This is a genomic window from Nostoc sp. DSM 114167 (assembly GCF_052692655.1).
Genome location: NZ_CP195116.1, coordinates 4,455,001 through 4,685,686, shown reverse-complemented (window position 1 = coordinate 4,685,686; position 230,686 = coordinate 4,455,001). Strand labels below are relative to the sequence as shown.

General features: G+C 41.5%; 162 protein-coding genes, 1 rRNA gene, 1 other RNA gene and 10 pseudogenes (1 of these 174 cut by a window edge). 82 read left to right on the top strand and 92 right to left on the bottom strand.

What is annotated here, in order from left to right; genetic code table 11:
* The 12 genes from NSTC731_RS19945 to NSTC731_RS19890 all read right to left on the bottom strand — a co-directional run.
* Nucleotides 1-524: the start of a collagen-like triple helix repeat-containing protein gene (locus NSTC731_RS19945; protein WP_445626459.1), read on the bottom strand. It extends 1,921 nt beyond the left edge of the window; only the first 524 of its 2,445 coding nucleotides appear in the window; its start codon is at nucleotides 522-524; the stop codon falls past the left edge of the window.
* Nucleotides 525-553: 29 nt separating this feature from the next.
* A complete protein-coding gene (locus NSTC731_RS19940; RefSeq protein WP_445626458.1) occupies nucleotides 554-1,042 on the bottom strand; it encodes a hypothetical protein in 489 nt (162 codons plus the stop codon).
* Nucleotides 1,042-1,395 carry a hypothetical protein gene (locus NSTC731_RS19935; RefSeq protein ID WP_445626457.1) on the bottom strand — a complete coding sequence of 118 codons (354 nt, stop codon included), beginning with the start codon at nucleotides 1,393-1,395 and terminating at the stop codon, nucleotides 1,042-1,044. Before NSTC731_RS19935 ends, NSTC731_RS19940 begins: the two co-directional genes overlap by 1 nt.
* A 345-nt stretch (nucleotides 1,396-1,740) precedes the next feature.
* On the bottom strand, nucleotides 1,741-1,872 hold the full coding sequence (locus NSTC731_RS19930; RefSeq protein WP_445626456.1) for a hypothetical protein: 132 nt from the start codon (nucleotides 1,870-1,872) through the stop codon (nucleotides 1,741-1,743).
* Nucleotides 1,872-4,277, bottom strand: a complete 2,406-nt coding sequence (locus tag NSTC731_RS19925; RefSeq protein ID WP_445626455.1) for a DnaB-like helicase N-terminal domain-containing protein — start codon at nucleotides 4,275-4,277, stop codon at nucleotides 1,872-1,874. The genes NSTC731_RS19930 and NSTC731_RS19925 overlap by 1 nt, the downstream gene beginning before the upstream one ends.
* A 192-nt stretch (nucleotides 4,278-4,469) precedes the next feature.
* Complete coding sequence (locus NSTC731_RS19920; RefSeq protein ID WP_445626454.1) at nucleotides 4,470-4,727, bottom strand: hypothetical protein; 258 nt, start codon at nucleotides 4,725-4,727, stop codon at nucleotides 4,470-4,472.
* Complete coding sequence (locus NSTC731_RS19915; protein ID WP_445626453.1) at nucleotides 4,720-4,917, bottom strand: hypothetical protein; 198 nt, start codon at nucleotides 4,915-4,917, stop codon at nucleotides 4,720-4,722. The genes NSTC731_RS19920 and NSTC731_RS19915 overlap by 8 nt, the downstream gene beginning before the upstream one ends.
* On the bottom strand, nucleotides 4,918-5,298 hold the full coding sequence (locus tag NSTC731_RS19910; protein WP_445626452.1) for a hypothetical protein: 381 nt from the start codon (nucleotides 5,296-5,298) through the stop codon (nucleotides 4,918-4,920).
* Between the two features lie 42 nt (nucleotides 5,299-5,340).
* On the bottom strand, nucleotides 5,341-5,547 hold the full coding sequence (locus NSTC731_RS19905) for a hypothetical protein (RefSeq protein ID WP_445626451.1): 207 nt from the start codon (nucleotides 5,545-5,547) through the stop codon (nucleotides 5,341-5,343).
* Nucleotides 5,528-5,803 carry a hypothetical protein gene (locus tag NSTC731_RS19900; protein ID WP_445626450.1) on the bottom strand — a complete coding sequence of 92 codons (276 nt, stop codon included), beginning with the start codon at nucleotides 5,801-5,803 and terminating at the stop codon, nucleotides 5,528-5,530. The genes NSTC731_RS19905 and NSTC731_RS19900 overlap by 20 nt, the downstream gene beginning before the upstream one ends.
* Complete coding sequence (locus tag NSTC731_RS19895; protein WP_445626449.1) at nucleotides 5,800-5,979, bottom strand: hypothetical protein; 180 nt, start codon at nucleotides 5,977-5,979, stop codon at nucleotides 5,800-5,802. The genes NSTC731_RS19900 and NSTC731_RS19895 overlap by 4 nt, the downstream gene beginning before the upstream one ends.
* An 82-nt stretch (nucleotides 5,980-6,061) precedes the next feature.
* Nucleotides 6,062-6,373 carry a hypothetical protein gene (locus NSTC731_RS19890; RefSeq protein ID WP_445626448.1) on the bottom strand — a complete coding sequence of 104 codons (312 nt, stop codon included), beginning with the start codon at nucleotides 6,371-6,373 and terminating at the stop codon, nucleotides 6,062-6,064.
* Between the two features lie 232 nt (nucleotides 6,374-6,605).
* On the opposite strand from NSTC731_RS19890, the gene NSTC731_RS19885 reads away from it, so the two are divergent.
* Nucleotides 6,606-6,950, top strand: coding sequence for a helix-turn-helix domain-containing protein (locus NSTC731_RS19885; RefSeq protein WP_445626447.1), 345 nt, complete (start codon nucleotides 6,606-6,608; stop codon nucleotides 6,948-6,950).
* Between the two features lie 41 nt (nucleotides 6,951-6,991).
* On the opposite strand, the gene NSTC731_RS19880 is transcribed toward NSTC731_RS19885, so the two are convergent.
* Nucleotides 6,992-7,177, bottom strand: a complete 186-nt coding sequence (locus NSTC731_RS19880) for a hypothetical protein (protein ID WP_445626446.1) — start codon at nucleotides 7,175-7,177, stop codon at nucleotides 6,992-6,994.
* A 74-nt stretch (nucleotides 7,178-7,251) separates the two neighbouring features.
* Here NSTC731_RS19880 and NSTC731_RS19875 point away from each other — a divergent pair, with 74 nt between their 5' ends.
* From NSTC731_RS19875 to queF, 15 genes are all read left to right on the top strand, one after another.
* A complete protein-coding gene (locus tag NSTC731_RS19875) occupies nucleotides 7,252-7,593 on the top strand; it encodes a hypothetical protein (RefSeq protein ID WP_445626445.1) in 342 nt (113 codons plus the stop codon).
* Nucleotides 7,594-7,665: 72 nt separating this feature from the next.
* Nucleotides 7,666-8,034, top strand: a complete 369-nt coding sequence (locus NSTC731_RS19870) for a hypothetical protein (protein WP_445626444.1) — start codon at nucleotides 7,666-7,668, stop codon at nucleotides 8,032-8,034.
* Between the two features lie 82 nt (nucleotides 8,035-8,116).
* The gene (locus tag NSTC731_RS19865; RefSeq protein ID WP_445626443.1) at nucleotides 8,117-8,326 is read left to right on the top strand and encodes a hypothetical protein; all 210 of its coding nucleotides are present in this window, start codon (nucleotides 8,117-8,119) and stop codon (nucleotides 8,324-8,326) included.
* The gene (locus NSTC731_RS19860) at nucleotides 8,319-8,501 is read left to right on the top strand and encodes a hypothetical protein (RefSeq protein WP_445626442.1); all 183 of its coding nucleotides are present in this window, start codon (nucleotides 8,319-8,321) and stop codon (nucleotides 8,499-8,501) included. The genes NSTC731_RS19865 and NSTC731_RS19860 overlap by 8 nt, the downstream gene beginning before the upstream one ends.
* Nucleotides 8,498-8,620, top strand: coding sequence for a hypothetical protein (locus NSTC731_RS19855; RefSeq protein ID WP_445626441.1), 123 nt, complete (start codon nucleotides 8,498-8,500; stop codon nucleotides 8,618-8,620). Before NSTC731_RS19860 ends, NSTC731_RS19855 begins: the two co-directional genes overlap by 4 nt.
* Nucleotides 8,610-8,972 carry a hypothetical protein gene (locus tag NSTC731_RS19850; protein ID WP_445626440.1) on the top strand — a complete coding sequence of 121 codons (363 nt, stop codon included), beginning with the start codon at nucleotides 8,610-8,612 and terminating at the stop codon, nucleotides 8,970-8,972. The genes NSTC731_RS19855 and NSTC731_RS19850 overlap by 11 nt, the downstream gene beginning before the upstream one ends.
* Nucleotides 8,969-10,216 (top strand): hypothetical protein, encoded by a 1,248-nt coding sequence (locus tag NSTC731_RS19845; protein WP_445626439.1) that lies wholly within the window; start codon nucleotides 8,969-8,971, stop codon nucleotides 10,214-10,216. The genes NSTC731_RS19850 and NSTC731_RS19845 overlap by 4 nt, the downstream gene beginning before the upstream one ends.
* Nucleotides 10,217-10,488: 272 nt before the next feature.
* Nucleotides 10,489-10,731, top strand: coding sequence for a hypothetical protein (locus NSTC731_RS19840; protein ID WP_445626438.1), 243 nt, complete (start codon nucleotides 10,489-10,491; stop codon nucleotides 10,729-10,731).
* The gene (locus NSTC731_RS19835) at nucleotides 10,728-11,120 is read left to right on the top strand and encodes a hypothetical protein (protein ID WP_445626437.1); all 393 of its coding nucleotides are present in this window, start codon (nucleotides 10,728-10,730) and stop codon (nucleotides 11,118-11,120) included. Before NSTC731_RS19840 ends, NSTC731_RS19835 begins: the two co-directional genes overlap by 4 nt.
* Nucleotide 11,121: 1 nt before the next feature.
* A complete protein-coding gene (locus tag NSTC731_RS19830) occupies nucleotides 11,122-12,315 on the top strand; it encodes a tyrosine-type recombinase/integrase (protein WP_445626436.1) in 1,194 nt (397 codons plus the stop codon).
* Nucleotides 12,316-12,393: 78 nt separating this feature from the next.
* Nucleotides 12,394-12,660: a YciI family protein gene (locus tag NSTC731_RS19825; protein WP_289795594.1), complete on the top strand. Its 267-nt coding sequence runs from the start codon at nucleotides 12,394-12,396 to the stop codon at nucleotides 12,658-12,660.
* Between the two features lie 37 nt (nucleotides 12,661-12,697).
* Nucleotides 12,698-12,794: signal recognition particle sRNA small type (ffs, locus tag NSTC731_RS19820), an RNA gene on the top strand.
* Nucleotides 12,795-12,819: 25 nt separating this feature from the next.
* Nucleotides 12,820-13,203 carry a phasin family protein gene (locus tag NSTC731_RS19815; RefSeq protein ID WP_445626435.1) on the top strand — a complete coding sequence of 128 codons (384 nt, stop codon included), beginning with the start codon at nucleotides 12,820-12,822 and terminating at the stop codon, nucleotides 13,201-13,203.
* Between the two features lie 160 nt (nucleotides 13,204-13,363).
* Nucleotides 13,364-13,765, top strand: coding sequence for a hypothetical protein (locus NSTC731_RS19810; RefSeq protein ID WP_445626434.1), 402 nt, complete (start codon nucleotides 13,364-13,366; stop codon nucleotides 13,763-13,765).
* Between the two features lie 114 nt (nucleotides 13,766-13,879).
* Nucleotides 13,880-14,269 (top strand): preQ(1) synthase, encoded by a 390-nt coding sequence (gene queF, locus NSTC731_RS19805; protein ID WP_445626433.1) that lies wholly within the window; start codon nucleotides 13,880-13,882, stop codon nucleotides 14,267-14,269.
* A gap of 413 nt (nucleotides 14,270-14,682) precedes the next feature.
* Here the strand turns inward: queF and NSTC731_RS19800 are convergent, their stop codons facing one another.
* The 6 genes from NSTC731_RS19800 to NSTC731_RS19775 form a co-directional block, all read right to left on the bottom strand.
* Nucleotides 14,683-17,979: a two-partner secretion domain-containing protein gene (locus NSTC731_RS19800; protein ID WP_445626432.1), complete on the bottom strand. Its 3,297-nt coding sequence runs from the start codon at nucleotides 17,977-17,979 to the stop codon at nucleotides 14,683-14,685.
* 49 nt (nucleotides 17,980-18,028) lie between these two features.
* The gene (locus tag NSTC731_RS19795) at nucleotides 18,029-18,625 is read right to left on the bottom strand and encodes a hypothetical protein (protein WP_445626431.1); all 597 of its coding nucleotides are present in this window, start codon (nucleotides 18,623-18,625) and stop codon (nucleotides 18,029-18,031) included.
* Between the two features lie 387 nt (nucleotides 18,626-19,012).
* Nucleotides 19,013-20,110, bottom strand: a complete 1,098-nt coding sequence (pstS, locus tag NSTC731_RS19790) for a phosphate ABC transporter substrate-binding protein PstS (RefSeq protein ID WP_445626430.1) — start codon at nucleotides 20,108-20,110, stop codon at nucleotides 19,013-19,015.
* A gap of 159 nt (nucleotides 20,111-20,269) precedes the next feature.
* A complete protein-coding gene (locus tag NSTC731_RS19785) occupies nucleotides 20,270-21,667 on the bottom strand; it encodes a cytochrome c biogenesis protein (protein ID WP_445626429.1) in 1,398 nt (465 codons plus the stop codon).
* A 31-nt stretch (nucleotides 21,668-21,698) separates the two neighbouring features.
* Entirely contained in the window at nucleotides 21,699-22,439 is a 741-nt protein-coding gene (locus tag NSTC731_RS19780) for a cytochrome c biogenesis protein CcdA (protein ID WP_445626428.1), read from the bottom strand.
* Between the two features lie 569 nt (nucleotides 22,440-23,008).
* Nucleotides 23,009-29,626, bottom strand: coding sequence for a HAMP domain-containing protein (locus tag NSTC731_RS19775; RefSeq protein WP_445626427.1), 6,618 nt, complete (start codon nucleotides 29,624-29,626; stop codon nucleotides 23,009-23,011).
* Nucleotides 29,627-30,049: 423 nt separating this feature from the next.
* Between NSTC731_RS19775 and NSTC731_RS19770 the strand changes: the two genes are divergently transcribed.
* A complete protein-coding gene (locus tag NSTC731_RS19770) occupies nucleotides 30,050-30,748 on the top strand; it encodes a Uma2 family endonuclease (RefSeq protein WP_445626426.1) in 699 nt (232 codons plus the stop codon).
* Nucleotides 30,749-31,542: 794 nt separating this feature from the next.
* On the opposite strand, the gene NSTC731_RS19765 is transcribed toward NSTC731_RS19770, so the two are convergent.
* The 7 genes from NSTC731_RS19765 to NSTC731_RS19735 all read right to left on the bottom strand — a co-directional run bounded on the left by NSTC731_RS19765 (nucleotide 31,543) and on the right by NSTC731_RS19735 (nucleotide 39,572).
* Nucleotides 31,543-31,965, bottom strand: a complete 423-nt coding sequence (locus NSTC731_RS19765) for a hypothetical protein (RefSeq protein ID WP_445626425.1) — start codon at nucleotides 31,963-31,965, stop codon at nucleotides 31,543-31,545.
* Nucleotides 31,966-32,695: 730 nt separating this feature from the next.
* Complete coding sequence (locus tag NSTC731_RS19760) at nucleotides 32,696-32,881, bottom strand: type II toxin-antitoxin system HicA family toxin (RefSeq protein ID WP_445626424.1); 186 nt, start codon at nucleotides 32,879-32,881, stop codon at nucleotides 32,696-32,698.
* Entirely contained in the window at nucleotides 32,881-33,102 is a 222-nt protein-coding gene (locus NSTC731_RS19755; RefSeq protein ID WP_445626423.1) for a type II toxin-antitoxin system HicB family antitoxin, read from the bottom strand. The genes NSTC731_RS19760 and NSTC731_RS19755 overlap by 1 nt, the downstream gene beginning before the upstream one ends.
* A gap of 34 nt (nucleotides 33,103-33,136) precedes the next feature.
* Nucleotides 33,137-33,901 carry a hypothetical protein gene (locus NSTC731_RS19750; RefSeq protein WP_445626422.1) on the bottom strand — a complete coding sequence of 255 codons (765 nt, stop codon included), beginning with the start codon at nucleotides 33,899-33,901 and terminating at the stop codon, nucleotides 33,137-33,139.
* Nucleotides 33,902-34,032: 131 nt separating this feature from the next.
* Entirely contained in the window at nucleotides 34,033-37,713 is a 3,681-nt protein-coding gene (gene bchH, locus NSTC731_RS19745; RefSeq protein WP_445626421.1) for a magnesium chelatase subunit H, read from the bottom strand.
* 84 nt (nucleotides 37,714-37,797) lie between these two features.
* Nucleotides 37,798-38,403: a hypothetical protein gene (locus tag NSTC731_RS19740; RefSeq protein ID WP_445626420.1), complete on the bottom strand. Its 606-nt coding sequence runs from the start codon at nucleotides 38,401-38,403 to the stop codon at nucleotides 37,798-37,800.
* A 14-nt stretch (nucleotides 38,404-38,417) separates the two neighbouring features.
* On the bottom strand, nucleotides 38,418-39,572 hold the full coding sequence (locus tag NSTC731_RS19735) for an L-histidine N(alpha)-methyltransferase (protein ID WP_445626419.1): 1,155 nt from the start codon (nucleotides 39,570-39,572) through the stop codon (nucleotides 38,418-38,420).
* 713 nt (nucleotides 39,573-40,285) lie between these two features.
* On the opposite strand from NSTC731_RS19735, the gene NSTC731_RS19730 reads away from it, so the two are divergent.
* On the top strand, nucleotides 40,286-41,227 hold the full coding sequence (locus NSTC731_RS19730) for an N-acetylmuramoyl-L-alanine amidase (protein ID WP_445626418.1): 942 nt from the start codon (nucleotides 40,286-40,288) through the stop codon (nucleotides 41,225-41,227).
* 572 nt (nucleotides 41,228-41,799) lie between these two features.
* Here NSTC731_RS19730 and NSTC731_RS19725 read toward each other — a convergent pair.
* From NSTC731_RS19725 to NSTC731_RS19705, 5 genes are all read right to left on the bottom strand, one after another.
* Nucleotides 41,800-43,383, bottom strand: coding sequence for a mechanosensitive ion channel family protein (locus NSTC731_RS19725; RefSeq protein ID WP_445626417.1), 1,584 nt, complete (start codon nucleotides 43,381-43,383; stop codon nucleotides 41,800-41,802).
* Between the two features lie 439 nt (nucleotides 43,384-43,822).
* Nucleotides 43,823-46,045, bottom strand: coding sequence for an EAL domain-containing protein (locus NSTC731_RS19720; RefSeq protein ID WP_445626416.1), 2,223 nt, complete (start codon nucleotides 46,043-46,045; stop codon nucleotides 43,823-43,825).
* 1,114 nt (nucleotides 46,046-47,159) lie between these two features.
* The gene (locus tag NSTC731_RS19715) at nucleotides 47,160-51,452 is read right to left on the bottom strand and encodes an ATP-binding protein (RefSeq protein WP_445626415.1); all 4,293 of its coding nucleotides are present in this window, start codon (nucleotides 51,450-51,452) and stop codon (nucleotides 47,160-47,162) included.
* Nucleotides 51,453-51,778: 326 nt separating this feature from the next.
* Nucleotides 51,779-52,114 carry a hypothetical protein gene (locus NSTC731_RS19710; protein ID WP_445626414.1) on the bottom strand — a complete coding sequence of 112 codons (336 nt, stop codon included), beginning with the start codon at nucleotides 52,112-52,114 and terminating at the stop codon, nucleotides 51,779-51,781.
* A gap of 5 nt (nucleotides 52,115-52,119) precedes the next feature.
* Entirely contained in the window at nucleotides 52,120-52,368 is a 249-nt protein-coding gene (locus tag NSTC731_RS19705; protein WP_445626413.1) for a hypothetical protein, read from the bottom strand.
* A 97-nt stretch (nucleotides 52,369-52,465) separates the two neighbouring features.
* Here NSTC731_RS19705 and NSTC731_RS19700 point away from each other — a divergent pair, with 97 nt between their 5' ends.
* Nucleotides 52,466-52,819 carry a hypothetical protein gene (locus tag NSTC731_RS19700; protein ID WP_445626412.1) on the top strand — a complete coding sequence of 118 codons (354 nt, stop codon included), beginning with the start codon at nucleotides 52,466-52,468 and terminating at the stop codon, nucleotides 52,817-52,819.
* Between the two features lie 393 nt (nucleotides 52,820-53,212).
* Here NSTC731_RS19700 and NSTC731_RS19695 read toward each other — a convergent pair whose 3' ends face one another.
* From NSTC731_RS19695 to NSTC731_RS19670, 6 genes are all read right to left on the bottom strand, one after another.
* The gene (locus NSTC731_RS19695; RefSeq protein WP_445626411.1) at nucleotides 53,213-54,124 is read right to left on the bottom strand and encodes a dual OB domain-containing protein; all 912 of its coding nucleotides are present in this window, start codon (nucleotides 54,122-54,124) and stop codon (nucleotides 53,213-53,215) included.
* On the bottom strand, nucleotides 54,112-54,558 hold the full coding sequence (locus tag NSTC731_RS19690) for a DUF488 domain-containing protein (protein ID WP_445626410.1): 447 nt from the start codon (nucleotides 54,556-54,558) through the stop codon (nucleotides 54,112-54,114). The genes NSTC731_RS19695 and NSTC731_RS19690 overlap by 13 nt, the downstream gene beginning before the upstream one ends.
* On the bottom strand, nucleotides 54,542-55,210 hold the full coding sequence (locus tag NSTC731_RS19685) for a DUF488 domain-containing protein (protein ID WP_445626409.1): 669 nt from the start codon (nucleotides 55,208-55,210) through the stop codon (nucleotides 54,542-54,544). Before NSTC731_RS19685 ends, NSTC731_RS19690 begins: the two co-directional genes overlap by 17 nt.
* A 65-nt stretch (nucleotides 55,211-55,275) precedes the next feature.
* Entirely contained in the window at nucleotides 55,276-56,322 is a 1,047-nt protein-coding gene (gene rtcA, locus NSTC731_RS19680; protein WP_445626408.1) for an RNA 3'-terminal phosphate cyclase, read from the bottom strand.
* A 144-nt stretch (nucleotides 56,323-56,466) separates the two neighbouring features.
* Nucleotides 56,467-57,813, bottom strand: coding sequence for an FAD-binding oxidoreductase (locus tag NSTC731_RS19675; protein WP_445626407.1), 1,347 nt, complete (start codon nucleotides 57,811-57,813; stop codon nucleotides 56,467-56,469).
* Between the two features lie 177 nt (nucleotides 57,814-57,990).
* Nucleotides 57,991-58,653: a GIY-YIG nuclease family protein gene (locus NSTC731_RS19670; RefSeq protein ID WP_445626406.1), complete on the bottom strand. Its 663-nt coding sequence runs from the start codon at nucleotides 58,651-58,653 to the stop codon at nucleotides 57,991-57,993.
* Between the two features lie 167 nt (nucleotides 58,654-58,820).
* On the opposite strand from NSTC731_RS19670, the gene NSTC731_RS19665 reads away from it, so the two are divergent.
* Together NSTC731_RS19665 and NSTC731_RS19660 are read left to right on the top strand one after the other, a co-directional pair.
* Nucleotides 58,821-59,747 (top strand): carbohydrate ABC transporter permease, encoded by a 927-nt coding sequence (locus NSTC731_RS19665; RefSeq protein WP_445626405.1) that lies wholly within the window; start codon nucleotides 58,821-58,823, stop codon nucleotides 59,745-59,747.
* A gap of 65 nt (nucleotides 59,748-59,812) precedes the next feature.
* Nucleotides 59,813-60,640 (top strand): Rpn family recombination-promoting nuclease/putative transposase, encoded by an 828-nt coding sequence (locus NSTC731_RS19660; RefSeq protein ID WP_445626404.1) that lies wholly within the window; start codon nucleotides 59,813-59,815, stop codon nucleotides 60,638-60,640.
* Between the two features lie 14 nt (nucleotides 60,641-60,654).
* Here the strand turns inward: NSTC731_RS19660 and NSTC731_RS19655 are convergent, their stop codons facing one another.
* Nucleotides 60,655-66,681 (bottom strand): translocation/assembly module TamB domain-containing protein, encoded by a 6,027-nt coding sequence (locus NSTC731_RS19655; protein ID WP_445626403.1) that lies wholly within the window; start codon nucleotides 66,679-66,681, stop codon nucleotides 60,655-60,657.
* 260 nt (nucleotides 66,682-66,941) lie between these two features.
* On the opposite strand from NSTC731_RS19655, the gene NSTC731_RS19650 reads away from it, so the two are divergent.
* The 8 genes from NSTC731_RS19650 (at nucleotide 66,942) to NSTC731_RS19615 (ending at nucleotide 79,189) form a co-directional block, all read left to right on the top strand.
* Nucleotides 66,942-67,388: a DUF3110 domain-containing protein gene (locus NSTC731_RS19650; RefSeq protein ID WP_289795635.1), complete on the top strand. Its 447-nt coding sequence runs from the start codon at nucleotides 66,942-66,944 to the stop codon at nucleotides 67,386-67,388.
* Between the two features lie 173 nt (nucleotides 67,389-67,561).
* Nucleotides 67,562-68,488: an N-acetylmuramic acid 6-phosphate etherase gene (murQ, locus tag NSTC731_RS19645; RefSeq protein WP_445626402.1), complete on the top strand. Its 927-nt coding sequence runs from the start codon at nucleotides 67,562-67,564 to the stop codon at nucleotides 68,486-68,488.
* A 596-nt stretch (nucleotides 68,489-69,084) separates the two neighbouring features.
* Nucleotides 69,085-70,284: a response regulator gene (locus tag NSTC731_RS19640; RefSeq protein ID WP_445626401.1), complete on the top strand. Its 1,200-nt coding sequence runs from the start codon at nucleotides 69,085-69,087 to the stop codon at nucleotides 70,282-70,284.
* Between the two features lie 492 nt (nucleotides 70,285-70,776).
* Entirely contained in the window at nucleotides 70,777-71,139 is a 363-nt protein-coding gene (locus NSTC731_RS19635; RefSeq protein ID WP_322664528.1) for a response regulator transcription factor, read from the top strand.
* Between the two features lie 124 nt (nucleotides 71,140-71,263).
* Nucleotides 71,264-71,737, top strand: coding sequence for a chemotaxis protein CheW (locus tag NSTC731_RS19630; RefSeq protein ID WP_445626400.1), 474 nt, complete (start codon nucleotides 71,264-71,266; stop codon nucleotides 71,735-71,737).
* Between the two features lie 115 nt (nucleotides 71,738-71,852).
* Entirely contained in the window at nucleotides 71,853-75,161 is a 3,309-nt protein-coding gene (locus tag NSTC731_RS19625) for a GAF domain-containing protein (protein WP_445626399.1), read from the top strand.
* Between the two features lie 77 nt (nucleotides 75,162-75,238).
* The gene (locus NSTC731_RS19620) at nucleotides 75,239-75,568 is read left to right on the top strand and encodes a four helix bundle protein (RefSeq protein ID WP_445632131.1); all 330 of its coding nucleotides are present in this window, start codon (nucleotides 75,239-75,241) and stop codon (nucleotides 75,566-75,568) included.
* 3 nt (nucleotides 75,569-75,571) lie between these two features.
* Nucleotides 75,572-79,189 (top strand): response regulator, encoded by a 3,618-nt coding sequence (locus tag NSTC731_RS19615; RefSeq protein ID WP_445626398.1) that lies wholly within the window; start codon nucleotides 75,572-75,574, stop codon nucleotides 79,187-79,189.
* Between the two features lie 310 nt (nucleotides 79,190-79,499).
* On the opposite strand, the gene NSTC731_RS19610 is transcribed toward NSTC731_RS19615, so the two are convergent.
* Both NSTC731_RS19610 and NSTC731_RS19605 read right to left on the bottom strand, forming a co-directional pair.
* A complete protein-coding gene (locus NSTC731_RS19610) occupies nucleotides 79,500-80,393 on the bottom strand; it encodes an ABC transporter permease (RefSeq protein WP_445632130.1) in 894 nt (297 codons plus the stop codon).
* A 42-nt stretch (nucleotides 80,394-80,435) separates the two neighbouring features.
* Nucleotides 80,436-81,521, bottom strand: coding sequence for an ABC transporter substrate-binding protein (locus tag NSTC731_RS19605; protein ID WP_445626397.1), 1,086 nt, complete (start codon nucleotides 81,519-81,521; stop codon nucleotides 80,436-80,438).
* 577 nt (nucleotides 81,522-82,098) lie between these two features.
* On the opposite strand from NSTC731_RS19605, the pseudogene NSTC731_RS19600 reads away from it, so the two are divergent.
* The 10 genes and pseudogenes from NSTC731_RS19600 to NSTC731_RS19555 all read left to right on the top strand — a co-directional run.
* Nucleotides 82,099-82,292, top strand: a pseudogene (locus NSTC731_RS19600) (ATP-binding protein); the annotation flags it as partial.
* Between the two features lie 78 nt (nucleotides 82,293-82,370).
* Entirely contained in the window at nucleotides 82,371-86,954 is a 4,584-nt protein-coding gene (locus NSTC731_RS19595; RefSeq protein WP_445626396.1) for an ATP-binding protein, read from the top strand.
* 65 nt (nucleotides 86,955-87,019) lie between these two features.
* Nucleotides 87,020-88,243, top strand: a pseudogene (locus NSTC731_RS19590) (ATP-binding protein).
* A 75-nt stretch (nucleotides 88,244-88,318) separates the two neighbouring features.
* Nucleotides 88,319-94,108 carry an AAA family ATPase gene (locus tag NSTC731_RS19585; RefSeq protein WP_445626395.1) on the top strand — a complete coding sequence of 1,930 codons (5,790 nt, stop codon included), beginning with the start codon at nucleotides 88,319-88,321 and terminating at the stop codon, nucleotides 94,106-94,108.
* Nucleotides 94,109-94,183: 75 nt separating this feature from the next.
* Complete coding sequence (locus NSTC731_RS19580; RefSeq protein ID WP_445626394.1) at nucleotides 94,184-99,991, top strand: AAA family ATPase; 5,808 nt, start codon at nucleotides 94,184-94,186, stop codon at nucleotides 99,989-99,991.
* Nucleotides 99,992-100,066: 75 nt separating this feature from the next.
* The gene (locus tag NSTC731_RS19575) at nucleotides 100,067-105,895 is read left to right on the top strand and encodes an AAA family ATPase (protein ID WP_445626393.1); all 5,829 of its coding nucleotides are present in this window, start codon (nucleotides 100,067-100,069) and stop codon (nucleotides 105,893-105,895) included.
* A gap of 73 nt (nucleotides 105,896-105,968) precedes the next feature.
* Nucleotides 105,969-111,839: a trifunctional serine/threonine-protein kinase/ATP-binding protein/sensor histidine kinase gene (locus NSTC731_RS19570; protein WP_445626392.1), complete on the top strand. Its 5,871-nt coding sequence runs from the start codon at nucleotides 105,969-105,971 to the stop codon at nucleotides 111,837-111,839.
* Between the two features lie 113 nt (nucleotides 111,840-111,952).
* Nucleotides 111,953-117,973, top strand: a complete 6,021-nt coding sequence (locus NSTC731_RS19565; protein WP_445626391.1) for an AAA family ATPase — start codon at nucleotides 111,953-111,955, stop codon at nucleotides 117,971-117,973.
* A 158-nt stretch (nucleotides 117,974-118,131) separates the two neighbouring features.
* Complete coding sequence (locus tag NSTC731_RS19560; RefSeq protein ID WP_445626390.1) at nucleotides 118,132-124,047, top strand: AAA family ATPase; 5,916 nt, start codon at nucleotides 118,132-118,134, stop codon at nucleotides 124,045-124,047.
* A gap of 231 nt (nucleotides 124,048-124,278) precedes the next feature.
* Nucleotides 124,279-126,177, top strand: a complete 1,899-nt coding sequence (locus NSTC731_RS19555; protein ID WP_445626389.1) for a PAS domain-containing sensor histidine kinase — start codon at nucleotides 124,279-124,281, stop codon at nucleotides 126,175-126,177.
* A 299-nt stretch (nucleotides 126,178-126,476) separates the two neighbouring features.
* On the opposite strand, the gene NSTC731_RS19550 is transcribed toward NSTC731_RS19555, so the two are convergent.
* Nucleotides 126,477-127,604 (bottom strand): ABC transporter ATP-binding protein, encoded by a 1,128-nt coding sequence (locus NSTC731_RS19550; protein WP_445626388.1) that lies wholly within the window; start codon nucleotides 127,602-127,604, stop codon nucleotides 126,477-126,479.
* A 378-nt stretch (nucleotides 127,605-127,982) separates the two neighbouring features.
* On the opposite strand from NSTC731_RS19550, the gene mrdA (NSTC731_RS19545) reads away from it, so the two are divergent.
* The 3 genes from mrdA (NSTC731_RS19545) to NSTC731_RS19535 all read left to right on the top strand — a co-directional run bounded on the left by mrdA (NSTC731_RS19545) (nucleotide 127,983) and on the right by NSTC731_RS19535 (nucleotide 133,347).
* A complete protein-coding gene (gene mrdA, locus NSTC731_RS19545; RefSeq protein ID WP_445626387.1) occupies nucleotides 127,983-129,830 on the top strand; it encodes a penicillin-binding protein 2 in 1,848 nt (615 codons plus the stop codon).
* Between the two features lie 341 nt (nucleotides 129,831-130,171).
* Entirely contained in the window at nucleotides 130,172-132,010 is a 1,839-nt protein-coding gene (gene mrdA, locus NSTC731_RS19540; RefSeq protein ID WP_445626386.1) for a penicillin-binding protein 2, read from the top strand.
* Between the two features lie 305 nt (nucleotides 132,011-132,315).
* Nucleotides 132,316-133,347 (top strand): serine hydrolase domain-containing protein, encoded by a 1,032-nt coding sequence (locus NSTC731_RS19535; protein WP_445626385.1) that lies wholly within the window; start codon nucleotides 132,316-132,318, stop codon nucleotides 133,345-133,347.
* Here NSTC731_RS19535 and NSTC731_RS19530 read toward each other — a convergent pair.
* From NSTC731_RS19530 to NSTC731_RS19510, 5 genes and pseudogenes are all read right to left on the bottom strand, one after another.
* Nucleotides 133,344-133,505 (bottom strand): annotated as a pseudogene (locus NSTC731_RS19530) (IS982 family transposase); the annotation flags it as partial. The gene NSTC731_RS19535 and the pseudogene NSTC731_RS19530 sit on opposite strands and share 4 nt — an antisense overlap.
* A 5-nt stretch (nucleotides 133,506-133,510) precedes the next feature.
* A pseudogene (locus NSTC731_RS19525) lies at nucleotides 133,511-135,079 on the bottom strand (Na+/H+ antiporter).
* A 299-nt stretch (nucleotides 135,080-135,378) separates the two neighbouring features.
* The gene (locus tag NSTC731_RS19520) at nucleotides 135,379-136,368 is read right to left on the bottom strand and encodes a mechanosensitive ion channel family protein (RefSeq protein ID WP_445626384.1); all 990 of its coding nucleotides are present in this window, start codon (nucleotides 136,366-136,368) and stop codon (nucleotides 135,379-135,381) included.
* 436 nt (nucleotides 136,369-136,804) lie between these two features.
* Nucleotides 136,805-137,791, bottom strand: coding sequence for a DUF389 domain-containing protein (locus NSTC731_RS19515; RefSeq protein WP_445626383.1), 987 nt, complete (start codon nucleotides 137,789-137,791; stop codon nucleotides 136,805-136,807).
* Between the two features lie 385 nt (nucleotides 137,792-138,176).
* Entirely contained in the window at nucleotides 138,177-138,980 is an 804-nt protein-coding gene (locus NSTC731_RS19510) for a M15 family metallopeptidase (RefSeq protein WP_445626382.1), read from the bottom strand.
* Nucleotides 138,981-139,082: 102 nt separating this feature from the next.
* On the opposite strand from NSTC731_RS19510, the gene NSTC731_RS19505 reads away from it, so the two are divergent.
* Nucleotides 139,083-140,000, top strand: a complete 918-nt coding sequence (locus tag NSTC731_RS19505) for an AEC family transporter (protein ID WP_445632129.1) — start codon at nucleotides 139,083-139,085, stop codon at nucleotides 139,998-140,000.
* A 30-nt stretch (nucleotides 140,001-140,030) separates the two neighbouring features.
* Here the strand turns inward: NSTC731_RS19505 and tsaB are convergent, their stop codons facing one another.
* The 4 genes from tsaB to NSTC731_RS19485 all read right to left on the bottom strand — a co-directional run bounded on the left by tsaB (nucleotide 140,031) and on the right by NSTC731_RS19485 (nucleotide 141,888).
* Complete coding sequence (gene tsaB / locus NSTC731_RS19500; protein ID WP_445626381.1) at nucleotides 140,031-140,687, bottom strand: tRNA (adenosine(37)-N6)-threonylcarbamoyltransferase complex dimerization subunit type 1 TsaB; 657 nt, start codon at nucleotides 140,685-140,687, stop codon at nucleotides 140,031-140,033.
* Between the two features lie 160 nt (nucleotides 140,688-140,847).
* Complete coding sequence (locus NSTC731_RS19495; RefSeq protein WP_445626380.1) at nucleotides 140,848-141,423, bottom strand: 6-aminohexanoate hydrolase; 576 nt, start codon at nucleotides 141,421-141,423, stop codon at nucleotides 140,848-140,850.
* Nucleotides 141,420-141,551, bottom strand: coding sequence for a hypothetical protein (locus NSTC731_RS19490; RefSeq protein WP_445626379.1), 132 nt, complete (start codon nucleotides 141,549-141,551; stop codon nucleotides 141,420-141,422). Before NSTC731_RS19490 ends, NSTC731_RS19495 begins: the two co-directional genes overlap by 4 nt.
* Nucleotides 141,552-141,639: 88 nt before the next feature.
* On the bottom strand, nucleotides 141,640-141,888 hold the full coding sequence (locus tag NSTC731_RS19485; RefSeq protein ID WP_118167283.1) for a Ycf34 family protein: 249 nt from the start codon (nucleotides 141,886-141,888) through the stop codon (nucleotides 141,640-141,642).
* Nucleotides 141,889-141,974: 86 nt separating this feature from the next.
* Here NSTC731_RS19485 and NSTC731_RS19480 point away from each other — a divergent pair, with 86 nt between their 5' ends.
* Entirely contained in the window at nucleotides 141,975-143,279 is a 1,305-nt protein-coding gene (locus NSTC731_RS19480) for a CCA tRNA nucleotidyltransferase (RefSeq protein WP_445626378.1), read from the top strand.
* 698 nt (nucleotides 143,280-143,977) lie between these two features.
* Complete coding sequence (locus NSTC731_RS19475; protein ID WP_445626377.1) at nucleotides 143,978-144,361, top strand: response regulator; 384 nt, start codon at nucleotides 143,978-143,980, stop codon at nucleotides 144,359-144,361.
* On the opposite strand, the gene NSTC731_RS19470 is transcribed toward NSTC731_RS19475, so the two are convergent.
* The gene (locus NSTC731_RS19470; RefSeq protein WP_445626376.1) at nucleotides 144,330-144,746 is read right to left on the bottom strand and encodes a DUF2294 domain-containing protein; all 417 of its coding nucleotides are present in this window, start codon (nucleotides 144,744-144,746) and stop codon (nucleotides 144,330-144,332) included. The two genes, NSTC731_RS19475 and NSTC731_RS19470, sit on opposite strands and share 32 nt — an antisense overlap.
* 545 nt (nucleotides 144,747-145,291) lie before the next feature.
* Nucleotides 145,292-145,423 (bottom strand): annotated as a pseudogene (locus NSTC731_RS19465) (GTP cyclohydrolase II); the annotation flags it as partial.
* Nucleotides 145,424-145,676: 253 nt separating this feature from the next.
* Here NSTC731_RS19465 and NSTC731_RS19460 point away from each other — a divergent pair.
* A complete protein-coding gene (locus NSTC731_RS19460) occupies nucleotides 145,677-146,159 on the top strand; it encodes a tetratricopeptide repeat protein (RefSeq protein WP_445626375.1) in 483 nt (160 codons plus the stop codon).
* Between the two features lie 1,027 nt (nucleotides 146,160-147,186).
* Here the strand turns inward: NSTC731_RS19460 and NSTC731_RS19455 are convergent.
* The 10 genes and pseudogenes from NSTC731_RS19455 to sufB form a co-directional block, all read right to left on the bottom strand.
* Nucleotides 147,187-147,486 carry a type II toxin-antitoxin system RelE/ParE family toxin gene (locus NSTC731_RS19455; protein WP_445626374.1) on the bottom strand — a complete coding sequence of 100 codons (300 nt, stop codon included), beginning with the start codon at nucleotides 147,484-147,486 and terminating at the stop codon, nucleotides 147,187-147,189.
* Nucleotides 147,483-147,704: an addiction module protein gene (locus tag NSTC731_RS19450; RefSeq protein ID WP_445626373.1), complete on the bottom strand. Its 222-nt coding sequence runs from the start codon at nucleotides 147,702-147,704 to the stop codon at nucleotides 147,483-147,485. The genes NSTC731_RS19455 and NSTC731_RS19450 overlap by 4 nt, the downstream gene beginning before the upstream one ends.
* A gap of 68 nt (nucleotides 147,705-147,772) precedes the next feature.
* The gene (locus NSTC731_RS19445) at nucleotides 147,773-148,066 is read right to left on the bottom strand and encodes a hypothetical protein (RefSeq protein WP_445626372.1); all 294 of its coding nucleotides are present in this window, start codon (nucleotides 148,064-148,066) and stop codon (nucleotides 147,773-147,775) included.
* A gap of 165 nt (nucleotides 148,067-148,231) precedes the next feature.
* On the bottom strand, nucleotides 148,232-148,864 hold the full coding sequence (locus NSTC731_RS19440) for a Uma2 family endonuclease (RefSeq protein ID WP_445626371.1): 633 nt from the start codon (nucleotides 148,862-148,864) through the stop codon (nucleotides 148,232-148,234).
* A gap of 47 nt (nucleotides 148,865-148,911) precedes the next feature.
* A pseudogene (locus tag NSTC731_RS19435) lies at nucleotides 148,912-149,544 on the bottom strand (Uma2 family endonuclease).
* 1 nt (nucleotide 149,545) lies between these two features.
* Nucleotides 149,546-150,153: pseudogene (locus NSTC731_RS19430) on the bottom strand (hypothetical protein).
* Between the two features lie 103 nt (nucleotides 150,154-150,256).
* Complete coding sequence (locus NSTC731_RS19425) at nucleotides 150,257-151,519, bottom strand: cysteine desulfurase (protein WP_445632128.1); 1,263 nt, start codon at nucleotides 151,517-151,519, stop codon at nucleotides 150,257-150,259.
* An 86-nt stretch (nucleotides 151,520-151,605) separates the two neighbouring features.
* Nucleotides 151,606-153,024 (bottom strand): Fe-S cluster assembly protein SufD, encoded by a 1,419-nt coding sequence (sufD, locus tag NSTC731_RS19420; protein WP_445626370.1) that lies wholly within the window; start codon nucleotides 153,022-153,024, stop codon nucleotides 151,606-151,608.
* A complete protein-coding gene (gene sufC / locus NSTC731_RS19415; protein WP_322685216.1) occupies nucleotides 153,024-153,812 on the bottom strand; it encodes a Fe-S cluster assembly ATPase SufC in 789 nt (262 codons plus the stop codon). The genes sufD and sufC overlap by 1 nt, the downstream gene beginning before the upstream one ends.
* Nucleotides 153,813-153,917: 105 nt before the next feature.
* On the bottom strand, nucleotides 153,918-155,357 hold the full coding sequence (sufB, locus tag NSTC731_RS19410; RefSeq protein ID WP_445626369.1) for a Fe-S cluster assembly protein SufB: 1,440 nt from the start codon (nucleotides 155,355-155,357) through the stop codon (nucleotides 153,918-153,920).
* A 443-nt stretch (nucleotides 155,358-155,800) separates the two neighbouring features.
* Here sufB and sufR point away from each other — a divergent pair, with 443 nt between their 5' ends.
* Both sufR and NSTC731_RS19400 read left to right on the top strand, forming a co-directional pair.
* Nucleotides 155,801-156,484 carry an iron-sulfur cluster biosynthesis transcriptional regulator SufR gene (gene sufR / locus NSTC731_RS19405; RefSeq protein WP_445626368.1) on the top strand — a complete coding sequence of 228 codons (684 nt, stop codon included), beginning with the start codon at nucleotides 155,801-155,803 and terminating at the stop codon, nucleotides 156,482-156,484.
* A gap of 111 nt (nucleotides 156,485-156,595) precedes the next feature.
* The gene (locus tag NSTC731_RS19400; protein WP_322672636.1) at nucleotides 156,596-156,856 is read left to right on the top strand and encodes a hypothetical protein; all 261 of its coding nucleotides are present in this window, start codon (nucleotides 156,596-156,598) and stop codon (nucleotides 156,854-156,856) included.
* A gap of 228 nt (nucleotides 156,857-157,084) precedes the next feature.
* Here the strand turns inward: NSTC731_RS19400 and NSTC731_RS19395 are convergent, their stop codons facing one another.
* Nucleotides 157,085-157,717 carry a hypothetical protein gene (locus tag NSTC731_RS19395; protein ID WP_445626367.1) on the bottom strand — a complete coding sequence of 211 codons (633 nt, stop codon included), beginning with the start codon at nucleotides 157,715-157,717 and terminating at the stop codon, nucleotides 157,085-157,087.
* A 336-nt stretch (nucleotides 157,718-158,053) separates the two neighbouring features.
* Nucleotides 158,054-158,380: a YbjQ family protein gene (locus tag NSTC731_RS19390; RefSeq protein ID WP_190938994.1), complete on the bottom strand. Its 327-nt coding sequence runs from the start codon at nucleotides 158,378-158,380 to the stop codon at nucleotides 158,054-158,056.
* A 648-nt stretch (nucleotides 158,381-159,028) separates the two neighbouring features.
* Between NSTC731_RS19390 and NSTC731_RS19385 the strand changes: the two genes are divergently transcribed.
* Nucleotides 159,029-159,709, top strand: a complete 681-nt coding sequence (locus tag NSTC731_RS19385; protein ID WP_445626366.1) for a tetratricopeptide repeat protein — start codon at nucleotides 159,029-159,031, stop codon at nucleotides 159,707-159,709.
* A gap of 2 nt (nucleotides 159,710-159,711) precedes the next feature.
* Here the strand turns inward: NSTC731_RS19385 and NSTC731_RS19380 are convergent, their stop codons facing one another.
* Nucleotides 159,712-160,614, bottom strand: coding sequence for an ABC transporter ATP-binding protein (locus NSTC731_RS19380; protein ID WP_445626365.1), 903 nt, complete (start codon nucleotides 160,612-160,614; stop codon nucleotides 159,712-159,714).
* 257 nt (nucleotides 160,615-160,871) lie between these two features.
* On the opposite strand from NSTC731_RS19380, the gene NSTC731_RS19375 reads away from it, so the two are divergent.
* The 3 genes from NSTC731_RS19375 (at nucleotide 160,872) to NSTC731_RS19365 (ending at nucleotide 164,432) form a co-directional block, all read left to right on the top strand.
* Nucleotides 160,872-162,473 carry an alkaline phosphatase D family protein gene (locus NSTC731_RS19375; RefSeq protein WP_445626364.1) on the top strand — a complete coding sequence of 534 codons (1,602 nt, stop codon included), beginning with the start codon at nucleotides 160,872-160,874 and terminating at the stop codon, nucleotides 162,471-162,473.
* Nucleotides 162,474-162,663: 190 nt separating this feature from the next.
* Nucleotides 162,664-163,899 carry an AAA family ATPase gene (locus tag NSTC731_RS19370; RefSeq protein ID WP_445626363.1) on the top strand — a complete coding sequence of 412 codons (1,236 nt, stop codon included), beginning with the start codon at nucleotides 162,664-162,666 and terminating at the stop codon, nucleotides 163,897-163,899.
* Nucleotides 163,900-163,907: 8 nt separating this feature from the next.
* Complete coding sequence (locus tag NSTC731_RS19365; protein ID WP_445626362.1) at nucleotides 163,908-164,432, top strand: hypothetical protein; 525 nt, start codon at nucleotides 163,908-163,910, stop codon at nucleotides 164,430-164,432.
* A gap of 42 nt (nucleotides 164,433-164,474) precedes the next feature.
* On the opposite strand, the gene NSTC731_RS19360 is transcribed toward NSTC731_RS19365, so the two are convergent.
* Both NSTC731_RS19360 and NSTC731_RS19355 read right to left on the bottom strand, forming a co-directional pair.
* Nucleotides 164,475-165,854, bottom strand: coding sequence for a sensor histidine kinase (locus NSTC731_RS19360; RefSeq protein WP_445626361.1), 1,380 nt, complete (start codon nucleotides 165,852-165,854; stop codon nucleotides 164,475-164,477).
* Nucleotides 165,855-166,336: 482 nt separating this feature from the next.
* On the bottom strand, nucleotides 166,337-166,936 hold the full coding sequence (locus tag NSTC731_RS19355; protein WP_445632127.1) for a hypothetical protein: 600 nt from the start codon (nucleotides 166,934-166,936) through the stop codon (nucleotides 166,337-166,339).
* Between the two features lie 234 nt (nucleotides 166,937-167,170).
* Between NSTC731_RS19355 and dacB the strand changes: the two genes are divergently transcribed.
* Nucleotides 167,171-168,640, top strand: coding sequence for a D-alanyl-D-alanine carboxypeptidase/D-alanyl-D-alanine endopeptidase (gene dacB, locus NSTC731_RS19350; RefSeq protein WP_445626360.1), 1,470 nt, complete (start codon nucleotides 167,171-167,173; stop codon nucleotides 168,638-168,640).
* Nucleotides 168,641-168,796: 156 nt separating this feature from the next.
* Complete coding sequence (locus NSTC731_RS19345; protein ID WP_445626359.1) at nucleotides 168,797-169,726, top strand: S66 peptidase family protein; 930 nt, start codon at nucleotides 168,797-168,799, stop codon at nucleotides 169,724-169,726.
* A gap of 4 nt (nucleotides 169,727-169,730) precedes the next feature.
* Here NSTC731_RS19345 and NSTC731_RS19340 read toward each other — a convergent pair whose 3' ends face one another.
* Nucleotides 169,731-170,510, bottom strand: a complete 780-nt coding sequence (locus tag NSTC731_RS19340; RefSeq protein ID WP_445626358.1) for a class I SAM-dependent methyltransferase — start codon at nucleotides 170,508-170,510, stop codon at nucleotides 169,731-169,733.
* 497 nt (nucleotides 170,511-171,007) lie between these two features.
* On the opposite strand from NSTC731_RS19340, the gene NSTC731_RS19335 reads away from it, so the two are divergent.
* The 3 genes from NSTC731_RS19335 to NSTC731_RS19325 all read left to right on the top strand — a co-directional run bounded on the left by NSTC731_RS19335 (nucleotide 171,008) and on the right by NSTC731_RS19325 (nucleotide 174,098).
* Nucleotides 171,008-171,976: a glycosyltransferase gene (locus tag NSTC731_RS19335; RefSeq protein ID WP_445626357.1), complete on the top strand. Its 969-nt coding sequence runs from the start codon at nucleotides 171,008-171,010 to the stop codon at nucleotides 171,974-171,976.
* A 130-nt stretch (nucleotides 171,977-172,106) separates the two neighbouring features.
* The gene (locus NSTC731_RS19330) at nucleotides 172,107-172,760 is read left to right on the top strand and encodes a glycosyltransferase family 2 protein (protein WP_445626356.1); all 654 of its coding nucleotides are present in this window, start codon (nucleotides 172,107-172,109) and stop codon (nucleotides 172,758-172,760) included.
* Nucleotides 172,761-172,778: 18 nt separating this feature from the next.
* Nucleotides 172,779-174,098, top strand: coding sequence for an ABC transporter substrate-binding protein (locus NSTC731_RS19325; protein WP_445626355.1), 1,320 nt, complete (start codon nucleotides 172,779-172,781; stop codon nucleotides 174,096-174,098).
* A gap of 54 nt (nucleotides 174,099-174,152) precedes the next feature.
* Here the strand turns inward: NSTC731_RS19325 and NSTC731_RS19320 are convergent, their stop codons facing one another.
* Together NSTC731_RS19320 and NSTC731_RS19315 are read right to left on the bottom strand one after the other, a co-directional pair.
* Nucleotides 174,153-174,776: a hypothetical protein gene (locus NSTC731_RS19320; protein ID WP_445626354.1), complete on the bottom strand. Its 624-nt coding sequence runs from the start codon at nucleotides 174,774-174,776 to the stop codon at nucleotides 174,153-174,155.
* A 34-nt stretch (nucleotides 174,777-174,810) separates the two neighbouring features.
* On the bottom strand, nucleotides 174,811-175,548 hold the full coding sequence (locus tag NSTC731_RS19315; protein ID WP_445626353.1) for a hypothetical protein: 738 nt from the start codon (nucleotides 175,546-175,548) through the stop codon (nucleotides 174,811-174,813).
* Between the two features lie 221 nt (nucleotides 175,549-175,769).
* Here NSTC731_RS19315 and hemE point away from each other — a divergent pair, with 221 nt between their 5' ends.
* From hemE to NSTC731_RS19300, 3 genes are all read left to right on the top strand, one after another.
* Nucleotides 175,770-176,831: a uroporphyrinogen decarboxylase gene (hemE, locus tag NSTC731_RS19310; RefSeq protein ID WP_445626352.1), complete on the top strand. Its 1,062-nt coding sequence runs from the start codon at nucleotides 175,770-175,772 to the stop codon at nucleotides 176,829-176,831.
* Nucleotides 176,832-176,997: 166 nt separating this feature from the next.
* Nucleotides 176,998-177,957 (top strand): NAD-dependent epimerase/dehydratase family protein, encoded by a 960-nt coding sequence (locus tag NSTC731_RS19305; protein WP_445626351.1) that lies wholly within the window; start codon nucleotides 176,998-177,000, stop codon nucleotides 177,955-177,957.
* A gap of 248 nt (nucleotides 177,958-178,205) precedes the next feature.
* The gene (locus NSTC731_RS19300) at nucleotides 178,206-179,804 is read left to right on the top strand and encodes a B12-binding domain-containing radical SAM protein (RefSeq protein ID WP_445626350.1); all 1,599 of its coding nucleotides are present in this window, start codon (nucleotides 178,206-178,208) and stop codon (nucleotides 179,802-179,804) included.
* Between the two features lie 216 nt (nucleotides 179,805-180,020).
* Here the strand turns inward: NSTC731_RS19300 and NSTC731_RS19295 are convergent, their stop codons facing one another.
* The 7 genes from NSTC731_RS19295 to NSTC731_RS19265 form a co-directional block, all read right to left on the bottom strand.
* Nucleotides 180,021-180,863: a 2-isopropylmalate synthase gene (locus NSTC731_RS19295; RefSeq protein ID WP_445626349.1), complete on the bottom strand. Its 843-nt coding sequence runs from the start codon at nucleotides 180,861-180,863 to the stop codon at nucleotides 180,021-180,023.
* Between the two features lie 39 nt (nucleotides 180,864-180,902).
* Nucleotides 180,903-181,208, bottom strand: a complete 306-nt coding sequence (locus NSTC731_RS19290) for a type II toxin-antitoxin system RelE/ParE family toxin (protein ID WP_445626348.1) — start codon at nucleotides 181,206-181,208, stop codon at nucleotides 180,903-180,905.
* Nucleotides 181,208-181,492, bottom strand: a complete 285-nt coding sequence (locus tag NSTC731_RS19285; protein WP_334864636.1) for a type II toxin-antitoxin system ParD family antitoxin — start codon at nucleotides 181,490-181,492, stop codon at nucleotides 181,208-181,210. Before NSTC731_RS19285 ends, NSTC731_RS19290 begins: the two co-directional genes overlap by 1 nt.
* Nucleotides 181,493-182,006: 514 nt before the next feature.
* Nucleotides 182,007-184,067 carry a ribonuclease catalytic domain-containing protein gene (locus NSTC731_RS19280; protein ID WP_445626347.1) on the bottom strand — a complete coding sequence of 687 codons (2,061 nt, stop codon included), beginning with the start codon at nucleotides 184,065-184,067 and terminating at the stop codon, nucleotides 182,007-182,009.
* Nucleotides 184,068-184,281: 214 nt separating this feature from the next.
* Complete coding sequence (rpsR, locus tag NSTC731_RS19275; protein WP_012411240.1) at nucleotides 184,282-184,497, bottom strand: 30S ribosomal protein S18; 216 nt, start codon at nucleotides 184,495-184,497, stop codon at nucleotides 184,282-184,284.
* Between the two features lie 2 nt (nucleotides 184,498-184,499).
* A complete protein-coding gene (gene rpmG, locus NSTC731_RS19270; protein ID WP_094351774.1) occupies nucleotides 184,500-184,694 on the bottom strand; it encodes a 50S ribosomal protein L33 in 195 nt (64 codons plus the stop codon).
* Between the two features lie 43 nt (nucleotides 184,695-184,737).
* Nucleotides 184,738-185,295, bottom strand: a complete 558-nt coding sequence (locus tag NSTC731_RS19265) for an RDD family protein (RefSeq protein ID WP_445626346.1) — start codon at nucleotides 185,293-185,295, stop codon at nucleotides 184,738-184,740.
* Between the two features lie 203 nt (nucleotides 185,296-185,498).
* Here NSTC731_RS19265 and NSTC731_RS19260 point away from each other — a divergent pair, with 203 nt between their 5' ends.
* From NSTC731_RS19260 to NSTC731_RS19250, 3 genes are all read left to right on the top strand, one after another.
* Nucleotides 185,499-187,958, top strand: coding sequence for a diguanylate cyclase domain-containing protein (locus tag NSTC731_RS19260; RefSeq protein ID WP_445626345.1), 2,460 nt, complete (start codon nucleotides 185,499-185,501; stop codon nucleotides 187,956-187,958).
* Between the two features lie 158 nt (nucleotides 187,959-188,116).
* Complete coding sequence (locus NSTC731_RS19255; RefSeq protein ID WP_445626344.1) at nucleotides 188,117-188,743, top strand: hypothetical protein; 627 nt, start codon at nucleotides 188,117-188,119, stop codon at nucleotides 188,741-188,743.
* 25 nt (nucleotides 188,744-188,768) lie between these two features.
* Nucleotides 188,769-190,052 (top strand): molybdopterin molybdotransferase MoeA, encoded by a 1,284-nt coding sequence (locus NSTC731_RS19250; RefSeq protein WP_445626343.1) that lies wholly within the window; start codon nucleotides 188,769-188,771, stop codon nucleotides 190,050-190,052.
* Between the two features lie 155 nt (nucleotides 190,053-190,207).
* Here the strand turns inward: NSTC731_RS19250 and NSTC731_RS19245 are convergent, their stop codons facing one another.
* Entirely contained in the window at nucleotides 190,208-191,440 is a 1,233-nt protein-coding gene (locus NSTC731_RS19245; RefSeq protein WP_445626342.1) for a cysteine desulfurase-like protein, read from the bottom strand.
* Nucleotides 191,441-191,955: 515 nt separating this feature from the next.
* Between NSTC731_RS19245 and NSTC731_RS19240 the strand changes: the two genes are divergently transcribed.
* The 10 genes from NSTC731_RS19240 to NSTC731_RS19195 all read left to right on the top strand — a co-directional run bounded on the left by NSTC731_RS19240 (nucleotide 191,956) and on the right by NSTC731_RS19195 (nucleotide 210,337).
* Complete coding sequence (locus NSTC731_RS19240; protein ID WP_445626341.1) at nucleotides 191,956-192,177, top strand: DUF4327 family protein; 222 nt, start codon at nucleotides 191,956-191,958, stop codon at nucleotides 192,175-192,177.
* 2,987 nt (nucleotides 192,178-195,164) lie between these two features.
* Nucleotides 195,165-199,064, top strand: coding sequence for a PAS domain S-box protein (locus NSTC731_RS19235; protein ID WP_445626340.1), 3,900 nt, complete (start codon nucleotides 195,165-195,167; stop codon nucleotides 199,062-199,064).
* 351 nt (nucleotides 199,065-199,415) lie between these two features.
* Nucleotides 199,416-199,799, top strand: a complete 384-nt coding sequence (locus NSTC731_RS19230) for a beta-lactamase hydrolase domain-containing protein (protein WP_445626339.1) — start codon at nucleotides 199,416-199,418, stop codon at nucleotides 199,797-199,799.
* 325 nt (nucleotides 199,800-200,124) lie between these two features.
* Nucleotides 200,125-202,533, top strand: coding sequence for a sucrose synthase (locus NSTC731_RS19225; protein ID WP_445626338.1), 2,409 nt, complete (start codon nucleotides 200,125-200,127; stop codon nucleotides 202,531-202,533).
* Nucleotides 202,534-202,692: 159 nt separating this feature from the next.
* A complete protein-coding gene (pgmB, locus tag NSTC731_RS19220) occupies nucleotides 202,693-205,743 on the top strand; it encodes a beta-phosphoglucomutase (RefSeq protein ID WP_445626337.1) in 3,051 nt (1,016 codons plus the stop codon).
* A gap of 604 nt (nucleotides 205,744-206,347) precedes the next feature.
* Nucleotides 206,348-207,697 (top strand): PAS domain-containing sensor histidine kinase, encoded by a 1,350-nt coding sequence (locus NSTC731_RS19215; protein WP_445626336.1) that lies wholly within the window; start codon nucleotides 206,348-206,350, stop codon nucleotides 207,695-207,697.
* Between the two features lie 294 nt (nucleotides 207,698-207,991).
* Entirely contained in the window at nucleotides 207,992-208,429 is a 438-nt protein-coding gene (locus NSTC731_RS19210) for an RrF2 family transcriptional regulator (protein WP_445626335.1), read from the top strand.
* A gap of 119 nt (nucleotides 208,430-208,548) precedes the next feature.
* Nucleotides 208,549-208,941 (top strand): pentapeptide repeat-containing protein, encoded by a 393-nt coding sequence (locus NSTC731_RS19205; RefSeq protein ID WP_289795697.1) that lies wholly within the window; start codon nucleotides 208,549-208,551, stop codon nucleotides 208,939-208,941.
* A 97-nt stretch (nucleotides 208,942-209,038) separates the two neighbouring features.
* Nucleotides 209,039-209,527 carry a DUF2243 domain-containing protein gene (locus NSTC731_RS19200; RefSeq protein WP_445626334.1) on the top strand — a complete coding sequence of 163 codons (489 nt, stop codon included), beginning with the start codon at nucleotides 209,039-209,041 and terminating at the stop codon, nucleotides 209,525-209,527.
* A 204-nt stretch (nucleotides 209,528-209,731) separates the two neighbouring features.
* Nucleotides 209,732-210,337 carry a DUF4129 domain-containing protein gene (locus tag NSTC731_RS19195; RefSeq protein WP_445626333.1) on the top strand — a complete coding sequence of 202 codons (606 nt, stop codon included), beginning with the start codon at nucleotides 209,732-209,734 and terminating at the stop codon, nucleotides 210,335-210,337.
* A gap of 47 nt (nucleotides 210,338-210,384) precedes the next feature.
* Here the strand turns inward: NSTC731_RS19195 and NSTC731_RS19190 are convergent, their stop codons facing one another.
* Both NSTC731_RS19190 and NSTC731_RS19185 read right to left on the bottom strand, forming a co-directional pair.
* Nucleotides 210,385-211,665 (bottom strand): aspartate aminotransferase family protein, encoded by a 1,281-nt coding sequence (locus tag NSTC731_RS19190; protein ID WP_445626332.1) that lies wholly within the window; start codon nucleotides 211,663-211,665, stop codon nucleotides 210,385-210,387.
* 195 nt (nucleotides 211,666-211,860) lie between these two features.
* On the bottom strand, nucleotides 211,861-212,259 hold the full coding sequence (locus tag NSTC731_RS19185) for a hypothetical protein (RefSeq protein WP_445626331.1): 399 nt from the start codon (nucleotides 212,257-212,259) through the stop codon (nucleotides 211,861-211,863).
* A 125-nt stretch (nucleotides 212,260-212,384) separates the two neighbouring features.
* Between NSTC731_RS19185 and NSTC731_RS19180 the strand changes: the two genes are divergently transcribed.
* Together NSTC731_RS19180 and NSTC731_RS19175 are read left to right on the top strand one after the other, a co-directional pair.
* Nucleotides 212,385-212,567, top strand: coding sequence for a hypothetical protein (locus tag NSTC731_RS19180; RefSeq protein ID WP_229458098.1), 183 nt, complete (start codon nucleotides 212,385-212,387; stop codon nucleotides 212,565-212,567).
* A 132-nt stretch (nucleotides 212,568-212,699) separates the two neighbouring features.
* Complete coding sequence (locus NSTC731_RS19175; protein WP_445626330.1) at nucleotides 212,700-213,716, top strand: potassium channel family protein; 1,017 nt, start codon at nucleotides 212,700-212,702, stop codon at nucleotides 213,714-213,716.
* Between the two features lie 337 nt (nucleotides 213,717-214,053).
* Here NSTC731_RS19175 and NSTC731_RS19170 read toward each other — a convergent pair whose 3' ends face one another.
* From NSTC731_RS19170 to lysA, 3 genes are all read right to left on the bottom strand, one after another.
* Nucleotides 214,054-214,803 (bottom strand): isoprenyl transferase, encoded by a 750-nt coding sequence (locus NSTC731_RS19170; RefSeq protein WP_445626329.1) that lies wholly within the window; start codon nucleotides 214,801-214,803, stop codon nucleotides 214,054-214,056.
* Complete coding sequence (gene cdaA, locus NSTC731_RS19165; RefSeq protein WP_322695362.1) at nucleotides 214,800-215,723, bottom strand: diadenylate cyclase CdaA; 924 nt, start codon at nucleotides 215,721-215,723, stop codon at nucleotides 214,800-214,802. The genes NSTC731_RS19170 and cdaA overlap by 4 nt, the downstream gene beginning before the upstream one ends.
* 171 nt (nucleotides 215,724-215,894) lie before the next feature.
* Nucleotides 215,895-217,292, bottom strand: a complete 1,398-nt coding sequence (lysA, locus tag NSTC731_RS19160; RefSeq protein ID WP_445626328.1) for a diaminopimelate decarboxylase — start codon at nucleotides 217,290-217,292, stop codon at nucleotides 215,895-215,897.
* 92 nt (nucleotides 217,293-217,384) lie between these two features.
* Between lysA and rimI the strand changes: the two genes are divergently transcribed.
* The 5 genes from rimI to NSTC731_RS19135 all read left to right on the top strand — a co-directional run bounded on the left by rimI (nucleotide 217,385) and on the right by NSTC731_RS19135 (nucleotide 222,248).
* Nucleotides 217,385-217,936 (top strand): ribosomal protein S18-alanine N-acetyltransferase, encoded by a 552-nt coding sequence (rimI, locus tag NSTC731_RS19155; protein WP_445626327.1) that lies wholly within the window; start codon nucleotides 217,385-217,387, stop codon nucleotides 217,934-217,936.
* Nucleotides 217,937-218,526: 590 nt separating this feature from the next.
* Nucleotides 218,527-220,995, top strand: a complete 2,469-nt coding sequence (locus tag NSTC731_RS19150) for an ATP-dependent Clp protease ATP-binding subunit (RefSeq protein ID WP_322695365.1) — start codon at nucleotides 218,527-218,529, stop codon at nucleotides 220,993-220,995.
* 196 nt (nucleotides 220,996-221,191) lie between these two features.
* Nucleotides 221,192-221,758, top strand: coding sequence for an SMI1/KNR4 family protein (locus NSTC731_RS19145; RefSeq protein ID WP_445632126.1), 567 nt, complete (start codon nucleotides 221,192-221,194; stop codon nucleotides 221,756-221,758).
* 46 nt (nucleotides 221,759-221,804) lie between these two features.
* Entirely contained in the window at nucleotides 221,805-222,047 is a 243-nt protein-coding gene (locus NSTC731_RS19140) for a DUF1902 domain-containing protein (protein ID WP_445626326.1), read from the top strand.
* A 3-nt stretch (nucleotides 222,048-222,050) separates the two neighbouring features.
* A complete protein-coding gene (locus tag NSTC731_RS19135) occupies nucleotides 222,051-222,248 on the top strand; it encodes a type II toxin-antitoxin system HicA family toxin (protein ID WP_445626325.1) in 198 nt (65 codons plus the stop codon).
* 810 nt (nucleotides 222,249-223,058) lie between these two features.
* Here NSTC731_RS19135 and NSTC731_RS19130 read toward each other — a convergent pair.
* Entirely contained in the window at nucleotides 223,059-223,625 is a 567-nt protein-coding gene (locus NSTC731_RS19130; protein WP_445626324.1) for a hypothetical protein, read from the bottom strand.
* A 175-nt stretch (nucleotides 223,626-223,800) separates the two neighbouring features.
* Here NSTC731_RS19130 and NSTC731_RS19125 point away from each other — a divergent pair, with 175 nt between their 5' ends.
* Nucleotides 223,801-224,352 (top strand): Uma2 family endonuclease, encoded by a 552-nt coding sequence (locus tag NSTC731_RS19125; protein ID WP_445626323.1) that lies wholly within the window; start codon nucleotides 223,801-223,803, stop codon nucleotides 224,350-224,352.
* Nucleotides 224,353-224,564: 212 nt separating this feature from the next.
* On the opposite strand, the gene NSTC731_RS19120 is transcribed toward NSTC731_RS19125, so the two are convergent.
* The 7 genes and pseudogenes from NSTC731_RS19120 to NSTC731_RS19090 form a co-directional block, all read right to left on the bottom strand.
* On the bottom strand, nucleotides 224,565-225,311 hold the full coding sequence (locus NSTC731_RS19120) for a creatininase family protein (RefSeq protein ID WP_445626322.1): 747 nt from the start codon (nucleotides 225,309-225,311) through the stop codon (nucleotides 224,565-224,567).
* Between the two features lie 434 nt (nucleotides 225,312-225,745).
* Nucleotides 225,746-225,977 (bottom strand): annotated as a pseudogene (locus NSTC731_RS19115) (cupin domain-containing protein).
* 21 nt (nucleotides 225,978-225,998) lie between these two features.
* Nucleotides 225,999-226,358, bottom strand: a complete 360-nt coding sequence (locus tag NSTC731_RS19110; RefSeq protein ID WP_445626321.1) for a Mo-dependent nitrogenase C-terminal domain-containing protein — start codon at nucleotides 226,356-226,358, stop codon at nucleotides 225,999-226,001.
* Nucleotides 226,359-227,041: 683 nt separating this feature from the next.
* Nucleotides 227,042-228,499, bottom strand: coding sequence for a protein kinase domain-containing protein (locus tag NSTC731_RS19105; RefSeq protein ID WP_445626320.1), 1,458 nt, complete (start codon nucleotides 228,497-228,499; stop codon nucleotides 227,042-227,044).
* A 48-nt stretch (nucleotides 228,500-228,547) separates the two neighbouring features.
* Complete coding sequence (locus NSTC731_RS19100) at nucleotides 228,548-229,096, bottom strand: GIY-YIG nuclease family protein (RefSeq protein ID WP_445626319.1); 549 nt, start codon at nucleotides 229,094-229,096, stop codon at nucleotides 228,548-228,550.
* Between the two features lie 72 nt (nucleotides 229,097-229,168).
* Nucleotides 229,169-229,498, bottom strand: a complete 330-nt coding sequence (locus NSTC731_RS19095) for a hypothetical protein (RefSeq protein ID WP_445626318.1) — start codon at nucleotides 229,496-229,498, stop codon at nucleotides 229,169-229,171.
* Nucleotides 229,499-229,827: 329 nt separating this feature from the next.
* Nucleotides 229,828-230,095 (bottom strand): annotated as a pseudogene (locus NSTC731_RS19090) (IS4 family transposase); the annotation flags it as partial.
* A 65-nt stretch (nucleotides 230,096-230,160) separates the two neighbouring features.
* Here NSTC731_RS19090 and NSTC731_RS19085 point away from each other — a divergent pair.
* A pseudogene (locus tag NSTC731_RS19085) lies at nucleotides 230,161-230,385 on the top strand (IS701 family transposase); the annotation flags it as partial.
* A gap of 131 nt (nucleotides 230,386-230,516) precedes the next feature.
* Here the strand turns inward: NSTC731_RS19085 and rrf are convergent.
* Nucleotides 230,517-230,634: ribosomal RNA gene (gene rrf / locus NSTC731_RS19080) — 5S ribosomal RNA — on the bottom strand.
* Between the last annotated feature and the right edge of the window lie 52 nt (nucleotides 230,635-230,686).

Sequence of the window (230,686 nt, the reverse complement as noted above, 5' to 3'; positions counted from 1 at the left end):
GCATTAATTACAGCATTAGTAGCTTTGGCCGACTCTGTTATTGCTTGTCCCGATCGCGTGACAGCTTGATTAGATAATCCTTTAGCCAGTTCTACTTCTCTAGCATTTCTTATTGCTTCTTCTAGTGATTTGGTAGCCGTAGATTTAGCGCCGTTAGCTACACCTCTTACGTCAGCTATGGCGTTATTCATATTGGCCAATGTTTTCTCAAACTTCGCATTTTTTTCTAAAACTTCACTAGTTTGAGTTACGGCTTTTTTAACACTATTTTCGTTATCGCCAATAGCAGCTTTCATCTGCGCCAGTGTAGACGCAAACCCCGAATTTCGTGATTCCACAGCAGCATTCACTGCTGGCTTCAATTGCGTTGTTAACGCCGCCCCAACTGCGACAGCAACGAGCGATTGTATGTTCCCGTCACTACCTCCCTTTAACCTTGTTAGTTCAAATTTTAAAGAGTTGATTTGTGATTGCAATTTGTCGCAACAATCGCACTTACCAGCGCAATCAAGCGCTGATTGCATACTCCCAATTACGCTCTCAGCACTCATATTTAGCCGCAATTCCTATTTCTTAATTGATTGGATAAACCTTTAATTTGCGCCCATTCACTATTGCTGATACAGTTCCCACTACACCCAGTACCGCAAGCGATTTCGCATTCGCTCAATGATTTGTATATCCCTGGTGTGTTGTAGGTAGATTTTTTTATGCAAGCGCCATTAATGCAATCGTGAGGTAGTTGAGAATTATCCGGTTGCGTTGCTGGACAGGAATTGGTGTAGTAAAGAAAAGCCACATCAGCGCAAGTATTTGTATTCGCTGCGCCTAGTATTTCACCAGTAGAGGGATCTCGTGCTTGAACCCAGAATTGAGCTACACCAGGGCAGGGCCCAAAACCATTCCCTGCACTCACCATCTCACCAATCCAGTTGCCATCTGGAACATTAATTGAGTAACTCTGTGTAGAGTATGTTTGTCCCGCAGAGGGAGTTCCTGGGATAGCCGTTGCCGAATAATACACCGTTACAGTACAAGACATTAGTAATCGCCGGGGTTGATAGTAGAGCCAGTATCAGGTTTGGCAAGAGAAATTGTTTTTTGATCTTGTCTGTAGGGTGTATTATCGGTACCTCTAGTAGTGAAACTAGAAAATCCATCCGTCACAATTAATGATTGGTCGATATTTGAATCGAAATTTGATTGTGTCAAATAGCTCTCAGCATTTTTTACAATTGCTACTAAATGCCCTTCAGCGGTTGCCGTGGTAGGAGTTGCCAAGCCTACTGCGACAAAAGCACTATCAGGAATAAATAAGCCTGATGTAGTGGTGGTAGCCCCAGATGCTAAACGTGTTGTACCAGTTCCAAAAACTTGACCTAAATTTGGTTCCATTTCAAATAAAAGCGGATTTAGATGTTGTGAATAAATCCGTTGTATTCGTTAGCCAAAAATAAGTAAATGTTCCACTTTTATGTAAAAGCAGAAGTGCTTTACTGAATCAACATACTGCAAAGACTGGATTCTAGAAAGACTACTGTTTTCATGAATTTAAAATATACCTGTTTAACCATTTGGCATGGTTAAACCGGAATGTATACCCCCAAAAAGATTTCCAACAGCCTGAGTAGCTGTACTGATTTTGATAGAAAAATAATTTATACAAATCTTTAAACTATGGCGAATTTGATGAAAAGTTTGCCAAGTTCTAAGTGTTTCCGCGATCGCAATCCTCCAAACTCACTCACAAGGCGATCGCACTTGCCTTATCCCTTTAAGGCGAATACCTTGGGTTTGGAAATATGAATTGCTACTGCGCGATCGCTCTCTAAGGTAGAAGGGCGATCGCGTTTTCTGGGTTGCGGCAAGCATCAGGCTTTTGCCAATTGATGCGGGAAGTAGGCTTTTGCAAGTCGTTTTTTGCGATCATCCGATTTGAGCCAGATGCCATCGGCTCTAATAGTGGTGATGGTTGCGAAGGTCTCCTTGTTTTTACCAACCAAAATAACTACTTTGTCTCCGATCCTAAAGTCACTCCTGGGGGATTGTTCACAGCATTGCAAGTCAGTGAAGGTTAAGCTGAACCTGCCTTTTTCGGCAACGTGGCAGCTAGCTTCTGAGAATTCATCAAAAATTTGGAATACTTTTACTTCTCGCTTGAACGATGCACTCCAGTAGGTAGCCTTCTCCTCGATGAGAGGTAAGGGGAGAGGATCAGACCCAGTACCACCCTTCGGATCAGACTGGGGAGAACTGCCAGAATCGTTGTCTGGTAAGGGTTTAATGGTCGTTTGACTAGGGTGTGTATTTTGGCACAGGATCGGGGGAGGATCAGTACGAGGATCAGACCCATTATTGTTGTCTGGCAAGGCATTCGGACTCATGCGATCCTCTACCTCACTTTTCGGCTCTAAAAATTCTGTGCTAGGCATTTTTTCGAGATTTTCTGCACCTTGAGGATCACTAGAGGCTGTATTGCTTACTGTGTCTAAACATTGGGTCTGATCCTGGGTCTGATCCTCGTACTGATCCTGTTTTTTTATACCAGATTTTAATATTGACTGTAAGCCATTACTGTCAATCGTTACAGGAGATGAGGGGGTCTGATCCGAGGGGTGATCATCCCCCGATCCTTCGTAGGCTAAAAAGTAAACGTTCGGCTTGGCCTTCTCGCCTTTAGCTGCTGGGTGACGTTTGACGCTAATTAGCCCATCAGCTGATAATTCTCCGAGATAGCGACGAGCATAAGCTTTGGAAATGCCTAACCGATGGGCTATCTCTTCACTGGTGAATTTGATATTTCTGTTGTCAGATAAAAGTTGTAAGGTTGCTTCTTTGGCAGATTGACCAGGGCCACCAAGTTCGTCTCCCTCTTCACCCAGGAAAGTGAAGCTGAGGTCTTCGCTGTTGAAGTACATGCGATACTTCTTGCCGCTCGATCGCGATCGCGATTTGTCGATTTCTAATATCCGGTCGTAGGGGGTAGCTGTTTCTTTGTTGTCCTTGGTCAGTGTCCAGACTTCGCTAACCGCATTTCTAATTGCGGTTGTGCCACGCACGCCACCTTCTTTATTTGTGTGGTGAATGATTACAAAGGTGGTTTTGTATTGGGCAGCCAGCCCGGTCATCTCCAAAATGGGGCGAGCATACTCCATTTCTGATTCGCGGTAAATTGAGAAGCGATTGGCAGTCGATAGCGAGTCGATGAAAACAAGCTCTGGCTGGAATTCCCTTAAGTCTTGGATGAGCGTTGGTATGTTCTCGGCACTCCAGCCAAAACGGACGCGAACTGAGTTGCCAATATCTTGCTCTGAGTAACCGAGAGAATCCAAGGCTTGCAGCATATCACCTGGGCTTTCGTCTCCTTGGTAGTAAAGAATCTTCCTTTTACCTGTGGTTACAAATGGGCCGAATTGAGTGCCTTGAATCAAAATTTTACCAATGGCATAACTAAATTTGGTTTTACCAATTCCACCATCTGAGGCTAGCAAGATTGTTGTACTTTGGGGAATTAGACCATTTAATAGCCACTCTCTAACTGTAGAACCTGCTAATTCTTTTAACTCTTCGTATGTGAGTAATTTAGTACATTGGGCAATAAGAGTTTTGAGGTAGAAGTGTTCTAAAAACCCCATTGAGAGGCGATGGTCTTCTGCTAGTCTTTTAAGCTTCAAAAGTCTCAGGGATGGCAAAGCACAAGTTGTATAAATAGTTGTCAGTTCTGAGAGTAATCTATCGTGCAACCATTGCTCATGCTCATCCTTAGTTGCCGCAACGGGAAGTTCGATAACTGACCGAGTTTTCTGTGCAACCATTGAAAAAATTTCCGGGATATCTAACTCTGTTTCATATCCTAGATGGTTGATTTCATTAGCGACACGGATTAAGTCACGTCGAACAGATGCATTAATAACTAATTCAGCTAGACTATCGATATTAACGGCGCTTACAGTTCTATCTAGTACAGTTGCTAGCTTGTTTCTACCCCCAATTGCAGACAAAATATTATGGTCTGACAACCAGCTAGTAACACTCAACAAATCAGTAGGTTTCTCTTTGTTGCAAAGCCTTAAACAAGCTTGGTAAATGTCTCTATGGGCACTGATATAAAAATGTTCTGGTTTTAATCTATTCTTAATTCGATAAATGGCTTCTGGGTCTAATAATATACCACCTAATATTGCTTCTTCTGCTTCTATATTGGATGGTGGTAATCTATCTACGTTGGGCTGAAAATTTCTCTGTTCTTGGGGAAATTGATAAATGCCTTGTGTCATTTCTCTACCCCCACACTCGCTAGCTTTAAATTATTTGATGTGGTAGAATATAGGAAAGCAACGGCTATTTTACCGCCTAACCTTTGTAAGTATTTTTTCATTTTTATTAATCCTTTATTGTTTGAATTCACCAGTTCCTTAATTGGTGAGTTTTTTTTTACGTGCGAAAGCTCGCCTAGTTGCTGTTTAAAACTACCTCCTCTGATTAAGGTCACTCTGGATTTTCTTTAAGGTATTAAGGGTGTTGAATTCGGCTAAAAGTTTGGTGCAGGTTGGATCTGAAGACTGTTGTCGTCCTTTGGCTTCGGCTAGCTCCGCGGCCAGTGCATAAGTTAGCTCTAGGGTGGAGAGCAGATGCCAACGTAGAATATCCACTGTGCGCTCTAGTTTGACTAGTCGTTCTTGGGTTGAGTCTTTGTTGGTGGGTGGCTTTTGCGGGGTGTTATTCACGATCGGAAAGCTGTAAAAACAACAGAAAATCATCTAATTCCTCTTCGGTCAACTGGAGGCGCGATCGCACTCCATAAAACTTTTGCAAATGCTCTCGACCTTGAAGTTCTGTCCAGCCCAATCGCTGCATTTCGGCATCTGTCTTGTTTATGAGGTTGTCGAAGTTTGCGTATGTTGGTTTTTTGGTCATTTAGAAACCGTCTACTATTTCTGCCTGTGCTACTGACTCTTCATCAACCTTTACGGCTGCAAGTAGGTTGCTAAATTGCGGCATCGGAGGTGCGTCTGGCTTAATACCTTGAGTTCGTAAAAATTCGGCTGTAGCATCCCACTCACTACGAACTTCATTTATTTTTTTCTCAAGGGCATAGCATTGCTTTTGTAGGATTGACCGTGCCTCATAAAGCTCATCAGCTTTGGGCCCAACAGCTTTTCTGGCTTCGCTTCTTAATGCTGTAACCACTGATTCAATGGTTTCTCCTTCTTCTAGTTCAACAGTGAAGCCAATGCGTTCGTTGCTGTAATCTCCAATAGAAATTAAGAAGTGGGCGTGGACTAATTTGATTTTCATGTGTTTGTTAGGAGTTAGGAGTTAGGAGTATTGAGCGATCGCTTAAAGGAATTTGGTGCGAAGGTGTTCTGGCACTCGTTGCCACCAAGTTTTGATTTCCCCGTTTTCGTCCAAAATACCGATGTAAAAGTACTTGGGAAAATCAGGATGCTGGAAGTTGATCCACTTCGGCGGGGGTGGCAGATGTTTTTTTGCTAGCTCAAATAATTCACCAGCATCAATTAGTTGTTCAGGTTGTTGTTCGCTCATTAGTTATTGGTTGTTGGGGATTGGATCTTTTGCGCTTGATCTCTGCTGCTGCCTCTTGCAATTTGCTTTTTAGTGAGGGAATTTCTTTTAATAAGTCCTGCAAGCTATGCAATGTGATTGCTGTTAGTAAGGTGGCTTCACTAATATCTAAATCTGGGTCAAGAGTGCGGATGCAGTCGATTAATTCGTCTAAGGCGTAAACAGATGCAAGTCTTGTGTCAACTGCCTTTGCTGAGATTCGGTGTTTTTTAGTCATTGGTCATTGGGCATTAGAAAACATTCCTCCCACTGGTAAGTTGCCTCTGAGAGGTTGCGCTCTACTAGCTGGTAAAGATGTCCTTTGCTGAAAATGAAGTTAGGGAATTCAAGTAAGCCCACCAATTCCCTTGTTTCGGCTATTTGTCCAGTGGTAATTTTTAGAATTACTTTCATGGTTGCTCCATCACACAATAAAAAATGGCGGTTGACCTTGGTGTTGATCAGCCGCCATTAACCTTCAACAAGTTGCAGTTAGCTAACGCCGATCGCGTTCCAAGTCGTAAATTACTTTTTCTAGATACCAGTTATCTGATTGACCTGGCTTTTTTCGCCTCTGCTGTAGTAGAAGACGCTTCGCTGCTGGTACATCACCTTTGAGCAGGATGAGTAAGTCGGCTTGCAATGCTCTGTTTTTGGGGTCGGTGCGGTATGAATGAGAGACTTTGCCGGACGGTTTACGAGGGACTGGTTCCTTGCTCTTATTGCTCTGGTCTTTCGCTGCTTTGCAGAGCGCTACTAACAGGGAGAAACACAGCAAGGCTATTTTGAGAAGTAATAAAATTTCCATAGTGAATTGAGTTGGTAGAGCAACTCATTCCACCATCTACGGGTTTTCTTGATGCAAGCATCAGAGGATACCCGTATTTTTGTTTAGATTCACCTATTTGTCCGGTCATAACATTTTTTACCTGTTTTACTAATTAGCACGGTTAAATGCATCAACCATCACTGCAATAAGCGGCCGTTGGATAGTAGGCATCGCCGTCTCTAATTTGTTGTGAGATTCTAGAAAATGAGCGGTGATATTGACCGCTCATGTTGTTTATGGAATTGGCGCTTTTATCAACAGGTTTTTAGAACCGCTTGATTTGAGCGCCTGTTATGATATTATGACTGTAGAACAAAAAAGGCAACAACTGGCACCTAAATCAGTGTTAAAAGCTCTTAGAGAAAATGCAGGTTTGTCACAGGAACAGCTTGCTGTTTATCTTGGTATCGCTGTTTCCACTCTCCGAAGATGGGAGAACGAGGGGATGGAACCCTCAATGACTAGACACCAATGGCAACTTTTTTGCCAGAACGTTGGTGTAGCGTTTGACGCACTGCCTCCGAGTTTAGCTGCTCCTGCTGAAGCCACTGCCTAAGTAAAAGGAAGAAAGCTAACAGTAGACCAATACAAAGCTAGTCAGGGCCTATGCCCTGAAATATTGTCTTGCAGATATTCTGCACCTAGTTCCAACCCCACCTCAAACCAGGCAGAGATAGCAGCCTGCCAGCACTGAGCAAATACCAAAGACCTGCTAGAGGAAAGTGACAAGGGACAACTGTATTCACCCATAAGTCGTAGCGTCGCTGGGTTAGCGGTTCCCATTAAAAATCCAGAGCAAAGCGCCCTGGATATCCTCGACTCGATTGGCAAACAAAAACATTGAAAGAGTGGACAAAATGACTGTAACAAACACAAAGCCAGATGACATCATCGCCCGCATTGGCGACTTTAACCGCACCCAGGCTACGGGGTTAAATGTTCTCATCTTCCTGGCAGTGCGAGAACAGACCACTGTTACCTACCAGTACGAAGAAATCGGCTATGACGACATCCCCCAGCAGATCGTTAACCTTTGCGATCGACTGGATGATGACGACCTACTGGATTTAGCAGGACGAATCACTCTCGCCTTAATTGCGGAGGAAAATTCCGCAGCACTGGACGAAGAAAACGCCCAATCCCTTGCTGCACAAGCGATTGGTGCCCAATCTCAGCTTAACTCATTGAGTGACTATTAACGTACTTGTGAGGCACACATCACCAACTAATGACGCACTATCGATTAACTAATGAAGCACACGTGACCCACTATGACCGACCAACAGATAACAGATCGAGCCATTACTAACGGTAAATCGACCACCAACAGGAGCGATCGCAAAGGCAGACCACGAGAGTGGAAAGAAATGGCAGACGATCCGCTTTCTGAGGGATTTGATTCTCACCAAGCTGAATACGTAGTAGGTAGAACTCAGGTAGGCTTTGGGACTTTAGAACCCGGTCAACTGTTTTCTCGCTCAAAAACCGGGAAAAGCCTTTACGTCAAGCTAAATGATGGTCGGGCAGTTTGCCTTGATACTCGTCAACCAATCGAAGTTAGCCCAACAAGGCGAAAAACTTGGCAGATATGGCTTGTAACCCTTTTTAACAGTACTACTGCCACCAAAGCCGATTTTTAAAGGCGATCGCAGTCCGCATCAGATTAGCGATCGCCCATCGAAAAACGGTGTTTTGCAAAGAAAACAACACGTTAACAAAATTATGACAGAAGACATCAACAAATCCTACGTCCAGCGCTATGTAGATAAAGCTAGATCCACAGATGACGAGAACTTGCAGAATAATGCCCTATACCGTGTCGGCACACAAATGGAAATTATCTCATGTGACGGCAACGACAGACTGACCGCAGACCAGAGACAGACAGTACTGGATGCCGCTGATAAATTGCTAGGAGTCAAAAATGACTAACAAAAAACTTAGCGAATTGGTTGTCGAAGTTTCGCAGCAAATTTCCGAGATATACAATCATCCTGAGTACCAAGAGATAGATTCCAAAGGGTATGAGCCAGAGGCAACACTCGGCGACGCGTACCAGGCAATGGTTGACCTGAACATGGAGATCGTAAAGAAGGAGCAGGAGTGAATCAAGCAATCATTCTTATTTGCACCATAGCCGCTCTGGTAATTGCGATCGCCGCCCTCTGCAAGCAGGAAAGCAACCGCCCGTTTTATCTCAAAATCGAGGTGCAGTATGGCAGATGAGCAAAAAATTATAGTCGAGGTTCCGAGCGATCGGGGTTATTCCCCGGTTGCCAGCCCAGCCGAATTATCACGCCTAGAGGAATTTAAAAAAGGGTGGGTGAACGCGATCGCTCTCCCAGACAATCTGCCAGACTTAGCTTACAGTCTTGTCTCCAGCGTGGCGATTCCCGCTTTGTTAAGTAGCTGCTGGGTAAGTGTACCCATGCCTGGGTTTATCCGCCTGGGGGTATTGGGGTTGCTGGCGATCGCTGGAATTGTGATTCTCTACTTGCGGCAAGCTGTGCCAGAGGTCAAGGATATTCTGCTGTTGCGGGTTGGATTGGTTGCTGTGGGGGTACTGCTGGGAATATGAGCAGCGATCTACACCCATCCCAGTTACACCAACACTTGCAGATGTATGCCTGTGCCAAATGGTCATTCTGGGGTAGTCTAGTTGTCAGCTGTGGCTTGCTGTTTTTGGGAGCGAGTCAAAAAGAATCGAAGCCGTGGGTTCTAGCGGCATCCGTGGGGACTTTAGAGGTAGGACGCAGACATCGCCAAACAGCCAAACTCCTACAGGAATCACTTGGCGACATCGACCGAGCATCGCGGCTCAACTTCCAAGCATGGGCTAGAAACAACACGCAACCAACAGCACAGTTAGCGCTGACGGTTGGTGCTATTGATGCCAACTGGCAACCAGAGAACTTAATCACCGATCCGGTTGAATACATCCAGAAGAAACAAAAACACGTTGCTTTGGTTGGTGGCACGGGTGACGGTAAATCAACCTTTACCCAGTACCTATCCTCAAAAATCGGCGGTCGAGTTGTCGTTTACGACAGCGACGCGAAACCCGATGATTGGTCGTGGATTAATCAAAGCGATGTCATTGGGCGCAAAGGCAACTTCAAAGCCATCGACACCGCAATGGGTAATGACCTCAAAACCTTAGAGGAGCTTGTGGAGCTTCGCGGAGAGGGGGGAGATAACGCGATCGCGGGTCGTGAAAGATTCTTAATCGCTGAGGAGTTCCCGATCCTAGTCGATGAATGCGATAACGCTACACCTTGGATCAAGCGTCACGCCAAACGCGGGAGAAGGTACAAACAGTTTATTTGTGCTTTGGCCCAAAATGACACGGCTGAGAATTACGGCTTGCAAGGTGACAAAGACACGCTCTACAGCTGCTTTGTCTTGGTGAGGTTAGGTCAGTTTGGCCGCGACCACGCCAGGAGCAAACTGAAAGATCCTCAACTAGAACAGTGGTTAAAGGCAGGTGGCAAAAGGCGATTCATGGTCGATGACTGTCCTTGCGAGCTTGACCTGAGCAACTGGGGAGCAGGGGGCATGGGTCAGCCGGAAAACTCCGGCGGGGGAAAAGAGGAGGTGCGATCACAACCGTCAGCCATGAATGAGTTTGAGCAATTTATTCTCAACTGGGGTCAACAGCACCCAGGAGAGGTTTTAAAGGCTGGAATGCTCAGTCGAGGTGCGCGGCTATTCGATGGTATGCAGCCAGACGAGATAAGAATTTTCTTCGTTTCTATGGCTGACAGGGGATTGGGGGAAGTGGAGGGAAATGGCGATCGCTTGGGCTGGAGGTGGTCAAAGTAATGTCTATAGTTTGCCTACAGTCCGTCTACAGGCTGTAGGCAACGCTTTATAGGTAAATTACTGATTGATTAGCTAGTAGTTGGGTGGAAGTGCGATCGCTCACCACCTCGCCGCCAATCACTCAATAGTGCGTCTACACCGTCTACAATTTTTTCGCCCCAAAATTTTGCCTGTAGACGCTAAAAATAGCCGCCAGAGCGGATTTTAGCGATTGTAGACAAAAATCCTGGGGTTAAAAAAGTTAAAAAATCGAAACAATTTTTAAATCTGCAATGACTCAAGCAAATTGTCCTCGATGCGATTCTACGCGGCTACAGTATCAAGAAAATTATGGTTACTGGGAGTGCTTTGACTGCGGTCATACCTGGGCGTTCGACGCTGACGATCCAGATTATGAAGACGATATCGTGTATTACGACAGAACCGTGTGTAACACGTGTAGCGGTGGTGGCTTAATTCAAGAAGACGGTGAATTGCTCTGCTGTCCTAAGTGCGACGGGAGCGGATCGCGATGACAGTCCCAACCGATGAGCAACTAAAAGAATTAGCCGAAATGTACATTCTCAATACATACTCGCCGCCTGGGCTGACTGCTTACTTGTATGAGGAGCAAGACGATCCAAATGACGATACCACGTGCCACACCTGGGCTAGCGAATGGCCCAAGCCAGACGAGGAAGCGCTTTCTAGTTGGGAGATTTTAGACACAACTATTGAGTTAGTCACGGTAGAAGAACGTGATGATGAAGCTCGTGAATGGACAGTTTTAGTCGAGGCTTTGGTAACTGTTCGCGACAGCGAAGAAGAGGAGGATGAAGACCCAGAAACGCAAAGTCGCAGCATTTCTGTGTACGTTACCTCTGACAGCAAAGGTCAATTATATGTTGTCGATGCCGAGGAATAGCATGAACGCTGAGGACAGATGGATCAACGTCGATCCGCGAACGAAAAAGCTATCACTTCGCTTTCGGATTTGCGGTTTTTCTCGTCAATTCTATCTCTCGACCGGACTTAAGGATACAAAACGAAACCGGGAGATTGTGAGGAGCAAGAGAGACGCGATCGCAAACGATATCGCCCTGGAGCGCTTCGACCCAACGCTTGCCAGCTATGAATTCAGCCCAGCAGGCAAAGATAGTAAGTTGAAAGTTGTTTCAGAAAACAAGCCACAGTATCAATATAATATTTTGGAACTTTGGCATAAATTTGTTGACTTTCAAGAGACACAACTTGAACAAACAACAATTTTAGGGCGATACGTATACATAAAAAATTACTGCGATCGCCTGCCTACATTGGCGTTAGATGAAGCCTCGACCATTCGTGATTGGCTGGTCAAAAATAGCGGAAATTTTACTGCACGGCTAATTCTCGATTATTTCAGTAATTGCTGTGGATGGGCCGTAGACTCGCGGCTGATTCCTGATAATCCGTTTGAAAAACTGACACTAAACAAACGCCGAACAAAGGTTGAAGAGAGCGATTGCAGGGCGTTCACCCTAGAACAAAGGGATACCATCATAGAAGCTTTTGAGAATCACACATTGTATTCCCACTACACTGCGATCGTGAAATTCCTCTTTTGGACTGGATGCCGTCCAGGGGAAGCTTTTGCCCTCTGCTGGGACGATGTTTCTCCAGATTGCTGCAAGATAAGCATTACGAAATCATGTAACAAGTACAAAATTTTAAAAACTACCAAAAACAATCGAAAGCGAATATTCCCGACCGTAGAAGGTTCAAAGCTTCAACAGCTTTTACTAAGCCTTCGAGCAGAGAAAAGGTCATCTCTGATTTTTCTTTCCAAGTCAGGGCTGCCCATCACCTCCGATCTGTTTAAGCCAGCCTGGACTGGATATAGTACCAAGCAACAGAGCGGAAAGACCTACCGCTACGTGGGTGTAGTCCAGGAATTAGCCACACAGGGGCTAGTCCCTTATTTGAAGCCCTACGCTACCCGCCACACTTTTGCAACCTGGGCGATTAGCAACGGAATATCACCGGACAAGGTAGCACTATGGATTGGGGATACCGTCGAGACAGTTTTACGTTTCTACTGCCACCCAAGCGTAGTCGAGTCCGAGTGCCCAGATTTTTGATCAAAATACTGCTCAAATGCTACTCAAAACAGTCATAACTAAGACAGGATGTTTGTTGTAACTGGAGTTAAGAAACCAATGCCGTGGTTTGTAAAAATTGAAGAAGGGAAAGTCGATAAACCTACCTTTGACCAATATGTACCTGCTCACAAAGCCTACATTCGGGAATTAATTACTAAAGGACACAAAGCGCGAACAGGCTATTGGGTAGAGCAAAGAGGCGGAATGTTGCTGTTTGAGGCTGCCTCAAAGGAAGAAGCAGAAGCGATTGTAGCTGATGACCCCTTGGTAAAACACGGCTGCGTCAACTATCAGCTTTATGAATGGCGAATTGTTATGGAATGACACACACTTACTGAATTTTCATGTTATGTTTATATAAGACCTGGATCTATGCGATCGCAACACCCAAATCTTGTCAGAACCGGAAGGTAGCAGCAACACGGGAGGCTTGTGGTAGGCGTAGTCTCCGGGTCGCCCTATTTTTAGGAGCGGTCAGTAACAATGCCTGGTTTTGGAGATATTGTTCAAAAAGCTTTTTACCTCGGTGTTGGATTAGCTTCTTACGCGGGTGAGAAAGCAGGGGGAAAATTAGCCGAAGTGCGATCGCAAGTCCAAAAACTGGCAGATGAAATGGTGGCAAAGGGCGAAATGAACACAGAAGAAGCCCGCCGCTTCGTTGAGGATATGATGAAGCAAGCCCAACAAGCCCAACCATCTGTTGAAACCTCACCAGAAACGCCCCCTTCTCAACCTCGCCGCATTGAAATTTTAGAGGAAGATGAACCAACGGTGAAAGAGGCGTCAAATGATGAGAATGTAGATAAATTGCGCGATGAAGTGCTAAAACTGCAAGATGAGTTAAAACGATTGCAACGCGATCGCTAAAAAAAAGCATTCTTTGAGCGCAATATTAAGTAATAAGTGGCATTTTGACATGACACTTCGGATAAAAACTTGATAAGATACATTGCTTAGTGTGTATTTTAGTGCTTCAAGCCAGATAACACAAAGCGTCCTGTTTAGAGCCTGCAAAGGTGTCAAGTTTATGGAACAGTGGCAAAAAGATTTAGTAGAAATCGTCGAAACAGTGGCTGATGAAGTAGAGCGCTTCTTCCTGGGAATGAGTGAAGTGGTAGACGCACTTTTTGAGCTAACAGAAGAAGTCACCGAGCAAGTACATAATAATATTGTTACTGAAGTCGATCAGTATCTACAGGATTTGGCTGAACCGATGTTAGAAGCTTACTGGGAACTGGAAGACATGGTAGCAGATGTAGATCCGGGTTTTCCTTATTCAGTTGAACCTACATCTGAAAAAAATCCTGCCTGTATTGGTTGTAGTCATTACCACGGTCAAGTTTATGGTGGTAATTTATTAGTTTGTGCTATGCATCCCCACGGGTGCGAAGATGAGAATTGTCCAGACTGGGAGAAGGAAGAGTATTGAGGGGGAGTTAGGAGTTTGGAGTTTGGAGTTTGGAGTTAACAAGCTACAAAATTACTAAAAGGACGTAAAGATAAGTAGAATAACTAATGACAAATGACAAGTGACAAATGACAAATGACAAACCAAGAAATGAAGTATGGCGAACGCGACATTGCCGAAGGTAAACTAATTACCTTTCCGAATCCGCGTGTGGGGAGGCGATATGACATTAACATTACTTTGCCGGAATTTACTTGTAAATGTCCGTTTTCCGGTTATCCTGACTTTGCGACAATTTATGTTAGCTATGTGCCTGATGAACGGGTAGTGGAATTAAAGGCACTCAAACTTTATATTAATAGTTACCGCGATCGCTACATTTCCCACGAAGAATCTGCCAATCAAATTTTGGATGATTTTGTAGCTGCTTGCGATCCGTTGGAAGTCATTGTAAAAGCAGATTTTACGCCTCGCGGTAATGTACATACTGTGATTGAAGTGCGTCATCATAAGTACCCAGAATGAAACCTTTGGCTTTTAGAGAGGACTTTAGTCCTTTTTACAAGACGCTAGTGATACAAAATCAGGACTGAAATCCTGACTAGAAATATTTTTGAAGGAAGTTTGATTAACCGGACAGGATATATATAAGTAAGTGGGCGGCAAAATTTACAAGTATGTAACGTAAAGTTAACTAAAGCGATTAGAGTTAAATTTTACACGTTTTGTACTGTAATCTCCTTTTTCTCCCTTAGCTTCAATTTAAATATTCGTTCTTATTAGTTTTCTTGTACTATTTTATTTACATTTTGTTGATGTGTGACAGTTGGGGTGCGGAATGTGGGTTCAAAGCATCCGTTACACATTCTTGGCCACTTGTTACTTTTATGACTCTTGGGTTTCATAGGAATTGTTCCCCCTACTCTTGGGATAATGAATCATCGACTACAGGACATAGCAGAGGGAATAGAAGAACTTTGGGGATATTGAGCCACAAGAATAACATCACCTTTACCATCAACAATCCATCCTTGAGCCTCCACAATCTGATTAGTAGATTTAGTAACAGATGTAGATAATTTATCCGTGACTCTCTGTGTTGCTTGTGGGGGCAAATCTACCCAACCAGTAATTACTGCTCGTCCCCGCAGAGGCTCGTTGGGGCTAAGGGGTAATCCACCGCGTCCTGTGGCAATAAAACGACTGGCGGTTTGTCGTCCTCTGGGAGTGCAGCCTTGAGCGATTTGTTGGGATGCATCGACCAGGTTAGAAGGTAGTTGAATTAAGCCGCGACTAGGGTCAGTATCAGGTGTGTTGAGATTTATCTCACCATTTAAGGAAGGCTTGCTTTGGGAGATGGCAGTGATGTCACTTGTTAGCAACTGACTAGGAATTAGCTTGTTCGGGTCGGTTGTTTGCAACTGCTGTTCGAGCTCTTGCCGACTGCGCGGCTGTAGCCCAAAGATGCCAGCAGAGTTGATAATAACTTTCCCGCCGCTACCCTCAAAGGCGTTGGCAGTGATATCGCTATTTTCGTTGGGAACTGCAACGATAAAGCCTCGGTAATTTGGGAGGTTATTGATAATGATGTTACCGCCATTGCCACCTAATTTGTCTGTACCTGCATTGGTGGAGATTTGACTGTTGCGACGGAGTAAAAGTAAGTCGCTATTGATGTTGATGTTACCACCGTTACCGGATGCAGATTCGGCGTTGAGTTTACCTTGGTTGTCTAAAATAATTTTAGGTGAATTGATTTCGATGTCGCCTGCGGTTCCTGAACCAGTAGAACTGACAAATAAGCCACTGCTAACGCCGATATTTTCTACCCGATCGCTAAAGTTATTAACTAGGTCATCATAATTAAAATCACTACCACTAATTATTACCTTATCAGTAGCGTTGACAGTTATTTTACCTGCATCTCCTTGCCCTGAAGTACTAGCTGTCAGTGCAGCACCATCGATGATTTCTAAGGAGTTGGTGTATAAATTAATATCGCCGCCTTTACCTGTTGAGTCTTTGCTGGTAGCAGTCGTTAACAGGCTCCGACCCACAACATCGTTGAGGTTGGAGCCTTCAAGTGAAGTTCCACTCAGTTTTATAGAAGTGGCATTAACAGTCAAGGAACCCGCATTCCCTTTCTCTACACTGGTTGTTGAAACTGATGCTTGTGCCCCATCTTGGATAAACAACTGTCCAGTCTTAATTACCAAGTTTCCGGCATTTCCTTGACCTGTAGTCCCTGTAATTATACCACTAGGAAACGGACGATCCTTTACGACGTTAGAGACTAAGCCTCCACTAATTCCAATTAGTTGCTCTAAGACATCGGCGGACACTCCTTGCTTTGAAGTGCCGAGAAGTTCTACAGATTCGGAGGCGTTGATAGTTAAATCTCCGCCTTTTCCCAAGCTAGAAGTACCCGATGAGATGATTCCCCCATCACTGACTATTAACTTTTTAGTAGTAATAGCCATACCGCCCGATTTTCCAGATCCCTGTGTTCCACTAGCTAAGACGCTAGGAACATTATTGTCTGTGCCGATGCCTTTTATTTCTACTAACTTTGAAGCATTCACAGTTAATTTTCCTCCTGGCTGCTCTCCACCAGTACCTGCTGTCACCCAGGCCCCATCACGGACAATTAATCTGTCAGTATCAATAGTTAAGTCGCCTCCTTGTCCCAAACCTCTAGTTTCATTACGCAATCCACTGGGAACTCTATCGCCTATGGTGAACAGTCCTAGTCCTTGGGGAGCATCATTAGCTGAGGTGCCACTAAGTTCTATAGAGTCTTTTGCGTTCACGAATAAATTTCCGGCTCGCCCTGGGGTAGTACTCCCTGCCGATATTACTGCCCCATTAGAGACAATTAACCGCCCAGTTTCAATGGTCAGGTTTCCGGCATTTCCACTTGCAGTAGGTAGAGAAGAAATTATAAAATTTTTTAAATAAGGAGGAGCATTACGAAGATTCTGGGCAAGAAGATTCTTGACATCCAAGGAAGCGGAAAACAAGCCAATTGGAACAGGAAAATTGGAAGAATTATCGGCGGAATTAATCGGAACATTGATGTCAATTGTACCGTTTGATGAGGAACTGCCAGTTAGTTCTATTGAGTCAGAGGCTTTCACAGCCAGATTCCCAGCACTACCACTAGAAGTAGTAGCAGTCGCTACTATTCCATCTTGAATAATCAATTTTCCTGTGTCAACAAGTAAATCACCGCCATTCCCCCTATCAAAAACAGCATTGTAAACAAAGCTATTTTTTACCGTTAATGCTCCTTTGGCACTGAGCATAATATCTCCTGCTTGAGCGTCATCGATACCTGCAAGTAGGCTGATGCCAGCACGCAGGCTACTTCTGTCTAAAATATCTATATTCTGAGCGTGGATAGCAATACTACCGCTACCGCCAGAGGCGACATTAACTTCAGCGCCATTGGTAAGCGACACATCTGCTGGCGCTATGTTAGCCGGAAAATTTAAGCTGAAATTATCACCACTGATATTGAGATCGACTGTCCCCTCTTGTGCTAATCCTCCTAACTCCACTCGCCCACCCAAGGCATTCAAGGAGCCACCATCTATTCTCACGTTGCCACCTATAAGCAGCAAACTACGATTATCGTCAACCCCTAAACCAGCTGAGTTATTTTGAATTGGGGCAGCAATTTGATTGAACAAAAATGCAGAAGGATTTACATTCAACAGTCCGGTTGGCAGGTTTTTAACCGGATTTGCACTGAAAATGTCACCATTAGCCAACCCGATGGCATTTGCTGTTGTTCCTACAAACGAACCGTTGAGACTCAGGCTGGCATTTGGTCCAAAGATGATCCCATTGGGATTAATCAAAAACAGGTTAGCATTGCCCAATACTCCCAGAGTTCCTAGAATTTCAGAGCCTTTATCTCCTGTAACTCGACTCAAAATGTTCTTAATGCCGATAGGATTAATAAAATAGACTCCTTCTTTTTCTCCAATATTAAATTCCTTAAAACTATGCAAAAGATTAGCTCCTCTAGTGACTCCACCATCGATCAGGATACTAGATACATCTTTGTTTAACGGAATAATACTAGGTTTAACAATAGAATTTTTAGCTAAGGTATCATCAGCTATGGGTTGGGCAAGAGCACAATTGATAGAGGCTGAGATTGCACCATCAATAATTAACAAACTCCCTAACGCCAATGACCAGTTCCAATCTTTCCAGTTAATAAACATTCAGTAAACTTAACTCCATAAAGCAACAACGCCTAGTTCGTACATTGCATTACAAAAAAACAGAAAACTGTCCAATAGCATTAAATGGAATGTTGAATTGTGTAATGTCAATTAAACTACCCGGAATCTGCACTAAAGAAGTAACGCCCTCCACAATACCAACTAAGTCTCCCGATGATGTAGAGATGTTTAAACTTCCGTTTATTACTTGAGAGGTGTAGTTCTGTGCTGCTCCTTCTAGCACAATCTTGTCACTGCCTCGCTTAAAGTTCTGGATTAGAGCATAATCTGTATTACCGCCACCAACGTAAAATTGTTGAGGCGTGGAGGTTAATGAAGACAAAGTAGGATGGCCAAGGAGGAATACATCTTGTCCTTGGGTGCCAATTAGGGTATCAATCTGACCGACTCCAGCAACTGTCGATCCATTTGATAAAACGTCAAAACCAAGTCCAGCAATGAGTTTGTTACCTTCACCAAAGCCAGTTACGGTGTCATTTCCGTTGGTTCCAAAAAAAAAGCCAAAGCGATCGTTCTCAAATTGTCCAACCTGTTCATAGTGTTGTAGTCCTGAGGTAAAAGAGCCAGCATTAACAGCCGCCGCTACATCAGGGTATGCTAGCAAGTAAGCTTGTTCATTGAACATAGCAATAGCCTCCAGATAGTAATGGGAATATCAATCAAAAAAGTACTATTTGGTCAGGGTCTGGAGTTACTTCCATTAAGTTAGAAGCTCTGAAGTTAATTGAGCAAGTGTACAATTCCTAGCCAAAGCACTCTAAGGAGCAAAATCCAAATCACCGGACATTGCACCCTCCACCAAATAACAGCACTAAACTTCAGTCAACTAGGAATAAAGTTATTAGCTGTTTCTTATTTCATAATAAAACTGTAATGATTATTGGGTTGCTAAAAAATTTCTTATTCTTTACAAAGTTTATAACTAAACGCAATATCTGAACTATCTCCCCTGCTCCCTTGCCTCTTTTTCAACCATTTAGTCTATGTTGCATCCAAAGGAGAACTGCTATATTTATTCAGCAATTTTCTTGACGGCAGATTGCACTTGCAGCACAACTTTTTTTGATAAAGGAATATACCCAAGTTCCAAACTGGATTTTTGCCCGTCAATCACAGCCCAATTTACAAAGTTTTTCAGTGCTTGAGCTTTGACTCGGTTTGGATATTGGTGATAAGTTAAAAGCCAGCTGTAAGTGACGATGGGATAAGACTGGGTACCTGTAGGATCGGTGATAAAAGCAATCAAATTATCACTTGGTAATTTTACTGCTTCTAAAGTTTGTGCTACAGATGCTGGTGTCGGCGTAATATAATTACCGGATTTATTTTCTAAAGCAGCCACAGAAAGTTTATTTTGTTTGGCGTAAATGTATTCTACATAGCCAATAGCTCCTGGTATTTGTTGAATCAGGGCGGTAACACCTTCGTTACCCTTTCCACCAATTCCTACTCGCCATGCTACAGATTTACCAGCCCCAACTTTGCTTTTCCATTCTGCACTTATGGCGCTTAGGTGTTGCGTGAACACGCTTGTAGTTCCACTACCATCAGTTCGGTTTACAACTTGAATTGGTAAATCGGGCAAACTTACACCTGGATTAGCTGCACCTATTCTAGGATGATTCCAATTCTTAATTTTTCCGAGAAAGATATCTACGTAAACTTGGCGTGGTAGCCTGAGAGTGGGTGGCACATTCACTTGAGGTGACTGCCCTATAGATGGTGTCAGGTTATAAGCTAACACAATAGAACCAGCAGTTATTGGCAAAGCAATTACTCCCCGTTTTACCTTGGCTGCTTGTTCTCTTGTAATTCCCACATCACTAGCTGCAAAATCTACAGTCCCGTCGATGAGCTGTTGCACTCCAGCACTGCTTCCTATAGCTTGATAGTTAATTTCTATATTGGGATTTTGCTGGTTGTAATCTGAAAGCCAACGCTCATACAAAGGTGCGGGAAAACTTGCCCCAGTACCAACAAGGGAAACACGCTTGATGTTTTTTTGCTCGGCAGTGCAAGAAGCAATACTCAACAAGATAGCGATTAAAGGTAGAAGGCAAACCCGTCCTTGAGATTGAAGTTTAGCAGATATAGAAATTTTTTGTTCCAATGTTTAATAAATACCTGTAGTAATTTCAATGTTTGTAGGTGTGTGGGTGTAATTAGTTGTAAATAATTTTGAAACGCAAAGGGACGCGGAGGTTAACCCAAAGGTACGCAAAGTCATTCTCTGCGTTCCTGGAGCGATTTACTTTGCGCCCTTCTGTGTTTAAACTTCAATTGCTGCCTCTTTCTCTTCACCTTTTGGCTGGGAACTCAGCCGATCTAAAATTTCTAAAACTTCTTGTTCAAAAGCAACTTGGGCGCGATTAGTTTTGCCACCAATATACAAGCGATCGCCTTTTTGCAATGCCCAAATTTGCGAGTGTGAAAAGTAACTCATCACCACACCCAGCATGAGTAAGCCAAACCCTGTGTAAACAATTGGGATGCCTGGATCGGCTTTAATTTGTAAGCCGGTGCTACCAATTACATCTAGAATTTTCAGCTTCACGCCATTAACTTCCGCGAACATCCCCGCGCGGACTGTATCAACAAGTTTGCCAGTGGCATCATAAATTAATACCATCCCTTGTAAGTCTTTCGCTAACAAAGAGACACCCTCACTCAAATCTGGTTTAGTCGGAACCCAGGTTCCCCAAATCCGCCCGTTACCGTTGGTGTTCAATTGCGCCATTGGCAGCTGAAAAATCGGGCTGTTGTTAAATTGGACGCGAACACCTGCAATTCCCCAATCAGTTTGATAGAAAGTTATGCCATGATAGCGCAGAGGCTCGTTGACAAAAATCTTCTTATGGTCAACTTCCTCTCCTTGATTATTCAAGACAGACATATCGGAATAAAATTGATCGATGCCGCCAGATGGTGTGTAGTCAATCCAAAAACGATTGACGCGCACAGACCAATCTTTCGGGACTTGCGCTGCTGCTAAAGGTCCAGCATCGACAATATTTTTCACTTGAAATGTATCGCCACTAGCAACCATTTCCTGAGCCAAAAACCCAGTCATCGCGCCCCAAATTCCCCCTAGCAAAATAGCAACGATACCAATATGAACAATAATTGGGCCGATGCGTCCGACTATTCCTTTGCGGGCGTAAAGAAGATTTGCTTTTTCTTGATTTGGAAAAATTTTATAGCGGTGTTTTTGTAAGATTTCGCTGAGGGAATTTAGAGAAGCAGTATCTAGTTCTGCACTTAAAGCTAATTTTTGAAATTGTCGTGGTTCTTCGTAATATTTCCAGCGCTGGGCAGCTTTTAAGGCTGGTAACTGACGGGTAAATGAACAAGCAGTTAAGCTAGTGCCAAATAAGATCAGTAATGCCAGAAACCACCAAGTACGATACACGTGGTCTAACCCAACTACTTGAATTACTTTCCAAGTTAAGAAACCAAATAAAGCTGGATGTTCTGGGTAATTGGCTTGGTAAAATGCGGGTGATTGACCTTGCTCAATAACAGTACCGGTAGAGCTAAAGATGGCAATCAATAGCAGTAGTGCGATCGCTAATTTTAAGTTAGTCAGTACGGGCAAAAGCTCTTGGCGTAAGAACTGCCCAGGTATCGCCCACCATTTTATTTCTTTGGACGCTGAATCTTCTATCATTAGGTGTAAAATCTAATACAACGTATTGATATTAAAAACTGCCAAGGGGAATCCGAGAAATTAAGGAAAATACACCGAATCCTACCAATAGTGCCCCACTAACTGGGTTAATCCAGCCAGACCAGCGACGCAATTCTAGTAATTTTTTAATTGAAGCTGTAAAAGTACCCGCCAAAATCAACGGTGCTACATAACCGGCTGTATAAGAAAGTAGCAAAACAGCACCTAAAATTAAGTCTTGTGTACTAGCAATCCAACTTAACAAACTCGCTAAAACAGGTGTGCTACAAGGGGATGCGACTAAACCGAAAGTCAGCCCCAGCAAATAAGAACGCAATCCTGCTGGCAAATCTGGCGAAATCCAATTGGTTTCATTCAAGGATGGAAATTGTAGAGGCAGCGCTTCTAATAAGTTCAGCCCCATGAGAATGGCGATAATGCTGACGATAATCGGCAAACCAATTCCCACTTGACCGTAGACTTTTCCAACAAAACCTGCTATTATTCCCATCCCTGCTAGTGTAGTTGCTAAACCTAAAGCAAACCAAGTTGATTGGGCAGCTGCTTGCAAGCGGCTTTTGGCTTCATAACCACCAATGTAACCAATAGTAATTGGCAGCATCGAAAGCATACAGGGTGTAAGACTGGTGAGCAAGCCAGCAACAAAGATGATGCCAACGCTTAACCCAGTAAGGTGTGTCAGTTGGTTAGAAACAAGGCTGTTGGCAAATTGTTCTAGTTGGTAAATTTGGGTTTGCAGGTTATCAAACATGGGGAGTCTCTGAGCGGAAATGCTTACTCTGCTTGAATTGTAGCTTAGTTTTGGTTTTTGAGTCAGGATAACCAAAATTATCGCAACCTGATATCATCTAAATTTCATCTCCCCAAAGAAATAGACCTCTTGGCAAAAGTGCTTTTTGCACTCTTGGGGAAAAGGGAAAAGGTTAAAGGGGAAAGGGACTTTTGCAGAACCTTTTCCCGACTTATGCCAAGAAATCTATTGCATTACCCGCACCCTGACGATAGGTGTGGTTCCAATACGGTTCGGATAAGTATTTTGAACTCAGAATAGGGTTTGGGGAAAAGGGGAATGGGTTTGCGGTTAAAGGTTTATTATTCCAATACAGTTCAGTTAAGAAAAATTGTAGGTTGGGTTAAGCAAAGCGCAACCCAACAAAGTCCTGCAAATGTTGGGTTTCGTTCCTCAACCCAACCTACGTAGTTTAAGGTTTTTGGGGCTAACCCAAGCGTATTGGTTTATTATTCCCCTTTCCCCTTTACCCTTTCCCCTTTAACCGAACCGTATTGGGTGTGGTTCAAATACGTAAGAATATTATTTCGTTAACGATATAGCCAAACACGCAATAGCGACAGCAATTGTTCTGTATCTACGGGTTTGGTGATGTAATCTGATGCGCCCGCTTCAATACACTTCTCGCGATCGCCTTGCATGGCTTTAGCGGTCAGTGCAATAATCGGCAAAGATTTAAATTGCTCGTTTTGGCGGATTAAGCGTGTTGTTTCGTAACCGTCCATTTCTGGCATCATTACGTCCATCAAAACAACATCAATATCTGGTGTAGTTTCCAACAAGTTAATCCCCTCTCTGCCGTTTTCAGCGTATAAAACCTGTATTTGATAGCGCTCCAGCATACTTGTCAGCGCAAAGATATTACGCATATCGTCGTCTACGATTAGCGCTTTTTTGCCAGCGAGTAAGTAGTCTATGGAATGCAGTTGTTCAAGTATTTCTCGTTTGGGTGCTGGTAAATTTGCTTGGACTCGGTGTAAAAATAATGCTGTTTCATCGAGGAGACGTTCGGGCGATCGCACATCTTTAATGATGATTGTTTCGGCAATTCGTCTGAGTTCCGTTTCTTGAGCTTTGCTAATATCTCTACCTGTGTAGACAATAATTGGTAAAGTTTTACCGTGAGGTAGAAGCTTTATTTGCTCGATCAGTTCAAACCCAGTCATATCGGGTAGCCCTAAATCGAGAACGAGGCAATCAAAATGCTGTGAGCGAATAGCTTCTAAAGCTGCTGCACCAGTGCCTACTGCTGTGGTCGAAACATCGCTGTTACCAATCAACTCCACAATACTCAGCCGTTGAGCGTCGTCGTCTTCGACTACCAACAAATTTTTCACTTGGCGCTCAACAAAACCTTTAATTTTGGTCAACGCCTCGGATACGATCTCGCTGGTTAAAGGTTTTTGCAGATATGCGATCGCACCTAATTGCAAACCGCGTTGTCTTCCTTCCTCAACGGTCATGATATGTACAGGAATGTGGCGGGTATTTGGGTCATGCTTCAAACGATCTAATACAGTCCAACCATCCATTTCTGGCAACCTGATATCTAGCAAAATCGCTGAAGGTAGGAATTGCTGCGCTAGCATCAAACCTGTAGTGCCTGTTTGGGCAGCGATCGCTTTGAATCCTTGCTGTTGTGCCATATCTAGCAGGATACGCGCAAAATTAACGTCATCCTCAACAATTAGTAACACGCGATCGCCTACGCCGATAGTAGCGCGATCGTCATTAATCAGTGCTGAGTTAGGAGTTAAGAGTGAGGAGTGGGTAGAGACGCGATTAATCGCGTCTGTGCTGGATTGTGTTGATGTTGACTCAGCGTTCGGAACTCGGAACTCTGGACTCAATTGGGGGAAGTAGAATGTAAAGGTGCTGCCTTGACCTGGTTGACTGATTAGTTTAATTTCGCCGCCAAAGAGACGGGCGATTTCACGGCTAATTGATAAGCCCAATCCAGTACCGCCGTATCTCCGACTGGTAGAGCCATCGGCTTGCTGAAATGCCTCGAAAATAACTTTCTGCTTGTCGGGAGCAATACCAATGCCTGTATCGCTGACTGAGAAGGCGATGACATTTTGGGCGCGATTCAAAGTTTCTTGATCTTTGCTCCATCCCTGCTTCGCCACCGCAATCTGTAAGCGTACCTCTCCTTTTTCTGTAAATTTAAAAGCATTGGAGAGGAGATTTTTTAAGACCTGTTGTAAACGTTTGACATCTGTATAGATGGTTGTGGGCAATTCGGGAGCCAATTCAATTGTGAAACCAAGTCCTTTGCTCTGAGCGATTTGTCGGAAGGTGCGCTCAATCTGATCGCCCAATTCTGTCAATGGCATTTGAGTTATGTCAATTGACATAGTTCCAGATTCAATTTTGGCGAGATCGAGAATGTCATTGATTAACGCCAACAAATCAGTCCCGGCTGAGTAGATTGTTTGGCTGTATTCGACTTGTTTGGCGGTAAGGTTGCGATCGATGTTATCTGACAACAATTTCGCCAAAATCAACAAGCTGTTCAACGGTGTCCGCAGTTCATGGGACATATTGGCGAGAAATTCTGATTTATATTTTGAAGAAAGGGCGAGTTGTTCAGCTTTGTCTTCCAAAGAAAGTCTTGCTTGTTCAATTTCCCGATTTTTGCGCTCGACTTCTTTCTTTTGCATCGCCAACAACTCTGCCTTTTCTTCTAACTCAGCGTTGGTTTGTTGCAGTTCTTCTTGCTGTCCTTTGAGTAAATCTTCAGAGGCTTTGAGTGATTGGGCTTGTTGTTCTAAGCGCTTGTTAGTTTCCCTGAGTTCGCTTTGCTGGGTTTGGAGTTCTTCAGCCAATGATTGCGACTGCTTGAGTAATTCTTCAGTGCGCATCGATGCGGCGATCGTGTTGAGGACGATCGCGATACTTTCGGTAAGCTGGTCGAAGAATGTCAGATGAATTTCGCTAAAGCGGCGGAAGGATGCTAATTCAATGACTGCTGTCACTTGTCCTTCAAAAAGTACAGGTAACACTACGGCATTCAAGGGCGTGGCTTCTCCTAAACCAGAGGCAATTCTGACATAATCGCTTGGTACATCCGTTAGCAGTATTCGCTCTTTTTCTAAAGCGCATTGCCCCACTAAACCTTCACCCAAGTGGAAGCGGTTAGCTAGATGTCTGCGTTCCCGGTAAGCGTAGCTACTAATTAATTTCAAATACGGTGTATGTTCAGCAGATTCCATCAAAAAGAATACGCCATGTTGCGCTCCTACCAAAGGCGCTAGTTCTGAGAGAATTAGTTTAGATACGGTTTCCAAATCTCGCTGCCCTTGCAGCATTCGGGTAAACTTGGCGAGGTTAGTTTTCAACCAGTCTTGTTCGGTATTTTTCTGCGTTGTCTCGCGCAGATTAGCAATCATCTGGTTGATGTTGTCTTTGAGTATTGCAACTTCCCCTAGTGCTTCGACGGCAATTGAACGAGTTAAATCGCCCTTAGTTACAGCTGTAGCAACTTCGGCGATCGCTCGCAACTGAGTTGTCAGTGTAGCAGCGAGTTCATTTACATTATCCGTCAAATCTTTCCAAGTTCCAGCTGCCCCAGGTACTCTCGCTTGTCCGCCTAACTTTCCTTCGATTCCCACTTCCCGCGCTACTGTAGTTACTTGATTGGCAAATGTTGCTAGGGTATCAATCATCTCGTTGATTGTCTCTGCCAAGGTTTCGATTTCTCCTTTGGCATCTAACATCAGTTTTCGTTTCAAGTCACCGTTCGCAACTGCTGTTACGACTCTGGCGATACCGCGCACTTGTGCCGTTAAGTTACCCGCCATCGAGTTAACGTTATCTGTTAAATCCTTCCAAGTCCCTGCAACACCTTGGACTTGCGCTTGTCCGCCTAACTTCCCTTCAGTCCCCACTTCCCGCGCCACCCGCGTTACTTCACTGGCAAAGGAACTGAGTTGATCCACCATTGTATTGGTGGTGTTCTTCAAGTCTAAAATTTCGCCTCTGGCATCGACGGTAATTTTCTTAGATAAGTCGCCATTAGCTACCGCCTTGGTAACTTCGGCGATGTTGCGAACTTGTCCGGTGAGGTTCCCCGCCATCGAGTTCACATTGTCTGTTAAATCTTTCCAAGTTCCAGCTACGCCTCTGACGTAAGCTTGCACGCCCAATTTACCTTCGGTTCCCACCTCACGGGCAACTCTGGTAACTTCACTTGCAAAGGAATTGAGTTGATCCACCATTGTGTTGATGGTGTTTTTAAGCTCTTGAATTTCACCTTTGACATCAACGGTGATTTTCTTGGATAAATCGCCGTTTGCTACCGCCGTGGTAACTTCGGCAATGTTCCGCACCTGTGCCGTCAAGCTTCCCGCCATGAAGTTTACACTTTCGGTCAAGTCTTTCCAAGTACCTGCCACTCCCTTAACTTCTGCTTGTACGCCCAATTTACCCTCGGTTCCTACTTCCCGCGCCACCCGCGTTACTTCACTTGCAAAGGAATTGAGTTGATCCACCATTGTGTTAATGGTGTTTTTGAGTTCCAAAATTTCACCTTTGACATCAACAGAGATTTTTTTGGATAAGTCGCCATTTGCCACCGCCGTGGTAACTGTAGCAATATTTCGTACCTGTGCCGTTAAACTTCCCGCCATGAAGTTCACGCTGTCGGTTAAATCTTTCCAAGTTCCAGCTACGCCGCGCACATCTGCTTGTACGCCGAGTTTACCTTCGCTTCCCACTTCCCGCGCCACCCGCGTTACTTCACTGGCAAAGGAGTTGAGTTGATCCACCATTATATTGATGGTATTCTTGAGTTCCAGAATTTCGCCTTTGACGGCAACAGTAATTTTCTTCGATAAATCACCATTGGCGATCGCAGTTGTCACTTCGGCAATGTTCCGCACTTGTGCCGTCAAGCTTCCCGCCATGAAGTTTACGCTGTCAGTTAAATCTTTCCAAGTTCCGGCAACGTCTTTTACTTCCGCTTGTACGCCCAATTTACCTTCAGTTCCCACCTCACGCGCCACTCTGGTAACTTCTGATGCAAAGGAACTGAGTTGATCCACCATTGTGTTAATGGTATTTTTCAACTCCAGAATTTCACCTTTGACATCAACAGTAATTTTCTTAGATAAATCGCCTGTTGCAACCGCCGTAGTCACTTCGGCGATGTTCCGCACCTGCGCCGTCAAGCTTCCCGCCATGAAATTCACGCTGTCGGTTAAATCTTTCCAAGTGCCAGCCACGCCGCGCACTTCTGCTTGCACGCCGAGTTTACCCTCGCTTCCCACCTCACGCGCAACCCTTGTTACTTCTGATGCAAAAGAATTCAGTTGATCCACCATTGTGTTGATGGTATTTTTCAACTCCAGAATTTCACCTTTGACATCAACGGTAATTTTCTTGGATAAATCGCCTGTTGCCACAGCCGTAGTCACTTCGGCAATATTTCGCACCTGTGCCGTTAAACTTCCCGCCATGAAGTTTACGCTGTCGGTTAAATCTTTCCAAGTTCCCGCCACACCGCGCACATCGGCTTGCACGCCTAATTTACCTTCACTTCCCACCTCACGCGCAACTCTAGTAACTTCCGATGCAAAAGAACTGAGTTGATCTACCATGATATTGATGGTGTTCTTCAGTTCCAGAATTTCACCTTTAACATCGACGGTGATTTTTTTCGATAAATCGCCATTGGCGATCGCAGTCGCAACTTCGGCAATATTTCGCACCTGTCCGGTGAGATTACCCGCCATTAAGTTAACGTTATCGGTTAAATCTTTCCAAGTCCCCGCAACTCCCCGGACTTCTGCTTGTACGCCCAATTTTCCTTCAGTTCCCACTTCACGGGCAACTCTTGTTACTTCTGATGCAAAGGAATTGAGTTGATCCACCATTGTGTTGATGGTATTTTTCAACTCCAAAATTTCGCCTTTGACATCCACAGTGATTTTCTTAGATAAGTCGCCATTTGCTACCGCCGTAGTCACTTCGGCAATATTCCGCACCTGTGCCGTCAAGCTTCCCGCCATGAAATTCACACTATCGGTAAGGTCTTTCCACGTACCCGCTACGCCGCGCACTTCTGCTTGACCGCCTAATTTTCCTTCTGCACCCACCTCACGCGCAACCCTTGTTACTTCCGATGCAAAGGAATTCAGCTGATCCACCATGATGTTGACGGTGTTTTTCAACTCTAAAATTTCGCCTTTGACATCAACAGTAATTTTCTTGGATAAGTCGCCATTCGCTACCGCCGTAGTAACTTCGGCAATATTACGGACTTGCGCAGTTAAATTTCCTGCCATCAAATTCACGTTATCGGTTAAATCCTTCCAAGTCCCTGCTACTCCTTTAACCTCGGCTTGTACGCCCAATTTCCCTTCAGTTCCCACCTCACGCGCCACCCGCGTTACTTCCGATGCAAAAGAATTAAGCTGATCCACCATCGTGTTGACGGTGTTTTTGAGTTCCAGAATTTCGCCCTTCACATTGACAGTGATTTTCTTGGATAAATCGCCATTGGCGATCGCAGTGGCAACTTCGGCAATGTTGCGAACTTGTCCGGTGAGATTACCCGCCATCAAGTTAACGTTATCAGTCAAATCTTTCCAAGTGCCAGCCACACCTTGCACTTCGGCTTGAACGCCCAATTTACCTTCGGTTCCTACTTCCCGCGCCACCCGCGTTACTTCCGATGCAAAAGAACCGAGCCGTTCTACCATCGTGTTAACGATATTTGCAGTTTGGAGAAACTCACCTTGCAGAGGTCTGCCTTCAATTTCTGTGGCGATCGTTTGCGATAAGTCACCATTAGCAACTGAGCGAATTACACGAGTAGTTTCAGCTGTTGGTTGAACTAAATCTGTAATTAGACTATTGACAGAAGTCACGCAATCTGACCAAGAACCACGAACATCTCCGAGAGAGGCACGTTCAGCAATTTTTCCTTCTTTGCCAACAACGTTACCAATTCGCTGTAACTCTGCCGCCATCCGCTCGTTCTGGTCAATAATATCATTGAGCGTATCAGCTATTTTCCCCGCCACACCAGTACGATCTATGGGCATCCGAGCAGAGAAGTCACCCTGTTTAACAGCATTCAGCGTTCTTAGTAGCTGATTTAAATCTAGATTGTCGCTGTCTCTAGTTAACTGTTCGGTTGCCATAGCCTTATCCTTAATCTTGAATCTTGAGAAATTTTTTATATTTTTTGCACCCCGTACTTATTTAGAGTACTTTTAGCCAATGCGTATCACAATAGAGAGCAGGGAATAGAAAGTGGATCGAACTAATATTTTTATGGGTGCGAGTGTAAACAGTCAAGAAAGACTGCTAACTAAATGGTATTGCCGTCAATATATCTGGCATACCACTTAGCTAATGATAGCTAGTTGGAATCTGTTATGCAGCATTAATTATCGGCGATGTCTAACTTGGGCAGTAAGCGATCGCACGTAGAACATACGATGATAATTAACAGTACGTTTTATGATTTTTGGAATTTGAGGAAAACAGCAAATCAATAAATTCTAACTGATAACTGAGGTTTGCTAAAGTCAAAAATATCCGGCAACTCCAAGGATTGGCAAATGGTTAGAGAGTACTCACCCCAGAGACATCTGCCTCCGCTTGAAAGTGGCGATCGTCTAACGCGTCCTGAATTTGAACGGCGTTATGCGGCTGCACCCCATATCAAGAAAGCAGAACTGATTGAAGGAATCGTTTACATCGCATCTCCTGTAAGACACGAACAGCATGGCAAACCTCACAGTCGCGTCATAACTTGGTTAGGAGTCTACCAATCACTGACTCCTGGCGTTGATTTGAGCGTTGAACCAACGGTAAGACTAGATTTAGACAATGAACCCCAGCCAGATGCAGCATTGTTTATTGAACCAGACGCAGGCGGACAAACCCGTTTGAGCAGCGACGGTTACATTGAAGGATCTCCGGAATTGATTGTTGAAATTGCCGCAAGTAGTGTAGCCATTGATACAGGTAGCAAAAAGCAGGTTTATCGCCGTAATGGGGTGTTAGAGTACGTAATCTGGCAATCTTACGAGAATAAAATTGAATGGTTTTGCCTCATTGATGGCGATTATCGATTGCTATCTCCCGGTGCAGATGGAATTATTCGCTCTGGGGTGTTTCCGGGTTTGTGGTTAGCGGTGGAGGCGCTGTTAAACAATCAGATGGTGCGAGTGTTGGAGGTGGTGCAAGCGGGGTTGAAATCACCGGAACATGATGCGTTTGTGCAGCAGTTGCAGAAATACACAAGTCTGAAATAGTTTACTCACTGAGTTTTCGCCTTAGTTTTACCCCACCCTAACCCTCCTTTCAAGGGCAGGCTTTTAGGCTTTCGATAAATAGTTGAGAATGTTCTCAATTATTGAACGTAGTTTTAAGTTCTCAGACAATGGTTTTGGTTTTAAAATCCCAAAAATTTGTCTAATCAAAAAAACCTGCCCCAGAAAGCCCTAACCCTCCCCTTGCAAAGGGGAGGGAACTAGATTTGTTTTTCCCCCCTTGGAAAGCTACAGTGTATACACAAGTCTGAAATAGTTTACTCATTTGGTTTTCGCGTTAGTTTTACCCCACCCTAACCCTCCCCTTGCAAAGGCTACGGTGTACACACAAGTCTGAAGTCGTTGATAAATATCGGTTTTACCCCACCCTAACCCTCCTTTCAAGGGCAGGCTTTTAGGCTTTCGATAAATAGTTGAGAATGTTCTCAATTATTGAACGTAGTTTTAAGTTCTCAGACAATGGTTTTGGTTTTAAAATCCCAAAAATTTGTCTAATCAAAAAAACCTGCCCCAGAAAGGGGGATTAAGGGGGGTAATTAGACTTGTGTGTACACCGCAGCTTGCAAAGGGGAGGGAACTAGATTCTTGTTTCCCCCCTTTGCAAGGGGGGATTAAGGGGGGTAATTTGACTTGTGTATACACGGTAGCCTTAAAAAAGGGGGAACTAGTGCCCCCTTTTTAATGGAGTTGAAGGATCTCAAACTACAGTAAATTAAGTATTTGAGCTTAAGTTGACACTAAACCCTATTGGATTTTACTCAACTCACGATCGCACCCTACACCCGATTCATAGATCCATTTGCAGAAGAAACCTTAACAGAATCGGCTGCTAAAGAATTGGTGGGTTTAGAATTGCCTAATACGCTTCGCTTCTTCTTGGTATTACCTCGTCTAGCACCACCCGCCATCTCGTATTCTGGGCTGTTTTTACCGTAACGGCTGCCAACTCCTAGTAACATTTTTTCTGACATGGTTATTACAACCTGTTCGGCGTTATTCACGTCATCTGTGAGTTTGTCAATGGTAGATAATGCAGTGTTGTAGGCAGCAAGCTTAGACCGGAGATCGTTAATTGTCATGGTGTAAGCTTGTATAGTCAATCCTTCCCCAAAGTCAAGTTCTACACTGATAGATTGTAAACTTTCAATCCGGCGATCGGCTCGTTCTAAAACGCTGGAATTTCTTTTACGACGTGCCATAATGCATCTCTGCTACTAGGTTTATAGTACTGTTTTATACCAAGCTATTCCTGATTGTCATGGGAAAATATCGCAAATCAGTTGCGCTCGCATCTCGAAAAGCTTACTTAATTTCACTTAGACTATACTTGATTTCAGGTATTAAATTGATTCATAAGTTGGTTACAACAATTGCTGCAATGATTTAAGCCTTTCTTATACATGAAAGAACATTTGTTGCAAAGTATTAAGTCTTTCCAGCAAGGGCTTATACTTTGCCAGAAAAACTTAAGCCTTTCTTATACATGGAAGAACATCTGTTGCAAAGTATTAAGCCTTTCCAGCAAGGGATTATACATTTGCTAGAAAAACTTAAGCCTTTCTTATACATGAAGTAATCTTAGCTGCAAAGGTTTAAATTTTTACAGTTTTAAGCGTAAAAGCGAATCAAAAATAAGAACACCAAAGAGCCTATTATTTATCTGGTCGTACTCAAGCAACATCACTAAATGCATGGTCACTACCAAAGAGTTGCCTCTCGAACTGCGTAGGTTGGATTGAGGAACGAAACCCTACATTTTTGGTGGTTTGTTGGGTTTCACTTCCTACCCCTACGGGGAAGCAAGCTACAACCCAACCTATGATTATCCTTAACCCAAGGGTATTAGTCTATATTTTTCGTAATTGATTAGATATCTTGCACGAATACAAAACTAACCCACCCTGCGGAAGCCATAACATACTTACAACACTAGGGTGGGAAAATCTCTAAATCTTTGCAAATTTTGATAACTAGAATATCAATAATCTCAGTATGTCTTGGAACTGCCGAAGTTCTGTTGTTTGATGGATTGTAATAAATCGTATGCCTTCCACCTTCTCGAAGAAACAAACAGCCGTTCTTTTCCAAATGGCGAATCAATTCACGTCTTTTCACTATAATTTGACAGTAATCTGTTCGCGGAGGACATCTTTACCGGAGAGTTGTTGCTCTGCGAGTTCCCGATTTGAGATTAGAATCAACTCTATCGCTTCCCGTAGGCTTTCTCTAGCTTCTTCCAGAGTTCTCTCTTGGACATTTGCACCAGGTAGCTCTTGAACGTAGCCAATATACCAGTCATCTAACTTTTCATATACAGCAGTAAAAGAGTTTTCCATACTCAACCCCAAATACCTCACTTCGAGTCTATAACTATACTAGCTTTTGCATTGCAGCCACAACAATTTCTGCGAGGTTCTCTGATAAAGTTAGAAGTGGCTTTTGAAGTCCCCATTCCTTAACTTTAGTTGCAGAAAGAGCGCCATGAGCCGTTGCATTCCGCAGTGCTTTTGCGAGTCTTACAGCTTCAACCCAGTTAGAAATAGGTTGAGATTTCACTATCCAATTTTCGATGATTTCTTGATCTCCATTTCCAAGACTGAGAAAATCTGCAAGTGCGCTCTTTCCTGGAATTGATGTATTTATATTAAGCCATTTCTCAAGATTGACTCTTCTTGAATCGGGTGGATTTAATGGATTATAATTGTTTAGTAAATCACATTTAACCGTGAAAGATTTAATATTTTCTGTCTTTAGACCTCCATTACTTTTTTTCAATAGCAATGTTTTTGTAATTGTTTCAAATCCACCCCAGGTCATCACAAGTCGCCACTGAATACCACGTGCTTTATGTGTATCATTGGGTTTGTCAACTGAGCTATGTCCAACAGCAGGCTCCTGCCATTCTAAACCAGATTTAATCAAATAAAATCCTTTTGATAAGCCTTGAATAACATCATAAATATGGTCTGAGTTGTCTGAATGAGTCTGGTTGAAGTGTGAGAGCTTCTGGTGTATATGTTTGCACTTGGCTGGATCATTTATGCAAGATTCATAGGAACCAATAAATTGCCATAGTTCGCGCGAGACATCTTCAAGACGTGTAGATGTATTTAGAGAATTTTGGATAACCATCATTATGAATAATATTTGTTGTCATCCAAAAATATATACAGAAACAGCCTATTTTTAAGAAGGTATTCTGCATATAAATTGGTTTAATTATTCTATTTAGATAATTTAGATATTAATCCAGTATAAATACTGAATTAAACCACAACCCCTTCCAATTCCTCATCTGTCAACTCATACAATTGCCGCAACTTATCTAACTTATCATCATCAGCTTCCCAGAAACCCCGCCCATGCGCCTCCAACATTCTGCCTAAAATATTGCGAAAAGCTTCAGGATTTGCCTTGCGTAATTTCTCCGCCATCTCTGCGTCTAAGGCATAAGTATCTGCCGCTTGGTCGTAAACCCAATCATCGCTAAAATCGGCAGTACCACCCCAACCAATCAACGCCGTCATCCGTTGGGAAATTTCAAACGCACCACCAGAACCTTGATTCGCCATCGCTTGCGCCCATTTGGGATTTACCAACTTAGTGCGATACTCCATTCTGAGCAAATCATCTAACTTGCGGGGTGTAGTATCCTTCGAGAAACTTTCTACAAAACTGGTTGTAACCTTCTTACCGCCTTGTTTTTCTGCTGCCTTTTTCAAACCGCCGGTATTGGCGTAATATTCTTGAATATCAGTTAAACCATATTCTACCGAATCGATTTCTTGAACAATGCGATCGCTAGTTTTTAACAACGTATTCAACACTTCCGGTCTAGCTTGACCTTTATCTTCTCTCCCGTAGCTAAATACATTGCGACTTTGCCAAGTATTGCCTAACTCCTCGCCAGATTCCCAGTTACCATCAACCACGCGATCGTTCACTAAAGAACCAAAATCACCCGTTGGATTAGAAAACAATCTCGCCGATGCATTTTCCACACCTTGGGCTTTTAAAGCTAAAGCGTGTTTCCTGATAAAATTTTGATCGTCCGGTTCATCAACATCAGCCGCCCGTTGAAATAAATCATCCAACAATTCGATAATATTTACAAAACTATCCCGAAAAATCCCAGACAAATTACCCAACACATCAATGCGGGGATGTCCAACTTCCGCCAACGGCTTCAATTCATAACGAACAATTCTGCCAGTTCCTTCCTTAACAGGTTCAGCCCCTACCAATTCCAACAGAATTCCCAAAGATTCACCTTTAGTTTTAATTGCATCCAATCCCCATAACATCACCGCCACCGTTTCAGGATATTTCCCATGTTCATCCAAATGCTGGGCGATAATTTTTTGAGCAATTTCCCGTCCCCGTTCATAAGCAGCAGGTGAAGGCATCCGATAAGGATCTAAAGCATGAATATTTCTCCCAGTCGGTAACACACCAGCGCCATCTCGCAACAAATCACCACCAGGCGCAGGCGGAATATACTCTCCATTCAACCCCCTTAACAAATTTGTTAACTCATCCGTAGATTGCATCAACAAGTCTTTGATTAGTTTTTCTTCTTCTTTTTCTCCTTCATCCTCTCCAAAATAAGCTTCCAAATACGATTTTAATTCTTCCTCATTTGGTGCTTCCCCCAACGTATGCAACCCAGAAGAAAACAACCGATTTTCTAAAACCTGCAAATATTCATACAACTCCACCAAATAATCATCAAAAGCATGATTGCTAAACATCCGCACATTTTCAGGAGTAAACGCAATACCCAACCGTTTAGCATCCTCAAAGGGACAATCTGCATCTAAACCAGAGTCCACAATTTTTTTACAAATCCCTTCCTTCAAAACATAATTCTTTTGTGGATCTTCGCGATACTCCGAAATCAAATCTCGCAACGCCACCAATTCCTTATACAAACCTGCACGCCCATAAGGCGGTACATTATGAGAAATTAACACACCATAACCGCGACGTTTTGCCAACATCGATTCAGACGGATTGTTTGCCGCATATATATATAGATTAGGCAAATTTCCTAACAAAATATCCGACCAAGAATAACCCGTATTACCCAAAGGAGAACCAGGCAACCATTCCACCGTCCCATGCATCCCAAAGTGAACTATAGCATCAGCTTGAAACTCATTTTGCAGCCATTTATAATAAGCTGCATATTGGGGATGGGGCGTTAAATCTCGTTCAAACATTAAGCGCATGGGATCGCCTTGTATCCCTAATGGTGGCTGTACACCTATCCATACATTTCCTAATTGCACACCGCCAATTTGAAATTCATCGCCATAAGTTTTAATTCCAGTTCCCGTGAGAGATTTCCATTGTTTTTCGATACGGGAGGTTTGCAGATATCCCAACCATTTTTCTAGAGTGCGGGTGCTAACGGACGCAGGAATATTTTTTGTATCATCTAAAGATTCATCCGCCTCTTTCACCCGGCGAATCAATTCTTCGCCATCATCAGGTAAATCTCCCACGGTGTAACCTTGTTCTTTGAGTGCGTGGAGAAACTTCAGCAAACTACGCGGCACATTTAATAATGCAGCTGTGCCTACAGCACCATAACCAGGAGGAAAGCCATATAATATAATGGCAATCTTGCGTTCAGATGCAGGTTTTTGCCGCAAAGCTACCCAACTTTTAACCCTATCGATTAATCGCTGCATCCGTTCGGGAACCAGATAAATATTTTCACCTACTAAACCACCAAGGGGAACGGTATCAATAGCGCCATCTAATTCTGGTAAAGCATACAACACGACACTTTGCAATCCGCCGATACCTTGGCGCGTCCACGAGTAAATATCTTGAATTAATAGTGGTGCAGCAACAATATAAGGTACATTCTTGGCAGTGAGGATGCGTTTTGCTACTTCCACCTGACGGCCAGCTTCCATTGAACCAGCCGGGCCACCTACCAGAGGAAAGCCAATTGTGGAAACGATCGCATCTACTTTTACTGCTTCATTAGAAAGTGAGGGAGTCTCTATGTTACCTAGTTGTCGTTGCTGAATTTCATAGTCGGTTGTCATCAAATCTCGTACCGCCACGTGTCCTTCTACGCCGTTGATGAAGATGGGTAAAGGAGTTAACCCAGCTGTTTCAAAACTGCGAATTAGTTGGGGAATGTAAGGTTGTTTGGTGATGACGTGTTTGCGGTAGAGGAGAATTCCGATAACTGGTTTTGTAGAGATGCGATTCATCGCGTCTGTAGAATAGACACGATGAATCGCGTCTCTACAATGGGTTTCATACCATTCCAAATATTCGCGGGGGGATTCAAAAAACCCTGGATAGTCGGGGTGGAGTAATCCGATGTTGGGGGTTTCGACTAGCGGGGGAATGTCGCCGACTTTTAAATTTAAATATTTTTCTGCCAGTGTCCAGAATAATGAAGCGACGTTTTCTGGGCCGCCAGCATTCCAGTAACCGTAGATAATTAACCAGTTGCGTAAGTCTTGGACTTTTTGCACTGGGACGTATTTCAGTAGTTTGGGGCCAATTTTTAAGAAGCTGATGTAACCAGCAAGTTTGTCTTCTTCTCGTCCATTGCTGAATTTGTCGAGGATAAATTTAACTGGTTTGGGCATTCCTTTGGGTTTGTCGCCAATGGCAAAGTCACCCAACTTGGTTAAACTTATCAATTCCAAGGCTGACTCGAAAACTAGGCGGATGGGAATTTGGGCAATGCGATCGCGCAACCACACAACTTGGTCATAATCAAATAGTAGGCTACCGAAAAACACATCAGCGCCATCAAGTGCTGTTTCTACCTCGGCGCGTTTGGTTGTAAGATCGCGATCGCTAAATACCCGAATATCCAACTCAGGACAGCGAGAGTTAGCCAAAAAGGCTGCTTTTCTGTACAAGTCAGCGTTGAATGATTCAAACCCAGCAATCAAGACGATGCGTTTCATGCCTGTAAGCTACGAAATATTTCTTTACTTAAATTTTAAACGTGCTTTCAGGCTGATTGTTAAATATCTACCCACAGATTCCGGTCAGTAGTTCCTTGAAGGGATGAGGACTTCACTATCGCTACTACCTTTAGGATATTTTGATTGCAAAAAAGTTGTAATATGTTGAGTTAAATTCAGTGCATCATTGAACTCTTTTGACTGTTGTAGCGCTTCGTATAGCAAACGAATTTCTTGTGCTGACAAGTTTGTGAATGTACGCAACTCGGTAATATCTAATCTCCGGTTAAACTCATTGGCAGTATGTCGCCATTGATGTATAAGCGAAAATAACTCTCTATCTTGACGTTCTGCAAAGACATTAGATGCGATCGCTGTTTCGGTAACTGATATAATTAATCGCGGAAAAACTATCGGTCGTCCTGGCTTGTGTGAGTTTGGATTAAATCGTTCATCAGATAAAATTACGTCATTCGATCTGCACTCATTCAGTAAGGCACGCAGAAATTCTATCCTCTTTTCGTTAGCTGATGCCCATCGTTCGCCAAAAATCCCGGTAATTGTGGCTAATAATCCCAGACCTGTTAGTATTGGTTCCAAATTTTTTTCATCTCTAGTCCACCAGACGGCGGCTAAAATAAATCCCAGAAGTAGAGGGAAAAACGTGATAAAACTCACTAGGTTTTTCATACTCATATCACATCTTACCTTTTAGACCATATATCATTTGCTACAGAAGGATTATTGTTAATTCCTGAAGAGTCAGGGGCAATTAAGATTAAATCCATGCCAAATCCATTTTTTAAACGCGGTTCCAATACTGTGTGTAGCCGAGCGACAAGCACCAGGTTGCAATCTGATATAGTTTTCTGGATGCCATTAGAAGCATATTTCCGACTCAGATATAAACGAATCGTATCCTGGTCTTCAAAATTCATTACTGACCGATCGGGTAACATTACTTCAATTTTGTTTTTAGTTAGATTGCGATACAATATTTTTATTAAAATTCCTCGATCGGCTTCTACAGTACCTTCAAAAAACACACTATTTAAGTCGATATGTAAATCAGTATTTTGCAGCAACGCACTGGTGACAAACTCTTTAAACGATTTAGTTTTTGCGTATTCTTTGGCTGCATTTTGTGCCGCTTCTTCGCTTAATTCTTCGGTGGTAGCTACTTCTAGGAGTAGTCTATCTTCAGGTCGCATTAGTTTAGAAATAGTTTGCAAAAGTTCTGTGTCTTGCTGAAAGTTAGCTAATGTGTTCCCCAAAAGCGAAAATAGCACCGGACTGTTATTGATAACTCTATCTAGTAGTTTTCGTAACTCGTCAACATTTCTCTCAATTGAGAAGTCAACTTGAATTGGCAATACATGGCTACCTTGCAATTGCGATCCTCTCGTTGCTTGTTGCACACCTAGCCTTAACATTTCCGAACTCATATCAACTGGAAAGTAGAGTAAATCGGGATTTGCGTTAATCAATAAACTTAAAATGTGTTGGTCTTTTTCACCGGTGCCTACGCCTAAACTTACATAATGATATTTTTGATCTTTGATATTATTTGTATTAATTTCATTCCATCGATATCTAAAAGATTCTATACTCTCTTTCATTACGAGATAGAAGCGATCGTTGCAAGCACGATCCCAGGCGATGGTTGGGCCGATTCCCCAATAGGAAAAACCAGATAAAATCTCTTTTCCATCGCCTGTTGCAGAAAATTCCCCTCTCAATTCTTGCGTGAGTTCTGCAAGTTTGCTAGATTGATCTTCCCCTATAAAACAAAGAGTCCACCCTAAGCCGGGTTCATTGATGGAATTCTCCAGTAGCTTCACAAAATTTAAAGATCCCATGTTGAGCCTCGTTTCTTGAGCAGTTTAGTTTGTTAATCTCGCACAGGTGTGTCTAGTAGTCTGCCAACCCAAAATTGCTATGTTTGGACTGGGAAAAGGGGAAAGGGGAAAGGGGAAGGAATTAAAACCTTTTCCCTTTACCCCTTACCCTTTACCCCGCCAAGTTTCCTTGGTGAACTACTAGAAGCGATGGCTACGCCAACGCCAAGGGCGAACGCGTATTCATTAATACTGTAAAGCATTGTGTGTTAAGCTGCTCAGGGTTAACAAGAAGCCAAGGGTAGAGTCTGTCAAGGGTTTACGGCCTTATAAACCCAGATGCACATCAAGGGGTGCGTTCGGTTTTGGGATTTGGGCATCTAACTAAGTACATTTGTCATGGCTTTCCAGTTTTACAAAGCGTTATTATCTAAAAAATGGAGGCAATTACTAGATTTCAATTTATTGCAAAATTTTACTGGTTATTCTCGATATTGATAACTTATAATAGTTGTGTTTTTGGTTACAATATAGCTTGTAATTAATGGATTTTACCAAATCAAAGTTACTGCTCAGGTTCGCACAAAAACTTATTTGGTTTAATAGCGTAGGAATGCTGAAAATAATGCAGCCATTGCTAACAAGTATTTTCACAAAGTTATTAACAAAACTTTGTCTATATAATTAGAAAAGTTTTGAATTAGTGTAAAAACAATTAAATTGAGGATGAAATAATGAAATTCGGAATCGATAGCGGGCACAATTGTCCACCAGATACAGGAGCTAGAGGAATTAAATTCGAGGATAATTTAACTTTAGATGTCGGTAATAGAGTTATAGCCAAATTAAGAGCTTTAGGAAATGAAGTCGTAGTATGTAAACCAAGTAGTGCTAGTACAGTACGTGAATCACTCTCAAAAAGATGTTCTACAGCTAATGCGAGTAAAGTAGATATTTACGTCTCGATTCATTTTAACTCTTTTAACGGGCAAGCTAATGGCACAGAAGTATTTGCAACTAGCGATACAGGTAGAAAAATCGCTAAACCTGTATTAGATGAAATCATCAAGTTAGGATTTTTTAATCGTGGCGTTAAGAGTGGTTCCCACTTGTTTGTTCTGAAAAATACAGATATGCCTGCTATCTTGGTAGAATGTTGCTTCCTCGATTCGCAAAAAGATATGAATCTTTTTAATCCTGAAGCAATGGCTAATGCAATTGTCAAAGGCTTAACTGGTAAAGTGGCAAGTGTTCCTGTTAACCCCGTACCAGATGAAGAAGATAATGTAGATACCACGATTCTCAGACTGCAAAAAGCCTTAAATCGACTAAAAATAACTGATAAAAATGGTAAAACATTAGTGGAAGATGGCTTCACAGGGGCTAACACCAAATCTGCTGTAGAAAAATTTCAGACTATTGTTGGGGTTCAGTCGACTGGAATTGCTGACACAACTACATGGAGTGCCATAAATCAAATTTTGGCAAAACGAATACTTAGACCTAACCATGCTGGTAATGCAGTTGTCAAATACTTGCAATACCGTTTAGGTGTGGATAATGATGGTGTCTACGGGCCGCAAACAGAGATTGTAGTTAAAAACTTTCAAAAGCAAAATGGTTTAGATGCCGATGGAATTATCGGCCCTGCTAGTTGGCAGAAATTAATTGGTTAGACTGATGGGGACTAGAGACTAGAGACTAGAGACTGAGGTAGTAGTGCTGAGTAAAGAAGTTGGGAATCTAACATCTTTACTCAGAACTGAGAACGGGTTAAACGCCGCGTCACTGCTAACAGAACTTTTTTGCCTAATCAATAAATGAAGCGGCTAATTTTAGCAAATTACAACCATATTTTGTTCATAACATCTTTGGCAAGTACACAAACTGCCAAAGCATTTAAGATAGCATTGATATCGCTTAAAGGCATTGAGCTAAAATAATTAAAAGAAATAACCAGAGCGTAGAAAATCACCTATTTTGCTGACAAGAATCTGTTCAACTTAACCGGATTTGCATTTGATAACTATCAATCGCATTTGGTAACAGGTAATTTCCTATCGTTCTGGTGCTTTTTTGGCGGTGAAGTTTCGCCAAAGTATAAAAGTAAAGGGCTTTTCAAGCCTATAACAATCACTACTGATTTTTTGTATAAATCAACACGTTTTAACTAAGCTTAAAATTTATTTTCCATATCATATTAATGACTAGAAATCCGCCTAATCTAATGTAGAAAAAAAGAGCCAAATTAACCTTCAGCACTTTCAGCGCGCACGGGAATTGTAATTCCTTCCCGCAGCAGTGCGTTCGTAAAAATCTTCCGAAGAACGCGCTGAATCTGAAGATGTTTTCCTGGCTTTACTTTCGTTAAAGTCCGCAGCAACAAGTTAGACTTTCCCAGACTTTCGACTCCATCTATCTGTGTGCCTTCGAGTACATCTGGATAGTCTGCTTTTAACTGCTGTCCCACCTCCTCAATGACTTTGTACACGTGCGCTAAGTTAGAATCATAAGGCACGCCAACTTCTACTACTGCAAAGATATACTGTTTGGAGTAATTAGTAATTGAGCCAATATCGCCATTGCGAATAATCTGCAATTGACCATTAGGATGTCTGATACGAGTGGTTCTGAGTTCAATCGCCTCGACAATACCTTCGACAACTTTCTCTTCGACTTTTCCAGCTTCAATATAGTCACCTACTAAGTAGTAGTTTTCAAATAGAATAAAGAAGCCGCAGACAATATCGTTAATTAGTGTTTGTGCCCCTAAACCTACAGCGATGCCGACAATACCAGCACCCGCAAGTATGGGAGTTGGATCGATACTTAGAGCATAGAGAATGAAAACTGTAGCACCAAAGTAAATTAAGTATTGTAAGAAACTACGAAACAGAGGAACGAGCGTTAGGCGTCTACTTCTTTGAATATCAGTTAGATTCTGCTCTTTGAACAGCACCTCTTCAATAAGTAAGTAAACTACCTCAAACAACACGCGACTAATGAAGATGATACCGATTATCTTGATAATTCGCGGGCCAAAAGTTGCGACATTGGCAATTAACTGCACCTGTTGAATCACCAATGTTGCCATGCAGACATAAATCACAAATTCCAAGCAGCGCTTTAAAAAGGGTATTAGGTGTCGGAGGCGATCGTAGAATCTTAGCAGGTTATCAGGATTGGAGTATCTGATGCTGAGAGCATCTAGGCTATCAACGATCGCAGCGACTGCTTTGAATATAAGCAAGCCAACGGCAATGATTAGATAGATTCGCAGGGCGATATACAAATATTCCGAAACCGTAGTTGGTAATTTGAGAAACTGGGCACACAAGATGGTAGCCCAAAGCCAGATTCCACCGCTGATTCTGTCATAGAAGGCCTTAAAGAAAGCATCAATACTTTCATCGTCAGCAGTATTTTTTTCTAAGTTCTTGGCGCGAGTGCTGGCTACCTTCAACCAATATTTGAGAAATTTCAGGGCGATCGCCGCTAAAATCAAAGTGCCAATACTCTGAGCTATGCCAATTCCTAGTGTCACCCAAAATCCTGATGGAATAAGCTCAATCAACAAGAGTGTGTATTGCTGAAGGTTTTCGCCCCGATAAACTAGATAACTGTTAGCACCCACAATCAAAATGCACGACACCACGCAAGCAAGTAACAATAACCCTGTGATATTTCGGCGGAGGGTTTTGATACTTCTATTGTCGTTATTAGGTATAAAGGTTTTAGTAAATAGCTTGAATAATTGGCTGAAAACCCAGTTCAGTAATAAGAAAACAAAGATTATCAGGCTGACTTCAGCCAAAATAATTAATACATTCATATATGAATATAAAACTGAATGAATTTAACATTTGTATATCCAAATCTATTGAGAGCATCAATCTTTTATATACATAGATGATTATTATTTCATATAATCACAACTTGTCAAGCCATTAATATTTTATTCACACGTTCACTTTTCGTTTTATCTTCACCTATTTTAGGTAAGTGAGAATAAAACGAAGTAAATTAAATAATGTAAAAAATCTTGAGATTAGTTTGTAGTAAAAACTTTAGCAATCAAGTGAGGGCTAAAGTTTTCACTGTAAACTTGTAATTATTTATGCCGCTCTACTTAACATTCTGCCATCACTTTGGTCAAAGAAAAATCTCAGGCAACTTTTAAACAATAGACCAAAAGTAAGTTTGGAGCTTTATTTTCTAACAGTATGGCTAAAATGATTATTTTTGTCTGAACAACTCACAAGGGTATCAGCTTATTTAATATCAGCGTTCTCACAATCCATCTGCACCACACAATTTCTCCCTTGTGCTTTTGCCTGGTAAAGTCCTTGGTCAGCAGCAGCAATTAAGGTTGCAGGAGATAATTGGCTATGAGGAGTGATGGTTGCCACACCAAGACTTAGAGTAATGAATTCACTCACCTGAGAATGGGGATGAGGCATTTGTAATGCACTAAGATTGATCTGAATATCTTTTGCAACTGCAATGGCCCCTTCAATATCAATATTCGGCAAAATAACTGCAAACTCTTCTCCGCCATAACGAGCCACTAAATCAGCGGGGTGTTTAACTGTCTGCGAGATTGCCTTAGCAACCTGTCTCAGTGCATCATCTCCTGCCAGATGTCCATGCGTATCGTTGTAAAGCTTAAAGTAATCGACATCACACAAAATCAAAGATAGCGAACCTTGCTCTCGTGCCAACCATTGCCACTGCGTGTTTAATGTGTCATCAAAGCAGCGGCGATTTGCCACTTGGGTTAAACCATCAGAACAGGCAAGGCGCTGTAATTCCTGGTTTGCTTGTTGTAATTGGTGGTAAAGTTCTGATTGCTGAATAGCGATCGCAGCTTGACCTGCTAACTGGTTAAACAAGTTAATCTCCGATTGCTCCCATTGTCTGGCACTACGGCATTGGTGAGCAATCAATAATCCCCACAAACGTCCTTGCTGCAAAATTGGTACGACAAGATTTGCCCGGATTTGCAGACTTCTAAGGAGGTCAACATGACAAGGTGATAGACCCTCAGTTTCAATGTCTGCGATCGCTCTGGTGTTACCTTGCTGATAGTAAGCTGCACGCGTCGATTGAAAGCAGGTATCCATGACGTGAAATCCCAAAATCGACATACACCCTTCTGCTAAGGATTCTACAGCGACTAATCCACTCCAGTCTGGCTTAAACTGATACATCACCACTCGATCTACCTCAAACAGTTGTCGCACTTCGGCTGCTGTGGTTTGCAAAATCTCGTCTAACTCCAACGATTGACGAATGCGCTGCGTTACAGCCGCAACAATTCGCTCAGACTCGCTTTGGTGTTGGACACGCTGCTCAACCTGCTGAGAGTGTGCTGATGCTACAGTTAATGATGCGATTTGCTCAAAGTAAGGGGTTGTAGTGACGGGCACTGCACTGGGTTTAGCAATCAAATAGCCTTGAGCAAAATTTGCACCTCGTTCTCGCAGCCAGTTCAGTTCCTCAATGCACTCAATTCCTTCAGCAACGGTTTGAATGTTTAACTTTTGAGTAATCTCTAAAAGCTTCTCGGTAATCGAAGCTTTGTAAAGGTCTTGATGCACATCTCGAATTAACTCCATGTCCAGCTTGATAAAATCTGGACGTAACTGATGCAGCAAGTTTAGGCTGGAATAGCCAGAACCAAGGTCATCAAGAGCGACTAAAAACCCAGCATTGCGGTAGTATTGAAGCACTGCCTTGAGGTGCGCTAAATCTTGAGGATTGTCTGATTCTACGACTTCAAAAACAACGCGATCGTGAGAAATTCCAGCAGCATCAATGGCCTCTACCGTACTACGTAGGCAAAAAGCTGGGTCATAAAGTGACGTTGGTGCAAAATTGATGAAAATGTGCCCATTTACTTGATGGTGGCTGAATTGAGTGATTGTGCTCAGACGAGCAACTTGGTCGACTTGTGGTAGGAGTCCGGCTTCGGTTGCTAACTCTATAATTGGTGTTGGTAGCACTAAATTGCCTTCTTCATCCAGTCCCCGCAAGAGCGATTCATATCCAAAAATTTGCGATGTATTGTTAATTGAAACAATTGGTTGAAAGTAACTGGTGAATCGTTCTGTTGCCAGCATATCAATCAACCAATCGGATTGGTTTAACTTAATGAAACGTTGTAATGAGGCTATGTCACTAAAATCATGGAGTTGAGGTTGGAAAGTGCCTTGCATGAAAAGGACTTGCGTCTCTTTTAATTCTCTTGGTGCAAGTAGTTTGGCCAGGTTACGGGCAATTTCTAGAGACTGTCCAGGTCTACACTCCAAACTCAAACCTGGTCGCTCGTGCATCAGTTCATACTTAAGGGAAAACTGCTGTAGGTAGGAGGTGACTTTTATCAGAGTATGTGAAACGGGGAACCAGAGAAAGAGCTTACCTGCTTCCTTAGTCCGGCAGCGTGCAATATTGCGACAAGCACAGGTTTTGGAGATAGGACATATTTGGCTCATAGCTAAATAATTTGCTCAATCCGATTTGTTCTATTATTCCCACTATTTTTACTGTAAAAGATAAACTACACTTCAAAAATATGAAGATTTGATGAGTTAATTAAACTACATAATTGAGCTGAGTAAGTGACTTTGCAACACATACCCAAATTTATACTAAAAGCCCAAGTAATTGCCGATGCAATACTTGTCGGATTTTCGGGAAAAGGGGAAAGAAAAAACCTTTGCCCTTTACCCTTTAACCTTTTACCAAAACCCAATTCCGAGTTAAAAATGCACAAAGCGTGCAGTATTGATTGCCGATACGTTTTGTACAATCAACCAAGATAACGAGAAGTTATATTAACAATTTAAGTTACAAAGTAAAGGTAAAATTAGCGAGATTAATAGCAGCGTTTAGCTAGATTAATTTAGGGTAAATATATCTTGTTGAAGAATGAATAGACCTCAATAAACAACAAAATATTTGAAACAAGTTAATAAATTAACGTGAGTTCGACAAGCCTTTTTTGACCTCTCCCCCAACCCTTCTCCGACACGGAGAGGAAAGCCAAAATCTTACAGCAGTTTTCATGTATTTGAACCACATCTGTCGTCAGGGCACAGATTGCTCGTTAGTGTCAACTTAACGCCAAACCACTTGTCCGTCGGGAATTGAAATTCCCGCCTCATAGCTCAAGTCATCTGAAGATGACTAAATATAGCAGTTCTTGCTGGAGGCAGGTGGTAACAGAGCGTTGGTCATTGAGTTTGGACTGCGCGGTAATCGAGCGACTTGTACTGAGCGTAGTCGAAGTAAGTCGAGATTCAACTACCGCGAAGTCGAAAGGAGTCGAAGTGAGGCAGAAGGGAAGAGGATTTGACTTAAGTAAGTCGGTGAAATAAAATCAAACTGTGTCAAGAAAAGTAAATAAGGCTCAAACTCTTTCTCCCCCTGCTCCCTGCCTTAGCCCAACAATAATTATTTACGCCGACCTACTTATTTCTTTCGCCCTTCCCGTTGGTGCGCCTTCGTTGGAGACTCACGTGAAATTAAGCCATGAATCCCTTGCCCTCACCCTAAATCCCTCTCCTAATGTTGGGAAAGGGACTTTGAAATTGGCTCCACTATAACTTAGACATGCCCACTTCTACCAATTAAAGTTGCAATTTCCTTGATTAATTCCTCTGGTTCGACGGGTTTAGACAGATGTTTTTGAAACCCTGATTCAAGTGCTTGTTGCTGATTGATTTCTCCAGCATAAGCAGTTAAAGCGATCGCTGGAATTTGTTTGGCTTGGTTTGCCTGTAACGCTTTAACTTGGCGCATTAGCATATAGCCATCCATCTCTGGCATCCCAATATCACTGAGCAAGATATCTGGTTCTGACTCTGCCAAAATTTGTAATGCTTCTTTTGCTGATGTCACTGCTGTCACCATTGCTCCAGCCTGTTCTAGTACAAATGTGTGGAAGTCACGGGTATCATCGTCATCATCTACAACTAAGATTTGGGTGCCTGTCAGGATTTCAATCGGAGGAGAAGGATTTAATGCAGCAACATCTATATCTATATTTTGTTTTGCAGTTAAATATTTTTTAATTAATGGTAGCCGGACTCGGAAAATAGCTCCTTGCCCCTCACCTAAACTTTCTGCCTGAATCGTACCGCCATGTAATTCGGTCAAATGACGCACAATTGCTAACCCTAACCCCAATCCACCAAATTTTCGGGTTGTCGTGCCATCAGCCTGACGAAAATATTCAAACACATAAGGCAGAAACTCAGGGCTGATTCCCTTACCTGTGTCGCTGACGGTAATCTGAGCTTGAGCGTCAACGTACTCTAGTTGAATATCAATTTTTCCTCCTTCCGGAGTGAATTTAACGGCATTCGATAAGAGATTCCAAATAACTTGTTGTAAACGACCAGAATCACCTAAAACTTGCTCGAAAGAAGCATCCAGCATCGTCTGAATTTGAATATTTTTAGCTTCTGCTGCCAAACGGACTGTTTCCAATCCCGCTTCAATCACCAGTACTAGGTTGACAGGTAACATCTTCAGGTTGAGCTTGCCTTGTAAGATTCGAGAGACATCGAGCAAATCTTCAATTAATTGAGCTTGTAATTGAGCATTCCGCTCGATAGTTGCGATCGCTTTCTTTATGGCTGCGGCGTCAAACTCACGAGTCTGCAAGAGTCTCGCCCAACCAAGAATCGGATTCAGAGGCGATCGCAATTCATGGGAAAGTACCGCCAGAAACTCATCTTTAATCCGGTTGGCTCTTTCGGCTTCAGTTCTAGCAGCTTGCTCAAGTTCTAAGAGGCGATCGCGTTCGGCTTCTGCAACTTTGCGTTCGGTAATGTCAATGACTGAGCCGATGTAACCTTTAAACTCACCGTCCACTCCAAACCACGGATTCGCGGCATCGATGCAAGAGCGATATTTGCCATCTTTGCGCCGCAAGCGGTACTCCAAACGAAAAGCCGAGTAACTGCTACTAGCTTCTAGAAAAATATTCCTGACATCATTATAGTCCTCTGGATGCACAGCATTTAACCAGCCAAATCCCAAACCCATTTCCTCGCTCTGACCTGTAAAATCGTACCAGCTTTGACTGAGATAGGTGCAGTAGCTATTGGTATCTGTCACCCAAACCATGAAGGGGGCATTATCAGCCATGTTGCGGAACTTTTCTTCGCTTTCTTGAAGGGCTTTCTCTGCTTGTTTGCGATCGCTAATGTCTGTAACAAAAATGCTTACCCCTTCTGCAAATGGGTAGACGCGGTTCTCAAACCAGCGCTGCCAAGCTGGATAAAAGTATTCAAACTGAACAACAGTGTTTTGGGCGATCGCCCGATGAACCTCAGTATCAAACTTGCTTTTAACCACATCGGGAAATACTTCCCAAACGATCTTACCTAGCAATTCTTCCTTGGGGATGCCAACAACTTCTGCTACCTGTTGATTGACAAAGCTATAACGCCACTCTCGATCCAATACAAAGAACTGGTCTTGAATACCAGCGATAACAGTCTCTAGGTGTGCTTTGGCGACCTCAGCTTCAATTCGCAACCCTTGCTCGCGTTCCATTGCCTCTTGGCGGAGACGAGCCATTTTTAAAGCTGCCTCTACTCGCGCCAACAATTCACGGGCAGAGAAAGGTTTAATCAGATAATCATCGGCTCCCGCTTCTAAGCCTTCCACCCGTGCTTCTTCTCCCGCCCGTGCTGACAACAGAATGATGGGAACTTTTTGCGTCAGCGGATCGGCTCGTAATGCTTGCAGCAGTCCAAAGCCATCTAATCCAGGCATCATCACATCTGTCAGTACCAAATCTGGGACACGTCCACGAGCCGAATCCAAAGCAGCTAAACCATCCGGCACTGATTCCACTTCATACTGCTGACTTAATAGCCGCTTGACATAATCACGCATATCTGAATTATCGTCAGCCAGGAGAATTCGAGCAGAGGGTGCAGAGGGGCAAAGAGGCAAAAGGGAAAGACTTACTGCTACTTCTCCCCTGCTCCCCTGCTCCCCTGCCCCCCTGCCCCCTTGCTCCCCTGCTCCCCTGCTCCCCTGCTCCCCTGCTTCTTCCGGTAGCCATCGCAGGGCTTCTTCTAAATAAGGTGTTGCACCTAATGCAGTTGAAGCTAAAGTTCGCGGGGCACTAATCCGGTCTGGTGGCAAATGAGCATATCCGGTTGGAATTGACACAGTAAAGCAACTGCCTGCTCCGAGAAGACTGGTAACATCAACTGTTCCACCATGCATTTGCACCAATTCTTGCACCAGTGATAATCCAATTCCTGACCCTTCAAAAGTTCGTCCTTGCGCTCCTTTGACGCGGTGGAATCGTTCAAAAAGGTGGGGGATTTCTGCGGCTGGAATACCGATTCCTGTGTCTTTGACTGCAAACTCAACATGGTCGTTTAACCACTGCAAACTGACCGCAATTTCTCCAGCCATCGTGAACTTGAAGGCATTCGAGAGCAGGTTAAGAACAATTTTTTCCCACATCTCTCGATCTACATACACTGGTGCTGGCAGGGCAGGACAATTAACTGATAACTGCATCCCTGCTCGTTCTACTGCGGAACGAAATACACTAGCTAGTTCTGCGGTGAAGGTGGCAAGGTTGGTGGGTTCATAAGAGGCTTGAACTCTTCCGGCTTCAATGCGTGAAAAATCTAGCAAGCTGTTGACCAGTTTCAGCAGCCGAAGTCCGTTGCGTTGCACCATTTCTAACTGCTCTCGTTCTTTGGCTGGAAGCAGAGTAGCACAAGTGGTTAAGGTGTCCTCTAATGGCCCCAACATCAGAGTCAGTGGGGTACGGAACTCGTGGCTGACGTTGCTGAAAAAGACGGTTTTGGCGCGATCGATTTCTGCCAAAGCTTCAGCACGTTTGCGTTCTTCCTCGTAAGCTTGGGCGTTAGCGATGCTGGCTGCAATTTGAGCCGCAACTAAATCAATGAATCGTTGATAATTGTCGTCGAATAGCCTGAAGGGGTTCAAACCAGCAATTAATATACCAGCTTTTCCGGTTTGACCGGATGCGGCAATGGGTACTGCGATCGCTTGATGGGGCGATCGCTGCCAAACACCACAGGGTAGATTACTAAAAGACACTTCCAAATCAGAAATTAATTTTGGCCGATGCGTTTTGATCGCTTCCGCAAAAGGCCAAACCCCATCAGCATCAAGAGCAACTGTTTCTGGAACTGCTACGTGGTTTGGCTCGATGCGACACGTTCCAGCCAGAAAAACTTCCTGCTTATCGGGATCGACTAGATAAATCATTGCGAAGGGGAGATCGTAAGGGTTGCTCTCCAGACAACTCGCACTTAGCCTACAGGCTTCATCGAATGTCCGCGCGTCTGCTGTCCTCGCCGCTAGTTCGCGCAAAAGTGCCAACTGACGCTCGCTGATAATCCGCTGCGTGTCCTCTGTGTTGGCGCAGATGATCCCACCTGTGTCGCCCTGGTCATTAGGAACCGGGCTATATGAAAAAGTATAATAGGTTTCTTCTGGGTAGCCATTGCGCTCCATAATTAGCAGTAGCGCTTCATCGTAAGTACCCTCATTCTTCAGCATTGCTGATTCGGCGCGAGGCCCAACCTGATCCCATATTTCCCGCCACACGTATGAAGCCGGCTGTGCTAATGCTTCTGGATGTTTGCCGCCGATAATAGTCTTATAAGCGTCATTGTAAAGGTTAATCAGTTCCTCACCCCACCAAACAAACATCGGTTGACGGCAAGTTAGCATAATTCGCACCGCAGTTTTCAAACTTTGTGGCCACTGCTGTGTTGGGCCAAGGGACGTTTTTGACCAATCCTGTTCTCGCATCCTAGCACCCATTTCACCTCCACCGATAAGGAAATTGACGTTGGCATTGCTTGCTAACGTTGATTCGTTCTTCATCAATTCCTCTCGATTGGTCATGTGCAGTTACAGGCTACATCAGTGGTTGTCTTTTAGAAAAAATCCTCTAGAAATTAGACCTTTACGCTTCTAAACACTTATTTTAGAGGATATTCAAAGTCATATACAGGGTGAGATACCAATGCTGTGACTTTTCAAAGCATTAAAATTGCCTTTTCGGGGCAAGCTTTTACTTTGGTTATTTTTATTGTCTTCTTTATATCATTGATATTTCAAGCTACCAAGGGCGATTCTCATTAGACAATCCATAATGTTGCAACGGCGCTAGCCACAAGTGTTTGACACGCTGTACGAGCAAACGGGTTTTAATCGGTTGCGCTAAAATTCCCCATATCACCCAAGCTGAGACTTTTCTTTTTGATCGTAATTGCAAACTCGACTCCGGCAGCAAACTTTTCTTTGACATTGGCAAATTTACTCCGCGCTTCTAAAATCGCTTGCTGTTCTGCCAACATTTCTGGTGTCTTTGCCACTGTTTGCCAGTTTTTAATCCGCTCCTGCAATTGGGCGTATTCATCGGCAATCGATTTCACCACTGCATCTAGAACGGGGTAGCAATCTTCGGATACTATACCTAATGCTTTGTAAAGTGCGATCGCTTGTTTGACAAACTCCACAAAATCAGTGATTCTGTATGGCAAGTTTTTCACCCGCAAGTGAGTTTCGTGGTTGGCGGAGAAACTCTCACGAAAACTGCGGTAGGCTGCTCTTGAATCAAACGAAACAAACCAATCTGCATTTGCAAAGGGGACGTACCACTTTTTTTTTGATTCGGTGAGTTTGGTTGTTGCGCTAACTGTTCTCTTAGCTGTGCCAACTCTGGAGTTGTTGTTTCTGGTGTCGGTTGGGTGCTGGCTGCTGCGGCTTCATTGGAAGTAGTAACTGTCTTGAGCAAACTGTTCAGGAAATCGGTGAATCTTGAAGCTACTTCAATGGTGTTTAATTATATTAAGTAAGTAGGTTCAGCGCTTGGCAGATGGTTAGTCGTGAAGATGATGCCACATATCGTCCAAAAAGTTCAAACATTCGTCCAAAAAGTTCAAACATTTGTCCAAAAAGTTCAAACATTCGTCCAAAAAGTTCAAACATTCGTCCAAAAAGTTCAAACATTTGTCCAAAAAGTTCAAACATTTGTCCAGAAAGTTCAAACATTCGTCCAAAAAGTTCAAACATTTGTCCAAAAAGCTCAAAGGTTCATGCAAGAGCATAATTTACTAGATGCAAGAGTCCTATACCTGATTGGGGATAACCACAGCCAACAAAAAATATCTCTGTATTTAGTGCCTCATACCCCATGCCCAATTCCCAGTACTTTGTATTTGCGATCGCAAACTGACTTAACTTAAATATATACCTTTAGTAGAGGTAAATTCAAAGGCTATGTTCGATATTGAATTAAATAGTAAATATCAAGAACAACTAAACTCAGTTCTAACCTTACTTGCGATCGCCTTGTAAATTTGTCATTTGCTTCTTCTTACAACAAATCTAACTTTACAGGATTGATTGCAAATGCCCCTAGATCAAGTATCACAAGTTGTCGTTTTTACTTATATAAGCTCCTTTGCCTCATTTCAACTCTTAGAAATGAGGCATTTCCTATGTTGCTATACACCCACGCATAATTTTGTCAACGGGAATATAGGCAAAGTGTTAGTACTGCAAGGTATTTTGCTTAACCTAGTATATTGACTTATGCTTCATCTTTGTATTGCTAGCGATCGCTTTTAGGAAAAGCTTTAACAGTCATCATTGTCAGGTTGACTCAATGAAGAGGCATTGGAGAGAGACTGAAGATAACTCAAGAATTGGGCTAATTCAGTTAAAGTCAAAAGTTGACGCGATCGCTTGTTAAAGTTTTGCTGTAAATATTTACGTCCTTGATCTACATTCCAACCTATTCGTTGCATTTCCCTATCTGTTTGTGCAATTAAATCACTCCTATCAACTAAATCCATAGTATTTTGTTGATTGGTAGATTTAGGAATTTCTATCACGCCTGCTATGAGTTTCCAGCAAGGAGCCTCACCTTCCCAATTATCAGGTATCCAAGGCATACCCAAGCTAACCGTTACTAGATACTCACCTGTGGCTTGGTATCCCACTTCCAATTTTGCAACAAATACTGGGTCGGTTATATTAGCATCTGTTAACTTTTGACCAGAAGAGGTTTCTAGCGTACCTTTCCACTGTATTACTCCGCTAGAACTTTTTTGAGCCTGTACAGAAAATTTGATAACATGAACCAGCTGTAGTGTACGTCTTTGTTGAAAAGGTAGAGATTGTAGATACGAAACGTTGACATACTTGATGGAATTATAAAGAATATGAGGATAGTTCCCACAATATGGAAATAAATTTGCTGGTATAGCTTTGCCTAATAGTTGCCATTTTCCCGATACTATGGTGAAATTCTCACTTTCAAACCCGAAGTCTTCACCTGTATCTGCTAAAGGAATAGCGAGAATATCTAATAATTCTGGTTCTCTCCCATCCACAAGTCTAATGTCTCTCGGAACCCGACCATCATTAGGAAATCGGTCACATATAGGACGAATCCATTGATCGGTATCTAAATCAATCCCTGCAATGCAACGTTCTTTGAGTTTCCAGGAGTTAGCAAGACAGATAATACGCTTCAAAGATGGCATATTTTGACATCACCCCATTTGCCATTTAAATATTCTGCTACTAAGCGGCGATGACAGTAATGGGGTTTGGCTTCACTACATAAAAGGCATCCGCCATCTAATATGTCTGGTTTAACTTTCTTCTCAATTTCTCGTTCAGCCATCAGTTGCAGAAATTTCTGTTCATAAATTACCCAATCACCTTTATTTTTCTTATATTCATCTAAGATATCTTTTGTAGGTGCTAACTCTATGACGTGAGTGTACTCAATATTACCAATCTTGTGGAGAAAGTATTCTAAATCTGACTTCTTGGTAAATCCTGCTAATTGAGAGATATTATTCAGTCTCGTATCTATAACACGCTTAACGCCAGCCTTAACCAGAGTCTCAAAAAATTTTTGGGCGCTTTTTTGGGTAAAGCCAATTGTGAATAAGTTAATGGAATGACTCATTTCCAACTCCTCTTTTTTCTACATAGGCAATTTCATCAGCTTGCAATCTGTAAACTTCTTGGAGCGATTCTTCTTTTGAGGGTAATTTATTGGGCGGAATATTAGATGGACTGTCAGAAAAAAGAGATAACTGAACTGGTGCTGGTATAAAAGCCAATTCCTTGAAGCCATGTTTAGCTAATAGCCTGTCTTCAAGCTCATGATGTGATTCTAAATTGCCATGACTTTTAATGTGATTAATTTCTAAATCATGCTGCTTTCGTAGATGTTGACAAACTAAAATCGCACGATGGCAAACGATAGGGTCTTTTTCTGCACACATGAGAGCAACTTTATGAGTTTTTACGCCCTTGAGTACACGCTTAATTCCTTTTCTAAATAGCTCGGTGGCGGCAATTTTTTCATATAAAGCTTTACCATGAACATAACACTCTGGATTATCTGGTCTTGCTCCCAATTCTCGCCCAAGAAATACATAATTAATATTTTCGCTTAAAAGTGCATTTTTGAGTGTTAATTGGTTAAAGTGAGGTAAATAACGACTATAAGGATACGACCTTACATCAGCTAGTGCAGTTACATCATACTTTTGCAAAAGCTCTATAAAAGCTTGAATGCTGTGATTAGAGTGACCAATAGTAAGTAGTTCCATGAGATCAGATTGATTGCTGATTCAATTACCAAAAGTATAGCTTTTCCTATAAATTATAATCTATTTCAACTAGTCAAACTCTTTACTGACACTATTTTCTCAGCTTCATTTATTCTAATCTGCGCCAGCCCAAACTGTTCAATAACTGCTGCATTTGTTGTTAAATGCCTACTTACTTCAGCCACTCGATACTGACTTTCTTGTGAAGCTAAAGCAGCTGGCAATAATAACTGATCTGCTAAATGTTCATCCACTGGTGCGCCGGTGTAATGAAACTCAAGTAGTTGCTGACAAGCAATCTCTGCAACTGTTTCCGCCGACAACCGCAAACGCCCAAATCCACCAAATCCAGTTAAGCTATTCTGATACTCAGCAGTGAGGAAAATACCCGCCCCAGGTGCCACACCTCTTTCTCGTAAAGTCTGTACAGTAACCTTTAAATGGGCTTCCCGTAATAAATTCTCCGCACGATTCGCCATCCGTTGCGGAATATGGGAAGGCAATTCCGTCACCACTGCTAGTCCTCGCACCTGTTGTAAATCGCCCCGTTCCAGCAAGTCGATTCCACCAAGTTTACCACCGCCATCCACCTGTAACTCTACCTCGCCCCCACCTTGGGGATACCATCCCCAAGCGCCTAACTTGACTTGGGCTTCTACACCCATGCGTTGCAGTATGGGCAGATAAACTTGCTCAATATACGTCGCTGTCGGGCTAAAGTTCACATGAGTTCCACCCTTTAGTGTCACCAGGGAATTGCCAGATGCTAGCGCCAAAGGTAAGAGAATTGTTTGAAGAACTAAAGCGATCGCACCCGCAGAACCACCTTGTTGTGCTTTACTAACATCAAAGGTATAAATTCCCGCTTGCACAGCACTACCTGGGATGAATTCTAGCAGCATTGAACCCAAAGCATCACCTCGTAGTTGGGCATTACAAATTCTCGCCGCCGCCCGAACTGCTGTTAAGTGTTGTGCTGCTAATCCTGGCTTTTTGCGTCCAGCGCGAATGCCTGTAATTCGTATGGGTTCGCCGGTAATGGCGGCTAGACTTAAGGAAGTGCGAAGAACTTGTCCGCCTCCCTCTCCGTAGGAACCGTCAATTTCAATCATGGGCGATTTTGGGATGTTGGATTTTGGGTTATCCCCACGGCTGTTAAAATCAAACCACAAATTATAAACGCCCAACAGCTAGCTTTTTAAAGGGAGGTTACACAAATATACAGAGAAATTTCTGATATGTGTTTCTGTAGTTTGCTAATTTTGAGTTTGGAATTGAATAACCTTGCTTTTACCGGGGTTCATCAAGCCATAAGGATCGACTATTTCTTTAAATTTTAACTGTTCGGGATCGATAAATCTTCTGCCGCCGTCTTCAATAATATATGTATGAGGATTGGCAATACTCACACCCTGTTCTTCGTGATAGCGGATAATTTCATTGAGGCGTTCTTCTGTGGTGTAACGCACAAGTTGTAATGCACTAGGAACTACGACACCATTCACCCGAAAAAATTCTAAATGCATCATTACCTCATCGCCGAAGTAATTATACATCTGCTCTACTAGTTGCAAACTGCAATCCTTAGGAAACAGACTTTGTAAGTATGTAATACCAGTATCTACACTCCGGGCAAGTAAAGTAGTGTGGTTCCAGGAAAACTCTGCTAAATGTGTACCTTTAGCTGCTTCCTCGGCTGGTTTTTGATATGTAATTTGTCCGCCGTATTGCTGTACCAAAGCTGGTAAGAATTCCAAACTCGGTTCAGAAATTATCAAAAATACTGAGTGACTTCCTTGAGGAATATACTCTTGTAGTGCGTGAAAATATTGGGGAATTGGGGATGCAAAGACAGAAATCAACTTCTTAATCATGCCATCAGCATTGCCAATTGCCTGACCAAACTTTGCTGCTGTCATAAAGTCATCAAAGGTGACAATCACTTCTGCCCAAGGATAAGCTGGCCCTAAAGGAATTTCGACTTCAGTGATGATGCCATTAATTCCCCAAGTATGATTTACCTTTTGGACATCATCGCCGCGTAATGCGATCGCCCGAGGTTCATCTTCTACAGTTATTACTCGCAGTGCTAAGATATTACCGCGATCGGCTAATAACCCATATTGGATCGAGCCAATACCGCCACTTCCCCCAGCAATAAATCCGCCAATTGTGGCTGTGCGGTACGTAGAGGGGGCCATACGAATTTCCCAGCCGATTTCTCGTGTTTTTTTATCTAAAGCTGCCAACTTCACCCCAGCTTCTACCCGCGCCACCCCCGGTTTTACCCAAAGAATCTCTTGTAACCGCGTCATATCTAAAATTACGCCACCGTGCAACGGTACACATTGCCCATAGTTCCCAGTTCCCGCACCTCGCACAGTTACAGGTATACGATGTTTTGCACACGCAGCTGCAACTTTTAAAACCTCTGCTTCATTCGCGGGACGCACTACAATATCTCCAACTTTCCCCTCTAATTTCGACACTAACACAGGGCTAAAAGTGTGATAATCCTGGGATAATTTTGCGACTTGGCTAGAATCGGTAATAGTTTCTATACCTTCTAGAGAATTAATCAGAGCATCTAATTTTCTCGTCATATATATCCTTTTTTTTACTCAGAAGAACGCAAAGGTTACGCAAAGGAACGCAAAGAATTAACTTCTCTGCGAACCTTTGCGCTTCCCTCAGCGCCCCTCTGCGTTTTAAAATCTTAACTCTCATCTTTCACAAAACTTTCATGCCACTTACTCAAAAAGTCAGATAGCAGACAAAAATCAATACTTAGTTTCCTGTGTCTGTGCGTCAATAATCACACTCCAGTCATCGTTTTTCACAGCAGCTTCAAGTTGACGTTGACGTTCGGCTTCACTCGCATCTATTGTTTCTGACTCTTTTGAAAGGGTTGTATCAGCCATTGCTTTCCGCAGTTTTAGCTTTTTCTCCTCGTAGGCTTGAAGTTGGGCTTCTGACATTACCGCCTTAGTCGCTTCACCTACCGTACTAGCCCACATTCCGCAATCAGTTGCATTACCAGGTGGCGTACTTTCGAGTTCTGCTATCCACGCATCTCGCAAATCTTCCATTTCTTGACGTTTGGGAAATTTGAATGCTTGCACGCGTACAAAAGCACACTTTTGCTCGCCATTTTGGCGAAGATGGCTATTTAGGGAAAGCAACACATTCCGAGAATAGCCAATATACTGCGTGCGACGTTCTGCATCTAATACTGCATAAACTCCGGCAATTTTAGCGTTCTGAGCAGCTACACTCCAAGCCTTAAACTCAATGATTTCAGTACCATTGTTTGCCAGTTCAGGAGTTATACTCACCTCAATAGCAGCGTGTTCATCATCGGAACTATACAAAAATTCATGCAGTCCACGGTGGTTTATGGGGACATTTTGATGTTCAATTGGCGGATTGTGCTGAGTTTCCATTGCAGTTAATCTCCGAGTTATTAATTAGCGATGTCTACGACGAACTTCTCTACGAGAGGCTACGCCAATGCTTACACAAGCAAATAATGCCCTTAAAATATTGAAGCTTAAATCTACTCACATCTCCAAATTCTTGTTCTGAAAAAGCAAAAACAACTATTATTCTTATGAATCAATTGATACCTAAAAATTGGATTTTCATCAAACAGCGGCTTACCCCTTATTTATTTTTACTACCCGCCTTAGTTCTTTTAGGCTTAACTGTCTTTTGGCCTGCACTACAAGCGTTTTACCTCAGCTTTACTAACTATGAAGACATTGCCCAGCCGCCACTATGGATAGGTTTCGCCAACTTCCTCAAGCTTTGGAAGGATGCAGTTTTTTGGAAAACTTTGGAAAACACTTTTTTATATCTTGTAGGTGTAGTACCAATTTTAGTAATCGCTCCCTTAGTACTGGCAATTTTGGTAAATCAGAAACTGCGGGGAATGAATTGGTTTAGAGCAGCGTACTACACTCCAGTAGTAATTTCAATGGTGGTTGCGGGAATAGCTTGGAAATGGCTGTATGCAGAAAACGGATTACTGAATCAGTTATTTAAAGCTTTAGGTCTTTTTCCAGAAGGTATTCCTTGGCTAACTAGCCCAGCAAAAATTTTTGGCATTGTACCAATTTCTCTTGCCAGCGTCATGGCTGTCACCGTATGGAAAGGATTAGGCTACTACATGGTGATTTATTTAGCGGGGTTGCAATCAATTCCCGCTGATGTGTACGAAGCTGCTGCCATTGATGGCTCTGATGGTATTAGCAAACATTGGGATATTACCATACCTTTAATGAAGCCATATTTAGCCTTAGTGGCAGTAATTTCGGCTATTTCTGCGACCAAAGTATTTGAAGAAGTCTACATTATGACTCAAGGAGGCCCACTCAGTAGCTCGAAAACGATTGTTTATTATTTATATGAGCAAGCTTTCAATAACTTGGAAATTAGCTATGCTTGCACGATTGGTCTAGTGCTATTTTTGATAATTTTAGGATTGTCAGTTTTGCGATTAGCTATTAATCAGCAAGGTGATGATATCACAATTTAATAAATTTAGAAAAATCATATTTTCTCAGCCCCGATAATCTAAAAATATTCAAATATCGAGAGTGCATGAAAACAGACACGATTTTTTACACCTTATTCCAAACTCTTCCAGGTGTGTTATTTGAACTTTTGGAACAATCGCAAGCCTTAGCATTACACTACGAATTTACCTCAGTAGAAATCAAAGAACTAGCACGTCGCATTGATGGCTTATTCTTACCCAAACCTGAATTCCCAGAAGACACAATCTATTTTGTTGAGGTACAATTTCAGCGAGATGATGAGATATACTGGCGAATAATTACAGAAGCTTTCCTATATATCAATCAATATAAACCTCAACGTCGCTGGCAAGCAGTATTACTTTTTGCTCAACGTAGTCTCGACCCAGGTATACCATTCATTTACCAAACATCATTAGCTCCACAGCAAATTCGTATAATTTATTTAGACGAATTAGATAATGTACCATCATCTTCGATTGGGTTAAGCGTAATTAAGTTAGTAGTTGCAGCAGAAGATCGAGCCGTACAGCAAGCGAAAAACTTGATAAAACAAGTACAACAAACGGATGAAGCTAATCGGAGCAATCTCTTAGAATTAGTAGAGAGAATGCTTATTTACAAATTTGTAAACAAAAGTCAGCAGGAGTTAGAAGCAATGTTTGGATTAACCGATTGGAGACAAACTAAATTTTACCAAGAAGTCAAGGAAGAAACAAAGCAAGAAGTAAAAGAGGAGGTTCGTGAAGAAACAAAGCTGGAGACTATACCCCGTCTGCTTAGGTTGGGTTTAAGTATAGAGCAAATTGCGGAAGCATTAGAATTGGATGTTAAACAGGTACGAAAAGCTATTGAGAAGCAAGGAGAAGAGGGAACAGAAAGTAATTCGTAATTGAAGAGATTTATTTAAAACCGCTTTTGATATTCCACTACAGCACGACTGTCATCGGTTAAGTTAGTGGAGGCACGCACGCGAAATTCATTGTTTATTCGGTAATTAATACCCCATTGGAAGGGGTCGTTTGTTGTCAAAATTTTGATACTGGAAACAGATATTTTGGAAGAAATGTCAACCCCAGCCTCCGCTGCTAATTCTAAAGTTGAATTGCTTCTTCCAGCTTCAGGATTCTCAGATATCACGGTAGGAAATATCCGCAGTTCGCTTAAGCCAAAAGTACTCCCAATCTGGTTAAAAGCTGACTGAAAATTGTTAAACACAGCCGAACCTGCGATGTTAATCAGACCTAAAGTACTGTCTGCACGTCCTTGGGTGTCTACAAATCCACCTCCTAAAAGAGCAACAATTTCAGTTTGACTACGTGACGGACTACTTGTTAATTCTAGATTTTCATTTAGTTTGCTAGCTAAACCGTTGATAGTAGCTTCGACTCGAACACTCTCTAACGCTGATAAACCTGTAGAATTTACTCGGCTGAAGTCATTGCTTTGAGTTACATCCAGTACTTTAGCAAATAGCCGAATATCTAAGTTGGGGTCGCGGGGTTGAGAAGGACTAAAAGTTGCAGTGTGTTTATAGCCACGAGCAAGGTTAAATTGGGTAGTAAATAAATTTACCCCTCCTTTTTCTAACTGGATGGTGCCATCAGGTATAGGCTGATTGATTAAGCCGTTAACGATGAGATTACCGCTGGCGCGGAAGTTGAGAATAGGGTCACGGGTAATTTGGACGTTTTTACCTAGTTCCAAATCTAAATTATTAAATCTGGCGTTAGTATTTCCCGCCCCATTCCCAATGTTAGATTTGCTCTGCTTATTGTCTTTTGTGGGTGATACGCCAATACTACCATTTGCAGATGTCGTGGCGTCGGTAGATTCTGCCAGCAATACTTTACCATCAAATAAATTTACTCTACCGCCAATTATGGGATTAAGGGCAGAACCAGTAATCTGCAAATTGCCACTAGCGCCTCCTTGGTAAAGTCCCTTGAGATTCAACGCTAGCTGTTCGAGATTAACAGTCAGGGGATTTTTGATAGTTACGTTCTCATTGTTGAAGATGGGAATTTCTCCAGCTGCTTCTACCTTTCCACGGCTAAATCTACCTTGAAGATTTTCTACTAAGATGCTGTCAAAATTAAACAGCACTCTACCTGTGACGCGTCTGAGCTTACCTGGCAAAGCCTGGGCTGAAAAAGTGGCATTATTGACAGTAGCAATTCCGTCTAGTTGAGGTTTTTGCAGTGTTCCCCGCACTTTGAGGTCTACTTCACCTTCACCTTTTTCAAATAACACTTGATTAGTCAATGCGTTTAACAGCCCCAATCCCTCATTTTCTAACTTCATATCCAAACTGATTTTATCGCTGTCTGGTGCGACGGAAGCAAAAGGTAATTTATAAGGGATGCTGCCAGTAATATCAACAGGTTTTGGCCCAGCAACTGCTACAGTGCTACCAAAGTTTAAACGTCCATTGGCATAGCTGAAACTTGCTCTTGCTGACTCTATTTTGCTCTGATTTAGTATTCCTTCTGTGATTTGCAATTCCCCTCTAGCTTGGGGATTAGCAATGCTGCCTGCTAAAGCTGCTGTACCGTTAAGATTACCTGTGATGCCAACTGGTAGTTTGACAACATTATTCAATAGTTGTACTGGAAAATTATTCACCCGCAACTGACCAGATTGTTCATCACCGCCAACGTTACCCGTAAATGCAATCAGCCTGTTTTGAGATTCGATTCGTAATGGTCGCAAACTTAAAACACCGTTCTCAAAGTTACCTTCGGCAATCACTTTTTCGGCAGTATAAAAACGATTTCGTTCTTCTTTTTTGCCCCAGGCAAAGTCTTGTCCATTCAAATTAAAATCCACTGATAATCCATTGGCTGTAGCTGTATTTACAGCCACTTCCCCATTGAAAGTCCCCTTTAAGTCTGCCAAATCTGGTATTGGAGTGGAATTAAGTCGCTGTTCTTCCTGTTCTGCCAGCAAAGCTTCAATTTCAGAAAACCGTTGGATTTGGGTTAATAAGGGTTCATTTGGCGTTCCTTGGGGGTTGGTAGTCAGATCCGCTGCGGTGCCGTAAATTTCTGCCGAACCACCTGGCAAATTTTGTAAATCAAATACCTTGGCTACAGCTAGAACATCTTGGATCTCACCCTGCTTGACGTTCAGTTTACCTTGTAGTTGAGGCCCTTTAGGGCTTTGAGCCACAGTACCAACAAGGGCGTAGCTACTTTTTCCTTTGACAAATTCGCTACTAGTAAGTGTAGCTTTACCGTCACCGTAGCGGAATTGAGCAGCTATTCGATCGCCTTGAATTCGGCCAATTTGCGGATTAGCGATCGCTAAATTTCCCGTTGTTGCCAATGTCTGCTGATTAAACAGCACATCCCCAGTTAACAACCCAGCTATCTTACCAGCACCCAAGCGAGTAATTGGTGGTGGAGTCAAATTTAATATTTGTAAAGGGAAATTGGCAACTTTCAGCGCCCAATCATTTCCTTGAACATTACCTGTGGCTGATGCTTGCTGCCATTTGACTAAGAAAGATTTCGGGCGATTATTGGCATCTAAATTGAAGTTCAGGCGATCGCTATTACCTGCCAAGTTCAAACTCAAACCGCGTCCCTGTGCTGAATCAATATTTCCGGTTAACAACGGCTCAAAAGCAATATCTTGAACAACCAAGTCTCGTAAATTGATTTGCCCTACCACATTTGGCAAGGGCAGTTTACCAGTAATTTGACCATTAAAATCTACACTTCCCGCCACCGCAACCTGATTAGGAAGATTAATCGGTAACTGTTTTAAGTTGTAATTCTGCGCCTGGACGTTGAGATTTAGGGCAGTAATTTCCGGTATACCTGCTTGTTTTGCATTGGCTAATATATTACCAGTAACACTTAAACCGGGAGCAGTCGCTCGCTCAATGGTCAGCCTTTCACCACTCCAAGCGATCGCAGCCGTCAGAGGTCGCTCTAAACCAGGGATACCTTGAGATAATTGCACCTGTCCAGCAGCACGCACATCAGCTAATTTGGCCGATCCGATATTGCCAGCTAATTGCAACTGACCGCCAAACTGACCCCGCAATTGCTGATTTAACCGATTTAATTCCACACCAGCAGCATCAACTACAGCTTGATAGCGACCATTAGCCACTTGGATATTAGAGGCTGTAATAGTTCCACCTGCAACATCTAGCCGTCCCTGACCGTTAGCTTGGATAGTTTGTGGTTGGAAAGAATCAACAGAACCCGCCACGTTTGCTTGACCAGTTAACGTCCCTCGAAACTGTGGCGGTACTGCTGCTAACTGTTGTAACGGTACATTAGTTGCCTGAACTTCCGCCTGGTATACACCATTACCTACTTGGATATTAGAGGCTGTAATCGTTCCACCCACAACATTTATCCGCGCCTGACCGTTGGCTTGGATAGTTTGCGGTTGGAAGGACTCTACAGAACCTGCCACATTTACTTGACCGGTTAACTTCCCTGCAAACTGCGGTGGTACTGCTGCCAACTGCCGCACAGGTACATTAGTTGCCTGAACTTGCGCCTGGTATACACCATTACCCACTTGGATATTAGAGGCTGTAATCGTTCCACCTGCAACATTTATCCGCGCCTGACCGTTGGCTTGAATCGTTTGCGGTTGGAAGGATTCAACAGAACCCGCTACGTTGAACTGACCATTTAATGCTCCTTGGAACTGCTTGGGTACTTTTGCCAATTGCTGCACAGGTACATTAGTTGCCTGAACTTGCGCCTGATAGACACCATTCCCCACTTGGATATTAGAGGCTGTAACCGTACCGCCACCAATAGCAAGGCGACCCTCACCACTGCCACGGAAGGTTTTCAGGCTGAAATCATCTCTGCTACCTGCGATTTGGAACGTTCCCGCCAAAGGATTATCTAAAGCTGGGGGAGACTGTTTTAATATTTGTCCCAACCGCACGCCATTAGCTACCAGTTGAGCCGAGAAGCTTTGGTCTTGCAGTTGGATTTTAGAAACTGCAACTGTGCCGCCACCAATTTGAACTCCTGCACCATCACTGCGAATCGTGGCAATTGCAAATGGTGCTGTGCTGCCTGAGAGGATGAGACGACCATTGAATTGTGCCCCAGCCAAAGAGACATTTTGCAGTTGACTCGTGTCTACAAAGGGTTCCAATTTTACCCCAGAGGCAACAGCCACAGCTTGCCAACGCTCATTAAAATAACTACCAGTTGCCCGGACTGTACCACCACTGACATTCAGAGCCACATTACGGAAAGAGACGGTACGATTTGGAGCGATCGCAACTTCGCCTGTTCCGGGGTAAGTTCCATTGGGAGCTTGAAACTGTACCACGGTTTGGACATTGGTAGAAGCGCCAGTTAGTTGAGCTGTACCAGAGACATTGCCGATTTGAAAGGTCGGTGTTGTTTCGTAGACTTTGGCGATCGCATCTCCTGGAACATTCTTGGCAGCGAAATTTAAATCCAGTTGCGGACTTTTACCAAGTTGAATTGTACCAGCGCCCGTGATTTCACCACCAACTTTAGCTTTACCTTGAATATCTTTTAAGGTAAGTAAAGAGGAACTAGTAGCAAGCTCAAACTTACTACTGATGCGATTAAAATCAACTTTGTCAATTCTGGCAGTTTGGATTGTGGCAACTGAGCCGGAGAGTATTGGCTCTTTTGTCGATCCGGTAATCTGCAAAGAAGCTTGTACTTGTCCTGCGATCGCTACAGGTAATTTTACCTTGAGAGTCTCCTGGGCATTCGCCAAACTCACCGCATTTACACGCGCTGCCAACTTCAAGCCTGCTTGAGTGTCGATGATTCCCGTAGCCACTAAAGGAATTTTGCCGTAGTTGCTAGTCACATTATTTAACTGCAACTCCGTTCCTTGGAAGTGCAGGTTTCCTTGACTATTGCTCAACAGTTGCGGGACTTTGGGTATTTGCAGCGTTACCCCTTGCACAGTAGCGTTGCCAAACAATAAAGTTTGCTGTCCTGGTGTCAACCGAACTAACAAATCGCCATTGGCTCGACCCGCTTGTAAGTTCACTGGTAACTTAATCAACCGAGTAATATTCTCAGCCAGAAAATCTTGTGCTTGCACCTGGAAAGTCCCTGCTAGCACCTTAGAACGTGTCTCTCCCTGAATGGAAATATTGCCACCACTATCTGCTTGACCCCCAACTTCAAACCGTATCAACTGGTTATTTGCTAAAAGTTGAGCAGATCCATTAAGTTGAGAAAATAGCACCGGTAATTGCTGAGTGTTGTTAGCGGTAGCAGGGCGTTTATCCAGTACTGAATTAGAATTTGGGTCTTCTCCCTTGCCCTTCTGCTCCCCTGCCCCTCGGTCACTGAGCGTAGCCGTTGGCGCAGCCTCTCGTAGAGAAGTGCTGCCCCCCTGCTCCTGTGCCCCCTCATCTCCCTCTACTCTCTCATCCGGCATCAAGGCCAGCTTGGCATTCCGAAACCGCAGGTAGTCCAAATCGGTTTTAATTGCAGTGCTTTCACCTGACGACGCGATGGTAGTGGAAACCCAACGCCCTTGGTCATCCTGGTCAATGTAAATATCTGGGTTGACTAAGGTTACATCTAGCTTTAGATGGCGATTAAAAATTAGTTGTAACAGATCGAAACCCACCTCTACAGATTCGACTGTGGCCCGGTCTGCATCTGTGGGTGTGGCTGGGATAGCTGAAGCCCCAAACTGTACACCTGTCAACGAAAATTGTGTGACTCTTCCCAGTTTTACCGGACGGTTGAGTGTAGTAGTTAGACTTTGTTGTGCTAACGGCGTTAACTCTGTTTGGACAAAAGTCCACAACCGCCAAATCCCAACGAGAACTCCTAACAGCAAAAGTCCACTCAAGGCAATGCTACCCCGGCTCAACACCTGCAACCACAAACGTTTGCGGATAGGGGAGGGGGAATGAATATCTTGATTGGTAGATTTAGTCATTTGCTTTCACTGTATTAATTGCCGGATGTCGTTGGCACACACAAGCATTAACTGGCACATTGGTTCAGTATGCCATTTCCAGGATACGCCAACTAAACTCAAGACCCCATTGGTTGAGTTACGGTATTTTCTCGATCCAATACTTATGCTGAATAATATTGGCGTTTTCAGGAAAATCTGAATAGAGTGAAAATTATTCCTGTGACTTTCCTTGAGGCACAATCTCGAACTTTAATATGAATAAACCTTAAAAAGGACAGATGATTACACCAATGCGTGTTTTTGTGTTAATTTTTAATGCTCGAACGGAAAATGAGGGGATTCACACGATTCGGGAAGGCGATGCCAAAAGCGGCAAGCTACGCAATAAAATTCTGATGTTCGAGTCAGAAGACGATGCGACACGGTTTGCCCTGATGTTAGAAGCTCAGGATTTCCCCGCACCCACACCAGAGCCGATGGATGCTGAAGAAATCAAGGAATTTTGCGAAAGTGCTGGGTATGAATGGGAAATCATCCCAGAAAACAGCAATTTAGTTGTAACTCCCCCAGAACTTAACGTCGAAAAAACCGACTGGCAAGAAGATGCCCAGAAGGAGGATACTGTTGAAGACACTTTCCCTCTCAATCAACAGCCGCTAGAAGAACCAGAATTGTCTGATTCTGAATTAGAGAAGATGCGTCGCAAATTGGAAGGATTGTTGTAAGTAGTCATTAGTCATTAGTCATTAGTCATTAGTCATTGGTCACTTGTACTGAGCGTAGCCGAAGTATTAGCCATTGGTCGCTAACTGACTAATGACAACGGACATAGATAGATGCCCAAAGAAAGGGCGGCGTAGGCTAGAACAAAAGACAAATGACAAAGGACAAATGACAAATGACAAATTTGCAAGAACGCGGGCATCTTTTAACTGAGCTGGTAAATCCTAATAGTCTGAACTTAGACCAGCTCAGTTCTCTGGAATTGGTGGAGTTGTTTAATGACGAAGACCAAAAGGCCGTCGCAGCAGTTGCAGCGGCGAAAATTCAGTTAGCAGAAGCAATTGAGCGCACCGCAGAGCGTTTGCGCCACGGAGGACGCCTATTTTATATTGGTGCGGGTACAAGTGGCAGATTAGGGGTGTTAGATGCTGCTGAGTGTCCACCTACTTTTTGTACACCCCCAGAGTTGGTACAGGGGATTATTGCTGGTGGTGCTGGCGCACTAGTACGTAGTTCTGAAGATTTGGAAGACAGCATTGAAGATGGCGAGGCTGCGATCGCAGTGCGACATATTACCCAATTAGATGTCGTAGTTGGCATTACTGCTGGTGGGACAACGCCTTATGTGCACGGTGCGCTTCATGCTGCTCGTGGGCGAGGAGCTACAACTATTTTTATCGCCTGTGTTCCTGCTGAACAAGTTAGCTTTGATGCCGATATTGACATTCGCTTATTAACAGGCCCAGAAATAATCGCCGGCTCAACTCGCCTGAAAGCTGGTACAGCCACTAAATTAGCTTTAAATATTCTTTCTAGCGGCGTGATGGTTAAGCTCGGCAAAGTTTATGGCAATCGTATGGTGGATGTAGCAGTAACAAATCAAAAATTACGCGATCGCGCTTTGCGTATTTTGCAAGACCTCACAGGTTTAAGTCGCGAAACTGCTGGTTTTTTACTAGAACGTAGTGGTAAATGGGTTAAGCTGGCGCTATTGATGCACTGGACTGGTTTGGAAAAAGACGAAGGCGATCGGCTACTTTCAGAACACCAAAGTAATCTCAGGGCAGCTGTTGTCAGTTATCAAAACCATAAGCAATCTTGAAGAAATTTTCTAAATAAATACTTTCTAATCTGGCTGCTACTTGTTTTAGTAGCACGCCTTTTTTTTTAAATTCCTAGAAAAGTTGACATTAATTAGAATAATTAAGAATAGTAAACTTAAATAAATATTTTAACCTCTATTGTCAATTTCAATAAATAAAGCACAGCTTTCTACTTCTTTAAACAAAAATTCAGAACTTATACGGATATGATTCTATATGAAAATTATTAAAATGATCTGTTATTACACTATGATATCGACTATGGCAACCTCCTTTAGTCATAAATATTAACAGAAAAGTAAATGCCAATACAACTTTATGCTAGATAAATTCTTTGCTAGCAATAGTTTTGCTATCTTAACATCTGCCTTGCTTTTAATAATCTTGATTTAGACTGCTATATCCCAAATCCATTTGCACTGATTCACATATCTGCCAATCGCTATATAGCTAGAACGCTGTAGCAGAAGTGTTGCCTACCTTGAACAAGTGACTTAAGAAACTTGTCTGATTAATTGAGATGGTAGGTAGATTTACGCTGTGTTCTACTAGTATCGGTTTTTAATAGCTAACTTTTTAATAAAAGGAACAAACTATGCCCCATCAAGAACTTATTTCAAATAACCTAGTAAATGAATTTAAAACTTGTACTCAGTTGCAATACAATGGCAAGTTAAATATTAAAAGTTCCAAGGGCAGTCAATGGACTTTTTACTATCGATTGGGACGGATAGTTTGGGCAACAGGCGGAACTCATCCCTTCCGACGTTGGCGCAGACATATAGCCCAGAATTGTCCCCAGATTGATGTTGATAAGTTGCAGTTACGTGGACAAGACCTATCAATTGATTACTGGGACTATAAACTGATAGAAGTATTTTATAAAAAACAGAAAATTCAGAGGGAACAGATTCAATCTATTGCGGAAAATACGATAGCAGAGCTATTATTTGACCTAGCTTTGCAAGGAAACTTTGCTTCTCTAAGTTGCAATCGCAACCAAGAAGTTATTTTAGAAACTCCAATGAGCTTCACAAGTTCAGAAATGTCTGTAAAGCACATGCAAGACTCATGGAAAATTTGGTCAGAAGCAGGTTTAGCAAATTTTTCTCCTGACTTAGCACCAATTCTACGGCGACCAGAACAACTTGAGCAAATGGTAAGTCCATCTGTCTACAAAAACTTTGTGAATTTAATCAATGGCAAATTCACTCTACGAGATTTAGCCATGAAAATGAAGCAAAGTGTATTGCCACTGACCCGTTCATTGCTTCCTTATATCCTTAAAGGAATCATCGAATTGATAGAAGTACCCGACTTGCCTTTAGGAATTACTGAAGTTAATAATAACTCTACCACTACCCAACCAAAAAAACGGATTGCTCCACTAGTAGCTTGCGTCGATGATAGCCCTCAAGTATGCAAAATGGTAGAGGATATTGTCACTTCTAATGGATTGAGGTTTGTCAAAATTCAAGATGCTGTACAAGCTCTACCAACCCTAATTCAGAATAAACCAGACCTAATTTTTTTGGATTTGATTATGCCAGTTGCTAGTGGTTACGAAATTTGTACTCAGTTACGAAGAACATCTACATTTTCCAACACACCAATAATTATATTAACAGGCAGTGATGGTCTTTTAGATAGAGTTCGTGCCAAAGTAGTTGGTTCTACAGATTTTCTCACTAAACCTGTAGTGACTGATAAGCTAATGAGTATAATACGTAAATATTTACCTACACAGAGCGTATCCACTGATAAGAGTAAATCTAATTTAGAGGTTTGTAAGTAGGGAGAGTTAGAGGCAATTTTTGATTCTCAATTATTTCTCAAAATTTAAAGATTTTTGTACCTCAGTAAGAATTAAATTATTGAGGTTCCACAATTTAGATTTCCTCTATTAAGAGAATCATTTATTTGTCATTGATTTAGGCTTTTAGATATATTATTACCTTTAAATTATTTAATTATTAGTCATGTTTCAAGTTTGAAAATTCAATCCAAACTTGAAAATTTAAATTAGGTTATTAAACTATTTTTATTAAAAATATTATCTAAAATGATGTTTATTACGTACTTTTTCTGAGGTTGATAAATAAAGATTGAATCAAAATTAGACAAATACAATTTTTTGTATTTATAGCAGTCCTATTTGATTTGTGAAATATTGGTTAGGGCAAAGGGGTTAGGGCTAGTCTCTAGTCCCTTCCATGTCTTTTTGAGAAATCATTGAGGATTTGTATATTTTGTTTACATTTTGAGAAAAAGTTAATGAGTAATTGCCATGAATACTGTTTTAGTTGTTGAAGATGGCTTAACAGATATGGAAATAATCAGCCGTTACTTGCAACAGGCAGGTTATTCTGTGATTAGCGCCACTAGTAGTGAAGAGGCTCAAGACAAAATAGATAAAAATAAGCCAGACTTAATATTTCTTGATGTAATTTTACCAGGTAAAAGTGGCTTTGAAATTTGCCGAGAACTGAAAAACAATCCCGACACTAGCAAGATACCTGTGGTTTTTTGCTCTACAAAGAATAGTGATGTAGATAAAATTTGGGGTAATATGTTAGGCGCTGATGGTTATCTATCAAAACCGATCGATCGAGACGAACTAGTGGTAATTTTAAAGCGATTACTTAATTAGGAAAAATCTCACAATTAAACAAATCCTAAAAGTCACTATTTTTTAAATATAATTTTTCCAAAAATCAACAATAACTGCAAATAGTGGCTAGAGATAAATCATCAACTAGAAAGGATCGATAGCTTTGGAAACCCAGCAAAAGTTTTTAAGTTTTAATTTGGGAGTAAGTGATACAGCCGTCATTTCTCTACAACACATCACAGAAGTTTTGCAAGTATCATTACCAGAAGTATGTGGCGTTCCTCAGATGCCAAGCAGCATTTTAGGTATTTATAACTGGCGTGGTGAGATGCTTTGGTTAGTTGATTTAGAGGCAATGTTAGGTTATCCTCCTATTTCGCAAGGCTCAAATTTACTTTCAAGAATGATGGCAATTGTTTTGGAAAATAAGGGTAAGTATTTAGGACTTTTAGTGCGACAACTAATAGATATTGAATGGCTAGATACTAAAGAAATGAAACCTGCAACTGCTGAATTATTTTATCCTAAATTATCACCTTTTTTACAGGGATACTTTATTAATGATTCAGAGAATATAATTTTTAATTTGGATGCGACAAGTATTATTCAAGCTCCAGCATGGGGGATTCATAATTGAATATTTAGTAAAATGTGAGTTTTGAAAAGTCATAATTATTAGTCGGTAAATACCAGATAAATATCGCTTCCCATATATCCATTTATCACCCATCACAATTTTGAGGTATAATCAAATGACATTTTTGTATAACAACAGCCATGATAACGAGCATTTAATTTCTGAATTAGAAAATCAGAATGGTAACGCTAATATAGCAAATATTGCTAGTAGTGAAATGTCTTTGTTAAGTGCGATCGGTCAAGAATTTAAAACTTGGCGCCGACAAATAAAAGATATCGCAACTCACATGCGCCAAGCCCCAAACATTGATACATTACTGAAAATTACTGTAGCACAAATTAGAGAAAAAATTAGCTGCGATCGCGCCTTAATTTATCAGTTTACTTCGCGAGAATCAGGTAATGTTTTAGCCGAATCGAGAACATTAGGTTGGACTCCAACTTTAGGCGAAAATATTCCCGGAATTATTTTTGGTCTATATACCAATCAAGACTATGTAGAAGCTGTAGTTATTGACGATATCAATCAGATTCAACTTACCCCTTATCAAAAGCAACTGCTAGATAAATTTCAAATTAAAGCTAGTTTGAGTTTACCGATTGTAGTAGAAGGTAAAGTGTGGGGCTTACTAGCAGTCAATAATTGCTACTCAACGCGGCAGTGGCAAGAAGTAGAAATTAGCCTACTATCTCAACTGACAACAGAACTAATTTACAAGTTGCAAAGCTTTGAATTCCAAAAAGAACAGCAACAGCGGCTAGTAGCAAAAAAATCGGTAGCTAAAGTCATCGACAAAATTCTGCGGGTATCAAATGTCGATAAGCTTTTTCAAACCACCACTCAAGAAGTACGCCAATTACTAAAATGCGATCGCGTCGGTGTCTATCGCTTCAAACCTGACTGGAGTGGTGAGTTTGTTGCTGAGTCAGTGGGTAACGGCTGGATAAAAATGGTCGGCCCTGATTTTTACATGGTTTGGGAAGATAGTCACTTACAAGATACTCAAGGAGGACGTTATGCCAAGGGTGAAAGCTTTGTAGTCAATGACATTTATCAAATGGGTCATGCTCAATGTCACATTGACATTTTAGAGCAGTATGAAATGAAGGCTTACATCATTGCACCTATATTTGCTGGAGAAAAATTATGGGGTTTGTTAGCAGCTTATCAAAATTCTGGGCCTCGTGATTGGCAACCTTGGGAAGAAACCTTTGTAACTCAAATTGGCTTGCAATTTGGTGTAGCTATCTCACAAGGGGAATATCTCGAACAAGTGCAGACAAAATCTAACCAACTAGCTCAAATAGTTGAACAAGAGAAAGTTTTCACTAAGATAGTCAACCGCATTAGACAATCTTTAGATGTAGAAAGTGTTTTCAAAACAACCACTCAAGAAGTGCGTCAATCACTACAATGCGATCGCGTTGCTGTCTATCGTTTTAACCCTGACTGGGGTGGTGAATTTGTGGCTGAGTCTGTGAGTACTGGTTGGACAAAACTGGTAGGCCCTGATATTAAAACCGTTTTGGATGATACCTACTTACAAGAAACCAAGGGAGGTCGGTATGTCAGAGGTGAAAACTTTATCGTTAATAATATCTACGAAGTAGGGTTAGCTCCTTGCCATATTGAGATTTTAGAGCAGTTTGAAGCCAAAGCTTACATAATTGTTCCGATATTCTTCGGGGATAAATTGTGGGGATTGCTGGCAGCTTATCAAAACTCTAGCTCCCGTGAATGGCAAAGCTGGGAAGTTAACTTTTTGGTTCAGACTAGCTTGCAATTTAGTTTAGCTAAATCACAGATAGACTATTTGGAATTAGTGCGAGTTAAATCTGAGAAACTAGCTCAAATAGCAGAACAAGAGAAAGCTGTCACCAAGATCAGTAACCGCATCCGCCAATCTTTGGATGTAGAAGAAATCTTCAAAACAACTACTCAAGAAGTTAGGCAATTACTGCGATGCGATCGCGTTGCCGTGTATCGCTTCAATCCTAACTGGAGTGGTGAATTTGTTGCAGAGTCAGCAGGTCATTTGTGGGTAAAACTGGTAGGCCCCGATATCAAAACTGTCTGGGAAGATACCCACTTACAAGAAACCCAGGGAGGTCGATATGCCCAAGGAGAAAACTTTGTTGTAAATGACATCTATCAGGTAGGTCATTCTCCTTGCCACATTGAAATTTTAGAGCAATTTGAAGTTAAAGCTTATGTAATTGTTCCTGTATTTGCTGGCGAACAATTGTGGGGATTGCTGGCAGCTTATCAGAATTCGGGAACTCGTGATTGGGAAGAATCAGAAGTTACTTTGTTAGCACGTATTGGCAGCCAGTTAGGATTGGCATTACAACATACCGAATATTTGCAACAAGTACAAGCGCAGTCAGCAAAATTAGCAGAAGCAGCAACACGAGAAAAGGCAGCCAAGGAGTTACTCCAACAACGATCCATTCAACTCTTAAAAGCCCTGAGACCTGCTCTCAACGGCGACTTAACAGTACGCGCACCGATTACAGAAGACGAACTAGGCACGATCGCAGATGCTTACAATAATACTTTGCAAGCACTGCGGCAAATTGTTGTTCAAGTACAAGGGGCTGCTCAACAAGTTGCCCAAACTTCTAGCAATAGCGAGTCTTCACTAGCGGGACTAACCAATCTGGCACAACAACAGTCTGAGGACATTACCGCAGCCTTAGATGACATTCAACAGATGGTGGACTCTACTCAAGCTGTAGTAGCGAATGCTGAGTTAGTACAACTAGCAGTGCAAAAAGCCAATCAAACTGTAGAGTCTGGCGATACTGCCATGAACCTGACTGTAAAAGCAATCCAAGGGATTCGTGAAACCGTTGCTCAAACCAGCAAAAAGATTAAACGCCTCAGCGAATCTTCGCAAAAAATCTCCAAAGTGGTGAATTTGATTGGTAATTTTGCCACACAGACAAACGTACTCGCTTTGAATGCAGCCATTGAAGCTACTCGTGCTGGTGAATATGGCAAAGGTTTTGCAGTTGTGGCTGATGAAGTCCGTTCTTTATCTCGCCAATCAGCAGCAGCAACCATCGAAATTGAAAAATTAGTTCAGGAGATTCAAGCAGAAACTGGAGAAGTTGCAGTAGCAATGGAAACTGGTATTCAGCAGGTAGTAGAAGGCACAAATCTTGTTAGTGACACTCGCCAAAACTTAAATGCGATCGTTTCTGCGACTGCCGAAATTAGTCAGCTAATCGAGCGAATTACCGCAGCGACTCAAAAACAAATGGCGCAATCTGTAACAGTCACCAAATCAATGCAAGATGTCGCAGAAATTGCCGATAAAACTTTTGCGGAATCTCAAGAGATTGCGACTGTGTTCCAAGAGCTATCAGGAATGGCGCAAGAGTTATTAACAACTGCTAGTAAGTTTAAAGTCAAATGAATTTTAGATTTTAGATTTTGGATTTTAGATTATGAATGAGGAGGATTTTAAGCGGAGAACAAAGCAGCTAGCGAGCAATCCGCTTAGTAGAAGCTCTCCCACAGAGCAGAACGGCAGATGTAATTGGCAAGCAGCTAATCCGTTCAGCAACATCTGTGGGAGCTAACTATCGGTCAGCTTGTCGTGGTAAGTCAACCGCCGATGTCATTGCTAAACTCAGTTTGGTAGAGGAAGAAGCCGATGAAAGTCTTTATTGGATGGAACTTGTTGTTGAGGTTGGTTTATTACCACTGGAAAAAGTGAAAAGCTTGATGTTAGAAAATACCGAAATTCTGGCAATGACAGTTGCATCAATTAAAACTTTACGCAACAAATCTAAAATCCAAAATTTAAAATCAAAAATCTAAAATATGATTACAGATAACGAAATTCGGCAACAAGGTTACATCTACTTTCTAGCTGAAGCCCCAGAATTAGTCAAAATTATTGAACAAGAACTATTTAGCTTGTCGGAAGATTATAGCATTGCTAAAATTCACAATCTAATGCGAGCCACTCATACACTTAAAGGTGGTGCAGCTAACGTTGGGCTGGAATTAATTAAGACGATCGCCCATTTTTTAGAAGATGTATTTAAGGCTTTATACAATCCAAAAGTGGTAGTTGATGCAGAGTTACAAACACTTTTATTACAAGCTTATGAGTGTTTGAGTATAGCATTAAATACTGAATTAATAGGTAGTACTGTTAATGACGAAGAACTGCTTCACCGAGCGACTTCAGTGTTCGCGCAGTTGCAAGAAAAGCTGGGTGATGCATTTGGATCTGAATCTCATATTCCTACTTCTGAAGAATTGGGTTTTGATATTGTACAATCTGTTTTTGAAGTAGGAGTAGAACAACGTCTAAACAGTATTGCTGACGTTATTAACAATCACCCAAATAATGACGAATTTATCGATTTTTTACACTCTCAAGCTGAAGTATTTCTGGGCTTGGCAGAATCTTTAAATTTACCTGGATTAGGAGAGATTTCCCAAACTATTCTCTCAGCGCTGCAAGCAAATCCCAGTCAGGTACAGCAAATTGCAGAAATTGCCTTAGTAGATTTACAACAAGCAAAAAAATTAGTATTAGCAGGCGATCGCACATCTGGTGGAGAACCTTCATCAGGTTTGCAAAAACTCGCAGTAGTGGAAAATAATGAGTTATCTGAAGAATTCCCAAATAATTCATTTACTGACAGATTTATCATTGATGAAGAACAATTTTATCAGTTTCTCACTACATCTGATAACAATAAGAGCGAATCGGTAAAACCAAAAACTGCCAAGTTTTATTTAAAAGTAATTCGCTACATTTATGGCTGGTTTAATCACCAGATGCAAATACCAGAAGCTGAACTCAGTTTGACTTTACTAGTTCCCAGCTTAGAAAGAGAAAATCTGCTTAATTATATTGAAAACTGGCTGAAAAACTTTCTTGATTTTGTTCAGAATGAAGAAGATAGTCAAAGCCTTTGTATTTATCGACGTGGCATAATCTTAATTATTCTATTTGCCGTTGCCAAGTTTCAATATTCTCTGAAAGCATCTGATAGTTACCTTTCAGGAATTAAATTATTACAAAACCAAATTCACAAATTAGCAAAAGAATATAAAAATTATCCTCCTGTTACTAGGGAAGAGAAAAACTGGCTTGATAGTCCAAAGTTACAAAACCTGTTAGCGATCAAAGAGATTGTATCTTCTCAATCAACTGATAATTTGCTAGAAGCAATATGGGGGGAAGAAACTAGGCAAATTGCTGTTGAAGTCGTAACAACCCAGACAGATAATTATTCAGAAAAGCTTGATTCATTAACTGTCAGCGAACAGGTAGTTGTAGATATTCCGGAAACAGCTATTGAAGTCATGCCTGAGATAGCTACACAAATCAACAAAGAAATAGAAGATAAATCACAGTATGTTCAAACTAAAAACTTTCGCCAACCTTCATTTATTCGGGTAGATACAGAGAGACTACAACATCTCAATTATCTAGCAGGAGAATTGCTGATTTACCAAAAACGGCGTAGTTTACAAGATGAACAAGTCAAAGAAATAATTGAGCAGCTAGTACAGCAACTCACTAGACACCAAACAACTTTAAATGAGTTACGCGATTTACCTTTACAAATACAAAACATTACATCAGAACAAACGCAAAGTTTTGCAGTGGATTTTGACTCTCTAGAAATGGATGTATATACAGAATTTCACATGACATTGCATGAAGCAATAGAAGAGACACTGCAACTACAAGAAACCACAGAGTCTCTTGACTTGCTTCTGACACAAGCTACTCAAATTAGCGATCAAAAAGAGAATTTAACTCTTAATATTATAGATAGCTTAGTCGAAGCAAGAATGTCGCCTTTGGGTAATATTCTGAACCGTTTCCCCCAGATGGTAAACAAGTTGGGGAATGTTCATGCCAAACTTGTTGAATTGAAACTTACTGGTAGTGAAGTACTGGTAGATAAAGCGATCGCCGAAAAGCTCTACGATCCTTTGTTACACTTAGTGCGTAATGCTTTTGACCACGGTATTGAAGCTCCGCAAGTTCGCCGAGAGCTTGGTAAACCAGAAGAAGGTTTAATCGAAATCTGCGCTTATCATCAGGGTAGCCAGACTGTTATCGAAGTTCGAGATGATGGTCAGGGATTGAATTTAGACAGAATTCGCAGAAAAGCTGCCGAACTTTATCCCATACAAACTGAAGAAAAAACTAGAAGCTATGCTTCTAGTCTGGCTGAACCTGAACTTTTAGATTTGATATTTTCGCCTGGATTTACTACTGCAAATAAAGTAAGTGAAATTTCTGGGCGCGGTATGGGTTTAGATATTGTGCGTACTCAAATGCACGCTCTCAACGGCTCGATTTCAGTTCAATCTTTACCCAACCAAGGAACAATATTCATCCTCAAAATTCCTTTTTCTATGACTACAGAGAAGTTAATGCTAGTTCAAGCCAAAGGTGTTGTTTATGGTCTGATGTTGGACAATATCGAAAAAATATTGATTCCTTATGAACAGCAGATTAAAGAAATTGAAGGTAAAAAAGTCTTATATTTGAATATAGACAATGATGAAACTATGGTCAGCCTTCGTCAACTTTCAAAGTTGATTAATTATAATGGATCATTCATTAATAACGAGACTTCATACAATACTTCAAATACTCAAAACCCAAGCATAGCAAATAATCCGGTGCTTTTGCTACAGCGAAATCAGGGAAAGGTTGCTTTAGAAGTTGACCAGATAATCGGCGAACAAGAACTGGTAATCAGACCTTTAGGAAATGCGATCGCACCGCCAAAATACATTTATGGTTGTAGTAGTTTAGCTAATGGTAATCTCATCTTAGTAATTGATGCTTTGTTGTTGATAAAATCTAGCGAAATCCAACAAACAACACTTGATATCAGGGCGCTACCAGTAGCTTCTGCGTCAAATATAAAAGCCTTGCCAATATCAGGGCATACTTTTTCATCTACACCATTACTTGCAGCATCGACTTCCACAACAACTATAGAAACCCAACCCAGTTATTCTCAAGAGCCAGATTATAAATCACCAAAAGTTGTTTTAGTAGTAGATGATGCAATTAGTCTCCGGCAAACTCTCTCTCTAACTCTCCAAAAATCTGGCTATCAAGTAATACAAGCTCAAAATGGTGTAGAAGCTCTAGAAAAATTGCAGTTACATCCTGAAATTCAAGTTGTCGTCTCCGATTTAGAGATGCCAAGAATGAATGGTTTTGAGTTGTTGAGCAATTTCCGCCAATACACAAATTTAGCAAAAATTCCTGTTGTGATTCTTACTTCTCGCAGCGCTGAAAAACATCGCCAGCTTGCTAAAGAATTAGGCGCAAAAGCTTACTTAACTAAGCCTTTTTTAGAGCATGAGTTTATCTCTAAAATTAAGGAGTTAATTAACAATAATACAGATGATTTAGATCGTTTACTTATAGTGAAAAATAATTGATAATTTTGACAATGCGATCGCCTTAATTAAGTAAGGCTATTTCACAACAATCAAATAGCCCTACTTAATTACCAGGTAGATTATTTGGATCTACACCTAGAGAACGTAAATACTCGGCTAATTGTTCAGCCCGCGATCGCTCTTGTTGTGCCTGTTCTGCATCTGTGTTTTAATCTTCGTTATCCACTGGCGTATCGTCTGAACAGGGAAGTTCGTCAGTAGTTGGTAACGCATTTTTGAGATTGGGTGAGAGCATAACCGTTGTCTCGCTGGCGTTTGATGCCTTTATTATAAGTGAGCGACCAAAAGTTTAGCGTTTGGGTGTAGCTTCCCCAAACTTGATTAAAAGTGCGATCGCAATACTAACAAGCAAAATTAACGTCATACTCAAGGCTGAACCAAATCCCCAATTTTGCGTTGCTCCAAGAAACTGATTATAAACTAACCGCGCCGCCGTCATACTAGAAGCACCACCGAGTAATTCTGGATCGACAAAATCCCCTAAGCCTGTGATGAATACAAGCATGGAAGCAGCCGCAATTCCCGTAAAAATTTGCGGTACGGTTACTTGGAAAAAAGTTTCCACCGGATTTGCACCTAAATCAGCCGCAGCTTCTAACAACCGCTTGTCTAGCTTTTCAAGAGAAGCATATAAAATCAAAACCATATAAGGTAATAAGCTGTAACTCATGCCAATCAATACAGCTTGACTATTGTTAAGTAATTCCCAAGTAGGCAAGCCTAAATTGCTGAGTAAACTGTTTAATAAACCAGTAGGACGAAGAATTGTAATCCATGCATAAGAACGGAGTAAGGAAGAAGTCCACAAAGGTAGAACAAAGCCTAATAGCAGTAAATTTCGCCAACGCTGTGGCGCTATCTGAGCAATCCAATAGGCGACGGGGAACCCCAAAATTAAACAAATAATGGTAGTACCAAACGCAAAAAATAGCGATCGCCAAATTACTTGCACGTAAAGGGAGTCAAATATTCGGATGTAGTTTTTGAATCCGTTGGGGTTGACCAAATCTCCCGGTCGGATATCTGCAACTAAACTTAACTCGAAAATGAGCAAAGATGGCAGCACCAACAAAAGTAATAGCCAAATCCCAGATGGTGCAAGCAATACCAAGGGTTGCAGCCAATTTCTAACGGGGTGCTGCAATTTGTCTATTTTAGAAATTTCATTTTTTTCCAAATTAATCACTCTTAACTCCCAACTCCTAACTCCTAACTCCTAACTCTTTTAACTGCTAGTTAATTGAGTCCAATAACGATCGTAAACCTCTTCAAATTCTCCTACAGGTGTAACACGTTCGCAATTTTTTAACAGTGACTCTGGCGGAAACAAATTAGTGTTGTTTTGAATTGTTTTTGGTAATTGCTCAAATCCGGCGCTATTCGGCGTAGAAATATTCAGGCGTTGAGTGATTTGGGCTGCGATTTCTGGTTGCAAAATCATGTTAATCCAAGCATAGGCTCCAGCTTGGTTGGGGGCTGTGTTGGGAATTACAATAGTGTCTGTCCATAATGAAGAACCACTACGAGGAATCACATATTTGAATTTAGGATTTTCTTGAGAGATTTTCACTGCATCTGCCGAATAACACATTGCCAATAATAAATCTCCTGCCAGAATTTGATTTTGCCAAGCGTCGGTGTCAAAACGGGCGATCGCAGGTTTTAAAACTTTCAATTTTTCATAAGCTTGTTTGATTTCTTGTTCATTTTTTGAGTTATAAGAATAACCGAGCATTCGTAAGGTTGCACCCATCACTTCTCGAACATCATTGAGCAAAGTCATTCGTTGATTAAGTTGCTCTTGATTTTGCCAAAGGTAATCCCAGTCTTGGGGTGCATCTTTAATTTTTTCGGAATTATAAAGTAAACCTGTTGTTCCCCAATTAAAAGGGATACTATAGCGGTTATTGGGGTCATAACTAGGATTTTCAAACCGAGGAAATAAATTCTCTAGACCGATTAAGCGATCGTGATTTATTTCTGTTAGCAAACCTTTGTCTACCATCTTCTGCACCATATAATCAGATGGATTGATGATGCTGTAAGTGCCACCGCCTCCAGCTTGCAATTTAGCCAGCATGACATCATTGGAATCATAGACATCTGCCAGCACTTTTATGCCAGTTTGAGCGCTAAAAGTTTTCAATAATTGATTGTCAGTATATTGCGTCCAGGTAAAGATATAAAGTTGGTCGCGCTGACTATTGGTATTAGAATTAGCACGTACTTCAGCTAGCCTCCAGCCACAACCACCTAAAGATAAGCTAGAAAGTGCTGTCACCCCTTTTAAAAATTGGCGTCTGTTAATCATTAAGTTAATAGTTAATCATCTTTTGTATTGTTGTCGATTGATTCTAAATATGCCTTTAATTGGAGTGCCCATAGGTAGCAATACTGCTCGGTTAACCATTTTTAACTCGGCATTGGGTTTGGGGTAAAGGTTAAAGGGTAAAGGTTTTTTCTTTCCCCTTTCTTCTTCCCCTTTTCCCCAAAACCCGACAAGTATTGCCATAGGTAGTTTAAAGATTAACTTAAGTGTATTTAACTGTGCAACTGTTAATAAATTACCCCTGTTAGCTAGTGTTAGGCACGGTTTTTAATCAAGCTTGAGTTATAAAAATTAACAAAGCTAGCGATACCTTCTCTACGAGAGGCTTCTCTTTCAGAGACGCTAACGCGAACGCCAACGGTGAGCTTCTCTTCGAGACGCTCCGCGAACGCTAACGCCAAATTATCAAGGAAACTCAGTGTGGCAAGCTGAACTGCACTTCTGTATTAGCAAAAATTACAGGGTTTGTCGTCCTTACCTTACCAGTTAAAACTGTGACGTGTTTTGGATTCACAACAGTAAGGAAGAATTATCCAAATTCCTAATTGGCAAAATTTTTGCTTTCAATGACAAGGGAATGAATCAACAAATAAAATCGAAAATATTTGACCATTGATTTACTACAAAAGCGGTTGTAAAGGTACAGGATTGGGACTTGCGATCGCTCGACAAATCGTCGAAGAGACTCACAACAGAAAATTGCATTTTAACTCAGTTCTGGGTAAGGGGACAGAATTTATCGTTGAAATTTAAGTATAATTTTTGGCTCGTTTAGTAAACAATTTCAGACATCTGGGAATACTAAATTTGGAGTCTTAAAGATTTAGCAGCATGGTTAGCACTTTTGTAAATATTCCTGGATACAAGGTTAACGAAGAACTCTACAATGGTTCGAGAACCCTAGTTTATCGAGGGTATCGAGAGAGTGACTCATTACCAGTAACGATCAAACTGCTGAAAAATCCATATCCGAGTTTTGGCGAACTTTTGTCGTTTCGCAATCAGTACGCCATTGCGAAAAATCTCAACTCACCGCTAATCGTCCAAAGCTACAGCCTCCAACCCTATCAGAATGGCTATGCGTTGGTAATGGAATTTGGGGGGATTTCTCTCAAAGAATGGCTCCTCAGCCAAAGCCGACAATCTCTACAAGAATTTTTAGAAATTGCGATCGCCCTCTGCGACACCTTAAATTTACTCTACCGCGAGCGCATCATCCACAAAGATATTAAACCCAGCAATATATTAATTAATCCCCAAACCAAACAAGTTAAATTAATCGACTTTAGTATTGCATCTCTATTACCAAGAGAAACCCAAACCTTCGTCAATCTCAATGTGTTAGAAGGGACACTTGCTTATATTTCCCCCGAACAAACAGGCAGAATGAATCGAGGAATTGACTATCGCACAGACTTCTACTCACTCGGCGTAACTTTCTACGAATTACTAAAAGGAGAGTTACCCTTTCAATCAAACGATCCAATGGAGTTGGTACATTCTCATATTGCAAAACTTCCAGAAAAATTGACGAGCAAATCAGAAAGAGAAATTCCTCAAGTACTAGATGATATCGTCATGAAGTTGATGGCGAAAAACGTCGAAGATAGATATCAGAGTGCATTAGGACTGAAGTTTGATTTAGAAAATTGTCTGCATCAGTTACAAGTTTCGGGTAAGATTGAAAGTTTTGAAATAGCGAGTCGGGATGTGTGCGATCGCTTCATTATCCCCGACAAACTCTACGGACGAGAAAGCGAAGCAGCAACTTTACTGCAAGCCTTTGATAGAGTCGCTAACCCCCCTGAATCGGGACATAGGGGGGTAGAAATGATGCTCGTTGCAGGGTTTTCTGGAATTGGCAAAACCGCCGTCGTCAACGAAGTGCATAAACCGATTGTCAGGCAGCGCGGCTACTTCATCAAAGGCAAATACGATCAATTCAAGCGCAACATTCCTTTGAGTGCTTTTGTACAAGCTTTCCGCGACTTGATGTCACAACTATTGAGTGAAACTGATATTCAGCTAATGCAGTGGAAAGAGAAAGTCTTATCTGCTTTAGGTGAAAATGGGCAAGTTTTAATAGATGTCATTCCCGAACTCGAACAGATTATCGGCAAACAACCACCTGTTGCTGAACTCGGTGGTAGTGCAGCCCAGAACCGCTTCAACTTGTTATTTGTGAAATTCATCGCCGTGTTCGCTACAGCCGAACATCCGTTAGTAATGTTCGTAGATGACTTGCAGTGGGCAGATTCAGCCTCACTCAACTTAATACAGGTGTTGATGAGTCAAAGCGAGGTCGGCTATCTGTTCATCATCGGAGCTTATCGAGATAACGAAGTTTCAAAAGCACATCCCCTGATGCTGATGCTAGAGGAGATTGAAAAAGCCGAGGCGATCGTCAATACCCTGACTCTCAATCCTTTGAGTCAAACCCATCTTAATGATTTGATAACCGATACACTGAGTTGTTCGCCAATAACAGCACTGCCACTGACAGAGTTAGTTTATCAAAAAACCAAAGGCAACCCCTTCTTTGCCACCCAATTTCTCAAAGCTTTGCACGAGGAAGGATACATTACTTTTGACTTCAATGGCGGACATTGGCAGTGCGATATTGCAGTAGTGAAGACACTCGCGCTCACCGATGATGTAGTAGAGTTCATGGCAATGCAATTGCAAAAGTTGCCCGATGAAACTCAAAATGTACTCAAACTTGCTGCCTGTATTGGCGCTCAATTTGATTTAGCAACTTTGGCGATTGTTTCGCAACAATCGGAAATTGACACGGCTGCGGCTTTATGGAAAGCTTTGCAAGAAGGGTTAATTTTACCAATTGGTGATGTTTATAAATTTTACGTCGGGCAAGAAACCCTTGCTGGTACATCAGAAAATCAACTGATTGTTACATACAAATTTTTACATGACCGAGTACAGCAAGCAGCTTATTCCCTGATTCATGATGACCAAAAACAGACGACTCATTATAAAATCGGACAACTGCTGCTGCAACAGATTTCCGCACAAGCAAGAGAAGACCAGATTTTTGAAATCGTCAATCAATTAAATTACGGCACGGCTTTAATTAGCGAACAAACTCAACGAAATGAATTAGCACAACTCAATCTGATTGCATCTCGCAAAGCCAAAAATTCCACCGCCTATCAAGCAGCGAATGAATATGCCACAGTGGGATTGTCTTTATTAGGAGAAAATACTTGGCAGCAGCAGTATGAAATGACCCTCGCCTTGCATGAATTAGCGGCAGAAGTAGCACTGCTAAATGGCAACTTTGAGGTGATGGAACAGTTCATTGATACTGTCATTGAACAGGCACATTCTTTATTAGAAAAGGTTAATGTTTACTGCATTAGAATTCAATCGCAGATTTTCCAAGGTAAATTGACTTGTGCGATCGCGATCGCCCAACCAGTCTTACAACAGCTTGGTGTTACCTTTCCCCAAACACCCACACCATCAGATTGGCAACAAGAAATCCAAGAGATTGAGGAACTGATTGGAGATAGGCAAATTGCCGATTTGGTTAACTTGCCACAGATGCAAGATGCCGAAAAACTCGCTATTCTGAAGATTGCCAATATCATCAGCCCAGCAGCTTACCTCACTGGCTCACCGTTGTACCCATTGCTGAATACTTTGTCCGTTAAACTCTCGATTCAGTACGGTAACACATCGACTTCTACTTTCGGCTATGCAAACTATGGCAATATTCTCTGCAATTTCTTCCAAATCGTAGATACAGGAACGCAGTTTGGTTCTCTGGCACTCCAGGTTATCTCAAAACTCGATGCCAAAGCCACTAAAACAGAAGTTTTGATGATTTTGGGGATATTTATTATACACCGCAAATCTCACATTCAAGAAACACTACCTCTCTTGCAAGAAGGTTACACCAGTGCCTTAGAATTTGGAAACCTGGTACTTGCTGGATATAATGGACACACTTTTTGTCTCAATTCTTTTTGGTGTAATCAACCCCTGGCTACTTTAGAGCAGGATATTAGCGCCTACTGCCATAGTTTGATGCAAATAAATCAATCGACAACTGCTAATTATTGTCGGATTTATTGGCAACCGGTTTTAAATCTGCTGGGTTTTGCAGAACATACCACCCTTTTGTCTGGAAAAGCCCTTGAAGAAACAGAATTTCTCCAGCAGCTACAATCCGCCAATGATGGATATGGATTGTATATTTTCCATTTATATAAATTAATGCTTTGTTTATTATTTGGAGAAATAGAGCCAGCGAAAAATCATGCTATTGAAGTCAAGCGCTATTTTATGGCTGGTGCGGGATTAGTCAGCGAACCAGTATTTTATCTTTATGATTCGCTGCTGACTTTGGCACAATTGAATCCAGAATTAGATGCAACATCAGCAGCATTGCAGAGTGTAATAGAAAACCAAACTCTTTTACAGCAATGGGCGCATTATGCACCCATGAATCACCAGCATAAAGTGGATTTGGTAGAGGCAGAAAAATATCGGGTATTAGGCAAGAATTATGAAGCAGGGGATTATTACGATCGCGCTATTTCTCTAGCTAAAGCCAACAGCTACATCCAAGAAGAAGCCTTAGCTAACGAACTGGCAGCTAAATTCTACCTGGGCTGGGGTAAAGCAAAAGTTGCCGCAGGCTATATGCAAGAAGCTTACTATTGTTACGCCAAATGGGGTGCAAAAGCCAAAGTCGCTGATTTAGAAAAACGCTATCCCCAACTACTTGCCCCCATATTACAGCAAACTCGTTCGACCTTCTCAATTAACGAAACCATCTTCGCCTTGGGGACTGTCACCTCCATAAGTTCTACGACTTCTAGCAGTAGTGTCTCAGATATCCTAGATTTAAAAGCGATTCTCAAAGTCTCTCACACTATCTCCAGTGAAATCGAACTGGAGAAACTGCTTGCATCGTTACTGAGAATCGTCATCGAAAATGCCGGAGCTGATAAATGCGTGTTAATGCTGTTGCGAGACAGTCGCCTGTTGATTAAAGGGTCAATGATTCTGGGAACAGAACCAGTAGTGTTGCAGAAAATTCCTGTGGAGGAGAGTCAGGATATTCCCCAAAAGCTCATTTACAAAGTCTTGCATAATAGTCAGACTATTGTCCTGCTGGATGCAACAGCAGATTCCACCTTAGCCAACGACCCCTATATCATACGTCAGCAGCCCAAGAGTATTTTGTGTAGCCCGATTTTGCATCAAGGCAAGTTGAGAGGCATTTTATATCTAGAAAATAACTTAGCAACGGGGGCATTCACCAGCGATCGCATCGAACTCCTGAATTTAATCTGCGCTCAAGCTGCAATTTCCTTGGAAAATGCGCGACTTTACGAACGTTCCTTAGAATATGCCCAACAATTAGAGCGATATCGCTTGCCGAATTGAGTGCTGCACAGTCTCGCTTTCATAACTTAGTAAACAATGTACCTGGAGTAGTTTATCAATACAGCATGAGTGCCAATGGGGTTATATCGTTGAGTTACATTAGTGCCGACTGTTACAGCTTGCTGGAAATTACCCCAGAGCAAGCCATATCTAATTGGCAGTTTTTCGACAATCTGGTGTATGCAGATGATGTCGTGAGTTATCAGCAGTCCCAGATTGATTCGATTCAAACCTCATCTCCTTGGCAATGGTCTGGACGAATTGTTACACCTTCTGGAATTATCAAGTGGATTCATGGCGAATCAAGAGTCCAAAGATTTGCTGATGGGTCTATGGTTTGGGATGGCTTATTTTTAGATATTAGCGAACAGCAAGCAGCACTTCACAAACGCAAAATTGCTGAACTTGCTTTAGAGCAAAAATCACTCGACTTAGAACAAGCACTAATTGATTTACAAAACGCCCAATTACAAACGATCCAAAGTGAAAAGATGTCTGCTTTGGGTAACTTAGTTGCTGGGGTAGCCCACGAAATGAATAATCCTTTGGGTTTTATTTCTGCCAGTATTAAACAAGCTAAACCCACGATCGCCGATATTGTCGAACACTTGAAACTTTATCAAGAAACTTTACCTGATAAGAGTGAAGAAATCCTCGACCACGAGTCATAAATTGACTTGGAATATAGCTTAGAAGACTTGCCAAAAATGCTTAATTCGATGACGATGGCGTGCGACAGGCTGAAAAACATCAGCACCAGTTTGAGAACTTTTTCTCGTGCCGATCGCGATTACAAAGTACCTTTTAATATCCACGAAGGTATTGATAGCACGATTTTAATTTTGAAACATCGTCTCAAAGCTAACTCTGAACGTCCGGCGATTGAAGTTGTCACTAACTACGGCGATTTACCGCCAGTTGAATGTTTCCCCGGACAATTAAATCAGGTATTTATGAATATTCTTGCTAATGCTATTGATGCTTTAGAAGAGTCGAATATTGGGCGAAGTTTTGAAGATATTCAAGCCAATACCAACCGAATTACTATTACCACTGCCGTGCAAAATGATTTCGTAAAAATTGCTATTGCAGATAATGGTCAGGGAATGAGTGAATCGGTAAAACAAAAGATTTTTGACCATTTGTTTACTACGAAATGTGTAGGTAAAGGAACGGGGTTAGGGTTGGCGATCGCTCGGCAAATTGTTGAATCAACCCACGGCGGCAAATTGAGTTGTAACTCTGTTGTTGGTCAAGGCACTGAATTTATTATTGAAATTCCGGTGTAAATTTTTATTCTTGTTTCTAAATAACTTTAGATATCTGGGAACACTATATCAGTAAATCATCACTTCTTCAGCAGTATGATAGCCACTTTTGTGAGAATTCCTGGATATAACGTTACCGCAGAAATCTACAACGGTTCGAGAACCGTGGTTTATCAAGCAGTTCGAGAAACTGACTCTTTAAGAGTAGCAATCAAACTGCTGAAAAATCCTTATCCCAATTTCAGCGAACTCTTGTCGTTTCGCAATCAGTATGTGATTGCGAAAAATCTCCACTCACCTCTAATCGTCCAAACTTATAGCCTAGAACCGTACCAAAATGGCTATGTTTTAGTCATGGAAGACTTTGGGGGAATTTCTCTGACAGATTATTTCACCTCTGACCAGACGCTACATATCGCTTCTCTACAAGAGTTTTTAGAAATAGCGATCGCACTCTGCGACACCTTAAATTTACTCTACCAAGAGCGGATTATTCATAAAGATATTAAACCTAGCAATATATTAATTAATCCCGAAACCAAACAAGTTAAATTAATTGACTTTAGTATTGCATCACTATTACCAAGAGAAACCCAAACCCTCGTTAACCCCAATGTTTTAGAAGGAACATTAGCTTATATCTCTCCCGAACAAACAGGCAGAATGAATCGGGGGATTGACTATCGCACAGATTTTTATTCACTCGGCATAACTTTCTACGAATTACTCACTGGAGAGTTACCTTTTGCGTCCAACAATCCAATGGAGTTGGTACATTCTCATATTGCCAAAATCGCACCATTAGTACACGAAATTAATCCAGAAATTTCATCTGTACTATCAAAAATTGTCAGTAAATTGATGGCGAAGAATGCTGAAGATAGATATCAGAATGTATTAGGACTGAAATTAGATTTAGAAAATTGTCTGCATCAGTTACAAGTTTCGGGTAAGATTGAGAGCTTTGAAATAGCACAGCATGATGTGTGCGATCGCTTCATTATCCCCGATAAACTCTACGGACGGGAAAATGAAGTTCAGTCTTTACTGAAAGCCTTCGAGCGTGTTGCTAGCGGCGGTTCTGAACTGATGCTAGTGGCTGGTTTTTCTGGTATTGGCAAAACTGCGGTGGTGAATGAAGTCCACAAACCCATCACCCGACAGTGCGGCTATTTCATCAAAGGGAAGTACGACCAGTTTAATCGCAACATTCCGTTTTCAGCCTTTGTCCAAGCTTTTCGCAGCTTGATGGGACAAATCCTCAGCGCATCCGATACAGAATTAGCTCGCTGGAAGGAGCAAATCCTGGCGACTGTTGGTGAAAACGGACAAGTTCTGATTGAAGTCATTCCCGAACTAGAATACATCATTGGTTCCCAACCCCCGGTAATTGAATTAGTTGGGAGTGCATCTCAGAATCGGTTTAATCTGCTCTTTGGCAAATTTATTCGGGTATTTACGAAAAAAGAACATCCCTTAGCGATCTTCCTCGATGATTTGCAGTGGGCCGATTCTGCTTCTTTGAACCTTTTGAAATTGTTGATGAGCGAGTCAGAAGCAGGCTATCTACTCGTACTGGGAGCTTATCGGCATAATGAAGTTTTTCCAGCCCACCCGCTGATGCTAACCCTCAATGAGATTAGAAAACAAGGTGTCAATCTCAATACTCTCATGTTGGCTGCTTTGAATGAATTAGATATTACTTGTTTAGTTGCCGATACATTGCAGTGTTCAAATAATATCGCTGCGCCACTTTCGCACTTGGTCTACCAAAAAACTCAGGGAAATCCATTTTTCACCATTCAGTTTTTGTACGGACTGCACGAGGAAGAATGTATTTTTTTCAATCGTTCCTCCGGCTATTGGCAGTGTGACTTAACCCAGGTGACACAGTTGGCGCTGACGGATGATGTTGTGGAATTTACGATCCGACGATTGCAGAGGCTACCAGAAGCAACACAGCAAGTATTAAAGCTAGCGGCGTGCATTGGTAATCGATTTGATTTAGAAACCTTAGCAGTAGTCTGTGAAGCTACTCAAGATAGTGTAGCAGCAGACTTGTGGCGATCGCTTCAAGACGGGTTAGTTATTCCAGAAAACTCAACCTACAAGTTTTTCCAGGGCAAAGGACACGATGTAGAAGCAATTGATAACATTACTGTTAGTTATCTGTTTCTCCACGACCGAGTACAGCAAGCCGCTTACTCTCTCATTCCTGAGACTTTGAGACAAGCAACCCACTTCCAAATTGGCAAACTTCTGCTTGCTAATGTTTCAAAAGAAGAACAAGGCAGTAAAATTTTTGCGATCGTCAATCACTTAAATGAGGGCTTGGTACTTCATCAAAGCCAAGAAGAACGTTCAGAACTTTTACAACTAAACTCTATTGCCGGGAAAAAGGCTAAAGAGTCTACTGCCTATGGAGTTGCTGTTAACTACTTTACGGTAGCTGAGAGCTTGTTACCTCCAGATAGTTGGCAGCAATGTTATGAGAAGTCCTTAGATGTTTATTTCAATCTCGCAGAAGTTAAATATTTGTCTGGAGATTTTCAATCTTCTCTAGCCATTGTTGAAGCGATCTCTCGCTTTGCAAGACAACAAATTGAAAGAGCTGAAGCCTTTAACCTAGCGATTTTGATGTTCACATTGCAAGGTCAGTACCTCCAAGCACTTCAGTATGGACAAAAGGCATTGTCTTGCTTGAATTTTGATTTATCAGAAATAGACTTACTAGAGAAACTTGAATCTTACCAACGTGAGATTCAATTGAAATTAGGCGATCGCACAATAGAGCAGCTCGTTGATGAACCAGAAGCCACCGATCCAGAAAAACGCCTGATTATCAAAATATTGAATAATTTAATCGTACCCGTTTATGTTCTCCAAAAGGCAGAACTATACTTTGTCGTCGCGTTATCGATGGTTTCAGTATCTCTCAATTTTGGCGTAATAGCTGAATCAGGAAACGGATTTTCCGCCTATGGAATGTATCTCGGATATTATCAAAGCAACTATCAATCTGGCTATGAATTTGGAGTACTTGCAGAAAGTTTAGCCAAACGATTTAAGCAAGCAGATAATCTATGCAAAGCTTGTTATATGCTGGGGAATAATCTGCTTTCATGGGTGCGTCCCTTGCGTTGCTCAGGGCCTATTTTCGATCGAGGATTAGTGGCTGGGCTACAGTCTGGGGAGATGGTTTTCTCAGGTAATCTTTTGATGTACAAGCTGCTCAATCCATTTTATGCAGGAGAAAACCTATTAGAAATTCAGCAAAATCTTCCTGAATATTTAGAATTTTGTGCCAAGAAACTTAACTATCAGCTTACTGTGGATGTGCTCTCTGGATTAAACATTGCGCTTGCTGAACTGACAGCTAGTTCTGCTCTTGATATCCCGACTGAGCAGCAGCATCTTGAAGTATGTAGAATAAACAACAGCGATTATGCAATTTGCCACTATTTGCTCCTAAAAACTAAAATTCTCTGTTTTTACGGACGCTATGAGGAGGCATTGAAATCGGCTCAGGGGGCTGAAGACCTCGTTGGTACAATTACTGGAAAATATCAGGTTGCAGCGATCAATTTCTATCAATCTATTGCTATAGCTGAATACTGCCGGAGTCATTCTCTAGGTTTAGACAATAGTTACATCCAAAAAGTTAAATCAAACCAAGCGCAACTGAGTCTATGGGCAGCTAGTTGTCCGGAAAACTTTGCTCATAAGTACGATCTCGTGAATGCAGTTTTAAGCGTTTTATCAGGACAGAAAACACAAGCAATTGAACTATTTGATAGTGCTATTTCTCTTGCTGAAGTCAATGGCTATCTGCAAGAACAAGCCTTAGGAAACGAACTTGCAGGTAAATTCTGCCTCGAATGGGGCAAAGAAAAATTCGCCGCAGGCTATATACAAGAAGCTTACTATTGTTACGCAAAATGGGGTGCAAAGGCCAAAATTGCCGATCTGGAAAGACACTATCCGCAACTGCTAACCCCTATCCTCCAGCAAATCCATACTCCCTTCTCCACTAGAGACACAATCTTCACATTGGCAAATGTTACATCCGTCAGTTCCAGCATTTCCGACAGTACTAATGTATCTGTTGCTTTAGATTTAGCTGCCATTCTCAAAGCTTCTCATACTATCTCAGGTGAAATCGAATTTGAAAAACTGCTTTCATCGTTACTTGAGATCGTCATTGAAAATGCGGGGGCTGATAAATGCGTGTTTATGCTCTTGCGAGACGAGCGCCTGTTAATCAAAGGAGCGATTACCACAGGTTCAAAGCCAATTGTCTTGCAGCGTATTCCCATTGAAGATAGTCACGACATTCCCCACAGACTGATTTACAAAGTCAAACATGACAAGCAGACTGTTGTGCTACTAGATGCAACTGCCGATTTGACTCTCGCCAACGACCCATACATCATGCGCCAGCAGCCGAAAAGTATCTTGTGCAGCCCGATTTTGCATCAAGGGAAGTTGATGGGCATTTTATATCTCGAAAACAGTTTAGTCACGGGGGCCTTTACAAAAGAGCGCGTCGAACTTCTCAACTTACTTTGCGCTCAAGCTGCCATTTCCTTGGAAAATGCCCGACTTTACGAACATTCCTTAGAAAATGCCCAACAATTAGAACAGTCGCTGTCGGAGTTGAATACGGCCCAGTCTCGCTTCCACAACTTAGTAGATAACGTGCCTGGAGTAGTTTATCAATACCAGATGACTCCTGATGGGGTTTCCACACTGACTTATATCAGCGCCGACTGTTACAACCTGTATGAAATCACCCCAGAGCAGGCTACTGCCAATGTAGATTTTCTCACACAAATGGTGCATCCAGAGGACTTCGCTTCTTACCAGCAGTCCACAAGCGATCTCGTTCAAACGCTATCTTCTTGGCATTGGGAGGGGCGAATCATCACCTCTTCAGGAATCGTCAAGTGGATTCACGGAGAAACGCGAACCCATCGCCAGGATGATGGTTCGATCGTTTGGGATGGATTGTTTTTAGATATTAGCGATCGCAAGCAAGCAGAACTGGCATTGCAACAAGCTCAATTACAAATTGTTCAAAGTGAGAAAATGTCTGTGTTGGGTAACTTAGTTGCTGGTGTTGCTCACGAAATGAATAATCCTTTAGGTTTTATTTCTGCCAGTCTTCAACAAACTAAACCCACCATTGCCGATGTTACCGAACACCTGAAATTATATCAAGAAACTTTCCCAAATAAAAGTGAAGAAATCGAAGACCATGCAGAATCAATTGACTTGGAATATAGCTTATCAGACTTGCCCAAAATGCTTGATTCCATGACGATGGCGTGCGAAAGATTGAAAAATATCAGCACCAGTTTGAGAACTTTCTCTCGTGCCGATCGCGATTACAAAGTGATGTTTAATATCCACGAAGGTATCGATAGCACTATTCTCATTCTCAAACATCGTTTGAAAGCTAACCCTGAACGTCCGGCGATTGAAGTTGTTACAAACTACGGAAATTTACCGCAAGTTGAATGCTTCCCTGGACAATTAAATCAGGTATTTATGAATCTTTTGGCTAATGCTATTGATGCATTAGATGAATCGAATACCGGGCGCAACCTTCAGGACATCAAAGATAATCCCAACCAAATTACCATTACAACTTCAATCGAAAATAATCTCGTTAAAATTGCCATTGCTGATAACGGTAAAGGGATGAGTGAATCAGTCAAATCAAAAATATTTGACCATCTATTTACTACGAAATGTGTGGGTAAAGGTACGGGGTTGGGATTGGCGATCGCAAAACAAATCGTCGAATCAACCCACGGCGGCAAATTGAGTTGCAATTCTGTTATCGGTGAAGGTACAGAATTTATCATTGAAATTCCGGTGTAAATTTTTATTCTTGTTTCTAAATAACTAGAGATATCTGGGAACACTATATCTGTAAATCGTCACTTTTTCAGCAGTATGGTCAGCACTTTTATTAGGATTCCCGGATATCGCTTAACAGAAGAACTCTACAATGGTTCGAGAACCCTCGTTTATCGAGGATATCGAGAAACTGACTCATTACCTATAGTCATTAAACTGCTGAAAAATCCCTATCCGAGTTTTAGCGAACTCTTGTCGTTTCGCAATCAGTACACCATTGTCAAAAATCTGAATTCACCTCTAATAGTTCAAACTTATAGCCTGGAACCTTACCAAAATGGTTATGCATTGGTGATGGAAGACTTTGGCGGTATTTCTCTCAAGGAATGGAGAGTTAGGGGAAATCTCCAATCTCTACAGGAGTTTTTAGAAATTGCGATCGCACTGTGCAACACCTTAGATATTCTCTATCGAGAGCGCATCATTCACAAAGACATCAAACCCAGCAATATATTAATTAACCCTCAAACTAAACAAGTTAAATTAATCGACTTTAGCATTGCATCTTTACTACCAAGAGAAACGCAAACACTAATTAATCCCAATGTATTAGAAGGAACGCTGGCTTACATTTCACCCGAACAAACAGGTAGAATGAATCGAGGAATAGACTACCGAACAGATTTTTATTCCTTGGGTGTCACCTTCTACGAATTATTGACAGGAGAGTTGCCGTTTCAATCAAATGACCCGATGGAATTAGTGCATTGCCATATCGCCAAAGCAGCACCATTAATACATGAAATCAACCCACAAATTCCCTTAGTAATTTCAGAAATTGTCATGAAACTCATGGCAAAAAATGTAGAAGATCGCTATCAGAGTGCCTTAGGACTAAAATACGATTTAGAAAAATGTTTATGTCAGCTAAAAGAAACAGGAGAAATTCACAAGTTTGAAATTGCGAGTCGGGATCTGTGCGATCGCTTCCTCATTCCCGACAAACTCTACGGACGAGAAACCGAAGTAGAAACTCTATTACAAGCATTCGATCGAGTAAGTCAAAGCACAACAGAAATGATGCTGGTAGCAGGTTTTTCCGGCATTGGGAAAACAGCCGTCGTCAACGAAGTTCACAAACCAATTGTCAAGCAACGCGGTTATTTCATCAAAGGAAAATTCGACCAATTTCAACGGAACATTCCCTTCTCTGCTTTTGTCCAAGCATTTCGGGATTTAATGGGGCAATTATTAACCGAAAGCGATGTTCAGCTAGAGCAATGGAAGAATCAAATATTAGCAGCACTTGGAGAAAATGGACAAGTAATTATCGAAGTGATTCCCGAACTAGAGCGCATTATTGGCAAACAACCTTCTGTCCTCGAACTCTCTGGCAGTGCTGCTCAAAATCGCTTCAACTTACTGTTGGAAAAATTTATCCAGGTGTTCGCTACAAAAGAACATCCTCTAGTCATTTTCATTGATGATTTGCAGTGGGCAGATTCGGCATCGCTGAAGTTGATGCAGCTGTTGATGAGTAAAGCTGATAGTCAGTATCTCTTACTGATTGGCGCATACCGGGATAACGAAGTTTCACAAGCCCATCCATTAATGTTGATGCTGCAAGACCTGGAAAAAGCAAAGGCAACCATTAATACTATTACCTTAGCTCCCCTGAATCGGGCATCAATAAATCAGTTAGTTGCAGATACGCTGAGTTGTTCTCTAAACTTGGCCTTACCGTTGACCGAACTGGTGATGAGCAAGACAAAAGGTAATCCCTTCTTCACTACGCAATTTCTCAAAGCATTGCATGAAGATGGATTAATTACTTTTAACTTTGACGGTAACTATTGGCAATGTGACATTGCTCAGGTGCGATCGCTCTCGCTCACTAATGATGTCGTAGAGTTCATGGCAGTGCAACTAAAGAAATTGCCACTAGACACCCAAACAATTCTCAAATTGGCAGCTTGCATCGGGGCGCAGTTCGATCTCAATACTCTAGCAATTGTTTCAGAACAATCCCAAACAGACGTAGCGGCAGCGTTATGGAAAGGCTTGCAAGAAGGGTTGATTTTACCAATTAGTGAAGTTTATAAGTTTTACCAACAAGAGTCTTTAGTCAATAGTCATTTGTCATTCGCAGACGAAGTACAACAAACGAGCGATGACCCAGAACAATTGACAGTTACTTACAAATTTTTACACGATCGCGTCCAGCAAGCCGCCTATTCCCTAATTCCCGATGACCAAAAAGCTTCGATCCATCTGAAAATAGGTCAACTGCTGCTCGACTATACATCTGACATAGAACAGAACAACAAACTATTCGATATCGTCAATCACCTGAACAGGGGATTGAAATTGGTCGTTGAACCCGCAGAACGAGCGAAAATTGCCCGGTTAAACGGACTCGCCGCTAAAAAAGCTCGGTCTGCAACCGCCTATGAATCTGCCATAACCTACGCAAATACGGGGATCGCTCTGTTAACCCCCAATTGCTGGCAAAGTCAGTATGAATTGGCGCTAATGTTGCACGAATTGGCAGCTGAAAATGCTTTTCTTGCCGCAGACTTCGAGCAAATGGAACATTGGGCGCAGATAGTATTGCAGCAAGGAAAAACTCTCCTCGATCGGGTGAAAATCTACGAAATTCAGATTCAAAACCATACATTGCAGCATAAACTGTTGGATGCGAGCGACCTGGCGAAACAAGTGCTAAGTCAATTAGGTATTCAATTGCCCGATAGCCCCACGCAAGAAGATATCCAGCAGGGATTTCAGCATACGGTGAACCTGTTGGCGGGTAGAGCGATCGAGGAGTTATTATACCTGCCTCCCATGACGGCAGGTGAACCTCTAGCAGCGATAAAAATTGCCGCCAGCGCTGCATCAGCTATTTATATTACAAATCCATCCTTATATCCATTACTAATTCTGTCGCAGGTGAATGCCTCGATTCAATACGGCAATGCGCCATTCTCTGCCTTCTTTTATGCCCACTATGGTCTGCTGTTGAATGGCATTTTAGAAGACATGGAAGGGGCAGAGCGGGCTGGCAAGCTAGGGTTAGCGGTCATCGAAAAACTCAATGCTAAGGAAGTTGAATGTAGAACCCGCGTTATAGCAGGGGCGCTGGTTCTGCATGGAACTACTCATCTGCAAACGTCAGTGCAAGTTCTACGGGAAGGCTACCAAATTGGATTAGACACCGGAGATTTGGAATTTGCGGGTTATGCCGCACTTCATAGCTGCAAAAATGCCTACTTCAGCAGTCAGGAACTAGGAACGCTGGAGCAAGACATCAACGCCTACAGCCAGATGCCAAAGAATCTCAAGCAGGTTCAGACGTTTAACTACTTTCAAATGCTCGGACAGGCGGTTTTTAACCTGTTGGGCAACGGTAAGAATCCCCAGCTTTCTGTGGGCGATCTGTGCGACGAGGCGCAGTTGCTACCCCAGTTGTTGGCAGCGAACGATCTGATGGGGCTTCATTTCTTCTATCTGCACAAACTGATTCTTGGCTACTTGTTTGGTGAAACGGCACAATCCCTGTTAGAGATTGCGACTGAGGGCAGACAGTATTTAACAGCAGGGGCAGGTTTGGTTACGGTGCCAATCTTTTACTTCTATGATTCTCTTGCTGCTTTAACTGGAGATTGTAGTGGGGATTCCGATCTGGGAGATCGCTTGCAACGGGTAGCAGAGAATCAGGCAAAGTTGCAGAAGCGATCGCATCATGCACCGATGAACTACTTGCATAAGTGGCATTTGGTGGAGGCAGAAAAGCATCGAGTGTTAGGTGAAAAAGCTGAAGCGATCGACTTGTACGATCGCGCCATTGCTCTGGCTAAAGAACACGGTTATATCCAAGAAGAAGCCCTCGCCAACGAACTAGCTGCCAAATTTTACCTTGACTGGGGCAAACAGCGCATTGCCCAAGAATACATCACGAATGCTTACTACGCCTATGCCCGCTGGGGTGCGAATGCCAAAGTCGCCGACTTAGAAAAACGCTACCCCCAATTACTCGCCCCCATATTACAGCAAACCCGTTTGGCCCTCTCAACTAACGAAACTATCTTCGCTTCGGGAAGTATCACCTCCACTACATCTGCTACTTCCAGCAGCAGTGCTTCTGTAGCTTTAGATTTAGCTGCCATTCTCAAAGCTTCCCAAACTATTTCTGGCGAAATCGAACTGTCCAAACTGCTTTCATCATTGCTTTCGATCATCATCGAAAATGCGGGGGCTGATAAATGCGTGTTAATGCTGTTGCAAGACTCGCGCCTGCTAATTGAAGGTTCGATTACTGAGGGAACACAGCCCGTCGTGTTGCAGCATCTTCCGATTGAAGACTCTCAGGATATTCCAAGAAAGCTGATTTACAAAGTCTTGCACAACAGGCAACCTGCTGTAATAGTTGATGCCAGTGCCGATCTGACTTTAGCAAACGACCCGTATATCATCTGTAAGCAAACCAAAAGTATTTTGTGCAGCCCAATTTTGCATCAAGGGAAATTGATCGGCATTCTATATCTAGAAAATAATTTAGCACCGGGGGCATTTACGAGCGATCGCGTCGAACTTCTCAACTTACTTTGCGCTCAAGCTGCCATTTCCTTGGAAAATGCCCAACTTTACGAACGTTCCTTAGAATCGCTATCGGAGTTGAATGCGTCCCAGTCTCGCTTCCACAATCTGGTAGACAACGTGCCTGGAGTCGTTTGTCAATACCAGATGAGTGCTGATGGCATCCTCTCGTTAAACTACATCAGTGCCGACTGTTACAATTTTTACGAAATCACCCCAGAACAAGCTGCTGTCGATCCCGATTTTCTCGACAAAATGATACATCCAGATGATCTGGCTTCTTACCTGCAAACTTACACTGACACCGTTCAAGCTCGATCTTCCTGGTGCTGGGAAGGACGAATCGTTACCCCGTCAGGAATCGTCAAATGGCTTCACGGTGAATCCAGAGTTGAACAGCGATCGGATGGCTCATTGGTTTGGGATGGATTGTTTTTGAATATTAGCGATCGCAAGCAAGCAGAACTTGGCTTGCAACAAGCTCAATTACAAATTGTTCAAAGTGAAAAGATGTCTGCGTTGGGTAACTTAGTTGCTGGCGTAGCTCACGAAATGAATAATCCTCTGGGTTTTATTTCTGCCAGTATTAAACAAGCTAAACCCACCTTTTCTGATATTGTTGAACACCTGAAAATATATCAAGAAACTTTTCCACATAAGAGTGAAGAAATCCAAGACCACGAATCAGAAATCGATTTGGAATATAGCTTAGAAGATTTACCGAAAATGCTTGATTCCATGACGATGGCGTGCGACAGGCTGAAAAATATTAGCACCAGTTTACGCACTTTCTCTCGTGCCGATCGCGATTACAAAGTACCGTTTAATATTCACGAAGGTATTGATAGTACTATTCTCATTCTCAAGCATCGTCTCAAAGCTAACGAACAACGTCCCGCGATTGAAGTTGTCACCAACTACGGCAATCTCCCTCAAATAGAATGTTTTCCTGGGCAACTAAATCAAGTATTTATGAATATTCTGGCAAATGCCATTGACGCATTAGAAGAGTCGAATATTGGGCGGAGTTTTGAATATATTAAAGTTAATCCCAACCGAATTACTATTACCACTTCAATGGCAGATCGACTCGTGAAAATTGCCATTGCAGATAATGGTAAAGGGATGAGCGAATCAGTTAAACAGAAAATATTCGAGCATTTATTTACTACGAAATCTGTGGGAAAAGGTACGGGTTTGGGGTTGGCGATCGCTTTTCAAATCGTCGAATCAACCCACGGTGGCAAATTGAGTTGCAACTCTGTTCTGGGTCATGGTACAGAATTTATCGTTGAAATTGCAATGTAAATCTTTGCTCTTGTTTATCAAACACTCAATATATCTGGGAACACTATATCTATAAATCGTCATTCCTTCAGCAGTATGGTCAACACTCTTGTTAGGATTCCCGGATATCACATAACTGAAGAACTCTACAATGGTTCGAGAACCCTAGTTTATCGAGGGTATCGGGAAGCTGACTCCTTACCAGTAACGATCAAACTGCTGAAAAATCCCTATCCCAGTTTTGGCGAACTTTTGTCGTTTCGCAATCAGTACGCCATTGCGAAAAATCTCAACTCACCGCTAATCGTCCAAAGCTACAGCCTCCAACCCTATCAGAATGGCTATGCGCTGGTAATGGAATTTGGGGGGATTTCTCTCAAAGAATGGCTCCTCAGCCAAAGCCGACAATCTCTACAAGAATTTTTAGAAATTGCGATCGCCCTGTGTGACACCTTAGATTTACTCTACCGCGAGCGCATTATTCATAAAGATATCAAACCTAGCAATATATTAATTAATCCCGAAACCAAACAAATTAAATTAATCGACTTTAGTATTGCATCTTTGCTACCACAAGAAACGCAGACAGTAATCAATCCTAATGTATTAGAAGGGACACTTACTTATATTTCCCCCGAACAAACAGGCAGAATGAATCGGGGGATTGACTACCGCACAGACTTATATTCACTCGGCGTAACTTTCTACGAATTACTGACGGGAGAATTACCTTTTGCATCAAACGATCCGATGGAGTTGGTGCATTGTCATATTGCAAAACTTCCACCGCTAGTATATGACATTAACCCACAAATCCCATTTGTACTCTCGGAGATTGTCAAGAAATTAATGGCGAAAAACGCCGAAAATCGATATCAGAGTGCGTTGGGATTAAAGTTTGATTTAGAAAATTGTTTAGAACAACTGCAAGAAACTGGGGAAATTCACAAGTTTGAAATAGCAACTAGGGATGTGTGCGATCGCTTCATCATTCCCGATAAACTTTATGGCAGAGACATGGAGGTTCAAACTCTCCTGCAAGCATTTGAGCGAGTCAGCCTTGGCGCAACAGAAATGATGCTGGTTGCTGGGTTTTCGGGGATTGGCAAAACTGCTATTGTCAACGAAGTGCATAAGCCGATTGTGAAACAACGCGGCTACTTTATCAAAGGCAAATTTGACCAGTTTAACCGCAATATCCCGTTGAGTGCCTTTGTACAGGCATTCCGAGATTTAATGGAACAATTGTTAAGCGAAACTGATGAGCAACTGGCGCAGTGGAAAGAGAAAATCCTCTGTGCTTTAGGTGAAAATGGGCAAGTCCTAATTGAAGTTATTCCCGAACTAGAGCAGATTATCGGCAAACAATCAGTAGCCCCAGAACTCAATGGTAGTGCCGCCCAGAACCGCTTCAACTTGGTATTTGTGAAATTCATTGCCGCGTTAGCTACACTAGAACATCCGTTAGTGATGTTCTTCGATGACTTGCAGTGGGCAGATTCAGCCTCATTGAAGCTCATGCAAGTGTTAATGAGTCAAAGCGAGGTGGATTCCCTGCTAACAATCGGGGCATACCGAGATAACGAAGTCTTTCCCAGCCATCCCCTAATGCTGACACTGGAGGAGATGAAGAAAGCTGAGGCAACTATCAGTACCCTTACCCTCACCCCGTTAAGTCAATCTCAGATCGATTGTTTGGTTGCCGACACCCTCAGTTGTTCCACAGTTCTAGCACAACCCCTAGCAGAGTTAGTCTATCAAAAAACCAAAGGCAATCCCTTCTTTGCTACCCAATTTCTCAGAGCTTTGCATCAGGAAAACTACATTACATATAACCTGGAAGTTGGACACTGGCAGTGCGATATGGTGTCGGTGAAATTGCTCTCGCTTACTGATGATGTGGTTGAATTCATGGCGCAGCAATTACAAAAGTTGCCACAAACCACTCAAGAAATACTGAAGCTGGCTGCTTGTGTGGGGGCACAGTTCGATCTGGAAACATTGGCGATCGTTTCCGAACGATCGCCAACCAATGCAGCCACAGCATTGTGGAAAGCTTTGCAGTTAGGCTTAATTTTACCCACGAGTCAGATTTACAAGTTTTTTCAGGATGCCCAAAAGTCCCAAGGGGAGACAGTTAATCCGACCTATCGGTTCCTGCACGATCGCGTCCAGCAAGCTGCTTATTCTCTGATTCCTGACGATCGAAAGCAAGCGACTCATCTCAAAATTGGGCAATTGCTGTTGCAAAATACCGCACCTGAAGCCATAGAACTGAATGTTTTTGATATTGTTAATCAGTTGAACAATGGAATTGCTCTGATCGATCGGATCGGCGATCGCTATGAGTTAGCGCAGTTGAATCTGATCGCTGGCAAAAAAGCAAAAGTTTCCACAGCTTATAAGGCAGCCATTAAATACTGTGCGATCGGCATGGAAATCCTTCCGGAAGATAGTTGGCAGACTGCCTACGATCTCACATTTCAGCTTTATCGGGAATGTGCAGAGTGCGAATACATTACAGGACGCTTTGACGAAGCAGAACGACTCTTCCATCAGGCATTACAGTACGTCGAGAATAAATTCGAGCTAGCAGAGATTTATGGACTGCAATTAGCCCTGAGATCCAATCAGGGAGAGAATTTACTCGCCGCTTATGAGGCTGCACTGAGTGGCTTGAGTGTTATGGGGATGAGCATTCCGGCAACTGATGCAGGTCAGCAAGCGCTGATTGAAAGCATACTCAAGGAGATCCGCGTCAAACTGGAAACTGTACAACCCGCAGATTTATTCGATCTGCCTGCGATGACCGATCCGGCGAAGAAGGTATGTATGTCAATCCTCCCCGATCTCTGGGGGGCTGCTTATGTCGGTGGCAATCAAGCGCTAACAATTCTCAGTATCCTGTTAATGGTTCAGACTTCCTTCACCTATGGCAATGCCGAAAGTTCGGGCTGCGCTTACTGTTTGTATGGGATGATGCTGACAATTCAAGGAGACTATCGCAGTGCTTATGAATTCGCTACCTTGGGGCGAAAGCTCGATCGCCAATTCAATAGCGCCAAGTTCATTCCCAAAACCAATAACGTTTTTGGTCATACAATCAATCCCTACAACAGGCCACTGGTTGAAAACCTCGCAGTTTACCAACAATCTCTTCAGATTAGTTATGAAACAGGTGATATTGGATTTGGCATCTGGGCAGTAGTATGTCTGATTTGGACGATGCTGTTGAAGGGTGATTGCTTATCAGAGGTGTATGCCGAAACCGAGAAATACTTGAGCTATGTGCAACAAGTAAATAACGCGAACATGACGCTGACATTTAACCTCCAGCAGCAATTTCTGTTGCACCTGCAAGGTTTGTTGGCCGAACCCGATCTGCTAGTCGATCGCGGCGATCGCCAGATTGTCTGTCTTGATGCTTGGCAGAAGAATAATTTTGAAGCTGGGATCAATTGGTATTGCTTCTTGAAACTCCAGCTATTGTACTTGTACGGTCGCTATGCTGATGCCCTGGAAGTTGCTGCGATTGCTGAAAAAACCCTGGCTTCTAATCTTGGTCTGTTTCCGATTATTTTATTCCACTTCTATTACCCGCTGAATTTAGCCGCGCTTTATCCCCAAGCAACCCCAGAGAATCAACAGCACTACTGGGATGTGATGCAGCAGCACCGCCAGCTTCTAGAAACCTGGACTAAGACCTGTCCAGAGAACTTTTTGCATCAATCGCTGTTGCTTGGGGCTGAAATGGCAAGAGTTTCTGGTAATTACGCAGATGCGATCGCCTGTTACGATCGCGCCATTATCGCCGCCAAAGAAAATCACTTTACCCAAATTGAAGCTCTTGCCAACGAACTAGCAGCAAAGTTTTACCTGGAATGGGATAAGGAGCGGATTGCTCAGGAGTATATGATTCAAGCTTACTATGGCTATGTTCGTTGGGGAGCCAAAGCCAAAGTCGCTGATTTAGAAAAATGCTATCCTCAACTACTTGCTGCGATATTACAGCAAACCCGTTCTCCCGTTTCAATTAACGAAACCATTTTCGCTTTGGGGAGCGTTACATACACCAGTTCGGCCACTTCTAGCAGCAGTTCTGATTCCCTAGATTTAGCCGCTATTCTCAAAGCTTCCCAAACTCTCTCAGAGCAAATCGAACTTGAAAAACTGCTTTCATCGTTGCTGAGAATCGTCATCGAAGATGCAGGGGCCGATAAATGCGTGTTAATGCTGTTGCGAGACGATCGCTTGTTGGTCAAAGGGTTGATTGTTGAGGGGTCACAACCAATTGTATTGCAGCGCATTCCCATTGAAGAAAGCCAGGATATTCCCCTGAAGCTGATTTACAAAGTCAAGCACAACAGGCAGACTGTTGTCCTAGTGGATGCGACAGCAGATCCCACCTTGGCCAACGATCCGTATATTGTTCGTCAACAGCCGAAAAGTATCTTGTGCAGTCCAATTTTGCATCAAAGCAAGTTGATGGGCATTTTATATCTAGAAAATAATTTAGCAATGGGAGCATTTACCAGCGATCGCGTCGAACTGCTGAATTTAATCTGCGCTCAAGCCGCCATTTCTCTGGAAAATGCTCGACTCTACGAACGTTCCTTAGAATATGCTCAACAGTTAGAGCGATCGCTTGTCGAATTGAGTACGAGTAACTCTCGCTTTGAGAAACTTGTAGACAACGTGCCTGGGGTTGTTTATCAGTACCAGATATCTGCTAATGGTGCAATGTCTCTCACCTATATGAGTAGAGAATGTTATGAACTATACGAAATTACAGCCGAACAAGCGATCGCTAATGTGCAGCTGCTCTTGGAGAGAATGCATCCAGATGATGTCGCAAGCTACCAGCAGTCTGTTATTGACTCAATGCAAACCTTAACTGATTTTGACTGGTCAGGGCGAATTATTACACCATCTGGGATGATTAAATGGATTCACTGCCAAGCCCGAATAGAACAAAAAGCCGATGGAACTATAGTTTGGGATGGATTCTTGTTGGATATTAGCGAACGCCGAAAAGCAGAACTTGCTTTAGAGGAAAAATCGCTCTTATTACAACAGGCGCTAACCGATTTGCAAAACGCCCAATTACAAACGATCCAAAGTGAGAAAATGTCTGCTTTGGGTAACTTAGTTGCTGGTGTTGCTCACGAAATGAATAATCCTTTGGGCTTTATTGCTGCTAGCCTGCAACAAACTAAACCCGTTATTGCCGATCTTACCGAACACCTGAAACTCTATCAAAAAACTTTCCCAAATAGCAGTGAGGAAATTATTGACCATGCCGAGCAAATTGATTTGGAATATAGCTTAGAAGACGTATCTAAGGTAATTGAATCGATGGCGATGGCGTGCAACAGGCTGAAAAAAATCAGCACTTCACTCTGCACTTTTTCTCGTGCCGATCGAGATTATAAAGTGCAATTTAATCTTCACGAAGGTATTGATAGTACCCTTCTTATTCTCAAACATCGCCTCAAAGCTAATCAACAACGTCCAGCTATTGAAGTGATAACTAACTACGGTAATTTACCGCAAATTGAATGTTTTCCTGGCCAATTAAATCAGGTATTTATGAATATTATTGCCAATGCTATTGATGCTTTAGAAGAGTCGAATATTGGACGCAGTTTTCAAGAAATTCAAACCAACCCTAATTGCATTACAATTAATACTTCACTTGCAGATAGTGTTGTAAAAATTACCATTGCTGATAATGGCAAAGGAATAAGTGAATCAGTTAAACAAAAGATTTTTGACCATTTATTTACTACAAAAGCTGTGGGGAAAGGAACGGGGTTGGGGTTGGCGATCGCTCGACAAATCGTTGAATCAACCCACGGCGGTAAATTGAGTTGCAACTCTGTTCTTGGTGAAGGTACAGAATTTGTGATTGAATTTCCAGTGTAATTTTTGGCTCGTTTAGTAAACAACTTCAGACATCTGGGAATACTAAATCCGGAAGTCTTAAAGATTTAGCAGTATGGTTAGCACTCTTGTCAATATTCCTGGATACAAGGTTAGCGAAGAACTCTACAATGGTTCTAGAACCATTGTTTATCGAGGGTATCGAGAGACTGACTCATTACCTATAGTTATTAAACTCCTGAAAAATCCTCATCCGAGTTTTGGCGAACTCTTGTCGTTTCGGAATCAGTACACCATAGCTAAAAATCTCAACTCACCGCTAATAGTCCAAACTTATAGCCTAGAACCCTATCAAAATGGCTATGCGCTAGTGATGGAAGACTTTGGCGGGATTTCTCTCAAGGAATGGGGAATCAAGGGAAGGCGACAATCTCTACAAGAGTTTTTAGAAATTGCGATCGCCCTGTGTGACACCTTAGATATACTCTACCACGAGCGGATTATTCATAAAGACATAAAACCTAGCAATATTCTCATTAATCCCGAAACCAAACAAGTTAAATTAATCGATTTTAGTATTGCATCTTTACTACCACGAGAAACCCAAACGCTAGTCAATCCCAATATCTTAGAAGGAACACTCGCTTATATTTCCCCAGAACAAACAGGCAGAATGAATCGGGGGATTGATTACCGAACTGATTTTTATTCTTTGGGTGTGACATTTTACGAGTTACTTACAGGAAATTTACCTTTTGCATCAAACGAGCCAATGGAATTGGTGCATTGTCATATTGCTAAACTTCCACAAATTTTAAAAAATAGAGAAGATATTCCCCAAGTTATTTGCGATATTGTGATGAAATTGATGGCAAAAAATGCCGAAGATCGATATCAAAGTGCCTTGGGAGTCAAGTTTGATTTAGAAAATTGCTTACATCAGCTACAAGTTGATGGCGAAATTCAGTGTTTTGAAATTGCTCGTAGGGATGTGTGCGATCGCTTCATCATTCCTGATAAACTTTATGGACGAGAAACCGAAATATCAACTTTACTCCAAGCCTTTGAGAGAGTCAGCCTTGGTGCAACAGAAATGATGCTGGTAGCAGGTTTTTCGGGAATTGGCAAAACTGCGGTTGTTAACGAAGTTCATAAACCAATTGTTCGCCAACGCGGTTATTTTATCAAAGGCAAATACGACCAATTTCAACGAAATATTCCCTTCAGTGCATTTGTACAAGCATTCCGAGATTTAATGAGGCAATTATTAACCGAAAGTGATGCACAAATTCAGGAATGGAAAAGCAAGATTTTAGATGCTGTTGGGGAAAATGGACAGGTAATTATTGAAGTCATCCCCGAATTATCAAAAATTATTGGCGAACAACCACCCGCTATAGAATTATCAGGAACGGCGGCGCAAAACAGATTTAATTTATTATTTCAACAATTTACCCAAGTTTTTACCAGTGTTAAACATCCATTAGTGATGTTTTTAGATGACTTGCAATGGGCAGATTCGGCATCATTGAAGTTAATGCAGCTATTAATGGCTGATACAGGTCATCTTTTGTTAATTGGTGCGTACCGCGATAATGAAGTAAATGCAGCACATTCATTAATGTTGGCTTTGAGTGAAATCAAAAAAAACAAAGCGACGATTAATACAATTACGTTAGCACCACTGAGTCAACTAAAAGTGAATCAGTTAGTTGGTGACACACTTAAATGTACAGAAACTTCGGCATGGACTCTTTCTCAATTAATTTATCAGAAAACTCAAGGAAATCCGTTTTTTGCAATCCAGTTTCTCAAAGCATTACATCAAGAAAATCTTATTCAATTTAATATTGAGTTAGGCTGTTGGCAATGTGACATTACCCAAGTGATGACTCAAGCCGTTACAGATGATGTTGTTGCCTTTATGGGTTTTCAATTGCGAAAACTACCGCTATCAACTCAACAGGTGTTACAGTTAGCTGCTTGTATTGGGAATCAGTTTGATTTAGCAAGTTTGGCAATTGTTTCTAAACAATCTCAAATCGAAACGGCTGCGACTTTGTGGAAAGGATTACAAGAAGGGTTGATTTTACCGAACGGTGATGTTTATAAATTTTATATTGGGCAAGAAAGTCTTGCACGTACACCGGAAAATATTCAGACTGTTACATATAAATTTTTACACGATCGCGTCCAACAAGCCGCTTATTCTCTGATTCCCGATGACCAAAAACAATTGACGCACTTAAAAATTGGGCAATTGCTTTTAAGTGTAATGAGCGAGACGGAAAAAGAGGAAAAAATCTTTGAGATTGTCAATCAATTAAATAAAGGAGCCGATTTAATTGTTGCAGAAATTGAACGTGAGGAATTAGCAAAGCTAAATCTAGTTGCTGCCCAAAGAGCTAAATCTGCAACCGCTTACGTCGCAGCAATTGAATACGCCACTAAAGGGATACAACTTCTCACAACAAATTGTTGGCAGCAATGCTATGAACTAACGTTAGCTCTGCATGATTTAGCCGCAGAAGTAGCCTGTCTGAGCGGTGATTTTAGGCAAATGGAGCAGATAGTTGACGAAGTAGTGCAAAATGCCCGTCAATTACTAGATAAAGTGAAGGTCTATGAAGTAAGAATTTTGGCCGAGGTGGCCCAGAGTCAACAGCCCAAAGCTATTAAAACCGCTCTTTCGACTTTGGAATTATTTGGAGTATTGTTTCCAGAACAGCCGACTGACGCAGATATTACTGAAAGTTTGCAGCAGACTCAAGATGTCTTAAAAGGAAAACATTTAGAAGATTTCTTGGAACTGCCGGAAATGACAGACTTCCAAGCCCTGGCAACAATCCGAATTTTAGCAGCGGTGACAGCAGCAGTCTATCAAGCGGTTCCAGAATTACTGCCGTTAATCGTGTGTAAACAGATTAGGTTATCAGTAGAATACGGTAATGCTGCGGTATCAGCACAGGCTTATGCTTGGTATGGAGTCATTTTGTGTGGTATTGGAGAAATAGATTTAGGCGATCGCATTGGCGAACTGGCAATGGGACTACTATCACGCTTCCAAAGCAAAGAATTTAAAGCCAGCACGATTAACATGGTTTATCCCTTCGTGAAGCCTTGGAAACATCATATTCAAAATTCACTCGCTCCTTTACTCGACGGATACCACAGCGGTCTGGAAATGGGTACTTTAGAATATGCTGCCTACTGTGCCTACAATTACTGTTCGCTTTCCTATTTTCTCGGAAAAGATTTGTCAATCTTAGAACCAGAGATGAAGGTTTACAATCAGGCATTGGCTCAACTCAAACAGGAAGTTGCTCATAATTATTTGAGAGTCTTTTACCAATCCGTTTTAAATTTACTCGCCGAGAGCAAGTGCCCTTGGGAAATTCAAGGTGTAATCTATGACGAACAAATCATGTTGCCCTTGCATCAAAAGGCAAACGATCTTTACGCAATGGGAACACTGTATATCAATAAATTAATTCTTTGTTACTTGTTTAATGAGTGGGAACAAGCTATCAAAGTGGCGGCTGATGCCAAACAATATTTAAGTGGAGTATCCGGCTGTTTTATGGTGCCGGTGTTTCACTTTTACGATTCATTGACTCATCTAGCGATGTTACCCAACGCTCAAGGTAAAGAATGCCTCCCCCAGCAAGTTGTTGACAACCAGAAAAAGCTCGAACAATGGGCAAACCATGTACCCAAAAACCATTTACACAAATTTTATTTGGTTGAAGCAGAGCAGTATCGGGTATTGGGGCGGATGTATGAAGCAATGGATTACTACGATCGCGCGATCGCTTCTGCCAAAGAAAACGCATATATCCAAGAAGAAGCACTAGCGAATGAACTTGCTGGCAAATTTTACCTCAACTGGGGGAAAGAAAAACTCGCCCAAGCATATATGCAACAAGCATATTACTGTTACGCACGTTGGGGGGCAAAAGCCAAAATTGCCGATCTGGAAAGACGCTATCCGCAACTGCTAGCCCCTATCCTCCAGCCAACCCATTCTCCTTTCTCCACTAACGAAACAATCTTCTCGTTAGCAAGTGTTACACCCACGAATTCCGGCACTTCCCACAGTAGTAGTGTTTCTGTTGCTTTAGATTTAGCTGCTATTCTCAAAGCCTCTCACACTCTTTCCGGCGAAATTGAATTTGAAAAACTGCTTTCATCGTTGCTTGAAATCGTCATTGAAAATGCTGGGGCTGATAAATGCGTGTTTATGCTGTTACGAAACAATTCGCTAGGCGATACCAAAGGCGAACATCTGCTAATTAAAGGGTCAATTACCATGGGGATGCAGCCAGTAGTGTTGCAACGCCTTCCCGTTGAGGACAGTCAAGACATTCCCCTGAAGCTGATTTACAAAGTGAAGCACGATAGACAGACTGCTGTGATACTTGATGCAAGTGCCGATCCAACCTTAGCCAACGACCCCTATATCATCCGTCAGCAGCCGAAAAGTATTTTATGTAGCCCGATTTTGCATCAAGGTAAATTGATGGGCATTTTATATCTAGAAAATAATTTAGCAACGGGGGCGTTTACTAGCGATCGCATTGAACTGCTGAATTTACTCTGCGCCCAAGCGGCAATTTCTTTAGAAAATGCCCGACTTTATGAGCGATCGCAGCAATATGCCCAACAGCTAGAGCGATCGCTTGATAAGTTGAGCGCCGCCCAGTCTGGCTTGCAAGCATCCCAGCAACGACTCCAGCTATTGGTTCAGCAAACTCCATTGGCAGTTATCGAGTGGGATACCAATTTTCACGTTACTGACTGGAACCCAGCCGCAGAAAGAATCTTTGGCTACAGCAAACAAGAGGCTTTGGGTCGTGACTTCAAATTCATCATTCCTGAAATAATTCAAGCAGAAATGGAGCGAGTCAGCGTCGAAATTATATCCCAGCAGGGCGGCAATTACAGTATCAATGAAAATGTAACAAAAGATGGTAAAATTATCATTTGTACTTGGTATAACAATCCGCTTGTAAATGCAGATAACGAGTCAATCGGAGTTGCTTCCCTAGTAGATGATATTACAGAACAGCAAACTGCGCTACGCGAACGCAAAGTTGCCGAAGCCCAACTTCAACAAAAAGCACAAGAGCTAGAAACTGCTTTACAAAACCTGCAACAAGCACAATTACAAATGGTGCAAACTGAGAAAATGTCTGCACTAGGCAACTTAGTTGCTGGTGTAGCTCACGAAATGAATAATCCCCTTGGTTTTATTGCTGCTAGTCTTCAACAAGCTAAACCTACTATCGCTGATATTGTTGAACATCTCAGACTATATCAAGAAAGTTTACCCAACAAAAGCGATGAAATCGAAGACCACGCCGAAGAAATCGACTTAGATTATAGCTTAGAAGACTTGCCCAAGATGATTGATTCTATGTCTATGGCGTGTGACAGGCTAAAGAACATCAGCACCAGTTTGAGAACTTTCTCTCGTGCCGATCAAGACTACAAAGTACCTTTTAATATCCACGAAGGCATTGATAGCACTATTCTCATTCTCAAACATCGTCTCAAGGCCAATGACCAACGTCCGGCGATTCAAGTTGTTACCAACTACGGTAATTTACCTCAAGTAGAATGTTTTCCCGGTCAATTAAATCAGGTATTTATGAATATTTTTGCTAATGCTATTGATGCATTGGATGAATCTAATCATGGACTCAGCTTTGAAGAAATTAAAGCCAATCCTAACTGCATTACAATTACAACCTCAGTCGAAAATAATCTAATTAAAGTTTCCATTACTGATAATGGCAAGGGAATGAGCGAATCAGTTAAACAAAAAATATTTGACCATTTATTTACGACGAAAGCTGTTGGTAAAGGGACGGGTTTAGGGTTGGCGATCGCTCGTCAAATCGTTGAAGAAACCCACGGTGGAAAATTAAGTTTTAACTCGATTCTGGGTCAGGGTACAGAATTTATGATTGAAATTCCGGTATGAATTTCGGACACTTTTTGTTTGCGCCGCTAAATCTTTAAAATTTCAAGTCGTGAAGCGACGGGTTCGCTTGATATCTGGGAACACTATATCTGGAGTCTTAAAGATTTAGCAGTATGGTTAGTACGAGAGTCAATATTCCCGGATATCAGGTTAGCGAAGAACTCTACAATGGTTCTAGAACCATCGTTTATCGAGGATATAGAGAGACTGACTCATTACCTGTAGCGATCAAACTGCTGAAAAATCCTTATCCGAGTTTTGGCGAACTCTTGTCGTTTCGTAATCAGTACACCATAGCGAAAAATCTCAACTCACCGCTAATAGTCCAAACCTATAGCCTAGAACCCTATCAAAATGGTTATGCGTTGGTAATGGAAGACTTTGGGGGGATTTCTCTCAAGGATTGGGGACTTGTACTGAGCGTTCGCGTAGCGTCTCGAAGAGAAGCCGAAGTAGTGGGGAAAAGCTTAGAATCTTTAATGGAGTTTTTAGAAATAGCGATCGCCCTGTGCAACATCTTAGATATATTGTATCGCGACCGGATTATTCATAAAGATATCAAACCCGCCAATGTTTTAATTAATCCAGAAACCAAACAAGTTAAATTAATTGACTTTAGTATTGCATCGCTATTACCACGGGAAACTCAAACACTGATGAATCCCAATGTCTTGGAAGGGACACTTGGTTATATTTCTCCCGAACAAACAGGAAGAATGAATCGGGGGATTGACTACCGGACTGATTTCTATTCTTTAGGTGTCACTTTTTATGAACTACTTACGGGTGAGTTACCGTTCCATTCAAACGATCCGATGGAGTTGGTACATTGTCATCTAGCAAAACTTCCACCACTTTTAGGGGATAGGGAACAGGGGACAGGGAATAGAGAAGAGATTCCCCAAGTTCTCTGTGATATTGTCATGAAATTGATGGCAAAAAATGCTGAAGACCGCTATCAGAGTGCATTAGGACTGAAATTTGATTTAGAAACTTGTTTATCTCAACTCCAAGAAACTGGTGAAATTAAGCATTTCCCAATTGCTCAACGAGATGTGTGCGATCGCTTTATTATCCCTGATAAACTTTATGGACGAGAAACAGAAGTAGAAACTCTCCTGCAAGCATTTGAGCGCGTTAGTACAGGTGCGACAGAAATGATGCTGGTGGCTGGTTTTTCGGGTATTGGGAAAACCGTTGTAGTTAACGAAGTCCATAAACCAATCGTCAAAAAACGCGGTTATTTTATCAAAGGGAAATATGACCAATTTCAACGAAATATTCCCTTTAGTGCTTTTGTGCAAGCCTTCCGCGATTTAATGGGGCAATTATTAACCGAAAGCGATGCTCAAATCCAGCAATTTAAAACCAATATCTTAGCGGCTGTAGGTGATAACGGACAGGTGATTATTGAAGTCATCCCCGAATTAGAAAGAATTATTGGTCAGCAACCACCTGTTACAGAATTATCAGGAGCTGCTGCCCAGAATCGGTTTAATTTATTATTTCAAAAATTTACCCAAGTTTTTACTAGTGTTGAACATCCATTAGTGATGTTTTTAGATGATTTGCAATGGGCAGATTCAGCATCATTGATGTTAATACAGTTATTAATGGCTGATACCAAACATCTTTTGTTAATTGGTGCTTATCGTGATAATGAAGTGAACCCAGCACATCCATTAATGTTGACTTTGAATGATATCCAAAAAACAGCAGCCACAATTAATACAATTACTTTAGCGCCTCTGAGTCAATTGCAAGTGAATCAATTAGTTGCTGATACACTTAAATGTACAAAAGATTTGGCATTACCTGTTTCTCAATTAGTATTTCAGAAAACTCAAGGTAATCCGTTTTTTACCATACAGTTTCTCAAGGCATTACACCAAGATGGATTAATTAAATTTAACTTTGAATCAGGATATTGGCAATGTGATATCACCCAAATAAATCAGCAAGCAGTTACAGATGATGTTGTTAATTTCATGATATGTCAATTACAAAAACTGCCTGATTCAACTCAAAAGGTGTTGCAGTTAGCTGCTTGTATTGGCAATCAATTTGATTTAGAAAATTTGGCAATTGTTTCGCAAGAATCAGAGATTGAAACGGCTGCAAGTTTATGGAAAGCTTTACAAGAAGGGTTGATTTTACCGATTAGTGATGTTTATAAGTTTTATCATGATTCGTCATTGGTCATCCCTTCTCTGCGAGACGCTATGCGTAGCTTGCTTCCACGAAGTGGTACGGCTCCGCTCAGGGCGAGTGGTCAGTGGTCATTAGAAAAGAGCGAACGAATCACAAAGGACATAGGACAAAAGACAGCTTATTATAGATTTTTACATGACAGAGTACAACAAGCTGCCTATTCTCTAATTCCTGATAACCAAAAACAAGCAACTCACCTCAAAATTGGTCAATTACTTCTACAAAATTCTTCTCAAATAGAACAAGAAGAAAAACTGTTTGATATTGTCGGGCATTTGAATTTAGGGCAAGAGTTGATTGGACAATCAAACGAACGAGAAGCCTTGGCTCGGCTTAACTTAGCAGCAGGAGATAAAGCGAAAAATTCCACCGCTTATGCTGCTGCTAGAGTCTATTTACAAACTGGAATTGAGCTACTTACAGCGAATTGCTGGCAAGATCGATATGAATTGACCCTGAGTCTCTATGTTGCCGCCACCGAAGCCGCCTACTTGAATGCTGACTTTGATGGCATGGAACAGATCGCAGTACAGGTGTTGAAATCAGCCCAGACGATTTTAGACAAAGTTAAAATTTACGAAATTCAAATTGCTGCCCAGACAGCCCAGACCAGAATATTAGAAGCGATCGCAGTTGGCAGAGATGTACTCTTTCAATTGGGGGTTGAACTCCCCACTGCACCTGACGAAGCCAAAATTAGCAAAGTACTACAGACTGTAGCCAGCCTTCAAAGCGGCAGAGAAATTGAAGAATTAGTCGATCTACCTGTCATGAGCGATGCCTGCGGCGGGCAAAGCCAACGCCAAACTCAGGCAGCCATGCAACTCTTAGGAATATTATTTTCACCGATTCTACAGGCAATGCCCGGATTACTGCCCATACTGAGCGCAACGATGGTGAGTTTATCACTCCAGTTTGGGAATACACCTGCATCAACGGTGGGGTATATGATTCACGGTATGGTGTTGTGTGCCTTTTTGTCAGAAGTGAAAACAGGCTATAGCTTTGGGCGATTAGCAATGAATTTGCTTGACCGATTTAATGTCGGGGAATTCAAGTGTAAGATTCTACTTCTGTTTGCGGCCTGGATTCAACATCATCAGGAATCTCTCAGGGCAACGATGCTGACGATGAAAGATGGCTATGCAACTGGTATGGAAACTGGTGATTTTCTCAACGCTGGCTACAACTCGCTCAATTACTTCATTGCCAAACTTTTTGCTGGGGTAGAACTGGACATTTGGGAACCCGAAATAGCAGGTTACAGGGCTGTCTTAGTGCAGGTAAAACAACATTCTGCCCTGAGTTATTTGGATATGGTGCAGCAGACTGTGGAGAACTTGAGGGAAGCCCGTATTCTGTCGGATTGCTTAATTGGCACTGCCTACAATGAAACGGCGATGCTTCCTAAGCACCATCAAGACAAGGATCTCTCGGCGATCGCTATTGCTTATACTTACAAACTGATACTTGCCTACTTTTTTGGTAACTACACGGCTGCCCTAGACCATAACGCCCAAGCCAAACAGTATTTGATGGCAGTATCAGGCATGATTTTTATTCCCATTTTTCATTTCTATGCAGCCCTGACGCATTTAGCGCTCTTGCTGGCACAGCCAGAGCCAAAGCAAGCCGAATTTCTCGCTTTGGTAGAAACCCATCAAATCACTTTGCACCAATGGGCGCAAAATGCTCCCATGAATCATCTACATAAATGGCATTTAGTTGAGGCTGAAAAACAACGAGTGTTGGGCAATAAAGCAGAAGCACTTGAACATTACGATCGCGCCATCTCCCTCGCCAAAGAAAACGAATACGTTAACGAAGAAGCACTTAGCAATGAACTAGTAGCCAAATTTTATCTCGACTGGGGTAAAGAAAGAGTTGCCCAAGCATATATGCAAGAAGCATACTACTGCTACGCTCGTTGGGGTGCAAAAGCCAAAATAGAAGACTTAGAAAAACGCTATCCCCAACTACTCCAATCGATTCTGCAACAGCAACGAATCAACTTCAATACCTTAGAAACTATTAGCTTTCGTGGCACTTCCTCATCTACTCGCACTTCTACCACTGGCAGTACTGGTATTTCCCAGACATTAGATTTTACCTCTGTTCTTAAAGCCGCTCAAGCTATCTCCGGTTCTCTGGAATTAGATCAACTCATTGCCAACTTGACCCAGATTATCCTAGAAAACTCTGGTGCCAAGAAAGTTGTACTAATTCTTCCCCAAGATGAGGATACTGCCGGGCGGGGGGAACCCTTATTGAAGAAAGTATCTGGCGATCGTTGGCAAGTTAGGGCAATTACTTTTATTAATCATAACCAAATACAAACCATTCTAGAACCACAATCACTCGTTAATTGTCAAGAGATTCCCGCAAAAATTATCAATTACGTCAAAAATACTCAACAAACAGTTGTTATAGACAATTGCAAAACAGATATTATTGGGTTGATTGGGGAATATATGCAGCGAACACAACCCCAGAGTGTATTATGTACCCCGATTATTAATCAAGGGCGTTTAGTAGGGATTCTTTACCTAGAAAATCAACTAACGCAAGGGGTATTTACTAGCGATCGCCTTTCTATTGTAAATTTCCTCTGCACTCAAGCTGCAATTTCTTTGGAAAATGCCCAGTTATATAATCATCTCCAGGAACGAGAAAAGTTCCTCAATAGTATTTACGAAGGTGTTGGCTGTCTTATTTTTGTGACTGAGATCCGGGATGATGGCAGGTATGAGTACACAGGATGGAGTAAATCTTGCGAATTAGCGGTTGGTATACCTGCTTCTCAAGTGCTAGGTAAAACTCCGCAAGAAATAATGGTTCCTGACGAAGGTGTAGCAGTCGAGCAAAAATATTTGCATTGTTTTCAAACCGGAAAACGCATCACCTATGAAGAATGTTTAACATTTAATGACCAGAAAATTTGGTGGTTAACCACACTCAGCCCTTTAAAAGATGAGACGGGCAAAGTTTATCGTATAGTTGGGACAACGATTAATATTAGCGATCGCAAACAAGCTGAATCAGCAGTTACAGAAAAATCTCAAGCACTCGGAACAGCTTTAGAAGATTTACAACAAGCGCAATTACAAATTATTCAAAGTGAGAAAATGTCTGCATTGGGTAATTTAGTTGCTGGTGTAGCCCATGAAATGAATAATCCTTTGGGCTTTATTGCTGCAAGTCTCAAACAAACTAAACCCACTATTGCCGATGTTGTGCAACACTTGAAACTTTATCAAGAAAGTTTACCTAATCCAAGTGCTGAAATTATCGACCATGCAGAAGAAATTGACTTAGATTATAGTTTAGAAGATTTACCCAAGGTAATAGATTCAATGGTGATGGCGTGCGATCGCCTGAAAAATATCAGCACTAGTTTAAGAACTTTCTCCCGTACCGATCGAGATTACAAAGTGCCATTTAAAATTCATGAAGGAATTGAAAGTACAATTTTAATTCTCAAACATCGCCTCAAAGCCAATGAACAACGTCCAGCAATTGAAGTAATAACCGATTATGGCACTTTGCCTGAAGTTGAATGTTTTCCTGGACAATTAAATCAGGTGTTTATGAATATCCTAGCTAATGCCATTGATGCCTTAGATGAGTCGAATACTGGGCGGAATTTTGCAGAAATCCAAAAAAATCCTAACAAGATTACAATTAAAACCTCATTGCAAGACGATCGGGTTACAATAACGATTGCTGATAATGCTAATGGCATGAATGAAGCAGTCAAGCAAAAGATATTCGATCATTTGTTTACAACAAAATCTGTGGGAAAAGGAACGGGTTTAGGATTAGCGATCGCTCGTCAAATTGTTGAAGAAACCCACGGTGGAAAATTAAGTTTTAACTCGGTTCTGGGTCAAGGTACAGAATTTATGATTGAAATTCCGGTATGAATCTCGGACACTTTTTGTTCGCGCCGCGTCTCGTAGAGAAGGGATAGGATTAGCGCCGATTTTCTTTGACTCTAAATCTTTAAAATTTCAAGTTGTGGAGCGACGGGTTCGCTTTATATCTGGGAACACTATATCTGGAGTCTTAAAGATTTAGCAGTATGGTTAACACGAGAGTCAATATTCCCGGATATCAGGTTAGCGAAGAACTCTACAATGGTTCGAGAACCATAGTTTATCGAGGGTATAAAAAGACTGACTCATTACCTGTAGTCATCAAATTATTGAAAAATCCTTATCCGAGTTTCAGCGAACTCTTGTCGTTTCGCAATCAATACACCATAGCCAAAAATCTTAACTCACCTCTGATTATCCAAACATATAGCCTGGAACCCTATCAAAATGGCTATGCGCTGGTGATGGAAGACTTTGGGGGGATTTCTTTAAAAGATTATTTCACCTCTGTAGAGACGCGATATATCGCATTTTTGGAGGAATTTTTGCAGATTGCGATCGCACTGTGCAACACCTTAGATATACTCTATCGCGATCGCATTATCCATAAAGATATCAAACCCGCCAATATTCTAATTAACCCCGAAACCAAACAAGTCAAATTAATTGATTTTAGTATTGCCTCTCTGCTACCAAGAGAAACTCAAACCCTCCTCAATCCAAATGTGCTAGAAGGAACGCTGGCTTATATTTCACCAGAACAAACTGGACGGATGAATCGCCAGATTGACTACCGCACTGATTTTTATTCAGTCGGTGTGACTTTTTACCAATTACTCACTGGAAAATTACCATTTCAGTCAGAAGATGCGATGGAGTTGGTACATTGTCATCTTGCGAAAACAGCAACCTTAGTACATAAAATTAATTCAGCAATTCCATCTGTGCTCTCTGCAATTGTCAGTAAGTTGATGGCAAAAAATTCTGAAGACCGCTATCAGAGTGCATTAGGGCTAAAATATGACTTAGAAAACTGCTTGATTCAATTGAAGGAAACGGGCACAATAGAAAACTTCCCAATTGCCCAACGGGATGTGTGCGATCGCTTCATCATCCCCGATAAAATTTATGGACGAGAAGCCGAAGTATCAACCCTACTGCAAGCCTTTGAGAGAGTCAGCCTTGGTGCAACAGAAATGATATTGGTAGCAGGTTTTTCCGGCATTGGCAAAACTGCGGTTGTTAACGAAGTGCATAAACCAATTGTCAGACAACGGGGTTATTTTATCAAAGGGAAATATGACCAATTTCAAAGGAATATTCCCTTCAGTGCATTTGTCCAAGCCTTCCAAGATTTAATGGGGCAATTATTAACCGAAAGTGATGCACAAATCCAGCAATGGAAAAACAAAATATTAGATGCTGTTGGAGAAAATGGTCAGGTAATTATTGAAGTCATACCCGAATTATCAAGAATTATTGGCGAACAACCACCAGCTATAGAATTATCAGGAACGGCGGCAGAAAATAGATTTAATTTATTATTTCAAAAATTTACTCAAGTCTTTACCAGTGCTGAACAGCCCTTAGTGATGTTTTTAGATGATTTGCAATGGGCAGATTTGGCATCGCTGAAGTTAATGGAGCTTTTAATGGCTGATACAAGTTATCTTTTGTTAATTGGTGCGTACCGCGATAACGAAGTTACTCCAGCACATCCATTAATCTTGACCTTGAGTGAGATTCAAAAAACCCAAGCAACGATTAATACGATTACTTTAGCGCCATTGAGTCAAGTCAAAGTAAATCAATTAGTTGCTGACACGCTGAAATGTCCAGAAACTTTGGCATTACCTCTTTCTCAATTAATCTCTCAAAAAACTCAAGGAAATCCGTTTTTCGCTACCCAGTTTCTCAAAGCATTACATCAAGATCGACTGATTCAATTCACCCCCCCAACTCCCCCCGATCGAGCCGGGGGATGGCAATGTGACATTGCACAAGTGAACCAGCAAGCAGTTACAGATGATGTTGTAGTCTTTATGAGTTTTCAATTGCGAAAACTACCGCCATCAACTCAACAGATATTGCAGTTAGCAGCTTGTATTGGCAATCAGTTTGATTTAGCAACTTTGGCAATTGTTTCAGAAAAATCAGAAATTGAAACGTCGGCGGATTTATGGAAAGCATTACAATCAGGCTTGATTTTGCCGATTGGCGATGTTTATAAGTTTTATCAGGGAGAAGAAAATGAAAGATTGGTAGTGTCAAATGAAAATACTACTAAACAAATAGCCAAGTATAGATTTTTACATGACCGAGTACAACAAGCTGCTTATTCCCTGATTCCCGACGAACAGAAAACGGCAATTCATCTAAAAATTGGACAATTACTTCAACAAAATTTCTCCGAGTTAGAGCAAGAGGAAAAACTGTTCGATCTGGTCGGGCATTTGAATTTAGGAAGTGAGTTAATTACTCAACCGCAAGAACGAGAAGCCTTAGCTCAACTTAACTTAAAAGCGGGACAGAAAGCCAGAAATTCTACAGCATACACTGCAGCAAGAGTCTATCTGCAAAAAGGGATTGAGTTACTGACAGCTAACTGCTGGCAAAGTCAGTATCAATTGGCTCTGAATCTCCATGTTGCTGCTACGGAAGCCGCTTATTTGAATGCCGATCTTGACAGTATGGAACAGATGGCTGCACTGGTGTTAGAAGAAGCTCAAACAATTTTAGACAAAGTTAAAATTTACGAAATTCAAATAATGGCACTGGCAGCCCAGAGCCAGATGTTAAAAGCTATTGTAGTAGGTAGAGATGCCTTGGGGCAATTGGGGGTAGAACTCCCGACTGCACCTGACGAAGCCAAAATTAGCCAAGTGCTACAGACTCTTGCGGCTCAACTAAGCAGTAGCAGGATTGAGGAATTAGTCGATCTCCCGATAATGAGCGATCCTCAGACTCAGGCAGCCATGCAAATGTTAGGAATGTTATTTGCACCCATTATCCAGGGAATGCCAGAATTAGTGCCCATACTGAGCGCGACGATGGTGAGTTTATCGCTCTCCTTTGGGAATTCGCCTGCATCAACAGTGGGGTATGTGATTCATGGTCTGGTACTGTGTGGTTTTTTGGGAGAAGTGGAAACAGGCTATAGCTTTGGGCGATTGGCACTGAATTTGATTGACCGATTTAATGTGCGGGAATTCAAGAGCAAGGTTCTACTTCTATTTGGATCTTTTATCCAACATCGTCAGGAAGCTCTGAGGGCAACGATGCTGACGGGTAAAGATGGCTATGCGACTGGTATAGAAACTGGCGATTTTTTCAACGCTGGCTGTAACATCGGCATTTACTTTAATGCCAACCTTTTTGGTGGGGTAGAACTAGACACTTGGGAACCTGAGATTGCAGCTTACAGCGGCGTTATGGCAGATGTGAAGCAATATTCTGCCAAGACTTATTTGGATATGAAACAGCAGGCGATACAAAACTTGAGGGAAACTCGTATTCTGTCGGATTGCTTAATTGGTGATGCCTACGATGAAAGGGTGATGATTCCTAAGCACCATCAGGACAACGATCTTTGTGCGATCGCTCTTGCTTACTTCTACAAACTTCTCCTTGCCTACTGTTTTGGTAATTACACGGCTGCCCTAGAACATAGCGCTCAAGTCAAACAGCATTTAATGGCAATATCAGGCTTGATGCTGATTCCCATTTTCCATTTCTATACAGCTCTGACGCATTTGGCACTCTTCACCACACAGCCAGAGCAGGAGCAAGCAAAACTTCTCGCTTTGGCAAAAACCCATCAAACTATTTTGCAACAGTGGGCGCAGAATGCTCCCATGAATCATCAGCATAAATGGTATTTAGTTGAAGCCGAAAAGTATCGGGTTTTCGGCAATAAAGCCGAAGCAATTGAACATTACGATCGCGCGATCGCAGGTGCAAAAGAAAATCACTATATCCAAGAAGAAGCCCTCGCTAACGAATTAGCCGCCAAATTTTACCTTGGTTGGGGGAAAGAGAAAATCGCCGCAGGTTATATGCAACAAGCATATTATTGTTATGCCCGTTGGGGAGCAAAAGCCAAAGTCGCCGCCTTAGAAAAATGCTATCCCTTATTACTTGCGCCAATATTAAAGCAAAGCCGTTCGGTTCTTTCTACTAACGAAACTATCTTCACTTTGGGAACTGTGACATCTACCAGTTCTTCCAGTTCTAGCAGCAGTGTCTCAGATACTCTAGATTTAAAAGCAATTCTCAAAGCCTCTCAGACTATCTCTGGTGAAATCGAACTCGAAAAACTACTTTCATCGTTACTTTCCACCATCATCGAAAATGCTGGGGCTGATAAATGTGTGTTAATGCTGCTGCGAGACAATCGCCTGCTAATTCAAGGCTCACTTATCCAGGGAACAAACCCAGTGGTATTGCAGAACCTTCGGGTTGAAGAAAGTCAAGACATTCCCCACAAGCTCATTTACAAAGTCAAGCACAGTCAACAGACTGTTGTCTTATTGGATGCAACCGCAGATACCACCTTAGCCAATGACCCCTATATTATCCGTCAGCAGCCGAAAAGTATCTTGTGCAACCTAATTTTGCATCAAGGCAAGTTGATGGGCATTTTATATCTAGAAAATAATTTAACAACGGGGGCGTTCACGAGCGATGGCTCCGCCAACGCCAAGGGCGAACGCGTCGAACTGCTCAATTTAATTTGCGCTCAAGCCGCAATTTCTTTGGAAAATGCCCAACTTTATGAGCGATCGCAGCAATATGCTCAACAACTAGAGGAATCACTGAACTCATTGAGTGCGAGTAACTCTCGTTTCCATAACTTGGTAAACAATGTGCCTGGGGTAGTTTTTCAATATACCATGAGTGCCGATGGGGTTATATCGTTGAGCTACATTAGTGCAAATTGTTACAGCTTGCTGGAAATTACCCCAGAGCAAGCTATGTCCAATTGGCAGTTTTTAAACAATATGGTGCATCCAGATGACATCGCAAGTTTTCTACAGTCCCAAACTGAGGCCATTCAAAGCGAATCTTCCTGGCACTGGTTAGGGCGAATCATCACCCCATCAGGAATTATCAAGTGGATTCATGGGGAATCTCAAATCCAAAGATTTGCCGATGGGTCTATGGTTTGGGATGGATTGTTTTTGGATATTAGCGAACAGCAAGCTGCACTTCGCGAACGCAAACTAGCAGAACTTGCCTTACAGCAGAGATCCCTTGCATTAGAAAATGCCTTGAACGATTTGCAGCACGCCCAACTGCAAATTGTCCAAAGTGAAAAAATGTCGGCGCTGGGTAACTTAGTTGCCGGAGTTGCCCACGAAATCAACAATCCTGTCGGCTGCATTATTGGCAACGTTGATGCTGTCCAAGATTCCATCAATGACCTATTTGGGTTGATTGACCTCTACAACGATAAATTCCCCCAACCTGGAACTGAAATTGAAGAAGAATTAGAGACAATTGATCTGGAATATTTACGGAACGATTTACCCAAGTTAATCAGAGCGATGAAAGATGGTGGCGATCGCATCAAATCCATCAGTCATAGTCTTCGTACCTTTTCCCGCGCAGATAAAGATTACAAAGTGCCATTTAACATCCACGAAGGTATTGACAGTACGATTTTGATTCTCAAACATCGCCTCAAAGCTAACGAACAACGCCCAGCAATTCAAGTAATAACTGAATACGGTAATTTCCCTCAGTTTGAATGTTTTCCCGGACAATTAAACCAGGTATTTATGAATATCCTCGCTAATGCCATTGATGCCTTAGATGAGTCAAATGTTGGGCGAAATTTTGCAGAAATTCAAGAAAATCCTCACAAGATTATCATTAAAACTTCATTGAAATCTCATCAGGTAGAAATAACTATTGCTGATAATGCTAAAGGGATGAATGAAGAAGTCAAACAAAAAATATTTGAACATTTATTTACGACGAAATCTGTTGACAAAGGTACGGGTTTGGGGTTGGCGATCGCCCGTCAAATTGTTGTGGAAAAACACGGGGGTTCGATACACTGCAACTCCTCCCCAGGAAAAGGTACAGAGTTTGTAATTGCAATTCCAGTGCGGTACTAAATAGTGCTGAGTAGACCAACTTTAGCTAAGAGCAATTCTTTCTGAAGCTGCATAGAATTCGATCCCCCCTAGTAGTCTGCCAAGCTAAGTTTGATGGGTGAATAAGTTTGTAGTTAGGACTTTAGTCCTTAATTTGAGCGCTAAAGCGCTCACTACAAACCAAGCATTGTTGGGTTGGCAGACTACTAGCTATCTGTTAACAGCACTAAGTAAAGTAAATTGGAGTTGAATATGTGTACTAACGAAATCAATGAAGAGATATTGCTTTTACGTCAGCAAAATGCCCAATTGCTGCAACAGCTAGAAGCATTGCAAGACCTTTATTCAACTACACTGTTAGCCGAACAACATCAAATTTGGGAATTAGTTACTGATGAAGTCCCACAAGATTTACAACTGATAGAATTACAGTCGAAATTGGCAGATAATTCTGCCTTTGTGGAATCAGCAAATAAAATTCGCGGACGGCATCACCAAGCAGCGGCAACTGCTCTGGCTGAGAGTGAGGCTAAGTATCGCCAACTCGTGGAAAATATCAGCGACCTGATTTTTTCTATGTCAGTGGAAGGTCTTTTTACTTATGTCTCACCACAATATAAAAATGTTTTAGGATGGGAACCTTCAGACCTACTTGGTCAACCCTTTGCCCCCCTGCTTCATCCTGATGATTTCCCCCTAGCCCAGAGAAAAATTCAAGAAATGGTGGAAACCAAGGGGCAGCGAATCGCAATAGAATTTCGCCACCAAAAAAAGGATGGAAATTGGTGCTGGATGAGGTCAGTGGCTTCGCCAATTTTCGATTCAGATGGTGAAATTATTGGTCTTCATGGCGCTATTAGCGATATCAGCAGTCGCAAACAAGCTGAAGAATTAATCAAAGCCTCGCAAGCAGAATTACTTGCGTTGTTCAACGCTATGCAGGATGTGATTCTTGTCTTGGATGCTGAAGGAAGATACTTAAAAATCGCTCCTAGTGGTGCGCCCTTACTCTACCAACCTCCTGCGGAACTGCTGGGCAGAAAAATATATGAGGTTTTACCTTCTGCTTGTGCCAACTATTTTCTCAACTCTATTCAACAAGCACTCTTAACTAAAAAAACTGTGAAGGTAGAATATAGCTTGCCTATAGGCGACCGAGAGGTTTGGTTTGAGGCGAATATTGCCAGCATGAGCGAAAACACCGTTGTTTGTGTCGCCAGGGATATCAGTGAGCGCAAACAGATGGAAGACCAATTGCGACAACAAACAGAAAATTTAGCCCAAACTCTTCAAGAACTCAGACAAACTCAAGCACAAATGATTCAAGCAGAAAAAATGTCTAGTCTGGGTCAACTTGTGGCTGGAGTTGCTCACGAAATCAACAACCCCGTTAATTTTATTCACGGTAATCTCACTTACATTGAGGAATATACTCAAGACCTGTTGCGAATAATTCACCATCAGCAGCAATCTGGTAATAAGTTGGAATTTCAGGCTTTGTGTGAGGAAATTGACCTAGAGTACATCCAAAAAGATGTACCAAGAATATTGAGTTCGATGAAAGTTGGTACTCAGCGCATCCGTCAGATTGTGCTGTCGTTACGAACCTTCTCACGCATAGATGAAGCCGAGTTTAAAGCAGTAGACATTCACGAAAGCATTGACAGTACTCTAATGGTATTGCAACATCGCTTCCAAGAAACAACAAAGCTTCCAGCCATTCAAGTCATCAAAGACTACGGCACATTACCTTTAGTGGAATGCTATGGCCGACAACTCAATCAGGTGTTTATGAATATATTGGCGAATGCCATTGATGCTTTAGAAGAATGGACAATTGAGAATGCACAATTAAGAATAGACAATTTCACATCTGGGTTGTTAACTCCCACGATTGCCATTCGTACATCAGTGATAGATTCCAGTTGGGTAAAAATTGCGATCGCTGATAATGGAATAGGTATGTCAGAACAGATTCAACAACAAGTTTTTAATCCGTTTTTCACCAACAAGCCTGTAGGTAAGGGAACAGGTATGGGAATGTTTATCAGTTATCAAATCATTACAGAAACACATGGTGGCAAACTGGAATGTCATTCATCACCAGCAGCAGGAACAGAGTTTGTAATTACAATTCCAATTCAGCATTAAAGTTTTTTTGTAATTGTAAGGTTATATTCCTTATGGGGCGGTTGTCCTCCTCACCGAATTTTAGATTTTAAATTTTGGATTTTTGATTAAAGATTCAAAATTAAAAAAGGTCTGAACGCGAGTATGTCAAAGAGTTGCCCCCGAATTTATACTCGCCCCCCTAGTAGCAATCTACATAGAATAAATCTAAAATCCTTCGACTGAGCGCTCACAACTAAGTCTCAAACTAATTGACAAGCCTTTGATTTGATTGCTGGGGTCAATCTAAAATCTAAAATCTAAAATCCAAAATTGTTTGACTATTGACTAATAGCTAAACAATCAGTTTCTGCCCACCAAGCATAAATAAGTGTGTCGCGGTCTGGTAAAGTGCCCAAAGTATTAGGTTGCAACACATTAATGCTAATGCCATTTGTTAATTCCATAACATAATTAACGTGTGTGCCCAAATACATAACGTTAACCAGCCGTCCTTCAAAGCAGTTAACTGGCAAATTAGGTGGATAAAGCGAAAGCTGTATTTTTTCTGGACGCACACTCACTACTACAGCTTGTGATAATTCAGTTGGTGTATCCTCAGCGCGGCTAATAACAATTGAGAGTCCCATTTTTGTAGAAATTTTAATACTAGAGGAGTCTACCGCGACAATTTCACCACTGAATAAATTAGTATCACCAATAAAATCAGCAACAAAGGATGTACAGGGACGTTCGTAAATTTGGCTGGGAGTGCCAACTTGTTCAATTTTGCCTTGATTCATTACGGCAATGCGATCGCTCAAAGACAATGCTTCTTCTTGGTCATGTGTCACCATCACAAAGGTTAACCCCAAGTTTTTGTGTAAATTTGATAACTCAACCTGCATTTCTTTACGTAGTTTGAAATCTAACGCCCCTAAAGGTTCATCTAGTAGTACCACGGTGGGACGGTTGACTAGGGCCCTTGCTAAAGCTACTCGCTGCTGTTGACCACCAGAAAGTTGATTGGGAAAGCGCGATCGCAAACTTTCCATTTTCACCAGTTTTAAAGCTTCTTGGACTCTAGCTTCAATTTTCGATTTGGGTATTTTTTTTAGCCGCAGTCCAAAGGCGATGTTATTCCAGACATTCAGGTGGTTAAATAAAGCGTAACTTTGAAATACAGTATTGACGGGTCGGCGGTAAGGGGGCACATTAGTCATGGACTGACCCTGAATAAACACCTTACCAGCGTCAGCAATTTCAAACCCAGCAATTAAGCGCAGTGTTGTTGTTTTACCACAACCGGAGGGGCCTAAAATACTAAAAAATTCTCCTTGTCTAACATCCAAGTCAATCCCATTTACTGCTGGTTCTTGGTTAAAAAACTTGAAGACGTTACGCAGTTCAACATCAAGTGGCTGAAAACTTGTTATCCCCCTCTGATTTTGCATGACGATTTGAGCCATAATCCTCAGTAGAATGCCGCGATCTTAAGTGATTTTGTCAATTGCTCTAGTCTTTTGGGCAGACTATATTTGACACTTTGGTTTATTGTATCCGCCAAAAACAATTGTTCAAGAATATACTCGTCCGATTATTTTATACTCAGTAATAAAAACAAAAATATGGTAATTTTATATACAAAATTTATTATTTAGATAATCTGTAATTAAGTTAACAAGTCTTAAAATTGCATCTTAGCAATTGCTAAAAGGCTGGCTGGAATTGCATTTATTCATTTTGAATTTTGAATACTTCGGCTCCCTTCTCTACGAGAGGCTGTGCCAACGACTTCGCTCAGGGCAAGACGCTCAGTACAAGTTTTGAATTTTGAATTAATACTTATGTCTTCATTCCCATCACTTGGTAGCAAAAAAGATACACGTACAGTTGGACGTGGTGTCCAATCAATATTTTTAATCGTATTTACCCTATTAATGACCAGTGGAATTGAGGCTCGTTTGGCTTACTTGCAAATAGTTGATGGGCCAAAACTCCGGGAACGAGCTGAAGCAAACCGAATTCGGATGATTCCCAAGCAACCAGAACGGGGCAATATTTTTGACCGGAATGGCAAACTTTTAGCTAGCACTCGCTATCCTAGCTCTGTATATTTGTGGCCGATGGCACATACTAAGCCTTCCTGGTCTGTAGTCGGCCCGCGTCTAGCGCAAATTCTTAACATTCCCCAAGAAGAGATGGAAAAGAAATTAGAACAAGCTGGTGCTAATTCTTCTTCACTCATCCGGGTTGCTCGCGATTTAAATGAAGCAGAAATTACGGCATTAAAGGAGTATAAAAATGAACTCCCAGAAGTGGAAATTAATACAGATTCTGTACGTTATTATCCCCACGGCAAAGAATTAGCGCACGTACTAGGTTATACACGGGAGTTGACCGCCGAGCAGTTAAAAGGCAAGAAGGAGTTAGGCTATCGACTGGGAGATGTCATCGGTCAGATGGGTGTGGAAAAGGCTTATGAGAAAGCTCTACGGGGCGAATGGGGCGGTCAGCAGGTAGAAGTGGATGGTGCGGGTAGACCAATCCGAGTTATCGGAGAGAAACAGGCAAAAGCTGGTAATGATTTGCACCTGACCATAGATTTGGATGTGCAAAAGGCAGCCGAAAAAGCTTTGGGAAATCACCGAGGTGCGATCGCAGCACTCGATCCGAATACTGGTGCTGTTTTCGCGCTGGTATCTTATCCCACCTTTGACCCAAATATCTTTTCCAAACAAAAACTTTCTCAAAAAGATTGGGAAAGTTTGCAAGGTAAGGATCATCCTTTGGTTAATCGTGCCCTGAGTGCCTTTCCACCCGCCAGTACTTTCAAAATTGTTACTACAACAGCTGGACTCGAATCAGGTGAATTTTCTCCTGATACAATACTACAAACCTTTGGTTCTCTTACCGTGGGTGGGGTGACATTTGGTGAGTGGAATCACGCCGGATTTGGGCCATTGGGATTTCCCAGAGCGATCGCTATGAGTAGTGATACTTTCTTCTATCAAGTTGGCAGAAAAGTTGGCGGCCCAACTCTAATCAAATGGAGTCGCAAATACGGGTTTGGTCAAAGAACTGGTATTGAATTTCGTGATGAAGAATCAGTAGGCTTGGTTCCAGATGAAATATGGAAGCAGAAAGTTTTGAAAACGCCTTGGACTGTTGGCGATACCATTAATATGTCAATTGGTCAAGGTGCTTTGCAAGTGACACCACTGCAATCGGCGATTATGTTTTCTGTCCCTGCTAACGGTGGATATCGAGTTCAACCGCATTTGCTTAAAGATAACGAAGAAGCAAAAAGTTGGCGAGAATCCTTAAATATGAAGCCAACAACTATCAAAGTTCTCCGCGATGGACTGCGAAGGGTAGTGAGTGAAGGCACTGGTAAGCGCTTAGACGTGCCGACAATTGCCCCAGCGTCCGGGAAGAGTGGCACAGCTGAAGCTGGTGTTGGTCGCCCAAATCATACATGGTTTGGTGCTTATGCGCCCAGTAATAAGCCAGAAATTGTGGTTGTGGCCTTTGGGGAAAATACTGGCGAACATGGCGGTACTATTTGCGGGCCGATGGTTTTACAAGTACTAGAAGCTTATTTTCAGCACAAATATCCAGGTAAGTATCAAAAACCTCAGCCTGACCCATCAGAAGCTAAAACTCAAAGTTCAGGACATAGCACTGGAGATTAGTACCGCAAGGCAAAAGTCAAAAGTGACGAATTCAAAAGTCAAACAGGTATACAGCGTCAGATTTTCTAGTCTATCCCATTAGTTTTGAAAGTAAAGACTTTAATCCTAGATTTTTAAGCACGCTTTGTGCTTACTACAAACTCATCAAAATTAATGGGACAGACCAGTAGTGTGCAAAGTTTAAAATTCAAAAAGCCTTTAGGCAAGGCAATAGAAGAGATGAGCTTATGGTATCAATTGGAAACAATTAATTACTGCCAATTAGTTTGCCCTTAAATACCTGTTAAAAATTTAGCAGAGTTATTTACAGATAATCTTAATTTTACAATTCTCTTTTCCTTATGACTTACCTTAAACCATCTCCACTTGGCGGACAAAAAAATACACGTACTGTTGGCCAAAGTTTCCAGCCGATATTTTTAATTATATTTACTCTATTGATGCTGACAGGAATTAGCATTCGCTTGGCATATTTGCAAATTACTGAAGGAGCAAGCCACCGAAAACGAGCCGAGTCAAATCGAATTCGGATGATTCCCAAACAACCAGAACGAGGCAATATCTTTGACCGCAACGGCAAACTTTTAGCCAGTACTCGCTATCCTCGCTCTGTATATTTGTGGCCGATGGCACATACCAAACCAGCGTGGTCATTAGTGGGAGCGCGTCTATCTCAAATTCTCGACGTTCCCCAAGAGGAGATGGAAAAGAAACTAGAAGAGGCAGGTGCTAACTCTTCTTCACTGATCCGAATTGCTCGTGACTTGAATGAAGCGCAAATCACAGCATTGAAAGAGTATCAAACTGAACTTAAAGACGTAGAAATTCATACAGAAGCCGTTCGTTACTACCCCCACGCCAAGGAATTAGCCCATGTATTAGGTTATACGCGAGAACTGACCGGCGATCAGTTAAAAGAAAAGAAGCAAGAAGGCTACAGATTAGGTGATGTAATTGGTCAAATGGGAGTTGAAAAAGCTTATGAGAAAACTCTGCGGGGCGAATGGGGCGGTCAGCAGGTAGAAGTGGATGGTGCAGGTCGCCCGCTTCGGGTTTTGGGAGAGAAACAGGCGAAAGCTGGTAACGATTTGCACTTGACCATAGATTTAAATATGCAAAAGACAGCAGAAAAAGCTCTAGGCGATCGCGACGGTGCGATCGTGGCTCTCGATCCAAAGAACGGTGCTGTTTTAGCAATGGTATCTCATCCCACCTTTGACCCAAATATTTTCTCGAAGCAGAAACTCACCCAAAAAGATTGGGAATTTGTCCAAGGTGCCGATCATCCCTTGGTGAATCGCGCCCTCAGCGCCTTTCCACCCGCTAGCACCTTCAAAATTGTTACCACCACAGCCGGTCTAGAATCAGGTAAATTTTCTCCTAGCACAGTCCTGCAAACTTACGGTTCTTTGAGTTTTGGCGGCACCCGATTTGGCGAATGGAATCACGCCGGGTTCGGGCCATTGGGTTTTGTCGGAGCATTACAGTGGAGTAGTGATACCTTCTTCTATCAAATTGGTCGCGGAGTCGGCGGCCCAACTTTAATTGAGTGGACTCGCAAGTATGGATTTGGTAAAAAAACTGGTTTTGAGTTTGCCAACGAAGAAGCAAAGGGTTTAGTGCCAGATGAGGCATGGAAGCAGAAAACTTGGAAGATACCTTGGACTGTCGGAGACAGCATTAATATGTCAATTGGTCAAGGAGCTTTACAAACGACACCTTTACAAGTCGCCATCATGTTTGCCGTGCCCGCTAATGGTGGCTATCGAGTCCAGCCACATTTGCTTAAAGACAATGAAGAAGCAAAAAGCTGGCGAGCATCTTTAAATATGAAGCCGACAACTATAAGTGTTCTCCGTCAGGGACTACGGAAAGTAGTAGCTGAAGGTACGGGTAAAGCTTTGAAGCAGCCAACAGTTCCCGCAGTGGCTGGTAAGAGTGGCACTGCTGAAGCGTGGAAAGGCCGTGTTAAGCAAAATCACGCTTGGTTTGGAGCGTATGCACCTGCTGAACAGCCAGAAGTTGCGATCGTAGCATTTGCCGAACATTCCGGTGGTGGTGGTGGTAGCATTGCTGCGCCCATGATCTTACAAATTATGGAAGAATACTTTCAGCGCAAGTATCCAGGTAAGTATCAGAAACCTCAGCCTGAAAATCCAGGAAATAGCAGACGAAATTAAACGTAGGGCATGGGGAAGAGGGGAAGAGGGGAAAGACTTACTGCAACTTCCCCCCTGCTCCCCCGCTCCTTTCAAGGGCAGGCTTTTAGGCTTTCGATAAATAGTTGAGAATGTTCTCAATTATTGAACGTAGTTTTAAGTTCTCAGACAATGGTTTTGGTTTTAAAATCCCAAAAATTTGTCTAATCAAAAAAACCTGCCCCAGAAAGCTCCCCCGCTCCCCTGCTCCCCTGCTCCCCTGCTCCCTCGCTCCCCTGCTCCCCTACTCCTCATCTCCAGATCGCCAAACAAAAATCAGGTCAATTATGATTGACGACTATATTCGAGCTGTAATGACTCAAAATCAAATTCCGGGGCTTTCTGTTGCAGTGGTGCAGGAAGGTGAACCTGTTTTAGTTAAGGGCTATGGACTGGCGAATACTGAACACTCTGTTCCAGCTACTGAACACACAGTTTATGAAATTGCGTCTGTCGGTAAAACTTTCACCGCTACAGCCGTAATGATGCTGGTGGAACAAGGGGTAATTTCGCTAGATGATGCGATGCCTGCGGCGGTAAACTACGCAGAATATCTCGATTGTCTACCCATAACGTGGCAAAATGTCACAATCGGGCATATTCTGTCTCATCAGTCTGGAATTCCTAGCTATACCGATGCTCCAAACTATTGGGAAATTACTCATCTTGATTTATCTAAGTCTGAAATTTTGGCTCTAGTTACTCACTTACCCCTCAAGTTCCAACCGGGTGAGTTTAGCGCCTACGACAACACAGGCTACTATCTACTGGGTTTGCTCCTAGAAAAAGTAACTGGACAATCTTATGGAGATTTGTTACAAGAGCGTATTTTTGCTCCTTTGGGAATGAATGCAACCGTGATGAATAATCCCAGTGACATAGTACCGCACCGGGCTGCTGGTTATCGGTTACTAAACAGCAAGCTTGTTAACAAACCTTATTACAGTCCCTCAGTTACCTATTCTGCTGGAGGTCAACTTTCCAGTGTGGAAGATATGGTGAAGTGGGAACAGGCGCTTTGTGGTGAAACTCTACTAAAGCAATCAACCCTGAATTTGATGTGGACTCCTCACTTTCCCAATCAGGGTGATGATTGGGAAAAATTGAGATATGTTGCAGGTTTAGGTTGGTGGGTATTTAATTATGGCGATCGCCGAGTAGTTGGTCATAATGGTTCGATACTAGGATTCGCAAGTAACATTACCCGCTTTATTGATGACAAAATTACTGTAATGTTACTTTGCAATCTCGATAAAATTTCCCGCCCAGATGCGATCGCTAAAAAAATTGTTGAATATTACGTGAGTTCGACGAACTAAAAAACAGCAGGAGGTAGAGATAGTAAGTCTTTAGGGTAAATATCGAGCGAAAGTTTTTGAGGCAGATAAGTATAAGCACGATTAGCAGCCATCAAATTGACCAAAAAGTTGAAAATACTACGATGTCGAGAATGTTCTATCTGACACAGGTTTTTCAGTTTATTCATTTATCTTCATTAACTCTGTCATGCATTGTTAAAAAAGTTGACAGTTCTTCATTTAACTTACCTGCGCGGACAAACTCGGCATAAGTGTCTGCCTCAATTGCCAGCAGCTCCCCTTGCAGTTCTTTGATTGTAAATTCTTGTAAATGTGGGTACTCATCAAGTAAGTTGTCAATTTTTTCTTGTAAAAGGGCAATTTATCCAGAAAGCAGTGTCTTGTGGTAGTGATAAAATTCTGGCTGAATTCCTGGACGCTTCTGTGTAGTTTCTAAATATTCCAGCGCCCGTTGGAGAGCAACTTGACGGGCAATTGCTTCCATGTATTGTTGACGTAGCGGTTGGCTACCTAAAAGTTGTAGTTTTTCTAACAATGGTTGAGTAGTTAAGCCCTGTACTAACAGTGTAAATAAAACTACTCCAAATACTGTAGCAATAATTTCTTCTCTTTGGGGGAGTATGGCTGGTACACTCAAAGCTAAGGCAATAGAGACAGACCCCCGCAATCCACCCCACGATAATACAGTTTGTTCAGATAAAGGAATTTCGGATTTAGCTAGCCAATTGCTAAGACTACTTAAAGCATAAATGGATACTGCTCGTGCCACAATCATCGCAGCGATCGCCACTGCAATAATTTTTAAGTTATCTCCTAAGACGGCAAAACGAATTTGGTCGCCAATTAATAGAAAAACAATCGAATTCACAAAAAAAGCCAAGAATTCCCAAAATTCTGTAACAATGATGCGTGTGCGCGGGTTCATGCCGATGCGCGAGCCAAAGTTGCCTAAAATTAAAGCTGTGGTGACTACTCCAATCACTCCAGAACCACCCAAATCTTCTGTAATTAGATAAGTGCTGTAGGCAGAAACTAAAGTGAGAGATTGTTCTACTAGCGGTAAGTCGAAACGTTGTGTCAGGTAAGAGATGCCAAACCCGATTAGTCCTCCAACGCCAATACCAATGCCTACCACCTGAAAAAATTCCCATAAAGCAGACTGTAAATCCAGTTTGGCAGTACCTAACGGCAGAGCAACTAGTAAGCCAAAAGCCACAACCGCCATCCCATCATTAAATAAACTTTCTCCTTCCATCAGCGTTGTTAGGCGTTTGCTTGCTCCTAGTTCCCGAAACAAAGCCGTTACCGAAACTGGATCGGTTGCTGAGAGACTAGCACCAATTAATAGCGCAATGCTCAGTTCAAGTCCAGCGAATTGATGAAGACCAAACGCTACACCTGCAATAGAAATTATCACCCCAATTACTGCATACAGACAAATAGGTAGCAAATCTCGCTTTAAGTCTGACCATTTCAAATTCCAAGCAGCTTCAAACAATAGTGGCGGTAAGAAAATCATTAAAATCAATTGAGGAGAGAGATTAACCAATCGCACATTAACGAATGCTAACCCTAATCCCACAATCACCAGTAGTAACGTATAAGGAATCCGGCGAAGCCAACTAAAAATTTGTGGTAATGTTGCTACACCCAAAGAGACAGAGAGTACTAGTAGAAATTGTTTAAGTTGTCCTGCAATTACGACTTCACCTACAGCAGACTCTAATGCCATAAAAGTGTTGGAGTTGAAGAAAATATTTACCATAAATAAAAATAGATAAACTATCAAACCGCCAATATTTTATGCTCATAAGTAAAATAGCAACTAATACCAATTCGTAATTCGTAATTAAAAAAGTCAGATATGGCATAGCTTTCAGGATTTAAATGTGTTGCCTCATTTTAGAGAATTGGTATAAAGCAATCTGCTGTTAGGGCTTTTTAAACAACTAGAAGTCATACGCCGCTACAACTGAATCCAATAAGTTAAGTGGCAAGTAGTTTAGTTTTCGTCATTAGCTTTTGGAGAATCTACTTGCCGTTATCGTTATCATCTCTTTGCTTCTGCATTTGGGCAAGCAGCCGAAGCGAATCGCCGAGCCGTCGAGATTTTGGTACTTCACCTCTGCCAGCAGGCCAACCTTCACGCTGACGGGAGCGGTTTCCGTCTGTCTCTTCTGTTTGGTCGTGAAACAAAATTTGCTGCGTGGGAAAGGGTAAATCGATGCCGTTTTCTACTAATGTTTTCTTAATTGCAGACAGTACCTTGTCCCGTGAGATCAGGTCATCTGCTCGTCGTGGCGGTTTGATCCACCAACGAACGCGGATGTTAACAGTACTTTCAGCAAGTTCCATGACCAGTACATCAGCAGCAGGGTCTTTAAGTACCTCCGGCACATTATGCAATGCTTCAAGCATTAACTCCTTGGCTCGGTCGATATCATCACCATAGCCAATACCGACATCATACTGTAGTCGGCGACTTTCAAAGGCAGTGTTTACCGTCACTGAATTAGTAAACAATTCTGAGTTAGGAATCACAATGCGGCGACCGTCGTAAGTTTTAATTGTTGTCGCTCGTGTCTCAATGTTTTCTACAGTTCCTTCAAAGTCTTTAAAAACTATTTGGTCGTTAATTCGGAACGGTTCTGTCAATAGGATCAAAATGCCAGCCAAGAAATTTTGTAGAATGTCACGAAAGGCAAAACCGATCGCTACCCCGCTAATTCCCAATAGTTGTACCAAATCCCCTGCTCGGAATGTCGGAATTACAATCGACAAAGCAATAAATAGCCCTAACAACAGTGTTGTACCTTGTGCCAAGCGTCCTAGTACCAGTCCTAGATTCCGAGCCTGATGGCGATCGCGTGTCAATCGTTTGACCAGTCTCTTAATCGCTTTAGCAACAAAAAAGAAGATTCCAAAGACAATCAATGCCAGCACGATATTAGGCAGTAGGACAATGAATCCGTTAATCATTCCCTGGATTTTGTCCCAGAGTGCGGATATATCTGCATTCATGTTACTTGTTTAATTAGTCAGCATTGCTGATATTAGGAAAAAATTCTGATATTCAATTCCATCTATAGTTAGTTTTTCTTGTCTATAAATAGTATGAACAAACTTTTTTCAACGATATATTATGTTGTTATATCTTAATAATAAAATTTATCCTAAAAAAATTAAACTGATTGATAACTAAAAATAAAGTTTTTCAAGCGTATTTCCCTAAAAGAAGTAGACATTTTGAGAATAAGCTGACGACTAAGTATCTCAACTAAAGCTAGTACTGTTAGAATTACTAGCGTTGGCATTGAAGCTAGAGCAAATTCACCCTGTAAAGTTAATCTCTGTCTTTTGCGACTGTTTCCTGGCTTTATAGATTCTAATTGTCTAGATTGGTTGTTTATTCTTCTTTCTCCTTGTCTATGAGATTTTTGTGAGGAAAATCTGATTTTTATCCCTTGACTTCTTTCACCTGACTAACTTCAAAAATCAGGGAAAAATACTGCCCCATTTCTTTTTGAAGAAATGCTTCTAAAAGACTTACTTGCTTCGGTGTTACAGCTGACTGCGCGCGAACGCTCAAGCGAACTTCGGGTGGGTTTGTGAGCCAGTTAGTATCGGTTTTCAGGAGTTCCAAACGTTGAAAAGTTAAGGTTCGATTTAACAAAGCTCTTTTTAAGTGGGTTTCGAGTTGTGCTTGTCTAACTAACTGGGTAAAGCTCACAGTTAAAGGTATTAGCAAAGCACCTGTCAGCGCTAGTGCCCATAGCAGCGCTTTTCGTGCGCGATCGATAGGAGAATAGCCAATGAATAAGAATGTCAGCATACAAGCGAGGCTAATGCCCAACAGGTTCGTCAGGTAAAGCAAAGTTGCTCCTAAACTAAGCGACCAGTCAGATTTTGTTAGACCTAAGCCAATAACGCAAATTGGTGGCATCAGGGCAACAGCTATTGCCGTCCCTGCAACACTAGCAGAGATTTTTGAATTTACTTTAGCGTAGCCACTGATACTACCTGCTGCAATTGCAATACCCAAATCAAGCAGGGTAGGTTTGGAGCGAGATAGCACTTCATTGCCGAAACTAGGTAGATTAACTACCCAACCTATACTGCAAGAAATTAAAAGTGCTAAGAATGTGCCTAATAATACTGCTATTGCGCCTTGACGAAATAGGTTGACATTTCCGCTCAATGCACCAAAGGCTAAACCTCGAATTGGTAACATTAGAGGTGCTATAATCATTGCCCCGATGATGACAGCAGTACTGTTAGCAAGTAGACCAAATGTAGCGATCGCACAAGAACCAACAATCAAAATCAAATATGTTGCGTCGGGAGTAGACTCTGACAACAACTCATCTACCAACTGTTTTAGTTGTGAAGGTTCAACTTTTTTGCGTTTGAAATTATTAAAACGATTGCGAATATTGTTTATCAATGCCCCCCCAAGACTAAATAATTTTAGATTCTGGATTTTAAACAAAAGCTGAGAGCGATCGTATCCATCTTAAGAGGAGTAATATACTACAAAAGTCAAACTAATTACTCCTGACCGAATTATTTTGACCAAAACAGACTCATGATACAAGCCTCTAAATTAATTTGAAGATGCAAAGCACGAGAAATAATGTGTCCTTATTTCAAGCCCCTCTCTTACAAAGTTCTGAGCGGAGGAAACCTCTGCTCAGACTTTGCGCTAAATTTATTTATGGGGATAAGAATTTTGAATTTGGAATACTTCGACAAGCTACCTCGGCTACGCTCGGCACAAATCAGTACAAGTTTGGAATTTGGAATTCCCCAAAGGGGTTGACTGCTGTCTTTTATGGCGATATCTTAGCGGGTTTCAAGTTTCTGGCTTTGTAAAACATTTCTAAACTATTGCGATCGCCTACAAAACGCCAGTGCCAAGGCTCATAACTTACACCTTGAGCATTATCTTTGGGAAATGACATTTCAAAGCCAAAACGCGGTGCATTTGCTTGTAGCCACCGATAAGCCTTGGTATTGTCAAAGTTTGTTTGAAGATTAGTTGCTGGTACCGATCCGTCTCCAACATCCACTGCATAACCCGTGTGATGTTCGCTATGACCAGGAGGAGCGCTGAGGGCGGCTCGTTCTGCTGGCGTTTGATTTCGCTGGGCGCCGACAGCAAAAAACAACTGCTCTTGGTCTTTGACTGAGCGAAAGCCAGAAATCGGCACTAAAATTACACCTGAACTCCGGGCTGCTGCTACCATCTCCTCAAATTTTTGGGCAGCAGTTTTTCGCATTCTAATGCCCCTATTTGCGGAGATGGTTACTAGTTCTGACTCAGGGGCTTCTGGGTATGGAAAATGCCCTAACACAGTATCGCTGGAATTATTAGATGCTGGGGTCGTCGCCGGAGCAGAAGTAGCTGGTAAAGGTTGAGAATCGGCGGTTTTTTTGGGTGCAGTCACGAAAAACCACAAACCGCTAATTAAAGATAGCAAGACAAATCCTGTTACTCCCCCAATCAAAATAATTCGGGGTTGCAACCAAATTTTCGGTGCTGCAACAGGGGTATCGCGTACAGCCACTGGAATATCATCACCAAAGTCATTCGATGAGTTTTGCGGTTTTCCAGAAAACCCTGCCTTATTCAAGGGTAAACTCCTGTTTTTGTGGAATAGCCATAACAGATTTTGCACTGGACAAAAGTAGACGTAACAGGTAGCATTTTACATCTGTGGTTCTTAGGCGCAACCTTGACAAACCTTTTAGAACTATACGTCAAGCTGGGAGGATTAGTCCTAGTAGGTTTTATCCTGGGACGCAAACTACCTGTAACAGTTCCTACACGTTTAGGACTGTTTCTTTTTTGGGTGGGAGTACCCATAAGCATAGTATCGTTTTTGCGTCAATCTAGCTTGTCGGGGCAAATTTGGATTGCACCTGCGATCGCTTACCTAGCTATTTTACTAGGAGCATTTTTTGCTTGGTTAGCGATTAAAGGACAAGCCTATTTTAGAAAGACTGTTTCCCAACCATCAACTCAGGCTAGCTTGATATTAGCCGCAATGTTGGGTAATACTGGTTATCTTGGTTTTCCCATTACCTTGGCAATGGTAGGCAAGGAATACTTTGCTTGGGCGTTATTTTACGATTTGTTAGGTTCATTCCCAGGAACTTATGCTCTGGGTGTGTTGCTAGCAGCTAGTTTTGGTGGCAGTGTCCAGAATCATTGGCAGATTACTAGGGCGATTTTAATTAATCCTGCGCTGTGGGGTTTCGGATTTGGCTTGCTGTTTCGGCAGGTGACAATTCCCACAGTTGCAGAATTCTGGTTAGAAAAATTTGCTTGGAGTAGTGTAGCTTTATCCCTGGTATTAATTGGAATGCGCCTAGCGTTGCTCAAATCTTGGCGTAGCCTACCACAAGTAGGGATGAGCTTAGGAATCAAAATGCTGCTAGTTCCTTTGATATTGGGTAGCATCTTACCCCTATTTGGATTAACTGGGCCGATCGCAAAGATAATCGTGCTACAAATGGCTATGCCTCCAGCTTTTGCCACACTGGTAATTGCTGAGACATTCAATCTCGATTGCGATCTGGCAGTTACAGCATTAGCTGCTGGGGCTATAGTATTACTGGTTACTCTCCCGGTTTGGCTGTGGCTGTTTTGATTTTGGACTTATGCACTGCGATAATATCAGTTAAAGTTCTACAGGATGTTGCCCATAATATGGCAAAGCCTCGGACCAATGAGGACACTTGCCTTCTTGCCAATCGAGATTAGCTAGTTCCAAAATACTTGTCACCGTCGCTGCTAACCCAGATTGGGCTTGAATCAGCTGATAATTAGTGTTCCACTTCGCTAAAGTTTCCTGCCAAGCTTCTGGTGTCAACACTCTATCTGACAAACACACGTTTAGTTTAGAAGTATCTGGCTGAAATTGATAAATAGCAGCAAAAATTTGACCTCGTTGTGCTGGCATTTCCACAGCAAAAGTTTTTATATTTTGACTTTTACCTACTTCTGACCAAGCTACCGCAGCCAAAGTTGAAATCGCAAATACAGGAATATCTAACTGTTGCCCTAAAGTCCGAGCGGTGACAACGCCAATGCGAGTTCCCGTAAAGCCGCCGGGGCCTTTGGCAACTGCGATAAAGGACAAATCCGCCCAAGTTTGCGGTTTGATAAATTCAATTAAATATTGATGCACTAAGCTAGATAAATCGCGCCCCAGATTCCAAATTTGAGAGCGAGTTTCACCTGCAAAATTACTAATTGCCAAACCCAATTCGGGAGTGGTGGTGTGTAGTGCTAAAGCGTATTTATTTATTGCAAGGTCTTCTAGTTCCGTTGTCAAAGTTACTTAAAATATCTATTTTTATAGAGTTAACGTGATTTATTTAAGCATATAACATAGCGGTTCTTAATTGAAAAACTACTGAGTAATAATCAGTCAAACAGTCTTGTTACAAAGTTTGTGAGAGCCAATGCTGTTGACTTTCTAAAAGCGATCGCGGCTAGGATGGGGGATTTAGATTACCGCCTTGCTGTCTCAGTAGATAGTCCAAAACTCGGTCAATTCGCTCCAAGGTAGCACCCGTGGTGAGTTGAAACTCCTGAAACTGAGATTTTTGTTCTTCAAAGCTTCGGTCAAGCTTTAGCATGAGTGCTTCTAATCGCTCAGTTCGTGCCATTGTTTCCTCTATTTCACTGCCTGCCTTTGTAAATAGGCGTTGCGTGTGAGTGATAAAGCCATCAATTTTATCAGAAAGTTGGTCAACCTTTCCCCCTACCCGATCAATACGTACCTCTAGTTGATCGAGGTGAGATTGAGTACGGTCTTGTTTTATGGTCAATTCATCAAGGTGAGATTGAGTACGGTCTTGTTTTATGGTCAATTCATCAAGGTGAGATTGGGTACGGTCTTGTTTTATGGTCAACTCATCAAGGTGAGATTGAGTACGGTCTTGTTTTATGGTCAATTCATCAAGCCGCCTGTTTGCTGATTCTGCGTAGCTAGCAGTAGATATTAGCAATCGCTTAACAGTTTCGAGGTCATCTTCTACATGGTCTAGTCGCTGTGTGTTGGTCATGCTGGTTTCTCTTGGCTAGCTTCTTTATCTTCTACGATCGCTTTCCTGACATCTCGTTTCTGTATCATGAATTCGCGATCGCTAATGGACAAAATCTCATTACAGCAGAAATCATGTATTTGAACCACATCTGTATTAAGGGCACAGCATTGCTGTGCCCCTAACGCGTAGTCTGTTTACCTGAAAATAGCTGTAAGATACACCAATCATTTTCTATCAAGTCGGCACTAATTCACCAGGACGCAATTTCGACCACTTACCCGTTTCTCGCTTGAAGCTCAGACAACCAACAACATCCCATTCCATTTCAATCACATCATCTTTAGTCCGAATGTTGACATTGATAGAAGGTTCATTCGGGTCAAAATTTGGTGTTTCAGTCAAGTGAGGCTGTTGGTGCTGCCCTTCTACGGCATGATAGGTAACACAGCTGTCTACATAGTGGCAATTCACGCAAATACACATAATAGAACCAACTCCAGGGGCCTTTATTGTTAATCTAACTTAAGCCCAACTGTTATTCATGAGTTGCTGGGTTGATTTTTATTACAATGCACGAATCTGTTCCTTCTACCCTCGCTCCCGAAAATTGGCCTTTTAGCTTGGAATTCTTGCCACAACCCGCTTACATGGTAGGTGGTGCTGTCCGAGATGCGATCCTGGGCAGAACTCGTGAATATCTGGATCTAGATTTTGTTATACCATCTCAGGCGGTAAAGGTAGCCAGAGCGATCGCTCATCATTACAAAGCTGGTTTTGTGTTACTCGATGCCGAACGACAAATTGCGCGTGTGGTTTTTCCCCACGCCACGGCTGACTTTGCCCAACAGGAAGGAAATAGTTTAGAAGTTGATTTGCACAGACGGGATTTTACAGTAAATGCGATCGCCTATAATCCCCATACGCAAGAAATTATCGATCCTCTGCAAGGTTATGTAGACTTACAACAGGGCATTTTGCGAATGGTATCACCCGCGAACCTAGAAGATGACCCTTTGCGGTTAATGCGAGGTTATCGCCAAGCCGCCCAACTAGGTTTTACTATTGAGCCAGCTACCCAAGCCACAATTCGTTCTTTGGCATCACATCTTAGCAAAGTTGCAGCCGAAAGAGTTAGGGTAGAAATTGGCTATCTACTGGCAAACTCTCAGGGTACTCCTTGGATTACAACGGCTTGGGAAGATGGTTTACTTGCGCCTTTCTTCAAAAATGCCACCCGTGAAAGCTTGCTCAAACTAGCAGCAGTTGACACAGCCGCCACCTTACTCACAGAAAATTGGCAACAACTAGGCGTACAACTGCAAGAATATGTCCGCGATAGTATTAAAACTACTTGGCTAGGTATTGCTAAACTTGCTTGTCTCGTCAACCCAGATCCAGTATTAGCAGAAATAGAGCTACAGGAACTAACTTATAGTCGTGCCGAAATCCGAGGTGTAACTACTGCTTTGAAACTGTTACCGCAATTTCAAGTAGTTGATATGTCCTTGCGAGAACAATACTTTTTGTTTCATAACGCAGATATTGTGTTCCCCGCTACGGCAGTGCTAGCTGTAGCAATTAATAATTTGCTAGAGACAGTATCTAGTGACAAACCACTACACACAGCAGTGGAAACTAAAGCAATGGGCTACCAAATCTTAGCACCTTTGATCGACCGCTACCTCAACCCTGATGATGCGATCGCTCATCCCACTCCCCTAGTCAGCGGGAAGGAGTTGATTACAACATTAGATATTCCAGCTTCGCCAATTATCGGTCAACTGCTCACTGAAATTGGCGTAGCACAAGCTGAGGGGAAAGTTTCAACTCCAACAGAGGCGATCGCTTATGCACGTAAGTTACTTGATGGTTAAATATACTTAATTAAGTTATGGTAATGTAATAAAAGCGATGCCTACGCAATTTGGGCACTCCTGGCTTAGGCTGGTAAATCTGCAACTTTAAGTGCCTTAAGTATCCCTTACGTACCATAACCCTGTTTTGTCACTTTGGGAGAACCCAATCGCTGAAAGACTTTCAGAGCTTGAATTTTCCGGTTTTGGCTACAAATAGTTACTATTAAAAAATAGAGGCTCAAAGGTTGACTCAATCAAAGTTTCAAAATCTTGCTTCGATTATTGTTTTCCAAGAGTGACAAAACAAGGTTAAAATACCGATCTTTAGAGCTAATTTGTCAACTCAAGTAAAACACTTGTCTAATCAGGGTTTCAGTAATTTAAGTCAATACAGCACTTATTCGCTGAAACTTAGACCTAGCAATGAGTTAAGTACCCTTCAGATTTTCTTTACGAATCAGCTCTTATGGTCAATCCTGGCAATTACATACATCAACTATGCTAATATGTGCTTGATGTTATGACTGCTTTACGAGGTTATTTCCTAATTAACGCTGATGGACAACCGAATGAACTATATATTAAGTTATTGATTTTTATGCTTTAGTTGGTCGTTTGTACATTCAATTAAACACTTGCTATAAACAAAGACTTTCAGGTTTTCCTGATGGGTGGAGTTTTGATGAATAGCTTTTTTTAGACAGAACTAACTGCTTATGAATAAACAGCCTTTAATTTTGGTTGTAGAACAGAGTTTACATGATTTAGAGCTACTTAATTCTCATCTAGGAATATTAAATTTTTCATGTATTTGTACCAAACAAGGAGTGAGGGCTGTGATGTTGGCACAAACTCATCAACCAGATTTAATTCTGCTAGATATGAAGCTATCTAATTTGAGTGCGAACCGAGTCATTGACGATCTTAAAGATGACTCAAAAACTGCTACCATTCCAATCATTGCAGTCACACCGATAACAACAGTACAAGACGAGCGCTTCACAATGCTCACAGCATTTGATGATTGCATTACTAAACCCTATGATTTTAATCAATTAGAAGTGGTAATCAGTCGCCACATCTGTCAGCTAAATTCCTAATATTTATCTTGGAAATAGGTTCGGGATTACGAAGTTCAGCTAATTCTTTGAGAATTACAACAATCCCACTACGACCTGTTGTTAAATTTGTGTTTGTCATCAGGTAAAGGACAGGTTGACCAATAATTTCCTCAATCAAATTTTTTAAATCTGGTTTAATTATTTTTTCTAAATATAATCGTACTTGTTCAGCTAAAGTATCATAACCTCCTTTGAGTAAAGTTTGTTCAGCTTGAGTAACAGAGTTTTCTATAGAAATTACGATTTCAGTATCAAAAAAATGACAAATGATTTGGCTAGGAGATTTTCCTAATCTATCATTATATAATTTTATGATTTGCTTTGATATTTCTGTTTCTAATTGTGCGATAGTCGGTTGTACCATTAGTACCTACTCTGTAATATTTATCGTTCTAATCGGGAAATTAATTAAATTATCCAACATTATAATAGATGATTATGGAATAGCTAAGAAAACTAATCACTATTTTATATAAAGTTACTGTATCAATGTGATGTATTTAGTATGTATTTATTTAAGAATATTGCCATATTTAATGAAGTAAAATTTGTTAACTTACGATTTGTGCAGTATTAGGTTAATAACTGGATTTGCTCGTCATTCGATCGGGGTAATCAGCTTATTTTGTGTTACATAAGCTTAGGTGTAGCCCACCGTGCCTGTATCTCATAACCCACCACTTAATTAGCTATGTTTATGCAAATGGTCATCAATGACAAAGGCATATAATATTACATGGGAATGTAATGTACATTACAAGACTCTCTATACCTTCTGGTGCAGCTAGTAAGCAGATAAATTTAGGTTCTAGTAAAAAGTATATTAGCCACTAAGATAATTTGTGAAAAGCCAATACAACATATTCGGCATTAATTCTTAGAAGCCCATCACATTCTTTACGGGAAAAGCAGCCGCGATCGTGTAATGTCATAGCGCTTAGTAATTCCTGGTAAATACCAAACTGGCTCAACTGCGGCTTTGGTAATAACCAAATTACCGCCTGGTTTCATAATCTTGCCATCTAACTGCAAACAACCTTTGTCTAACTGCATATTACAGTTCTAGTATATTGATGTCGCCAAAGGGAACTGCTAGCTACCTTAGTCAGTTTTTATTTTTATGACTTGAAATATCTAGTATGGTATTAGTCATATTGTTGAAGACAATAAATCACACATAAATTTCATAATTGACGATTAATCAAAGTTAATTTAAAGATGAGTTGAAAAATGATTTAATTGATGTATTTTGTGAGAAAGTTAATACAAAGGTATATTCACTGATCTCAAATTCATGGATTCTTTATTTATCAATTCCTTACTTGAAGAGTTGAAAAACCCGGATGCCACAGTGCGCGACAAGGCAACCAGAAAAATCTGGCGGATCTGGTTTCAGCAAAAGGGAATCTATGGGCTGGAAATAATTGACCGCAGTCAAAAGTTACTGGATGCAGGTGAAATTGCTGAAGCTGAAACAGCGCTGACGGCATTAATTAAAGACCAGCCAGATTTTGCCGAAGCTTGGAATCGTCGAGCTTTCCTCTATTACAGTATTGGCGATTATCAAAAATCTCTGGCTGATTGTCAGATGGTTGTACAGATAAATCCAATACATTTTGGGGCGCTTCATGGTATGGGCTTATGCTATGCAGCAATAGGAGAGTATAGTCAAGCTATCCGAGCTTTTCAACGTGCTTTAGAAATTCAGCCCTATTCCCTAGTGAATCAAAAGTTGATTCTAGAATGTACATTTAGATTCAGCTATAACGGCAGATAGGAGAGAGCATCATACTGTTTTAGGAATCTGTTATCGTCCTCATCAACAACAATTCATCGCCTTACTCGCCATAGTTTTATTCAATACGCTTCTAGCTGAATTAATAGCAGTGTTATCACTGTTTGTACTAACAGCAACCAACTGTCAACTAACAATCGGTTGAATAAAGTTACCTTTAGTACAAACTAGATAGCACAAGCAGAACATGGTGGATTTTACCAAACGATGTCTAAGATGGTCACTGACTTGTACTGAGCGCAGCCGAAGTAGCTTGCCGTACCACTTGATGGAAGCAAGCTAGCAAGAGCGTCTCCAAGAGTTGTGCGGGCTGCGCCTACGCCACTGGTATTTACAAAGACTACAGTTTAGATGTAACTATCGAAACGACTGGTCTATAGGTTCTCAGTGGTACTCAATTGTTGATGGGGGTACAGTAGATTTCTTTATGAGTTATGGTATGGATGCCGTGAATGCCATAGCCACAGTTACAACAATTTTAAAAAAAGGCCCCTGATGTCTTATTGCACATTCCAACTCAGCAATTAAAATTCTTCCCGATATTATCTTTTACTCTGTTAAACTAAAAGTTTTTCTAACTATAGCAATCCTAAATGAATTGTGAAAATCGAGAGAATAAGAGAATATAGAGGTTTTATATTATGTTGTTTACAATCCCCAACGCTGAAGAAAACTACCTTTAGAAGGTTATCGCTTTGTAAATGGTGAATATGTATTGCAACCAGGAAATTTCGTTTGGTTATCAGAGATAGGTTTAGCAATTGGTTATGAACGGGAAACCTATTAGGGAATTAGGCGGGATTGGTTGTATTGGTATGACAAACCAGGAATCACTGCTGAACAATGCACTCGAAGACTGGCACAAGAATTGCGGAGTTGGGGATCGATCCAGATTCTTTGAGCTGATTTCGTAGGATGCGATCGCTTTGATTACACTGTTATTAATGGCTTATTTGAGAGCAGAAATTATAGATAGTTCAGGTGATTGTAGGCGAGATCATAAAAGCGTTCAAATATTCCTGCTCTGCCATTGTTTAGGATTACGTTTGACGTGGTAACAAGCAATTACAGTAATGATATCTTCTTCTACAATATAAATAACACCATAGGGAAACCTACGTATTAGTAATCGTCGCGCTTGTCGATACACCACTGGATAAGCTGAAGGGTTACGTCCGATTAATGCTAAACAGCTATCAACTGCGCGTACAAACTCCGAACCTACTCCAGATTCACGTTGTTCATACCATTCAAAAGCATCTTGAATATCCAGTTCTGCTTCTGGACTAATTATTAACTGATAGCTCATTCAGGTAAACCTAGTCTTTGCTTCACTGATTGCCAGGTTGAACCTCGGTTTGGGTTTTGGCTATGCATCTCCAAGCGTCTATCTAATTCTTGTTTTTGCTCATCGTTGAGAGGAATTTCATCGGGCGTAGTAAGAATGCTGTCCCATAAGTCTTCGGCAAGCTGTATACGTTCAGATACACTTAGTTCGGAAATATCGACTTTTAATATGGGGTGCATGGTTGTTATTAATGTAGTTGCTCAATATAATATTATTTTAGATTATAGATGTTATCCATGTTTGTTATCTATGTTAAACGGTATATCTGTAAAATTTCTATTGCTACAGCTACCTTTGCCTCCAACCCCTCATCAGCCAACACATCCACAAAAATTACAGATGAACCTACATCCTGTGCAACTTTAAACTTTAGGCTGCCAGTATATTCATACTCGAACCAAACATCTTTCTCATAATCTGTTTTTTTGACTCCAGAGTAGATTGTATCTAAATCATCTCGATCTATTTTGCAGTCACAAAACATAGCCAAAATTTCAATCAGTGGTTTGAGATTTTTATCAAAAATCCAGTTGGTAGCCATAAAGCTATTTTGTTTACACTAGGAGTGAATATTAAATAAAAAGGCTCAAACTTGAAAATGAGATTAGCTACTACTACAAATAATTTGCTTTACAGCATAAATATTGTAAAACAGCCCAGAATGAACACTTACCAAAATATCAGATAATCAACTAAGTAATTAAAATTAGTTTATCTTCTTCCTGACCCAAGCACGAAAGGATTTCAGCAAAGCAATTTCCCCCATACTTTTACTCTGCTCAATGAATCTACTTATCTCACTCACTGAAACTATAGGAAAGGCAATACTAAACTTACACTCGACATATTGCTCTTCTATCAACTGATAAAACTTTAAATTTTGCCCATCATATCTCCAAAGTTCAGTTACACCCAACGCTGAATAAATCCCCAATTTGTTAACTGAACTGCTGGTAATGTCAATCTCAATTGCTAAGTCAGGCGGTGGATCGTTTTCTAAATCTAAAGTTTGCTTACCCCTAATAGCTAGTTCATTCTGGATATAGTAGCAAGTATCTGGTTCTATTCCCCGCTTTGATATTTTCCGCTTCAATGTTGTAGAACCAGCGCTTCTAATTTCAATTCCTAATTCTTCAGCTAAAACAATAATAAAATTACCAAAATTACTTTTGGGGTTTTCGTGTTCAAAAAGTGGAGTCATGATTTCTAAAACACCGCAATCATAAGCAAACCGAGAACCTCGATCTTCACCTGTATCTCTCAACAAGGCTTCAAAGGTTTCCCAGCTAATGTTATGTAGCACTGTTCTTTGTTCACCAACCGTTGACTTGACAAGCATAAATTCAAAAAATAAGCCAGTAATTATATTTATCAATTAAGTACACTTTACCCTATCTTGCCCTGCACCCAAGCACGGAACGATTGCACCAAATGAATTTCATCCATAGTTTTGCTTTGCTGGATAAATCTATTCATTTCACTAACAGAAATTAAAGGGAAAGCGATACTCGACTTAATTTCAATGTATTCGCTTGCTACTAGTTGATAAAATTTTAAAAATTCACCGTCATATCTCCATAATTCTCCTACACCTAAAGCCGCATAAATATTAAGCTTATTAATATAACTGCTAGTAAGATCAATTTCAACTGCTAAATTTGGTGCTGGATCTGTTGTGAAATCTAATTTTGGTTTACCTCTAATTAGTGGCTCATTTTGAATATAATAGCAAGTATCGGGTTCTATTCCTTTTGTTATTGGTTTACGTTTCAATGTTGTAGAACCAGCACTTCTAATTTTAGTTTTTAATTCCACTGCTAAAGCGAATATCAAGCGGTCAAACTAAATTTTAGGATTTTCGTGTTCAAAAAGTGGAGTCATAATTTCTAAAGTGCCACAGTCGTAAGCAAACCTAGAACCTCTATCTTCACCTGTATCTCTCAGCAAGGCTTCAAAGGTTTCCCAGCTAACGTTGTGTAAGACTGTTCTTTGTTCCGCAGGCGTTGACTTGACAAGCATATTACAATACTTCTTCTGCCAGGATATTAGATAAAATTCCGAAAATTTTACCTATGTCATTAATATAATACTCGCTCAAGTCAATTTCAATCACTTGCCCAATGAGCTTCAAAAACTTCCAGTTAGTTCCAGTGGTGACAGTTCATAAATTGCCTGAATGTTATTATACTCACGTTCATTAAACAATTTAGCTGCTAACATCTCTGCTACACACTGACCTAATCCTGCATTGATATTTTCTTTTTTAGCTTCTACAATTGTGACAACTGGTGCATTCAGAATTAGTAACTCTGATGAACGGCTAATAATAAAATCGCAATTTCCATTTAAACCTTGTGCTGAATCAACAGTAAAGTCAATACCAGAAAATAAACTTATTTGATTATTTAAATATTTTCTTATAGCGATTAAAATAGGTGCAATAATCATCTTTGAACGAGATTTTTCAGTATTACTAACAAGAGCCAAAGGTACATTTTACCGCAATAGTTCTGCAAGTAATGGTGGACAGTCTACTTCATGTATAAATGGAAATATATCAATCTTATCAGAAATAGTTAAGCCAAAGGTTTTTCTAACTCTATCTAAAGTAAAGTCACTGTATGACACTTTAGTTGCTCCTGTAAAGAATCCAGATAATTAAATTGTGCCAACTATTAGCAAGATAAATTGCTGATATTTGGCACAATCACTATCGGAATATTTTGTAACTTTAAGCAAGTAAACCTGCAAAAAAATCGAGAGTTTCTTTCAGTGCTTTGATGAAAATATCAATTTCTTCGCGGGTGTTGTAGAAAGATAGACTTGCTCGTGCGGTTGCAGCAAGACCTAAGTAACGGTGTAATGGTTGAGTACAGTGGTGTCCAGAACGGATAGCAACGCCTTCTTGATCTAATAATGTAGATAAGTCGTTGGCGTGGACTTCTCCGGCTGTGAACGACGCAAGAGCGGCTCTACCTTCACCTTTTGCATTTGGCTTGGGGCCGTAAATTCTAATTTGGGGAATTTGCTCTAATTGTTGGAACAAATAAGCGGTTAATTCTGCTTCGTAGGCGTGGATTTTATCCATGCCGATATTGCTAAGATAATCGATCGCAGCACCAAGTGCGATCGCTTCTCCAATTGCAGGCGTACCAGCTTCAAATTTATGCGGTAATTCTGCATAAGTAGAATGGTCTAAATACACCTCTGCAATCATCTCACCACCACCAAAAAATGGTGGCATTGATTCTAATAATTCTAACTTGCCATACAGAAATCCTATCCCAGTTGGAGCGCACATTTTATGACCTGAAGCTACCAACCAATCACAATCTATCTTCTGCACATCCACAGGGAAGTGGGGAACACTTTGGCAAGCATCAACTAAGAATTTAGCACCATAGCTGTGAGCGATCGCACCAATTTCTTCCACTGGATTAATGCAACCCAAAGCATTAGAAATATGCACTATTGACACTAACTTTGTTTTGTCAGAAATCAGCTTTTTAAACTGTGACAAATCAAAAGTTTCTTCTGGTGTTAATTCTACAAATTTAATTACTGCACCCGTTTTTTGTGCTACCAATTGCCAAGGCACAATATTACTGTGGTGTTCCATCACCGAGAGAATAATTTCATCTCCCGGCTGTAAATTATTTATTCCCCAGCTATAAGCGACTAGGTTAATTGCCTCACTTGCGTTGCGCGTGTAGACGATTTCCTGACGCGATGCAGCATTGATGAATTTGGCAACTTTATCTCTAGCACCTTCATAAGCATCAGTAGCTTTAGCACTCAAGGTATGGGCACCTCGATGCACGTTAGCATTATATTGCTCGTAATAATCACGTAGGGTATTTAATACGAATAAAGGCTTTTGTGATGTCGCAGCATTATCGAGGTAAACCAGGGGTTTCTCGTTGACTTCCTGATGCAATATCGGAAAGTCAGCGCGAACTTTATCAGCAAGGGTTTTGGTAGGAGTAAAAGTCATTGGTAGATTAGTTATAAGAGACGCGATTAATCGCGTCTGTACAATGGTCAGTAGAGACGCGATTAATTGCGTCTGTACAATGGTCATTAGTCATTAGTCAGAGACTTAAGATTATTGACTGTGTTTAACAAGATTTCTCGCAGAGAGGGAACTGGTATTTGGTTGATGATTTCGGCGGCGAAAGCGTTAATTAACAATTTGCGAGCATCATTTTCATCGATTCCCCGGCTTTGGAGGTAGAATATTTCATCATCTTCCAATTGGCTAACGGTAGCACCGTGAGCGCACTTTACATTATCCGCAGTAATTTCCAGTTGGGGTTTAGTATCAACTCTGGCTTTCGATGATAGCAGCAAATTGCGATTCAACTGGGCTGCATTTGTTAACTGCGCTGGTTTGGGTACAAAAACTTTACCATTGAACACTGCATGAGCGCGATCGCCTACAATACATTTATGCAATTGATCGCTTGTACCGTGAGGATAGTTAAGTGCGATCGCACTGTGAGTATCAGCCAACTGCTTACCAGAAATTATCGTCAAACCATTGAGAGTAGTTTGTGTCTGCTCACCAGTTTGCAAAATCTCCAAATTGTGGCGTGACAACTTTGCACCTAAAGTTATGGCATGACAAGTATAACGGCTGCAACGCGCCTGAGTCACAGCAGTTTTGCCAACGTGAAACGCTTCGTTACTATCTCTTTGAACCCTAGTATGATTCACACTAGCATTATCAGAAATCCAGATTTCCGTAACTGCATTAGCGAAATAACCACTCTTCCCCTCTTCCTCCGTGCGTTCTGTGTCTCTGTGGTTCGTAAACTCTTCCACAATAGTCACCTTTGAACCAGATTCGACAACAACCAAACAACGGGGTTGAGAAATCACAGGATTGTCATCAGTAGTTGCATACACCAAATGAATTGGAGTTTCTACAACTACATTCTTTGATACCCATACTACTGCTATATCAACATCAATCATTCCAGCAGTATTGAGCGCTGTAAAGACTTCCATCGCTCCTTCGGATTGCCCCAAATATTCCTTCGCTTTTTCAATATATTCCGCAGGTAAGCTTGCAAAATTACCTACAAAAACTCCCCCTGTATGAAAATTGGAAATAGAAGATGATTCAGGGACATAAACACCATTAACAATCATCAAATGACTTTCAGAAGCTTCAGGCAGAATATTTTTTTGTAGAGAGGCTAGATTCCGCTTCTCTAAATGATAATCAAATTGTACCTGTTTGAGTGCAGACAGATCGGTAAAACGCCATTCCTCATCACGGGTGGTGGGTATAGTACTGTGACATACCCAGTCAGTAGCGCGATCGCGTAATTTTTCTACCCAAGCAAAATCTTTCTGCGAAAAGGTTTCATAGCCCTTGACAGCACGTACTTTTTTTGATAGATCACTCAAGAAAGTATCTTTATGCAAAAGGGCTGATGATAGATTAACTGTACTAGAATTTGGAATTGGGCTAGGAGAAACTTGAATATTCATTACACACCCACCTCAGCAGCAAATTCTTCTAGCACCCAGTCATAACCGCGAGATTCTAATTCCAGCGCCAGTTCCTTACCACCACTCGTAATAATCCGCCCTTGTGCCATCACATGCACAAAATCAGGCACAATATAATCAAGTAATCGTTGGTAGTGAGTAATCAAAATTGTAGAATTTTCTGGAGTTGCCAGTTGATTTACCCCATTCGCTACAATTCGGAGCGCGTCAATATCCAAACCCGAATCTGTTTCATCCAAAATTCCTAACTTTGGTTCTAGCAGCGCCATTTGCAGAATTTCATTCCGTTTCTTCTCACCACCAGAAAACCCTTCATTCAAACTGCGACTGAGAAAACTGGAATTCATCTTCACCACATCCAGCTTTTCTTCAATCAAATCGTCAAAATCAAAAGCGTCTATTTCCTCTAAACCTTGCGCCTTGCGACGAGAATTGTACGCCACCCGCAAGAAATCTAAATTGCTCACACCCGGAATTTCTAACGGATACTGAAACGCCAAAAATACACCACTTCTAGCGCGTTCCTCCGGTTCCAATTCCAGCAGATTTTGCCCCTGGAAAATCACTTCACCGCCAGTCACCTCATACGCCGGATGCCCAGCCAACACCTTAGAAAAGGTACTCTTACCAGAACCATTTGGCCCCATGATCGCATGAATTTCACCCGATCGCACCTCAAGATTCACACCTTTCAAAATTGGTGTTCCATCAACATTAGCCGTCAGATTCCGTACTGACAGCACAACTTCGCTATTTTCAATAATCATCTTCTCTCCCTTCTCTCTTCGCCTTCTTAGCGTCTTCGCAGTTCGTCATTCTTCCAAAAGATAAACACAGAACGCCGATGTCTGTGTGTTTATCCTTGCTTCCATTTATCCAACACTGCCTTCCAACTTCAAACTCAACAACTTATCAGCTTCTACAGCAAACTCCATCGGTAGCTGATTGAAAACATCCTTACAGAAGCCGCTAACCATCATCGAAATGGCATCTTCTGCTGAAATACCCCGTTGAGCAAAGTAAAATAACTGATCTTCCCCAATCTTAGAAGTAGAAGCTTCATGCTCCACCTTCCCAGTATTATTTTGCACCTGGATATAAGGGAAAGTATTAGCATGAGCATTATCCCCAATCAGCATCGAGTCGCACTGGGAATAATTTCTCGCGTTTTTAGCCGTCGGATTAACTTTCACTAAACCCCGATAGCTATTACTAGAATTACCTGCGGAGATTCCTTTAGAAATAATTGTACTACGGGTATTTTTACCTACGTGAATCATCTTTGTACCCGTATCAGCTTGCTGCATATTATTTGTCAGCGCCACCGAGTAAAACTCACCCACAGAGTTATCACCCACCAACACACAGCTAGGATATTTCCAAGTAATTGCCGAACCTGTTTCTACTTGAGTCCAGGAAATCTTGGAATTAACGCCCTGACACAAACCGCGCTTGGTGACAAAGTTGTAAATACCGCCTTTACCATTGGCATCTCCAGCGTACCAATTTTGCACGGTGGAATATTTAATTTCCGCGTTATCCAGAGCGACAAGTTCCACAACGGCGGCGTGTAACTGGTTGCTGTCATACATTGGTGCGGTGCAACCTTCAAGATAAGAAACATAACTACCTTCTTCGGCGACAATCAAAGTCCGCTCAAATTGTCCCGTATCACCAGAGTTGATGCGGAAGTAGGTAGACAGTTCCATCGGACATTTTACGCCTTTAGGAATATAGACAAAAGAACCATCGCTAAAAACGGCGGCATTCAAAGCGGCAAAGTAGTTGTCAGCTACAGGAACAACGCTACCCAAGTATTTTTGGATCAATTCTGGGTGTTCTTGCAACGCTTCAGAAATTGAGCAGAAAATAACCCCATCTTCCGCTAGCTTTTCTTTAAATGTAGTAGCGACAGAAACGCTATCGAAAATTGCATCGACAGCGACATTTGCCAGTCGTTTCTGTTCAGATAGGGAAATGCCTAACTTTTCAAAGGTTTCTAAAAGGGTTGGATCGACTTCATCCAAGCTGTTGAGCTTTTCTTTCTTGCGTTTTGGCGCTGAGTAATAAATAATATCCTGATAATTAATTGGCGGATACTTGACATTGGGCCAAGTTGGTTCCGTCATTTTTTGCCACTGGCGATAAGCTCTGAGGCGAAAGTCCAGCATGAACTGCGGCTCGTTCTTCTTAGAGGAGATCAAGCGGATAACGTCCTCGTTTAGTCCACGCTCAATTGTGTCGGCTTCAATATCGGTGACAAAGCCGTACTTGTAAGGTTGGTTGACTAAGGTTTTGACAGTGGCACTCATCAGTAATAATCTCTCGTGTTCGGAACTCTTTTAGGATGGGAGACGGGCTGCGGCTAACCGATTCCCATCTCCCGTTACGGAATGGTTACACGGCTGCTAGAATAGTGGTGGAGAGTAAAACAACAGCTATGTTGTTTAATCTATCTTCATTTTACGCTAAATTAACAACAACAATGTTGTCAAAGTCAAACAATTTTGGATTTTAGATTTGCAATTTGGGATTGAAAGAGGTCACAAGGGTGCTTGGCTCAAGGATTTTAGATTGACGATCGCGTAGTGGGGCACATACCAGAAAACTTTTTTAATCCAAAATCGTTCGACTGAGCTTGTCCTGAGCGTAGCCGAAGGGCGAAGTCGAAGTCCAAAATCCAAAATCCAAAATCGGCACGGTCAAATTTTCAAATAAATTTTTGGGACGTTCGCTGAACGTTTCGCACCAGAAGATGGCGACTACCCACCAGTCCTCAACCAAGCAAGATATCCTAGAATATCTGCACAAACACGAAAAAGCAACGGCTTTGGAGCTAGCTGAAGTTTTAGACGTTACCCCTCAAGCAATTCGTCGCCATCTCAAAGATTTGGAGACGGAGGAGCTAGTTTTGTATTCAACATCAGTGCAGGCGGCGGGGATGGGGCGTCCGCAGCACCTTTATCAGCTGAGTCGTCAGGGACGCGATCGCTTGCACCGAACAATGAGCGATCGCTTTGGTGATGCAAGCGGGAATTTTGCGGTTTCGCTGCTAGACACCTTAGCCGAAACGGTAGGACACGATCAATTTAAATCGATTTTAGAGAAACAGTGGCAGCGCAAAGCCAAAGAATACCGCGATCGCGTCGGTAATGGTTCGCTGCGAGAACGGGTAGCCAACTTAGTCGAGTTGAGAAAAGCGGAAGGCTTCATGGCGGAGTATCATCCTGTTGATGTGAGTGACTCCTTTGAGTGCGATCGCTTTATCTTAATGGAGCATAACTGTGCTATTTCTAATGTTGCCGAATCTTTTCCTAGTATCTGCGGTCACGAATTAGAAATGTTTGCTGCCGTATTACCAGATTGTATCGTAGAACGCACCCACTGGATTATTGATGGTCAACATCGTTGTGGCTATTTAGTACAAATTCGTCATTAGTCATTAGTCCTTTGTCCTTTGTCACTTGTACTGAGCGAAGTCGAAGTATTTGTCATTTTTTTAATAACTAATACCCAACTAACTTTGAGATAGCATTTCATTTTTTCATTTATGGATGTATCACCACAGCAACCATCAACACAATTTTTAACCCTGGAAGAGTCAGCAAAAGTAGATGCGGCGTTGTTGTCTTCCCCAGAAAAGTTTTTAACAAGATTGACAATTTCATCACTGAAGCTTTTGAAACATATTGCCCAAGAGTACGGTGTTGCTATTGAAGATTTGACAGCACAGCAAGTAATTGCCTGGTTTGAAAAAGATGGCAAAATTCGTCGCGAGCAGGGCATTGAAGGTTCATATCTGAAATGGTAATCTGCGGTAGTAAAATTTGGCGTTGCATTTACTTAGAAAAAAATAACCATAAAAATATCGCGCTTTTAAATAACAGCAATGTTTTTTAGAAGCGCGATATTCACAGATAAGAAGATATGTTGACACGTGTTGTACTAGAAACGCCAACCTGAAATAATAAACAAAAAACACCTTGCAAAAGGTGCTTTTATTAAAAAATAAATAACATTTGATTTTTCAAACAATTATTTAAGTATTGTAAGTGTTAGTCCGAGGACTACGAGCGCCAGTTACAGCTCCAATCATTGAGGCTATTAAACCCAACAAAGAACCAAACACAAACCACCACAATCCCGAACGTAAATTAGCTGCTGCATCACGAGCTTGTTGGGCACTTATATTTGCTTGTGGTACATTAACACCACCTTGCTGTTGTACCTGGTTTATGACTTCCCCAGCGTTAGAAGCAGCAACACCAAAAGCACCAGATACTCCACTTGCTAAAAGCCATGAGCTAACTGCCAAAGTCGTTGCCCAAAGAATTGCGCCGTTCAGAAGAGCTGTATTGCGGTTCATCGGCCCACAAGCACGGGTTGTAACCCAACCACCAGTAAACAGGGAAATTAGTAGAGCGATAGTTGACCAAAGCCCCGCATTACCTGCAGCGTTAGGAGCAATTGTTCTAGGCGCACCTGAACTTTCAACTGCACCTGCCGCAAACGCACCAATTATCGCACTCAAAATTAATTGTGTAGCCAAAGAAACCAACAAACCAGCAATAATTGGCCCCCAGCGAACACGGTCGTGATATTCAGCTACTCGACCTGCTACCACAGGATCGGTAGATATAACGTCATTTCCTGTCCGATTTACGTATGACATCGCTTATTTTCTCCAGTGCTATTTCAGCAACGTTTCTGCTCGGGTATATTCATCTTTATGCTTCAAATTAAATAACTAAATGTTCTGTTTTAATCTCTATCGATAGAAAGATTTAATACGTCTATCTTTAGCCAGAAAAAAACAAACTTTGTTTAACAATTTTTAATATAATTTAGTGTTTATTTATGTATTTTTTCTAAAATTTCCATCTAAAAACTCTTAACTTAAGATATAACTATTAGCTAGCTATCATAAACCAGCTTTAAAGATGTATGCCATTAGCCTTAATCTAACTAAAGCTGTGTAATGAATGTCAAAAGTAAAAATCATCAAAAACTAACGCATCCTCACAGCAGTGCCTGTGGCAGTAATCAGCAAAAGCACTCCTGACTGGTCAACATTTATTGTGCCAGTATCAATTTCAATCCCAATTACAGCATTTGCTCCTAAACGTTGTGCGCGTTGTTCTAATTCTTCTAGTGCCTTGCGTTGACCCTGCTCAAATAGACGCTCATAGCTACCAGTGCGTCCACCGATAATATCTCGAATCCCAGCCAAAAAATCTCGTAAGAAATTGCTGCCGTAGACGACTTCTGCTGTCACAATGCCTAAATATGATTCAATCACGGCTCCTTGAATGACATCAGTGGTAGTTATAATCATAAATTAACCTCCTATATGGGATATATCTTAATATTTATTATTACAGTATTTTGATAAACACTTGAATAATTGTCACTATTATTACAGAATACAGGTTTGACAAACATCCTCTCATCCAATTTTAGATTGCACTTTGGGGTTAGTCTTGTCCTAAACAGATTAATGCAACATTTGACAGTTTAAATTTATCTTATCTTTGAATGACCAAAAAAGGATGTAAATGCCTGGATGATAACTTCTCAAAGGCTAATATCAAGGATTAAAAATGTCATAACTTTGGATACAGAGTCAGCAAACTCTGAAATGAAATAAAAATAGGAATAAATTTAAAAACCTATAAGCTTGCTGTATCAGAATCTAGGATTAAGTCAGATTTCTGTTGAGTTTTTCTAGGTAACACGTATAACTACTGATTAAAAAATGTGTAGTTTTGCTATAGTACGAGTTTATATGTAGGTATCTTCATCTGCCTGGAATCGCTGACACTTCATTCTTCAGTAAAAACTCTGTTATGTAGTGCTAAATGTAAAAGAAAAGAAAATGAACTATTAACATCTGAATCAATACGAAGAAATACAGTTTTCAAAAGTCCATATTTTTGTTTTAATGTACAAGAAAAAAGTCCTCTAAAATTTCAGGAAATTTACTGTGTACAAGCCAACATCATTCGTGTTTAGTGTGGTGTTACTAGGATGTTTTACTTTCACCATACCTTCAGTAGCTCAGGCTCAGGTATTAGTGGCGCAAGCCAAAAACCCAGAGTTAAAGCAATTACTGGAGGAAGGACGGAGGTTAGTGAATGCTGGGGATTATGGTGGTGCGATCGCTGTTTATCAGCAAGCAGCTAGTATAGATCCCAAGAATGCTAAAATCCATTCAGGTATTGGGTATTTATACGCTCAACAGGGAAATTACCAGGCAGCATTAGCAGCTTATCGTAAAGCGATCGGAATCAGCCCAAACAATAGTGATTTTTACTACGCTGTGGGTTACATCAAAGCCAATTTGGGTGACACGCGTGGGGCAAAGGAAGGTTATCGTCGTGCCATACAGTTGAACCGTAACAACGTCAACGCCTATTTAGGATTGGCTGTGACGCAATCGCGTATGGGAGACTATAATGCTGCTACCTGGGCATACCAACAAGCAATCGACTTGGATAAAAACAATGCCCAAACTTATGAGTTGATGGGTTCGATGTATAAACAGCGACGACAAGCCAAACAAGCAAACAGCTTGCTTCAGAAAGCCCGTGACTTGTACAAACGGCGCAATGACTCAGATGGCGTAGAACGGGTAGAAGCCATGCTGCGGCAGTTAGGAGGATGAGGTTAATCTAATTGGCGTCCCGTTAATTCCACAAAAATATCTTCCAGATTAGAGGGACGCACCATCATTCCGGTTTTATCGGGCTGTTCATTCAAGTAGATATTTGCTGCTTGCAATGATGGGAAAAACAGATATTCCCAATTACGAGCGCCATCACTTCCGATATTAGATACACCTAATTGTTTCATCACCAAACCTTCACCGTGAGCAGAACGCAGCTGTTGTAAAGTTCCCAAAGAAATCAGCTTACCGCTATCCATAATACCGATGCGTCCTGGCTTGGTAGAACCAAAGGCATCGCACAAAAATTCGACCTCATCCATATAATGAGTCGTCAGTAGCATCGTCATCCCTTGTTTATTTAAATCCCGAATAATTTCCCAGAGGCGTCGCCTGGTTTGGGGGTCTAGTCCTACCGTTGGTTCATCTAAAAACAAAATTTGCGGTTGATGCAATAAAGCTCTCGCAATCTGCAACCGTCGTTTCATACCCCCAGACAGGGTTTTTACCAAATCATCACGTTTTTCTGCTAGCTCAACATACTCTAGCCATTGATTAATCAATTTTTGTCGCTGCGGGTTACTAATGTGATGTAGTCTCCCGTGCAGTTCCATATTTTCCCAGACGGTTAAATCGTTATCCACACTGACTTGTTGCAAGACTACACCAATACTCTGTTTTGCCAACGTTGCTTGGCGCATCACATCGTATCCACCTACTTCTATGCGTCCTTGGGACGGTTTCGTAAGTGTAGTCAGCATCCGAATTGTGGTGGATTTACCCGCACCGTTTGGGCCAAGTAGAGCAAATATCTCTCCTGCTTCAATTTGGAATGACAGGTCATTGACTACAGGTACATTGTTGTAAAACTTGTAGACGTTTTCTAAAAAGACAGCAGCAGTCACGTCGCTTCGCTCCGAATTAAAAATTAAAAATTAAAAATTAACCAACTCATAAATAAATTTAGTTGCCTGTATCCTTTTTTGTTCGGTCATGGATAAATTTGCTCACACCAGTTCATAATCAAGACTACCATTCTGATTACATCAAACTAAATATATTTTATTAACCCTTAGATAACTCAATCTTTACTTGTTGACATAACAACGTGTGGTAAACACTTATCCTGTAATACTTTAGTTAAAGGTTGCTGTTATTTAGTATGGAATATCATCACCCATTGAAGCTAAATCGGCGTCAGTTTTTGCTACATTCAGCTATCACTGCTGGCGGAATTATTTCCACAAATTTTGTCGCTAAATCACCAGTTTTTGGCGAAGCACCTGCAATTATCACCTCTGATAAAATGCGTCCTGGCATACCTTATGGCGTAGCAAGTGGAGATATATCTAACGATAGCATCGTGATTTGGAGTCGGAGCGATCGCCCCGCCAAAATGATCGTAGAATATTCTACCAGTGAGTCTTTTCGCAATGTGCAGCGAGTTGTGGGGCCTAATGCCTTAAAAGATAGCGACTTTACAGCACGACTTTATCTGAAGAATCTACCAGCAGACCAAAAATTATTTTATCGGGTGATTTTCCAAGATTTAGATTATCAAGGCACTTACAGCGCTCCTTTTTATGGCACTTTCCGAACTCCCCCCAAATCTGGGCGAGATATATTCTTTGTTTGGGGTGGCGATACTGCTGGTCAGGGATGGGGTATTAATCCTGATTTCGGTGGGATGAAAATTTACGAAACTATGCGCCAACTTCATCCCGATTTTTTCATCCATTCGGGCGATAATATTTATGCTGATGGCCCGATTCAATCAGAAGTGACTTTAGACGATGGCACTATTTGGAGAAATATCACTACACCAGAAAAATCCAAAGTAGCAGAAACTCTCACAGAATTTCGTGGCAACTATATATATAATTTGCTGGATAAAAATATCAAGCGTTTCAATGCTGAAGTTCCCATATTGGCACAGTGGGACGACCACGAAACTAGAAACAATTGGTATCCTGGGCAAATTATCCTTAACGATGACCGTTATAAAATTAAAGATGTTAACTTGCTAGCCGAAAGGGCAAGACAAGCCTTTTTAGAATATTTGCCTATTGGATATGCAAGCAATAATCCAGATAAAGCGAAAATTTATCGTTCTTTCAACTATGGCCCATTACTAGACGTTTTCATGCTGGATGAGCGCACCTACCGGGGGCCAAATTCCCCCAATAATCAGCCAGTGCCAAGTAAAGAAACAGATTTTTTGAGTAGAAAACAAGTGCAATGGTTAAAAAGGCAATTGCTGTCATCAAAAGCAACATGGAAAGTGATTGCTAGTGATATGCCTTTGGGGCTGATAGTTAAAGACGGTAGCACAGATTTTGAAGCTTGGGCGAATGGAGATGGCCCAGCTTTAGGAAGAGAATTAGAACTTGCCGATTTACTACGATTTATCAAAAACAAAAATATCCAGAATGTTGTTTGGTTAACTGCTGATGTACATTACGCAGCAGCCCACTATTACAACCCCGCTAAAGCTCAGTTTACCGACTTCAAGCCTTTTTGGGAGTTCGTTGCTGGGCCGCTTAACTCTGGCACATTTGGGCCAAACGAATTAGAAAATACTTTTGGGCCACAATTAGTATTTCAAAGCCTTCCTCCAGGTACAAAAGCAAATCGACCGCCAAGTGAAGGTTTGCAATTCTTTGGAGGAGTTAAAATTAATGGAAATACAAAGGTGATGACGGTAACATTGCGTAACTTGGCTGGGGAGACTGTTTACAGTGTAGATTTACCGCCAGAAAAATAAATCGCCAAAAGCATAGTGAAATTTAGCCAGTGAGATAGAGTAATGACGCAATTTTTTACTTTGTCTGCTGGTTTTTCTATTTTTTGGGTGGGATGTTGAAGGATGAAAAAATTGTGCGATGCCTGGGTTGGGCTTTGCCAACGCCACTGATAGGAGCTAAATTTAGGTAGGTAGAGTTTTGGAGCTGATCATGCTTAAGCAACTCATCTTAGAAAATTGGAAAAGTTTCCGTTATGCAGAGCTTCCACTTGACCCATTGACTGTTGTGATTGGGACAAATGCAAGTGGTAAGTCTAATATGGTTGAAGCTTTGGAATTTTTACAAAGAATAGGACGAGGTGAGAATATTGAAGCGGCGTTAGCAGGAGATAAAACGCTTAGTTCTATTCGAGGTGGTGTAGAATGGGCAGCACTTAAACCAGAAACTAAATTTACGCTCAACGTGTTAGTAAATGGAAAGTATACTAAAGCTGATTACCTCTACACTATTACTGTGGAAACTAAACCGCATACGCAGCTTTTAGATGAGTCTTTAACACTAATTAAACATAGCTTGAATAAGAATGAAGAACCATATATAGAAAAATTATTCCAAACAGATAACCCATCATCTAATACTCCCAATATTACTGTACATTTATATGATACAAATATTATAAAATCACAAGAGTTTAGGCGCAATCGGTCTATACTTAGCCAGTTGATAGGGCTTTCTATGAAAATGGTTGAAGCAATTAATGTTGTTTCTCAAAGTCTAGAAAATATATTTATTTTGGAATCTATTCCTTCTAAAATACAAAATTATTCACCACTATCTGACAAGTTGGAAAGTGATGGCTCTAACATTGCTGGTGTCTTAGCAGCATTAACTGAAGAACGAAAAAATGAAGTAGAATTAACTCTATCTCACTACATCAAATATTTACCAGAAAGGGATATTAAAAAAGTATGGGCAGAACCAGTTGGTAGACTTAACACTGATGCGATGCTTTACTGTGAAGAAGAATGGAAACCTGGAGAGATGAGACTGATAGAGGCTAAAATTATGTCAGATGGAACTCTCAGCTTTCTAGCAATACTCACAGCATTACTTACTCAACCTGAAGGTAGTCAAATAGTAATTGAAGAAATAGATAATAGGCTGCATCCCTCGCGTGCAGAATTACTTGTAAGGATACTACGAGAAATTGGTCAAAAAAGAAAAATCGATATTTTACTTACTACCCATAACCCAGCTTTGCTTGATGCTTTAGGCCCAGAGATAGTTCCTTTTGTGATTGTCGCACACCGCGATTCTGAAACTGGAGAAAGCAAGCTTACACTTTTAGAAGATATTGATAATTTCTCTAAGTTATTTGCATCATATTCTTTGGGCGATATGACAACTAAAGGTGCAATTGAAAGAAGCCTTTCTCGTAATGAATAGTTACTAATATGAGAAAGGTGCTACTAATCGATACATCCCTTTTATGCGTTTGGTTGCAAGTTCCAGGTAGAGAAACTGCTGGTAATAATGAATGGGATTTTGAGCGTGTAAATCAAAAAATTCAGGTAGAAATCGACAAAGCAACAACGCTGGTACTTCCTTTAGCTGCCGTTATAGAAACGGGTAATCACATTGCACAGGCTAAAACAACTAATTCAGAAAGTAAACGTATAGCAGCTCAAAAATTTGCCGAAATTATGACTGATGCAGCTGATGAGACTACACCTTGGGCAAAGTTCCGTGAGCAAATTGTTCTTTGGGAAGAAGAAGAATTGAAAAACTTAGCCGCTAAATTCCCCAATCAAGCTGTAGAAAAGACTTCTATGGGTGATGCTAGCATTGTCATCTTGGGTTGGCACTATCACCAAAAGGGTTTTCATGTAGAGTTTTTAACTGATGATGACAAGCTAAAATCTCAAGAACCACCTCCACCACAGCCACCTACGCGTCGTAGTAGCCGAACAAAAAGGTAAAATATCCTTGAGCGATTATTATTTACCCAAAATAGAGATTTTTTAACTAACTTTTCCGGAATTAAGTTTGACAGGAATTGTAATAATAAACTCGGTTCCTTCTTTTACGCTAGATATACATTGCAGTTGACCACAATGTTTTTCTACAACAATTTGATAGCTGATAGATAGCCCCAATCCAGTGCCTTTACCGACGGGTTTAGTAGTGAAGAAAGGGTCAAATAATCGCTTTTGTATATCTTTGGGAATTCCTATACCATTATCGGCAATGCTAATAACTACTTGCTGATTGTCTGTGACTTCAGTACGAATACGAATTAAAGGTGATTTTAGATTTGAATAAGCTGATTCCAAATTTTCGGAGATAGCATCAATTGCATTTGTGAGAATATTCATAAATACTTGATTTATTAACCCAGCATAGCATTCTACTAAAGGGAGTTTTCCATATTGTTTATCAATAGTAATTATCTGACCTATTTGCTGATTTACGAGACGGCTTTGTAATATTATTAGAGTACTATCAATACCTTCATGAATATCAACTATCTTTTTATCAGATTCATCAAGGCGAGAGAAATTGCGTAATGAAAGAACTATCTCTTGGATACGCTCAGTACCAAACTTCATAGAATCAAGAAGCTTGAGGTAATCAGCAGTTAAAAATTCTAGTTCCATTTCTGCGATCGCAGCTTCAATTTCTGCTACTGGTGTAGGATAATGGTGTTGGTATAAGCTAATTAATTGTAGTAAATCTTGAGTGTAGTTGAGTGCATAAACAAGGTTGCCAGCAATAAAGTTCACAGGGTTATTGATTTCGTGTGCAATGCCAGCAACAAGTTGTCCCAAAGCAGCCATTTTTTCATTTTGAATTAATCGCGCATAGTTATTCTTAAGGTTACGAAAACCTACTTTAGCAATTCTAGATTGTTCTTCTACTTTTTCTAGTTGAGCTAATGTTAAAATATGAATTTGGGAATAAGCTAAAAGTAAATGATGGAAATCGAGGAGCTTATAACTACCTAACTGAGTTTCTATTAAAATCGGCTCATATACAAATTGAGGTTCTCGCTGCAAAGCTAGCTTATTTGCTTCTACAATGAGTGTATTCTCAGAAATTATACACACATCTGGCTGAAGAAAGTTAATCAGATTAATTGCAGGCCGTTTAGAAAATAGTGGGAAACTATAAGGACGACTCATGTGTTCAAAAAATCTTTGTCGAGAAATCATCCCCAGATAGTCATGATTTTTCACCAGGATAATTCCTGGTAGTAAAGGCTCTTGCTTAAAGAGTGTATTCAAATCATTTGCTGGACTATCTGCTTCGACGTAAACAGACCAAAGTGGTAATTCTTGCAAAGTGGACTCTAATTGCAAGTTCAAATTATTAGCATTTGTCATGCTATGTATTGCCAACATAGTTTAAATCCTTAACCTTGAGTTAACATTTCTGATAACACTCTGAATCAGCATTACGATAATTGCAAAGTTAATCAAACTTATATTTCCCTGATTACTGCTGAAAATTACAGTTATGCTGTAAAACTGCTGATATTAGTGCATCCGGTTCTTTTCTATGCTGGACAATTGATACTAATTAGAATCCCCTGTTATCTGTTAGTTAACCATGTGATGTTAGAATTATGATTTATTTAGAATATTTAAAATTATTTTGGAATACGCTCTTACCAATGATTAATAAATAAATTCAACCGCAGTCATAAGCAACACTAATGAAGTCAAAGATAAAGTAATTAAAAAAAAGTTTTGAAAATTTGGTTATCTCTCAGACTGCTGCTTACAGTTGCAGGCTTACTGTTTAGAGAAGTAAAGCATTATCTTGTACAATCAACGACTAATGACTCCCCTAGATGGGGAGTTATTTGATATCAGTTAGCTAGCTAAGGTGAAATTGGTACGTTTTTAAATGCGGCTGTATCTGGCACAAAAATGTCCAAGTTATTAACACCATCGGGAACTCTTAGCCAGATATAAGCATCTGCGGAGGCTTGTGGACGTACTGGGAACAAAGAAACGCTTCCTGTTGAGCGATTAAGAGCAACTCCTTTGTAGGTTACGCTAGTTTCAGGATTGCGGGCTGTTGTACTAGCTACCGAGATAATATCGCTACCAACAACTCCGTCTGTGGCAAGGCGACGAATCCGCATTTGCAGATTTACCACATCACGGTTTCCAGTTTCTGGGTCTTTAATTCGTTTTGCTGAAAGTAACTCAACTTCTGCCTTTTTGCCAAAAGCAGGCTGCACAAATTGGCCAGGACTAATTGCTGATGTTGTAGCACTAGCTGGGGATGGTGAGACAGTTGCTTGTGGAGAAGTTGTAGCTGTAGGACTTGGGACTTGAGTGGGAATGGTGTTACTGGCTGTACTAGTAGTATTTAGTGTTTGCCGTAACATAAAAACTTCATAAGCTACATAGCCGCTACATCCCAAAGCCAAAGTAGAGAGTAATACAGCTACACCAGATAAAAATGTACTCACACCATTGCCTCGATTTCGTATTTCTGTATATGCAGGTTGACTTAGGTTTCGATTTTGTAGTCCCATAAATTATGTTTATGCGTAGGCGCAGCCCGTCGTAGACATCGCCTATGTATGAAACATGTGAACATCTTCCCTATACTAATTAAGTAACTTTACTGAGCCAATTCTTCTCTCTCCGGAAAGAAATTGTTTGCAAAGTAAAAATATCTGTCTTTGGGATAAGGAAAATTGGTGAGACTTAAGACTTTAAATCAACCACTGGGTGTTTTGTTAATATTTTTGACTAGCCAGATAGGATTTAGTTCTATTGCGAAAGCACAAACCCCAGTTGCACCAACAACTAGCAGCAAATCAATTTGCTCTAGCCAACTGGGAACAGCTATAGATGCTGTAATCAATCGTCCCTTATTTAGTCGGGGGCGCTGGGGAATTTTGATACAACCTCTGTCAACGGGGCCAACTCTTTACAGTCGAGATGCTCAAAAATATTTTACTCCTGCGTCTAACCTGAAATTGCTGACGACAGCAGCCGCGTTGCAGGAATTGGGTGCTAATTTTCGGATTCGCACCTCTATTTATCAGAATGGCAATGGTATTTTACGTGTTGTCGGCAGGGGAGATCCGAGTTTAAGTGATACTGAACTGCAAAAATTGGCACAGCAGTTAAAACAGAAAGGTATTACTCAAATTCAGCAGTTGAGTGCTGATGATAGTTATATTCAAGGTGATATTGTTAACCCCACCTGGCAATGGGAAGATGTGCAATCAAGTGATGGCGTACCAGTTAGCAGCTTTATTCTGAATAAAAATATTTTTAGCTTTAAACTTGCACCACAGGCTGTAGGTAAATCTTTGCAAGTGCTGTGGATCGATCCTGGCGAAGCAAAACAGTGGCGGATAATTAATCAGTCAGTAACCGTCCCTCAAAATCAACCGAGCTACGTCAATGTCACCCGCGAATTATCAGGAACAGTATTACGAATTCAAGGACAACTGACAACGAATTCTGAAGAATCTTTAATAGATTTACCTGTAGTTGACCCAAATTATTACTTCTTACGACGTTTCCGTACTGTCTTAGCAACAGAAAAAATTACTTTGGGACAGACATTAGTAGTAAATGGTGGTGTGAATCAACAGGAAATAGCATTTGTAGAGTCGCCACCTTTAGCTGAATTATTAGCAGAAACTAATTTAAATAGTAATAATCTTTATGCTGAAGCATTGCTGAGAGCATTAGCTGTGAAAAAGACTAGACTTAAAAATCAGACTACTGCTGATGTCGGTTTAGAAGTTGTCAAAGCAAGTTTAACTAAATTGGGGATCGATCCAGCTAATTACATTTTGGTCGATGGTTCAGGTTTATCACGTCGTAACTTAGTGACACCAGAAGCTTTTGTCCAAATTCTGCGGGGAATGGCAAAAACCCCAACAGCATCTATATATCGCGCATCTTTACCCGTCGCGGCTAAAAGTGGAACTCTGAAAGGCCGCTTTCAAGATACACCTGCTGAGGGCATTGTGCAAGCAAAAACAGGTACGTTAACGGGTGTAGTTTCTCTATCTGGATATCTGAATGCGCCGAAATATGAGCCGCTAGTTTTTAGTATTATCGTCAATCAGTCGGATCAATCTGCAACAGTTATACGGCAGGCAATTGATGAAGTTGTTGTGTTGTTAACACAGTTGCAGCATTGTTAATATTAGACATCTTGCAAAAGTAACTTTGGCAAGATATTGGGGTGCATGTTAAAGGTTACTGGGTTTGGGAAAATTCCATACCTTTACCCTTTAACCCTTAACATGCACCCTACTTCTGCAAGAAGTCTATTATACTTTTCACTCATAACTTTTTTCATGCCAGCCAAAATCTTACCACCGCTCCTAAAACCTGGAGACTTATTACGAGTAATTGCCCCTAGTGGTGCTTTGCGAGAATTTGAAGAATTTAAACAGAGTCTAGAAATTTGGCGATCGCGTGGCTATCAACTAGAAATCAGCCCACAGATAGATGACAAATGGGGTTATCTAGCTGGAAAAGATGAAACCCGCCGTCAACAGCTAGCAGCAGCATGGCAAGATCCTGATTGTCGTGGTATTCTCTGTGCCAGAGGTGGTTTTGGCAGCACCCGCATCTTAGAAAATTGGAATTGGGCAAATTCAGAGCCTCCCAAGTGGCTCATAGGCTTTTCTGATATCACAGCTTTATTATGGAGCCTTTATACAGCAGGAATTTCCGGCGTTCACGGCCCGGTAATGACAACTTTAGCAGATGAGTCAGATTGGTCAATTAAGCGATTATTTGATTGGGTAGAAGGTGGTTCTTTTACCCCTCTCAAAGGTTGCGGTTGGGGTGGTGGTGTGGTTCATGGTACTTTATTGCCAGGTAATCTCACAGTGGCTACTCACCTTTTGGGTACACCAATCCTGCCACATCTTGATGGTGTAATTCTGGCCTTCGAGGATGTTACCGAAGCACCTTATCGCATCGATAGGATGCTGACGCAGTGGCGTTTGAGCGGTGCTTTGTCTCAAGTCTGCGGTATTGCATTGGGCGGTTTTACTCGCTGTGAAGCGCCGCCAACTATATCTAGTTTTAGCGTAGAAGAAGTATTGCGCGATCGCCTGGGCGATTTAGGGATTCCCATTGTCTCCGATTTGCCTTTTGGCCACGATAATCCCAATGCAGCCTTACCAGTGGGTGTAGAGGTAACTTTAGATGGGGATGCAGGAATATTAGCGATCGCGCATCCCCATGAAGTTAAAATCAGATCCGCTTGTGGTTAAACAGTCATAATCCACTCACAGAATAATGTTCTAAATGCTTTGGTAAATTCCAATTAATTTTCGGATCTGGCTGATGTTTTACTGGTTCAACATTTCCTCGCCAAGCAGCGCCCATAATTTGCATAGTTTGGTAAATGATTGTATTCCAACCTTTTTGCTTTAAGTAGTCTAAACCTTGTGCTACATCAGGGGAAGTTAAATCATGGAACAAAATTAAAGCATCGTCCTCTGCCAATGGTTCACAAACAATCGTATCATTAAGCGGAGCAGGTGCTTCATGATCGCCATCAATGAAAATTAATGACCACTTGTGTTGTAATTCTTTAGCTAACTCTTCTACCCTTTGTGGGCTATAACCAGCTACTAAATTAACTGAGTCAAGAACATTAGCAAATCGTAGGGAATTACTTACACTTTCATAAACATCTTCTCTGACTAGAAAAGGATCGATTACATCTAATTCCACTCCACCCAATGCCAGATGACAGGCAGACCAACCGCGCAAACAACCAATTTCTAAAGCTTTTTTTCCGGAAAATCTGAGTGCCGTATTATATAAAATATGTGCTTCATCTCTATTGAGGAACCCTATAAATGGCTCATCTATATCCACATACCATTTATGGGGAATATCTCGACGTAAATAAGACCAATAACAGTTATTAATGTCTCCAATAACCATATTGGGGAAAGCTGAATCAGGATAAACTATTTCAAATTCAGGTGAAATATAGTCCCAACTAGACAAAGAGATATTTTGAACAACTTCATTAGTATTTGCCATTATTAATTTTTCTCCCAAGATTAATTATGTACTAATTTTGTTAGCTTTACCAATTAAATTAGGACTTACGCACACTCTACGAATTCTCGGCGCTCTTGGCGGTTCGATAAATTAAGCTTTTTAGCAATTTTTGCGTAACTCCTATAAATTACGGAAATTAGCATTAACAGTAACATACTATGGTTCAATAGTTAATACTAAGACCAACTCGAATATCCAAATAAAGGTAATCGCCTCTAGTGTGGGACTGCGGCAATTAGAGCAGAGCATCGATTCAAAAATCACAAACCTAACCTTCCAGACTGCTTACTTACGAGATAAGTAGAGCAACACTTACCTCTTGCAACCGAGCAAGGATTGGAAAAGAAAATCTTTCAGGAACGCTAAATTGTCATTTTCAGCCAAGCTTAAAATAAATGCGATCGCATTATAAATACAATCGAAAATAGCTTATAATAACCAAGTCATTCTCCTGATTATAAAACTAAAGCTTTTTTATGAAAATTGCCCTCGTAGCTTGGGGTTATATCCCTGAACCCCCTCTATCACATTCTGTTTTAACTGTGATAACTGAATACAAAAATTTTTTAGAAACAATTGGACATCAAGCCGATATCTTAAACAAGAAAGATGTTAACGAAGTTATAGAATATATTAATAATAATAATTATGATTTTGTGCATTTACACGCCTACAGCTTTGTCAGCGAGTTTAATCGAAACCTTAAACAGAAGTATTGTTTTACCTGCCATGATGGTTATTTGTTTAAAACAGATAAATGGAATGAGGAATTTAGAGAAGCATATCAACATTATTTTAATGCACCTGGAATAATTGCTCTTTCTCATTTAACAAAAGATTTTTTCTTGAACGCAGGGTATTCTGGATACATCGCAGTGCAAGTAAATGGTATTGATACTCAGAAAGTAAATTTTCAACCTCAAGGGAATAATAAAGCTATTTGTTTAGGTTGGATTCAGCCAAGAAAACAGCAGAAATTACTGGCAAAAATTATAAATGGAAAGATTGCAATAGATTTTGTTGGTCCTCTAGACGATCCTGATTTTATTCAAGGAACAACCACAAAATATTTAGGTGTATGGAGTTTAGAACAGGTTTATTCTCGGCTCACAGATTATAGCTGTTTAGTTTTAATTAGTGAAGGAGAAGTTGCACCACTCGTAGTATTAGAAGCAATGGCAGCAGGTTTATGTATAGTTGTTTCCGAATCTGCTAGCGCTAATTTGCATCACCAAGAATTCATTAAAATTTTGCCAGATAATATTTTAACTGACACCACAGCAGAAGCTCACAAAATTGTTACCGATACAATTAGCGAGATGATTGAGAAAAACCAATATTATCGTGCACAAATTTTAGAATATGTTCGAGAAAACTTTGATTATAGCCGGATAATTTCTCATTATAATGATATCATGCACGAATTTATAAACTTACACAGCTAAGGAGTAATTTTTCAGCCTGTTAATAACTTGGTTCTGTTCAACACAGCTTAATACTTTACCCCTCAATAATTAAAAATCCCTCTTTTATTAGTGGGATTATTGTGCGAACAATTACGATGATGATTTAAAAATGGAAACTGTAGTTTTTGATTTCAATCATGAAGTGTCAATTATCCTCTGTACCTATAATCGGGCAAAATATTTAAACAATTGCATTGATAGTGTGATTGCTCAAAATTTTCAAGATTGGGAACTGATTATAGTGGATGATGGCAGCCAAGATAATACTTTTGAAATTGTAAATTATTATATTCAAAAATTTCAAAATATCCGATATTTGAAACACCAAAATAGGAAGCTGTGGTATGCTAAAAATGTAGGAATACAGGCATCTTTCGGCAAATATATAACATTCTTAGATAGCGATGATGCGTACAAAGTAAATCATCTGGATGCGCGAATTGAATATATGAGAGCTAATCCAGAAATTGATTTGATTGAAGGTGGATTTGCCACAGAAGAAGAAGTTTGGGTTGCAGATTATTTTCAACCAGGTCAAAAAATTAATCTCCGAGAATGTGTTTTAGGGCCAACATTTTTTGGAAAGAGACAGGTATTTTTTGAGGTGAAAGGATTTAATAATATTGCATACGGAGAGGATACAGACTTTTGGTATCGGGCGGCAAAAATATTTAGAACTGAAAAAGTAACCGAACCCCAAACTTATATTTACACAAGAGCAGAAACTAGTATTACCAAAAGTGTTCTGGAGAATATTTCTTAATCTGATTAACTATCTGGTATGAAGATTATCCTTTTTCTATCCCAAATAAGCCATTATTCTCGCCGATTCATCGCTTCTGGTTGGCGGATATTACTTCTAGGGATTGTTCTAAGTTCGTTCCTAATATTTTTATCTGGTTGTCAGGGACTAGTACAGAAGGATGATGGAGTAATTCATTTAACCCTATGGCAAGCAATCAATCCCCCTGCTAATCGGGATGTGTTTGAAAAACTGGTAGACAAATTTAATCAGACTCATACTGATGTGCAGGTAGAATCTGTCTTTTTAGCTCAACCCCACTTGCCAAAAATATTAACAGCTGTTGTGGGTAATGTGCCTCCAGATATCTTGGCATTCTATCCGCAAATTACAGGTCAGTTAGCAGATTTAAGGGCAATTATACCTTTAGAATATTGGTTGAAAAAATTGCCTCTAAAGTCAGAAATCACCCCTAACTTACTTGAAGAATTGCAATTAGATGGTCATCTTTGGTCGGCTCCATTATATACAAGTAACATCGGTATTTTTTACAGACCTAAGCTTTTTGAAGCTGCGGGAATTACACAAACGCCCAAGACTTGGGAAGAATTGAGAGAAGTTGCCAAAAAATTAACCATAGACCGCAATGGCGACAACCGACCAGAACAGTACGGAATTCTACTGCCTTTAGGGAAGGGAGAATGGACTGTTTTTAGCTGGTTTCCTTTTTTATTGAGCGCTGGCGGAGAAGTACTGACAAATAACCGACCGAATTTAACGAATGCTGGAGCGCTGAAAGCTTTACAATTCTGGCAGCAGCTATTAAAAGATGGTTCAGCAATGCTTTCTTCTCCAGAACGGGGTTATGAAGAGGATGCCTTTATAGCGGGTCGGGTTGCTATGCAAATTACGGGCCCTTGGACTTATATCACGAAATCTAACGTTGATTACGACGCATTTTCCATACCTACAAATGTTGGTCAAGCTACGGTGACAGGTGGCGGAAATCTTTATGTGATGAAGACTACACCAGCCAGAGAGCAAGCTGCACTCAAGTTTTTAGAATATGTTTTGAGTGAAGAATTCCAAAAAGAATGGAGTATCGGTACCGGTTTTTTACCAGTTAATCTTAAAGCTGCACAAAGTGAAGCTTATCAGCAATTCCTCAACCAAAAATCTTGGTTAAAAGTGTTTATAGAACAAATTCCTCTAGCTGGTGCTAGACCGATTATCGCCGGATATAGCCGTCTTTCTGACAGTCTTGGTCGAGCTATCGAGGCTACATTGCTGGGTGAATCTCCCGACAAAGCTCTCAAAATAGCACAAGAGCGTTTAGAAACTATTTGGGATAACAATTAAATGGGACTGGGTAACTCGTGGTCTCCTTTGGGGTGCAGTGGCTTGAGTATATAATTAACTACCAGCATTGGTAAGAATTCCTACAAGCACTCGCACTAATTCTTCCAAACCTTCAGGAACGCGATAAAGTTTGATATCTTGGATGACCCGTTTATCTTGCCGATAAAATATTCCAAATCGCCAATCTTCTCCATTTGTTACAGCACCATACAAAGTTGGTGTTTGCGAATCTGTCCATTGGTCGAGTGCTATCAATTCAATTGCAAGTTGAGTAAATCCCCGGCTTAAATCGGATTGCTTGGCTTCAACCACTAACAGGGAATTGAAAGATGAAATATAGTAATCAAAACTTCCTTTGAGTTGTTCGCTAACATTAATGGGGTACTCAATGTTTAGTTGAGTTTGCGTTTGGTCGCAAATTTCCAACAAAATAGGAGCAATTAAAACTTCACGTTTTGCAGCTTCACTGATAGGATTTACGCGCATGATATTGCGCCGTAAGTAACGCTGTAAAAATTCTAAATAGTCAATTACGCCTGAATATTGTGGTAGTTGTAACGATGCGCGTTCGTAACTACATCCCAGTTCCGCCAAGATATCTGCTGGGGTATATGGTAATTCAAAATACTTACTAAATTTATAACTTTGACCGGGTTGGAGAATGCGCGGGCGAGTCATAAATATTAAGGTGATGAAATATATTCGATAAAAGTTAGGAAGAAATTCCAGTTTTGGGATGTAAATTTCTTTTTAATCTACACAAACCAATTGCTGGTATAGCTCCTAAAATCGCTGCTGTCAGTCCTTGTCCACTCCAATATAGTATGGGAGTACGGTAAGTTTCTGGAATCAAATTTTGCACAATAAAAAGCAACCAAACCAAAATAGTAATCCAGAAAAAAGAGATTGAGGGTACAAAATTCCACCACCAAATACCTGCTGTATATCGCCTCAACACCAGCCATTGGCAAATCCCTAGCCAAATTCCAGAAATTATATATGCGATCGCAGACAAAAATCCAAAAATCAAAGTATCTTCAGAAGCTGATGAGGCAATGGTTGAAATGTAGTTAATCCAGGCTGTAGAAACGCCGTTGGCAATCAGCCAACCGACACTAGTAGCAAATAACCACTGCCAACCCGGTAAATATCGGTAAAGGACAAGAGCTTGATCCGCAGCGAAAATCACGGCAAATACAACGTTACTAAGGCTTCTAACCAAAATGCTCCATGTTTGTGGTTGATTAGCAACGTTAGATGAAAGACTTTGGAGAATAATTTTCTCTAAAGCGATACTGGCAACGCCACCGACAACCCATCCGATGAGGGTCATTAAGGTAAACTGAATAAAGAACCTCTGTCGCTGCGATCGCGGAATCAAATACTTTCCTGGATTAGGCTCATTATTAGCAGATGCAACACGATCGGGACTGTTAGAGTCAGTTTCCATAGGGAATTAAAAAAGTAGATAGTGGAGACAACACAAAAGAGTGACGAAATTCTTTTATATTCCACTTTCTTTATTAATTCTTGTTTTATCGCATTTCCGACCCGATTTTCCTTTGGTGTCAAGGGACTAGGGCTTTTGCTGATAACTTGCTAATAAAGCGTAATCCCAGAATGATAAGCTAAACAGTGGCATAAAAGTTGTGACTTAGGATGAAGTGATAAATGGGTGTTTATTCAACGACTCCTCATCTCTTACGGGCTGCTCGTGGTGAAGTAGTAGATCGTCCCCCTGTATGGATGATGCGACAAGCGGGACGATATATGAAAGCATATCGAGACTTAAGAGAAAAGTATCCTTCGTTTCGCGATCGCTCCGAAATTCCAGAAGTAGCAATTGAAGTTTCTTTGCAACCCTGGAGAGCTTTCCAACCAGACGGAGTAATTTTATTTTCTGATATTGTCACCCCACTACCTGGTTTGGGGATTGACATGGACATCGCCGAAGGTAAAGGGCCAATCATTCACTCACCTCTGCGCACTCAAGAACAAATTGATAATTTGCATCCTTTAGAACCAGAAGCAGCTCTACCATTTATCAAAACAATATTGCAAGCGTTGCGTTCGGAAGTAGGCGACAAATCAACGGTGTTAGGCTTTGTGGGTGCGCCGTGGACGTTAGCAGCTTATGCAGTCGAAGGAAAAGGTTCTAAAACCTACTCCATCATCAAAAATATGGCATTTTCAGATCCGGCGATATTGCATCAATTATTAGCTAAATTAGCAGATGCGATCGCCATCTATGCCCGCTACCAAATTGACTGTGGCGCTCAAGTTGTGCAAATGTTCGATTCTTGGGCGGGTCAATTGAGTCCTCAAGATTATGACACCTTTGCTCTCCCCTATCAGCAGCGAGTTTTCCAGCAAGTTAAGCAAACCCATCCCGATACACCTTTGATTTTGTTAGTTAGCGGTAGTGCAGGTGTGTTAGAAAGAATGGGACAATCTGGGGCTGATATTGTTACTGTAGACTGGGCAGTAGATATGGCAGACGCAAGAGCCAGATTGGGTAAACAAATGAAAGTGCAAGGAAATCTTGACCCAGGCGTGTTATTCGGCTCTAAACAGTTTATCCGCGATCGCATTCTTGATACGGTTCGCAAAGCTGGCAATTGGGGTCACATTCTCAATCTCGGTCACGGTGTCTTACCAGAAACTCCCGAAGAAAATGTCGCTTTCTTCTTTGAAACTGCGAAGGAATTGAATCTTGCAGGAGTTAAGAGTTAGAAGTCATACAATTTTAGATTTTAGATTTTAGATTTTAGATTTTTCCTGCAATCTAAAATCCAAAATTCAAAATCTAAAATTTCCAGAGTTATTCAGTTGCGATTCGGAACTTTTAACTTTATTCTTAATTCTTTGGTTTTAACTCCTAACGTTTTATAAATTCTCTATGAGCCAGAAGCGGATTTTAGTGACTGGTGCAAGTGGTTGTGTAGGTCATTATTTAACAGAAGCCTTAATTAAAGAGACAAATCACGAACTGTATCTATTAGTTAGGAACCCAAGCAAACTGCAAGTTGATACTAATGCTCGTTCAGGCATCAACGTTTTGCAAGGTGATATGCAAAATATTCGCCAATTTGCCGATTTGCTATCCACAATTGATACAGCCGTACTCACAGCCACAGCTTGGGGCGGCGAGCAAACATTTGATATTAATGTCGTCAAGACTATAGAGTTACTCGAACTGCTAGATCCAGAACGTTGCCAGCAGGTAATTTATTTTTCGACAGCTAGCGTTTTGGATCGCTACAATCAACCATTAAAAGAAGCCGGGGAAATTGGGACAGATTATATCCGTTCTAAATATGAGTGCTTAGAGAAAAAAGAAAAATTAGCGATCGCACCCAAAATTACCACAATATTTCCGACTGTAGTATTGGGCGGTGATGCGAATAAACCCTATTCTGCTGTCACATCTGGTATTACAGAAGTGACGAAATATATCAATTTGATTCGCTTTTTGGAAGCAGATGGCAGTTTTCACTTTATCCACGGACGAGATATTGCCACTGTCGTGCGATATTTAATCGATCGTCCTGCTAAAGATAATCAGCCACGTCGGCTGGTTTTAGGTCAAGCACCATTAACTGCTAATCAAGCAGTGAAAGAAGTTTGTGCTTATCTAGGCAAAAAGATTTACTTTCGTATTCCCATATCTATAGCATTGGCTAATTTGATTATTGTTCTATTCCGCATTCGCATGGCTGCTTGGGATCGGTTTTGTATGAACTATCGGCATTTTACTTATGAAAAATTCATCAATCCTGATAGTTTCGGCTTACCAAATTATTGTGCAACCATGAGTGATGTTTTGAAAATTAGCGGTGTTGAAAAGGCTAAAAATTGATTATAATCTGTGGCTTTTGACAACATTTAGAAAATATTAGCAGAAAATTATTCTAATCTCGTAGAGAGCGTCTGGTGTCATTGAGTATGAGTGAAGAATGGAAAATTACCTCTTTCCTCTCTGCTCTCCAGCCCCTAGATTTAAGTTAAAAATCTCAGTGGTAAAATAAAACAACTTTAATAAAAAGTCAATAACTCTTTATTTTCGTTAGAGTGGGATAACAATCAAAGTGTGAGGATTGATACTACATGCGAATCTTGTTAGTGTATCCAATATTTCCCAAAACCTTTTGGTCTTATGAAAAAATCCTAGAGTTAGTCGATCGCAAGGTTTTACTACCACCTCTAGGTTTAGTAACAGTAGCCGCGATTTTGCCCCAAGAATGGGAATTCAAGCTGGTCGATCGCAATATCCGCCCCGCAACAGAAGCAGAATGGGCATGGGCAGATGTAGTAATTTTCTCTGCGATGATTGTCCAGAAACAAGATTTACTTGAGCAAATTCAGGAAGCAAAAAAACGTGGCAAGTTAGTTGCGGTTGGCGGCCCTTACCCCACTTCTGTACCTCACGAAGTTGAAAATGTTGGCGCAGATTTTCTGATTTTGGATGAAGGGGAAATCACTCTCCCCATGTTTATTGAGGCAATTAAACGCGGTGAAACATCTGGCACTTTCCGCGCCACAGAAAAACCTGATGTCACCAGCACACCAATACCCCGCTTTGATTTATTAGAATTAGATGCTTATGACATGATGTCGGTGCAGTTTTCGCGTGGGTGTCCCTTCCAATGCGAATTTTGCGACATTATTGTTCTCTACGGACGCAAACCGCGCACCAAAACCCCAGCCCAACTGTTAGCAGAGTTAGATTACCTCTATGAATTGGGTTGGCGGCGGGGTGTATTCATGGTGGATGACAACTTTATTGGCAACAAGCGAAATGTCAAATTGTTGCTGAAAGAGTTAAAAGTCTGGATGGCAGAACATAAGTATCCCTTCCGATTTGACACGGAAGCTTCAGTTGACTTGGCACAAGACCAAGAAATGTTGGAGTTGATGGTTGAATGTGGTTTCTCGGCGGTGTTTTTGGGAATCGAAACGCCGGATGAGGATAGTTTGCAAATGACCAAGAAGTTTCAAAATACTCGCAGTTCTCTAACTGAGGCGGTGCAAACCATTATTAAAGCGGGATTGCGCCCAATGGCTGGGTTTATTATCGGGTTTGATGGCGAAAAAGCCGGTGCAGGCGATCGCATTGTCCGCTTTGCAGAACAAGCAGCAATTCCCTCAACTACTTTTGCCATGTTACAAGCGTTACCTAACACTGCGCTTTGGCATCGCCTGAAAAAGGAAGGAAGGTTACGGGAAAATCAAGATGGAAACATCAACCAAACAACATTGATGAACTTCCTACCCACCCGTCCTCTAGAAGAACTTGCACGAGAATATATTGAAGCATTTTGTGCTTTGTACGACCCAGTACAGTACTTAGATCGCACCTATCGCTGCTTCTTGATGATGGGTTTGCCGAGTTGGAAAGCCCCAGCCAAAATGCCAGAGTGGGTAATTGTAAAAGCCTTGTTAATTGTAATTTGGCGGCAAGGAATCAAACGGGAAACCCGCTGGAAATTCTGGCATCATTTGTTCAGCATTCTCAAACGTAACCCCGGAGTTTTTGAGCATTACCTCGCAGCTTGCGCTCACAACGAACATTTTCTTGAATATCGCCAAATTGTCCGCGATCAAATTGAAAGCCAGCTAGCAGAATATCTGGCGCAGGGTGTAGAAAAACCCTATGTACCAGTACAGGAAAAAGCAGAGGAAAAAACTGAAGCCGCAGTTAGTTAAATGTAGTAACGGTTAATAGGTAAAAGTGAAAAAATTACTTATTAGCCGTTATTAAAACCAGTATGCTATTCAAAGTATGATAGTCATAAATTGACACTTCCTGAATGGCAAAAACACCAATTCCACTCATTGGCAAAGTAATGCTAATTCTCCTAGAATGGAGAATGTTAGACCTAGTTAATGCACTATTTTAAGCTTGCCACGCTACTATAAAAACTATTTTGCTTTTGCAATCCCAGTTATTTGAAAAATCAACTCTGTCGCTTTACTCATTAGCGAAGTGTCAATATCAAGTTGATAATTCCCCTCTTTTAAAATCTCTATCACAACTTGACTGAAATCTGCGTTACCTTTCCTCGCACCCAAACCATTAATTGCACATTCAATTTGCCTCACACCACAACTTAAAGCAATCAGTGAATTATCTACTGCCATACCCAAATCATCATGACAGTGTACTGAAACGACAACTTCGTTAATATTGGGTACTCGATTAAAAATCATTTGCAGAAGTTGCGAAAACTCTTCTGGCGATGCCAAACCTAAGCTATCAGGAATGCTAATAGTAGTAGCACCACTCTTGATTGCAGTTTCAATAGATTTACACAAAAAATCTGGCTCACTTCTAGGAGCATCAAAAGCGCTCCATTCTACATCATCACAGTAATTGCGTGCTAAAGAAACACTCTCTTTGATTGTTGCTAATACTTCTTCTTTGGTTAATTTAGATTGATTTTTCAGATTTACCGGAGTATAAGTGTGAATTCTACCTCTGATTGCTGGTTTAATTGCTTCAGCAAGAGTGATTATTTCATTTGAATTGGAACTAGCTAGCCCACAAATAGTAGAATTTTTAATTATTTGAGAAATATTAAAGACTTCATCAAAATCTTTTTGAGAACTTGCTGGATAACCAACTTCAATAATATCGACTCCCATTTCTTCGAGCAATTGCGAAATGATAATTTTTTGTTGCAAATCCATCTTTACACCAGGCGTCAATTCTCCATCACGCATGGTGGTATCAAAAATAATTACTTTATGATTATTTTCTGACATATTGGCTAGAGATAGCGATCGCTTACATCAAATGCAATATTAAGGAATATCCTCACTTAAGAAAACTGTCTCTAAATCTCGATAACCACTGACAATACGTACAACTTCCACACCGCCATCAATAGGGCGATAAAATATTAAGTAATCTTCTACTGGAAAACTCCGTAAACCGCGGGCAAAAGTATCGGAACTTTGCCCCATATTAGGAAAATCAGCCAACAGTTTACACTGCTGTATAATTTTTTTGTTGAGTCTTCGAGCCGCATCAGGATTAAAGCTGACAATATAGCTGCTAATTTCTTTCAAATCTAATCTAGCTGAAGGCGCTAAAATACACCTACTCATTATTTAGCAGCCTCAGCTTGTTGCATTTGCGCTTGGGCGCGTCGAATGTCTTCCTCTATTTCTGCAAATACCTCTTCACCATCAATTCCCTCACCACGTTCGAGTTCTTCGATACCAACTTGGATTTTAGCTTTCAATTCTGCTAAACGTTGTTCTTGAACGCGATCGCGTTCATCTAGCAATCTCAATGCTTCGCCCATCACCTCACTCACTGAGTGATATCGACCACTATTAACTTTATCCTTAACCAACTGCTCCAATTCTGGGGTCAAAGATACATTCACAATTATTACCTCATTCCATTTACTCTATATAGTAACCGAAAGCAATTGGAGCAAGGCTAATACCATTTTGGATTTTAGATTTTAGACTTCGGCTCCTTTCGACTTCGCGGTAGTTGAATCTCGACTTACTTCGACTACGCGGTAGTTGAATCTCGACTTCGCTCGATTACCGCGCAGCGATGCACTGAGCGCAGTCGAAGTGTCGAAACTCAGTACAAGTCGCTCGATTACCGCGCAGCGATGCACTGAGCGCAGTCGAAGTGTCGAAACTCAAGGCAAGTCGCTCAGTCGAACGATTTTGGATTGTGAAACATCCATTGGATAAGTGTTTCAGTTTTCCATCTGTCGCAATCATTTTTCACGCTTGGTATAAAATAATTCGTAATTGATAATACTAGGCGATTATTACTAATGACAAATACTTCTCTACGAGAGGCTGCGCCCGAAGCGTAGCTATGCCGCAGGCTTTACGGCTTCGCTCAGTACAAGTGACAAATAACAAATGACAAATTAGTTAATTCGCTGCTGTCTGAGCTTCTTGATAAATTATTTCTTGGAACTGAATCATATCTTTTTGTGGATCGGCGTGGCTAACTTTCACTACTATTTGTTCGCCCAACTTCACAGAACGTTTGAAAGCCATTGGCAACTGCAAGCCCAAATCTTCTAATAAAATTAGGGCTAAGTTGCTGTCTTCTCGCAACCACATCAACACTGTCACATCCCAAGTTTCCTCTGGATGACGGCGTAAATACTCTAGAGCATAATATCTATTAGTTTGTCGTTCCACCATCGTCACCTCTTGGGTGATGCTGGTGACAGTCATCATTACTTCTTTAAGTTGATCTGCGGAAAATGGCAGAACTTCACCCCGCAAATGGGCTTTAATTTGAAAGTGGGTGAGTAAGTCACTGTAGCGGCGGATGGGAGAAGTTGCTTGAGTGTAAGTATCCAAGCCTAAACCAGCATGGCGCAAAGGCGTAATGCTCATTTCACTCTTGGGCATACAACGACGCATGGCGCAAGCGCGAACGAACCCGGCTGGAAGTAGCAGCAATTCCTCATCTGGAGGTAATTCTGGTTGCGGTTGACCGCGAAAGGGCAAAGGTATGTTATGAGTTTTACCATAACGAGCCGCAACTTCACCGGCAACAATCATCATTTCTGCTACCAGTTGCCGCGATGGGGAATCGTCCAAAATATCAATGTGGATTTCCTCACCTTTGACTTTGATCGCTGCTTCGGGCATGGTGATGCTAATTGCCCCTTGAGCGTAACGCCAAGCTTTGCGCCGTTGTGCCCAAGTGGCGATCGCAGCAATTTCCGGTTCTGCTTGCACCCGCAATTGCAGCATTTCATCTACATCTTCGTAGGTGAGGCGATAAGTCGGCTTAATCAAGCTGGTATGAATGCTGTAATCTTCTACTACTCCACTTGTCCCTAAAATAATCCCGAAACTGAGGGCACAACAAACCTTTCCCTGGATCAGACTCATTGGCCCAGTTGCCAACACTTCTGGAAACATGGGAATCATTCCCGTCGGTAAATAGACTGTACTACCGCGCTTTCTAGCTTCCAAATCTAATTCATCTTCGGGCACTAACCATCTAGTAGGATCGGCAATATGCACCCACAAGCGTTCCCGTCCATCGGGTAGTACTTCCCAACTTAGACCATCGTCGATCTCTGTGGTAGTTTCATCATCAATGGTGTAAACCTTCAGGTGAGTCAGATCAAGGCGGTTTGTATCTGAGTCAATCGGCGGGAAATCCAAACGCTGTTGCGCCACTTCTAATACCTTATGAGGAAATTGGATCGGAATTGAAGAACGCCGCAGGAACAAGTTTTCATTAGGACTCCAGCAACCCAAATCTACCAATAGTTGAAAGGCTCCTTGGGGTGTTGTGGGTCGTCCCAGCATGGTCATAGTTTCTAATACTGGAGCGCTGGGCGGATAAGCGCGAGCTAAGGAGTCATAGTTAACCCCCGTCCGCACCGTGTCAGCTATTAGCGCCGCGTATTTTTCTAGTCCTTCTAAGCGCTGGCGATCGTGGCGCTGCCACTCTACTGCTTCACCTTTAAGCGCCTGCTCTACACGAGTTAAAAATTCCTGCTGTCCTTTAGCTTTTAGTGCCTCTACTTCCAGTTGGTGCTTGCGTTCTGCCACTTGAGCAGCAGTTCTTGGCTCGTAAGCGTCTCCTTTTTGCTTGAAATAAAGTTTGTCGTCTGATAACAAGCAATAGGCGGCGTAACAAGCAGGTGCGGCTGATTCTGAAAATAGCAGATTCGCCATTTGGTCTGGGGTAACTGTTTCGCCATCTTCAACCAGTAATTCCCAAGCCACTTCTAAACTAGATGGGTCTAAATAAGGCTCGATCTGCTCCAAAAAGCTGGCAATTTCAGAAGCCTTGTAAGTCTGTTTGGTAACTGTATAGGTTATTTGTCTAGGCGCGAGGCTGTGGGATTGACCACGTTCGTCTACCACAAACCAGCGGGTTTTACCGTCTGGACGTTCTACGATGCCCAGACGGCGATCGCCTTGAACCCTAAATTCAACTAGCGTCCCCTTCTCCACAACTCTCGCACTCTAATAATTTTAGATTTTAGTCTCACCTTTGGTGCGCTGGAAGCGCAACTTGGATTTTCGATTTTATAACCGACAGCTATTAAATCCTAAGTCCAAGGGTTTTTCATGCAGCAATCTATTTTACACTCTCTGATTCAGATTTCAGATTTTGGACATTCTCTTTAAATAATCCAAAATCCAAAATTCCAAATCCAAAATTGTTTTAGCCTTCGGCATTGATAAATGGCAACAAAGCCACAATCCGCGAACGTTTAATTGCTAATGTCAACTCTCGCTGTTGCTGAGATGTCAGCCCGGTAATCCGACGTGGCAGTATCTTTCCCCGCTCGGTGACAAACTTACGCAATAAATCAACATCTTTATAATCGATTGGTTCTCCTGGCTTGATTGGAGAAAGACGACGACGGAAATAACTCATCTCTACTTAATTTCCTTGTGAACGGTATGTTTGTTGCAGTGGGTGCAGAACTTTTTCAGTTCTAGCCTGTTAGTGGTGTTGCGACGATTCTTAGTACTGGTATAACGGTTAACACCAGCAGAACGCTTATCTGAATTTGTCCGGCACTCGGTACACTCTAGTGTGATGATAATGCGGGCACCTTTACTCTTAGCCATAATCTTACAAAAAGTGAAGCCTGAAGAGAATTAACACAAATGACTATCTTCTCACATTCCGCCGTATATTTTCAACTAATCTTTTAATTTTTATATCGAGCGAGTAGCCACGACGCGAGGAAACGATGAAAGTTCCACAATAGCGATCGTGTAAAGCCTGCCGCATCTGGGTATCAGAGAAAGCAGTCCCACAATCAATTGCTAGGGGAATTACTAGCAGTATAGCAGTGGGATTGGCTCTAATATTGCTCAGGGCAATTGACACTAACAAAGCACCCAAGCCGATAATCGCCTCTCGCTTCACCAGTGAGAGCAAATCGGGAATTCTGCCCACTACTTCCCCATCTTCGACTTCCAGTACCTTTAAATCGAAAGCCCAACGCCCTAAACTTTGCCCTTGATTGTTGTATACCACCACTACCCGCAAAAACAGCCAAAGTATTACAAAAACTAAGATTTCAATAAATTGAATCCCAATATCGCTGCCTCCCAGTAGGGAACTGACTAACCAGACACCAAGGAAATCAAGTCCCAATGCCATACCTCGCCGCCCAATCTCAGCTTTGGGATAGTGTTTTTGGGGAAGTCGTTCGATAGTCATACAAAATAAGTATTTTATTTAGGGGTTGGGAAATAGCGATCGCTCCTGTTTTTAATATATTAGGACTTACGCACTCTACAAATTTATTATCTTGTGAATCAACGAAAATACGTATTTTCAGCCTTTGTTCGATTATCCTTTGATGGTAGAGTATTCACCAATTCTGAATTCTGTATTTTGACTCCTGTTTTATTAATACTGCCATGTCCTTTAATCGTCTATCGGGTAATGAAATTAGTTTAGAGCAAATTATTCATCAAATTAGAAAGCTGACTGTGCGAATACATCAGTCATTTGAATTGGTAGAAATTCTCCAGGTAGTCGTCACCGAGGTTAGGACAACTTTAGATAGCGATCGCACCCTTATCTATCGCTTCTTACCTAATGGAGATGGAGTAGTCGCTGAAGAATCTGTCAACCCAGAATGGATGCCAATTCAGGGACAATTAATTTACGATCCTTGCTTTAATGCCCAATGGGTAAAGCAATATCAACAGGGACGAGTAGGTGTGATTGAAGATATTGATACTAAACCAATCGATCCCTGTTACAAACAGCTATTAACCAAGTTACAGATTCGAGCGAATTTAGTAGTACCAATTTTAGTAAATAATCAGGAACTGTCTGGAATTTCTACCTCATCTCCTCAATTGTGGGGTTTACTAATTACTCACCAGTGCAGTAGTCCCCGCCAATGGAATTGTTTAGAAATTGAATTTCTCCAACTGGTGGCAACACAACTGGGAATCGCCCTCCAGCAATCTGCTATCAAAGAACGCCAGCGTGTGGAAGACGAGTTGCGCTGGCAGCAAGCTTTGCTGCGTTCCATGACAGACACTTCTTTGTTGGGATTCTATGTTGTTGACAATCGTACAGATAAAATTCTTTATTTTAACGATCGCTTCTGTGAAATTTGGGGTATTAAGCATTTGAAAACCCAGATGCAAATTGGCGAGTTGAAAAACAATGACATAATTCCCGATTGTCTACGCTTAATTGCAGATTTAACAGCATTTGCTGAATCCTGTAAACCGTTACAGTCTGAGGATAATCGTTCCACAGTTGAGGATGAAATTTTATTTGTAGATGGGCGCACGATTCGGCGTTTCTCCAGCCAGATTCGGGATATTCGAGATCGGTACTTTGGCAGGTTATATATTTTTGAAGACATTAGCGATCGCTTACGTACAGAAATCGCACTCAGAGAAAGTGAAGAACGTTATCGTTCTGTCATTACAGCAATGGCAGAAGGCATTGTACTGCAACAAGTTGATGGACGCATTACTGCTTGTAACGAAAGAGCAGAAAAAATTTTGGGGCTAAATACTGAGCAAATGATGGGGCGAACTTCTATCGATCCGCGATGGAGAGCCATTCATGAAGATGGTACTCTTTTTCCAGGAGAAACCCATCCCGCCATCGTTACTTTACACACCGGACAACCACAATTTAGTGTTGTCATGGGGGTTTATAAACCTGATGGCAGCTTAACTTGGATTTCCATTAATTCTCAACCATTGTTTCGACTCAATGAATTAAAACCCTATGCAGTGGTTGCTTCATTTACAGATATCACAGCACGGAAACAGATTGAACTTGCACTGCAAAACCAGGCAGAACGAGAACGTATGGTTTTTGCGATCGCTCAACACATCCGCCAGTCGTTAGATTTAGATGAAATTTTGAATACAACCGTTGCCGATGTGCGACATTTTCTGCAAACCGATCGCGTGATTATTTACCGTCTGAATGACAATTGGAGTGGTACCGTCGTCATGGAGTCTGTGGCAGAAGGCTGGAAGCCAATCCTGAATATGGAAATTACAGACACCTATTTTGTCGAGACACAGGGACAGTCCTATCAACAGGGTACGATCAAGGTTACTCCAGACATCTACATCGGCGGATTAACTGCTTGTCATCTCGAGTTATTGGAACAGTTGCAAGTCAGAGCCAAGCTGGTTGTACCAATTTTACAAGGCGATGGTCTTTGGGGTTTGTTAATTGCACATCATTGCCGCGCTCCTCGTGAGTGGCAACTTTGGGAAAGTGAACTACTTAAGCAATTAGCAACACAAGTAGCAATTGCCATCCAGCAATCACAACTTTGTCAACAGTTACAGCTTGCCAATCAGCAGTTGGAAAATCTCGCTATGGTCGATCAATTAACTCAGATTGCCAATCGACGAGTTTTTGATATTAAGCTGAATCACATCTGGCACGATCTCCTACGAAAGAAATCTTTTCTCTCATTACTCCTATGTGACATTGATTATTTCAAGCAATATAACGATACCTATGGTCATGCTGCTGGAGACACTTGTTTAACCGTTGTTGCCCAAACTCTTAAACGAACTGTTAAACGTTCTACAGATTTGGTTGCTCGTTATGGAGGAGAAGAATTTGCTGTCATCTTACTAGACTCTGACAGCGATGGGGCTATCCATGTTGCCAAACAAATTCATGAAGCTATCCAACAGATGAATATTTCGCATACTGCATCGACTGTAAAGCAATGTATCACGCTGAGTATAGGAATTGCAACAGTAATACCTGTTACTGATTTGGTTACTCTCGATCTAATCAAAGCAGCCGATCAAGCTCTTTACCAAGCAAAAGCACAAGGGCGTAATCGTTCATTTGTAAATAGGCTTTCCTTTTAGTATAACTCACCATAAATAAGGTACAGAATTCACTTTTTGAATGAAACTTGTCTAGTAGGATTACAGTTTTTATTTCTGACCCCTTTTCGCGGTAATGTGTACTAAAAAAAGGTAGAATCTTTGCTTGGACTATTTTAATTAATTTGGAAGTTGTATCTATGACACATCTGTTTACTAAAACAGCTATTAGTCTGGTGACGACTACTACTTTAGCATTAGCGATCGCCATAAACACGAACAACCTAGCTCATGCTGCGGAGTTCAAATTTAACTGGAAAGGAGACACAGGTTATTCAGCGAAAGGTTCATTTAACTACGATACAAGAACTGCTCCCAGCATCATTTCTGAAGCTGGTTTGGGAGCTACGAAGAACTTGCAATCTCTCTCAATTTCCTTCTTTGATCCCTTGAGTAATCTGATAAATAGTTTCACTCCAGTGCTTAATGGGATATCTACCTACGGCTATTTGAGATTCAACTTTGATAGCACTACCGAGGAAATCTTTGGCCCCTTTGATGTTGGCAAGGATAATGAGCTTCCTGGCGACACATGGCTTAATAATAATCTCGCACTAATAGATGAAGGTTTTAGCAATCAGGTTCTAGCTAAAGAATTTCATTTGATCAATAGAGATGCAGCACGCACAGAGCAAATACTAGATTTAAGTAACAATTCAGTTCAGGTATCCAAAGTCCCCGAAGGAAGCATAATTATCGGTTTACTAACAGTGTGTAGTTTGGGATTTACCGCTTATAGAAATCTAGACAAAGCTACCCAAGAATAAAAGAAAAAAGTCGGAGGCGATCGCTATGTTATCAGTCAGCGATGCACAAGCAATTATTTTAAATTTGGTGCAGCCGTTGGATCGTCAACGGGATACAGAAGTTGTAGATTTATTGACAGCAGATAGTCGCATTTTGGCAACGCCTGTTACCAGTCCGCTAGATTTTCCCCATTGGGATAATTCGGCAATGGATGGCTACGCAGTTCGCTACGAAGATGTACAACACTCCAGCACCGAACAACCAACCGTTTTAGAAATTGTTGAAGAGATTCCGGCTGGCTATCAACCCAAGTCTACGATTCAACCAGGGCAAGCCGCACGAATTTTTACAGGTGCGGTAATCCCAGCAGGTGCAGATACTGTAGTTATGCAAGAAAAAACACGCCGCGAGGAAAACCGCGTATTTATTCTAGCTGCATCAAAACCGCAAGAATTTGTTAGACACAAAGCATCTTTTTATCAAGCTGGAACACAACTACTACCAGCAGGAATTAAGTTAAATGCCTCAGAAATTGCCGTATTGGCAGCAGCACAGTGTCCGCAATTAACTGTTTACCGCCGTCCGCGGGTGGCAATTTTTTCCACTGGTGATGAGTTGATGACAGCTGATAAACCGTTGCAACCAGGGCAAATTGTGGATTCTAATCAGTATGCGCTGGCAGCTTTGGTGAGACAAAGTGGCGCAGAACCGTTAATTTTAGGTATTGTGAAAGACGATCCAGTTGCTTTGGAGAAAGTTATTACTCACGCTGTTGCGATCGCTGATATAGTTCTCTCTTCTGGTGGCGTCTCAGTGGGAGATTATGACTATATTGACAAAATTCTAGAGTCACTACAAGCAAAAATCCACATTCAGGCTGTAGAAATCAGTCCAGGAAAACCCTTGACTGTCGCCACTTTCCCTAGTGGAGACGCGATTAATCCAACAGACGCGATTAATCGCGTCTCTACAAACTCCCCGCTTTATTTTGGTTTACCAGGAAACCCTGCTGCTGTACTGGTGACATTTTGGCGATTTGTACTACCAGCAATCAAGAAACTTTCGGGAATTACTGAAGGTTGGGAACCAGCATTTTTGAAAGTGCGATCGCATGATGAATTGCGATCGAATGGTAAACGTGAAACTTACCTTTGGGGTAAATTGCATTTAATTGATGGAGTTTATGAATTTCACAAAGCTGCTGGTAGTCACAGTTCCGGCAATTTAATTAATTTAGCTCAAACCAATGCCTTAGCTGTTCTCCCAGTGGGTAAAACATTAATTTCCCCACAAGAAGAAGTGCAAGTTTTGCACCTTAGTAATAGGTAATGGGGACAAGGGGAGCAAGGGACAAGGGGGACAAGGGGGACAAGGAGGAATTATTGAATAAATCTTTTCCTGTTCTTCCCCCTCTTCCTTGTCTACCCTGTCTCTTTTCAATCCCCAATCCCCAATGCCCCATACCCAATGCCCAATGCCCAATCTTAAAATATCTGCTCAAAAGCCTCAATCAAGTTGTTAACTTCCTCAAGGGTGTTGTAATGCACCATACTCACCCGGACTATTCCACCTTGGGATGCTAACCCCAGGTATTCAATCAGCCGTTTGGCATAAAAGTCCCCATAGCGAATCCCAATATAATGTTGGTCAACTTTTGCCGGAATGGTTGAGCTATTTATTCCATCGACGACAAAAGATATAGTTGGTACACGGAATTTACGGTCAGCCTTTGCTTGACCAATCACTCGCACATTCGGCTTACTGTTGAGGTAATTTAGGAGGCGATCGCTAATATGTTCTTCATGTATGCTAATTAAATCAAACGCTTGCACCATTTGATTTCTCAAATCAGGTGCAGTTTCATTCCCATAGTGCAGTTGTGCTAATTCACTTAAATAATCACATAAACCTAACATTCCATAACTTAATTCAAAATTGACATTCCCTAATTGAAATTTATAAGGTATATCTGTCTGCTCAATAAAATAATGGTTAAGACCAGGCAATCTTAATAAATGTTCTTCTTTGCCATAAAGTAAGGCATGGTGCGGCCCATAGACTTTATAAAAACTCAAAGTATAAAAATCAACATCTAAATCTTGGACATCAACTAATCTGTGAGGTGCATAAGCTACACCATCTACACAAATCATAGCGTTGCGATCGTGTACAAATGCAGCAATTTCTTTGATTGGGTTGATGGTTCCCAGAACATTAGAAGCATGAGTCAAGGCTACCAGTTTTGTGCGCTGACTCATCAATGGTTCTAAATCTGCTAAATGAAGTTCTAAAGTATCTGGGCGAACTTGCCACACTTTAACCTTTATTCCTTGTTTTTCAAGAGCGACCCAAGCACCAATATTAGCCTCATGGTCACAATTAGTAACAATAACTTCATCACCAGAGGTGAAGGTTTTACCGAGACAAATTGAAAGAACTTTCAACATCATTGTAGTCGATGGCCCCATGACTACTTCTTTATAAGAATTGGCATTAATGAAAGTAGCCATTTCCCTAGTTGCTAAAGCCAATCGTTCTCCAGCCATTTGAGAGATTCCATAAGAAGCTCCCAACTGGACATCAGAACTTAGGAGAAATTCGCTAATTCTATCTACTACTTTTTTCAAGGTTTGTGACCCACCAGCATTATCAAAAAAAGTCCATTCACCAGCTAGAGCCGGAAAATATTGACGAACTTTATCAAGATTCAGGAGCATAATATAAGTTTTCTAGAGAATGTTCTTTACCCTAGCCTACCTTTTGACAAGTCGCCCAGAGAACATCTAGATTAGACTTCTTGCATAAATCAAAAATAAAGAACCCCACCCCGCATTTGAGTAAAGCAAACGCTCCCCTATGCTTTGGGGAGGGGTTGGGGATGAGGTGTTAGAGACTTTTGCAAGAGACTCCATGAGCAACCCTCACTCCACTTGCTTTCATAGCAAGAAGGTTAAGAGCGAACAAGTCAGCCGGGACAACCAACGTAGTGACAAGCCTTATAAATGGGAAAGTGGTTGGGTCTTTGTGTATCTCATGTTAGCGTAGCCTCTGCCTCTAACACTCTGTTCGCGATCGCACGAGAAGTTGAAATCTCCTGTATTTAACTTTCAGCAACTATTAATGTCTTGATTCTTCACAATTCTCGTCAATTTTATTTGATAAGTTTAAGGGAGAGTCAAAGCAACTATTGTTTTGAGTCTTAATTCCTTGATTGAAAATAAAGGAACGACTTATGAATACTACGGTAAAATATGACATCCAAGTTATCAAAGAAGAAGCGCTCCAACTTGTTAAAAAGAGACTTGTTAACCGTCAACAGCCAATTTACACCCTCTGTAAATATATTCCTCATCGTGACTGGATTAATTTTGAACTGGAGTTAGAAAAAAATGAATTTCTACTCAGAGATAGAATTATCGATTTACTGAATCACGAATCTTGGGAAGATGATTGAGGCTGCATAAGGCTAAACCCTATTAGCTGCATTCCATAAAATCAAAATTACAAATTCAGTTTTCAACATTAAAAGCTCTCGAATTAATCGGGGGCTATAAGCAAGAGATTATTAAAGTAAGCAATAAATCTTGATGGATAGCTTTGGTTTGAAAAGATAAGAGAACCATTGCTAGCGTAATAATTCTCTGTTAAATAAGTTGGTACAATAAAAACAAGCTGTGTGAAGAAAAATAAACAAGGTTCAAAGTCTAAAATCATTCGACTGAGCGACTTCTTGCCTTGAACGTATCGCTCTCATGGAAAGCTCCGCTAACGCGTAGCGTGTCGTAGAGAAGTCGAAAGGAGCGGAAGTCTAAAATCCAAAATGATATTACCATTGTCCTCTTGTTTGCCTACTCTGCATAGGAATGGTTAATTAGGGGTTGCTACCTCCAGTCAGACATAGCCTAACCTCAGAAGCAACCTTACCTCTTTGGCTGTGGGTTTGAGAAATTTTTCTGTTTTCTTTATCTAAATGTGTCAATTAATACCTAATAAATAGGCTATAGTCTCACATTCTTGAGCAATTAATTACTGAAATCAAGAAAAACAATTATACTAATCTGTTTCAGTAAATTGGATTAGGTAGATAACTCTTCTAGCCCAATCCATTCGGTAATCGATTGCCATTGGCTTGCGTAAACAATAGTACTACTACGTTTTTCTTTCTGAGGCTTTCTAGGTAGTTTTCCCATGACAACATCAGCGAATGAACTGGATTCGTTCCTATTATTCCTATTATAAATAGGCATTTCCTGCCAGCAGTGACGACAAAACCAGTAAGTCTCTGCACCGCGTATATGTTCTAAAAGTAAACTTGAGCAGCAAGGACAGTAATTCATATTTTTCTCAAATCCTGTTCATAAAAGTGTTATTGCGATTCAGGGCAGCTATTTGAGAAGCCCGTAGATATTAAAAAGAAACTGTCTATATTTTGACTATAGTCTTTAAATATGAGGAAGTTGTGAGGATAGTCAAAATACTTAATGGTTTTGCAAAACTTATACACAATTCTTAAGTAAGACTTTCCGGCTAATTTAGCGGTTTTTTCACAAGTTCCTCAAATTATCTTCGTATAAATTCTTATAACTATAAATGTGGGGCTTCAGAGCGATGTTACTGCTAGCGTGCCACCTACTTATGAATAGATTGAAGAAGGCAGCTATGCTGGAGGAAAAGACATTTTCATTGTTCCTTGTGAGCGCAGCTCGTGGAGTCTCTTGCAAAAATCTTTGAATCACCTCTCCCCAACCCTCCCTTTCAAGGGCAGGCTTTTAGGCTTTCGATAAATAGTTGAGAATGTTCTCAATTATTGAACGTAGTTTTAAGTTCTCAGACAATGGTTTTGGTTTTAAAATCCCAAAAATTTGTCTAATCAAAAAAACCTGCCCCAGAAAGCCCAACCCTCCCCGATGTGTTGGGGCTACGGTGTACGCACAAGTCTGAAATAGCTGGTTAACCAGGGTTTTACCCCACCCTAACCCTCACGCCACTTGACGGCAGTTGCTCCACTTGGGGAGACCCCAGACGCTCGCGGACTCGCTAACGCTACGCTATCGCCCTTGGCGTCTCCCCTTGGGAGAAGACCGCAGTGGCTCCCCTTATAAAGGCAATGGTGTACACACAAGTCGAAAAAACTTCATCCACCAAAGATTTGCGGTGCGTTACGCTGGCTGACAAAGCTAGAACGCATTTGCTATTTCGGCGTACGCATTTGCTATTTCGGCGTACTCATTTGCTATTTCGGCGTACTCATTTGCTATTTCGGCGTACTCATTTGCTATTTCGGGGTACTCATTTGCTATTTCGGGGTACTCATTTGCTATTTCGGGGTACTCATTTGCTATTTCGGGGTACTCATTTGCTATTTCGGCGTACTCATTTGTTATTTCGGCGTGTCGATAACGCACCCTACTAGTGTGACCGAGCTACTACTACGAAATTACTAAAAGACAGAACTTACGCACTCAGATCCCCCAACCCCCTTAAAAAGGGGGCTTTAGAGGTTCCCCCCTTTTTTAAGGGGGGTTAGGGGGGATCAAGGTTTCAGGCTTCAGTGCGTAAGTCCTAAAAGAGTTGAAACCTATACTGGTCATACTTGTGTGTACACCGTAGCCCTTATAAAGGGGAGCCACTGCGTTGGGCGGGCAATGCTCGACTTGTACCGCTAAAGCGGAACCCGCAGGGTAGCAAGTGGCGTGGGATTAAGGGCAGGGCTGTTTCGTTCCCTAAATGGCTATAAAAATCAAGGGTTCTAGCGATTAAAAATTGATTATTTTGTTACCAGCGTGCCGAGAAAATGAACAATTTTACTGTTGTTTAAGTGCTTAAAAGTTCATCTGGTCGTCACCCTCACTTACAATTTTTCTCGCTAATCATCTTGACAAATCCTGTTTGAAATGGAATGAAACAGCCCTGGGATTAAGGGGGGTCTATTCGACTTATGCAAGAGGTCTATTTTTTGTATTGTTTATTGAAGTCTTGCTGGAGTTTATTAAGAAAGCCGAAATTCTGAGCCTCTGTCAATGTTTGAGACCAAGGGTTTAATATTTGCACTCATCAATTAATTTCAAATATTTCACAGTAATAAGACTATCAAAACTATCACTTAAGGTAATATCTTGAGTTCGCAAATCATCTATTTATAAATTTGACAATAGAATGAATTTGACGGCTGTAAAATTTTATTTACTTTCTAGTTTAGTTACTAACTTGTATTGTATGTATTAGTCATTATAATAGTTCAATCCTGTATTTATCAATACAATTAATTTATAGTTGCTTTATAGTTAATTTATAATTACATTTTAGCCGCTTGCTAGTTGCTTGATAGTTATTCCGCCACAATAATTTCTGATGTTCAATAGCTGACTCGTTTTGCCTGTTGCTGACTTCTGCTAATTTGTCCTGAATGTCAAAAAGTTTATTAGTATTGATAAATTAACTATGCAATTTAACGATCGACTGATTAACTTACCTAGTTTAAATCATGTTATAAATTATTCTCCATTAACGATTAATCCTGATAGTTTTGTAATCGAAGCTATTTTATTGATGAGTAAACAAGGATGTATTAATTATGCATCTAGCAACTTAAATTCTTCGCTGAACTTAACTTTTGGAAATCAACCAAAATCTGGTTGTGTCTTGGTTATGGACGGAGGAAATTTATTAAGTATTTTTACTGAAAGAGATGTAGTTAGACTTATAGCTTCGAGAATAGATTTATCTGGGGTGACAATGGCTGAAGTGATGACGCAGCCAGTAATTACCCTTAGACAATCAGATTCTCAAGATATTTTCATCGCTTTATCGTTATTGCGTGAGCATCAAACTGGCTATTTGCCCGTTTTAGACGATCGCGGACAATTGGTAGGAGTCATTAACGAGACTAGCTTGCTACAAGCCTTTGACTTGGTAAAAATGGCTGGGGTTGTTGAAGGCTTGCAGCAATATTTACAAAAACCCAGAGATGAATTTAGCCAGGTTAATCAGTACACAGAGATACAGCAAGTGTGCTGCCAGACTCAAAATAACTTAAAGCTATGGGTTGAGGCACAATCGGCTGAAATTATGCAAGTTAATCAGGAGCTTCAGCAAGCCCTCGAAGAACTCCAGGTTGTGGAAGAAGAACTGCGCGAACAAAATGAAGAGTTGGCCGTTGCCCGCGAACTAGTAGAATTGGAGCGTCAACGTTACCGGGATTTGTTTGAGTTCGCTCCAGATGCTTATTTGGTAACTGATACAGCAGGTATTATCCAAGAGGCTAACCGAGCAGCAACAATCTTGCTGGCTGTACGCCAAAAATATTTGCTAAACAAACCATTAATTTTATTTATTCCTTACCAAGACCGTCAAACTTTTAACACTCGACTAATTAATAAACAGCAGGAACAGAAGTGGGAAGCTTACTTAAAACCACGGGGAGGTACAGCTTTTCCGGCTAGTATTAAAGCCGCTGCCATGTACGATTCAAAGGGTAAGCAAGTTGGCTGGCGCTGGTTACTCTGCGATATTAGCGAACGCCACCAGGCAGAGGAATCACTGCGCCAAGCTTACGAGGAGTTAGAACAACGAGTGGCGGAACGGACAGCAGAACTTGTGATGTCCAATGTTCTGTTGCAACAAGAAATTACCGTTAGCGAAGCTGCCCGAAGGGATCGCCAACGCGCAGAAGTTGCATTACGCCAGAGCGAAAACCTCTATCGCCAACTCGTGGAAAGCCAAACTGACATAATTATCCGCATTGATTTGCAAGGGCAGATTACCTTTGCCAATGCAGCTGCTTGTCAAATTTTCGGTTGGAAACAAGATGAGTTTCGCAGTCAGTCAATTTTCCAATTTCTTCATCCAGATGACTTGCCTGAAGCGATGGAAGATGTGGCAGCTTTAGGATCTTCATTGTATCCCTTGATGAATCGCGAGCAACGTGCATTGACAGTCAACGGTATCCGCTGGTTTCAATGGAATGCGATCGCAATTCGTAACGACAAAGGAGAGGTTGTTGAAATCCAAGAGGTAGGCAGAGATATTACCGAACAGCAATCTACGCTAGACGAACGCCAACTTGCCGAAGCAGCACTGCGCCAAAGTGAAGAAAAATTTCGCAAATTTGCCGAAAACACCCACGCAGTTATCTGGATTGCCAGCACTGATTCATTCCGAACCTTGTATGTTAGTCCTGCCTATGAAAAAATTTGGGGTCGCTCTTGCCAAAGTTTATTGGAGCGGCCTGAGTCTTGGATAGAGTCCGTTCATCCAGACGATCGCGGTCTAACCACTAAAGCAGCAAAGCAACAGCTTAGTGGTGAATCCGCTTCAATAGAATATCGAATTTTCCGACCTGATGGATCGATGCGCTGGATTTGGGATCGGAGTTTTACTGTCTATGATGACCAAGGAAAAGTTCAATACTATGGTGGCATCGCCGAAGATATCACCAAACGCAAACTGGTCGAAGAGTCACTGCAAGAAAGTGAAGCGCGATTGAGTTTAGCTACCGAAGCAGCCCAAATTGGCATCTGGGAGCGGAACTTAATCGCTAATACTGGTATTTGGTCTGCCAATATGGGGCCACTTTATGGTCTACCGAGCAACAGCTTGTGTCCAACCTATGAAGATTATCTCAATTTAATCTATCCAGAAGACCGCGAATCTGTGGCTGCGAGTATAGCGCGGATGATTGAGCAAGGAAAGGGATCTATAGAGTATCGAATTGTCTGGTCCGACGGCAGCTTACACTGGTTAAACTGCAAAGGTCAGGTTTACTATAACGAAATCGGTCAGCCGATCCGGATCGTCGGCACAAATAGGGATGTCACTGAGCGCAAGTTGGCAGAACAAAAAATCTCTGAACAAGCCGCTTTACTTGATATTGCCACCGATGCCATATTAGTTCGAGATTTCCAGTCTCAAATCTTATTCTGGAATCAAGGTGCAGAGCGGATGTACGGTTGGCTTTCTACAGAGGCGATCGGAAAAAACCTCCAGGAGATTTTTCACGCAGCAGGAACTCAGCAGCAATTGGAAGTACCCCTGAAAAGAGTAATTGAGAGTGGCTCTTGGCAAGGTGAGTTAAATAAAGTTACAAAATCTGGTCAGAAAATTCTTGTGGAAAGCCGCTGGACATTGATGCGCGATTCTGCGGGAAAACCCAAATCCATCCTGACTGTTGACACTGACATCACCGAAAAGAAACAACTCCAAGAGCAGTTTTTTCGCACCCAGCGATTGGAAAGCCTTGGCACTCTTGCAGGTGGAATTGCCCACGACTTGAACAATATATTGACACCAATTTTGGCAGCGGCTCAATTGCTACAGGGAAGATTTTTACAAGATGAGGAGCGTTCTGGGCAACTTTTGGCACTTGTAGAAACCAACGCCAAACGCGGAGCAGCTTTAGTAAAGCAAATCTTGTCCTTTGCGCGAGGAAATAAAGGAGAGCGAAGAATTATCCAAATCCAGCATCTGATTTCAGAAATTGTCCAAATTGCCAAACAGACATTTCCCAAATCTATTGAACTTTCCACGTTTATCCCAGAAGAAATTTGGGCTGTAAATGGAGACATCACACAACTGCATCAAGTATTGATCAATCTGGTAGTAAATGCCCGCGATGCTCTACCAGATGGCGGTAATATCAATATTTCTGTAGAAAATAAGTTTATTGATGAAGCTTATACGCGAATGAATCTTGATGCCAAGGTTGGGCATTATATTGTGATTACCGTTGCCGATAACGGAATTGGGATACCGCCAGACATAATAGATAGAATTTTTGAGCCATTTTTTACTACAAAACAAGTCAATGCAGGTACCGGACTTGGACTTTCAACAGTGCTGGGAATCATCAGAAACCACGACGGTTTTATCAAAGTGTCTAGCAATGTTGATATAGGCAGCAAATTTGACCTGTTTTTACCAGCAGTGGAAGCAACCCAAGCGTTCAACATAGAAGACCTGGATTTGCTTCCAGGAGAGGGAGAATTGATTTTGGTTGTGGATGATGAACCCCAAATTCGGGAGATTGTCACAATCATCTTGGAAAAGCATAACTATAAGATACTAACTGCCAGTAATGGCATTGAGGCGATCGCGCTTTACGCCCAATACGAGCATCAAATCAATGCCGTATTGATGGATCTAATAATGCCAAAAATGGATGGAATCATCGCCATTCGCACCTTGCGAAGAATGAATATGCAAGTTCAAATTATTGCCTGTAGCGGACTCAACTCAATGGAAATCTTTGCTCAATCTGCTGATGATAATGTACAAGCAGTTTTATTAAAACCCTATACGGGTAGAGAATTATTAAAAACCTTACACAATTTATTCAGAGGCTAGTAGTTCGCCAAGTTCACTTGGCGGGGTAAAGGGTAAAGGGGAAAGGGGAAAGGGGAAAGGTTTTAAATCCCAAACCCAGTACCCCCGCCCCTTTTCCCCAAAACCCGACAAGTATTGGAAAGGGACTCATGTTTTTTATCCCTTACCCTTTTCCCTTTACCCTTTACCCAACCTCCACCTAACATTTTTGGGTTGCCAGACTACTAGTAGCACAAGGCAAAAGTCAAAAGTCGCGTCTGCTTGAATTTTGGGCTTTATAGCAGACTTTGATGCTTTCCTCACAAGTTCCTCAAATTGCTTTGCTAGGGTTAAAGCTAGGGCAATGTCGGCAAAATGGAGTTAATCCGGCTGATGAACATTATTAGGGAAATTAATCATGAGTTAGCGATCGCAGGGCAAATTACACCAGATCAGCTACAACAAATAGCTGATGATGGTTATAAGTCTGTAGTGAATCTACGTATGGCTGACGAAACAGGTTTGCTGGCTACTGAACAAGAAAAAACTGAGCTTTTGGGATTGTATTATGTTAATTTCCCAACTAAATCTGAAGATATTAATCATCAATGTATGCTCCAGATATCTGAACTCATCACTGAACTACCTAAACCGACTTTGATACATTGTGATAATTCAATTCGTTCAGCTGCAATAGTATTTTTGTATATCGCTCTTAAACAGGGTATAGGCTTTGAAAAAGCCCTACAGAAAGTTATTAATATAGGCTTGATATAAGACTAGTACCGCAAGGTGGAAGTCAAAAGTTGACCCTGAGCGCAGTCGAAGGGTCAAAAGCTAAAAGTCAAAATAATTATATTTCAAGCTTACTAGCGATCGCTCCAATTTGGCTTTAGTACTTAATTGAAAATAGTGTTTTATACCTTGCCTTTCTCTACTTCCTCATCCCATAGATTTGAAGTTCTCACAGCCTTTCATCCCAGAGCTAGACGCAAAGATTTTTATAGTAATTTACGATGGTTTGGGGAATATACCTCAGCAAACCGAAAACTGGAAAGAAAAATGAGGTTATCACCTAGCTAAATTTCTGGAATTCGTCATCATGTATGAACTAGTTCAAGCTCTCTCCAACGGTGATGAAAAAACTGCTCTGCATCAGTTGATTTATGCGTTGAGTGTTTCAGGTAAGCATTACTTCCTAAGAAATGAGATTTTGCTTTTCTTTGCTGATTACTGTCATCAATCGCAAAAGCCAGCCTATTTTTACCACTCTTCTTCTGTTGGCAAACTAATACAATATACCCACGAAATCATTCTCGAAGAGGAAAAAACTTGGTTCGTGATTCGACCGAGGATTGCGAATCAAGAAGTTTGGCAACTGACAGTTGATAGCAGGTTCGAGCAGATGACGCCTCAAGCGTTGTTAGATGTCAGAGATCGTCTAGTCAACCGCTACCAACCCCATATCCTCGAAATCGACCTCCACCCCTTCTATGAGAGTTCTCCAAGAATTGACGATGCGAGAAATATTGGTCAAGGTTTAGCCTTCCTCAACCGTTACCTGTGCAATCAATTGTTGACTGACTCTGAATATTGGGTAGAAATGTTATTTAAAGCATTACATAGGCTGCAATGCGATGGTATTCGCCTATTGTTAAGCGATCGCATTCTTTCCGGTATTCAGTTAGCCAAACAAATTAAGCTAGCCCTCAAATTCCTGAGCGAGCGATCGCCTGATGAACCTTATGAAAAATTCCGCTTTGATCTCCAAGAACTCGGCTTTGAGCCGGGTTGGGGTAATACTGCGGCGCGAGTCTCTGAAACTTTAGAACTCCTCGACCGACTCATTTACTCTCCCGAACCTGCCATTTTAGAAGCTTTTGTGGCCCGCGTCCCCGCCATCTTTCGCGTCGTCCTTGTTTCTGTCCACGGCTGGGTTGGACAGGAGGATGTTTTGGGAAGAGATGAAACACTCGGTCAAGTTATCTACGTCCTCGAACAAGCTCGCAGCCTAGAAAACGAACTGCGCGAACAAATCAAACTCGCTGGACTCGACCAGCTAGGTATTAAACCCCATGTGATTATTCTGACTCGATTAATCCCCAACTGTGAAGGCACATTTTGTAACTTGCCCTTAGAAAAAGTCCAAGATACTGAAAATGCTTGGATATTGCGCGTTCCTTTTGGTGAATTCAATCCAGAGATTACGAATAATTGGATTTCTAAATTTGAGATTTGGCCTTATTTAGAACAATTTGCGATAGATGCAGAAAGAGAATTACTAGCTCAATTCCAAGGCAAACCTAATTTAGTTGTTGGCAATTACAGCGATGGTAATTTAGTAGCCTTTCTGCTATCTCGCCGCATGAAAGTCACCCAATGTAACATTGCCCATTCTTTGGAAAAACCTAAATATCTATTTAGCAATTTATATTGGCAAGATTTAGAAGATAAATATCATTTTTCGGCACAATTTACCGCCGATTTGATTAGCATGAATGCAGCTGACTTTATCATCACATCGTCCTATCAAGAAATTGTCGGTACGCCTGATACCATCGGTCAATACGAGTCATACAAGTGGTTTACGATGCCGCAGTTGTATCATGTAGTTGATGGCATTGATTTGTTTAGTCCTAAATTTAACTTCGTGCCGCCGGGAGTAAATGAAAATATTTTCTTTCCCTACAGCCAAAAAGAAAACCGAGATTCTAAACTTGGCACACAAGTCCACGATTTACTCTTTACCCGCGAAGATCCACAAATTCTTGGTTATTTAGAACGCCCCAATCATCGACCAATTTTTGCCCTTGATACCATCAATTCAATCAAAAATTTCACTGGTCTAGCTGAATGTTTTGGTAAAAGTCAGGCGTTGCAAGAGCGTTGTAACCTGATTTTATTAACTACTAAACTGCATTTACATGAAGCTAGCAACCCAGAAGAAGCAGAAGAAATTCAAAAACTCCACGACATTATCGACCAATATCATCTCGATGGCAAGATTCGCTGGGTGGGGATGCGTGTTCCTAGCCGGGACATCGGCGAAGCCTACCGAGTAGTTGCCGATTCTCAAGGAATTTATGTCCATTTTGCCCGTTTTGAATCCTTCGGTCGGAGTATTTTGGAAGCGATGATTTCTGGCTTGCCAACTTTTGCTACTCAATTTGGCGGTTCTTTAGAAATTATCGAGAACAAAGAAAACCAATTTAATCTTAATCCTACAGACTTAGAAGGAACAGCAACGAAAATCTTAGATTTCCTGGAACAATGTGATACTCATGCTAAATACTGGTACGAAGTTTCAGAATGGATGAGTCAACGAATTCATCACAAATATAATTGGCATTTACATAGTAATCAATTACTACTGCTTGCGAAAATGTTTAGTTTTTGGAACTTTGTTGCTCCCGAAAATAACGAAGCTAGAGATCGCTACATGGAAACCTTATTCCATCTCATTTATAAACCCAGAGTCGAAAAGATTTTGGAAAAGCATCAGGGGGGATGAGGGATGAGGGATGAGGGAGTGGGGGCAGGGGAGCAGGGGAGAGTTAGAACTGGATTCATCCACCTTGGAACTCCGTTCATCCACCTCGGAACTGGATTCATCCACCTCGGAACTCCGTTCATCTAGCTTAAAGACTCAAAAATCTTAATCGTCCAACTTATGCAAACAAAAGGTCGTTCTCGCCATTTTATCTACACAGACTGGATATTAATCGAAACCCAGTTTGACCCTGAGCAATTGCACTCTAAAGAAACCGTCTTTACAATCGGCAATGGATACCTGGGAACCAGAGGCAGTTTTGAGGAAGGTTATCCTCATGCATTGCCAGCTACTTTTATCCACGGTGTCTACGATGATGTGCCTGTGGTGTACACTGAACTGGTAAATTGCCCTGACTGGCTACCCTTGATAGTAATTGTAAATGGCGATCGCTTCCGTCTCGATCGAGGTGAGATATTGAGCTACGAGCGCCAGCTTGATTTACGCCAAGGACTACTTTTGCGTGCCTTGCGTTGGCGCTCTCCCAGTGGGAACACCATAGACATTAGCTTTGAACGCTTTGCTAGTCTTGCAGATCCGCACGTGTTGGCTTTACGCTGCCATTTAACACCAATAGATTTTGAGGGGTTAATCGAAGTTCAAGCTAGCATCAATGGCTATCCCGAAAATCAAGGTTTCAATCACTGGGAAGAATTAGACCAGGGCAAGACTAATCAAGGAATCTGGTTGCAACGCCGCACGCGCAACTCTCGAATTGAACTCGGTATGGCAGCTAAGTTGACAATATTAGGCACTGAAGCATCTTTGCAAGTCAATACCGCACCCGGTTATCCTACTTTGAGTACAAACTTCTTGGCGAAAGCGCAGCAGACCGTAACGGTAGAAAAACTTGTGACTGTTTTTACCTCGCGGGAGATTGAAGCACCAGTTTCAGCAGCTCGAGAAAAACTCGCACAGCTGCCAGACTATGTAACATTACAAAAAGCCAATGAGCAGGCATGGAATGAGGTTTGGCAGCAAAGTGACATCCTGATTGAGGGGGATAGCACAGCTACTTTTGCTGTTCGCTACAATCTGTTTCAACTGCTGATTGCTGCCTCACGGGATGATGATAGAGTGAGCATTCCTGCTAAAACCCTTTCGGGGTTTGGCTATCGCGGTCATATTTTTTGGGATACAGAAATTTTTATGCAGCCCTTGTTTCTGTTTACTCAACCAGCGATCGCCCGCAACTTACTCAGTTACCGTTGGCACACCTTACCAGGAGCTAGACGCAAGGCAGGCCATTACAGTTATAAAGGGGCAATGTTTGCCTGGGAAAGTGCTGATACTGGAGATGAAGTGACACCACGTTGGGCTATTGGTAGTGATTTTTATGGTGAAGACGTGCGGATTTGGTGCCGCGATCGCGAAATTCATATCAACGCAGATATCCCCTACGCAGTCTGGAACTACTGGCAAGCCACTGGTGATGATGACTGGATGCAAAAGTGTGGTGCAGAGATTATCTTAGATGCGGCGCTCTTTTGGGGTAGTCGAGTCGAATTCAATTCTGAGCGCGAACAGTATGAAATTCGAGGAGTAATCGGAGCGGATGAATACCATGAATTAGTCCACAACAACGCCTTTACAAACCGGATGGCGCAATGGCATCTAGAGAAAGCGATCGCCATCTATGATTGGTTGGTTGACAAATTCCCCGAACGAGCCACCGAACTAGAACAGAAATTAAAGCTGACCCCAGAGGAGCGATCGCACTGGCAAGAGATCGTCGCCAAAATATTGTTTTTCTATGACCCATCAACAGGACTAATCGAGCAGTGCGAGGGATTTTTCCAATTGGAAGATATCAACTTAGCAGATTATGAACCACGCGATCGCTCTATGCAACCGATCTTAGGTATTGATAAAACCAACAAATCTCAAGTACTCAAACAGCCAGACGTATTAATGCTCTTATATTTAATGCGGGAATCAGCAGATTTTCCCTACAACGAAAAAGCATTGCAGACAAATTGGGACTACTACGCACCCCGCACTGATATTACTTATGGTTCGTCCCTTGGCCCAGCAGTTCAAGCCATTTTAGCTTCCGATTTGGGCAAATCAACTGCAGCTTACGAACAATTTATGCAGGCGTTAATGGTGGATCTTGAAGATAACCGAGGTAACACCAACGATGGAATTCACGGTGCTAGTGCTGGTGGAATTTGGCAAGCTGTAATTTTTGGATTCGGCGGCATCCAATTAACTAAAAATGGCCCTGTAGCCAACCCCCACCTACCTCCTGGCTGGACGCGTCTAAAGTTTAGACTGCACTGGCGCGGGAAATGGCATGACTTCGATTTGCATCAGGGAAAAGTCGCCCAAGACATAACTCGTCAACTAGAATTTCTCCAACTTTCCCTCTCCCCCGATCCCCCCTCATTGAACTATGCAGGAGACAGGGGGCAGGAGGTAGGAGACAGGAGTTCTTCTTTATCTCCCTTATCGTCCCCACTCTCCAGTACAGACGCGATTAATCGCGTCTCTACCCACAACCCCAACATCCAAGGATTCATCTTCGATTTAGATGGTGTGCTAACAGATACAGCAGAACTCCACTATCTCGCTTGGCAAAAGCTAGCTGATGAAGAGGGTATACCGTTTAATCGAGAAGCTAACGAAGCCCTGCGGGGTGTATCCCGTCGTGCTTCCCTGATGCTGATTGTTGGCGATAGACCGTATTCGGAAGCACAAATTGAGGAGATGATGGAGCGCAAAAATCGCTACTATGTGGAATTTATCCAAAACATGACATCCCACGATTTGTTACCAGGTGCGATCGCCTTGTTGGATGAATTGCGGCAAGCTGGTATTAAGATCGGTATTGGTTCAGCAAGTAAAAATGCCCAGACTGTGATCGAGCGATTGGGCATTATGAACAAAGTAGATGCGATCGCTGATGGTTACAGCGTCCAAGAACCCAAGCCAGCACCCGACCTATTTCTGTACGCAGCCAAGCAACTAGGAATCGAACCAGCGCAATCTGTGGTTGTAGAAGATGCCGCAGCAGGTGTTGAAGCCGCTCTCGCTGCTGGGATGTGGGCAATAGGACTCGGCCCTGTTGAGCGAGTTGGAGCCGCTCATATTGTTTTACCCAGCCTAGAAGGTATTAGATGGGCTGACCTTCGAGAGCAATTGAGTAACATTTCTAGACAAAAACAGTGAACAAATGAGAACCGCTTGATTACTTACAGCAGATTTGAAGAAAGGTGAAGTATACAACGATTCGTCTTAAAGCCAGGTATAAAGTATATTTTATACCAATTCGTAATACTTCGGCTACGCCCAACTCTTGGAGAGGCTGCACTTCGACTCATTTCGGCTACGCGGTAATTGAGCGTAGTCGAAATTCAATGACCAACGCTCTGTTACCACGCCAACGACTACGCGGTAGTTGAATCTCGACTTACTTCGACTACGCTCAGTACAAGTCGCTCGATTACCGCGCAGCGATGCACTGAGCCTGTCCTGAGCGTAGCCGAAGGGCGCAGTCGAAGTGTCGAAACTCAGGACAAGCTCAGTACAAGTTTGTAATTCGTAATTAAGAAAGTCAGATATGGCATGGCTTTCAGAGTTTGAATGTGTTGTCTCATTTTAGAGAATTGGTTTTACTTCTAAATTCTGCTGTATTAAGTCATAATCAGCTCGAAGAACTAAAACTACCTAAAACTATACTGAAATTACTGATAACTACTAAACTCCAAAAGCTAATATCGTCTAAGTAGGGAATCTAAAACAAAACCCAACTTTAGAAATTAGGAGCAAGAGCGTGAATTTGGACGATTTAGCTTTGCAGATAGAGAACATGCGTAAGCGCGTCGCCCTCTTGCAACGCCAGAGCGAACAGCAAAAAGCACAAGCAGATATTGAACTAGTTACCGCAGTATTTAAAGAAGTTTACCTGGCTTTGGAAGAACTGCAACTAGTAAATGAAGATTTAAAGCAGCAGAATGAAGAATTATCTAAAACTCAACAGGCTTTGGTAGCAGAAAGTCAACGCTACCAAGAATTATTTGAGGAAGTACCAGACGCTTATTTTGTGACTGATACAAAAGGAATAATTCAGGAAGCTAACTCAGCCGCCACCGCTCTACTTAACATTTCTAAAAGTTCGTTGTTGGGCACATCCATAGGGATTTTTGTAGTTGAGAAAGAAATAATTGCTTTTCATTTAAAACTAAATCATCTGCGCGATCGCGCTCAATTCCCAGACTGGAAAATGCAAGAGTGGGAAGTAACCCTGCGACCGCGTGACAAAACACCTATTATGGCTGCGGTTAAGGTGGTTGCTATCCGTAATCAATCTGGTGAGTTAGTTAGTCTGCGCTGGTTATTGCACGACATTAGCGAAAGCAAGCGAACCCAAGCCAAGCTGCAATGGGCAGAAGAGGCGATGCGACAAGCACTTGCCAAAGAAAGGGAGTTTAGCGAACTTAAATCCCGCTTGCTCACCATCACTTCCCATGAGTTTCGCACCCCTTTGGCTACTATCCACTCTTCTGCGGAACTACTAGAACATTATCGCCACCTTTGGAGCGAACAGCGACAACAGACCCACCTGCGTCGCATTCAAAAATCAGTTATGCATATAACCCACTTATTAAATGATGTATTGGTGGTGAGTCAGGATGAAACAGGCAAGTTAGAGTTTAATCCAACACCGATAAATTTAGTGGAATTTTGCCGCGATTTATTAGAAGAATTACAACAGAGCGATCGCTCCCAACATGCGATCGTTTTTAGCAGTGAGTGCCAATGCACAGAAGCTAACTTAGACGCGAAACTACTGCGCCAAATCTTGAGTAATTTATTCTCGAATTGTCTAAAATACTCTCCCATTGGTAGTACAGTTAGGTTTTCTGTAACCACTGCCAACGAGCAAGCTATATTTCAGGCTCAAGACTCTGGTATTGGCATTCCCACTGCTGACATTGAACACATCTTTGAACCCTTCCATCGCGCTAGTAATACAGCCAATATCCCAGGAATGGGATTAGGGATGTCCATTGTCAAGCAGGCTGTAGATTTACACGGCGGCGAGATTACAGTTGAAAGTGCGATCGATGCGGGAACTACCTTTACAGTCATTCTGCCATTTTCAAGAAATTTCCATGTATAGCTAATTAATAGACTTTTTGCAAAAGTCGGGGTAAAGGTGAAGGGGAAAAGGGTAAAGAAACTCAAAATCCTTTCCCTTTACCCTAAGAGTGCAAAAATATATTTTTGCAAAAAGTCTAATCACTTTTATTTATCGAATTTAAAAACAAAAGTAATTGCTTGTATGCTAGAAGGTCTTTAAAGTGGAGTAAGCCGGTCAACAATAGGTTGATTGTAAAGTTTTTCTTCGCAGTAGCTTAGGGAAACAAACTCAAAGACTTTGTATCTTTAAATATGAGCTTAAAATATTACGCCTGTGGTAATCTCTAACAAATCAGAATACGCACTTCTAGCCCTGTTAGAGTTAGCAACCTGCTACCCTAAGGGTGAAGCCCTACAAATTCGAGAGATAGCGGCATTGCAAGACATCCCGAACCGCTATTTGGAACAACTCCTGGCAACGTTAAGACGTGGAGGTTTAATTAAGAGTATACGCGGAGCCAAAGGTGGCTATGTTCTGGCACGAGATCCCGGAAAGATTACAGTGTTGGATGCTTTTAGTTGTATGGAAGGGTCAGATATTGTTGTATCTCCCTGTGAACCGACTCCCAACACGGTAGAAGGTGAGCTAATTCAGGAAGTTTGGCAAGAAGCACGTCAGGCTGCTAACTCTGTTTTGGAAAAATATACACTCCAAGACCTTTGTGACCGAAGATCGAGCCGACAACAGAAGGAACTAATGTATTACATTTAGGAAGTATAATTACTAATTCGTAATTCGGAATACTCGCCTTCATGCCAGAAGCAAGCTACGTAATTCGTAATTAAAAAGGGAAGATGAAAGTAAGAACGAGCAATCTGTGACGCTGTTATATGCCTGAAGTCAATTTTCAACAGCCGATAAATAGTGCTGCTACTCTTGTGGAGAGTTATGCAGCAGGAAAACGGAACTTTAGTAAAGCAGAACTGGGTAATGCTGATTTGCAAGGCATTAACTTGAAAGGATCTGACCTGAGTTATGCTGACTTGAGTGAAGCTAACCTTAGTAGCGCTAATTTGAGGGGAACTGATTTGAGCTTTGCCGATCTTAGTCAAGCTAATCTGAAGGATGCCGATCTTAGGGGAGCATTATTGATGTCAGCAAATCTCCGCCAAGCCGCTCTTAAAGGAGCGAACCTGGAAAAAGCAGATTGCGATCGCAACACCCATTTTCCCCAAGATTTCGACCCGGTGAAAGCGGGTATGCAGATTAAATTTGAAGATTGATTAATTTAAGTTAAGCGATCGCACTTGCCTCAAGATAGAAGATATTTCTCTCACAAGAGTTGTATTTTGGTAAAAAAGCCTATCTATGAGGTTGACAATGGAGGCGAAAAGTGAAATCCTCAACCGACGCGCACCACTAATCACTGCTGGAATTTTTCTTGGTGTGGGTCTTGGAGGGTTTATTGATGGAATTTTACTGCATCAAATCCTCCAGTGGCATCATATGCTGAGTAACATTAGACCTCTGACAAACAGGGCGAATATAGATTTGAACATGGTGTGGGATGGATTATTTCATACCTTAGATTGGGTATTCACCGCAGCTGGACTTGTGTTACTATGGCGTGCTGGAAGACGTGATGATGTTCCTTGGTCATCACAGACCTTTATTGGATCGATACTGATTGGTGGTGGATTGTTCGACTTGGTTGAAGGTTTAATTGACCACCAAATTCTCGGTGTCCATCATGTTAAACCAGGCCCAAATGAGTTAGCTTGGGATCTAGGATTTCTGGCATTCGGTGCGCTACTTGTTCTTATCGGCTGGCTAATGATAAAAAAAGAGTCAAGAGTTATTAGTCATTAGTCATTGGGCGTTAGGAGTGCTGTTAGCGATAGCTCGGCGTTTAGCCCGTGCTGAGTTAGGAGTTAAGAGTTAAAAGTAGAGACGCGATTAATCGCGTCTCTACAAGAGTTAGGAGTTTTGCTTATCTCCTTGTCCCCTTGTCTCCTAACTCCCTCACTCCCTCACTCCCTCACTCCCCCGCTCCCCTGCTCCCCACTCTCCTCTATGACAGATACTTTTGAAAAAACTAGCTGGAGTTGGCATTTGTCTCAATTCCAACAACAAGCGGGTGAATGGTGGGAATACCAGTTTTACCGCTTTGAACGGGCTTTACCAGAATTGCCTACTGGATGGTCAATTAGTCCTTGGCTTGGTGAATTGCTGAAATTCTTGTTTTGGCTGGTACTGGGATTATTTGTAGCGTGGGTGGGTTGGCGATTATGGCGAGAATTCAGTCCTTATATATATTCTTGGCTAAATAGAAGTGGCAATCTCACTGATTTTCGTGTCAAAACTCGCTCCAATGAGTCATCCATAGCCCTTTTGTTGGAGCGATCGCAAGAATTTTACCGTCAAGGTAACTACCGTGAGGCTTGCCGTTGTGTTTATTTAGCGATGTTGCAGCAGTTGGATAAAAATGCGATCGCACCCCACAAACTCAGCCGTACTGATGGAGAATATTTGCAATTGCTGCGATCGTCTGTGACTCCCATACAGCCTTATGAAACTTTAATTACTACTCACGAGCAATTATGTTTTAATAATGCTGAGATTTTGCCAGACAATTATCAGCAGTGTCGGCAAGCTTATCGAGAAATTTCCCCGGAATGAAAAAGAGACGTTGCATTGCAACGTCTCTACACAAAACAAACAATATTCTATTTGGCGAGAATTGCGATCGCCTTGTCCACAGCTTGCAAGGCAGCATTGACTTCTGCCTCTGTAACAATTAACGGTGGCACAAACCGGACTACTTTTGGCCCGGCTGGTACTAACAATACACCTTCCTTGATAGCAGCATTGACGACATCGGCTGCGGTTATCTCGATGTCGGCTCGTAACTCCAAACCGTTGATTAAGCCCCAACCCCGAACTTCGCCAATGTACTGAGGATATTTCGCGGCGATCGCCTTCAATCCAGATCGCAACTGTTCGCCCCTGTCTTGCACATTCTGCAAAATATTTTCCCGTTCCAATGTCTGGCAAACACTGAGTGCTACACCACACACAAAAGGATTTCCGCCAAAGGTGCTAGCGTGTTCCCCTGGTTGAAAAACATCGCAAAATTTCTTGCTCATCATTGCACCGATGGGGACACCTCCACCTAAGCCTTTGGCACTGGTGAAAATATCCGGTTCAACGCCGAGATGTTCGTAAGCCCATAATTTGCCACTACGCCCCATACCAACTTGCACTTCGTCGAAAATCAACAAAACGCCAGTTTCATCGCAAATTTGCCGGAGCTTTTTGAAATAGGCAACGTCTCCTGGACGTACACCGCCTTCTCCCTGCAATGGCTCAATCAGAATTGCTGCTACCCGATAATCGCCTTCATCCAACTCGCTAATCGCTACTTCCACAGCGTTAATATCGTTGTAATTTACATAGTGGAACCCAGGAACCAAAGGATCAAAATACTTTTGATACTTCGGTTGGGCAGTGGCGGTAATGGTTGCCAAAGTCCGCCCGTGGAAACTGGCATTGGCGGTTAAAATAATCGGTTTTTCAATGTCTAATACTGTGTGGGCGTATTTCCGCGCCAGTTTAATTGCGGCTTCGTTAGCTTCAGCACCAGAGTTGCAGAAAAATACGCGATCGGCACAGGAACGATCGACAAGCCATTTTGCCAATTCACCTTGCTCAGGAATGTAATACAAATTAGAGACATGGTGCAGCTTTTGGATTTGGCGTGTTACCGCTTCTACCATCGCTGGGTGGGCATGTCCTAAAGTACAAGTAGCAATTCCCGCTACAAAGTCCAGATATTCCTGCCCCTGCGTATCCCAAACCCGGCATCCAGCACCCCGTTCTAGGGCTAAGGGAAACCGAGCGTAGGTAGACATGACAGCTTCATTAAAGCTATCTGTATCAAAGGGACTAGATGCTACAGACCCTGATGGGGGGATGGTGGCTTGGTCAACGAGAGTTTGTAGGCTCACTACCGCTCCTCCTGAAAGTTTTTCATTATATAGTTATTTACTAGTTTCCTAGAAATCCCTAAAAAATACTTTTTATTTAGCACAACTCGTACTTCTTCTTAAGCTAACGCTTATGTAACCTCAAAGGCCTGGTGGTGATGAAAAAAACTTTGTACTCAACACTTGAGCAAGTTAAAGCCACAGCTCCCCGACTTTTTAAAGAAGTCGGGGATCTTCTCTATCGCGATTGACTGAGTAGCCCAACAACCATTTCTGCATCTTAGCTTTGTGCATCAGCAGGTTCTCTTGGTCAAACCTATCGGGGTAAGCCATTCTCCTACCTTCCAAGGTTATTTTGATGAGTGCTGCTTGCTCATCTGTGGGTGAATTCATTTCATCTATCACCCCTTTAAAAAATTGAATGGCGCTAAGTCCAGGAGATTTTAATCCCCTTCCTTCTCTTAGCTGCCCAAGTGCTAGCTGAGGGAATGCCATCAGAGAAGTAAGGTAGCTGACTTTGTATGCCGCACTCCCTGTAGGTTTAACACCGTATCGACGGCATAAGTCACGTAATTCTGGGATGGTTTTGATTTCTAACTCGGAACGCGTGAACATAAAATAGAGTTACCTCTTGTAAAAGTGGTATCGGTAGGTAACAACTTTTCCAGGGATGATACCTACCGATTTAACCTTTATTTCCTTGTATACATCAAATCAAGCCTTATTTATATCTCTCAACAATGCCTAACCCCAAGGGTAACCCTCAAAATTTTGAATCCTCTCAACCAAGTAGAGAGTTAACCGATAATCTCAGTTTCCGGGTTACTAAGGAAATGAAGGAAGAGGTGAAAGCACAAGAAGACCCTCCAGAATTCTGTAGACGCGCTATCCAAGAAGCACTAGATAAGAAAAAAGGTAAGTAGTTCTGAGTTATTGGACTATTAGTATAGATAACTTTAAAGTTAGTAGAAAACTAGAAAAAGTAGGCTAAAAGTACTATTTTTACGTCATTCTCAACACTTGAGCAAAAATATCAACGTATCCAAAAAGAGTTGATGGCTGGGGCGATCGCTCTTGGTGGTGTTTTCTTGATTGGCACTTTGTGGTACTGGTTAGTGGAGGGCTGGTCATGGGAAGATGCAGCTTACATGACAGTTATCACCTTAGCCACTGTGGGATACGGAGAGACGCACCCACTCGGTAGTCGAGGACGATTATTTACAATTGCCCTGATTTTGTTGGGTGTAGTCAATATCGGTTACATTGTCAACAGATTTACAGAAGCGATTATTCAAGGGTACTTTCAAGAAGGAATTCGGTTACAGCAACAGAGGCGGTTAATGGAATCCTTAACAGAACACTACATCATTTGTGGATTTAGTCGGACTGGTCGGCAAATTGCCAAGGAATTTCGGACAGAAGGTGTAGCTTTTGTAGTAATTGATTCGGAGACGGAATCAATCCAAAGGGCGCAAGCTGAAGGTTATACAGCATACCAAGGTGACGCTACCCTAGATGACACACTCCTAAAAGTTGGTATTGAACGGGCGATGTGTATTGTTGCAGCCCTTCCCTCTGATGCTGAAAATTTATACATTGTGTTATCAGCAAAAACGCTGAATTCAGGAATTCGGGTGATCGCACGGGCAAGTACAGAAGAAGCTTTGCAGAAGTTACGACGCGGTGGTGCAGATGAAGTGATATCCCCCTATATTACTGGTGGGAAGCGCATGGCTGCTGCGGCTCTCAGACCCCAGGTATTGGACTTTGTAGATGGGATTTTGACTGGTGCAGACCGCCAGTTGTATATGGAAGAATTTTTACTCGACCCCGCTTTCTGTCCCGTTGTGGGTCAAAGTTTGCAAAAGGCGAGATTGCGATCGCAATCTGGGGCATTGGTTCTGGCAATTCACCGCATTGATGGAACTTTAATCGGTGGCCCCACTGGCGATACGATTTTAATGCCGGGAGATCGGCTAATTGGTATGGGTACAGCAGAGCAGTTGCGCAACCTAAATCAAATTCTCGGCCCAATGAATTCTAAGAAACTGCGACGACCGAAAAATATTTGATTTTATTTAATTACTTTTTTATACTAATTAGGTATTGTTTGTATAAGTAATATCAAGCGTGAAAAATGATTGCGACAGATGGAAGACTGAAACATTTATCCAATGGATGTTTCACAATCTAAAATCGTTCGACTGAGCTTGTCCTGAGCGTAGCCGTTGGCGCAGCCTCTCGTAGAGAAGGGCGCAGCCGAAGTCTAAAATCAAAAATGGTATAAGTTGGCACAATAAAAACAAACATATGAAGAAAGATAAACTAGACTAAAACCCTTTTTCCTCCTGCCTGATGCCAACGACAAATTTTTCCGCCGACCTAGTTAGTCTAATTACGTAAACAGATTTAGACTTTCCCAAATCGCCGCTCCCGTTGCTGGTAGGCACACAAGGCACGATGAAATTCGGCACGATCAAAATCGGGCCAGAGAGCATCAGTAATATAAATTTCTCCATAAGCCATTTGCCAGAGAAGAAAATTTGAGAGGCGGATTTCTCCACTGGTGCGAATTAACAAATCTGGGTCAGTAATTCCTGCTGTGTATAAGTGGCTCTCAAACACCTGTTCATTAATTTCATCGGGTTGTAGCATACCTTGCTGGACAAGTTTAGCGATCGCCTGACAAGCTTGTAAAATTTCTTGCCGTCCGCCATAATTAGTTGCTACTGAAAATCGGATACCACGATTGTTTTTGGTTTCTTCCATTGAACGGGAAATTTCTTGTTGGAGCGATCGCGGTAGGTCTTGCAAATTCCCTACAAATTTAATTTGAACATTTTCTTCGACCATTTCCCGCAGTTCTTGACGCAAAACTCTTTGAAACAGAGTCATCAAAAAATCTACTTCTTCCTGCGGTCTTTTCCAGTTTTCTGTTGAAAAAGCATAAGCTGTCAACGCCTGAATTCCCCAATCCTGACAACAGCGAAGTAAATCCTTGAGAGCATCTACTCCTCGCTTATGACCCATAATTCGGGGTAGACCCTGACGTTTAGCCCATCGACCATTACCATCCATAATCACCGCAACGTGCTGCGGCAATAATTCTCGTTTTAAATCAGTAGGTAAATCTTGTAGTTTAGTTTGTTGTAGTGTCATTTTTTATCTCGAGAAGCGGTCGATGGTAATCTGAGTAAACGTGAAACTAGTGCTAGTGTCTTCCCACCTATCCGACGAACAAAACTCAACAGACCAGGAGCAACTGCTTCCCTATCCACGGTTGGGGACAAAACAGCCTCTAATGACTCTTTTAGTTTCCTAATCGTCAGCGGTCTATTTAGGGTTCCCCGTTCCGCTAAGGAAATAGAACCCGTTTCTTCAGAGACAACAACACAAATGCAATTTTCGACCCGCTCAGTAATTCCCATTGCTGCTCGGTGGCGTGTTCCCAGCTGGCGCGAGGCTGTGCGTCCCGAAAGTGGTAAAATTATACCTGATGACACGATCCGTGAGCCACGAATCAATGTCGCTCCATCGTGTAACAAAGTTTTCGGCTGAAAAATTGTCTGGATTAGTTCTTTAGAAACTTCCGCATTTAGCTTTACTCCTGGCACAGAAAAATCTCGCTCATCAATTGGCCCTGTGGTTTCCACAATTAGTAAAGCTCCAATGCGGTTTTTTGACAATTCTTTAACAGCCTCAACAATTTCATCAATTACGCTATCAGATTTGGGGATTGCCAGACGGTCAGGTTGAAACAGCTGGCGGAATTCGCCACGCCCCAATTGCTCTAAAAACCGCCGAAACTCTGACTGTAGAGCAACTGCCATCGCCACAGCACAACCAATCACCAACTTTTCTAGTACAAAACTTAGCAGAGGTAGTCCGAATCTGCCACTTAGTGCTGAGGCTAGCATTAAGATAATGAATCCCCGCACCATCCATAGTGTCCGGCGCTCACTAATAATAACTAGTATCATGTACGTCAGCGCCAGCACTAACACAATATCCAGAGTCCCAAGTAGCAAGGACTGTGACCACCCCAGGTTTGTCAGCCATTGCTTCCACCAATCTCTCATGACATCTGGATTAAACTTTTGCCTCTAATTTACAGTTGGTCATTTGTCATTTGTCCTCTCTTACAAAGTTCTGATCGCCGGAAGCCGGCGCTCAGACTTTGCGCTTTGTCATTTGTCCTTTGTCATTTGCAAATGACCAATGACTAATGACTAATGACCAAGGACAAATGACTATTTCTTTAGTCTTTCTGGTAGGCGATCTTGTCGAATTAAATCTTCATAAGTTTCACGTTGCAAAATTAAATTTGCTTCGCCATTCGCCACTACGACTGCTGCCGGTCGAGGCAAGCGGTTGTAGTTAGATGCCATACTGTAATTGTACGCACCAGTTCCCATAACTACGAGAATATCTCCTGGTTCAGTCTTTGGGAGGAAAGCATTTTTAATCAGAATATCTCCTGATTCACAATGTTTACCAGCAATTGTGACTGTTTGGGTTAAAGGTGAAGACATTTTATTGGCAACTACTGCCCGATAAACTGATTGGTAAGTAATCGGTCGGGGATTATCAGACATTCCCCCATCGATCGCTACATAGGTACGAATTTCTGGGATAACTTTGGATGAACCAATAGTATAAGCAGTGACGCAAGCTGTAGCAATTAGCGATCGCCCCGGCTCGCTAAGTAATTTCGGCAAAGGCAGATTTTCGGCAGCACAAGCTGCTTGAATTACTTCACAAATCGCCTTTACCCACTCTTCTATGCTAGGGGGATCGTCTGATTCTATATACTTAATCCCTAAACCGCCACCAACATTTAACTCTGTAATATTTAAACCAAACTTAGCAGCATCCCGCAGCCATTGCACCATAACGGCGGCCAAATCTTGATGCGGTTGGCGCTCAAAAATTTGGGAACCAATATGAGCGTGTACTCCTACACAATTAAGGGCAGGTTGTTGACTGACAAAGGTAAAAACTTCATCTAAATCATTGGGATCAAAGCCGAATTTGCTATCTAAGTGTCCCGTGCGAATATATTCGTGAGTGTGGCACTCAATACCGGGAGTTAACCGTAGCATGATGCGGATTGATTGACTGGGTTGGGCGATTTCCACAAGGGTATGCAACTCATACCAGTTATCCGCCACAACGGTAACACCTGACTCGATCGCTAAAATTAATTCTTCACGAGATTTATTATTTCCGTGAAGATAAATTTTATCGGGACTAACACCCGCTTGCAAGGCGGTGTAAAGTTCGCCTCCAGAAACTACATCGATACCCAGTCCTTCAGAAGCTGCGATCGCACAAACTGCTAAACAATTCCAAGCTTTTGAGGCGTACAATACTTGGGATTCACCCTTGTAGTATTGCTTGAAAGCATCTCGGTATTGCTGACAAGCCGAACGCAGGGTTTCTTCATCTAAAATATATAAAGGTGAACCAAACTGCTCAACTAGGGTCGTGACATCACACCCACCAATTTCCAAGAGGTCATGATTATGAACTCTGGCAGTCAAGGGTAAAAGTTCTTGATTAGGCGATGGATTTGCCTTGGTGTCACGCCTTTGAGGTAAATATTGACTTCCAGAATGTTGAACCCCAGTGGGGTGAGTCGATACCATAACTATAAAAGTTTTCCTTGTTCAAATTACGGGCTTTGAGTTTGTCTCCCGATTCCCAGTGTACAAAGGGTTTGTAACGTTATTCAATAAATGTGATCTCATTAGACTTAGAAATTAAATTACTGACATTAGAAAATCTCAGTGCTATTCTGGAACTCGATCGAGCCTGTTTTGGCGGACTTTGGACTCTGGACGGCTACAAGCGAGAATTGGATAGTCCCAACAGCGATTTACTCGGTTTATTTTCCCCCTCTTCCAGCACAAGTTTGCTAGGAATGGGTTGCTTTTGGTCAATTTTAGATGAAGCCCACATTACAATTTTGGCGGTTCATCCTCAATATCACCGTCAAGGTTTGGGTGCGGCTTTATTATATTCACTTATTAAGACAGCTTGCGATCGCAAAATGGAGCGAGCTACCCTCGAAGTCCGAGCTTCCAACTTGGCGGCTATATCTTTATATCAAAAATTTGGCTTCAAAACAGCCGGACGGCGGCGAGGATACTACCAAGATAACGGTGAGGATGCCCTAATCCTTTGGCTCCCAGATTTACAACACTCCAAATTTAAAGCAACTTTAGACCAGTGGTATTCTATGGTTAGCGATCGCCTGGAAAAATCCTCTTGGCACTTACTTTTTAAGTAAGTATGTAGGCGAGAAAATTTATAACTATGCGATTGCGTACCGCAAAGGGTGGAACCCGTTGGCGCAACCTCTCGTAGAGAAGGGTACAAAGCCAAAACGAGTGAAGCAATCGTAAGGGTTTGGAAATTTTTACATTTTGTTATATGGTTAGGTTTATTTGTGCCTTACTGAGTTGGGCATGATTAATTTTGAATTATTGGGGCTTGCGATCGGCTTCAGCAAAAAAATGTAACTTTGCTGCATTTATTTTGATTTAAATATTTTATCTAAAAAATAAAATTTATAAGTAAATTATATATTAATATTTTTTACTTGATATTAAAAAATATATATGTTAAACATAAATGTTTGGGATTGAGTCAAGAAACCCTTAATCTAAGCAGTGAAGTGTTTGTAATAAATCCCAAAAAGGCTGGTGAACTAAAGCTCCTCAGTACACTAGCCATATAAGAGTAGTCAATAGTTAACAATTAGCCCATCAACTCAAGTCATAGCTTCAGGATGTCTATAATCTGTTATACAGGCATCCAAAAGCTTTGCCTGTGCTAAAATCAGCATACCGGCACGACCGCAGATGATGGGATAAAGCCATGTTTGAGCGCTTCACAGAAAAAGCCATTAAGGTAATCATGCTGGCCCAAGAAGAGGCCCGCCGTTTAGGTCACAACTTTGTCGGAACCGAGCAGATCCTCCTGGGTCTGATTGGCGAAGGCACTGGAGTGGCTGCTAAGGTGCTGAAATCAATGGGCGTCAATCTCAAAGATGCCCGAATTGAAGTTGAAAAAATTATAGGACGGGGATCGGGCTTTGTTGCCGTGGAAATTCCGTTTACGCCACGGGCGAAGCGAGTTTTAGAACTTTCCCTAGAAGAAGCACGCCAACTGGGGCATAACTACATTGGCACCGAGCATCTGCTGTTGGGCCTAATCCGCGAAGGGGAAGGCGTCGCAGCCAGGGTGCTAGAAAACCTTGGTGTGGATCTATCTAAGGTAAGAACCCAAGTCATCCGTATGTTGGGAGAAACTGCCGAAGTTTCACCAGGCGGTTCATCCGGGCGCACAAAAACCCCGACTCTGGATGAATTTGGCTCAAACCTGACTCAGATGGCAATAGACAATAAGCTCGATCCAGTGGTGGGACGCGCTAAAGAAATTGAGCGGGTGATTCAGATATTGGGTCGCCGGACTAAAAATAACCCAGTGCTGATTGGGGAACCAGGGGTTGGTAAAACTGCGATCGCTGAAGGTTTAGCTTCACGCATTGCCACCAAAGATGTCCCTGACATCCTGGAAGATAAACGCGTCGTCACCTTGGATATTGGTTTGCTCGTAGCAGGAACCAAGTACCGGGGTGAATTTGAAGAACGCTTGAAAAAAATCATGGATGAAATCCGCTCGGCGGGTAATGTCATTCTCGTGATTGATGAGGTACACACCTTAATTGGTGCGGGTGCAGCAGAAGGTGCGATTGACGCAGCAAATATCCTCAAGCCAGCTTTGGCTAGAGGTGAGTTGCAGTGCATCGGCGCTACAACCTTGGATGAATACCGGAAGCACATCGAGCGAGATGCAGCGCTAGAGCGACGTTTCCAGCCAGTAATGGTTGGCGAACCTACAGTTGATGAAACAATTGAAATTTTATATGGTTTGCGCGAACGCTACGAGCAACACCACAAACTGAAAATCTCCGACGAAGCCTTGGTAGCGGCGGCGAAATTATCAGACCGTTACATTAGCGATCGCTACCTTCCAGATAAAGCCATCGACTTAGTTGATGAAGCTGGTTCTAGGGTGCGCTTGATTAACTCTCAATTGCCACCCGCAGCCAAAGAGTTAGACAAAGAACTGCGTCAGATATTAAAAGAAAAAGATGACGCAGTGCGCTCTCAAGACTTTGACAAAGCTGGAGAATTGCGCGATCGCGAAATGGAAATCAAAGCCGAAATCCGGGCGATCGCTCAAAGCAAGACCAATGCAACTGGCTCTGAACATGAAGAACCCGTAGTTACAGAAGAAGACATTGCCCACATTGTCGCTTCTTGGACTGGGGTACCGGTGAACAAACTCACCGAATCTGAATCTGAAAAGCTGCTGCATATGGAAGACACCTTGCATCAGCGTTTAATTGGTCAAGACGAAGCTGTGAAAGCAGTTTCACGAGCAATTCGTCGCGCTCGTGTTGGTTTGAAGAATCCCAACCGACCCATAGCTAGCTTTGTATTCTCCGGGCCTACTGGTGTAGGTAAAACCGAGTTGGCCAAGTCCTTAGCTGCTTACTTCTTCGGTTCCGAAGAAGCGATGATCCGCTTAGATATGTCGGAATACATGGAGCGTCACACCGTCAGCAAGCTGATTGGTTCGCCTCCAGGTTATGTTGGTTATAACGAAGGTGGTCAGCTGACCGAAGCCGTGCGGCGGCGTCCTTACACCGTGGTGTTGTTCGACGAAATCGAAAAAGCCCACCCGGATGTATTCAATATGCTGCTGCAAATTTTGGAAGATGGTCGGTTAACTGATGCTAAAGGTCGCACGGTGGACTTCAAGAACACCTTGCTGATTTTAACTTCCAATATTGGTTCTAAGGTAATTGAAAAAGGTGGTAGCGGTATCGGCTTTGAATTTGCTGAAGATGTCACCGAGTCAGCTTACAACCGGATTCGCTCTTTGGTGAACGAAGAACTGAAGCAGTACTTCCGTCCAGAGTTCCTCAACCGACTCGATGAAATTATCGTCTTCCGTCAGTTGAGCAAGCCAGAAGTGACCCAAATCGCCGAAATTATGCTCAAGGAAGTATTTGGTCGTCTAACGGAAAAGGGTATCACTTTAGAAGTTAGCGATCGCTTCAAGGATCGGTTGATCCAAGAAGGTTACAGTCCCAGCTACGGCGCAAGGCCATTACGTCGGGCAATTATGCGCCTGTTAGAAGATAGCCTAGCAGAAGAAATTCTGTCTGGTCGTATCAAGGATGGCGATACAGCCCTTGTTGATGTGGATGAAAATGGCGTTGTCCAAGTTAGTTCTCAACAGCGTCGGGAATTGTTACCCCAAGGTGTTGAGTAAGATTTAAAATTTGGGATTTTAGTCTCGAATCAAAAATTAGAAAACGGTAAAGGGTTGAATTCCTTTACCGTTTTTTATTATTAATAAAATTTCATACTGATAAGAATAACTACAATTCAATTCCTTGTTAAGGATATATCACATGAATAAAATTGACATAGGTAAATGGAAATTACTCCTTACTCAAGTATAAGTTATTTCAAATAATACTACTGAACTTTCAACTTTAAATGAAATAACTCTCAAAAACTTTGAATCTCAAGCTGGCTTTGCTCTTCCACAAGAATACAAAAATTTTTGTCAAGTTTTTGGTTCTGGAGAATTTGGGTTCAATCAGTTTTTTATTGAAGTTCCAAATTGTGAAGATATAGAAGGTGGATTAACCTCAAATGAAATTATTCTTGAATCTTGCAAAGATAGCTTTTCTTGGTCATTGAAAGTTCAAGAATTGCTTGATAACGCTTATTTATTTGGTGGAGGAAATAATTTTCTTTCTTTCATTTTTGACTTAAGAACTTACAGCGAACAAGATGAAAGATATGATATTTATGCACTACAATTTTATTCTGGATTTATTAGTTATCTTGGTAGAGACTTTTTCAAATTTATTTGCGATTTCTGCATTGGAGAACAGGCTAAAGAAGTTCCAGGCTTGCTAGTGCAAGTACCGCCAATGCTTGATAAAGATGACCCTCTTTATGAACCTCGTTCTCGAAGTAAAACTTTTATATCATATAATAGATTTGAGGAAGATATTAGATAGTTTTAATTAGGGCAAAACCGTTGCAAATTCAACAAAAAGCTTGATAATGACACAAATCACGTTCAAAGTCCAAGCATTTTGGGATAAAGATGCTGAGGTTTGGGTTGCAAATAGTTCAGATGTACCAGGATTAGTAACAGAAGCTTCTAGTATAGAAATTCTCACGCAAAAGCTTCGAGTCATGATTCCAGAACTTATTGTTCTGAATGGAATAATACCCTCTGATTATATAGGCTCAATTACTTTTGAGTTAATCAGCCATCGACAAGAGTTAATTCAGGTGGCTTAATAAATGGGTGCGTCTTTTACTCCTGAATTGAAAAAGATTCTTACTGAAGCTGGTTGTTACTTTGAACGACAAGGCAAGGGAGATCATGAAATTTGGTATAGTCCAATTTCAGACCATCGGTTTGTAGTGGATAATTCTATCAAGTCGCGTCATACTGCTAACGCTGTTTTGAAACAAGCAGGACTGCTTAAAGCATTTTAACAAAAACAGAGGTTTTTATTTTCTCAGCAGAGGTTGTTTAAAACTTTGCTATATTCAAATGTTGGTTGACAAGCTGAAGAATCCACGACTTTATTATCAAGTTATAAAATTTCAATATTTAATGACATTGGGGTTTTCTGAAAAAAATACCTTAATTCATTACGTAAAAATAGAAAATTTCTGTTACTTTACTTTTTTCAACACTAAAACTTAAACTTTCAGGACTGGGTTCTTCAACTATATAATTTAAATTTGTAACTTTACCAGCTTGAGTAATTTCAATTTTGCCATAGGTTTTAATCACTTTTGATTGTGTATCACCTACTTTTACTTTATCTATGGTGGAATATTTACAAGCAGTTGTTTTGATTTGGTAAACACTAAATTTCCCTGATTGAGCATCTTCAGCTAAATCAACTGTAATACCTGTGTATTTAATAGTACGAATTTTACCAATAGCACGTACAAAGTCATTTTGTACTTTTACAGGTTTACCTAAAATTTTTTCGGAATCAGACCTAAAGTGCTTTTAAAATGAAAAAATATGAAGAATTATTGGGAGGAATCAATCGTCATGAGTTTGATTGTTGCGAAGTGGACGATTGAAGAATATCACCAGATGATTGAGGCTGGCATTTTGAGCGATCGCCTTTTATAGGTAATTAGTGCAAATACGCATCAGCGAACCAAGTTTAGAAATTGGTCAATCTACTACGTTGCTCAAATACAGGGGTAAGATAACTCTATAAAATAAATAGAAGCCGTTACTATTGACCTGGATATTGCAAAGCATTCTCTTGTAAAAATTGCTTAATTCATCACGTAAAAACAGAAAATTTCTGTTATTTTGCCTTTTTCAACAGTAAAATTTAAACCTCCAGGGCTGGGTTTTTCAACTATATAATTTAAATTAGTAACTTTACCATTTTGGGAAATTTCAGTTTTTCCATAGGTTCTAATCACTTTTGATTGTTTGTCACCTACTTTTACTCCATCTATGGTGGAATATTTAGAACGAGTTGCTTTGATTTGATAAACGGTAAAATTACCTGGTTTAGCACCTTCATCTAAATCAACTGTGATGCCTGCATATTTCAGAGTACGAACTTTACCAATAGCAGCTATAAAGCCATTTTCTACTTTTACAGGTTTACCTAAAATTTTTCTGACTTGTGCTTCGGACATAGAAAGTTTTATGCCACCTATTCCTAGACGTTCAATAGTTATTCCTGTTGATTGATTATTAAGATTCTGAGAAATTTGATAATTAGTGGTGGTAGCAGTTACTTGACTATGGGTGTAGCTAGTCAAGGGAATAACAAAAGTAGCGATGCCTACGGCGGACTGCGCCAACACTAACGAAATTTCTCTTAACATAATTGCATACTCAACTATTTTATAGTTACCAAGCTGTTACCTCAGCCTGTGTATCAGTATTATCACATGCTTTCTGGCATATCTTTCTCTTTAATCAATCGACTTATTCTGAATTACACCTGAAGTGCCTTTAAAATGGGAGAATATTAAGAATTATTGGGAGGAATCAATCGTCATGAGTGTGATAGTTGCTAAGTGGACGATTGACGAATATCACCGCATGATTGACGCTGGCATTTTGAGCGATCGCAAAGTTGAACTACTCAATGGAGAAATTATCGAAATGTCCCCGGAAGGGGAACTTCACGCTTATAGTAGTGGCGAAGCTGGTGACTATTTAGCAAAGTTATTAGCTGGACGCGCTAAAATTCGTTATGCTAAACCAATTACTCTACCCAACAACTCGGAACCCGAACCAGATATTGCTATTGTCCAACCTTTAGGACGCGAGTATCGACAGCATCATCCCTATGCAGAAAATATTTTCTGGTTGATTGAGTACGCTAACTCTAGTTTAGAAAAGGATTTAGAGGAAAAAAGCAAAATATATGCAGAAGCAGGTATCTTAGAATATTGGGTTGTCAATCTAAAAAAGTTACACTTGGTGGTGTATCGAGAAATCTTAGATGGAGAGTACGCGGCAAAACTGACATTGACCGGAGGAATAATTCAACCGCTTGCATTCCCAGATGTTTCTGTTGCAGTGGAACAAATTATTAACAGCTAAGATAATTTACAGCTTTTTTTATCTTTTTGAATCACAAGTAGTATATAAAGACACAAAATTGGACTGAGCTTTATCTTGCTAGGTTAACGCATCTCTACAAAGATTCTGGATAACGCATATTTAATTTAACCAGATATTTAATAACCTTTCTCAAGATATTTGATGCAGAGACACGATTTTACTCGCATCTCTACAATGTCTTTTCATAAGTTTTATTCTGCGTTCACAAATTCCAAATATCCATTGCTAAGTTCTTTAACTGCCAAATCATAAAATTGCTTACCATGTTCTGGCGTTGCTAAAGCCGGATTTGATCCCATACGTCCATCTGGATAACGCACTCGAAAGTCAGCAGCGCTATAAATCCGATGTCCGCTTGCAACTTCTGGTGAAAGGGGTGCTTGCTTAATCGCCTCTGGATAAACGTACTGGGTGAGGGCTACTTCACTTGGCGTTGCATGAGAACCTTCTCGATCCCCATATAATTCTTTAGCTAGCTTATATACAGAACCGCACATAAACCAGTTTGCCACTTGACATTGCACCTGTTGAGCATTGGCAATCTGCAAATCTTCTAAATGAGCATAAGTTTCGGAGAAAGCAGCTTTCAGGGTAGCAATATTACCGCCATGTCCGTTAATAAAGTAGAATTTGCTAAAACCAGCTTTGGCTAAACAAGTTACATAATCTCGCACTACTTGAATTAAAGTGCTGGGACGCAGACTGATTGTGCCAGGAAAAGCAGTATGGTGTAGTGCCATCCCCACGTTGATTGTAGGGCCAACGATCGCTTGGGTTGCATCACCCACACCACGAGCGATCGCTTCTGCACAAATAGCATCTGTACCAATTAACCCCGTTGGTCCGTGTTGTTCTGTGGAACCAATAGGGAAAATAATCCCCTTTGAATGCTGTAAATAAGCTTCAACTTCTTGCCAAGTACTTAAATGCAGTAACATTTAATGATTTTTCCTCAATAAAATTGCGGTGGGATCAAACCTTTTGCTGCTAAATAGCATCTTCTGTAACTCAACTCCCACTAACACGATTATGAACTCTCTAGATTTTATCTGCTGGCGATCGCACAAAATCCCCGACAACTTTTGCGAAATCGGGGATCTTTGTTTACTGCCAAATTTGGAGAGAATTAGACGATCTATTTCTACGAATATTGTTTAGATAATGGAGTCGCAACGAGTTTTGACAGAGATTGATATAAACAATTTGCCGATTCTGCCATTTTATCCTACGATACTCGTCGGTAAGTTTCCATAATAGAAATCAAAATTGATTTATGAAATTTTGCTTTTCTGGATAATCAAGAAAAAAGTCGCTCAATTTTGATTTTTTACTACTCGAAGTAATAATGCTTTTTTACGTTCCTTGTAATTTCCTATGTACAGTACATACCAGCAGGAAAAATCACTAAATCGCCTTTACCCATTTGCACTGGTTCTCCGCCATCAGGAGTAACAACTACGTCACCTTCCAAAAAATAGCAAGTTTCTTGAGAATCATAAGTCCAAGGGAATTTGGAAACTTCTTTTTTCCAAATTTCCCATTTAAATACACCTAATTTATTGAGATATTCAAGTCTTAAGTTGCTGCTCAATTTTAATTTCCATATTGGTTATTTCTCGTTATATTCAGCAGTAAGATTGAATATCCTCTCCACACTGATCTACTAAATAACACAAAGCGCGAAAACGCAAGTAGACAAGTTCGTTATAAAGCGGATTCAGTTTGCACATTGGCGGAATGTGTCCTATTTTGCGACCAAAAAGCATGACATCACGCTCGAATGGACACTGGGCGGGAATTAGTTTAGCAATAAATTTAGCTAATTTCTGATTCTGAATCTCAATTTTGTCAAGCCATTGACGTAATGGTTGCAGTAAATCTAATTTTGGTTGAGCAAATTGCTTTTTACTAACTGTTTGATTCTTTTCTTCTAAAGGTTTAATAAAAGCAGACAGAAAAATACGTTGATTCTGTGTTTTAAGCATAGTTTTAGGCAAGGTTAATCGTTGTGAATATGAACTATTTGCCGATTGACAATATCACCATGTAATATGTTTAGTCAATTTGCACTGTGCTTGTAGATTAAGAAGCAAAGTAAGCATAATGCAAACAATTTACATGCATCTTTGGGAAGAGAAATGGTTTAGCTAATTGTTATTTAAGCCCACCAAATCATGAAGAACTGTCCCGTTAAATACAAAATAACAAAGAAAATATAAAAATGGCATTTCTTTAACTTATGGATTTCTAATCTTAAAAATAGCAATTTTATATATTAAATATAAATGCCTGGTTCGGAAACTGACTAGTATCTAAAGATGTAGTTTATGGCACACAAACACAGCTTTGTTCTGACCCCACATACATTTCGCTAGGATTAGCCCCTAATATCTTTCGATTTTAGGGTATTGAATATCCTTCATTTTGTCTGATATGCTACACCAGCTAACCTAAATATTATCTAATAAGTAATGATAAATCGATTGATAAGCCAAAATTAATGCAATTATTTATACAAATCTAAAGAGCATTTGTACTGAAGAATTCTCCAGTTTTTATAATCCACTTTGTCTAACTACTCACAGTGAATTTAGCCGTTAGCACAGCCTTGGTAGAAAAGTATTGGTTATTCTCCTCAGTCCTCACTCCCTGATGATGAAAAACTTAATTATTTAAAATGTCTTAACCCAGTATTAACCTGATATTTACTGATATATTCTACATTCTGTTGCTCTAATTTTGTGAGCGATTTAACTGGAAATGTCTTTGGTGAATATATAGGACGATACCAAAGTTGGTTATTAAAGTAATTTTGCAATTCAATATTATCAAAACGGCGACCATGACTGGCAAAAATCGAATTTCGCATAATATCGAGTTCAAAACCGCTTTTACCATCCAAATCTGCATCAGTTACAAGTCTTTGAGAAAGCCAGAAATAATTGTTGCTCGTGCTATCAACAGGTGGTATTGATGTAGTTGAGGAAGATGATTGAGTTGGAACAGATGGGGTCGTTGGTGTCAATGTGGGAGTTTCTATCACTGGACTTGTAACATTTGACGGTGTTTCTGAAGGTAATACCGTTTTGTCTGCTGTAGGTTGAGAAGATTTGGATAACACTTGACTAATAATCACAGATGCACCAATTAACCCACCTACAATCAAACTGCCCATGAGAATATTATTCTGACTATGACTACTTTGAGGGCTAGGCTGTGGTTTGACAGGTGCTGTCTGAGGTGGCGGTGCAGAGACTATAGTTGGTTGAGTCAACAGGGGTTGTGTCGGTGGAATTGGATTTGCTATGCTCTGCAAAGAATCCAGCATTGCTCTAGCTGTGGGATAGCGATCGCGTGGATGATAAGCGATCGCCCGATCGATTACTCTTGCCATAATTGGGCTAACATGACTGGCATATTGCCGCCAGACAATTTCACCCGTTTGAGAATCGGTTTCTAGTTGTTGCGCCTGTTTACCAGTCAGCAAATAAATTACCGTCATTCCTAAACTGTATAAATCACTAGAATAAACTGGTCTACCTGCGGCTTGTTCGCTCGGCATATAGCCAGGTGTACCAATCACAATGGAACTAGTAGGATTACCTTGAGAATTTACTACTGTTCCCATTGACTCCCGCACAGCACCAAAATCAATCAGCACTGGTTTAGCATCCCGATGACGCACAATAATGTTATCTGGCTTAATATCGCGGTGAACGATATGCTTAGAGTGAACATAATCCAGGACAGGTAATAAATTCATAAACAATTCCTGGACACCGCCTTCACTAAATAGCCCCTGCTTCTGGACTTTTGCGGTTAAGGTATCCCCTTCAACCCATTCTTGAACTAAGTAAAATTGTCCACCAGAAGAGAAGTAAGCATATAATGCCGGAATTTGGTCATTTGTGCCACCGAGTTCTTCTAAAATAGCTGCTTCGCGTTGAAACCTCTCTTGTACTAACTGGTAAATTTGGGGATTGTTGTGAATCGGTCTTAGCTGTTTAACCACACAATGGCGCTTTGAAGGCATATAGGTGTCTTCAGCTAGATAGGTTTCACCAAACCCACCAGCACCCAGTGTGCGGATAACTTGATAGCGATCGTTTAGCAGCTGTATTGTCATGGGAGATTACAAGCGATATTCATAAGATAGTTTTCCCCAAAACTACCTTCATTTCAAATCTAGTAAACCTTCTTCTTTCAATTTAGGATTGAAGCGAATTTGCATTTGCAAACCGCGCACTTCTAACAATTGCGTTGAAATTTCTGCTTCTACTCTGCGTGCCACATTTTTAAGAACTTTTATTTGTGCTAATTCATCATTAGCTGGATTTTCATATTTTGCCTGTTCTTCAACTGTCATTGCAACTTTGACATCAATGGGATGAGTCCATTTTTCCTTTTGATCCCCATTACCCCAAGGCACACTGCCATTTTCAGCAATCCAAGCATTTTCAGTATTTTCTAAAATTGTGCGACTAGGGCGTTCAATAGTTTGAACTTTGACCCAATAGCATTGCTGTGGCTGACGAACTAAATGCTGTTTGAGGCTGAGGTAAACATCACGAGAGTATCCTACAAATTGCAGCACTTTTTCTTGGTCAAAGATCGCATATACACCGATTTTACCCTGAAATTGTTCGGGTAATTGGCCGCGATCGTCTATATAAGGTATATATTCCAGAGTTGCCAAAGAAGAAAGATTTGTTTCAGAAGCCATACATCAAATATCAAACTTATTATTTGCCTTCAGGATTGAAAATTGCGAATTAGAAAAAAATTATCTTTAAAATTATTCATTACTTAATTTTTGGTAAATTGCACAAAGGCGGCTGGGTTTAAAAATTTTAGCACTGAACATGAAATTTGGTGGCACATTAATGATGACATACTCATCAGATTCATGATATTTTTCAAATTCTGCTGGCATTCCTTTAGTAGTAGTTAAGCTATAAGGAACTGGTTGGAAAAGTAATTTTGTAAAATTAAGTTGCTCACACTCCAACTGTTGGCAAATTTGATTCAAGAAAGCAACGCTTGTCAATAAATTGAATAGAGTTTCTTGAGCTTGTGCTTCAAGAGTAAAACTTCCATCAAAGTTCTGAACAATTTTAAGGGCCATTTTCTGTATTAATAACTAGTTATTAACGACTAAGTGATGATAGAGGATAAGCAACATGTTACACATCATCCAAATGTGATGTGCAACGAAGCCTACCTTCTTGTGCAGATAAACTTGGTTAAAAATAACCACTTTAAGATCAGCCTATTGGATTATGGGACTTCTGTCAGCTACACGATAAAGCTAGCATCGTTAAGAATCATGAAGTTTAGCAATCTAGTCAAGTCTTGGGAAAATACCTCATTTCAATCAACCTATATATCATTGGTCACAAGTTAAGGTTGTGAGCAAGTTGTCAAGGGGATTTTAGAAGGTGCTTGAAAGAAAAATTATTTGGTTCCTCGTTGTTTCTCAGGGAAAGGTGCAACAATCAGCTTCATGTTTGGTTTTCGTTGTCGTTTAACAATGCAAGTCCTGATTTTCAAGAGCAGTAAAATACTTGATAGGGTCAGATGCTAGACCTTTTTGATGAGCAACGTAAAAATGATAAAGACCACGATAAATCATTTCTAAAGAAATCTGGTCAAAGGGTAAGGAAAGTTCATCAGCTACAGCATCACCTAAATCTAGCAATACAGCATAAAATAAGCATCTACCCCCTCTCTTTGTAGTAGTGATAACACGCATTTATATGATGGAAGAAAAAGTACGCCATTTTAAAAGTGCGCCATTTTATTTTGGTTTTCCTGTGCCTATACTTTATTCTTTGGCATTAGATGACAGGAGGCTTGAGACGGAGGTGGGCAAACAAACCTTTGAACACCTTTACTGAAGCAATGGATGGCTTTAGAACGGCTATGTCTTATCAATTCTTCGATTGGTTGACCCTTACTTAACCGTGAGTGTTTACTGCTTATAAAGCTAATTTGGGCTTTATTTGGGCTTAATTTTTGTCTAAGTCCCACTAACTATCCCTTCATTTGCTATAAATAGTGGCACAGTTAAAACTTTAGGATTTTGATGAGCAACAAAAAGCCCCACGCCAGATGAGTGTGGGGCTTGATGTGAGAAAAATTAAACCTGGCATCGAGCTATTTTTGCGTAGGGCGACCCCTAAACTATCGTTGCCGCAGCAGCGTTTCACCTCTGAGTTCGGGAAGGGTTCAGTGTGGTTCCACCGCGCAATAGACACCAGGAAAACTTTGAGGGCAAGGGGGAAAGGGGAAGGGAAAAAAGGAAAAAACTTAC

What these genes read in the sequence shown, in the direction of transcription:
- NSTC731_RS19940 (WP_445626458.1), bottom strand. Translation starts at nt 1,042, where the DNA reads ATGTCTTGTACTGTAACGGTGTATTATTCGGCAACGGCTATCCCAGGA.
- NSTC731_RS19935 (WP_445626457.1), bottom strand. Translation starts at nt 1,395, where the DNA reads ATGGAACCAAATTTAGGTCAAGTTTTTGGAACTGGTACAACACGTTTA.
- NSTC731_RS19930 (WP_445626456.1), bottom strand. Translation starts at nt 1,872, where the DNA reads ATGCTTGCCGCAACCCAGAAAACGCGATCGCCCTTCTACCTTAGAGAG.
- NSTC731_RS19925 (WP_445626455.1), bottom strand. Translation starts at nt 4,277, where the DNA reads ATGACACAAGGCATTTATCAATTTCCCCAAGAACAGAGAAATTTTCAG.
- NSTC731_RS19915 (WP_445626453.1), bottom strand. Translation starts at nt 4,917, where the DNA reads ATGACCAAAAAACCAACATACGCAAACTTCGACAACCTCATAAACAAG.
- NSTC731_RS19910 (WP_445626452.1), bottom strand. Translation starts at nt 5,298, where the DNA reads ATGAAAATCAAATTAGTCCACGCCCACTTCTTAATTTCTATTGGAGAT.
- NSTC731_RS19905 (WP_445626451.1), bottom strand. Translation starts at nt 5,547, where the DNA reads ATGAGCGAACAACAACCTGAACAACTAATTGATGCTGGTGAATTATTT.
- NSTC731_RS19900 (WP_445626450.1), bottom strand. Translation starts at nt 5,803, where the DNA reads ATGACTAAAAAACACCGAATCTCAGCAAAGGCAGTTGACACAAGACTT.
- NSTC731_RS19895 (WP_445626449.1), bottom strand. Translation starts at nt 5,979, where the DNA reads ATGAAAGTAATTCTAAAAATTACCACTGGACAAATAGCCGAAACAAGG.
- NSTC731_RS19890 (WP_445626448.1), bottom strand. Translation starts at nt 6,373, where the DNA reads ATGGAAATTTTATTACTTCTCAAAATAGCCTTGCTGTGTTTCTCCCTG.
- NSTC731_RS19880 (WP_445626446.1), bottom strand. Translation starts at nt 7,177, where the DNA reads ATGGGAACCGCTAACCCAGCGACGCTACGACTTATGGGTGAATACAGT.
- NSTC731_RS19875 (WP_445626445.1), top strand. Translation starts at nt 7,252, where the DNA reads ATGACTGTAACAAACACAAAGCCAGATGACATCATCGCCCGCATTGGC.
- NSTC731_RS19870 (WP_445626444.1), top strand. Translation starts at nt 7,666, where the DNA reads ATGACCGACCAACAGATAACAGATCGAGCCATTACTAACGGTAAATCG.
- NSTC731_RS19865 (WP_445626443.1), top strand. Translation starts at nt 8,117, where the DNA reads ATGACAGAAGACATCAACAAATCCTACGTCCAGCGCTATGTAGATAAA.
- NSTC731_RS19860 (WP_445626442.1), top strand. Translation starts at nt 8,319, where the DNA reads ATGACTAACAAAAAACTTAGCGAATTGGTTGTCGAAGTTTCGCAGCAA.
- NSTC731_RS19850 (WP_445626440.1), top strand. Translation starts at nt 8,610, where the DNA reads ATGGCAGATGAGCAAAAAATTATAGTCGAGGTTCCGAGCGATCGGGGT.
- NSTC731_RS19845 (WP_445626439.1), top strand. Translation starts at nt 8,969, where the DNA reads ATGAGCAGCGATCTACACCCATCCCAGTTACACCAACACTTGCAGATG.
- NSTC731_RS19840 (WP_445626438.1), top strand. Translation starts at nt 10,489, where the DNA reads ATGACTCAAGCAAATTGTCCTCGATGCGATTCTACGCGGCTACAGTAT.
- NSTC731_RS19835 (WP_445626437.1), top strand. Translation starts at nt 10,728, where the DNA reads ATGACAGTCCCAACCGATGAGCAACTAAAAGAATTAGCCGAAATGTAC.
- NSTC731_RS19830 (WP_445626436.1), top strand. Translation starts at nt 11,122, where the DNA reads ATGAACGCTGAGGACAGATGGATCAACGTCGATCCGCGAACGAAAAAG.
- NSTC731_RS19825 (WP_289795594.1), top strand. Translation starts at nt 12,394, where the DNA reads ATGCCGTGGTTTGTAAAAATTGAAGAAGGGAAAGTCGATAAACCTACC.
- NSTC731_RS19815 (WP_445626435.1), top strand. Translation starts at nt 12,820, where the DNA reads ATGCCTGGTTTTGGAGATATTGTTCAAAAAGCTTTTTACCTCGGTGTT.
- NSTC731_RS19810 (WP_445626434.1), top strand. Translation starts at nt 13,364, where the DNA reads ATGGAACAGTGGCAAAAAGATTTAGTAGAAATCGTCGAAACAGTGGCT.
- queF (WP_445626433.1), top strand. Translation starts at nt 13,880, where the DNA reads ATGACAAACCAAGAAATGAAGTATGGCGAACGCGACATTGCCGAAGGT.
- NSTC731_RS19800 (WP_445626432.1), bottom strand. Translation starts at nt 17,979, where the DNA reads ATGTTTATTAACTGGAAAGATTGGAACTGGTCATTGGCGTTAGGGAGT.
- NSTC731_RS19795 (WP_445626431.1), bottom strand. Translation starts at nt 18,625, where the DNA reads ATGTTCAATGAACAAGCTTACTTGCTAGCATACCCTGATGTAGCGGCG.
- NSTC731_RS19785 (WP_445626429.1), bottom strand. Translation starts at nt 21,667, where the DNA reads ATGATAGAAGATTCAGCGTCCAAAGAAATAAAATGGTGGGCGATACCT.
- NSTC731_RS19780 (WP_445626428.1), bottom strand. Translation starts at nt 22,439, where the DNA reads ATGTTTGATAACCTGCAAACCCAAATTTACCAACTAGAACAATTTGCC.
- NSTC731_RS19775 (WP_445626427.1), bottom strand. Translation starts at nt 29,626, where the DNA reads ATGGCAACCGAACAGTTAACTAGAGACAGCGACAATCTAGATTTAAAT.
- NSTC731_RS19770 (WP_445626426.1), top strand. Translation starts at nt 30,050, where the DNA reads ATGGTTAGAGAGTACTCACCCCAGAGACATCTGCCTCCGCTTGAAAGT.
- NSTC731_RS19765 (WP_445626425.1), bottom strand. Translation starts at nt 31,965, where the DNA reads ATGGCACGTCGTAAAAGAAATTCCAGCGTTTTAGAACGAGCCGATCGC.
- NSTC731_RS19755 (WP_445626423.1), bottom strand. Translation starts at nt 33,102, where the DNA reads ATGGAAAACTCTTTTACTGCTGTATATGAAAAGTTAGATGACTGGTAT.
- NSTC731_RS19750 (WP_445626422.1), bottom strand. Translation starts at nt 33,901, where the DNA reads ATGATGGTTATCCAAAATTCTCTAAATACATCTACACGTCTTGAAGAT.
- bchH (WP_445626421.1), bottom strand. Translation starts at nt 37,713, where the DNA reads ATGAAACGCATCGTCTTGATTGCTGGGTTTGAATCATTCAACGCTGAC.
- NSTC731_RS19740 (WP_445626420.1), bottom strand. Translation starts at nt 38,403, where the DNA reads ATGAAAAACCTAGTGAGTTTTATCACGTTTTTCCCTCTACTTCTGGGA.
- NSTC731_RS19735 (WP_445626419.1), bottom strand. Translation starts at nt 39,572, where the DNA reads ATGGGATCTTTAAATTTTGTGAAGCTACTGGAGAATTCCATCAATGAA.
- NSTC731_RS19730 (WP_445626418.1), top strand. Translation starts at nt 40,286, where the DNA reads ATGAAATTCGGAATCGATAGCGGGCACAATTGTCCACCAGATACAGGA.
- NSTC731_RS19725 (WP_445626417.1), bottom strand. Translation starts at nt 43,383, where the DNA reads ATGAATGTATTAATTATTTTGGCTGAAGTCAGCCTGATAATCTTTGTT.
- NSTC731_RS19720 (WP_445626416.1), bottom strand. Translation starts at nt 46,045, where the DNA reads ATGAGCCAAATATGTCCTATCTCCAAAACCTGTGCTTGTCGCAATATT.
- NSTC731_RS19715 (WP_445626415.1), bottom strand. Translation starts at nt 51,452, where the DNA reads ATGAAGAACGAATCAACGTTAGCAAGCAATGCCAACGTCAATTTCCTT.
- NSTC731_RS19700 (WP_445626412.1), top strand. Translation starts at nt 52,466, where the DNA reads ATGATGCCACATATCGTCCAAAAAGTTCAAACATTCGTCCAAAAAGTT.
- NSTC731_RS19695 (WP_445626411.1), bottom strand. Translation starts at nt 54,124, where the DNA reads ATGCCATCTTTGAAGCGTATTATCTGTCTTGCTAACTCCTGGAAACTC.
- NSTC731_RS19690 (WP_445626410.1), bottom strand. Translation starts at nt 54,558, where the DNA reads ATGAGTCATTCCATTAACTTATTCACAATTGGCTTTACCCAAAAAAGC.
- NSTC731_RS19685 (WP_445626409.1), bottom strand. Translation starts at nt 55,210, where the DNA reads ATGGAACTACTTACTATTGGTCACTCTAATCACAGCATTCAAGCTTTT.
- rtcA (WP_445626408.1), bottom strand. Translation starts at nt 56,322, where the DNA reads ATGATTGAAATTGACGGTTCCTACGGAGAGGGAGGCGGACAAGTTCTT.
- NSTC731_RS19675 (WP_445626407.1), bottom strand. Translation starts at nt 57,813, where the DNA reads ATGACGAGAAAATTAGATGCTCTGATTAATTCTCTAGAAGGTATAGAA.
- NSTC731_RS19670 (WP_445626406.1), bottom strand. Translation starts at nt 58,653, where the DNA reads ATGGAAACTCAGCACAATCCGCCAATTGAACATCAAAATGTCCCCATA.
- NSTC731_RS19665 (WP_445626405.1), top strand. Translation starts at nt 58,821, where the DNA reads ATGAATCAATTGATACCTAAAAATTGGATTTTCATCAAACAGCGGCTT.
- NSTC731_RS19660 (WP_445626404.1), top strand. Translation starts at nt 59,813, where the DNA reads ATGAAAACAGACACGATTTTTTACACCTTATTCCAAACTCTTCCAGGT.
- NSTC731_RS19655 (WP_445626403.1), bottom strand. Translation starts at nt 66,681, where the DNA reads ATGACTAAATCTACCAATCAAGATATTCATTCCCCCTCCCCTATCCGC.
- NSTC731_RS19650 (WP_289795635.1), top strand. Translation starts at nt 66,942, where the DNA reads ATGATTACACCAATGCGTGTTTTTGTGTTAATTTTTAATGCTCGAACG.
- murQ (WP_445626402.1), top strand. Translation starts at nt 67,562, where the DNA reads ATGACAAATTTGCAAGAACGCGGGCATCTTTTAACTGAGCTGGTAAAT.
- NSTC731_RS19640 (WP_445626401.1), top strand. Translation starts at nt 69,085, where the DNA reads ATGCCCCATCAAGAACTTATTTCAAATAACCTAGTAAATGAATTTAAA.
- NSTC731_RS19635 (WP_322664528.1), top strand. Translation starts at nt 70,777, where the DNA reads ATGAATACTGTTTTAGTTGTTGAAGATGGCTTAACAGATATGGAAATA.
- NSTC731_RS19625 (WP_445626399.1), top strand. Translation starts at nt 71,853, where the DNA reads ATGACATTTTTGTATAACAACAGCCATGATAACGAGCATTTAATTTCT.
- NSTC731_RS19615 (WP_445626398.1), top strand. Translation starts at nt 75,572, where the DNA reads ATGATTACAGATAACGAAATTCGGCAACAAGGTTACATCTACTTTCTA.
- NSTC731_RS19605 (WP_445626397.1), bottom strand. Translation starts at nt 81,521, where the DNA reads ATGATTAACAGACGCCAATTTTTAAAAGGGGTGACAGCACTTTCTAGC.
- NSTC731_RS19595 (WP_445626396.1), top strand. Translation starts at nt 82,371, where the DNA reads ATGGTTAGCACTTTTGTAAATATTCCTGGATACAAGGTTAACGAAGAA.
- NSTC731_RS19585 (WP_445626395.1), top strand. Translation starts at nt 88,319, where the DNA reads ATGATAGCCACTTTTGTGAGAATTCCTGGATATAACGTTACCGCAGAA.
- NSTC731_RS19580 (WP_445626394.1), top strand. Translation starts at nt 94,184, where the DNA reads ATGGTCAGCACTTTTATTAGGATTCCCGGATATCGCTTAACAGAAGAA.
- NSTC731_RS19575 (WP_445626393.1), top strand. Translation starts at nt 100,067, where the DNA reads ATGGTCAACACTCTTGTTAGGATTCCCGGATATCACATAACTGAAGAA.
- NSTC731_RS19570 (WP_445626392.1), top strand. Translation starts at nt 105,969, where the DNA reads ATGGTTAGCACTCTTGTCAATATTCCTGGATACAAGGTTAGCGAAGAA.
- NSTC731_RS19565 (WP_445626391.1), top strand. Translation starts at nt 111,953, where the DNA reads ATGGTTAGTACGAGAGTCAATATTCCCGGATATCAGGTTAGCGAAGAA.
- NSTC731_RS19560 (WP_445626390.1), top strand. Translation starts at nt 118,132, where the DNA reads ATGGTTAACACGAGAGTCAATATTCCCGGATATCAGGTTAGCGAAGAA.
- NSTC731_RS19555 (WP_445626389.1), top strand. Translation starts at nt 124,279, where the DNA reads ATGTGTACTAACGAAATCAATGAAGAGATATTGCTTTTACGTCAGCAA.
- NSTC731_RS19550 (WP_445626388.1), bottom strand. Translation starts at nt 127,604, where the DNA reads ATGGCTCAAATCGTCATGCAAAATCAGAGGGGGATAACAAGTTTTCAG.
- mrdA (WP_445626387.1), top strand. Translation starts at nt 127,983, where the DNA reads ATGTCTTCATTCCCATCACTTGGTAGCAAAAAAGATACACGTACAGTT.
- mrdA (WP_445626386.1), top strand. Translation starts at nt 130,172, where the DNA reads ATGACTTACCTTAAACCATCTCCACTTGGCGGACAAAAAAATACACGT.
- NSTC731_RS19535 (WP_445626385.1), top strand. Translation starts at nt 132,316, where the DNA reads ATGATTGACGACTATATTCGAGCTGTAATGACTCAAAATCAAATTCCG.
- NSTC731_RS19520 (WP_445626384.1), bottom strand. Translation starts at nt 136,368, where the DNA reads ATGAATGCAGATATATCCGCACTCTGGGACAAAATCCAGGGAATGATT.
- NSTC731_RS19495 (WP_445626380.1), bottom strand. Translation starts at nt 141,423, where the DNA reads ATGACCAACACACAGCGACTAGACCATGTAGAAGATGACCTCGAAACT.
- NSTC731_RS19485 (WP_118167283.1), bottom strand. Translation starts at nt 141,888, where the DNA reads ATGTGTATTTGCGTGAATTGCCACTATGTAGACAGCTGTGTTACCTAT.
- NSTC731_RS19480 (WP_445626378.1), top strand. Translation starts at nt 141,975, where the DNA reads ATGCACGAATCTGTTCCTTCTACCCTCGCTCCCGAAAATTGGCCTTTT.
- NSTC731_RS19475 (WP_445626377.1), top strand. Translation starts at nt 143,978, where the DNA reads ATGAATAAACAGCCTTTAATTTTGGTTGTAGAACAGAGTTTACATGAT.
- NSTC731_RS19470 (WP_445626376.1), bottom strand. Translation starts at nt 144,746, where the DNA reads ATGGTACAACCGACTATCGCACAATTAGAAACAGAAATATCAAAGCAA.
- NSTC731_RS19460 (WP_445626375.1), top strand. Translation starts at nt 145,677, where the DNA reads ATGGATTCTTTATTTATCAATTCCTTACTTGAAGAGTTGAAAAACCCG.
- NSTC731_RS19455 (WP_445626374.1), bottom strand. Translation starts at nt 147,486, where the DNA reads ATGAGCTATCAGTTAATAATTAGTCCAGAAGCAGAACTGGATATTCAA.
- NSTC731_RS19450 (WP_445626373.1), bottom strand. Translation starts at nt 147,704, where the DNA reads ATGCACCCCATATTAAAAGTCGATATTTCCGAACTAAGTGTATCTGAA.
- NSTC731_RS19445 (WP_445626372.1), bottom strand. Translation starts at nt 148,066, where the DNA reads ATGGCTACCAACTGGATTTTTGATAAAAATCTCAAACCACTGATTGAA.
- NSTC731_RS19440 (WP_445626371.1), bottom strand. Translation starts at nt 148,864, where the DNA reads ATGCTTGTCAAGTCAACGGTTGGTGAACAAAGAACAGTGCTACATAAC.
- NSTC731_RS19425 (WP_445632128.1), bottom strand. Translation starts at nt 151,519, where the DNA reads ATGACTTTTACTCCTACCAAAACCCTTGCTGATAAAGTTCGCGCTGAC.
- sufD (WP_445626370.1), bottom strand. Translation starts at nt 153,024, where the DNA reads ATGAATATTCAAGTTTCTCCTAGCCCAATTCCAAATTCTAGTACAGTT.
- sufC (WP_322685216.1), bottom strand. Translation starts at nt 153,812, where the DNA reads ATGATTATTGAAAATAGCGAAGTTGTGCTGTCAGTACGGAATCTGACG.
- sufB (WP_445626369.1), bottom strand. Translation starts at nt 155,357, where the DNA reads ATGAGTGCCACTGTCAAAACCTTAGTCAACCAACCTTACAAGTACGGC.
- sufR (WP_445626368.1), top strand. Translation starts at nt 155,801, where the DNA reads ATGGCGACTACCCACCAGTCCTCAACCAAGCAAGATATCCTAGAATAT.
- NSTC731_RS19400 (WP_322672636.1), top strand. Translation starts at nt 156,596, where the DNA reads ATGGATGTATCACCACAGCAACCATCAACACAATTTTTAACCCTGGAA.
- NSTC731_RS19395 (WP_445626367.1), bottom strand. Translation starts at nt 157,717, where the DNA reads ATGTCATACGTAAATCGGACAGGAAATGACGTTATATCTACCGATCCT.
- NSTC731_RS19390 (WP_190938994.1), bottom strand. Translation starts at nt 158,380, where the DNA reads ATGATTATAACTACCACTGATGTCATTCAAGGAGCCGTGATTGAATCA.
- NSTC731_RS19375 (WP_445626364.1), top strand. Translation starts at nt 160,872, where the DNA reads ATGGAATATCATCACCCATTGAAGCTAAATCGGCGTCAGTTTTTGCTA.
- NSTC731_RS19370 (WP_445626363.1), top strand. Translation starts at nt 162,664, where the DNA reads ATGCTTAAGCAACTCATCTTAGAAAATTGGAAAAGTTTCCGTTATGCA.
- NSTC731_RS19365 (WP_445626362.1), top strand. Translation starts at nt 163,908, where the DNA reads ATGAGAAAGGTGCTACTAATCGATACATCCCTTTTATGCGTTTGGTTG.
- NSTC731_RS19360 (WP_445626361.1), bottom strand. Translation starts at nt 165,854, where the DNA reads ATGTTGGCAATACATAGCATGACAAATGCTAATAATTTGAACTTGCAA.
- NSTC731_RS19345 (WP_445626359.1), top strand. Translation starts at nt 168,797, where the DNA reads ATGCCAGCCAAAATCTTACCACCGCTCCTAAAACCTGGAGACTTATTA.
- NSTC731_RS19340 (WP_445626358.1), bottom strand. Translation starts at nt 170,510, where the DNA reads ATGGCAAATACTAATGAAGTTGTTCAAAATATCTCTTTGTCTAGTTGG.
- NSTC731_RS19335 (WP_445626357.1), top strand. Translation starts at nt 171,008, where the DNA reads ATGAAAATTGCCCTCGTAGCTTGGGGTTATATCCCTGAACCCCCTCTA.
- NSTC731_RS19330 (WP_445626356.1), top strand. Translation starts at nt 172,107, where the DNA reads ATGGAAACTGTAGTTTTTGATTTCAATCATGAAGTGTCAATTATCCTC.
- NSTC731_RS19325 (WP_445626355.1), top strand. Translation starts at nt 172,779, where the DNA reads ATGAAGATTATCCTTTTTCTATCCCAAATAAGCCATTATTCTCGCCGA.
- NSTC731_RS19320 (WP_445626354.1), bottom strand. Translation starts at nt 174,776, where the DNA reads ATGACTCGCCCGCGCATTCTCCAACCCGGTCAAAGTTATAAATTTAGT.
- NSTC731_RS19315 (WP_445626353.1), bottom strand. Translation starts at nt 175,548, where the DNA reads ATGGAAACTGACTCTAACAGTCCCGATCGTGTTGCATCTGCTAATAAT.
- hemE (WP_445626352.1), top strand. Translation starts at nt 175,770, where the DNA reads ATGGGTGTTTATTCAACGACTCCTCATCTCTTACGGGCTGCTCGTGGT.
- NSTC731_RS19305 (WP_445626351.1), top strand. Translation starts at nt 176,998, where the DNA reads ATGAGCCAGAAGCGGATTTTAGTGACTGGTGCAAGTGGTTGTGTAGGT.
- NSTC731_RS19300 (WP_445626350.1), top strand. Translation starts at nt 178,206, where the DNA reads ATGCGAATCTTGTTAGTGTATCCAATATTTCCCAAAACCTTTTGGTCT.
- NSTC731_RS19295 (WP_445626349.1), bottom strand. Translation starts at nt 180,863, where the DNA reads ATGTCAGAAAATAATCATAAAGTAATTATTTTTGATACCACCATGCGT.
- NSTC731_RS19290 (WP_445626348.1), bottom strand. Translation starts at nt 181,208, where the DNA reads ATGAGTAGGTGTATTTTAGCGCCTTCAGCTAGATTAGATTTGAAAGAA.
- rpsR (WP_012411240.1), bottom strand. Translation starts at nt 184,497, where the DNA reads ATGAGTTATTTCCGTCGTCGTCTTTCTCCAATCAAGCCAGGAGAACCA.
- rpmG (WP_094351774.1), bottom strand. Translation starts at nt 184,694, where the DNA reads ATGGCTAAGAGTAAAGGTGCCCGCATTATCATCACACTAGAGTGTACC.
- NSTC731_RS19265 (WP_445626346.1), bottom strand. Translation starts at nt 185,295, where the DNA reads ATGACTATCGAACGACTTCCCCAAAAACACTATCCCAAAGCTGAGATT.
- NSTC731_RS19260 (WP_445626345.1), top strand. Translation starts at nt 185,499, where the DNA reads ATGTCCTTTAATCGTCTATCGGGTAATGAAATTAGTTTAGAGCAAATT.
- NSTC731_RS19255 (WP_445626344.1), top strand. Translation starts at nt 188,117, where the DNA reads ATGACACATCTGTTTACTAAAACAGCTATTAGTCTGGTGACGACTACT.
- NSTC731_RS19250 (WP_445626343.1), top strand. Translation starts at nt 188,769, where the DNA reads ATGTTATCAGTCAGCGATGCACAAGCAATTATTTTAAATTTGGTGCAG.
- NSTC731_RS19245 (WP_445626342.1), bottom strand. Translation starts at nt 191,440, where the DNA reads ATGCTCCTGAATCTTGATAAAGTTCGTCAATATTTTCCGGCTCTAGCT.
- NSTC731_RS19240 (WP_445626341.1), top strand. Translation starts at nt 191,956, where the DNA reads ATGAATACTACGGTAAAATATGACATCCAAGTTATCAAAGAAGAAGCG.
- NSTC731_RS19235 (WP_445626340.1), top strand. Translation starts at nt 195,165, where the DNA reads ATGCAATTTAACGATCGACTGATTAACTTACCTAGTTTAAATCATGTT.
- NSTC731_RS19230 (WP_445626339.1), top strand. Translation starts at nt 199,416, where the DNA reads ATGAACATTATTAGGGAAATTAATCATGAGTTAGCGATCGCAGGGCAA.
- NSTC731_RS19225 (WP_445626338.1), top strand. Translation starts at nt 200,125, where the DNA reads ATGTATGAACTAGTTCAAGCTCTCTCCAACGGTGATGAAAAAACTGCT.
- pgmB (WP_445626337.1), top strand. Translation starts at nt 202,693, where the DNA reads ATGCAAACAAAAGGTCGTTCTCGCCATTTTATCTACACAGACTGGATA.
- NSTC731_RS19205 (WP_289795697.1), top strand. Translation starts at nt 208,549, where the DNA reads ATGCCTGAAGTCAATTTTCAACAGCCGATAAATAGTGCTGCTACTCTT.
- NSTC731_RS19200 (WP_445626334.1), top strand. Translation starts at nt 209,039, where the DNA reads ATGGAGGCGAAAAGTGAAATCCTCAACCGACGCGCACCACTAATCACT.
- NSTC731_RS19195 (WP_445626333.1), top strand. Translation starts at nt 209,732, where the DNA reads ATGACAGATACTTTTGAAAAAACTAGCTGGAGTTGGCATTTGTCTCAA.
- NSTC731_RS19185 (WP_445626331.1), bottom strand. Translation starts at nt 212,259, where the DNA reads ATGTTCACGCGTTCCGAGTTAGAAATCAAAACCATCCCAGAATTACGT.
- NSTC731_RS19180 (WP_229458098.1), top strand. Translation starts at nt 212,385, where the DNA reads ATGCCTAACCCCAAGGGTAACCCTCAAAATTTTGAATCCTCTCAACCA.
- NSTC731_RS19175 (WP_445626330.1), top strand. Translation starts at nt 212,700, where the DNA reads ATGGCTGGGGCGATCGCTCTTGGTGGTGTTTTCTTGATTGGCACTTTG.
- NSTC731_RS19170 (WP_445626329.1), bottom strand. Translation starts at nt 214,803, where the DNA reads ATGACACTACAACAAACTAAACTACAAGATTTACCTACTGATTTAAAA.
- cdaA (WP_322695362.1), bottom strand. Translation starts at nt 215,723, where the DNA reads ATGAGAGATTGGTGGAAGCAATGGCTGACAAACCTGGGGTGGTCACAG.
- lysA (WP_445626328.1), bottom strand. Translation starts at nt 217,292, where the DNA reads ATGGTATCGACTCACCCCACTGGGGTTCAACATTCTGGAAGTCAATAT.
- NSTC731_RS19150 (WP_322695365.1), top strand. Translation starts at nt 218,527, where the DNA reads ATGTTTGAGCGCTTCACAGAAAAAGCCATTAAGGTAATCATGCTGGCC.
- NSTC731_RS19140 (WP_445626326.1), top strand. Translation starts at nt 221,805, where the DNA reads ATGACACAAATCACGTTCAAAGTCCAAGCATTTTGGGATAAAGATGCT.
- NSTC731_RS19135 (WP_445626325.1), top strand. Translation starts at nt 222,051, where the DNA reads ATGGGTGCGTCTTTTACTCCTGAATTGAAAAAGATTCTTACTGAAGCT.
- NSTC731_RS19130 (WP_445626324.1), bottom strand. Translation starts at nt 223,625, where the DNA reads ATGTTAAGAGAAATTTCGTTAGTGTTGGCGCAGTCCGCCGTAGGCATC.
- NSTC731_RS19125 (WP_445626323.1), top strand. Translation starts at nt 223,801, where the DNA reads ATGAGTGTGATAGTTGCTAAGTGGACGATTGACGAATATCACCGCATG.
- NSTC731_RS19120 (WP_445626322.1), bottom strand. Translation starts at nt 225,311, where the DNA reads ATGTTACTGCATTTAAGTACTTGGCAAGAAGTTGAAGCTTATTTACAG.
- NSTC731_RS19110 (WP_445626321.1), bottom strand. Translation starts at nt 226,358, where the DNA reads ATGCTTAAAACACAGAATCAACGTATTTTTCTGTCTGCTTTTATTAAA.
- NSTC731_RS19105 (WP_445626320.1), bottom strand. Translation starts at nt 228,499, where the DNA reads ATGACAATACAGCTGCTAAACGATCGCTATCAAGTTATCCGCACACTG.
- NSTC731_RS19100 (WP_445626319.1), bottom strand. Translation starts at nt 229,096, where the DNA reads ATGGCTTCTGAAACAAATCTTTCTTCTTTGGCAACTCTGGAATATATA.
- NSTC731_RS19095 (WP_445626318.1), bottom strand. Translation starts at nt 229,498, where the DNA reads ATGGCCCTTAAAATTGTTCAGAACTTTGATGGAAGTTTTACTCTTGAA.